This is a genomic window from Psychrobacter piscatorii (assembly GCF_043641605.1).
GTDB classification, from domain to species: Bacteria; Pseudomonadota; Gammaproteobacteria; order Pseudomonadales; family Moraxellaceae; genus Psychrobacter; species Psychrobacter piscatorii_C.
Map to the genome: position 1 here is coordinate 1 of NZ_JBHZRK010000003.1, position 230,686 is coordinate 230,686.

Below are 230,686 nucleotides of genomic sequence, written 5' to 3' on the forward strand. Positions count from 1 at the left end.
GTATTGCTCGCATCGTTTCAATAGATGCGGTATTGTAACTATTATTTATGCCTTATCCAATTGAAGACACGCCCTAAGGTATTGTAGAAAAAATCTGAGGCTCTTGACCTTTCGAGGCATAAATAAAGCGGATTAATATATATACTAACCTAATCTTTTATTATGCAAAGCTATTACATTAAAGTAGATTAAACTTTTACCGCCGCTTAGTGCTGCGATTGATCCTCATTACTAGGAGATAATCACGCTTATGAAGACAACGAATATAAGAACGATTACCGCTTTGGTATTTGAGGACTATGAAACGCTGGATTTGTTCGGCCCTATAGAAATGTTCGGTCGCTTAAAAACCCTTTATCTTATTCAATTTGCCTCGTTGAGAGGTGGCATTATCAACAATCAGCATGGTGTGGTTTTACATACAGTGAAAGTCGATGAGTTGCTATGGCATACTGACATTCTATTAATCGTCGGTGGACAAGGGACACGGCAGCTGGTTCACATGCCCGCTTTTTTGACGACGCTACAACAACTGTCATTGCAGACTGAGTGGGTGCTAAGCGTATGTACAGGCAGTGCCTTACTTGCAAAAGCTGGACTGTTAGATGGCAAGCGCGCCACATCTAATAAGCGAGCATGGGCATGGGTGATTTCGCAGTCTGATCAGGTTAAGTGGATACCAGAAGCACGGTGGGTTATTGACGGTAAGTTTTACACGTCATCGGGCGTTAGTGCGGGTATGGACATGGCATTAGGTTTTATCGCAGACCAGCATGGGTCAGCCACGGCTCTTCAGCTTGCTAAAGATATCGAGTACCATTGGCAAGAAGACAGTCAAATAGATGATTTTTTTGACAATAGTATTCATGGTACTTAATGCTATAGAGGTAATTGTCTTGATAACATTGTATGTACTCAGACTTCAAAAAATCGCCCTGCATCATCAAAAAAGGTCCAAGCAATGAGCTTAGACCTTTTTTAGGTTAATAAGTGAGAGTCTTTTTAGTAGAAAAAATACTTTGGGTAAAAAGATATTTTTATCGTTTAAAAGTTCACACTAATATCAAAGAGGTAATAACGACCCGGTTCATTGTACGTACGAGCGCCTGCATTGGTCGTCGTCCCTTCACGTTTGATTTGCTTATCAAATAAGTTTTTGACTCCTGCGCCGATAGTGATGTCGTTTGTCAGGTCATAACGGGTGCTCATATTGGCGATCGCATAGGGTTTACGGTCAAGCTTGGGTGTGCTTAGAGCGTCGCCAGTCGTGACAGATATTTCAGGCGCTTCGATGGGGCCGTAGTAGCTGACACCAAGATTTGTATTCCAGCGCGGGGTGATGTCCCAATCGACATTGGAATTCATGGTATATTTTGGAATCAAGGATAACGGCTCACCGTTGTCTTTACGCTCTGAGCGGATATTGCCTGTCATGTTGGTCGACCAAGTGACCGTGTCTGTGACTGGCACTTTGACAAACCCTTCCAGACCTTCAATGATCGCCTCTCCCTGATTTTCCCACTGAAAAACTGAACGATCAGCAGCGATACCGTCAGCGACCACGCCAACCACACCCACACGCTCTACTCCAGCGCCGATGCGATTGTCGTAGTCGTTGCGATAGTAAGTCAAGCCAGCGTTCAGACCAGTATCATCTTTATAGGTAAAGGTCAGCTCTTTGTTCCAAGAGGTCTCGTGATCCAGATCAGAATTACCCAAGACGTAGCAGCCTCGTTGATCAGTAGGTACGCTGGCTGGGCAACCGTTACCGCGTGTGTAATAGATATAGTTCGGATCCAGCTGGTAGAGTGACGGCGCTTTAAACGCGCGGCTGGCACCCGCTTTTACCGACCAGTTTGGGCTAAAGTTCCAAGTGGTATTGAGGCTGGGTGACCAATTACTACCTGCCTGATCATGATAATCAAAACGTAAACCAGGAGTGATATACCAGTCAGGGGTGATTTGATAATTGTCTTCTAAATACGCACCTACCAGATACGAGTCTGTTTTTGCATCACGCTTGGACGGATCGGCCTCGGTCTCGCCAAAATCAAAACCCTCATCAAACGTCAAAGTCGACACCAGCGGATTATCCAATTGCTCACCGCGGAATTCCGTACCTGCCGTCACGGTATGACGGTCAAAGTAGACGTCCCATTCAGATTTTGCATTTAGTGTGTCATAGGTCGCCTTTGTCCAATTATATTCAGCCTCTCCTTCAGGTTGCGAGATTTCACCTTCGTAACGACCAGCGTTCCCTTCATTCAGACGCTCATTAATCGTGCGCGTATATTCTAGATAGCTATTGCTACTGGTATTCTCATAGTCACCGCGGTGGGTCAATGCCGCCCCATAACGCTCCATTTTATTGGTTTCCTGACCTGCCAGCGCATTGACTAAGTCGTCATTGACGGTCTGAAACTGTGAGTCGCCCGCCCAGCGGTTGCTTTGATTGCTGTAATTCACCTCAAACCCAACCGTATTCATCGCATCCATCGCGTATTCAAACAGCTGGCGAGCATCTATATTTTCCACCCCTTCACGCCCTGCTGCCACCGAAGCGGACGGACCGCCGCGTCCATCAACAACCTGAGCATCATCGGCATTAATATAAGGATCGTCCCCTTCACTTTCGTGATAGCCAAGCGTGGTACGGAAGGACAGCTTATCACTCAACGGGCCTGCCATATTGATATTCGTACGCCAGTTTTTGCCCTCAAGATCACTCTCTGGCATCTCATAATGCCCTGTGACAGAGAACTCTTTTTTGTCAGGTGATTTGGTGATGATATTGACCACCCCGCCCATACTACCTGAGCCATAACGAGCGGCAGCTGGACCACGCAACACTTCGATGCGATCAATGGCGCTTGGCGGTACCCATTGTGAGTCGCCGCGCGTATCTTGCTCGCTACCACGACCCGGACGCACCGCGTTACGCGACGTCACCGGACGACCATCGATCAAAATCAACGTATTGTTTGGCCCCATACCGCGCAAATCGATTTGACGCTGATTACCACGTTGACCCGAAGTGGACGACCCTGACAGGTTCACACCCGGCATTTTACGCACGATCTCTGAGATATCATTAGACAATGAAGCCTTCTCAATCGCCTCTTCACCAATCACCGACAGACCCGGCGCTTGTACCAACTCATCCCTAGCGGCACGTACGACAATGGTATCTAGCGTGGTACTTGGTAGCGCTGCTTGTTCATCAATGCTTTGTTTATCAAGGCTTTTCTGATCGAGACCTTGCTCATCAAGGCTTTGCTCAGACAGGCTTTGCTCATCATTGGTTTGTGTCACGTCATTTTCAGCGGCAACGGCAGTCGTGCTAAGAATCGAGGCAATAGCAATGCTTAATAAGGCCTGACTGGTTGCTAAGCGTGGCGGCTTTTGTGAACGAAAATTATTTTTATCATTAGAAGGTGTTGATAGTATCGGCATAAATCACAATCCTGAAAGTACTTGTTTTTATCAAAAAAGTCAGTTTCATCAATATCGTCAGCGTTATCAAAAAAAAGGCTGTTACAGCGCATTGATTATGCTTGTCAGAAAGCTAAGACGAGCTGCCTTGAATTAAATTGATAGCAGTCAAATGGCTAATGTATTGATATAGATCACATCTCAAAAGCAGCGATAGTAAAATATAGTTCGCTACTTAGTAATAAAGCATGCACACTTTAGCAACATTATAAAAATAATACAAACAATAATGAAAATTATTATCATTTAGATTAACTGGAAACATTTTAGATGGAAAATCAACCCTACCATCCAGGGTCAATAGAACGCGCGACTTTACTATCGGTGAAGCAACAGCGTAAGATAACTGACGAAAGAATATTGATAACCGCTGGAAGGAAAACCTGAACAATGGATAGAATTGATGCGATGCGGGCGTTTGTATCGGTAGTACTTGAGGGCAGTTTTAGCAATGCCGCCACAGCCATGCAACTGTCGCCGCAGCTGGTGAGTAAATATGTCTCAAAGCTAGAAGAGCGACTAGATATACGCCTACTGAACCGCACTACTCGTAAGGTTAGCTTGACGGAAGCAGGTACTCACTATTTCGAGCATGCACAGCAAGTGTTGCTCAGTATCGACGATATGGAGTCCAAACTAGGTGGGTTTCAGCAGAATCCAAAAGGCACATTGAGAATAAGCGCGCCTGTATCCTTTGCGCTCAAACATATGGCACAATTGGTCACGGATTTCCAGACACTTTATCCTTCGGTCAATGTCGATTTGCAGCTGAACGATCGCAAAGTAGATATCGTTGAAGAAGGGTTTGATGTGGCGCTTCGTATCGGTCAGCTCAAAAGCTCGTCACTGATTGCCAAGCAAGTTGCGCCTGTGCGCGTCATCTTATGTGCCTCCCCTGACTATCTCAAAAAGTATGGCGTGCCTAGCAAGCCTGAAGATCTAAAAAATCATCGGTATTTGCATTACAGTTATATGGAAAAATACGGCAAAGAAGATATTTATCAGTGGCTAGATACCACCAATCAGCCAAACTCGGAGCTAACCAGTAATAACGGAGATTTGCTTGTCAATGCTGCAGTGGCTGGGGCTGGAATAGCATTGCAGCCCACGTTTATTGCGAGTGAGGCACTGAGTAAAGGAGAGCTTGTCATGGTGTTACCTGATTACGAGCCCGAGACCTTGGGGTTGTATGCGGTGTATGCCCATAGAAAGCTGTTGCCACACAAAATCAGATGTTTTATTGACTTTATCGAAGGGTATTACGGTTCACCGCCCTATTGGGATGAACCGATACAGCATTTGTAGACAGTTATTGACGGTTATTTGCGTCATTATTTTTTGAATAAATGGTTCTTTCATTATCGCCTAGTTGATATCTAGACAGATATACTTGGTCTCAACATATTCTTCGATGCCATATTTTGAGCCTTCGCGTCCGAGGCCAGATTCTTTGATACCACCAAATGGCGCCAGCTCGGTGGTCAGCATACCCGTATTGACACCAACCATACCCACCTCTAAAGCCTCAGCGATGCGCCATACTCGCCCGATATCTCGGCTATAAAAATAACCAGCCAAGCCATATTCGGTACGATTGGCGAGATCGATGCCTTCTTCATCTGTCTCGAACTTAAAAATGGGCGCGATAGGACCAAAAATCTCTTCATCAGCGATGCGCATGTCGCTATTAACGTCGGTCAAAATAGTCGGTTCAAAAAAGTTATGAGCTGCCTCAACTCTCTGACCACCACATAATACTGTTGCCCCTTTACTAATCGCATCCATAACCAATGACTCAGCATTGTCCGCCGCAGCCTTGGAGATCAAAGGCCCTTGTGTCACGCCTTCGTCTAGACCATTGCCAATTTTTATAGCACGTACTTGCGCCGCCAATTTTTTGGTGAATTCGTCATAAACACCCGCTTGTACAAACAGACGGTTGGCGCACACACATGTTTGACCACTGTTGCGATATTTGCTCATCATGGCACCTGTGACCGCGTCATCTATATCGGCATCGTCAAAAACGATAAAGGGGGCATTGCCACCCAGCTCCAGCGACATTTTTTTGACCGTGTCAGCACACTGCTTCATCAAGATTTTTCCCACTCGCGTCGAGCCTGTAAAGCTGATTTTTTTAACCAAAGCATTAGTAGTCATCTCTTCACCGATCGCAATTGGATCGCCTGTGATGACACTATAAATACCATCAGGCACGCCCGCTTGCTGCGCCAAATAGGCCATGGCTAATGCTGAATAAGGCGTCTCCATCGCAGGCTTCACAATCATCGGACAGCCTGCCGCGAGTGCAGGGCCTGCCTTCCGACTGATCATCGAATGCGGAAAGTTCCATGGCGTAATGGCAGCGGTAACGCCAACGGGCTGTTTAATGACTACCAAGCGCTTGTCTGACATATGCCCAGGAATGAAGTCGCCGTAGATGCGTTTGGCCTCTTCAGCAAACCATTCTAGATAGTCCAAGCCGCTTTGTATCTCGCCTCTGGCTTCCGCAATGGGTTTGCCTTGTTCATGGGTCATTAGCAATGCCAGATCTTCCCTGTTTTCAGCAATCAGCGTATGCCAGCGGCGCAGAATATGGCTGCGTTCTTTACCCGTTTTTTTCGACCACGTTGATTGAGCGATATCTGCAGCTTCAATGGCACGGCGCGTCTCCGCAGATCCCATCATTGGCACCGTTCCGATCAGCTCACCGGTGGCAGGATTGAACACCTCATGGGTATCTTTGCTATCCGCATCACACCACACGCCATTGATAAAGGCTTGCTGTCTAAACAGCGCATCATTTGTTAATTGCATTTCTCGCTCCAACTGGTTTTTAGGATGATAACAACCCGCGTGTGGTCAGTACGCCGCGGGCAATACGAAAGCACTCAACCCCTTGCGGGACACCGCAATAGATAGCAATCGCATGTATCGCTGCACGGATTTCTTCAACCGTACAGCCATTGGTGATAGCACCATTAAGATGTAACTCCCACTCATGCATTTTGCCGAGCGCCGCTATCATGGTGAGGTTCATGAGTGAGCGGGTTTTGACATCAATGGCGTCATCACCCCAGCCAAACCCCCAACACCACTCCGTCATGGCCTCTTGGAATGGCTGATTAAACTCATCGGCGGCCTGTAGGTTTTTTTCGACATATTCCGCGCCCAAGACAGCTTTGCGCTGCGCCAGACCCAATTCAAACCGTTGTTTGTCCATGACTAATCCTTAGTATTGAATATTTATTGTTTATTAAGATGCAGCCCCATCTGACAGGCTTCATCAATGTGTTGACGGCACGCTTTGACTGCCGCCTTACTATCCCCTTTAGCGATATTACTGACAATCTCTTGTAGATTATTTGGGCCTTTGGTGGACCGCTCCTTGGTAGACAAGGTCATGAATCGCAAACGACCAATACGTCCATTGAGTCGCTCCGTTAACTCCCATGCGACCGTCATACCCGCCGTCACAAATAGATGCTCATAAAACGCGTAAGAATGCGCCAGTGCCTCGACCACATCGCCTGCATGCAAGTTATCGCGAATATGTACCAAGTGACTCTGTAATATCTCTACCAGCTCAGGGGTCACTTGCTCAGCACAGTGACGAACGGCCTCACTCTCAAGCGTCGCCCGCAAGTGATAAATTTGACGAATCTCATCACTTTCGAGCACCGCAACCGAAGAGCCACCTGCCGAAAAAGTTACCAAATGCTCGCTCTCTAAATGCCGAATGCATTCACGCACGACCGTCCGACTGACACCTAATTGCTCGCAGATCGTGCGCTCAACCAAGCGCTGTCCTGGCGCTAGCTGCCCCGTCATAATAGCCAAACGTAATTGCTCTAACGTGGTTTCTTTCAGCGTTTTTGGTTTTTCTACTTTCTCTAACATAGGACCTCTACTCTTTTGGATGGAAATGCAGAGTATAACGGCTATCAGACAAAAAATCAGTACGCTTTCATATCGTCATACGGTATACCATAATATTATTTTTCAAAAAAAGCTAGTAATTAATTTAATACCGTATTATGGTATACCAACTTAAGACAAATTATTCATTATCTTTTATGACTGTAGGGATACCATCATGCTAAAACCAGAAATCAGAAAAATTGTCACTTTTGAAGAAGAAACGTTCATTGAAGGATTCAAAGCTGCTGAGACGCCTTTGCGTATGTTTGCGGTTGCGGCAGTGATTACCAATCCGTGGGCTGGACGCTATGTCGAAGACCTAAAGCCGGAAATCCAAGCCTTTGGCCCTGTATTGGGTAAGTTACTGACTGACAAGATTATCGCCTTGGCGGGCGGTGCAGACAAGATACAGGCTTATGGTAAGGCGGCTGTCGTTGGCTTAAATGGCGAGATTGAGCATGCGTCAGGTCTGATTCATACCCTACGTTTTGGCAACTTTTACCGTGAGGCCCTGTCTGCGAGTAGTTATTTATCATTCACCAATATGCGCGGCACGGCAAACTCCCCCATCATGGTGCCGCTGATGGACAAAGATGATGTCGGTCGACGCTCACATTATTTGACCATTCAATTTGCTATCCCAGATGCCCCTCGTGACGATGAAGTGGTTATCGTACTAGGCGGCGCAACAGGTGGCCGTCCGCATCACCGTATTGGTGATCGTTATCAAGACCTCAAAGATTTGGGTCGCGATTTAGACAATCCAGCAGCTGTATAAGGAGCAGACAGCCATGATGTGGTCACGTAAAATCTCAGATGGAATCGCTTATCACTATCATGCTGATGCCGGTGATAGCGTTGATGAAAAAGCTACCCCTATCGTTTTTATTCATGGTGTGGGTTTGCGTGCAGAGAGTTGGCACCAGCAGCTGTCTGTATTTAGCGAGCGCTATCGCTGTTATGCGGTTGATATGCCAGGACATGGCGACAGCGATTTATTACCAAACCCTATATTGTCGCTACAAGACTTTGCGGATGTGCTCACCACCTTTATCACTAACGTAGTGGGCAAGCCGGCCATCATCGTTGGTCATTCATTGGGGGCAATGACGGCGTTACAAACTGCCGTGTCGTCACCCAAAGTCGTATGCGGTGTCGCGGCATTAAATGCCATCTATGAGCGTCCAGATGAGGCGGCTCAAAACGTACAAGCGCGGGCCGCGTCGCTGATCGATGACCTCACTCAAAATGTAACTGATCAACCGATTGCCAGATGGTTTGATGGCAATCCTAAATATCGCTCAGAGGCCGAGCTGTGTCAGAACTGGTTGGATGAGGGCAATCGTTTAGGCTATGCGCGTGCCTATCAGATGTTTGCTCATCTGCGCGGTATCAATGCTGCTGACTTAAAAACCATTACTGTGCCTGCCTTGTTTTTGACCGGTGAGCTGGATGTCAACTCTAGCGCCAAAATGTCATTAGCAATGGCTGATCTACTCCCCCATGCCAATGCCGTTATCGTTCCCGATGCCCGTCATATGACGCAGATGACACACGCCAGCGCCGTCAACGCGGCCTTGGCAAGATTTTTTGCCCAGTGTGATTCAGCGCATACCGTTAACGCTTAACGCACCCCATTGCCCACTATGAAAAAGAGGTTCCCATGAAACAACTTGATCCTAAAATGTTACGCAACGCCTTTGGCAGTTATATGACTGGGGTGACGGTAATCACAGCCACGAGTAAGGACGGCACCCCTGTTGGCTTTACCGCCAATTCGTTCACGTCGGTATCGCTTAATCCACCACTGCTACTGGTTTGCCCAGCAAAATCCTTATCGAGCTTTGAGGTCTTTGCCAACTGTGACAGCTTTGTGGTCAATATCTTGAGCGAAGATCAGCAAAATATCTCGAATATTTTTGCAGGCTCCAAAGACGATCGTTTTAGTCAAATAGCATGGCACAAAGACGAGCAAGGCAACCCTGTCATCGATGGTGCTTTGACGCACTTTTCTTGCAAGACAGATCGTAATCTTGAGGCAGGTGATCACAACCTGTTGGTAGGTGAAGTACTTAGCTTTTCAAATCGTGAAGGTCACGGCTTGGGCTATGCGTCTGGCGGTTACTTTAGCTTGGCGCTCGAGCGCGAAGCGGCAGAAATCAGTACGCAAGAGAAGCATGTCAGCGTGGGCGTGATTATCGAGCACAATGGCAAAGTCTTGATTAGTCAAAAGGATGGCAAAGCGGCCCTACCGACAACGACGACCGATGACAATACAAATGCGGTCAGCACGATTCAGCAGTTTTTGGTCGATAATGGTATCGATGCAAAACTGGGTGCGGTCTTCTCCATCTATGAGAACACCAAAACCAATATCAACTATATCTTTTACCGCGCCATTGCCAACTCAGCGGAGACTAAAGAGCTTGGTGAATACATCTCAATTGATGATATTACAGAACAAGATTTTGCCACTGCCGCCATGAATTCAATGATGACTCGCTATGCAACTGAAAGCAAAAATGGCCTATATGGTGTCTATGTTGGCCAAGAAGAAAAGGGCCGCGTTCACTAAATTTTATATTTAAAAAACCGTTAAACAAACACGACATTTAAAAAAGTCAGTTAAAGCAAACAGCAAAGGATATGCCTCATGAAATTTTCATTATTCCTCCATATGGAACGCCTCGACGAATCACAGTCCTATGAACAGCTCCATAATGATTTTATTAAGCTCGCAAAAATGGCTGACCAAGGCGGGATGCACGCTATCTGGACAGGCGAACATCATGGTATGGATTTTACCATCGCCCCCAACCCATTCTTAAACTTAATCGATCTATCCCATCACACCAAAAACGTCCGTCTCGGTACAGGTACGGTGATTGCACCGTTTTGGCATCCGATCAAGCTGGCGGGTGAGGCAGCCATGACAGACATCATCACAGGCGGCAGATTGGATCTGGGTATTGCTCGCGGTGCCTATAACTTTGAGTATGAGCGTTTGATGCCGGGTATGGATGCGATGGAAGCGGGCGGGCGCATGCGTGAGCTTGTTCCTGCGGTACAAAAATTGTGGAAAGGTGATTACGCGCACGATGGCAAATTTACCCAATTCCCCTCGACGACCTCTGCGCCAAAACCGCTACAAACAGGTGGCGTACCTATGTGGATTGCGGCACGTGACCCGCATAGCCACAACTTTGCGGTAGAGCATGGCTGCAACGTACAAGTTACCCCGCTGTGGCAAGGTATGACAGAGATTCAGAACCTAATGACAGCTTTTAACAATGCCAAAGCTGAACATGGCGAAGGTAAGAACCCAAAGATCATGCTGTTGCAACATGCTTATGTAGGCAGTGATGCTGATGATGTGACAAGCGCGGCAAAATGTATCAGCCGCTTTTATTGCTACTTTGGGGCATGGTTCAAAAACGAACGTCCTATTCGCCAAGGATTACTTGAGCCATTGAGCGAAGAAGAAATGGCAAAAATCGACATGTATGCCCCTGAAAAAATGTTAGAGAACATGCCAATTGGCACCGCTGAGCAAGTGATTGAAAAACTCAAAGTATATGAAGAGTTAGGCTATGACGAGTTTGCCTTTTGGATTGACTCTAGTATGAGCTTTGAGCAAAAACGCGACTCATTACGCCGTTTTATTGATGACGTTATGCCAGCATTTGCCTAAACGCACTTAGCTTATAAGCGGCTTAACTCACAAATGACGAACAGATACCCCAACAAGCAATTTGGAGAACCATAATGTCCAAACCTCATTACAAGCTCTATATCAATGGTGAGTGGTGCGAAGGCAGTAATAACCAAACCCTAGAGAGCTATAACCCTGCAACGGGCGCGGCGTGGGCGACTTTCGCCTGTGCCAGTCCTGAAGATGTTGCACGCGCGGTCGATGGTGCCAAAGCGGCACTCAATAATCCTGAATGGGCAAAAATGACTGCCACTCAGCGCGGCAAACTCATATACCGCTTGGCAGATTTGATCGAACAAAATGCCGAAAAACTCGGCAAGATCGAAACGACAGACAGTGGTAAATTGGCCCACGAAACCGTGGCACAAACGCGCTATGTCAGCGATTATTATCGTTACTTTGCAGGTCTGGCTGATAAACTAGAGGGCGCTACCCTACCAATTGACAAACCTGACATGCATGTCTTTACCACGCGTGAACCAATCGGTGTAGTAGCCGCGGTCGTACCGTGGAATGCGCAGATGTTCTTAACCGCCACCAAACTTGGCCCTGCGCTAGCGGCTGGTTGCACCATTATTTTAAAAGCGTCTGAAGTCGCTCCCTGTCCGATGTTTGCGTTTGCTGAACTGATCGAACAAGCAGGCTTTCCAAAAGGTGTCGTCTCTGTCATCACGGGTGACGCCGAAAACTGTGCCATTCCGCTGACAAGCCATCCAGACGTGGACAAAATCGCCTTTACAGGTGGACCAGACGCGGCGCGTCACGTAGTCAGAAACTCAGCCAACAGCTTTGCCGTGACAAGCTTGGAGCTGGGCGGAAAGTCACCGATTATCGTCTTTGAAGACTCAGATTTGGAAAGTGCGGCGAATGGCTTGATTGCAGGTAACTTTGGCGCGTCTGGTCAGTCTTGTGTCGCAGGTTCACGCGGATTTGTACAGCGCTCTATCTTGCCTGAAATCATTAAACGCGTGGAAGAAAAAGCCAAGAGCATTGTCATTGGTAATCCACTCAATCCTGAAACGCACGTTGGACCGCTATGTACCAAAGCGCAGGTTGAGCGCATCAAAGACACGCTTAAAAAATCTGTCGCCCAAGGTGCGACAATTCGCTTTGGTGGCCATGCGCCAACAGATACTGACTTGGCTGACGGCAATTACTTTTGCCCAACACTCGTGGAATGTCCGAATACCGACATCGAAACCCAAACCATTGAGATGTTCGGCCCAGTCATGTCATTGGTCGCATTTGATACCGAAGACGAAGCCATTGCAATGGCAAACGATAGCGTTTATGGCTTGGGTTCAGGCGTGTTTACACAAAATTTAGCTCGCGCCCATCGCGTCTCTAAGCAAATTAAGTCAGGCGTTTGCTGGATCAATACGTACCGCGCGATTTCACCAACTGCGCCGTTTGGTGGTTATAACCAATCAGGATACGGGCGTGAGGCTGGTAGCGAATCTGTTCTGCAATACACCCGCACAAAAACGACATGGATTAATATCTCGGCGGAGCCGATGGCTAATCCTTTTATCATGAGATAACCGATCAGTGTAGTCAGCTACATTCAGTTTTAAGGAAAAAACTATGGCTATCCGTCCTCCCCTAAAGGAACTCAACATAAAAACTCATGACAAAGGTTTTTATAAAGGGTTTAACCGTTTTGTTACGGTCACCTCAAAAATCTTTGTCACCTTAGTAGTGATTTGGATTTTGAGTGATATCGAGCGTTCTGGCGCGATGCTAGATGCCATGAAGAACTGGTCTTACACCAACCTTAATGGCTATTATACTTATGCCATCGCCTTTTATATTTTAGTCTGTTTGACGGTTATTTTATGGCCGTCATTTGGGCGTATTAAACTTGGCTCCGACCCAAATGGCAAACCTGAGTTTTCCAATTTTTCATGGTTTTCGATGATCTTTGGTGCTGGTATTGGTATTGGTGTCTTAACCTATAGCGCTGCTGAACCGCTATGGCATCTCGCCAACAACCCTGACATCATCATGTCAAAAGAGCTGGTCGTATCGGCACTAAGTAGTAATGGCATGACCGTACCTGAGGGCACTGATGTCTTTAGCTTTTATCAAAACCAAGTCACTGCCAGTGCATTGGCGCCCATTGATGGGCTCGTCCTACCCAAGAGTGAGGAAGCCCTAGATACCGCGTTTCGTTATTCCTTTTTTCACTGGGGTATCAGTGCGTGGGCCACATATTGCTTAGTCGGTATCTGTTTGGCGTTTTTTACCTACGTTCGCGGTTTGCCGCTCACCATGCGCTCGGCGCTCACACCTTTATTTGGCAAGTATTTAGAAGGGCCACTTGGCAATATCATCGATGTGGCTGCCGTCATTGCCACTATCTTTGGCGTGGCGCAAACTATTGGCCTTGGACTTAGCTCTTTTGCCTCAGGATTGTATAGTATTACGGGTATCTCATGGTTAGTGACGGACGCTGTCAATCCTGAACCGACGACAGGCGCACTATTGATGTCATTGTTTGTGGTCATGTGTCTTTCCATGGTTTCAGCATTATCAGGGGTAGGACGCGGGGTAAAATGGCTTAGTAATATTAATATGGTGTTGTCCTTTTTGCTTCTTGCCTTCTTCTTGATTTTTGGCGCAACGATGTTTGCGTTAGAGATGCTGGGCAAAGGTATCTTTAGCTATATTGTGCATCTGCCCGCAATGGCAGTAACGGTTTGGGATCCCAATACCGAATTGGGCGCTTGGCAAACCAGCTGGTCTATTTTTTACTGGGCATGGTGGATTGCGTTTGCGCCATTTGTAGGATTGTTCTTGGCGCGTATCTCCAAAAACCGTACCATTCGTGAATTTGGCTTGATTGGGATTGTCGCCCCAAGTTTGACCCTGTTTGTTTGGTTCTCTTTTATCGGTGGTACTGGTATTGATTTAGAGTTAAGCGGTATCGCAAACGGTCAGATATTTGATTCTGGATTGACCGCGCAGCTGTTTGAGATTATTGGCTTTATGCTAAACCCAGCGATGGCAGGTGTCTTGTCGTCAATGGTGGTTGTGCTCCTACTCACCTATTTGGTGACGTCGGCCGACTCTGCATTACTGGTCGTCAATACCTTGAATGCGGCCGGTGAAGTCCATATCGAGAACGGCCCGAAACATATCATCGTTTGGAGCATTGCACTGACTGCGGTGATTGGCGCATTGATATTGGCAGGCGGGTTAAATGCCATTACTTCAGCCATGATTGTGGCCGCTATCCCCTTCTCCTTTATCATTATCTTAATGGCAATCAGTCTATTGAAAGCGCTTATTTTGGACATTGCCCGAGCAAAAGAGACATAGCCTGAAAAGAAACATGGTAACGACTATCTAGGGCGTGTCCTCATTTTGAAAATGGTGATAAAAATGAGATAAATAGTCGCTAAACAAGGAAAATAGCGCAGATAATATTGAGATATTAACCAGCTATTTGACACCGTTTAGCAAGATTTAACCATTTTTAGCCCATTTAGAGGCTTTCGTTCAGATTGAAGACACGCCCTAATAAAACACCCCATGCATTGATAAATGTATGGGGTGTTTCTATTTAACCAGAAGTCGGATTTTACCAATATTTCAAATACCTAAAATCACCCAAAATTGAGTTCTATGCTTCTTGGTCGATATTCTCTAACGCCGCAATCGCTTCTTTTTGCGACTCATCGATCGGTTTTTTTTGTCCACTCAACTTATCGAGATAGACCAATACAGACTCACCTATCGCAACGATTGTCTTCTGCGCCGTACTATAATAGGTATATTCATGAATCAAACTTGAGTTACCAATTTTCTTGACCTTGACGCCAATCCATAACTCATCAGGATAAGCAACTGATTTGAGATATCGACATGACGAGGCTGCCATCACCGAAGACGTCTGTTCGTTAAATAAACCCAATCGCCTGTTATAATAAATACGAGCGTTTTGAGCATATTCGTAATAAACCACATTATTGACATGACCAAAGGAGTCCATATCACCCCATTCCACTTGCTGAGGATAGATAACCGTAAAGTCATGTAATGGGTGATTGTCATCGCTTGTGACAATCTCTTGTATGTCTGGGAACGTAGGCGCAGCTTCCATAGTTTCTCTCTTTTTATTAGACAGGTTCTGTTATATAGATAATGAGTGCGACTCAGAGTGCTCGTGACACACACCTCCCCCATCCCTAGCACTTAGTCAGACACTAGGGTTTATACAAATCTTCTCTATTATCAAAGTCACTGTGATGGTGATAGGTTTGTTTGGTTAGATTAAATTTTCTGAGTACATCGAGCGCATGCGTTTTTTATCGAGTTTACCGACGCTAGTTTTTGGCATTTCTGATAAGAACCTCACTTCACTTGGTACGCCATATTTTGGCAAATGACCTCTCTCAACCGCTTGATGACCCAGTGCCAAAATATCTGTCGATGTTGTATCGACATAATCTGGTTTTAGCACAATCAAGGCGAGAGGACGCTCACCCCAGCGCTCATCTGGCACACCAATCACCGCGATATCAGCAACGCTAGGATGAAAGGACAAAATGGTTTCGACCTCAAGCGAGGATACCCATTCGCCGCCAGATTTAATGACATCTTTGAGCCTGTCTGTAATGCTTAGCGTGCCATCGGCGGTCATGCAGGCGATGTCTTGCGTATGCATCCAGCCGCCTTTCCATAAGGTATTGCCTGCATCGGGGTTTTTAAAGTAGCTTTGGGTCAGCCACGGCGCTCGTATCACAAGCTCGCCCGTCGATTTGCCATCCATCGGTTGAGGTTGTCCGTTTTCATCCCAGATTTCCATGGATACCAGCATGATGGGCGAACCTGACAGACAGCGATAATTGAGATTGTCCTCTAGGGTCATCGACTCGGTTTTGTCATCAAATACCGCTCGAGACAGCACAGGACAGGACTCTGACATCCCAAACCCTGACATAAACTCGATACCGCACTCTATAGCGGCTTTGGCTAAGCCTTCGTTCAGCTTTGAACCCCCTAGCAGCAGTTTGAGATTCTCAAATTTACGACCGCGCTCTGCCATTTCTTTGAGGAGCATTTGTAATATGGCGGGGACACCGTGTGACAGCGTGACCTTATGCTCCTCAATCAAATCGACCAGTTTTGGTGCTAAATATCTTCCCGGATAGACCTGCTTTAGTCCTATCATAGTTGCGCCATACGGCCAGCACCACGCATGTACATGGAATAAAGGCGTCATCGGCATGTAGACATCGTTGTAGCGCGCGCCTTGACCTTCGGCATTGAGCGCTGATGCCAAGGTGCTTGCCATCGTCTGTAGTACAATCTGGCGATGGGTGAAGAAAACCCCTTTTGGATTGCCTGTCGTACCACTGGTATAAAATGTGGTCGCAATGGTGTTTTCATCAAAGTCTGGAAAATCAAACGTATCACTAGCGGCTGCCAACAGTGCCTCGTATTCACCGTCAACATAGTCAGGCAACTCTGCTTTATCAACTTCTGCATCATCAGCCCACATCACATGCTCAATAGAAGGTGCATCGTCACGATAGTCTTTAATCATCGGCGCAAATTCAGCGTTTAACAGCAATGCTTTTGGCGCAGCATGGTTGATGGTATAGAGCACTTTATCTTCAGACAGACGGACATTGACCGTTTGTAAAATCATGCCCGACATGGGTACGGCAAAATACGCCTCAAGATAACGATGACTGTCCCAGTCCATGACCGCGACCACATCACCTGCCTGCAAACCCATGTTTTTTAGGACATTTGCCAAGCGATTGACACGTTTAAAAAACTCAGCATAGCTATAAGTCACTTTGTCCGCATAGCTAATGGTTTGGTTGGTGGAAACGATTTTGGCACGGTTGAGTAGCTGCTTAATAATCAGTGGAAACCCATACGCTTCTTCGGCTTGATGGTAGTTGTCATGTTGATTGAGTATGGTTGTCATAGTGTCATCCTTGATAATAAACTGTCCTTGATAATCAGTAATGGGGCGAGCGTGCTTTTGAGTCTTAGACGCGTTCTATCACCATAGCAAGTCCTTGCCCGATGCCAATACACAAGCTGACCACTGCGTATTTGCCGCCCGTACGCTGCAACTCTCGCGCCGTACTCAAAGCGATTCTGGCACCAGATGCGCCAAGCGGATGCCCGACCGCGATGGCGCCGCCATTGGGATTGACACGCTTATCATCAAAATCAATATCCAACCCTTTTAGACAACCCAGTACCTGTGAGGCAAAGGCTTCATTGATCTCAATGACAGACATGTCATCTAGCGTTAAATTTGCACGCTTTAGTGCCAGCTTAATCGCTTCAACAGGCCCGACACCCATGATGTTAGGCTCAACCCCCATCGCACCTGATGATAAGATTTTGGCAATGGGTTTAAAGCCGAGCTTTTCCTCCGCTTGCTTTGAGCCAATGATGAGCGCAGCTGCGCCGTCATTGATACCGGAGGCATTACCTGCGGTGACCACACCATCTTGGTTTAAGGGTTTGAGTTTTTGTAGCGCTGCAATATCGGAGCTGGCGCGAGGATGCTCATCATCCGTAACGACTTTTGCGGGCAACTTCTTACCTTGCGCAACAGTGATAGGCGTTATCTCATCGTCAAAAAACCCTGCTTGTTTGGCAGTTTGGTACTTGGATTGCGATGCAGCGGCAAATGTATCCGCTTCCTCGCGCGTAATACCATACTTCTGCGCGACATTATCGCCCGTCTGCGGCATGGTATCGCTACCGAACTGCTCAATAATCTTCGGGTTAGGAAAACGGCTGCCGATGGTCGTATCAAATACTTTAAAGTCACGGCTAAACGGCTGCTCAGTTTTGGCAAAGACAAAAGGCGCACGTGTCATGGATTCGACGCCACCTGCCAAAATAATATCCCCTTCGTTACACGTAATACTGCGAGCAGCATCGACCACGGTAGACAGACCTGACGCACATAGACGATTAATGGTCTGCCCTGGCGTGGTGACATCCAATCCTGCTAACAGAGCGGCATTGCGCGCGATATTGCGAGAGTCCTCACCCGCTTGGTTGGCACTGCCTAGCAGCACTTCATCAAAAATATCACTGGGTAATTGATGTTTTTCGACCAACGCTTTTATTACGGTGGCGACCAGATCATCAGGACGCACCGTTGCTAATGCACCGACATAGCGACCAAAAGGGCTTCTTAATCCATCATAAATATAGGCATCTAACATAACGCTTCCTTGTTGTATTTTTTCACTTTGAATAAATGGTTTTATAACGATATTTTGTTGTTTGTACTAATAAATGGCCTGCTGAGTGAACAGCGACACATCAAGCTTGGCGCGGCGTTGCAGCCAAGGGCTTGGGCGGTAACGGGGATCACCTGTTAACCTGTATATACGCTCTAAAATGAGTAACACTCGCGAGGCACCAAGATGATCGCCCCAAGAGATCGGACCATACGGATACCCCAGCCCAAGCTTGACGGCATTATCGATATCCTCTGGCGTGGCAATCTTTTGCATGGCGATGTCACAGCCGAGATTGATTACCATGGCGACCACCCGCTGTGCCACAAAACCTGTACTTTCGGCAATCAGCGTGGCACTGCTCGCCTCCTGCGCATCTGCTTCACGACTATCTGAGCCTTTATTACCTGTGCTACTGCCAAATAACGCATAAGCTTGCGCCACGAATCGTTCTTGCGTGACGACGCTTGGCATCAACGTACGATGCTTTGTAAGCTCGGTAAGCATATCAATCGCAACGGCTTGCTTGGGATCGATGTGATAACGAATCGCGGCATTGGTCGTATCCTCGCCATAGATGGCGAGCAGCACCAAACTATCAGGGTGTGGTGTGTCATTATCATCGATAGTGACGTCATGAGCATTTAAGTAATCAATCAGCTGCGTTTTATCTTCTGCCAAATCAGCGCCAATCCACACTGAGCTAATAGTGGCATCAGATTTCATTGCTTTAGACGATTGATTCTGAGCGCTATCTACAGAAATCTTTTGACCTTTTTCGTATTGATAAAAACCTTCACCAACCTTACGGCCGAGCTTTTTGCCTACCAGCATTTGGCGAGTCAATGGATGCGGGCGATAACGCGCTTCATGATAGAACTGGTTATAAATTGACTCCATCACAGGATGAGACACATCAACGCCCGTCAGATCCATCAGCTCGAATGGCCCCATACGAAACCCTGCACCATCACGTAGAATGCGGTCTATTTGCTCAAAACTTGCGACGCCTTCGCCCAATATTTTTAATGCTTCGGTACCATAGGCTCTGCCACCATGGTTGACGATAAATCCGGGTGTGTCTTTTGCCACCACACCCAGATGACCCATACGTTTTGCCAAATCGGTGAGCGCGTCAACAACTGATTGCTGAGTAGAAATGCCCGGAATAATCTCGACGATTTTCATCAAGGGAACGGGGTTAAAGAAATGAAACCCTGCAACGCGCTCTGGATAGTCGCAGTCAGCAGCGATTGCCGTGACCGATAATGAGGAGGTGTTGGTCGCTAAAATAGTATCGGCGGTAACCACACTTTCTAATTGGGCAAAAAGCTGTTTTTTGATGTCTAAGTTTTCGATAATGGCTTCAACCACGATCTCAGCGGTCGCGATTTGGTTCAACTCTTGGACGACGGTCAAACGGCTTAGCATAGCCTGTAGCTCGTCATCGCTGAATTTGCCTTTGGCGGTGAGCTTTTCAAGCATGGTTTTCAGCGACTGTCTTCCCTGCTCAGCTGCGCCTGCTTTGGCGTCATATAAAAGGACTTGGATATCAGCTTGGGCAGCAATTTGGGCAATACCCATACCCATAATACCAGTGCCTACAATGGCAAGTTTATTCACGGTCATAATGATTCTCTACATAATTTACGATAGGAATTGGTCGGCGTGGACAAAAGAGATAAGCAGCATCTGCCCCTTAATAGCCTTTATACTCTGCAGGGCGCTTTTCCAAAAAGGCTTTGGCACCTTCTTTTTGGTCGTGGGTATCGAACAGAATCTGAAAGGCTTTACGCTCCAGTGCTAGCGCGCCTTCTAAAGGCATATCAGCACCCAGATTAGCCACTTCTTTGATTTGTGCTAAGGCAATAGGAGAATACTTTGACAGCTGCTCAGCGATCTCAATGGCGCGAGTGATGGTAGCCTCATCGTCAACGACTTCAGAGACCAACCCCATTGTGTCCGCCTCATCAGCGCTGATCATATCGCCAGTCAGTACCATCTTCATGGCCTTATGTTTGCCAATGGCACGAAATAAACGCTGCGTGCCACCAGCACCTGGCATGAGTCCTATTTTGATCTCGGGCTGTCCAAATTTGGCAGACTTGCCTGCAATGATGATATCAGCATGCATGGCCAGCTCACAGCCACCGCCAAGCGCATAGCCATTAACGGCAGCAATAATGGGCTTGCGACAATGAGTGATGGCATCCCAATAGCGCTCGCTATGACGCAAATACATATCAGCCGTACTGATCGTCAAAAAATCATTGATATCGGCACCAGCAGCAAACACCTTGTCACCGCCCGTCAGGACGATCGCTTTGGTTTGTGGATCCTCATTTAACTGAATGAACAAATCTGCCATTTGCTGGCGTAGCTCGCTGTTTAGCGCATTGCGTACTTTTGGGCGATTCAGTGTGATGACACTCACGCCGTCTCCTTGTTTTTCACAAATAAGGATTTGCTCTTCCATGATCCACTCCTTAAACATCATTCCGATATAAAGTACAAACACATAATAAAGTACAAACACATATTAAAACGATTATTTTGAAATAAAAATATCGCTATGCGGTATTTAATATCAATATATACTGTTTATTTTCGTTTGTGAAGGGCAAAAATTGGTTAAATGAGAAAAATTATAGAGAATAATTGTCATATTAATAATAAAAATACCGCAATGCGGTTTTTTAAACCAAAACTATTGTAATTTAATTATTCATCGATTATGCTAATTATCCAGGGACGTCACATGACTAACATCGTCAAAAAGCCGTTATGACTATCAAGTTAAAAACCGTTATGACTATCAGTCATCAATCAAACAGGCATTAATCAAACAAGGAAGATTCACATGATTAGAGATAAAGAGACCCTCGACCACATCACCCAGACCATTCGCAACTTTGTTAACGACGAACTGATTCCTATGGAGCATTGGGTTGCAGAAAATGACCGTCTGCCAGAAGACATCATTGAGCAGATGCGCGAGCTTGGGCTATTTGGGCTGACTATCCCTGAAGAATACGGCGGACTGGGTGTCACGATGGAAGAAGAAGTGACCTTGGCATTTGAGCTGGGACGCACCTCCCCCGCGTTTCGTTCATTAATAGGGACAAATAATGGTATTGGCTCTTCTGGTCTTGTGATTGATGGGACTGAAGCACAAAAGCAAAAGTATCTACCTCGATTGGCTAGTGGGGAAATCATTGGTTCCTTTTGTTTGACCGAGCCAGAGTCAGGCTCAGATGCGGCCTCATTAAAAACAACCGCGATCAAAGACGGCGATACTTACATCATCAATGGTACCAAGCGTTATATCACCAATGCCCCGCAGGCTGGCGTATTCACTGTCATGGCACGCACCGATCCGCAAAACAAACGCTCTGGCGGTATTTCGGCATTTATTGTGGAGAGTGACACGCCGGGTATTACCTTGGGCAAGATTGATAAAAAAATGGGGCAAAAAGGCGCGCACACCTGCGATGTGATTTTTGACAACTGTGTCGTGCCAGCTGATGCACTCATTGGCGGTGTCGAGGGCGTGGGTTTTAAAACGGCGATGAAAGTTCTTGATAAAGGACGCTTGCACATTGCAGCAGCCAGTACTGGAGCCGCGACTCGCATGCTAGATGATGCGCTACATTATGCGGTCGAGCGTAAACAATTTGGTCAACCTATTGCCAGCTTTCAGCTCATTCAAGGCATGCTCGCTGACTCAAAAGCAGAGATTTATGCCGCCAAATCCATGGTTCTAGATGCGGCGCGTCTACGCGATGAAGGTAAAGATGTCGTGACCGAATCCTCATGCGCCAAAATGTTTGCCACCGAAATGTGTGGACGCGTGGCGGATAGAGCCGTACAAATCCATGGTGGCGCAGGTTATATCGCAGATTATGGTATTGAGCGTTTTTACCGTGATGTGCGTCTCTATCGTCTGTATGAAGGTACGACCCAAATTCAGCAAGTCATCATTGCTCGCAACATGATCAAAGAAGCCAGCGAGTAATCTATCTCGCAGGCGTGCTCACCAAAACACAAGGCGGTATTTGCTAGGATGCTGATGCCGTTCCCTTCTCTTTATAACTCAGACTTTGATTCTCACAACGATAAGGATATACATTGTGAAAAGTGTCGCTATAACGTCAGACCCAAGCGCAAGCGCGGTCCAAAAACAGCCTTGGAAGCTGGCCTTTGTTTTTTGTTTTTTGGTATTGCTATGTGATGGCGCTGACATCGGTATTCTTGCCTTTACCTTATCTAGCCTAAAACAAGAGTTTGGATTGACCAATGTACAAGCTGGCGCGCTGGGCAGCTGGTCATTATTTGGCATGGCGATTGGCGGGGTCTTCGGCGGCTGGGCCTGTGACCGCTTCGGTCGGGTACGCGTGATCGTTCTGGCGACGGCGATGTTTTCTATCCTATCTGGTTTTAGTGGCATGGTGCACAGCTATGAGCAGTTTATAGCATTGCGGACCTTTGCTTGTCTGGGTCTGGGTAGTTTGTATATTGCGACCAATACCCTTATGTCAGAGATGGTGCCGACTAAGCATCGAACCACGGTACTTGCTGCGCTCATGACAGGGTTTACACTCGGATCTTTGGTGATTACCAGCGTTTCAGCGTGGATTATCCCCAGCTATGGCTGGCGTACACTATACCTTTTAACCTTTTTACCCATTCTGCTTTCAATATCCATGTATTTTCTAGTACCTGAGCCTCAATCTTGGAAAGAGGCGCGTGCGCGCAAGTTAAGTGGTAAGAAAAACACACTACAAAAGGCGGAAAACCCTTACAAAGCCATCTTTGAAAATCCCAAACATCGCATCATGTTTATATTGTGGTCGATGAGTTCAGGATTGTTACTGTTTGGCTATTTTGGTGTGAGTAATTGGCTGCCGTCTTATCTAGAGACTGAGCTAGGTATCAAGTTTAAAGAAATGGCGCTATATATGGCGGGTACTTACCTAACGATGATGTTTGCTAAAGTAATAGCAGGTTTTATGGCGGATAAAATCGGTCGAAAAATAGTCTTTGCTTTTGGCACCATGGGCACCGCGCTATTCATCCCTTTCTTAGTCTATATGCATACTCCAGAAAACATCGGCTGGTTAATGATTACCTTTGGTTTTTTATACGGTATTCCTTATGCTATAAACGCCACCTATTTGACCGAAAGCTTCCCGACAGCTATCCGAGGTACGGCCATTGGCGGTGCCTTTAATATCGGGCGCCTTGGCTCGGTCATTGCCCCTGTCGCTATTGGCTACATGGCGATGCATAACTCTATCGGTGCAGGTCTGCTGCTGATGGCAGGCGCGTACTTCTTGTGCGGTCTGATCCCAACTTTGTTTATCAAAGAAAAGCAGTATGATCCACAAGAGGGATAATACTGCCTCTTATAACAACGATCACTACCGTTCATACCGCATAGCGAAACAAACTCTCCGCATCGTGCTATGCTGAGACTGTAAATATACATTAATATAGTATAATTAAGGGCATCAACTGTCATTAGCATATGACGATAAGAGCAGTATCAAAAGTGGGTACTGGATCATATAAGGCTCTGAGTAGTCACTTTTTTCTAACTCTACGTAGTTACTTTTTTAAAATAGCCACTTTTTATAATACTTGTATGGACCTAATTGGGGATAATAGACCACCTATGACGAATGACACCCTTGCCAATAACGACGCTAACCATGAGCTGCATATGGAGCTTTTAGAACCCATTGCAGAGATGCGGGACAAAAACGACAGACAGTTTGTCACTGCATTGGCTCGTGGTCTTGAGCTGCTGCGCTGTTTTACCCCGCAGCGCCCTTATTTGGGCAATCAAGACCTCAGTCAGCTGACAGGGATTCCCAAAGGCACCATCACGCGTCTGACGTACACCTTGGTAAAATTAGGCTATCTAAAACAGTCGACCAATAGCAGCAAGTACCAGCTTTCAACAGGCGTGCTTGGGTTTGGCTATACGATGATGACCAACATCTCCATCAATAACCTCGCGACCCCTTATATGGAAGAGCTGGCAGATTATGCCAATAGTGCGGTGGCTATGGCGACTCGCGATCGGTTGATGATGGTCTATCTCAATGTGGTACAAGGCGCTGGTAGCACGACCATGCAGCGCAATATCGGCTCATACCTCCCTATTCATTTAAGCTCGATGGGACGAGCTTGCCTCGCCAGCATGCCGCCTGCTGAGCAAGAATTTATCCTAAATGCGATTCGCAATAAGTACAAGGATGATTGGCTAAAGATCAGACGAGGGCTAGACAAAGCTTTTCAAGATTATGAAGATTACGGCTATTGTTTTTCCATCAGCGAATGGCAAAAGGATGTCAATGCGGTTGCCATTGCGCTAATGCACCCGACGGAAGGTTTGCTCACGTTTAACTGCGGCGCGCCAAGTTTTATCTTGAGTCGCACCAAGTTAGAAGAAGACATCGCCCCTCGCCTGCTACATATGAAAAACATGATTGAGAGTAATTTATATATTAGCTAGTGTCACTCAAATGCACCCTATAAAAATAACGGTTCATCCCCACCAACTATTCAAGCGATAATCGTATAAGTCGTTGATATCGCTTTTGTATTTTATTTTCCGTGCCTTTAAGCTAGACACGTTTTTAAGGATTTATCATGAGCCAGCTTTTTTCGCCTTTGCAACTTGGGCAACTCACACTAGACAACCGCATAATAATCGCACCTATGTGCCAGTACTCTGCCAATGATGGCGCGGCAAGCGATTGGCATACGATCCATTTGGGCCAAATGAGTTTGAGCGGTGCAGGGCTACTTATTTTGGAAGCGACTGCGGTCAGTCCACAAGGACGTATCAGCTATGCTGATTTGGGATTATGGGATGACAGGACACAAGCGGCACTGGATAAAACACTAACGGCCATCAGACAGTACAGCCCGATGCCGATAGGCGTACAACTTGCCCATGCTGGGCGTAAAGCTTCAACCCAAAAACCATGGGACGGCGGCGGTTCGATCGCCTCTGATCAGTTAAATGGCTGGCAAACGGTGGCACCATCGGCGCTCGCGTATGACGAAAATTCTACTGTCCCCGCAGCAATGGATCAAAATGACATTGATGCACTCATCAGTGATTTTGTCCATGCGGCAAAACGCGCCGATGCGCTGGGTCTTGACTTGATTGAGCTTCATGGGGCGCACGGTTATCTATTGCATCAGTTTTTATCGCCACTTTCTAATCAACGTGATGATCAATACGGCGGTAATCTTGAGAATAGAATGCGCTTGTTACTTGACGTGTTTACCGCGGTTCGGGCTAAGTTTTCAAGCAATAAACCTGTGGGTGTGCGTGTCTCTGCAACCGATTGGGTCGAGGGCGGCTGGGACCTCACCCAAACGATTGAGCTGGCTAAAGCATTAGAGGCGTTAGGCTGTGATTATATCCATGTGAGCACCGCAGAACTAAGCCCAGAGCAGCAAATCCCTGTGGAGGCGAGCTATCAAGTGCCCTTTGCTGCCGCGATAAAAGAAGCAGTCAATATACCTGTCATCGCCGTGGGCTTAATCACCGAAGCCGAGCAAGCGCAAAGCATTATTGTTGAACAGCAAGCGGATGCGGTTGCATTGGCACGCGGCATGCTTTACGACCCGCACTGGCCTTGGCACGCGGCGGCCGAGCTTGGCGCAAAAGTCAAAGCGCCCAAACAGTACCTGCGCTCAAGCCCGCATGGCAAGCCGTCTCCGATAGAGTAGTTGTATAGGTAATACTGGCTCAATGGGTTGAAACTAATTGAGCCTTGTTGTTATGAGTATTGAAGTTCAATGTTAGTAATAAACGTTGATAACGCCCACTTAAAATACAAAACTGGTTAGCTACCATACATTATGGAGTAACTTAGAACAAAGCTAGCTGTTTATGTTCCAACTCCAAGTATTTGTTATGTGTCTGGGTTTGAGAGTAGTTTTTGAATGTTACACTCAAATTCTGACTGCTTTTCAGGTATTCCTTCGAAATATACTTCTGATTTTTTTAGTTCATCAATTAAGATGAGTAATGATTTAATTTTCTCCAAAAGTTTTGATAGGATCTTTACTCTATCTATAGCATTAGGATCTGATATTGGCCAATTAATAGTATATTTTCTCTGATAATATCTACTCCAGTCATCCCACTCATTTTCAGTTACAGCATTACTATGAATGTAGTTTTTAATATCTACTGTAGTATCTGAGGAACCGAGAAGGTGGAGTAATGCTTCTGAATTTATTCCTAGATTTTCCATGCAAACCTGATAAATTAAGCTATCTCGTGTGAAGCTTTTATTATTAAATCCAGCTTCAGAACATAAAGCTTCTAAAACTAACTTGTGAATTGCATTACAGTGTCCTGTTAATACAGAATCAAATTTTAGCGACTTGATGTCTACCTTAGCTGTCGCATAAATATTACATAGCAAAACCTCAATAAAGACTTCTATATCAATTGAAAGCTTAAGTAATGCCTCAGTTTTTTCATTTTTTTTGTAGTGGTTTTGCTCATTGTTATCATTAGCTTGGTTATATTCTTTTTCTAAATCAGGAATTCTAGAATAAATCCAGTTTAGAACCTCCTCTGAATCTTTTATCACCTGAGAACTTATTTGACATAAAAACATCTCATCGGTTACAGTTTTTAACCTCATCCATGTATTGAAAATCGTAGCCCTTTTTATAGCTAAATTTCTGTCCTCTTTTTGAGCTAGCTTACTCTCTAACTCATTGTGAACATACTCAACTACTGGTGCAAAATCAAAAAGAATAACTTCATTCTTTTCAACCTCGTGTTTAGTCATAAGTTCTAGAAAATCACAAAGACCTCGCTCATCAATAGATTTAATGAACTTTCCAGTCGACCTGTCAACTAATAATGATCTTACTGATATATTTTCACTCATATTACAATACCCTAAATTGAATAGTTGGATGAAAAGCCAATATTAATTACCAATTAATTAAAAATTTAATATCTATTCAAAAATTCACTAATAGCTTTCTAGAGCTTATAGCGAAGTCAAAACAAGAAAACTATTACTTACTTCACTCGAGCACCTTATTATTTATCATCTGACAAACACTGTACTTTTCTTTAATTTAATGCCTCCTCGCCACCTTCAAGTTTTTGGCTATAATATCTTGAATAGAAAAATTTTCATTTTTACTTATAAACTCTGAAACACTCAGCATTACCAAAGACAGGCATTTTTGCGTTATGAGCAGCGAAAATAGACTCCTAGTTAGCTTGGCAGTTAAATAAATATCAAAGGCTAATATGGGTAAACATAGCATATTTTTTATTGGTCTTGATACACATAAAAGCCTAATGAAGTCCCCTAAATCAAACCACAATTTCCATAACAATTTCAGTTTTTACCGAGTTGGCGGTAAAACTTTGCTCATGCGCTTGTTATATGTGAACCTGCGGTTACTACTAATCTTGATAGAACTTAGCCATCCAATCTTTAAATTCTTTTCGATGGTATTTTTGAGCAAGTTCAACTAGCGCATCAGCGTTGGTGATGGTTTCTAAAGAGCGAGTATTTTTAAGCCAACTACGGTAAGACTCAATTTTTGCACTAGGCTCATAATCATCAGGATCTTTATAGTAATACAGACTATCCCAATCAACCAATGGCTCCGAATCAAATGTCAGTATTTGCAGTAAGCCATTGATATTATTAGCTACTACGTGAAAGCCTCCCTCGCTTCCAAAGATAACTACTGGTGCTTCAATTAGGTTTTCATCTCTATTTTTTAGCCAAAAACCATACGTTGACCCAGTGCTATCTGCATTTGCAAACTCAATAATAGAACTTAAAAATTCTTCATTTTCTGAGTAAGTTTTAAGTCCACACTTATCCAAATTTATAGAGAATTCAAAACCATCAGAAAAGCAATCCATCTTTGATTTTTCATTGGCAAATTGAAGCAGAGACAAAAGAGCTTCTGGCACGTCGTGACCATTAAATTGTTCGATATATTCCTGTTCTAGCATTCTTATATCCTTAATATGATTCAATTCGATATAAATTACTTATAACCACATAGACATAACAACTCGCACACGGTATTAGCCTACAACTTTAGTATTTATGCGACACCCTGTTCTTGTCGCATCATTGCTTATTGGGCTAGGTCGCTAACTTCTCTATGTATCAAGGCTGCCACCATATTCTTTAGGAAATAAATCATCTTGGTACTCGCCTGCTCGGATTAGACTAGCAAGAGATCTAAACAGCTTAAGTTAATCATAAATTGTTGCTTAGGCTATTTTACTTAATTCTTTTCTTTTATCTTTTCAACCAAAAAATCCACCGCCGCCTTGACCTTGGGCACCAAATAGCGCTGTTTTTGATACAGCAAATAGATCGCCATATCCGCATGCTGAGTGACGGCCAACTCATGCTCAAACGTTAGCTCTTGCAACGCGCCGGACTCAAGATAGGACGCCAACGCCCATCGCGTGGACATTAAGATACCTTCGCCATTACTGGCTTTTTGTGCCAGCCACGGGCCGTTATTTGACATCGCAACCACAGGCCCTGAGACATCGTGCCATTGCTCATCCACATAACACAGCCAAGGAGTTGGTCCTGCTGGCGCTTTAAAATAAAGGCCTCTATGCTCCTTTAGCTCCATGACATGCTCAGGTACGCCATACTTTTCCAAATAACTAGGAGATGCAACTGGAATAAATTCGTTATCCATCAGTCTTATTGCCAGCACCCGCTCGTTTGGTGCGTAGCCACCACGAATCGCAATATCAACATCATCACGCCCAAGGGCAGATAGCTCGTCACTCAAACTGACATCGAGTACAATCTGAGGATATAACGCGCTAAACTCCTCTAACAACGGCAGCAATATCTTTTCACCGAATCCCACCATCGAGCTGATACGCAGACGCCCCATTGGCGTTGTTTGGTAACTTCGAACCGTTTCTTTGCTTTGCTCGAGTTGATTCAATATCTGCTGTACATCGTTGTAGTAAACACGCCCTACTTCCGTCAGTTTGACAATTCGGGTTGAGCGCTGTAATAGTGTCGCACCCAAGCTCTTCTCCAAGTCGGACACGCGTCTCGACAATGAGGATGGCGGTACATCGAAAGCCTTTGCCGCTTTGGTAAAGCTACCTGTCTCCACAACTTTACTAAAATATCGTATTGCCCGTAGTTGATCCAACCAATTTCTCCATTGAATAAATATCTAAGTATAAGTAGCGAAACCTTTTTATAAATAGTAAAACATTTTTGTCTTATTATTGTCTTAAAAGCAATAGTGATTGACGTTTTACCCTATATATAACCACATTAAAACCAGTAATAATGTGTTTAACTTAATTAGCTCAAACAAAAATAACTTTTACGTCAATAAAGGAAGACGAATTTATGATTACTTTGCACGGTTTTGCCGCAAGCAACTATTACAACATCGTAAAACATGCGCTCTTATATAAAGAAGTACCTTTCCAAGAAAATTTAATCTTCGCTGGTAGCGACGAATTACTAAAAGTCAGTCCCGTTGGCAAAGTACCTGCTATCACAACGGCTGAAGGTTTCAATTTGTCAGAAGCCAATGTCATTTGCGACTTCATCGAAGAGACTTACCCTGATACGCCGCTATACCCTACCGATGCCAGCGAACGTGCAGCTGTACGCCAAATCATGAAAATAGCGGAGCTATATCTTGAACTACCAAGCCGCCGACTGATCCCTTATGTGTTTTCAGGTACACAGGCGCCTGATACCGTCAAAGAAGAAGTACGTCAAGTGCTCACCCGTGGTATTGGTGCGTTAAATCAGGTGTGTCAGTTTTCACCTTGGATTGCCGGTAAAGAGCTGACGATGGCTGACATCTATATGCACTATGTAAACGTTGTCGTCAAAGCCTGCGCGCAAACCCAGCTTGACTGGGACGTACTAGCAGAGATACCCGGTATGAAAGAATGGAACAAGACCATGAGTCAATCTGACATTGCCCAAAAAATAGAGGCCGATCGCGTCGCCAATATGCCTGAATTTATGCAGCATGTGCAAGCTCAGATACAAGCTGCCAATGCTAAGTAGCACTTGACGGTTAAATGGCCTTTTAAGCTACATCGCATTGGATAGAACTGAGTAATAAACATTACCAATATTAAAATTATTCTTTTAATTGAACGACAAACAATCTCTCATCAATACACTAACATGAGTGATGCTACTCATATAACTACTTGCAGGAGCAAACCCTATGAGCAATAAAAACAAACAACTGGTATCCACCATCAGTGATGACAATAAATTAACCTTATCTTTAAAAGATATCGAGATGCCGCAGCCCGGCGCTGACGAAGTGGTCGTACGCATGGAAGCCATGCCATTGAACCCGTCTGACTTTGGGGTGATGTTCAGCGCCGCTGACATGTCAACCGCTGTACAGTCAGGCACCGATGACAGCCCAATTATTACCGCTGATGTGCCTGCGAAATTCATGCCAGCGCTCAAAACGCGGGTGAATAAAGACACCCCTGTCGGTAACGAAGGCGCAGGAACCGTGGTCGCCGCAGGCTCGTCAGAAGCCGCACAAGCATTAATGGGCAAAATGGTGGCGGTGATTGGTGGCGGTACGTATCGTCAGTATCACTGCGTGAACGTGAAAAGCTGCATAGAGATGCAGGACGGCACGACTGCTACCGAGGCCGCCTCGTCTTTTGTCAATCCACTCACCTCATTAGCCATGGTCGAAACCATGCGTGCTGAAGGCCACAAAGCTATTATCCATGCCGCAGCAGCCTCTAGCCTCGGTCAAATGCTCAACCGCATTTGTATGGCAGATGGGATTGATCTGATCAATATCGTACGCAAAGAAGAACAAGAAAAGCTATTGCGCGATATGGGCGCAAAATACGTGGTCAACTCAAGCAGCGAGTCGTTCACTAAGGACTTAACGGCAGCGATCATCGAAACCGGCGCAACGATTTCATTTGACCCTGTCGGTGGCGGTAAGCTCACCAGCGATATCCTAAACTGTATGGAAGCGGCCATCACTCATGATGTCGAAGAATACAGCGTCTATGGCTCAAATACCTTTAAGCAAGCTTATATTTATGGCGCGCTAGACCGTGGCCCAATCACGCTAAACCGTAATTTTGGTTTTGCATGGGGTGTGAATGGTTTCTTATTATTCAATGCCCTTGGCAAGCTTGGTAGTGAGACGGTCAAGTCGATGCGTAAGCGCGTGGCAGAAGAAATCACTACTACCTTTGCCAGCAGCTACACGCATGAAGTCACGCTAGAGGAAGCGCTACAATTAAAATCCATCGCCGCTTATGGCAAGCAAGCGACTGGTGAAAAGTACTTAATCAAGCCTCAAGTCTAATGGTTGTTTGAAGCGTTATTTAAAAACAGCTTTGCAATAATAGAAAAGCAGATACCTAGTGTGTCTGCTTTTTTTATGTTTGATTTGAATACTATTTTTTAGAATATAACACATGGTCTACATTTACTTACGAGGATTTTAGAGAAAAAAGTCGTATATTACGCTATCTCTTACTAACGATTTGACTTAAAACCCACGGCTCCAACTCTTCCCATAGAAGCCCAGTTAAACGGTTACGTTGCTCTTCAGTTATCATTTCTCCTTCTTTAGCACCGCAATGAGAAAATGCATACTGCACCGCTTTATTTAAAACTCTGTCTCTTTCTTCTTCATGCTGCTTTTTCAATGTCGGACCTATAACTGCATCTATAGCCTTCTGGACGACTTTTTCGTCCAATTTTTCATTACTATATGCTTTCCGTATATCTGTCAAATCTAGATCAAGGTCAACAGATAAATTCAACTCCTCACCTGTAGTTGGATCAATCGCATAAGTTGTCGAGAATACATTTCCTGAATAACTACTAGATAAGCACATGACAACTCGCATCACACCGAAGTATTCGACATATCCACGTATGAGTTTGCTCTCTGGGTCACCATTGACATGGATACAATGAATTGGAACTCCAGCAGGCCTTACACTCACTAGGTCTTTCTCGTAATAGTAACCAAAACACGGTTCAGCCGCTTCCTTTTTTAAAAAATCTATGGCATGGTCACAATCACTCACATTCGCATCAGTTGTAGAGAGCAATGCTAGGGCTGTTTTGACAAATGAGCGACCCGCATCTAAACCGCCGAATGATAATTTAAATTCTATTGGCTCTCGAAGATAGGTAGATTGAATCTTAGCATTTTTAAGCAATTCTTCTTTATTAAGCTGAGGATATTTCTTAGAGATATTTTTCAGCATCTTTCTTGCTTCAGGCATATCTCGAGCAGAGATATGTATTTTTGTGCCTGTCTCACTCTGCTGTTTTTTGAAAATAGGTTTTGGAAGATTCATTGAACCATCAACATTAAGCTCCCACTCTTCTCCACTAATCGTTTTAAACTTTTGAGAAGGTGCATTACCACGTTCCCTATTAATTCGGAAAAATAGACTCAATGGGTTCATTTGTTTTGCAAGTTCAGACTCCCAGTTATCACCAGACTTTGAATTGCAGTCTGCACATAAAAAGCCTGAAACTTTCTTCCTCCCACCAATAGAGTTGGGAATTATGTGCTCGCGAGAATCAGTCTCTGAGGAAATATTTCGTTCACATAGCAAACATTGCTTTTCTAAATCGCTGCTCATAATCGTAATTCCGTTTAAAATACACCGTTTTACTATATATTCTTGAGTGGTTTATATCCTTGCCTAGTTTTAATATACAACGTCAACTAACTATTATCCTAAACAATTAATTACTAATATTCATAAATTTAGTGACGGGCGCATACAGACACTGTGTGATAACCTTTACTTTTTGAAATCTGACTAAAAGTCGCCCCATCTTCACACCCTCTCCATCACCACTCAACCCATCATACTTACTCACAATTTGTATAGATGTTATTAAGGATAATCTCGCCATAATACCCTCAAAATCGGTGAATCAGATGCCAAAAGTAATCAATTAACATTACTACTAAACTTTTGGTTGCATCTGCTCCTTATTACGCCTAGTATTTCGCCCTTCTAAATAATTCTGCTATTTACAATAAAGAGGGATTTATTATGGCAACTAATTCAGTCACTATTATTGATGGCGGCTTGGGCCGAGAACTGGCCAAACGTGGCGCACCATTTCGTCAGCCTGAATGGTCGGCGCTGGCAATGATCGAAGCGCCTGAGATCGTCCGTGACGTGCACCGTGCCTTTATCCAAAGCGGCGCAGCAGTCATCACCACCAATAGCTATGCGCTTGTACCTTTTCATATTGGCGAAGAGCGTTTTGCCAATCAAGCACAAGATTTGGCTACCTCAGCAGGCGAGATGGCGCGCGCTGCAGTCGAGATGGAAGGCCGCGACACTAAGATTGCAGGTTCTATCCCGCCGCTATTTGGCTCATATCGCGCTGACTTATTTGACGCCGATCACGTCGAAGATATCGCCACGCCGCTTATCAAAGGTTTGAGCGAATACGTGGACTTTTGGCTCGCAGAAACCCAAAGCCTAATCGCTGAATCTGTCGCTGTTCGTGAGTTACTGGACACGCTCGATACTAACAACAAACCATTATGGGTCTCATTCACGTTGGAGGACAGCGAGCATCTCGATGTGCCACGTTTGCGTTCAGGTGAGACGGTAAAAGAAGCCGTTACCAAAATGGCGGATATCAATGTAGAAGCGATCTTGTTTAACTGCTGTCAGCCAGAAGTGATTGACCAAGCGCTTGATGTAGCGCAAAGCGTGTTGCAAGACAAGAATGCCGCACACATCAAACTTGGTGCGTATGCCAACGCCTTTCCACCACAGCCAAAAGACGCTACAGCGAACGATGGTCTCGATGAAGTGCGTGATGACCTAACCCCGCCTGCCTATCTGGTCTGGGCCAAAAAATGGCAAACCCAAGGCGCATCACTGATTGGCGGTTGCTGCGGCATTGGCCCAGAGCATATCCAGGCATTGAGCCAGCATTTCACAAGCAATTTGACAACAGGTACCTCGACAAAATAGAGATCGCACGATGCAAAATGGACAAAAAATTGGGCTAACCATGCTCACTGCCATCGTGTTTAGCTCGATGGTCGGTGCGGGTATTTTTAGCCTACCGCAAAACATGGCCGAAGTGGCAGGTGTGAACGCCATCATTACGGCATGGATCATCACAGGGGTGGGTATTTTATTCCTCGCGGGCTGCTTTTTGCATTTATCACGCCTCAAGCCTGAACTGGATGGCGGTATTTATACCTATGCCAAAACAGGATTTGGCGATTTGGCAGGCTTCTTTTCGGCATGGGGTTACTGGCTGTGTGCGACCATTGGCGTGGTTGGCTACTTGGTCGTGGCGTTTGCTGCGCTGGGTAGCTTTATTGATACACCAACCAGTATTGTTTTTGGTGAAGGCAATACGCTATGGGCGCTGGTCGGTGAATCTATCATTTTATGGCTGGTACATTATTTGGTACTGCGCGGCGTTAAGCAAGCGGCATTTATCAACTTGCTGGCGACTTTGGCAAAAAGCTTACCGCTCATTGCTTTTATTGTGTTTGCCTATTATGCCTTTGATATGCAGACCTTTAATGCTGACCGCGCGGGAACGACGTTGGACGTACCCTTTATGGAACAGGTCAAAGGGACAATGCTGATCACTCTATGGGTATTTACGGGTATCGAAGGCGCGATTGTCTTATCGCAGCGTGCCAAGAAACGCGCTGATATCGGCCGCGCTACTTATATCGGTGTGTTGTGTGCGCTGGTGTTGTATGTTGCCATTACCCTGCTCTCTCTCGGGGTCATGAGCCGTGTGGATGTGGCGGCTCTCAGCAACCCATCGATGGCAGGTATCATGGCGCAAATGACAGGCAGTGTGGGTAAATGGGTCATCAGTATTGGGCTTATCGTCTCGGTATTGGCCTCTTATCTTAGCTGGATTCTTTATTCTGCTGAAGTGCCGTTTACCGCGGCGAAGTACAATGCGTTTCCACGCATCTTTACCAAGCAAAACGCCCAAGGCACGCCAACGGCTTCGCTCATGCTGACCAGCTTGACCGTGCAGTTATGCTTACTGATGATCTTTTTGACCGGTAAAGGCTACAACACTCTAGTCATCATCTCCACCTCGATGATTTTGATTCCTTACTTTTTGGTTGGGGCCTATTTGGTCAAAGTATCATTTGCACAGTCAGAGCGCTGGAGCATCAAAGCCATCGGTCTGGGCGCGAGTGTCTACGGTATTTGGCTAATCTATGCCGCTGGCGTGGATAACTTGCTGTTGTCCTTGCTACTGTATATACCTGGCTTAGCGATTTTTTATTACAGTCGCTATCAGGCACGGCAGCAGTTAACATAATTTAGCTAATCGATAGCTCGCTTATTCTGACAATATAAAAGGTCCAAAAAACGATGGTTTTTGGACCTTTTTTAGTAGCGATCAAGGCTTCAGAGTGTATGCAATCAAAGAAACAACCGCAAATATCGAGTATTAAGAAGGGAAAATCACCACCTCCTCCCTTTCATGCCACGGCTCAAACTTGGTCAATAACGCTTCAAAATTTTATAAAAAAATATATCTTATTGCCGAGACTCTAATTCAATCATCTCAGGGTAATCATTAGCGTACTGGTAACCATCTAATCTATTATAGACTTTGACCCTGACCAAATAGATAAAGCTGATTTATTATGCGAGTCAACGCCAATGTTTGCTCCAGACTATTATCTCTTTCGCAAAAAGAATTCGTCATCAACACCAACTGTCGACGCTGTCTGGAACTGATGTGTCACTGGCTTAGTACTGACTTGATTTAGTCAGATCTAAATAGCTAAGCATCAATAATCTAATCTCAAACTTATTAACGTTTTTCGCCTGTAAAGCTAACTACGATTTTAGTCGTGTCTTTCTATTTTAATAAGGTCGTGCTTCAACGTAATGATGCAGACCTTCCTGCTTTTTATCCTCGTCTTCTTTCTTCGTTTTGTCTTGTTACTAATTGCCCTAACTCAAAAATAAAACACAGCTACCTATCTCTTCTCAATTCAAAAACGCCCTATTTTTATGTGATTTAAATACTCAGTTTTTATGTCACATTACGTACAGCTTACACAGTTAATTTAACACAAACAATTATCGACTAAATCATTACTTAATTTTGTATTAGTATGCATTGGTACTCATTAAATGACTAAGGATACAAGTAATTACATTGTCTATAAGCCCATTCTTTCTATATAAATTTCACTTGTTGTACCTGCTCAAGGACCAGACATGACTGCTAACACACAAGAAGCATTGACTAGCGCAGCACTCAGTTTTCAATTAATGACGCGAGCTGAGCCTCCAGAGTTAGTTATTGCCACGATAAAGTCGTTATTAGCAGTAAAAGAAGCGCGCGATGAGATATTGATTATCGATAATAATAATAAAGAGGCGTCATTGTATGAGCCGCTGGCAGCATTTTGCCGAAGCTTAGACGCTAAATTGAATGTTCACTTTTATCACATTGATCATGTTGAAGGATTCAAAGCGGGTGCTTTAAACTTGGCACTTGGGTTGATGAGTCCAGACTGTAGTCACATTGTGGTGGTCGATAGTGATTATCAGGCATTACCACATGCTAGAGTCTCTATTATGCAGGCTATCGCCCAATATCCTGAGCATACTCTACTGCAGTTTCCGCAGTTTTATCGTAATGAAGGACAGATGGATGTCCATAGCGAGTTGAATCACTATTTTAATCACCATCTATATCGTTCTTTTAATCGCAATCGCGCTTTATCAACGGGTACTTACGCCGTCATTCGACGCTCGGATCTTTTAAGCATAGGAGGTTGGTCAGGCGCTTCTATCACTGAAGATGCTCAAATGGGCGTCCTTATGCATCGACAAGGTTTTCGCAGTCAGTTCGTGCCAGAAGTTATTGCCACAGGTTTACTGCCTAACACACTAGATGACCTAATATGTCAACGTCGACGTTGGATCTACGGCAATATGCAAGTGCTCACGGATTACCTGTCAGTCCCGTCCAACTCTACAAGTCAATATGTTCCACAGTCCAAAAGTATAAGTGAACGTCTAGCATATATACGCGCTCATCTGTCTCAATTGAGTGCTTGGGTAAATTTCACAGGGTTTTTTATCCTTTTGCATATCTGCTCATTGCTGATGACGGTTGATATGCTTTTGGTAAATAACGTTAACGTGTCGATGCTTACCCCTCTATATGTGGTTTATGCAGGTTATGCGTTCTTTATCCTTAGACGTTTGTGGGCATATTGCCGTGATCAATCGCCTCTCAATCAACAAGTCGATAACAGCTATCAGCCACGTTTTGGCACAAAGATACGAGCATGGTTGATGCATTTGAATTTTTGGGAGATTGGCGCATTGTCATGGCTGCCGGTGCTGTGGGGACGAGAGAAACCTTTTGTCTGTACGCCAAAACAAAACTATATCCAAAATCGTCATTCCTTATTTCTTAGGAATATAGCGGCGTTACCAAAACTGCTGTTGGTGCTAAATATTATTACAGTCCTAGTTGTAGCACCGTTTTCACCGCTCTACTCACCAGTACTATTTATCTGTGCAGCGGTAGTTTGTGTTCTCAAACTAAGCGCCGCCAAAGTAGCAATGGATAATTTCTCTAATGCTCGAGCAGACATACCAAGTATGAGTAAGGTTCTTAAGCAGACTTTAAAGGTAGCCCATGAAAAAAAGACGACTATTACGACATCTTATGCGACGTCTTTATTTAAAGATAAAAAAACCATCGATTCATAAAAATCAGCACTTATAGAACTAGTACTTATAAAGATAGTAATTCGCAAAAACTTGCGATTATATAAGCCAATTTTGAACCAAGGTCATTCTATTGTCTTTTATCGTTTCTATACTATGTTCCCTATACACCACTCTACTAACCATAACACTTATAGCCATGATGCTTATAACTATAAAGGTCTCAAAAACATGATTAGGTCTTCGAATTCACCGCTACGTATTGCCATTATTGCACATTCACTGTATCCCATTGCCCAGCCTTACGCAGGTGGTCTAGAAATGATTACCCAATTGATTTGTGATGAGCTAGTGGCGCAAGGTCATGAGGTATTGCTTTACGCTCATAAAGATAGCGAGACGAAAGCAACGTTGGTGCCATTATTGACGCGTCATGAGTTTAATAAGATGGTCTATGATAATGAGCACGAAACGGTCGCCATGGGCCGTGAAGAGATGTACCAATATCTCACGTATCAGATAGCCTTACGAGATATTATCGAACGTGATGAGCGCGGTGAGATTGATATCGTACATAATCATAGTTTGCATCATATTCCGATGATGACAGGCCAAGCGTTTGGCGAAAGGTTTTTTACTACTTTTCATACGCCTATTTTTCCACAGTTACGTTTGGCGCTTTTAACGCTGCGCGCTGGTACGACCACTCAATTTACAGCGATTAGTAAGCATCAACAGCAGTTGTTTGCTGAATTTGTCCCCTCACGAGTGGTATACAACGGCATCGACGTCGAATCCTTTATTGCCAATACTGAATCCCTTGGCAATAATGTTACTGGCGATGACGAGGTATATTTTTGGTATGGACGCATCTGCCCTGAAAAAGGTACCCATTTAGCCATGCAATACTGCATGGAAGCTGGGAAAAAACTTATCATTGCAGGACCTAAAAGCAACGAAGACTACTTCAATCAAAAAGTAGCTCCTTTGTTGTTTAAAGACAATAAGAGCGGCGATGACAAACTATTCAATTACGTAGGTCATGTCACCAAGGATGATATTAACAATTACTTGTGCCGAGCAACTGCCATGCTATTTACTAGCACTTGGGATGAGCCATACGGATTGACCTTAGCTGAGAGTTTGGCATGTGGCACACCAGTTATTGGTTTCGATGCTGGAGCCAGTGCCGAGATTATTACTCCAGAGACAGGAGTCATCGTACCTAAGAAAGATAAAGCCGCCTTTATCAACGGTTTTTCTACGATTAAAAACATATCACGTAAAGCCTGCCGTGACCGTGCTTTGCAGTTTTGTTCAGTATCGGCCATGGTAGACGGCTATCTGAAACTGTACCGAGCAGCGTTAAAAAATAGAACGATGTTGATAGAAGACAATTCAAATAGATACATAAGCAGTATCAACAGTTATGAGATGTCTGATTTAACAAAAGACTCCCTGCAATTTTTTAATCAAGCCATTCAAGCGCCAGTTGAAATTGATAATGATCTTGTTAGCTTTTCTGAGGGATCGTAATGATGCGTATCGGATATTATGCGCATCATCATGGCTCAGGACATTGCCGACAGGCAGACAAACTGGCTGCATTGTTACCTAATGACGCAAGAGCGCAATTAACAGTATTTACGAGCTTAGATATAAATGGCTATCGTTTTACCGCTATTGATGAACAACAAATCGTACGTTTAAATGCAGAAGATGAACGCTCAGACGACATATTAGCAGGTCGTGCAGGAGAATATTGGCAACCAGCCAGCCTACATTACTCGCCCATAGGCAATAGCGATATCCAAAAACGCAGTCACCAAATACTAGACACTATCTTTCAACGTAAGATTGATCTAATGATTATCGATGTCAGTGTTGAGGTGGCCATGCTCTGCCGTGCGGCAAGTATTCCTTACCTTTACGTTAGGCTTCCGGGCATTCGCGATGATGCGCCACATTCGGGTGCGTTTTCTGGTTCACTTGCCTTACTAGCACCTTATCCTAAGGCGTTAGAGTCTACCCATACATCTGAATGGGTCTGTGATAAAACGCTCTATCTTGACTTTATCTACACTCAAAAAACTGAGTTATGTACTTATGAGAGCTTTATAGATATCTTGGCAAAATTAAGCGCTGGTAGCGAAATTTCTGTTCCTAAATCTACAAGGCTATCATCTATTGAGGCTCAATTAACAGACAAGTCCAAAGCTACAACACCCATTATCACCGTCATTAAAGGCTACGGTGGACATAAAGCGATTGACGAAAAACTACCAGAGTTGCGCTCACTGCTACCCAATGCATTAATTGTCTCTCTCGGGCCTATAGACGATGACAAACGATGTTATGTCGATATCTCAGCTGAGGTAGATGACGTCACACCATTCATTTGTCATAGCGATTATCTGATGATGGCTTGTGGTCTAAACGCTGTCGCGCAAGTATATAATTACGATACGCCGCTCATAGTAGTGCCTGATGACAGACCTCATAATGAACAAGCCGTCATGGCTGAAGCGTTAGTCACTCAAAATAAAGCGCTAAATTGGCAGCAGTTTAAAACCTTGATGAGCGTCAATAACGGTCAACCTGAATCTATTGATCAAGCGATTAATACTCGAAGTAAACAACACCCCACTACATCGGTTGATAGCCTTAAAAAAAATGATGTTGAGGAAGATAGTAGTAAGGAAACCAACGCAGCTATGTCAACAGATGCTCAAGCGTTCATGCATAGCACCACTGATTATCCTACTACTAAGCGTTGGTTTGAAAACTGGTTACTTCCTCGACTCAACTTAACACCTGAATCAACAATTAAAGACTGTCTTATTAAAAATAACAGGCAACTTGATAGCGAGACAAAGATAAACGATGACCATTCAGCCAACGAGTAACGCTAGCACGACTTCTGATACTGTATCGATGACCGTCATTACGACTTGCTATGGTCGTAATCGTCATCTCTATAACCTACTCAGCAGTCTAGAAAATAGTAGTGTAAAGCCAGCCGAAGTCATTATCGTCAACGATGACGCCGATCCTAATCAGTTAGCTGAATTCTCATTAAACATCGTGAAGTTACCGACTACGGTCAAATCAACTGTGAATAACGGTGATGATATTAAAACTACAGAATTTGATATCGGACATAATCGCAATCTTGGAGCGATGCAGGCAACTCACGATATGCTAATTTTTTTGGATGTTGATTGTATCGTAGCACCTACGTTTATTGAGCAAATGTATCAGAAGCTTCTGCAATATCCTAGTGCGCTTTTGATGGGTCAACCGCGTTATCTAACGCGACCTATATCAGTAGAAGAGAGTATGCAATTAAAAATCAATCATCTGCCTTTTTCTCTTTTAGACGAGCTGTCTGTCTATAACCCTTATCGTTATAATTTTGATGAAGCTGACTCAAACCAAGCTGGAATAAAGCAAACAGCTATCAAACAAACTGATGATTATGGTGCATTTTGGAGCCTGTGCTTCGCTATCAAGCGACAGACTTTTGATAAGATTGGCGGTTTTGACACCCAATATACAGGGTATGGCGCAGAGGATACCGATTTTGCTTTTACAGCTCGTCGATTAGGTATTGATTTTTACCTTACTGCTGATATCGCTTATCATCAGCAGCATAGTGTCTACCGACCACCACTCAATCATCTGGACAGTATCATTGTCAATGCCAATCGCTTCTATCAAAAATGGCATTGTTGGCCCATGGCAGGGTGGTTGTCACAGTTCTCCGATATGGATCTGATTGATTGGACCGAAGAACAGTCATCACTGATAGCCATACGACGAGAGCCTAACGATAACGAGATAAAGCGCGCTCATTGTCCCGATGCTCCTTATGTTTAATTACTTCTAGCAATTTCTAGCGAACGATAACTTAGTTAATCAATATTCTAGTACCGATGAATAGTCACTCCTGTAGGTGGTCGACTCATTTCCTGACGCTCAAAATCCCAATTATGACCATGCCAAAAATGAGCATTTTTATCATTGTCATTGAAACCAATCATTACTATCTCTAACGGTAGTTTCGTGTTTTGAATATAGTGTAAGTATGCTCGAGCTGCAAGCATCAGCCGATATAATAGAAAACCTGATGAAGGTGCTGACGAATGAATGTCGGTAAAGTATGGATAGTCAGCAACGACTTTATGATGCTCTGATAGCACACTGTGGTAGGTAGGGCTTGATAATAGTTTTTGCATGTTAGAAGGAATATCTAAGATGCGCTGAGTAGTGATAGGATCATCATTAGGGCTTGGATCATCAGCGAATGTTGGAAACTGATAAGGCTGGTTGCTCGTCAATATCCCTAGCGGGGCGGTCTCGGCCATTTGCTCCACCACTGATATATGATTGCTTCTAGGCGGTAGGCCAAAATGCAGCTTACTGTCTCCAATCTGCCGAAAAAACAGCAACTTAGGTAACAAACTAGCTAACTGATGGCTGGCAAAAAAATCGGCGTGAATAAAGTGATTAAATAATACCAAGATATCATCGGGCTGTAATAGCATCTCAAGCTGAGCCGTGGTCACAGCAGGATTATTTGCAATCAGAACGACTCGTTTAGCTTGCTCTAGTGCAGTCTGTATAACGACTGGTAGCGTTAAGAAAGCAGATTGCGCTGTGCTTACGTCATTAGATATATACCCGCTATTCTCTGATAGCGAGATACTCTGTTCAAGTATTGGTTTTTCTGTATTGGACTCTGTATTAGACATAGCAACCTTAGTTAATGTAACCTTTTGATTGCTACTTTAGCATTATTAGCGATTTTTATAGACAAAGCTTTACCTCTATTGTGCACGGATAAAGCCTTATCTTAATAAAAGTCTGTTACTTCTTACTTATTCAACTCAGAAATCATATTTTACCATTATTGCAATTTGCTGACCTATTAGAATGCGATAGTCGCAGCATTTCATAGTAGATAAGTACTATTCGCTGACACTTCTTCTAAACCTTATAGAAAACCTTTCTATATCACTGATAATCTGCTCAAATCGTCATTAGATGATGATTCGTATATTCAGTAGATGATATATCATCAGCTAGCTATCTCAGCTCATTGCCGTAACAACACCTTCTATTTATTTCACAATTAACCAGTAAGGAAATATGGGTTAGTCTTCAGTAATTAACGTCTCCAGAGTGTTACCAGCCTGCCGACCCTCAGCAAAAAGCTCCTAAGATTGTATTAATGGTTCAGTATCTGCTAGAAAAAGTCACCTTTCTTTAATTTTCATAAAAGTACGTAACGCTATAACTCGCTATTATCTACTTATTCAATAGAGTGACGTTAGCCAAAGCCAAAAAAGTAATCGTTGTTAAAGACAAACATCCAGCACAAAAAGTGGTCGTTGTGAAATCAAGATAGACCAAGCAAGACCGATACCGTATACAGCTTATATAGAACCCGCTATATTAAGCAGGAAACACCACTACCTCACCGCCTTCCTGCCATGGCTGAAACTTAGTCATGGCTTGTACGAATAACGGATGTTCCAACCAATATTGTAGCCACTGCTGCAATTTAGGATAAGGCAAACCATAAAAAACCTCACGATCGACATGCGCAAACTGACGAACAAAAGGCATGATACCGATATCAGCGATAGTCATGCGATTGCCTAGTAGATACGTATTCTCAGTCAATAACGCTTCTAAATCCTGCAAAAAAACTTCACCCTGTTGCCGATATTCTATTTGAGTCATCTCAGGGTGACGATCGGCATATTTGTAGCGATCGAGCCACTGCTTAAACTCATTGTCGTTTTGTGCTATCAGTGCATTAGCCTCAGATAAAACCTTTTCATCTAGCAGTCCTTGAGGATCGTTTTGCTCAAGCGCCCACATCATTATCTCAACACTTTCTTCAATGACGGGACCATCCACCAACTGTAAAACTGGCACCGTCCCTTTTGGGCTAATCGCTAGCATTTGTTCTGGTTTATTCTTCAGCGTAACCTCCCGCAGCGCTACAGACTGCTCGGCAAATAAAAGACCGAGACGGGCGCGCATGGCATAGGGACAGCGACGAAAAGAATACAAGCGATGAAGCGGTGAAGTCATAATTATTTTCCACAATTGAATAGGAATTAAATGGTAGGTCAACAAAAGCCAGTGGGCTCAAACCCCTTAGTAACGATGTTCATAAAGGAATTTTCGGATACTCTATCGATTTATAATTGGCCATAGCTTCTACCAACAACTGCGGCAGATAGGCACCTTTGAGATGTGCGTGCGGATAATGCTGCTCAAGCCACGATTGATAGTTATAGACAGTTAGCGTACCACAATATAGCAAATATAAAACCTGCACGCCGATGCTACGTGACAATCCCATCACGCAATGGAAATTGATAAGCGTGATTAGGCTATCCTCTACTTTATCTTTATTATTGGTGACGAACGCCTGTGTCTCAGCTGATCGTATCAAAGCGTCAATTCGCTCAAATAAGTCAATGTAATCCTTGAACAGTACGTCGTTTAATGGCTGCAAATCCAATAAAGGCAAATACAAATAATGAACAGGCGCAGACGCGGTGTCTTTAATGGTCATTTCAAGTTTATCAACATGGCTCGATATTTCAGCAGCCAAATCAACAACGATAATCTGATAGCAAACTAAAGGCTTACTTTTTTCTGGCGAGCGTAACCAATTCGTTAAATGGGTATTGATACCTGTCTGCATCAATCGAGGTGAGGCCACAACGGTGACACCGTCACTAATAGCATATGGTGTGAGTGGATACTTCTGACCTTTCGAAAAAACTTCAAAATACCACTGTCCCAAAAGTGACATAGCGTTGTAAATAATAATGATGGGAGCAAACTTCATCCAAGTATATACGGTAAGTCGTCCGCTACTGGACTTTTGAAACCAGCGTGTATCTTGCATTGGTCCGGCCTGCTGATAGGCACAAGCTAACATCACAAAACTGATCAACCAGTATAGAGCGATGATAATAGCGAATGTTTCTATCATTTCAGCCGCTATCATACTCATATTAGCAAGATAAAATCCTGCTATCGCTATCAACAAAAACCCTATCACACCCAGTGTCAGATGCTTGATTACCAATGCATTTCGGATTCGACTTGAGAGTGCAAGCACCAACACTGCCAACACTACCCCGCCGAACATATCTAACAAATGATGCTGATACGTCAACACCGTTGAAAGAGCAATCGATGTACATATACCCACCAGTAATAATCGATCAAGCATTGAAACCCATCGTTTTTTGGACTCTGTAACATCCCACAACGACACGCCAAGCAAGATGGCATAACTGACATGCAACGAGGGTAGCTGATTAAATGGCTTGTCCACCAACTGCAAAAACTGGTAGCCGAATTGCGTCCAATCAACAGGTATCAGCCGATGGAATGAAAAACGAGCGGGATAGAGATAGAAAATCAAACAGGCAAAAATGGTCGCCAAAATTAGGCGATAGGTCAACAAAGATAACTGTATAGACGTACGTACTAAAAAAAAGCTCACCACAAATAAAACCAACGACCAGCTGTAAGGAACAATTATAGCGGGAATGAAAGGAATGGTGCTATCGAACGGCGTGGCTAGGTTATGAACTTTCGATGGATAAAGTTTATACAGGGAGACACTATAAACAGTCGTCAAGTTGTAGAGTAGATAAAATATCGCTAACGCAAGACCTAGATGTCTGAAACGTGTTGATGGATTTAGTAGCACCTAGTACCTCGTTTAACTATTGGATAAATATCACTTTATACGTCTAACCTCTCTCAAATTACCGACTCATCTTATACCACAAATTAATAGAGGCGATTGGCTTTAGGACTAATCATGTCCGTGATTACTGCATATTAATTTTAGAGGTTAAATACTGGGCTAAATGCCTTTTTCTAACTATACCAATTGTTAGGGATAATACTATCTTAAGGTTCAGTTAAGGTTGCTCCTTTATGATGCTTTCATGATGTTACTCGTGCTAAAAGCTTTTAACCATTTGGAGACAGCTGATGTCATTATCTATTGATAGCACTCATACCTTACAAAATGTCCTAAATACGACCTTTTATATTGAAGCGGTTAAGCCAATGTCAATATTGGAAGTGCAAGGCATACCCTCATCCCTTTATATTCGTGCCAGCACGCAAATGCCAATAGCGACATCGCCTACTTCATATGCTCAAAATCAAGATGCCCAAGCATTTATCAAACGCATATACGAGTACATCCATCACGCACGATTGAGCTACTTTATGCCTATTTTGTTTTCAGGTTTTACCGATATGCCATCCTATGGCGATTGGTTATCTACTGATGATAATGCGTTACCTGCATTTAAAGGGACGAGCGTTGCTATCGGTCTAAAGCCTATCTGTGAAGATAAAATATTTTTAGAGCAGTATCTGAACACGCCAATACAAAACGAAATCAGCAGAGTAGCAGGCGAGCTTGTCAGTCGTCAGCGTATTTTTGAGATTGGCAACTTGGCTTCAGGCTGTGCTGGTAGCGCACGGCTTATGATAGCATTTTTGGTATTTTATTTATCCACCCCTACTCTGAATCCTACGACTCATGAATACCAAACCAAAGCAGACTGGGTCGTGTGTACTGGCACCGATGCTGTGCGGCACATATTGGCACATATGGGCATTCGCAGCCATGTCATTGCCAAGGCAACTGCAGAAGCGCTAGAAGACCCTGAGCAAGTATCATCATGGGGCCATTACTATCAGCACAATCCCTTGGTGGTCGCCATCAATGTGGCAGATGCTAAGCGGGTATGCGCCACGCATTATCGCTATACCGAAACGTTAGAGATGAATGCTACCACGCGTTTGACACTAAATAAGATAGCCGTTTAATACGTATGCATTAGCCTACCAATAACACTGCACCACCACAAGACAGTGAGAATAACATGACACCCATTTATACCGCGATATGTGAGCATGCCCGCCAAACTCCCAAGCAGGTAGCGATACAAACGATAGATAACCATAACACGATCAGTCTGACTTATGGCCAGCTGCAACGTACATTGTCAGCGCTTCATCAAACATTAGAAACATGGCAAGGCAAGCGTGTCGCCTTATATGCGCATAATGATATAGATTGGATCATACTCGATTTGGCATTGAGCACCGTTGGCGCGGTCGTTGTGCCAATCCCTTTATTCTTTAGTGCCGCGCAAATTGCGCACTTACTACAAGATGCGCAGATAGAGATGGTATATGTTGGTGCGGGTTTGACACTGCCGGTCGTAGACGATACGGCTAACTGGATAATTGCTGATACACCAGAGACAATAGCGATCACATCTGAGCAGGCGACTCATATCACAGGCAGTTTTTATCAACTTGCTGACACTGTCATTGACCATACCCTTACCGCTCAAAATTCCTCTACTGCCAGTGACTTTTGTAAAGTGACTTACACCTCAGGCAGTACGGGCATGCCCAAAGGCGTGTGTTTGGGTCAAGAGACATTGATGCGTATTGTCGAGTCGTTATCGGGTGCGCTTACTGATACCTTGACAGATGACGCTACTCACGCGCCAAAAGTGAGCGATGCCACAACCAACTTTGGTCATTTGAGCGTTTTGCCTTTTGCCACTTTATTAGAAAACGTGGCAGGTGTCTACGTGAGCCTATATATGGGGCGCACCTTAGTGACAGGGCACATTGATCAATTTGGTTTGTTATCCAATCAAGCTTTTGATGCCGAGCGCCTGATGACAACGGTGCAAATATACCATATCGCCAGCGTTATTTTATTACCGCAAATGCTAAAAGCCATTTGTGAGCACATGGCAGCCAATACAACAACCAAATCCAACACCAATGTTGCTGTGCCATCGTTAAAGTTTATGGCAGTCGGTGGCGGCAAAGTCTCGCCTCAATTACTAAAGGACGCCAGTGCCCTAAGCTTGCCTGTCTATGAAGGCTATGGTTTGTCTGAATGTGGCTCAGTGGTCAGCCTAAATACGCCAAAAGCCAATCGTACAGGCAGTGTCGGTAAACCGATGCCTCATGCATCAGTCAGCATCGCAGACAGTGGCGAGGTGATGGTAAAAGGCAATGCGATGCAAGGCTACTTAAACCATGAAGATAGCAAGGATGATGATGGCATCATTGCCACAGGGGATATCGGTCATTTAGATGACGATGGCTATTTATACATCACGGGTCGACGCAAAAACGTGCTCATCAGTAGTTTTGGACGCAATATCTCGCCTGAATGGGTAGAAGCGCAGCTCTCAACGCAGCCCATTATCTATCAGGTCGCGGTACTCGGAGATGGTGAGCCTCATTTGTCTGCCGTGATAGTTGCCAACCCCAACATGACCGCAACGAGCAGTGACCCACAATCTGCGATTGCGCAGGCGATAAATGTCGTCAACCAAACCTTGCCTGACTATGCTCGTATCAAACAGTGGCACCTCGCCGAGCAGCCTTTTAGCATGGAAAATGGATTACTAACCAATAACGGCAAACTGCGACGAGCACACATTTTTACCGCTTATCAATCGGCACTCGGCTTATAGCTGACACTTTTGCCAGCAGTGCAACGGACGCTGTTATTAAGCTATTAATAAAATGTAGATAGAGCAAAGCCAGATAGACCAAAGGTAGCCGTTAGCCCGTATGAATTTTTACCACTTATCGTTATAGGACTATATTATGCAAACCACTCTGATGCCTAATGATTTGATAGAAAACGACTTGATAAAAGATAACAGTGTCGAGTATGACATTACTGAAGCACTAACCTCTCAAGCGTCTACTAACGTATCCCTGCCTAAAACCGCTGATATTTTAACGGACTTAAAAATCCATGGTTGGACGTTACTTCGAGGTTATCACTACGATGTAGAGACATTTAGCCAATTAATGACTCAGCTGTGTCAGACGTTGACATACGACCCTGCCCGCCAAAATATTACTTCTGAAGCGCAAAAAGTGGATGCAGGCACGCATGCTATTGGACTACATATCGAAAATGGCAATACGCCGATGCCGCCTGACATCATTGCTTTTTTTAGTGAATTGAGCGCCAAAAAAGGCTCACAAACAACGATATGTGATGGACATGCGGTGTATCAAGCGCTATCACCTGAGCTAAAGGCTACCTTTAGTCAGCCGATGCGGATCAGTCGCCATTTGCCTCAGGCAATATGGCAAAATTACGTGGCGACGGCGACCGGCAGAGCAGACGCCGATCAAATAAGCTTGAATGATTTAGAGACCTTTATCACGGCGACGACGAGCAAGACGTTAACGCATCATGTAGAGCCTCAGACAGATGGCGGCGTTCGGTACGTATTACAGATACCTGCCATCCGAGAGGACAACTTGAGCGGTCAACTGGCCTTTGCAAATACCTTACTTGGGCCCTCATTTAATTATGAAAAACCTGAGTTCACCCTAGCCAATGGTCAACCCGTCGATGATACGCTCCTAGATGAGCTGACTCAGATTTGTGAAAAATACACTCAAGACATTGCGTGGCAAAATGGCGATGTAGTGATACTAGATAACAAACGCATCATGCATGGTCGTCGTCAGATTGACGTACCTTTGACAGAGCGTAAGCTGTATATTGCCATGGGGCTTGGCATCAGACATGGCATGAATCACTCAAACGATTAGCAACAGCGCATATCACTAAAATCCGCCTTTCAATAATCCGTGCTTTAATAATAACTGTTTAATAAGGATGCGATATCATGACACCACCTAATGGTCAATCAGACCTAACACAGCCTACCCTGCAATACACCATGCTAATCGGTGCCACGGGTGGTATCGGGCAGGAGATCGCAAGGCAATTATGTGCCAATAATCGACCGGTAATCTTAGTCGGGCGTAACAACCAGACGTTGACACATTTGGTGGATGAGTTGACTAAAGACTATCCTGATGTCCCGCTTCTGTCTCATACGTGTGATTTAAGCTCGCAGACATCGCAAACGCTACTGGTAGAGGGACTAGGTGAGATGACACAAGGTCATGGAAACGTCATTGATACGGTCATACTCAACGCTGGTATCAATGACTTTGCTCTGCTCACAGAGCAAAATGATGACGCGATCGAACAGATGATGTTGGTCAATGTGGCGTATCCACTACAGCTCATAAAAAGACTGCTACCTATCTTGATCACGCAGCATAGCCCGAGCCAAATCATCAGTATTGGCTCAACCTTTGGTAGTATTGGCTATCCAGGTTTTAGTGCTTATAGCGCGAGCAAGTTTGCCTTACGCGGCGCAAGTGAAGCGTTAGGCCGAGAGTATGCCGACACCTCAGTGAAGTTTCGCTATTTTGCGCCCAGAGCCACCAAAACAACCATGAATAATAATGCCGTAGTCGCCATGAATGAGGCACTAAAGGTAAAAATGGACTCGCCTGAGACGGTCGCAAAGGCACTGATTCACTTTATATCCACCGATCAAGCGCAGCAGCATTTAGGGTTTCCCGAGCGTTTCTTTGCGTGGCTCAATCGTTTGTTTCCCAACATCGTTGGCAACGCCATTGTCAAAGACCTACCCACCATTAAACAACATGCTAGAAAATCACAGTAGTCCGTTAGATAGTCACGGAGTAAGTTTGCATTTAAATTGCCACACCAAATAAGCGACCAATCAACGAGGTTGCTGCCATAGCGAGCACGCCCCAAACCACCACTCTCGTAGTCGCAGGAATCACAGGCGCACCGCCCAGCCTAGCCGAGACAATACCAAGTAGCATCAAGCCTACTATTGTCAAAGCCGCGAGCGACCAGACCAGTGTGGCTGCTGGTAATAGCACTATCCCAATAATCGGTAGTATCGCCCCTGCCACAAAGGATAATCCCGAAGCCACTGAGGCATGGATGGGCTTCGCTTCACTAAGATCTGTGAGGCCAATCTCATCACGGGCATGGGCTTCTAACGCATTGTGCTCAGTCAAGCTCACGGCCACTTGATGTGCCAAATCATGCTCAAGTCCCCGCGCCTCATAAATTTTGGTAAGCTCTAGCAACTCACGCTCAGCATTATGCCTCAGCTCATGTCGCTCTTTATCGAGATCCGCCTTTTCGGTATCCGCCTGTGATGAGACCGAGATATACTCGCCAGCCGCCATTGACAATGCACCTGCGGTCAACGCAGCCATACCTGTCAGCAGCAATGTCTGACTGCTTGTACTGGCAGCGGCTACCCCAACCAATAGACTGGCGGTCGAAATCAACCCATCGTTCGCCCCCAGTACAGCAGCTCTTAGCCAATGATTGCGATTGCTCAAATGTGCTTCGTCATGAATAGAATAGTGATGCATAAAATCCTCAAAAGGTAGAGACGCGAATGGGTATGTCCTAGTGTAGCTGATAATGTCACTGCAGTTTGTACCGCTTAACGTTATATCGCCCAATATTGATTCATTCGGATGGTTACTCGAATGGACACTATGACATATACTTTGATAGCTACTGAAACAGTCATTTTTTAGATGCTCATTTGTTAAATAGTCACTTGTTAAATAGTCACTTGTTAAATAGTCACTTAACTTGTCTTAACACCACCAATCTATAGCTAATCAATAAAAAAACCAATGTCTGACTACCTGCATAAAACAACATCAACGGCAGTGCTCGACTGTCTGACCCCACCATAAACACATGGATACTAATGAGCATATAAGCCATAAAGGTCAAAAAATGTAGCCATCGCCATGCTGATTGACCAATATATTGCTTAATATAAAAGCTGAATGCGCAGATAAATAACAGCCAAAACCCCAGTTGTCCCAACGCCACACCCACTCGATCAGTCTGAAAACCGAAAGGGGCTAAGATCTGCCATATTTGCAGATTTAGATAGTTATCCGCCAATAAAATACCCGCATGAAAGGCGGCAAAGCCTACCGCAATCAGGCTTAAATACTGATGCAGAGCAAATACCCTAGCTGCATTAACATACTTTCCTAAGCGTGTACTCAGCAATAAACCAAAAACCACTGCCAGCCAAAATAAAGCATAAGCAATCACACCACCTGCCCGTGATAAATACCAAAAATGCTTATCTGTGGCGGTCAGCAATTGTGACACCGTCTCTCCCCACATCAATAGCGCGTAGCTACCGACACCAATGGCTATCATAAAACTCAATCCAATCCACATAATCTGAACAAGCAGCGGCGTATTAGAAGTAGTCTGACTGTGAGTAAGATTGTCTGTATGCATGACGATACTCCTGTGAATGCATTTACTTAATATGTTGGGACCTAACTTATCGAGTGAGGGTTGTTAGATGACAGCCAAGCTTGGCTTGATCAAGTTTGGCTCGATAGCAGTGGACAATAACACTTGGTTATTCGTATCAATTAAGAGCGCCGCAATGTGATGCTTGTTCAGCCATACCATTGCTTCTGTAACGCCGAGCAGCACGCAATATTTTGCATATACCTCCGCTGTTACAGTATCTGCAGCCACGACGGTTGCCGTCAGGACATCACTGATTACTGGACGAGAATAATGAGGGTGAATTAAATGATGTTGCCAGCGTCCTTCATGCCACCAGCGCCGATAATCTTGCCCAGAAGTGGCGACAGCACCAGATTTTAAACTAAGTATCGCGACATCTTGGTCATCTTGCATGTGCTCGCCATCAACACCATAAGGTTTAGCAATCGCCACGCCCCAAATCATTGGGTTGTCTATTGCATTATCTAGGGCTTGGTTTATTGGGACACCGACTGCCATATCACCGCCCATATCTACCAAACAAGACAGTTGCCAGTCATGACTTCGGCTAATGTACTCGGCCAATTGCATGGCACACCAGCCTTTAACATAACCATTCAAATCAAGTGCCATGCCAGCGGGCAGGTAAACCTGATACTGACCATCTGCCAATCGGCGACGCTGAATATCATTTACTTGCTGATTAGGATTGTTGGTACTGGGCGTATCTTGTAAGCAAGGGGTCGCATTGACAGCAGCACTTGAGGTCATAACGGGTATGGATGGAGTAGCCATCTTTGGCAAAGTTTCAAATGACTGCCTATAGCCAGCAGCCCAAAGCGGTTTGAGTAAGGTCGGTGTTATTAAGCCTTGGGTTTCTGCAACAAAATATATGGCGCGACCTAAGACCTCAAATAATTCTGCACTAACCTCTGTCCATTGGTCGATATGATTGTTGAGTCTCATGAGCTCACTGGTCTCATCGAAACGACTAAATATATGTTCCCAGCGTGCTAAATGCTGCTGAGCCTCTATTGTTAGCAACTCAATTTTCTGGTCTATTACTGCTTGCGAGTACGGCGTGCCCCACTTAGCAATGTTTAACGTTATTTGAATGTGGCAACCTATTGCTGTCAGTTTTAGAGTCGCCAATTTTTTCGTATTCTTATTCATCAGCAGACTCCATTTTTTGCAATAGGATATAAGCTCAACTGTGGCTCATTTCTATTCATCGACTTGCTTACTTATCGAGAAGAACGAGTACGGGCGACGACTGTGATTGCCTCTACAGGCGCAGCTTCATTGACCTTTCTCAGTTGAGTAATGTCAACAATGGGTATTGAGGCAACCACCAACTCATCATTCGCAGGAACAGCCGTATTCAAAGTGGTGGTGCTCACAGATGGACTGTCTGTCTCTTCATTAAGCAAAAATAACCATCCGCCCATCGTGCCAGCAATCGAGGCAATCATGATACTGCTTTTCAAAAAAACAAACGGATCCGCTTTTTTACTCGTCTTATTGGCAGGTTTCTTTTGCGTTGATTGTGTGGTTGATTGTGTCTTAGTCATCATAATCACCTTCCTCTTCATGGTGCTTGTAGCTCGTTGCGATTAGATGACCATTCTTTTTGTAATCCTCGTCACGGTATTTTCCAGCTTTTTCACCTTCGTCCCTATCGTCATCATGATGCTCATCTTGGTCGTCATCGTCGTAGTCTTTATAGACAGTCTCCACACGATAGTTATTGGTCGCTACCGGATTTAGAACCGTGCCTAAGTTGGCATCAATATAAGTGGCGCTATTATCCAATAGCACTTCATAAGCGACTGTGCCGTTATAGTTGATCAGCTCTGGATTGGCTTGCAATATCGCATTGGGCGCGTCTTGTTTTGCTAGTGCTGTCGCTTGCGCAGGAGTCAGTGCAGCAAGAGGTAATTGCTGCATTGATGAGGATAAGTCGTTAGGTGCGATGTCCGTATTTTGAGCGATAAGATCAGGTGATAATGAGGTGACAGCCGATTCGGGAGACTGCACCGCTAAGGCAATAACACCACCAAAGAATACTAAGGAAGTCGCACCGACAGTTAATAATACTGGTCTTAAAAGAGGTAGGCTCATAGGTTGTACTCCGTATACCGTTATTAGGGAATACTAGGAGCATACGCGATGAATATTAACTCAAGCTTAAGACAGTATGTTTTATTTTTTTATAACGGTTTTGGGAGTGCGTTTTTACTTTTAACTGTTACCACAAAGCCTGTTTCTGGTTGAGGGCGGTTGGCAAATGATAAGGTAAGATTATGTAGATCAGCGATTCGATTGGCGATTGACAGCCCTAACCCGCTACCTACTTGCGTTTGACCGGCTGGACGATAGAAGCGTTCGCTCAGGCGCGCTAGCTGCTCTGGGTCTGCGCCCAAGCCATTGTCCACCACTTTGATACTATCAGTATCCAATTGCAGTTCGATCTGGCAGCCCTCTGGGCAATAGCGAATGGCATTGTCTAAAAGGTTGCGGAGAAGAAGCTTAAACAAGACTGGATTGATAAGAATGGGTAAAATATCGGCAGGATTATCGCAGTGTACGGTACGTTTTAATTGAATGTGCTTTTCACGCGCCAAGCGATTGACATCGCTGAGCACCATATCCGTCAGTGTCAGCCAGTCTGGACGTTCTAATTGCTCAGGAGGCAGTTGCTGTTGCGGCTCTATTTTAGCTAAAACCAATAATTGATCGACCAAATGGGTCGCACGCTCAATGCCATCGCTGATTTTTTGGGTGTGATAAAACAATTGGCTGTCGTTGTCTATATCAGACAGTTGTAATAGCTGCTGCTGCAAAAGATCGGCTTGTAGTTTGAGCGCAGCCAGCGGACTACGCAGCTCATGCGAAGCATCGGCGGTAAAGCGCTGCTCCCGTGCCAACGTATCTGCCACTTTGACAAACAATACGTTTAACGCGGTCACCAAAGGCTGAACCTCTTGTGGGACGTCTGCTGTGATCGGACGATCGTCTTGTGGCTTGCGCTGTTCTACCTCAGAGCTAATTTGACTTAATGGCATCAGTCCGTGTCTTATCAATCCGATAGTCAAAATCATTAAGGAAAGCAGCCCAATTAACATCGGCAGTACTTGTACAGACATCGCTTCCACAATCATTTCTCGGCGAGAATCAAGATTTTGACCAATGGCAATCACACGCCCTTCATGCATATCATCGCTATGATAGTCGTCGTGCGCATAAAATAACCGCCAACGTTTGCTAAAGGGGTTAAGACGCTGATAAGCAGAGTTGTCCTCTTCTACAAAACCACGCTGATCTGGTAGGAAAGAAAACGACTGTCCGTTTTCATCAGCCATTAATAGCCGCCCCTCTTTATCCCAAATCGCAAAGCCCATATAGTCATCTTCCGCATCACCAAGATCACCTGACAGCTCCTTGCTTTTTAAATTGTATATTTTGGCAGCATGTTCGCTCTTCTGATTATGATGATTGTCGTCATCGTCTTCTTGATCACTATTCTCTGAATCTACAGTTTTTGGACTCCCGTCTTTTGAATCCACCTCTTTTGGATCACTGTCATCAGCAGAGATGCCCATCAAGTAACGAACCACTTGCGTGATTTGTGTGTCATTCATCTCATTGATTTCGTGCCACAACCGCCAAGCAATAAAGCTCGACGTGACAAGCCATAATAAAGGCAAGCCGATAAGTAAGGAGATAAACAGTCGCTGCTGGATACTTTTCATAAGCTCACGTGTTGCTCATATATGGTTATGTGCTGGATTGAGATAGTAGCCGATGCCGCGTTTGGTTAAAATAAAGTCATTGCCCAACTTTTTGCGTAAATGATGGATATGTACTTCAATGGCATTGCTCTCAATATCCTGTTGCCAGCCATAGAGTTTGTCCTCCAAGCTTGCGCGGCTGTGAATCTGTTTGGGATGGGTCAGCATTTGCTCGAGTATCGCCACTTCTTTGATGGTAAGCTCAACGACTTGCCCTTGATAAGTAACTTGGTGATTGTGCGGCCAATAAGCGACGTCGCCATAACGAATCTCAGGCTGGCTACGTCCCTGACTGCGCCGTATCAATGCTTGCAGACGGGCAACCACTTCGTCTAGTGCAAATGGCTTGACCAGATAATCATCGGCGCCCGCATTGAGTCCAGCCACACGGTTGGCAATCGCATCACGGGCGGTAATGATCAATACCGGCGTGTCTAGGTGTTGGGCTCGCCAGTTTTGTAGCACCGTCATTCCATCACCTCTTGGCAAGGTGAGATCAAGGAGCACCGCATCAAACATATCCTCTTGCAGTGCCATCTCACCTTGCTTGGCATCACTAAACCAATCGACCATCATGCCATGGCTTTTTAGGCCAACAACGAGGCCTTCAGCGATATTGTTATCGTCTTCTATTAATAGTATGCGTGCCATGACTGTCCTATTACATTATGTATTCTACTATCTTATTTTTATTGTGGGCGACGCGTCGTCACCGTTTTATTACCCGTTATCATCGACTTGATCAGATTTTGCCGCTCCCAATAGCTCATGGCAATCGCAGAGATAATATGCAGCGGCACTAGCAAGTATAAACTATTGGCCAGTATTCCATGGATTTCTTCAAGGATATCTTTACTACCAAAAATTTTGGCTTCCATCAGATAACCACTAATGCCCAATCCTATAATCACGCCCCATAACGCAAACATCATGATAGCAGCCAGTGGATTATGACCCAAATGCTGCTCATCTGTACGGCGAATACTCAAATCAGATAAGTGATGTTTAATACGAGACGGCGTGGGGAAAAAGTCACTGAAACGTGCATAACGTGTACCCACAAATCCCCAAAGTAGACGGATAACCACTAACCCTACCACGGTATAACCGACATATTGATGCAGCTCACTGCCTTCTTCGGTAAACAACAAGTTGGCAGTGATACCAGCCGCCACTGTCCAGTGAGTCACTCTGACCAAAATATCCCAAACTCGTACTTGTCGAGTTTTAGGAGTATTTGATAATGATATCTCAGGCTCGTGCATCGGATTGATTGTGCTGTTCTGGGTCATGACCGTCACTCCTTTAATAGTTTGTTGTTTTTGACGACATGATTGCTAAATATCGAATCTAGGCGAGATACCGCTAGTAGACTCGGCATCACATCGTCTGCTCTACCGCTATTACAACAAACAAACCTTAAGAGGAGCTTAGGAAACTAAGAAATCGAACTTTAAAGTAGTGAATAATCTATCTGACATTCATAGATGGTTAAAATGGCATTTAGAAAGAAAAATTGAGCAAGCAAGACTGCTTTTGGCCATATAAATAACACATTTAAAAGTTTAACCTGAAAATATATTTAGCATTAACTCCGTAATAATATTGATAATGAAAATGATTATCAATACAATAGGCATTTAATTTGTGCGCTAAAATATTTATGCAACTGTCTCGCTTATATTTAACCTTTTTAAAGTCATTGAGTTCATCTTGTCTGTCTGCATCCGTCTTGCTACTAGAAATTAGGAACACGCTTTAGTGATACCTATGCCCTTTTATGCTATCAAACATCCATACTATTATTGAGTCACTATGTCCTCTCGTGCGAGCGTTTCTCTACACCATATGATTTGGGCACAGTATCGTTTGCCCTTTCTAAAAGTCATCTTACTCAACTTAGTCAATGCTGCCGTCAGTGTGGGTATCATTGCTTATATCAACCAAACCTTTATCAGTCAGCCCGTGTTCAATACCTTATCGTGGTCGAGCTTAGGGCAGTTTGCTCTGCTCGTGCTGCTGTTGCTCGTGACTACCTTTGTATCGCAATATGCACTCACCCGTTTGGGGCACAAGTTTGTCTATGAGCTCAGAACCAAGCTGGTCAAACAAATCATCGATACCACCGTCCCGCAAATAGACCATTTGGGTAGTGCTCGGTTACTTGCCAGTCTATCTTCAGACATTCAGTCTATTACCGTCGCCTTTGTTCGGATGCCGGAGTTGGTACAAGGCGTTATCTTGTCTGTTGGTGTAGGGTTATATCTGGGCTGGCTGTCGCTACCATTACTACTGATTGTCATGTTTTGGATTGCGATGACGATTTGGATCAGCACTATTTTGGTCAAGCATGTGTATCACCATCTAAGAGCTATCAGAGACATCAACGATGCACTGTATCAAGACTATCAATCGATCATAGATGGTCGCAAAGAGCTGGCGTTAAACCATCACCGCGCCGAACAGATATACACGCATGATTTTTTGGATCATGCAAAATCATACAAAGAGCGCGTCATCAAATCAGACACGTATCATTTATCAGCCGTGAACTGGTCTAACATTATGATGTTCGCCGCGATTGGGGTGATATTTGCCGTGTCAAATTATCTCGGCATCTCGATGGGCATCGCCACCACTTTTTCTTTAACGATTCTATTTATGCAGTCACCGCTGCTCCATGCCGTCGGTGCTTATCCAACACTACAAACGGCTCAAGTCGCCTTAGACAAAATACAGTCGCTAGCACTGGCTGAGTACCAACCTTTATTTAGAACGGACAACACCAGTCAACACTGGCAAACCATCTCGCTAACTGATGTTAACTATCGCTACAATGTTTCCAATAACAGTGTTTCGAATAACAATGCTAGTAATAGCAGTGTCAGTAATAACAGCGTTATCGATGCTCAGACATTAATAGCCAAAGACAGCGATCGCTCTGGTAATATTTTAAAAGACGTCAATCTAACGCTACAACGAGGCGATGTGGTGTTTCTGATCGGGGCGAATGGTAGCGGCAAATCGACACTTGCCAAGATTGTCACAGGCATTTTCACCCCTACCACAGGTGCGGTAACCATCGACAAACAGCCCGTTGATTCACAGAATAATGCTGATTATAGACAGCTATATTCTGCTATTTTTAGCGATCAGCATATTTTTAAGCAATTGATTGGCAGACAAGGACGTCAGCCGGACGAAGCACTGGTCAATGCGTGGCTGCATAAATTGAACTTACAAGACAAAATAAGTGTGGCTGACAACCAGCTGTCTACTGATAAGCTATCGCAAGGACAACGCAAACGCTTGGCCATGCTTATCGCAGTCGCTGAACAAAAAGACATCTTGCTACTCGACGAGTGGGCCGCGGACCAAGATCCTGCATTTCGCCGCGTTTTTTATCAGACCCTGATACCTGAACTAAAAGCGCTGGGGAAAACGCTATTTATTATCAGTCATGATGACGGTTACTTTGAGCACGCTGACCGGTTACTGCTAATGAAACAAGGCCACCTCATTGAGCTCAATGCTGAAGAGCGACAGCGTGCCAGTAAAGATGCCATTGCTATGTTGGCGTAAGTGTTCGCTTAGTACAGAGTCAACCACAGGTAGTAACAGAAGCGGGGCATCTCTTAACAAGATGTCCCGCTTTTTTTGAATAATAATAACTTTTTGCACCCTTTATTTACTTTAATAATCTCTGCAAAAACCCAACGCGAGAAATCACCAAAAAGTCCAATAGCGCAATAATTACAATCGCAATAATAGCGGTTGGGAATATGATAGCCACAACCAGTAAAGGAATGGCGAGCGGCCACCAAACGGTAAAACGCTGCCCACGCGCTGGCGGGTTGAGGCCGCGATACTCACTGGCATGACGCGGACGACGCTGCCACCACATGACATAGCCACTCACACACATGGCAATCACCGATAGACAAAACAGCACATTGGCCAGTAAGCTCCACCAGCCGAGCGTACCCATATGCAGCGCGAGACCTGCCGCCATAAACTTACCAAAGGCATTGTAATCATCATAGCGTATATCCGCCAAGATATTGCCCGAATAGCGGTCGATATGTACCGTGCGATCAGCCGTTGGGCTCTTCATATCATAGCTCATGGAGTCTTGGCTAATCGTCCAGACGCCAGTACTGCCTTGGGGCAGATTTAATTGATAACGCCCGTTGAACCCAATTTCACGAGCAAATCGATCTACGGTATCAATCATAATGGGTATATTAGGCGCAATACCATTCTTCCCCATGGTCGTGCCAGATACTGGCATCGGTGTCAGCTCGAGCACCCAAGGCACCTCTTTGGCTGTACCCGAGTTCAAGACACTGCCATGCGTAGGTACGACAGCGGGCGTCGACCCATGAACGTGTGGCGCGGCATTGGCATTGTCCATATCCATACCCGCATGGTGCTGGCTGTGATCGATAGATACAGGCACTGGTGCCACGCCCCATTTTCCTGCAGGAAACTGACTCCAAGCTTGCACGACTCTCTCGCCCCATACACCTGCCCATGCCATGCCTGATATACAAAAAAACAGCAGCAACACAGATATCCAGCTACCGAGCGTGGCATGAATCGTGCGGATAAATGAGCGTTTTTTCTTATTAGGCGCAGTGTCATTAGGGATAAGCATGGCTTTGATGGATCTGCGTTTTTGCCACCATAGATACCAGCCAGACAATATCAGCAAAATGGTTAATGAGGCAGCAGTCTCTAACAGATAATCACCAAATTTACCCAATAGCAAATCACTATGAATATTGTCAAAGGTATAGTACAGATTGCTATTAGCAGGACGACTATCAACGATGTCAGCGGTATAGGGGTTCACTGCCACCATATTATCGTGATCTACTGACTTGATCTGAAACAAGGCAACCGTATCCGTATCACGCGGTGCAATATATTTTATCAGTGTACTGTCAGGTAGCGTGCTTAGCGCATTTTTTGCTTGCGTCGCGATAGGAGCCTGAACTGTCGATTCTGGCATATCGACAGTTAAGCGGTCATGATCACGGCCTGCGGTGTTGGACATAAACAGCATACCGAGTGCGGTACACGCTAGGATAACTAAAAAAGGCGCGACAAACATCCCTGCATAAAAATGCCAACGCCATACCGTAAAATAGCGTTGGTTGTTGGTAGATTGACGTATGGGTTCGTTCATAAATATGACCTTTAGCAACTCTGATGGCTCGATAAACAACATAGATCTATCAATAGCGGTATTTAACACTACTCACTTATTTGCTTACGCTCAGATATACGCGAGCATGATACGAGAAAAGTCATTTAAACACCATCGGTCATGACAATAATTATCATTTGATATAACATCATTAATCTTAAGATTTTGTTTTTATATACATTAATTTATACCGATCATTTGTCACCTTTAGGCTATCAACACGCCATATCCTTGCCCACGCTCTTTTTAGCGTTTATTCAATTGTAAATTTTAATGATAATTATTATCATTAATGATATGATCCTTTTTATTTTATTCTCGTCATTTGATAATCATTTATAAGAGATATAGTTTATAAGAAATATGATGCTAGGTAACACTCCAGCATCACTCATCACATCAAGGCTCTAGCCTCTCGACCGTCAGACGACAATAAAACATGCTTTGAGCATTATGGTCATACGCGATAAAAAGGAAAAAACTAGATGGCAAAACCTACTCCCAGATTATTAGACGTTGTTGAAAGTACCTACCTGACCCCAAATATGTGCCGCGTCACGCTTGGTGGCACAGGACTGATTGATTTTCCAGCAGATCAAGAAAGCGCCTATATCAAACTGATGTTTCCTCAAGGTGAGGATGCTCGGCCATTGGTACGCACCTATACCGTCAGCGTTCAGCGTGATGATGAGATAGATGTTGATTTTGCATTACATGAAGCTGAAGGGCCTGCATCGATGTGGGCCCGCAATGCTCAAGTTGGTGATCAAATATTAGTTGGCGGTCCTGGTCCAAAAAAACTCATCAACAATGACGCCGATTGGTTTTTATTGGTCGGTGATATGACAGCGCTACCAGCGATCACGGTCAATCTGGCACAATTGCCTGCCGATGCTTGCGGCTATGCCGTGCTTGAGGTGACGACTGAGGCAGACCAGCAATCACTTAAAAAACCAGAGAACGTTGAGATTCACTGGGTGGTCAACAACCATCCAAATGCAGACAGCAGCCCATTACTTGACTGCGTCAAATCACTGACTTGGCTTGAGGGACAGCCCGCGGTTTGGGCGGCTTGCGAATTCCATAGTATGCGTGCACTGCGTCAATACTTCAAAATGGAGCGCGACGTACCAAAGACGCATTTATATGTGTCTAGTTATTGGAAAGTCGATAGCACAGAGGATCAGCATAAAGTGGTGAAAAGTCAGGACGCCCAAACGGCAGATCAATAAATACAGATTTTACATTCAAAAAAAAGGCGTAGCTCATATGAACTACGCCTTTTTTATACATCATCATTTATTATGCTTCGACCACTTTTCCTTCTTTTTCCACTCGGCTAATCGTCACCCCCGTAAAGCCAAACAGCAGTGTTAATAGTAATGACAAATAACAGAAGAATGCATACGGCAAATAATCTAATACCGGCACCCCTAACGCCTGACTGATAAACACCCCGCACACACTCCATGGCACCAATGGATTGATCACCGTTCCTGCATCCTCAATCGTCCGAGACAAATTCTTCGGATGTAGTTGCAGACGCTCAAACGTCGAGCGAAATGCCGTACCAGATAATAAAATACTCAAATACTGCTCACCAATCAGCACGTTAATGCTCAGTGCTGACATTGCTGCCGCAAAGATCGCTCGTCCTGACGTCGTCAATGTGTCCTTAATACCAAATAGCAGTGCTGGCAAAATCCCTAGAGCCGTCAACAGACCACCTAAACTCAGTGCCAATATCACAATCGCCTGAGTAAAGAACATACTCTGTACACCGCCGCGCGATAGCATACCACCCACCTCACCTAACTCTAATGACTCAGCAGGCGCATAACCGGCAAACAAATAACCACCTAATTGACCAAAGCTTGGTGAGCTATGGATATAAGTAATGATGAGTGCCGCTGCAATCGTACAGATAATCGTATAAATCGCATTGACCCGAAACAGGGCTAACCCTACCAATATCACAAAGGGTAATACCGAATAACCATGTACCAAGCCACTGTCTATCAGCTGTCCTTGTAATATGGTCACTTGACTCAAATCAGAACTGGTCGTCTGACCTGAGAACATCCAGAACAGGATGACTGTCAGTATCCATGCAGGCACTGTCGTATACATCATATTACGAATGTGCTCAAACAGATCGATACCCACCACAGAGGACGCAATGGTACAAGTATCAGACAAGGGCGACATCTTATCGCCAAAGAACGCACCTGATACTACCGCACCCGCCGCTATCGCCACATTGGCATCAAAGGCATTACTCATGCCAATAAAGGCCACCCCCAGTGTGGCTGCGGTCGTCAAACTACTCCCCAAGGCGATACCAATAATAGAGGTCAAAATAAAGGCGGAGATATAGTAATACTCAGGTGAGATAAGCTGAAAACCAAAATACATAAGTGTGGGAATGGCCCCTGACATCATGAGGGCGGCAACCATCAGACCAATAAAGAAAAACAGGTAGATGGCACCGATACCGCGCATGACACCTGAGGCCATTTGTGCTTGCATGTCATCAAAGCTCAGACCTTTGGTCATACCAATAGCGAGTAGTACACAGATGGCAAGGATAAGAGACAGATGAGGCACCCAGCCAAAGCCAATCATGGTAACACCCATAATAGCGATGACGATGGCTGAGATAATAAAGGCGAGCTTGGCGCTGATCTGGGTGAGCGGTTTTGGTGGCATGACACATCCTTAAAATGCCAGCTCAGGCTGGCATTAGATTGGGTTTGAATTTGGGAGCGTTAGAGAACTGGTTTGCTAATGAGTAACCGAATAGCTTACGAGTTACTTATCAAGTAACTCATCGGTTTTAGCCGCCATGACGAAGTCATTACGATGCAGACCTTTGATACTGTGTGACCACCATGTGACGGTCGCTTTGCCCCACTCTACCAATATACCGGGATGATGCCCTTCTGCTTCAGCAATGTCTGCCAATTGGTTGGCAAATGCCATCGCTGCGACGAAGTTTTTAAATTTGTACTGACGCTGCAATTGTTGGATGCCATCTACCTCAATCAATGACCAATCAGGAATTTGTGGTAATAGCTCGCGTGCTTCGGCATCGTCGACTTTCGGTGCGCCAATACGGCAGGCTTCGCAGCTGTTTTGTGATAGTGCTGTCATAATAAAATCCTTTTAAGTTTTTTGTTTTTAATAGCTATTTTCTAATACTCGTACATCCATGTTGAAATAGCTGTGTCGCTATTTCAATACTCGGTACTGAAGTGATTGCATTTACGTTTACATTTAAATTTTAACGGGTTTTTTCTGGATAGGTCGGCTCAAATAACCCAAGTGACATCGCCTGCTTGACCGTACCCATGATGTCGCTATCAACGATATCAAATAGCGTATCTAATTCGTCAATCACATAATAAATCGGCTGTATTTGATCAATACGATAAGGCGTACGCAGTACATCAAGCAAATCAAATGCTCGGTGCTCAGGCTGCTGTAGAGACTTAGGCTGTATTTGAGTTTTTGGGTGGGCATACGATGTCTGATCAAGCGCATAGATCGTTTCAGAAGGCGAGCTTAGTATACCGCCGCCGTATATTCTACGGTTTTCAGGCTGACTACCGACCAAGCCAAACTCAATGGTAAACCAATACAGCCGTGCTAAAAACCATCTTTCCTCTTTGGTTGCACTAAGACCAAGCTTGCCATACGTCTCGTTAAAAGCTGCAAATGCTGGATGAGTCAATAGCGGGCAGTGTCCAACGATTTCGTGAAAAATATCCGGCTCTTCGATATAGTCCATGTCCTCAAATCGGCGAATAAACGTCGCGACAGGAAAGGATTTATTGGCGAGTAGTTTGAAGAATTTGCCAAAGCTGATTAATGCAGGCACAGCAGCGGTTTGCCAACCGGTGGTCGCTTGTAGCACCTCATCGATATCATGCAACTGCGGGATATGCGTCGTCGGTAGATTTAGCTTCGTCAAACCTTCTAGATAGGCGGGGCAAGCGCGGTTAGGGATTTGCTCAGCTTGACGCGTAAGCAACGCCTGCCACATTGCATTTTCATCGTCACTATAATGAATATGACCGTTGGCATCTGGCTGATGTGAGATATAGGGCTGCTTTTTATCGGTCGCGTTATGATGAGCAGACGCATCACCGCCCTGCTGATTGGCTACAGAACTATTGGCACCGATGGCTGTATTAGGAGAATCTATCTGTGAGAGGCGTTCCATGCCTGTGTTCCTTTTATCGCAGTGAGTACGTTACCTTTATATCTATACTTGTCAGTAACGTATCTATTGAAAAGTACCTGTTAAAGGGTATCTATTAAGGACAAGCCAAACTCCTTTTGCCTTGTCCGTTTGTTTTTTAAGTTTTTTCTAAATGTAGTGTGATCTACGGCGTTTCTGTTTCTGATTGATTGGTCTCTTGCTGACCGACCGTGCCACGACGTACTTGGTCACGCTCTATTGATTCAAACAATGCTTTGAAATTACCTTCACCAAAACCGTCTGCATAATCGCCTTTACGCTGGATAAACTCAAAGAACACTGGGCTACCCAAGATGGTCTCAGAGAAAATCTGTAGCAGTAGACGCGGTGCGCCGCCCTCTGTTGTACCGTCTAGCAAGATACCGCGCGTTTGCAAGTCAGCGACGTTTTCACCATGGTTTGGTAAGCGCTCGCTAAGCATCTCGTAGTAGGCTGCATTTGGTGCAGTCATCAGTGGAATGCCGGCGGCTTTTAGCATATCGATACTGGCAAACAAGTCATCACTGGCGAGCGCAATGTGCTGAATACCTTCGCCATTGAAATGCATCAAGTACTCTTCGATCTGTCCACCACCCTGCTTGGCTTCTTCGTTCAGCGGAATACGGATTTTGCCATCCGGTGCTGTCATGGCCTTACTGGTCAGCCCCGTGTACTCGCCTTTGATATCAAAATAGCGAATCTCGCGGAAATTAAAGATGCGCTCATAGAATTTTGCCCAGTATGCCATGCGTCCACGATAGACATTGTGCGTGAGATGATCGATGACTTTGAAGCCATATCCGACAGGGTTTCTATCCACATCTGCAAAGAACTCAAAGTCGACATCATAGATAGATTCGCCGTCTTTATAACGGTCAATTAAATAGATCAGTGAGCCGCCGATCCCTTTAATTGCTGGCAGTCTCAGCTCCATCACGCCTGTTGGCACCTCTACGGGCTGCGCGCCCATCTCCACCGCACGCTCGTAGGCTTTTTTGGCATCTTTTACACGAAATCCCATGCTGCAAGCACCAGCGCCATGCTCTTCAACGAAGTAACTGGCTTGGCTTTTTGGCTCGCGGTTTAGGATCAAGTTGATGTCACCTTGGCGATATAGCGCCACGTCTTTTGATCTGTGATTGGCGATATGTGCAAATCCCAGCTGTTTGAATAATGCGTCGACCGCATCAGGCTGAGGGGAAGCGAACTCGACAAAATCAAACCCGTTTAGTCCCATTGGGTTGTCAAATAAATCTGCCATTGCAATCATCCTTAATGTCAATTGGTGATAAAAAGTCGATAAAACGATTGGTAATCAATCTTTATTGTTGACGTTGTATTTATATTAGATTAGCTTTATTTATAAGACTAATTGTTTTTTATGATTTATTTATCAGGTTTACTTATGAATATTAGCATTCGCCAATTGACCGCCTTTATCAAAGTCGCTGACAACGGCAGTTTTACTCGTGCCAGCGAACAGATGTATCTGACCCAATCTGCTGTTAGCGGACTGATCAAAGAGCTAGAGACTGGCCTCGGCATCGTTTTGTTTGACCGTACCACCCGCCAGTTGTCTTTGTCGGCAGTAGGACGACATCTGCTGCCACAAGCGCGGCGTATCTTGAATGAGATGCAGCTGTTCGAAAATGAAGCCAGCAGCTTGACCAGCTTGGCGCAAGGTCAGGTGCGCTTAGCGGTATCGCAGTTTGCAGCATCCTCCCTGCCTGCCGTCATCGCGCAATTTGCCAAGGAATATCCAAATATCGGCGTGTCACTACTGGATTGCTCAGCAGAGAATTTGCTCAAGCATGTTCAAGATATTGAGGTTGATTTAGGGGTTGGGACTGAGCTGGGTTTTATAGAGACTGAAGATGATATCGGTGCTGATCTGTTATACAAGCTGCCATTTTGCGTGGTCATGCCAGACAACCATGCACTGGCGCAAAAAACCGAAATCACTTGGCAGGATTTATTAGATATTCCGCTTATTACCCTACAAGGCCCATTTCTTGAGCAGGTGACTGCCGAGCTGGATGATGCTATTGCCACTCACGTTCAGCAAGCACGCTACAAGGTGAACTTTATGTCCACCGCGCTTGAGATGACGCGCCAAGGGTTTGGCATTACCTTATGCCTCCCCTATATGCCCGAGGTCATCGATTGGGTCAGTGCCAACGGCTTGCAAATGCGCCCACTCACGCAACCAGTAAAAATGCGTCAGTTCTTTATCTATCAGCGCGCCTCTCGGGCATTGTCTCCCGCTACGATTGCCTTTAAGCAGTTTTTACAGACGTACTTTACCACCCACTACAACGACTTGCATCAGTCTGACACACTGGCGATTAAGTGATAAATCATGACTCAAACGCTTCTACTAGATAGATGGGCAGATGCGCAAAAAAAATATTTAGTGATTTATTTGGTTAATTATCCAAGATAGCGCACTCTCGTGTTGAGTTCATCGGCAATTTGCTCTATGATTTTCGGCTGCTTGGTTTATATTCTTATAAGGAAATGGCATGTTTGAACGTATCGATTATTACGCTGGTGATCCAATTTTGGGTCTGATGGAAAAATACTCAGCAGATAACAATCCTAACAAGGTCAACTTAGGCATTGGCATCTATTATGATGAGAATGGCGTACTACCTGTGCTCGACTGTGTGAAAACAGCTGAAGCGCGTATTGCTGATCCTATCTCTCCTCGTCCCTATCTACCGATGGCAGGCTTGCCTGGACACCGCAAAGGCTGTCAGGAATTATTGTTCGGTAAAGACGCTCAAATCTTACAAGACGGTTTGGTCGCGACCATCGCCACTATCGGTGGTTCTGGTGCGTTAAAAGTGGGTGCCGAATTTATCAATCAATGGTTTCCGCAATCTAAGTGTTATGTGAGCGATCCGACATGGGGCAATCATATTGCTATTTTTGAGGGTTCTGACGTAGAAGTCGGTAAATATCCGTACTATGACAAAGCCAACAGCAGTATCAAATTTGATGAGATGATTGCGTTTTTTGAGACATTGAACAAAAATGATGTCATCCTGCTACATCCTTGTTGTCACAACCCAACGGGGCTAGATTTAACCCAAGCGCAATGGGACACGGTACTCAACGTCATCAAAGCACGTGAATTGATTCCATTCATGGATATCGCTTACCAAGGGTTTGGCGAAGACATGGACAGCGATGCTTACGCTATTCGTAAAGCCGTTGAGATGGGCTTGCCACTGTTTGTTAGCAACTCGTTCTCTAAAAACCTATCGCTATATGGCGAGCGCGTTGGCGGTCTATCAGTCGTCTGTCTCACCGTAGACGAAGCCGAGCGCGTATTTGGTCAGCTAAATGCGATGGTACGCCGCATCTACTCAAGCCCGCCATCACATGGTGGTCATGTGGTTGATACCGTCATGAACGATGAAGCACTACATGAGCAGTGGGTTGGCGAAGTCTATGCTATGCGTGACCGTATCAAAGCCATGCGCCTAAAGCTAAAATCGGTACTAGAAGCAAAAATCCCTAACCGTAATTTTGACTACATCACCCGTCAAAACGGCATGTTTAGCTTTACTGGATTGACGCCTGAACAGGTCGAGCGCCTACAAAGCGAGTATGGTATTTATATGGTATCTAACTCACGTATGTGTGTAGCTGGCCTAAATACCAGTAACATCGACTATGTCGCCAATGCAATGGCAGACGTTTTAAAAGACTAAATTCATCAGAAGTAAAGACTAAGAAATGAAAAAAGGCTGAGCGATTGCTCGGCCTTTTTTTGTGCTTAAAGTTTGTCTTATCAATCCGTAAGCAAAAGACACGGCACAAAAAACTTGCAATCAACATATCAATAAATTACATTATACGTAAGTCATTAACTATAACGTAATTAAATTATATTTTTAGCAAGGAGCAAATCATGTCAACGACTGACAGTACTCTCACCTCTTTTATCGACATCAAAGCAGACTCTGACTTTTCCATCCACAATCTGCCTTATAGCATCTTTAGCGACACTAAAGATAGTGCTCGCCGTGCAGGGGTTGCCATTGGCGATCAAGTACTAGACTTGTCTGTACTGGAGTCAGAAGGATTATTGAGTCTAAATGGCGGGCCTTATTTTGATCAGTCGACGCTAAACGCCTTTATTGAATCTGGTCGAGACAATTGGACGCAAGCACGCACGACCATTCAAACGCTACTGTCTAGTGAAAACAGCGACTTGCGTGATAATGCCGATCTGCAAAAAAAGGCGCTATTCAAGCAAGCAGACGTTACCATGCATTTGCCCGTTCAAGTGCCGGGCTTTACCGATTTTTATTCATCGAAAGAACACGCGACCAACGTCGGTACGATGTTCCGCGATCCAAACAATGCCCTGCTACCTAACTGGACCGAAATGCCAGTTGGTTATAACGGACGCGCTAGTACCGTCATCGTCAGTGGAAATGATGTCGTACGTCCCTCAGGTCAGCTAAAGCCCAACCCTGATGACCGTCCTGTTTTCTCTGCCTGTAAGCGCCTAGATTTTGAGCTCGAGACCGCTTTTGTCGTTGGTAAAGGCAATCATATCGGTCAACCAATCGCCGTAGATGAAGCGGCTGATCATATCTTTGGCATGGTACTGCTCAATGACTGGTCGGCTCGAGATATCCAAAAGTGGGAATATGTGCCTTTAGGTCCGTTCAATGCTAAGACGTTCGCCTCGCAAGTTTCTCCGTGGATAGTCACGATGGATGCATTGGCGCCATTTAGCACCGCTTGCCCAACCCAAGAACCCAAGCCGCTTGCTTATCTAAACGAAAAAGACAGTGATAACAGCTTTGATATTAATCTGTCGGTTGAGCTACTGCCTGAAAATGCAGAAACAGCGACAGTTATTTGCGAGACCAATTTTAAATACATGTACTGGTCAATGGCGCAGCAGCTGACGCATCACACTATCACTGGCTGCAAAGTAGAAGTCGGTGACATGATGGGCTCGGGCACAATCTCAGGGCCAACGCCTGACTCTTATGGCTCGATGCTAGAGATTGCTTGGAATGCTACCAAACCCGTAGCACTTGAGGGCGGTGAGTCGCGCACCTTCATCGAAGATGGCGATACCGTCATTATGAAAGGTTACAGCGAAAAAAATGGCGTGCGTGTTGGGTTTGGTGAAGTACGAGGCAAAGTACTGCCCGCGCTGAGCTTTGATTTTAACGAATAATAATGGCATAGAAAAAAGGCGTAGTGACAGTAGATTTGAGCCGTTAGCACAATCATGACATTTGGTCTATTAGTACAGGCATCGTTCCTCTTACATTCACGCTACGCCTTATCAAAAGGAAATTGATATGAGTTTTCAAATTGAAAAAATCCATCATGTGGCCTACCGCTGCAAGGATGCTAAAGAAACGGTCGAATGGTACAAGAAAAATCTCAATATGGATTTTATCTTGGCATTTGCAGAAGATCACGTACCTTCGACTAAAGCCTTTGACCCTTATATGCACGTCTTTTTGGACGCTGGTAATGGCAATGTGTTGGCGTTTTTTGAAGTGCCTAACCAGCCTGAAATGGGCTTTGATCCTAATACCCCAAACTGGGTGCAACACTTGGCGCTAAAAGTCAAAGATCGTGATGAGCTAATGGTTGCCAAAGAGCATCTTGAGGCCGCAGGTATTGATGTCATTGGTGTGACCAATCACGGTATCTTTCACTCGATATATTTCTTCGATCCTAATGGACATCGTCTCGAGTTGACCTATGACGACCCGACCTCAGAAGATAAGGTCTCGATGATTACAGAGGCCATCAAGCAAGACATGCTGGATGAGTGGGCTCGCACCAAACGCGCGCCAGCACATACGCAGTTTTTGCATAGTGATGAATTGGCTGAAGCACGCGATGTTGCGCCTGTCGGAGAGTAACTGCGTCGTCTTTCTACTTGCTACCTTTTTTACATTATCTATCAATCATTACTTTAAAATTAGATAAGTAGTGATCAGTTCAAAATAATGAAGAGATGGCATAGCTTGCGAACCATATTTAACCATCATGAAAGGACTCAATGATGAAAGTAAAATTCCCTTTAGGCATATTCTTAGCGGCCTCAGTTGCGATGACTGGCTGCTCTAACAATGATCAAAATGAACAAGCCTCAAGCGCGGATGTCAATACAGGCGACGTGACGACTCTGAGATTTTCACACTTTATGACGGCCAATGACAATATCAATACCGAAGCATTGGAGCCATGGGCAAAGAAAATCGAAGAAGACTCAAACGGTCGTTTAAAGATTGAGATTTACCCCTCTGCTACTCTCAGTAAGCCGGGTGCCACCTAGGATGCGACTGCAAAAGGCATCGTCGATATTGGTATGCAAGCGCAAGGATATACAGCAGGACGGTTTCCTTTGACGCAGATTGTAGAACTGCCAGGTATCACCAATACCGCCCAGCAGCAAAGCTGTATCCTTCATAAACTCTACGATGAGGGCGTCATCAAAAATGAGTACGAGGATACTCACCTGCTCGCACTCATTGGTACAGGACAAGGCGCCCTTCATACGGTTGATAAACCGATTCGCACGCCAGCGGATATGAAAGGCTTACGTATTCGCCAACCTTCTGCCGTTGCTAGCCACATTATCGAGGCGACTGGTGCCGCACCCGTTGGCATGCCTGCCAGTGATACTTATACCTCACTTCAGCGCGGCGTCATCGATGGATTGAGCTTTACTTGGCAACCCATTCAAGCCTTTCGTCTTGATGAGCTCATCAATACACATACCAACATTCCTTTTTACAACTCTACCTTTGTCATCAGTATGAACAAAGACAAGTATGAGAACTTACCCGATGACCTCAAAAAAGTGATCGATGATAATTCAGGCGCACAGATGGCAGAAAATGTCTCTAAAGTATTTGACGTCAGTAATGCCAAAGCCATGGCTGCCGCCAAAGAAAAAGGCGATATCATGATCGATATCCCTGACCCACTCAATGACCCCGACTGGAAAGGCCCACTGATGGAAGGCTCGCAGCACTATCTAGATGAAGTCAATGCCACTGGTCTAGATGCTAATAATGTATACGAAAAAGCAAAAGCAGCAAGTAGCGCCTGTGTGGTCTAGAGAATGGACTGAATGAGACAACATGAGTAAATAAATCTCTCGACGCGATAACGCGATAGCCAATCAGATTGTAGTTAACATTTTGGCTATGCTATTTGATAGCGCTGCGCGATTGCTAGTATTTGCTCGACTACGTTCTGTTGCTCACTCATTGGTAGTTGCTCTGTGGTTCCAATGATAGTAATGGCATATTCTAGCGGTAGAGCCTCGCTAGCGGTTTTGTCACTACTCGCGGATAGATTGGCAACACTATTGGCAAGATGCGGCAATATCACAGGTATCGTAATGGCATTAATACCCATGAGCATATCACCAGTGACGGTTGCATAGCCTTGGGTACGTATCTTGGCTTGCAGCTGAGCAAAACTCTGCCACTTCTCTGTCATATCTGCTGCGGCATTACTCGACTGCCATTCAGCGGTGACCAATGGCTGAATGACCGCATCAGGTTGATAGCTGGCAAATAATTGCCCCGTGGCTGATGTCGTCAAAGGCATACGTGAGCCGATACGAGTGATGATGCTAATCGGACTGTCTGGTTCAACAGACTGAATAATAATTGGGCCTTCGCTAAACCACTTAGCAATTTGCACGCCGCAATTTAGGGTGTCTTTGATTTCATTGGCCACCTGCGTGAGACGCGCCAAGAGATTGTTTTGACTGAGCTCAGTATGTCCTAATGCTGCCAATGCATTTACTCTATCGCCAAGCCCATAGCGACCATCATCAAGCTTGCGAGCGTAATTTTTGCGAATGAGGCTGACCAAGTAACGATGGGATTTTGCGGGATGCATCTGCATGGTTTCAGCGATATCCTTTAGCATCATAGGCTCATTGCGATCGATCAGCACGTCTAATACCGACAGCCCAATCTCGAGCGACTGAATACCCCCTTGGTTTTTGGTATTAGCGGATTGATCTAAAGCGTTTTTGGCTACTGGCATGATTGGCTCGATTCTAGGGTATCTGTCTAGGTTAAAGGATATATGTCTTATAAAGTAAGGAGACTTGTTTTATAAAATTCAGCGTGGCAAACATACTTATCACTCACAACTTCTCATAATAAGGATATAAACAATGATGACACTTCATGGTTATTTTCGTAGTGGCACTTCTCACCGTACTCGTATCGCCTTAAATTTAAAAGGCTTGGATTACGAGGATATTACCATCAATCTAGCACAAGATGAGCAGTTAGAAGCAGCCTTTAAAGCGATAAACCCGCAAGGGTTGGTGCCTGTCCTACAAGCAGATGACTTAGTATTATATCAAAGTCCAGCCATCTTGGAGTGGTTAGAAGAGGCCTACCCTGAGCACGCTTTATTGCCTCAAGATGCCGCTGGTCGCATGCACGTGCGTGCGCTAAGTGCGATGATTGGCTGCGATATCCATCCGATTAATAACCGCCGTATTTTACAGTACTTACGTAATGAGTTGTCAGTAGATAAAGAGGCAGTCATTGCATGGTGCAATCGCTGGATCAGTGAAGGATTTACTGCCTTAGAGGCACGATTGGCAGCAGATAAAAACCGTGGACAGTTCTGCTATGGTGATAGACCTACTTTTGCAGATTGCTATTTGATTCCGCAGGTTTCTTCTGCACGGCGCTTCGAAGTAGATTTAAGCGCTTATCCTAATATTGTCGCTATTGATACGCATTGTCGCACGCTAAAAGCTTTTACAGATGCTGATCCTATGATGCAGCCTGATGCGCCAAATTATTGATAAATATCAATATATTTAAACCAATAAATTGATAGACACAATACAGCAAAAGAGTGTATATTTAAAAACGACTTAATAAGGATATTATTTCGTTAACTGGTAATTGCAAGTGAGATCGACTCTTAACTACCCTATCACTCAAAGTTTCTTTACAAGGATCCGTATGAAACATGCTACCAAGGCTCTAATAGCAGCAATGGCACTGTGCGTAAGCGCAAGCGCCGTTGCCTCAAGTCACCGTGAAGCTCCTTCTATCACCAAAACCCCAAAAGTCGATGCGTCTGACTTTTATATGTTCAATAGCTATGAGGCTAATCGGGGAGATTACGTCACGATTATTGCCAACTATTTGCCGCTACAAGATGCTTATGGTGGGCCCAACTACTTCGCCTTAGATCCAGATGCACTCTATGAGATTCATATTGACAACAACGGCGATGCTGTTGAAGACATCACGTTCCAATTTGATTTCACTCAAAACCTAAACAGTATTGAAATTGACTCAGATGGCAATCCGTCTACGCCAAAGGTCGCCATTCCTTTATCTAACGCTGGCGATGCCTCACAAGCGGCAAATGTACAAACGAGTGAAGGCTATAATGTCACGATGGTCAAAGGCGATCGCCGTAGCGGCTCGCGAACCTCTTTAGGCAACTTCCAAAAGCCATTCGACTATATCGGAACAAAATCGTTTGCAGACTATCCAACATATGCAAAAAGCTTTATCAAACCTTTGAACTTAGGTAGCTGTGGTCAAGGTCGAGTATTTGTCGGTCAACGTGCTGAAGGTTTTGCTATTGATTTGGGCCGAGTATTTGACTTAGTGAATCTAAACCCATTGGGTTCACGTACTGGCGGAACCAACATACTAGCTGACAAAAATGTCACCTCAATTGCGATGGAAGTGCCAAAATCTTGCCTCGTCAATAATACTAGTAAAGATCCTGTGATTGGTGCTTGGACCACGGCCAGTGTCCGTCAGGCAACCTTAGTGAACCCTTCGCCTGCTTCTGGTATCAGCACCACTGCCAAAAAAGGCGGTGCATGGACACAGGTTTCAAGACTGGGTATGCCACTGGTGAACGAAGTAGTGATTGGTCTCAAAGATAAAGACAAATTTAATGCGTCAGAGCCAAAAGATGATGTGGCGAATTTTGCCCCTTATGTCTTTTATCCTACCCTTCCAGCATTGATCCAAACCTTGTACCCAACCGCACCTGCACCAACGAACTTCCCGCGGCAAGATTTAGTAACCGCATTTTTAACAGGGGTTCCTGGTGTTAATAAGCCAACGAATGCAAATCAAGTACCTGCCGATATGCTGCGCTTGAATACCGATATTGCAGCAGTACCTGCTGCCATGCAAAATGACTTGGGTGTGATTAGTATTATTCCTGGTCAGACCGATGGTCGTCCCAAAACAGATGCCAAAGATACTGCAGGGTTCCCAAATGGTAGACGCCCTGGTGATGACGTTACTGACATTGCATTGAGAGTATCGATGGGTGCCCTATGTCACGCAGGTCTATCCGCTGACGCAACTTGCGTACCTGCTGATGCCAAAGCGGGCAAAGCACTACTCACTGATGGCGCCCTCAAACCTGCTACCGAGTTTGATTCAGCCTTTCCTTATTTGACGACTCCAACCCCAGGTGCCAGATAAGCTGAAACTCAACCAAGGAGAAATACTATGCGCTATATAATGTTAGCCGTATTGATCACTGGATCAGCTGCGCTTTCTGGTTGCTTCAATGATAACGATAGTTCGTCAAATATAGGTAAAAGTGATGTTGCAGTAGACCAAGCAAAAGCTGAACTTGCTGTCAAAAGAACGTCTGACGTGATTGACGCCAGCAATAATCTAGATACCGATGAGCCTCAGGATATTGATCGAATTATACTTCCTGAAGCCAATTTGGCAGAGCCTGTTGCAATAAAAGACCCCAACGCTTCACTATAATATGATGCGAGATAGTTCCAGCACCTGATCAGTCCACTGATTGGGTGTTTCTTTATCTACTGATCTGAGGTGCTTTTTTATGCATTGGATTAAAACGCTTGCCGAATTATTCTTTCTTTTACTCATCAGTAGCCAGCTTGTTCATGCGGCCCCTTTTATCCCCACAAACGATCAACAAGTTCTTGCGACTTTACCTGATAACTCACCACCACCGCGCTACCTTAGCGCTGCTGACTTTGTATCGGATACAGGGTCAAACAACCTTGATCAAACCAGTGAGCTATTAGAACGCGCCTATTTACAAGGTGATCCGCGAGCGTTAGGACAAGCACGCGCACAATTAGATCAGACCACAGATCAAAGTATAGATACCCTAATGCTACAAGCGCGAGCATTTCAATCGGATCACAAATTTGCCAAAGCAGAAGAACTATTAAAGCAAATCTTGAGTCAAGATGCTGCGCATCCAGATGCGTTATTGACACTATCTTCTTTATTGCTCGTCCAAGGTCAATTTACAGAAGCCATGAACTACTGCCAAAAACTCGATGACCCTGCCCTGCGCGTTTATGAGTTGGCGTGTGCCGCTCAAATACAAAGCATGACGGGGGAGCTTGATGCAGCAAAACAAACGCTTAGTGGGCTGGCCGCTATCGCTCCTGGTCTAGACGCATCGACAGCACGCTGGATCTATCTGATTCAAGCAGATGCCGCATTGCGTAGTCAAGATGCCACGCTCGCCAAGCAAGTATTTGACGTCATGGATGATCAAACCGTACCAGCACTTATGGCTCGGGCCGATTGGCTACTGAGTATCGGTGAGTACACACAAGTTCGCGACTTGCTACAAGAGCATACCGATAAAGATGCATTACTATTGCGCCTCATTACTGCTCAAATGAAGCTGAATGACCCCAAAGCTAAGAAAAATTTAGCACTGATGAAAGAGCGCATTGAGGTATGGCAAATACGTCAAGAAAACGCCCATATACGAGAACAAGCAACCTATGCTCTGCTTGCCAATCAAGTGAACTCAGCCCTGCTATTGGCTCAAAAAAACTGGCAACAACAGCGCGAAACAGCAGATATCGAGCTGTATGCCACCGCAGCACTGAGGGCAAGCAGCCAAAAAGATATCGACTTGATACGCCAGTTTATAACCGACACACAGTTTCAATATCCGGCATTGGAACGTGATCTACGCTCGGGGAAACTCAGTGATTGTTTAAACTGCCAAGCGGTACGCAAGCAAGACTCAGCTATCCAAACGCAAAACACATCTGTTAAAAGTACGCCCGTTAGTACAAACGAGCACTCAAGTACACAAGCTACGAATAAGGATGACACTATATGAGCGCGCTTTGCAGACTTGTTTGGGGTCACACTTATCGTTACTTAACCTTACTAATGCTCATGCTCGCCTGTACTTTTAGTCAAGCGCATGAGTCCAGTACCGCTTATTTGAACCTTACTGTTAATGACGCTGATAGTGCCACAAACATTATGTACGATGCTACATACGAGTTATCACTGCGCGATTTGGCATTGCTCGTCGATATAGATCCAAACAAAGACAGTCAGGTCAGCTGGGCAGAAGTGAAATCACAGACGCCGCTTATAGAACAACTCATAACTGCCAAAATAAAGTTAGAAAACGCGGCACAAACGTGTCAAACAGCAAATTTCTCACCACTCGCAATCAATTCACGTGGGGGTTTTAATTATTTATATACCAATTTTGCAGTGAGCTGTGAGCAGCCAATCGATAATCTTGATTACCAGATATTGGCAGGTATTGATGCCAATCATCGCCTAATATTGACGCAAGCAGATTCTGACGCACCCCTACAAGTCCTAACGGTTGGACAAATCCCGTTAGGATCAGAGGCTGATTCTGGCTGGATGGCGACAGCGACAAATTTCTTAAAAAGTGGTGTACATCATCTGCTCATTGGCCTCGATCACTTGCTGTTTTTGTTTGTATTGCTCATTCCTGCAGTATATGTTCGTAAGCAAAAGCAGTTAGTTGCCGTTGCTAATCCAAAAGCGGCGCTACTTGAAGTGTTTTGGATTGCGACATCATTTACGCTCGCGCATTCCATCACATTGAGCTTAGCAGCGCTACAGATCGTCAGTATCCCTGCCCGCTTTATTGAATCTGTCATCGCATTGTCTATTGCGTTTGCTGCACTCAATAATTTGGTGCCAATGCTGCGAGTACGTGCTGTCTATTTGGCTTTCTTTTTTGGTCTCATTCATGGCTTTGGCTTTGCCAATGTGTTGGTAGATTTGCCACTCGCCACAAGCGCACGTGTACTGGCACTACTGAGCTTCAATATTGGTATCGAATTAGGGCAGCTGGTATTTATCGCTTTGGTATTTCCAATAGCATTGTTGCTGCGGCACACGCAATTCTATAAATGGGGGATATTTTATATAGGGTCTTTGATTGGTATTTTAGTGGCACTCTGGTGGTTTTTTGAGCGCGCCTTTTAGATTTAATAGCGCGTTAATTATTGCGAGAGATTGAGTCTTGATTTTTTGTTATCTTATGAACAGCTGGCATTAAGGTCTTTCGTAAACTAGTGACATCGGTACAATGGCATCAACTACTTTATCGTGGTTTGATATAGGGTTTAGTTGCCCCGCTCTCACTTGAGTGGTGGCAACAGCGTCAATAATAGGACTGCCTGACGACTCAAGCACTTGCACCTCAGTGATATGACCATCTGTATCAACGTGCAGCTCCAGCATGACGATAAAGACATCGCCCAATTGACGATCAATATTACGCCATATCAGCGATGGAATACTGGTACTAGGTTCCTTCCCATTACTCCAACTGCCATACTCTGCAAGAAAGACTGAGTCTTCCTTAACCTTATCTTCTACATCTTCTACCATGTCTTGGTTGTTTTCTTGCTCTTCAGCTTGATCAGCAGCCATTACTAGCATATGGCTGAATGCCTCATAATCAGCTTGCCATTTTTCTTGCTCGGCGCGCTTTTGATTGGCTTGTTTAGCAGCTGAACGTTTTTGTACGGCTTGATCGCGATTAAACTGCTCTGTCACGCTACGTATCATGTCAGACAGATTATCCTCTTCTTTATCTTTTGTACTGACTGTTTGATTAGAGGCGCTCACTACTTTTCTAGATTCTGTTATGGTCAGTTTTTGTACCGATGACAGATTGGTGGGCTGCATTTCTGTGTCAGATTTCTCTTTGGACAACTCCGTACTTTTTACGGTAGTCGCTTGTTTTTCTTCTACTTTGGTTGTGATTGGCTCAATTGACTCTGTCTTTAAGTCTGTAGAAACCTCTACCTTTGGCAATGGTTTGGCGGGTTCAACTTTTTCTATTGGTTCAGTTGGTAACTTTTTAGGAGGTAAAGGTTCAGGTGATATAGGCTTGCTCTGGGATTTTATGTTAGGTAAATTTTTAGCCGGTTCAGCTAACATTATCAATTCCAATTGAATGGCTTTTGGCCTATTTTTCGTATTGATAGGCGGCGGGCTATCTAGGGACATCATCGCCCACACAGTGACACCATGCAGGACAATAACCACAATGGTGATCCAAGCTGTAATAGGACGAGTAAAAGGATTGGGTATCATAGTACTTATTAGAATACTCATTAAAAACAGACCTGTATATGGGTTTTTTAATGAGTACTTGGATGATCCACAAGTTAAATGTAAAGCTAGCTGTGCTAGAGATCATCTCAGACAGAGCAATTCGACTTCGCGACCGGCTTTTGTAGCTATACATACCTCTTTATTCTTTTTCTATGACCGCGACCATAAATATAGATAGATACACCACTACTCATTACCTGTTATTCACTTATATCAATATAATTTCATATATATTCATATTACTGGTTGTATAGCGGTCATCTGTTAGTTATCCTTTATGCAAGCATTGTTATTCTCAAATCTGTGCTTTATCAGCTTTAAATCATATCAACGTTTTATTCATTATAATAAGGTTGAGCCATATGAACGACATATCTTTAGCAGGGACAACGAACACCCTACCATCTAATGCAGCCAATGAGATTTCTAAGTTAGCAATCCTATCTAGAGAAGAGACAGAAAATACTAGAAAGGTTGCGCCAGCCGTGGTCAAGAAGCTTTCTGAGCTATCTTTTTTTAGAATGGGGCTACCAAAGTCTTTAGGGGGATGGGAAGGGAATCCCGTAGAAACTCTAAAAGCTTATGAGACGTTAGCAAGCGCTGAGGCCTCGGTTGCTTGGATCGTTTGGAACAACCATTTGGCCTGTACGTTCGGTCGATTTTTGGACGAGTCCAGTATGAAAGAGGTATACAGCGACCCCTCTCATATTTATGCCAATTCTGCCCGCCCCGAGGGTGTGGCGCACACAGTTGATGAGGGATACTTGGTATCTGGGCAATGGACGCTTGTATCTGGGTGTCAGCTGGCAGATTGGTTTGTATTACGTTGCTTAGTCATTTCAGAAGGTTCGCCTACCAGCCTAGGACCGGACGCAAATTTGAAACTATTTTTTATTCCAAAAGAAGATGTACAAGTCATTGATACTTGGCATGTAGGTGGCTTAAACGGTACAGGTAGCCACGATATCGTCATAAAAAAGGCATTGGTAAAAAAAGAGTATGTTGTTGATTTCGATAGTCCCGTAGCTTTAGATAACGCCTATAGTCGCCTACCTATCGGTTGTATCAACGCTGCGGGCTGTGCTGCAATGTCCTTAGGTGTTTTAAAAGCAGCCATGGATGACTTAATTGATATGTGTCTTGAGAAAGTGACGCCCGGTAAGAGCCCAGATCTACGCGACCGTGCAACCGTACAAGCCACTATTGCGAAGAGTAAAACATTATTGGCATCTAGACGCTTACAGCTGCATCATAGTGTTGAAACATTATGGGAAGAGTCACAGCAACAAAAACCTTTTAGTGACGTGCAACTTGCTGATGTATGGGCAGCAGCTTGCGAGGGGGCAAGAGAAGCCAGATCGATAGTATCTGAGATTTATGCCGTTGCTGGTACCGCCTCATTATATAAAAAACATAAGATAGAAAGAGCGCATCGAGATATTCATGCGATTTTACAGCACGGCATCATTCAACCCCATTGGATGAATCAAGCAGGTATGGCTTATGTCGGATTAACACCAAATGGGGCAATGTTCAGAGTATAAGAACAGCTTTTGCGATAAACAGTAACGCTTGTAAAACAGATATTACAAGCGCTTGTTATTGCTCAGTCGCTGCGTAGAAACCAAACAAACTATTGATAATGACTGATTACCCATAGCTTCATTGTATTGAAAACCTATTCTTCACCCATAAAAAAGCAAGACATTGGATGTCTTGCTTTTTTATAGTCTATCGATAACTACAGTTGAAAGGCTTTGTTAATCAAAATGGAAGCCTGCACCAACTGCGCCGCCTACGTTACCTTGAGTATCTGCCGTACCATTTACTTTGATAACCCAGCGACCGTCATTAGATAACTTAGAGAAACCAATTGCTACTGCGCTCTCTCCATTATAGGTACCAACACCGCCACCGATCAATGACTTACCTGCGATATAAGCCTGAGGCATTGCTGACATTGCCATCGCAGCTGAGATACCTGCGTTTGCATCATCTTCTACTTCGTCGATTTTGTAGCCAAGATCGCTCATATTGTTATTGAGTCGACTATCAAGTGCACTAAGCTGACTGTAGTTGACAGCATCTGTTGCCTCGACACCATCGGCAACACCAGTCATACGCTGATTGCCTGCATATAAACCTTGAGCGGTCATACTTGGGCCATCTTGCATGGTGATGCCACTACTATTGATAACCGTATTGCCAGCCGTCACACTATCAACGCTGATATTACCATTCAAATCAAACTTGATACTACTACCCTCTGCGGTGGTGGTGATGTTATTACCACCTGTGAAGCTTAGGACACTTTCATCTCCAACTGGCTTGTTGATGGTAGCGCCACTATCAGCACCAAAGTTGAGGCCGGCATCGAGCCTATCCGTGTTGGTCTTGATGTTGGTAGTGTTGGTCGTGATATTGGTGGTATTGGTCATGATATTGCTAGTATTAGTAGCAATGTTTGAGGTGTTGACCGCAATATCAGTTGTGTTGTTGGTGATATTGGTTGTATTGACCTGTACGTTTTCATTGATTTCTATCGTGCCTTGTCTAATAGAAGCAATCGCACCATCGATATTACTTTGACCAGTTCCACCAATATTACTGTTGGTAAAAGAACCATCGTCAGGATTATAGACCGTGTTGCCACCGATGATGCTACTGATACCAGTGCCTTGTGCATAGAGCTGACTACCGTTGATAGCATCTTGGCTTTCTGCAGTCACTTCGCCGTTTTGGACATTGGTAACCTTGTTATCAGCGGCATCAATACCACTTTTTGTGATACTAGGACCACCTGCAATCGTGAGTCCATTATCATTGATAGTCGTATCGCCAGCTGTGACGCTAACGACGCTGATATCTGGATTTAGATCAAAGCTAATATCATTAGCGCCAGCAGGTACAGCAGCTAGGCGTGTATTAGCATCAAGAGCAGCCCCATTATTGACTAAGGTTCTAGATACTTTGATATTGCCGTCTCTGCTATTAAGATCAATTGCATCTCCTTGTCTTACCTGAGTAGCAATATCACCTTGAGCAGTGATATCCCAACCTCGATCCAAGGCAATGGTCACTTCTCTTAGTTGCCCGACGTTTACAGCATCAGAATTTAGCTCGCCTCTGCCAACATTGCGGATAGTGTTGCCGCCGTTATCGAGGCCAGTGCTGCTTAGTCTGACGGTTCTACCCATGCCATTATCAACAAAGGTAAAACCTGTGCTATTCATGATGCTATTGCCTATTTGCATACGACCTTCGTCGCCCAAATCTAACTGATTGTTGAGCTTAACTTGGACACCCGTTGCAGAAGCTGTGGTAGTCAGATTATTATCACCAGTAATATTGATCGTATCGCCTAGCGCAAACTGCTGGTCGTTGTCGCTATTGCCATCACCAATTTTGATACCTTTGGCAATTTCGTTATTGGTCGTTGTGAGCTGTGCAAAATTGACAGCATCAGTTGGCGCAATACCTTCACCAACCTTGATAATTCTGTTGTTACCATTATCAAGACCTTCGTTGCTTAAGGTAATGGTCTGATTAGGACCATCAGTGATGGTGACACCTGCATTGTTAAGCACCGTGCTTTCCATTCTCACGCTACCATTTTTACCAAGTATTACATCTTCAGCCAATTTAACGTTTAGACTGCCTTCTTCATCAGCGACCACTCCGATGTTATTCTCAGTCAGCTCTGTCGCGCCTCCTTGGATCGTTAAGGTTTGACCTAACTTACGATTGACGACAACTGCGGTATCGTCTCCGGTAAAGTCCAATCCCAAGTCGACTGTACTGTTGGTTGCATTCAATTGTCTGACATTAACGGCATCTGTATCGTCTTCACCATCAGCAACCTCAGTGATTCTGTTGCCGCCATTATCAAGACCCATGCTGCTCAGTCTAACCGTGCTACCGCCAAGGAAGCTGACACCACCTGTGTTCAACAAGGTATCCCCTGTGGTAACACTAGTAAAGGTGACATCTTCTGCTGTCGAAACTTTAATACCACCATCTTCAGCACTAAGAACGATGTTGTCTCCTGTGAGGAAGTTAGCGGTGTTGTTCGTTTTATTCAGTGTTTTAACCTCATTGCCGTCTATCTGAGTGACCACCGTCTGTAGCGCATTGTCAGCGTTTACCAAGCTGTTTTTGCTAGACTCGCTTAAGTCCACTTGGTAGTCGGTTATGTTGGTCGCGTCTTTGGCACCCGCTGTGATAGTCACGGCGGAAGAGCCTGCTGAAGCAGTAACGCCATCGGCATTGACGGTGTAGACGTCTTGACCGTTCTGACCTGTAGATTTCACAACACCAGCCACGTTAGTACCTGCGGCAACTTCTGTTTTGGCAGCGGCAGATGCACTATTAAGCTGACTAACATTAACGGCGTCTTTAGCCTGTACGCCATCGTCAACATTAATAATTTTTTTATTACCAGCATTGATACCACCCGATTTGGTCACGCTTGGGCCGCCGATAATATTGAGTCCATTACCAGATAGAAGGGTCGTAGAGAGAGGGCTTGAGACTGCTACACCTACACTGCTAACGGTTGTGTTAATCAACCCATTACCTGTTCTGACACCTAAGCCATCTACAGTCGTACTAAAGTATGAGTTACCTGTTGTTAGACCAGAACGATCAAGTGTCGTTGTGCTACCTAGTCCAAAAGGAGAACTTGAGCCCATTTCTACGCTACCGTTATCGCCTAGATCTAGGTTGTTGTTAAGCTCGAATGAGACGTCATTGCTGTTTGCTGTTTTAGACACCCTAATGTTGCTGTTTTTACTATTGAAGTCAACGGCTTCACCTGGTCCTACATTACTTGCGGTAGTGCTGTTACCTTGTGCACTGATATCCCAGCCTTTGTTAGCAGTTTCTATCACACCATTTAGCTGTCTGACATTGACAGCGTCATCTAGTTCACTACCATCAGCCACCTCAGTGATTCGATTGCCGCCGTTATTAAGACCCATGCTGCTGAGTCTGACGGTGCTGCCACCTAAGAAGCTCACACCACCTGTACTGAGTAAGGTGTCTCCTGTGGTCACACTAGTAAAGGTGACATCTTCTACTGTCGCTACTTTAATATCACCATTCTCATCGCTGAGAACAATGTTCTTACCACTAAGGAAGTTAGCAGTGTTGTTATCTTTGGTCAGTGTCTTGACGTCTTCACCATCAATTTGAGTGATGACCGTCTGCATAGCGCTATCAGCTTTTACTAGGCTGGCTTTGCTGTCGGCACTTAAGTCAACGGCATAGTCAGTTATGTTGGTCAACTCGTCTTTTTCATTAGCTGTGACTGTGACGGCAGAAGAGCCTGCTGAAGCTGTGACGCCATTTGCATTGACTGTATAGACGTCTTGACCGTTACTACCTGTAGACTTCGCAACATCAGCCACGTTAGTACCTGCGGCAACTTCTGTTTTAGCAGCGGCAGATGTGCTATTAAGCTGACTGACATTGACGGCATCTTTTGCTGAGACACCATCTGCGACGTTAACAATCTTCTTATTACCAGCATTGATACCATTAGATTTAGTAATACTTGGACCATTGATCATGCTTAGACCATCACTGGTCAATGTTGCATTAGATAATGGGTTTGTACCCGTTACCGTCACACCAACCCCGCTAACCGTCGTTACACCACCCATTGCTAGACCACCTGTGACCATGCCAAAGCGATTAACCTGAGTTCCGCCAAGGATATTACCTGTGCTGACGCTACCATTACTACCTAGATCGAGGTCGTTATTAAGCTTGACTTCGATTTTGCCATTTCTCACTCTTGTGTCGATATTGTCATTAGAGCCGACGACTTCTACTGCTTGACCCAATGACTTTTGTACGGTATCACCATCAGCAGCTTTCAGAGCGAAGCCTTTATCGACTTTAGCATTGGTTTCAAATAACTGGCTTCCATTCACTGCATCGGAGCTATCTTCGCTTATTTCGCCTGCAGCGACGTTAGTCAGTGTAACGGGGGTAGTTGAACCTATGTTACCTAGTGTCACACTGGTTTTGGCTAAGTTATCATACTGCACTGAATTATCTGCTTTGATTAGACTGTCTTTAGTGCCTTGGCTTAAGTCAACTGTGTAATCAGTCAAATTACTGGCATCCGTCGTAGCACTTACGTCTATAGCTGTAGAACCTGCTGAGGTTTTAGAACCATTAGCATTAACGGTATAAACATCTTGCCCTGTAATACTGTCAGTTGAAAAGTCCACGCTGGCGACATTGGTGCCTTTGACTACTTTGGTTCTAGCAGCGGCAGATGTGCTATTAAGCTGACTGACATTGACGGCATCTTTTGCTGAGACACCATTTGCGACGTTCACCACTTTTTTATTACCAGCATTGATACCATTGGACTTAGTAATGCTCGGACCATTGATCATACTTAGACCGTCACTAGTCAACGTCGCATTAGATAATGGGTTTGTACCCGTTACCGTCACACCAGCACCACTAACTGTAGTAACACCACCTAATCCTAGACCACCTGTGATTATGCCCAAGCGATTAACCTGAGTACCACCAAAGATATTACCTGTGGTGACGCTACCGTTATTTCCTAGATCAAGATCGTTGTTGAGTTCAAATGAGACATCATTACTGTTTGCTGTTTTGGAGACAGTAATGTTGCTGTTTTTACTATTGAAGTCAACTGAGTCGCCAGGTTCTACCGTACTTGCGGTAGCACTGTCACCTTGTGCACTGATATCCCAGCCTCTATTAGCTGTTTCTGTGACCACTTTTAGCTGAGATACGTTTACTGCATCAGTATCTGCTGAACCACCTGCAACGTTAACGATACGACGTTCGCTTCCAACAGCTCCTACCGAGACTGTGCCATTATTGGCATCAGCAGCAACGTTGGTTAAGAATGAGGCACCGCTTTGTACTGCACCAACAGAGTTTTGACCTAAGGCCACGCTGTTTATAGCATTGGCACTAGCACCTTTACCGAGTGCCACACCGCCTTGCGCTTTAGCTTGGGCATCAAGACCAATTGCAATGGTGTCATTGGCAGTCGCTTTTGCTTGATAGCCTATCGCAACCGCACGACTTGCGCTACCGTTTGTGGCTCGCTGCCCTATCGCAACTGAATTAACCCCGGCTTTTGCATCTTGACCACCTGCAAAACCATTGTATGAAGATCGTGCGCCTTCACCAATGACGGTCGCATTTGAGTTCCCAAATGCATTCTCCCCAACCACGGTTGAGTTACTACCGTTTGCATTGGCATTAGAGCCAACGGCAAGCGCATCAGTGCCTGTTACTGACGTAGTGTATGGCTGTGTATTGCTAGAGCGGATAGGGAAATCAATACCAGCAACGACAGTATCTAACGCTTTTAGCTGAGATACGTTCACTGCATCACTATCTTGACTACCTGCTGCAACATTTACGATCTGACGGTTTCCACCATCCTCTCCTGTACCAACCGATACAGCACCGAGCGTTACACTCCTAGTAGATTCAATCATTAATCCATTCGCTGAGGTTGGAACAAATACTTGTCCCTGTGCACCAGTAGCAGCACGGTTAGCGAGCGACTTGGAGCCTAAAGCTACACCATCCTCAATATTACCAAATGCTCCTGCACCCAGAGCCACAGAACCATCTTTGCTCGCTGATGCACCTATACCAAAGGCAGAAGACGCAACACCAGATGAAGAGGACTGCACACCAATTGCGGTAGATAATGCGCCTTCAGACAGCGCTTTTGCCCCAATGGCTATGGAAGCGGCACCTGCAGCTTCAGTATTTCTCGCATAATACGCTGGCTCAACAAGATCTCGACCAGTATAAGATTTAAACACTGTATTAACGGTACCTGTATTTTTGCCAATGTTAGCTGTGCCATCAAGGTTTGCTTCAGATGCCGCATTTAGATCATCGCCACCAATGGCAATAGATGAGCCGCCTCTTGACACCACATTAGCACCAATTGCAATGGACTGCTCACCTAGTGCAGCAGTATTCTGTCCACTTTCACCACTACCAATTGCAATGGCTTGCCCGCCAGTAGCACTAGCATTACCGCCCATCGCCATAGCATTGGGTCCGGTTGCGCCATCGTTATTGGCATTGCCAACAGCTGTTGAGTTGACACTATAGTACTTGGTTTTGTTAGCGGCGACTGCATTGTTCAGATCACCGATGTTTGCTGCATTGGAGTCATTACCCACACCACTTGCGACGTTTGTAATTTGATTGCCGCCATTATTTAAACCAGTGTTGCCCAGTACGACGTTATTAATCGGATTGCTTGCTGTAATCGTAATACCTGAATTATCAACCAAAGTATCACCTGTTTTAAGACTACCATCAGCGCCTAAATCAACAGTTTTATCGAGCTTTATCGTCAGTGATTTATCCCATTGATCAGCCGTGACGCTTATATTCTTAGTATTTGAGTCGCCAATGACTGTCTCGCCACCTTGAACTGTCAAAGTTTGATGATACAACGGATTGGTATAAATCTTAGGTGCTGGATCATCTCCAGCGAAGTAAGTACCAACTGCATTTGCTTGCATACCAAAACCAGCCGCCAATAGCCCAAGGCCCATGGCACTTAAGCGTAATGTCTTGATAACAGATATATTGGATGTGGTATTGATAGTAGCGTTAGAGCTAACACTAGATTTGGAAGATTTGCCACGCCCTTTTGCATATTCACCGACTGCGGTAAAACAATTTAAGGCTTCATTCCAGATGACTTTGTAGATGCGGTTCATGATGTGTACTCCCTTACAGATTTGTCAGATTTAAAAAATCAGAGGTAAAATCCATCTTGCAAGAGAGTCGATATGACGAAATAAAACGAGTTATGAGCTTGTTACGATAAAACCTTGTTTAAATATTGCTGATATTAATGTTTGAGAAATAAGACGTTTTGTTTTGTAAGTTCTGTATCACTCTCTCTATATATTAGTATTACCGAATATATAGAGAGTAACAATACCGTTCATCCGGCATATTATACCGTTCGTCCATTATATTCATATAAACAAATATATTTATGATGATAAATGGATATATGTGCTTATAAATATTTCCCGTCCCGATTTACGAGTTTTATTTTAAAATTTCTTTTAATATTACCGTCTTAATGTTCATAAAATATGAGGCATCAATCCATGAAAAATATCTACTGCTACGTTAAGCTTTTTCCTTATGATAAATTTTATTATTTAATCGGTAGTACTATTTGCACTATCAACCCCTGTATACCGTCCTGTCGATTGTAGGCATTGATATGTCCTTTGTGTGCCATGACTACAGCATGAACAATGGCCAGCCCCAACCCATAACCGCCCGTGTCACGATGACGAGCCGTGTCGAGACGGACAAATGGCTGAAAGATGCGCTCTAAGTCATCGTCAGCGACGCCGCCGCCCTCATCCGTGATGGTAATCTGAATCGCAGGCATCTTATTATCTATCTGCACCGCTTTCATCTCAGCGCTGACTGTTGAGCCCGCTGCCGTATGCATAAAAGCGTTGCGAACGACATTCTCAAGGGCACTGTGCAGCTGCTCTTGATTGCCTTGTACTGTCCAAGCGCTTTTTAAATCATTAGAAAATGAATATTCAGGTGGTTGCCACTGCCATCTGACCTCTTTATGCTGAAACTCAAAACACACATCCTGCCCGATATCACTGATAATCTCGGACAAATCGACAGCTTCACTCTCCAAATTATCAATCGTATATTGCTGCATTTGTAGGGACTGAATATGAATAATTTGCTCAATTAACTCATTCATCCGCGCAGACTCTTTGTCAATACGGTCTAAATAACGATGAGCGTTGGGTGCAAAATCACGAGTCAGCTCAGTTGCAACATCGAGACGCGCGAGCGGTGAGCGCAACTCATGCGAGATATCACTGAGCATCTGCTTACGCGCCAGCTCACTATCAGCCAGTCTCGTTGACAAATGAGCCACGTCTTTAGCCAGTAATCCCAGCTCATCATCACCCATCTTTGACAGCGCTGGATTGGCTTGATAATCCCCATCAATCATACGGTGCACGGTACTCTGCACACGTCCAATACGCTGAGTCAACGTACGGCTAAGCCAGACACAAACCAACACACTAAAGGCTATAATCAATAGTAAACGTATGGGAAAATTACCATGCTGTAGCTCTACCACATCTGCAAAACGTAGATGCGGGCGCAACTGTATGATGACTGATTGTCCATCAGGCAGTTCAACCGAGATATCTGCCAGCTCAGGACGAGTATCGATGTCCGCTATCGCAGCACTGCTCGACATTATTGGTTTTAGGATTTCGTGCAAAACAGAAGGCTGTTTTGTGGGTATATCATCATTCAGGTTGCTTGGTTTATTGTTATCGTAAGCTCTAGGTGGTTGCTGCATAGCACGTTCCATCGACTGCTGCCCGCTCTGCCCACGCCCTTGCGTGCGCTCGTCTCTGTCCCGATAACGCGGAAATATAATAGCGCCCTGCTCATCGTAGACTCTAATTTGACTCATGAGGCGTCGATCTTGACGATACATCTGCCTGACAGCTATCAAATCACCCACTCGCAGCGCATCGACCATCTCTTGACGCTGAATTAATAGACTCTCAATTTGTATGTCCATACGAGCCGTTAGCTCTTTTTCAGCCAGCCAGCGCTCCACCATAATGGATAACAGTGAGGTAATTAGTATCGTCAGTAATAGACTTAGGAATAAACGCCAAAACAGCGTAATTCGCACTTTGAATTTCGGTGCTTTGATGGAACTACTGGAATTTTGCATCGACGATTTCATGATTAGAGCACCAGTTGATAGCCTTTACCACGTACCGCTTTTATTGGTTCGTCATGAAAAGGCTGAAGTTTTTTGCGCAGGCGAGACACGTGCACATCAAGGCTACGATCAAAAGGCTGCAACTCGCGCTGCAAGACATTCTCTGACAGCCATGCTTTGCTGACCACTTCCCCTTTTTGCTTGAGCAGCGCCACGAGTAAGTCAAACTCTGTTCCCGTCACTTGTAGTGCTACACCATCTATTTCACAAACACGCTGGTTTTGATCAAGATGCAAGCGACTCTCTGGTAGCGGCGTATGCTCAGACGTGGTCGTGTTGGTACGCTTAATCACGGCATTGATACGCGCTAGTAGCTCGCGGGGGTTACAGGGCTTGGTGATATAATCGTCAGCGCCCAGCTCCAAACCAATAATACGATCAATCTCCTCACCCTTTGCCGTCAGCATAATCACAGGGATATCACTGATATTTGGCAGTTGCCGCAGCACACTTAGCCCATCTATTTTTGGCATCATGATATCGAGGACGAGCAAATCATAAGCAGAATCATCATGCGCCACCGCTTTTAATCGTTGTATAACCGCTGCACCATCATGGACACAGTCGCAATGAATACCATGGTTGTGCAAATACTCTTGTAGTAACTGAGTCAACTCTTCATCATCATCGCCTATCAATATATTTGGCACACTCACCTCCTTTCCATGATTTTAACTGGCTTTCATTCGTTTACTTGCCCATATTATCAGGCAAGCGCGTGTCAATTCGCTATAAACGTTACCTTTCTTAATACTTCATAAATGTTCGTAACCTTTAACTGCCGTAAGATAGCTTCTATCAACCGCAAGACCTGCACTTTTAAGACGACTAATCACAACGATTAATAGCGCTTAAAACGCGATGCTTGCAAGATAAGACTTTAGTGTTTACTTAACCAAACTCACTGTAATTAAAGGATGTCATCATGAAAAAATTATTATTGGGCTCAGTATTAGCAGCTTCTAGCGTATTTACTGTGACAGCATGTTCTAGTGTCAATGCAGCCTCTGACACCGCGCCAATGAATCAAATGCAAAAGAACCATAAAGACGGCGCCATGAGAGGCCCAATGTCAAAACTGGATCTAACAGCGACGCAGCAAGCGCAAATCAAAGCCATCATGCAGGAAAAACATGGCGATCGTACTGCTGACCGTGCAAAAAACCAAGCAGAACGCGCACAAATGGAACAACAAATACAAGCACTGACCAATGCAAGTACATTGAACAATGCGGCGGTAAATCGTTTGGCCGATCAGCAAGCGGCAAAAGCAAAACAGCGCTTTATTGAGCGCGTCCAAACGCAGCATGCCATCTCTCAGGTGTTGACCGCTGAGCAGCGTGCAAAAATGGAACAGCTCAAATCAGAAAGACAAGAAAAAGGTCGTAAGCACTCAAAAGATCGTAAAGGCCATGGCAAACCACATCATCAAGGTATGTAACTTGTTGTTAGCCGCCTGTCACTAGCCATCTGAGCGGTGCCCATAACCACTTATGAGATTTTAGTGACTTGCATAGAAAAATAGTGATTTGCATAGAAAAAGCGCATCGTATGAACGGTGCGCTTTTTTAATATAAAATCGTTCTACTCAAAATTCAGTGAGTCTAGCTGTTAATTACCCAACTATTAACTACTCAATCGCATCAAAGCGAGCTTTCGCCATTGGCAATATAGTAAAGATCATTTTACCCACTGCTGTTCCATTACCATCGCGATAATATTGCAACAGCTCAGGGCCGTATTCTCGCATATCAATACTATTACTGGCGTTCGGTGATCGAACATTACTTGGCAGATTCGGAAATGCCTTGTCTTTGCTATTAATAGCAGAATACTGCTGCAAGACATCTATTGTCATACTTTTATCTGACGCAGTTTTGCCAGTGTTATCTAATTGGCGGTGCAGATGCTGCCATTTGAGCTGACCACGTTTGTCAAATCCATATAGCTCTTCTACTGTGGCGTTTGCATCGACTTCAGATTCTGTCTTGTCTTTATCATTTATTTGAGCATTTATCATAGCTAGTATTGTTTGTACCATCGCTTTACTAGTGAACTCCTTTGAGCTTTGAATCGTCTCAAAGGCTGTCATAGGCTCGGCTTCTTTTACCAGCTCTGGATATTTTTGGCTAATGCGCTTATAGAAGATTTGCAGATAATTTTGATAATCGTCTTGATAGCTATCAAAACTTTGTACTCGGCGAATCACTTGGTCAGTTGAGAGCATTGCTGATAGCTGATGCGCAGGCAACTTGGGAGACAGCGATGCAAGCGTATTAGGCGCGACATAGTTAAACTGGCTAACAGGCGCCGCCTCATAAGTCAGATCCAACGCAGCAAAATGGCTTTTTATCACCTCACTACCGAATTCTTTAGGGAGCGTTCCATCATCAATCGCTATTTTTAGCCATTTGTTTTGCCATTTTGTACCGAGCTTATCGTCTAATAGCTCAGAATTGAACATCGCAAAGTTATCTGCCCATAGGTAGATATCACCATTTTTCATGTCGATGTAGACAGGCTGATTGATACTGCTATGATGATTGCGCGCTTGATACTGAGCGCTGGCGAGCATCGTCGCCTTGCCTGCCATGGGCTGATAGATGCCTTGAGCATTGATAGACAACGGTTTTAGCAAGTACTCATCTAGCAGTTGCGCTTTTTTGATATCTAGCGGCTTTGGTTTGTCTTCATAGTTGTCAAATAGTGCCTGATAATCTGGCGCAACCTTAACATCACTATCATACTGATGATCATCCCATGCATGGTAAGCATCGACGCACTCAAAATAAGTCTGTTTGAGAGCATCACGCTTGTCATCGTAATCCACAGCTGAAATATCTTCGTTTTGTTTTTCTGCCTGCATGATCAATGCCGCATAGGCTTGGTCATGCGCCTCTTCGCAATGTGTATCCACATAATCTGATGCCACTATTTGCGTGCCAGATGTCGCCGTACGCTGCTGATGGTTACTGATCTCGATATTACTATGGTAGCTGAACGATTGGCGGCGCTGTTTTTGTAATGCAGTCGCTAATGTCTTTTTAGCGGTGCTAGGTGATTGCTTAACGGTCAATGCATTTGACTGGTTCAAATTGGCAGATTGACAACCCGTTAAAAGTAATGCTCCTGACAGTAATGTACTGGTCAATAATAAGTAATTTTTCATCATAGATGACAGACGTAGTGTAAGCGTTTGATGTGCTGTTTTCATTTTTTATCCTTAATAGACATATGCGTAAATGCGATCAGATAATGCGACGTCGTCTCTATTTTTCATTATCATCTTTAGCATCGCCAATACGGCTCTCATCGATTGATTCTGCACCATAACGATTGTCATATTCGTCACTACTATAATCAGTCTCTAAGCTGCCATCCTCATAATCGTAGCGCGCATAGCGTGCCGTTTGTAGTCTGTCTTTTTTTTGGCGCTGTGCTGCTATCCATGCATTACCATCGATAGGCGCTACCGCATTTGACCCAAACGATTCTGCCAGCAATGGCGTTAGGGCATGTCTTTTAAAGCTAGATTTATCATAACGTACTTGGTTGAGCATGGTCGTCGTAGAGCCTAGTAAATCACCACCGATATTGACGCGCTGCTGCTTAGCAAGCAGGCGATCTGAGTTATCTAAATAATAGTAATTAATCTGATTAAAAGAGATAGGGCCAATGGCTTCGATAAGCTGTAATAACGAACCCACATCTGCACTTTGATAGCCTTTGTTGTATAGCTGAACTTTGGCAAGCGCGGCTTTTAGCATGGCTCCATCAGGATATTTATCTGGGTTGGCATCCACATACTCTTGCAACGATTTCGTCACATATTTCAGAGTCTTACCAATCATTTCACCACTTTGCTGACTGCCAAAATAAACTTTTACTGCTCGAGTCGCACCAACTTCTTTAGCAAACGCATCACCACTGATATCTACGGCGCTAAAATGCTCAGGTGCCAATTCTGCCATGCTGCTCTGTATGGCATTGAGCACCGCATCATAAAGCACTGCTGGTGGCAACTGCGCCGTGATACTTTCGGGCAAACCAAAGCTGACCGTATGTGAGGCCATCTGCGAGGGTAATGGGGTGTTCTCAGGATTGACGAGCGCAACGATTGGCATGATTGCCGATGGGTCGAGCGTGACACTGCTGTTGTTAAAATCAAATGCCACTGGTATCTGTATGGATGAGCTGATCGTTGGCGTGGCATAGTCGTAGCTATAGACGCTTTGTAATTGCCGCTTTTTTGGGTTGTACTGACTGACACTATTGAACGTCAAATGCTGATATTGATAGGCGTTGGATGCAGCGATTTGCTCAGGAGTGCGGCTAAACATCGTCAGTATGTTACCAATCAAGCCAGTAGAAGACATTGATAGCTCCTCACTATTGGTCGGCTCTGTCTTGGCTTGCTGCTTTGCCATTTGCATGGCTTCATATTTTGCAGCCATTGTCTTCGGGCTTAACCCCGACATGCCGGAGAGCATACCTCCAGTTTCACCGCCGTACTCATCATATTCGTCAATGGCATATTCATCAGTAGAATAGTCATCACTGGAATAATCGTCGCTATCATAGTCTTCTGCATCGTAGTCGTGCTCTTCATTAGCACTTGCTTGCTCATTTTCACCTGCTTCAGCCAGTATGGCCGCAATCGCTTTTTCCTCTTGCTCAGCTTTTTGTTCTTCGTCAGCATAGTCGCTAGGATAATCGGACTCTAAAGCGTCTTCTGCCCCATCATAATTGTGGTCATCATTGTATGGTTCATCATCGCTACTATCGTACATTCCCTCAGGCTGATACGCATAGGTCTCTATAATCGTTCTAAGTAAGCTACTTGAGCCTGCATCAATACTATCGGCATCGATAAATGGTACTGCTTGGTAATTGGCTTGCGCGACGGCCACATGCTCTGTTGCCAAATGCTGGCGAATCGCTGCCAATAAATGCGCCTTGGCTTGGTGCTCAGTGTTGGGATATTTTTCTTGATCAAACAGTTGTGCGTAACGCTCAGCTTGGGCATCTTGACTAGCAGTAAAAGCGCGACCCTGACGTTGGCTCTGAGCAGGGTTTGCAGTGCTAAAATCCATAAGGGTACTGGAGGCTGCCACATCCGCTGAGGCAGTCGGATTTGATTGACAACCTGTAAGCACAAGCGACGCACTACCAACTAACAAAGCAATAGAGGTTAATTTGCTTATTTGAGATACATGACCATTATTATTTTTATTGTTAATGATAGGCAAATAATTACTCGCCATCTCAGAGTGGCACTGTCGATTACGGTTATTAACATGGTTTGATGACATAAGAATCTCTTTGTATAAATAGCCAGTCGTTAACGGATGTACATTAGTACTGTACTTTATATCACAAGACGTTACAATTTAGTAATATTAAGACCTATTTTTAAAGAAAATCTTCACTGGTTAGTGAGCTTCTCTGCACAATTTACATGACACTAATTATATATATTTCGGTAGAAAACCGCTCATACTGCACATCATATAAAAACTCAAATCATAAAAGATGATAAACAACTTTCTACTATTTGATATTTTCGTTACTATTTAAGCGTATTTATTTGATACCCTGTTTTTTTCTACTCGCCCAAAAAGGACTTTGCGATGTCACCATCATTATCTCACCAACATCGAATTACTCAGCAAAAAAAACCAAAGACTCATAACAAGTTGAAATCTAGTGCTTTACTGATTACGAGTGCGCTACTACTCTCTGTCTCAGCCCATGCGCTAGAGCCAACCGTTTCAGCCAACAGCCCCACGGTCAACAACACATCGATTGATACCAATGCGCTAAATCTAGCCATTATGACGGACAATCCAACTGTCCTATCTGAAACCAAACGCATCACACGGGCAAAAACCAGTACTCTAAAAACTACCTCAAACAATGCCAATAGCGACCAAGCTATCTACTCTGAAGATGCAATTCATCATCCAGTATGGGCAAAAAATGGCATGGTCGCCACCCAAGAAGCGCTTGCTTCTGACATCGGTTTGCAGATTTTGAAAGACGGTGGTAATGCGGTAGATGCTGGGGTTGCGGTTGGCTTCGCCCTTGCTGTGACCTTGCCACGTGCTGGTAATATCGGTGGTGGCGGTTTTATGATGATTTATGACGCCAAGCAAGGCAAAACTGTAGCACTCGATTATCGCGAAAAAGCACCAAGTAGCGCCTCTCGTGATATGTATCTCGACGATGAGGGCAACGCAGTCAGTGACTTATCTCGTTATCATGGCCTAGCCGTTGGTGTCCCGGGGACAGTAGCAGGACTACTAAAAGCACTAGAAGAGCATGGCACCATGAGCCGCGAGCAAGTCATGGCACCAGCGATCGCATTGGCAGAAGATGGCATAGAGGTCACCGCTGGCTTGTCCGAATCGCTCACTGCTTTGAGTGATCGCTTACAAAAGTGGCCAAGCACCAAAAAAGTATTTTTTAAAGCGGACGGTAGCGCTTATCAACCGGGCGAGCGGCTAAAGCAGCCTGAGCTTGCCCGCTCGCTAAAGCGAATCGCGGTACAAGGCGCAGACGGGTTTTATAAAGGGGAAACCGCGCGTGACATCGTAAAGGCCGTCAACGAAGCAGGCGGTAGCATGAGCTTGCAGGATTTAGCCGATTACGAAGCCATCGCCCGCGTGCCTGTCAAGGGCGATTACCGTGGCTATGAGATTGTCTCTATGCCACCGCCCTCCTCTGGTGGTATTCACATTATTGAAATATTAAATATTTTAGAAGGTTATCCCCTCAAGGACTATGGTCAAAATAGCGCACAGACTATTCATTTGATGAGCGAGGCCATGCAACTGGCTTATGCAGATCGTGCTGAGTACCTAGGGGATTCTGACTTTATCGACGTACCTGCCAGCGGCCTAACGTCACAAGCCTATGCGGATAAACTGCGCACGTTAATTGATCCAAATAAAGCCACGCCAGCCGCGACCATCAAAGCCAACAACCCGCTCCCTTATGAGAGCGATCAAACCACGCATTTCTCTATCGTTGATAAAGACGGCAATGCCATCGCCAACACCTATACGTTGAACTTCTCTTATGGCACAGGTCTCGTGGCTGACGGCACAGGTATCTTATTAAATAACGAAATGGATGATTTTTCTGCCAAGCCGGGTGTACCAAATGGCTATGGATTAATTGGTGGTGACGCCAATGCCGTTGAAGCCAATAAACGTCCGCTATCCTCGATGAGTCCAACGCTGGTATTTAAAGACAACAAACCGTATATCGTTACGGGCAGCCCAGGTGGTAGTCGTATCATCACGACCGTCACCCAAATCATCTCTAACGTCATCGACCATGATATGAACATCGCTGAGGCAACTCATGCGCCGCGTATTCACGACCAATGGCTACCTGATGAGATTCGAGTTGAAAAAGCACTAAATATTGATACGGTCAAAAAACTAGAATCTATGGGGCACACGGTCAGTCCAAAATCAGCCATGGGCTCTACGCAGTCGATTATGCTCACACCGAACGGCGTTTATGGTTCTTCTGATCCCCGTATTGTTGATGCAGCGGTGGTTGGATACTGATTAATAAATACCTACATCTAATTATCATAAAGAGCCGCTAGCGCACATAGCGGCTCTTTTTTATGTATGCAGTATGATAATTCCTTCTTGATATAATATATTAGTACAATTTAATTTTCTCAAAGAACTCATTATCCAACAGCATCTTGGGTCTCGCATTGACCTCTTTCAGACCCACCTTATGTTGCATCATCAATTCAATCAAATTCATTTGATCAATTAGAATAAGACTATGTGAATCAGTCGAATTGGCATAATCTTGGGCAGGTTTAGTAAAGCTTGTAGTAGTAATAAAAATCCCATGATGGTTGGTTTTTTGTGGGGGATAAGCCCCTATGAAATTTCTCAAGTCACCATTTGATATATTGTTTCCATTGCTATAAAGCTTCGCCTGTATATAGTAATTGTGGACTTCACCATCTGGAAAATCCTGAATAATAAGCCCATCAATACCATTATCATTAGAGCGTCCTGTATGACGAGAGGTTAAATTGCTTTCAGGACTTTCTATCTCTAAAGATCTCTCAATTAGCTTCAAGCAAAACCACTCAAACTGCAACGGTGATAAACTTTCAAGCTGAACCATAATCATATCAGGCGTGACTTTGACAAAATCATTACCAACAGTAGCATCTGCATAATTATTCATAAATATAGAAGTTCGACGCTTGGTTTCGTCGATTAAATGACTGATAAGTGCATCACCATTTTTACCATAGGCGGCAGTATTAACTTTTTGCAAATCAGAAAAAGCTTTATTATCGAAGCGTTTAAAGTTAGCAATGTAATCACTATTTGGAATACCTTCACCTACATATTCATTGAAGTTCTTGCCCGCTAACCAAAAATAAACTTTACCAAAAGGGTCTAAACGTATGATATTTTTGGGCGTTACTTTTTCATCAAAAGTAATAAAATTAGCAAAATTTTGATTCAAATTAGGAACCAAGCTAAATTTATCTTCTTTAATCAAGCCCATCGCAGATAAACATAACAAAATCAAATCAACAATTTCGTCATAGCAAGGTGAACCATCGTGGCATTCATGACGTATATCGTAGTTGCTCATATAGTTAATATCTTTATGATCGTTTACGATGTGTGCTAATTTCTCAAACTCTCTATAAAATACGGTACGACCGATGGTATTTCGAGTACTTAAGTTTTTTATGGTCTGTATTCCAGCATTTAACATGTCGCCAAATGCAGGGAGCTTAGTAATATTACTCATAGTATTATCGTCTTTTTTTGATTGTGTAAATAATATAGTGACATTGGCATATTATTACATTAGCTTAAAAACAAATGTTTATGCTATCAACTATTGAGATAAAACGCAGCAATATTTCACATTAATGAATAAGAAAACAAATTCATTCACTCAGATTAAACCCTTGCAATCAGTGGCTGTTGGTAGCAAATAATGATATTATTAACGACCCCATTTAAAACGTATCAACATCGCTATCGAGGTCTCAATTGCTTCTCGACATCATCGTAAACAACTGATAAAAATCAGCTTTTTACCGATAGCTTATGTGTTTTGATCGTACTAGTAAGAGTCTTCTATGGCATTTGTACACCTTGGTATCCACAGCGAATATTCCATCACCGATTCTATCGTGCGCATCAAACCGCTCGTGAAAGCGGCGGCAGCTGACAATCAGCGTGCGCTGGCTTTGACCGATTTATCCAATTTATATGCCACAGTGAAGTTTTATCGTGCTTGCCTAGGCGCGGGTATCAAGCCCATTATTGGCAGCGAAGTCATCATGGATAATGAAGACACACGCCTCACCCTACTCGCAATGAACAACGAAGGCTATCAAAACATTACCCGTATCGTGTCGCTTGGGTTTACCGAAGGTCGCGCTGATCCTGTCAATCATGGTACGCCGGTTATCAAGCGTAGTCATATTCTAGAACATGCGGCAGGCGTGATTGTGCTACTCACCGAAAAGTCAGATGTTGGTCAAGCATTGGTTGGCTCTATGCCAGAAAAAGCCGATGAGCTGCTCACCGAGTGGCAAGCGCAATTTGATGATCGTTTATACTTTGCCATCAAGCGTACCAACCGTTCAGGCGAAGATGCTTTTATTAGGGCAGCCATTCATTCAGGTGCCAAACACAACATCCCCATCATTGCGCATAATGACGTGCGTTTTTTAGCGCAAGATGATTTTGATGCGCATGAAGCCCGCGTGTGTATCGCAGGCTCTTATGTCCTTGCCGATCCCAGTCGTCCGCAAACCTACTCAGATGAGCAATATCTCAAAACTCAAGATCAAATGGCGCAGCTGTTTGCTGATATTCCGCAAGTGGTCGATAACACCTTGCATTTGGCTACCCGCTGTAATGTCACTTTGACGCTAGGCATTAATGTACTGCCTGACTTCCCTGTCCCTGAAGGCGAGACCATTGAGTCGTTTTTCCGTGCCGAGTCGCAGCGCGGTCTTGAGCAGCGCTTAGATAAGCTTTTTCCTGTCGAGGCACGTACAGATAATTGGAGCGACTTTCGTCAAAGGTATGACGAACGCCTAGCCTATGAGCTGGATATTATTCTATCCATGGGCTTCCCGGGTTACTTCCTTATCGTCATGGACTTTATTCGCTGGGCGAAAGCCAACGGTGTGCCAGTAGGTCCCGGACGTGGTTCTGGTGCAGGGTCCTTGGTCGCCTACGCGCTCAATATTACCGACCTTGATCCGATTCATTACGATCTGCTGTTTGAGCGCTTCCTAAACCCTGAACGGGTATCGATGCCCGATTTCGATATCGATTTTTGTATTGAGGGTCGTGATCGCGTGATTGACTATGTGGCGCAAACCTACGGTCGTGATGCCGTTTCACAGATTATTACCTTTGGTACCATGGCTGCAAAAGCGGTGGTACGTGATGTGGCACGCGTCCAAAGTAAATCATACTTTTTGGCCAATAAAATATCTAAGCTGATTCCCAAAACTCCCGGTATCACCCTAAGCCAAGCGCTTGAGCAAGAGCCACAGCTTAAAGACTTGATCTCTAATCCTGATAACATGGATTATGAAGATGCCATTGAGATTTGGGAGATGGCGATTAAGCTTGAAGGTGTCTGCCGAAACGTCGGTAAACATGCTGGTGGTGTACTGATTGCGCCGCACAAGATTACGGACTTTAGTGCCATTTATTGTGATGACGATGGGCACCGTGTCAGCCAGTTTGATAAAGACGATGTAGAAGCCGTCGGACTAGTGAAGTTTGACTTTTTGGGTCTACGTAACTTAACGGTCATCAACGCGGCAGTTGAGAACATCAATTTGCGCCGTGCCAAAGAAAACGTGCCCGCATTGGTATTGGAAGATTTACCACTCGATGATGTTAAAGCCTATAAACTGCTACAAGATGCCAAAACAACCGCCGTCTTTCAGCTAGAAAGTATGGGTATGAAAAAGTATTTGGCCAAACTGCAGCCAACCAACATCGAAGATGTGATCGCCATGTGTGCGCTCTATCGTCCCGGCCCGCTTGATGCCGGCATGGTAGAGATGTATATCGACCGTAAGCACGGTCGTGAAGAGGTCATCTATGATCATCCCAATCTTGAGCCGATTTTAGAAAACACCAACGGCGTTATCGTCTATCAAGAACAGGTCATGCAAATTTCGCAGGTCATGGCAGGTTATAGTTTGGGCGGTGCTGATATGCTCCGCCGCGCCATGGGTAAAAAGAAACCTGAAGAGATGGCAAAGCAGCGCGATATCTTTGTGACTGGTGCAACCTCGCAAGGTATCGACGAAGTCACATCAGGCGGCGTGTTTGACCTAATGGAAAAATTCGCAGGTTATGGTTTTAACCGCTCGCATTCTGCGGCTTATGGGGTACTTGCCTATCAGACGGCTTATCTCAAGCAGTACTACCCTGCTGAATTCATGGCGGCAGTATTAACGTCCGATATGAACAACACCGACAATGTGGTGTTCTTTATCAATGACTGCCGCGAAAACTTTGATTTGACTGTGGTCAATCCATCAGTCAATCGCAGTGAATGGCATTTCGTTGCCGATACTCCGACCAATATCATTTACGGTCTTGGGGCGATCAAAGGTGTTGGTGAAGGGGCTGTCGAGTCCATCGTTAATGCTCGCCGAACGGATGGACCTTTTAAAGACTTATATGATTTTTGCCGCCGTGTGGACATCAAGAAAGTTAATAAGCGTACACTAGAAGCATTGGTTAGCGCAGGCTGTTTTGATGACTTTGCTGCGACGCTACGACCCGACTTACCAGCAGACGAAGCTTACGAGATTCGCGGTGCATTGATGAGCCAACTGCCAAGCGCGGTGCAAGCAGCTGAGCAAGATCGGCAGAACAATGAGCTTGGCATGATGGATCTGTTTGGCGAAATGGACGGTGTTGTTGCAGCACCGCCACTCGTGATGACGCCAGAGCTGATTTGGGGTGACAAGCATCGCCTAAAAGCGGAAAAGAACACGTTAGGATTATATTTAACCGGTCATCCAATTAATGAATACTTGGATGAGTTAAAACGCTACACCTCAGGCGCTCGTCTTAATAAACTGGCAGATACTGGTTATAACGGTAGCTGCTATTTTGCAGGACTCATTATAGATATTGCCAATTTTGGCAATCGTAATGTGATTACTTTAGATGATGGCACATCGAGATTGGAAGTCAGCTGCTATGCTGAGCGTTTCAACCGTGTCAAAGAGCAATTGAAAATCGATGAAGTCGTCATTATCAAAGGCAGTATTCGTGAGCGTGATGGACGCTTGTTTGCGCGTCTTGATAGTGCCATGAGCATGGTCGATGCGCGCCTGCGTTGGCTCAAAAAAATCAGTATCAAAGTCCATGGTAACGATATCGACCTTCTTACACGCTTGCAACCATTACTCAAATCCGCACAGGCTGACATCATTCCTGAGCCACGCTTGGCTTATAATCAAGAGCAAGATGAGCAAAGCAATAATGGTAGTAACACTTACGACCCTGCCATGGGCGGCAGTTTATATGATGAAAATGGTAATGACTTATTGGCTCTAGAGAACGATATGAACCATGACGCATTTAATCAAAATAGCATGCCCCAGAGCTATGCAAACAATGCGCTCAGTAATACGGATGCTTCTATCAATGATAACTGCTTGCCACTTGGCTTGAGCGTGTATGATGTTTATGGTATCGCAAATGTGGGGCTGTCAGAGCATTGGCGGGTCTACCCGAACGACGATAACTTGCAACAACTGAAGACGTTAGTTAGTGAAGATAACTTACACTTTCATTACAGCTAAAATGCACAATCCCATCAAAAATCTACTATAGTAACTTGACTGCTTTAACTTTTAACAATTGGATAAAAGCCATGACTGACATGACGAATAATAATATGACTGGTCAGACTGATGAAGAGATTATCAATCACGAACAGTTCGAAGACATGCGTGACTTGCTAGAAGAAGATTTTGTCGAGCTGATACAAGTGTATCTCAACGACAGTCAAAAACGCGTTGCAGCACTGCGAATCGCTCAGCAAGAAGATGATAACGCCAACGGCTTTGAAACTGCCCATGCCCTAAAAGGCGCAAGTGCCAATTTGGGTACGACTCAATTGGTTCGCCTTAGCAGCCAGCTACAAGAATGCTGCCGTGAGCGCCGCATTAGTGAACAAGCTGATCTGATTGAAGAGATTGCTGCCGCATTGCAACGTGCTGAACAAGAAATCAATCAAAGATTGGGGCAATAATGAGTAACGACTCTTTATCATCTACTGAGCAAGCCTGTATAGTAAATGACTACCTCGACTGCTTACAAGTCATCATGGTCAATACGACTTTGCCTGCCAATATCGGCTCAGCCGCACGCGCCATGCATACAATGGGCTTGTCCCGTTTGACCGTTGTCGACCCCAAATTGCCAATTGATGAGACCAGTGTCTCTCATGCGGCAGGTGGTAGTGAACTGCTGTCATCTGCTGTGATCGCACCTACTTTAGAGTCTGCCATTGCCGGCTGTCAGCTAGTATTTGCAGCCAGCAGCCGCAGTCGTCATATGCCGCGCCCTGTTGTGACACCCACGCAAGCCGCTAAGATTATGTTTGATTTTATTGATACACAGTCGGCTTTAAGTGCAAATGATAATAACGTTAACACCTCATCAGACGCTGTTTCTGGCAAGCCAAGTATCGCTATATTATTTGGGCGTGAAGATCGTGGGTTGACCAATGAAGAGTTGGCTTATGCTGATTATCACATTCAAATCGACGCCAACCCTGCTTACCCTGTACTAAATGTCGCCTCAGCAGTGCAGGTCATTGCCAGCTTTATCTTTGCTTATGCTCAAACGCATGCTCAGACAGCTGATAATTTAGATTCGGATACAAGCGCAGAAGCCCAATCGACGATTAATGTGAATTTGCGTCAACAGTGGGATGAGCCTGCTATCAATCAGCAGCAGCTGCAACAGCTCACTCAGCGCACTACTGACCTTATGGTACAGCGCAGTCTGGCAAATAGCGAACATCTAAAGTCATTACCATCACGCCTATCCAGACTGGGATCACGCCTACAGCTTGATCAAAAAGAGTATCAGCTATTAAGCGCTTTGATTGCAAAATTATCCAAAGACTAAAACAAGTCATTGTTTATCAGCTCGCCTTCATTTGACAGCTTTTTACTATATTTTGCGGTACAAAGCTGTTATAACTTAGAAAAAATGAGCAAACATATACTCTCATTATTATTTAACCATCATGACAACAGAATAAAGACATTGCTACTTTAGCAACGCTACTTTACCGACGAATAGATAGGACGCTTTATGTCATTGCCATCCAAATTGTTCAGATCGCTTGTCAGCATCAAAAAAGATCTGAAAGAAGATATCGATGCGGTATTTAACCGCGATCCTGCAGCGCGCAATAGTTTGGAAGTCATCCTAACCTACCCAGGTATCCATGCGCTCATTCTACATCGCGGTGCGCACTGTCTGTGGAATCATGAACAAAAATTGGCGGCTCGCGTCATCTCATACGGCTCGCGTATTATTACAGGCATTGAGATTCACCCCGCTGCCAAGATTGGTAAGCGTTTCTTTATCGATCATGGTGTTGGGGTCGTCATCGGTGAGACTGCTGAGATTGGTAACGACGTGACGTTGTATCACGGTGTTACTCTAGGCGGTGTATCTTGGAATAATGGCAAACGCCATCCAACGCTAGAAGACGGTGTAACCGTTGGTGCTGGTGCCAAAGTCTTGGGGCCATTTACGGTCGGCAAAAATGCTAAAATCGGCTCGAATGCAGTGGTAGTCAAACCAGTACCAGCAGGCGCTACGATGGTCGGCAGTGCCGCTCGTATGATCTCAGATCATCACGATGAAAAAGGTAATCCTATTGCGACAAAAGTACAAGACGCCAAGCAACAAGAGAAAGTCGCGCAAGCTGGCGAGAGCATCAAGGATCAAGCAGCTGACACTACTTCTACTGCAAAACGCACCAATACCTTCCGTGCCTATGGTATCGACCCTTATTCGCAAGACCCTGTCGCAGAAGCCTTTGCTAAAATGCTAGAACACATTCAACAATCAGAGAATCGCCTAGACCAATTGCAGTCAGCGATGTGTGATATCGATCCTAATTTTTGTAAAAAGGAATACGATAAGCTGTGCTTAGAGGATTTGGACGTGATTGGTCGTGCTGATGTAGAAGATATCAATGATGAAAAAAATCGCTAAGACAGTCGTTAAATGTAGGCAGTACTATTACCGTATAAACTGATAAAAAATGCTTATATAGGTTTTAGTGAAAAACGAATAAAATCAAAGCAGGTTTAGATAAAATCTACCATATCCGCATACATGGTAGATTGACCTGCTTCATCTTCTAGTAAACTCCAATCTTGAAAATCGTTGCTTTTCATCTCAGAGTAAGCCGCACGAGCTAGTAAGACATGATAAAAAATACCTTTAACTGACTGTGACATAATACTTTTCCTTTAATTTTAGAGTTATTAATTATTTATTAGCATGAGTATTGAATAATGATTCGTGTGGACTCAGTACGAATTCTTTTGGCATATAATCTTCAGTTATTTTGCCTGTCCCCCATTGTCCTCTGTCGCTTTTATCGCCCCACATCCAAGCATTGCCTTTATCATCTATAAAAGAATAGTCGGCGAAGCCTCCAGTTCCATATTGGTCAACTTTTATATCCTGAGCAATCCGTATAGGTCTTTGAATATAGTCTTTGGTTGAACTAGATCTAGATGAATACACGTAATTACCCCACGTATAAAGGTCACCATTGATAGTATTAGCCGATATACTATTTAATCTGACAACCTTTGATAGACCTTCTACTTTTTTTGGTGACTTAATAAAGATTTCTTTAGATTCTTTCTGAGCAGACCATTCATGCGAACGCCAACTCCAAACACTACCATCTTCTAATAAAGCAAAATTTGCGTACCCTTTAGTAAAATCAACTGCCTGTTTTGGAAGAGAAACAATGACTGGTGAATAATAAATTTTTCCATTGCTAATAGTAGTTTTTTTAGCGCTTGGATTACCTAAAGAGTCTAATGTTGAAGATGATGAAACAATTGATCCATCCTCATTCAGAGCGACGATAGCACCTGCACTACCTTCGGCTTTGACAATGTGTTCAAAACCTTCGACAAGCACAGGCGAATTAAATTTTTTCTGAATATTACCGTTAACAACACCTGTTTCGTTGTTCCCTAAAAAAAACACCTTTCCTTCACTATTAACAAATATAGAAGCTTGCTGACCTGCATGAATATATACCAAATTCTCAATTCCTTTAATTTCTCTTAATTCCTCTATGAAAGTATCTTCATCATTAGGGTCTATCTCTCCATATCTGTTGCTACCCCAGCCCCATACAGTGCCATCTTTACGTAGTAATAACATATGTCCACCACCGCCTGAAACGGCTACCGCATCATTCACACCCTCGACTTGCCTAGGCGTTGGGTCTTGTCCTGTCTTAGTCTCGCGCAGTAGACCATCTGTACCCCATGTCCAAAGCGTACCATCGTCTTTTACCCCTGCACTCCATGAGCTGGTCATCGCAAGGCGCTTAGGTTCAATGTTAATCTCAAGTGGAGTTTCTAACGGTTCATCTGGCATATTTGCCACAGGGTATTTATCTTTGGTAAGAGATTGAAGATGCTTGGAAGGTGTTTTATCGCAGGCAGGTAAAGTAGATATAATGATTATTGCTACTAAACTCTTGATTATTTTTTTATTCAAAAAGTTCATTGGTTTTTGCATAGGTAGTAGTATCTCGAAGATTACATCGTCACTTATACTAACAATTGCTTAGATAATCGCATAGTTTTTATTAGATTTTTATATAGTAATCTTATGGGTTGAGGCAGAGTGAATACTGAACAACGGTAGTTTTAGATGAAAAGATATAGTGGTGATTAAGATACGGCTACTTATTAGCCAAACTATAGCTTGGTTAAAATCAATTCTTTAACCCCCGCTTCCTCATGTGCTTTAAATGGATAACGATCTGCCATTACAATCCAATCAGATATTGATTTAAATATCGAGTATCCGCTTAGGCTATTTTCTATAGTAGCCAATTTGACCATCAAAATATCAATGTCCATTGTCACTCGTCGCACTTGCTTTGGCTCAGTCTGTCGACGTCTATTACAATCACCTTCAAGCGTTTTAAAGGTTTGCTGTAGTTGCTGCAGACTCATTGGTGTGGTCAGTACTAGATAGACGCATTGATTGGTATAGTCAGGTTTTGGTAATTGGGTAGTCGCGGTAAAATCAGGGTTTTGAAAAGCAGTAGATAGCTTTACCTCACCCAGCGCTGCCAAACTCTCTCGAGCAAGCGGTAGATACCTCTCGGCTTGATAGTTGCTACCCAGCGCTAACACCACCTCTGCTACAGACTGCGCTTGCAGACTCTCAGGTGCGCATTGTGTTAGCGTTGCCATATTCAACTCCATCGACGTTTTATGCATCATCGGCTTGGCTATCATTAACTTCTTTGGTAACGTCTTTAGTAGCTGGCTCATTGGTTAGCGCTGGCGCATAACGTGTTATTTGTACCCCTACCGCATCTGCTTGGGCAATAGCAGTCGGCTTGGCAATACTTAACGTGATTTTTTGACAGTCATATTTTGCAAATAGCTTATCAGAGATCTGACCGGCCAAATGCTCAAGCAGTTTTGCTTGAATCTCTTTACACCACTCGCTCACATCATCACAGACTTCTTTATAACTCAAGGCATCTCTGACATCATCGGACACAGCAGCACGGCTAATATCCGTCTCAAGCGCGATATCGATCAGTAACGGCTGAGTAATGGCGCGCTCCCAATCAAACACACCAATGACCGCTTCAACTTTTAGACCTTTTATAAATACAACATCAGACTGCGTATGAAACATGCTTCCATCCTTGTTTGCTAATTTTTTGTGCGTATTTTTAGCTCTTTACTTAACCGATTATAAAGCCTCTTTGCGGAGACGCTCAGCCTTTAACACTTTACTTGGACGATGTCGCCACAGATCAATACTAAATAGGAGTAACCCTAACCAAATCAAACCAAATACTGCCAGACGATGTAGATCAAATGGTTCATTGTAATAAAATACCGCTAAGAAGAAAATAAAGGTCGGCGTCAGATAATTCATAAAGCTTAAGATACTATATGCGACAAGCTTGGTCGATTTATTAAATAATAATAGCGGTATCAACGTAATCGGGCCTGCGAGCATCAATAACCAAATGTTTGCGCTAAACCAAAAGCTTAGCTGATGGCTGACCACATCAGACTGCCAAAACCACCAAATACATAAGGGTACTAGCATGGCCGTTTCAACAAACATAGCATCGACAGCAGTCAATGGGGTTTGCCGCTGAATGGTGCCATAAGTACTAAAGCTGAACGCTAAAATCAATGATATCCACGGCAGACTACCAAGCATCACCACTTGAATGACCACAGACAGTAGTGCAAAGCCAATGGCTACCCATTGTAGCGTGCGCAGGCGCTCTTTGAATAAAATCATCGATAGGCCAACACCCACCAATGGCCCAATAAAGTATCCCAAACTGGCCTCAAGGATACGATCATGATTGACCGCCCATACATAGGTCAGCCAGTTGGTTGCGATAATTAACCCAGATACCAATGACAACGCGATCCATCTTGGGTTTTGTTTGAGCGTCTCTATCCACCCCCAACGCTTGGTCGCTACCAATACAATGAGTAGGCAAAAAAACGTCCAAACAATACGGTGCCCGATAATCTCTGTTGCATCGTAATTGGATAATTGCTTAAAGTATAAAGGAAAACCACCCCAGATAAAAAAGGCAACAAGCGCAGTAACAATACCGCGTCTGGTTGTGGTAATCGGGGTAACAGGTTTTTTGACGACATTTTGGGTAGTCATAATACAGGACAACTTTTTAGAGCAAAGCGCACCCTCACCTAATTCTGATTATTATTATCAATTTAGTGGTGAAAGCGCAGGGTCACTACAGTGAAATTATAAGATAAAAAGCAATGTACTCATGCCAATAGTGACATGAGTACATTGCTAACAATATTAGATTGAGCTTTTTATGGATGCTTTACAGTGCGTAATCATAGGAACATGTTGATCCACACTCATTCATTTATTCAGCGTCAGTATCCACTTGAATAGACATACCGATTTGGTTAGCCAACTCAGCAAAACCTGGGAAGCTGGTATTGACCGTCTCCGTACCCTCAATGGTAATTTGCTCAGCAGCACGCAGACTCGCAACAGAGAAACTCATCGCAATACGGTGGTCATGATGCGAGACAATGTGACCACCACCAAAGACAGGCTGGCTATTATTTATGTCGCCATTCTCAGTAGCAGTGCCTTTGCCTTCAATAATCAGACCATCATCAGTGACAGTACAATCGATGCCAAGCGTCTGTAAGCCCTCTGCCATCACCGCAATACGATCCGACTCTTTGACGCGCAATTCTTTAGCACCAGTCAAGACTGTACGCCCTTGCGCACAGCTAGCCGCGACAAACAGTACAGGGAACTCATCAATCGCTAGTGGTACGAGATGCTCTGGTATCTCAATACCGACCAAGTTTGAGCTGCGAATGGTAATATCAGCCACTGGCTCGCCGCCAACATGGGTCTCATTGCTTAGGCTAATATCTGCATTCATTAATTTTAGAATATCAATAACGCCAGTACGCGTAGGATTGATACCGACTTGCGTCAAGGTCAACTTACTATTTTGGCTAATAGCAGCGGCCACCATAAAAAACGCCGCAGATGAGATATCAGCAGGAACCGCAATATCGCCACCTGTTAGTGTGCCGCCACCAGTGACACTGATGCGATTGCCGTCTACAGTTACTGGATAACCAAAGGCTGATAGCATACGTTCGGTATGGTCACGGCTGATTTCAGGCTGAGTGACCGTTGTCGTACCCTCGGCCCATAGACCTGCTAGCAGCAAGCAAGATTTTACCTGTGCTGACGCCACTGGCATATCATATTCGGTGCCTTGCAATGGCTTACCAGCTGTATCACGCCCCGTAATACTAAGCGGTGCGGTACCATTATGACCCGTGCTTTGGATAACAGCACCCATCGTGCGTAGCGGTGCAGCCACACGTTCCATCGGGCGTTTATTTAAACTGGTATCACCCGTTAATACGCTATCAAATGATTGCGCCGCCAAGATACCAGATAGCAAACGCATGCTCGTACCCGAGTTACCCATATACAATGGCGTTTTGCTTGGCTTTAGGCCATTCATACCGACACCATGAATGGTCAAATTGCCATTATCAGGGCCTTCGATAGTCACACCCATATCACGGAATGCTTGCAACGTTGCAAGGGCATCTTCCCCTTCCAAAAATCCAGTAACGTGGGTTACGCCTGTGGCAAGACTGCCAAGCATGATGCTGCGATGCGAGATAGATTTGTCACCAGGAATGGCAATGGTGCCAGAGACAGTATTGCTAGGGGTAATATTATAAGAAGCTGACATGGCAGAAGTATCCGTATAAGGGGTGCTGGCTAACATATGGCCAAAATGTCGCCGTGCGGCTTGCGCGCGGCCCAAAAGTCCCATCAGGGCGGTTGAATCTTTATCAATGATGAGCTGGCGCATGGTTTGCAGATAGACACCATACTCATCAAGGGCGCTCACAATGGCGCTTTGGTTGGCAAAAAATATATCATGCCACATTTTAGGGTCGCTTGCGGCGATACGCGTAAAATCGCGGAACCCACCAGCGGCATAACGAAACATATCTAAATTATCATCGTGGCTTGCTAATTGCTCAACCAAGTTGAAGGCAAGCAAATGCGGCAAATGGCTGGTATGCGCTAATATACGATCATGGTGACCTGCATCCATCGATATAACATTTGCGCCCACTGATTCCCATAATAATCGCAGCTTAGTAATAGCAATACTACTTGTGGTAGCTAGCTCACAGATAATAACACTATGATTGACAAATAAATTGGCGCGTCTGGCATGATACCCTGAATTTTCAGCCCCAGCAATTGGATGCGCGGGCACCAATCCTACCGGCAACGAACCAAACACCACTTTGGCCGCGTCAATGATATTGACCTTGGTACTACAGACATCCGTCATGATGCAATTGGTAGCGAGCTGTCCGTTGTCCATAGCCTGTTTGATGTCTACAAACACTGCTTGTACTGCCTGTACAGGCACTGCAATGATGATTAAATCACTACCGCTTATGACGTCTTGTAAGTTTGCACTACCAGCATCAAGCAGACCATGCTCGATAGCTTCTGTGATACTTGGTGCATGCCTATCGACTGCTACCAGTCGTGCGCTTAATCCATTATCTTTAATGGCTTGCGCAAAGCTAGCACCAATCAGCCCAAGTCCAATCACACAAACTTGTTCGAATATAGGTCGATGCATATTTAAAGAGGGCTGAAGATTGTTTCTTTTCTGACGACTCACGGCTTTTCTCGTTGAACGCGCTCGGATAAATTTCGGTAAATCCCAGCGTTATATAAGTTAATGGCTAGTTAAGATCACTTTTTACTAAATAATACCTTTGATCAAAACATATCGATTGATGTGCTGAGGGCGTGTCCCTATTTTAAAAATGGTGATAAAAATGAGATAAATCGCAGGCAAACAAGGAAAATAGTGCAGACAATATCGAGATATTGACCAACTATTTGACGCCTTTTGTCAAAGATTTAGCCATTTTTAGCCCATTTAGTGATAAACGTTTTAATTAGGGATATGCCCTAGTCTTCACTCAGAATAGAACGCAAAGTATCAATCAAACGTAAATTGTCCTCGGCCACACCCACCGTAATACGCAACCAGTTTGGCAGTCCATAAGCGCCTAACGGCCGAACAATAACGCCTTGCTCCAGGAGTGCTTGATGGATTGACGCCGCAGTTATATCTTCCATCTCAACCTGCACCTCAACCATAATGAAATTGGCATGCGACTTCACAAAACCTAATCCCAATGTATCAAACTGCTTTTCTAACCAACGCATTTGCTCATCATTCATCTGGCGCGTTTTTTCAATAAAATCTTGATCAGCAAGTGCAGCAGCGGCAGCAGCTAGGCCTACACGACTAACATTAAACGGCTGACGAATTCGGTTTAATAACTCTGCAACAGCTACTGAGCTTAATGCATAGCCCACACGTAAACCTGCCAGCCCATAAGCTTTAGAAAACGTGCGCACGATGATGACATTATCAAACTCGTCTAATAATGCGCGGTTGTTACTCTCAGGGCTATACTCGATATAAGCTTCATCCAATACAACCAAGACTGAACTTGGCACACTAGTAACGAATTGACGCAGCTCCTTGCGGTCTAGCTGCGTGCCAGTTGGATTGTTGGGATTGGCAATAAAGACGATTTTGGTATTGGGATTATCTTGGACTGCTTGACTCATGGCTTTTAGGTCGTGACCAAACCGATGAGCAGGCACCTCAACATCCATAGCGCCTTGCATCTTCGCCAGCATAGAGTAGACCACAAACGCATACTGACTATAGACGATGGCATCATCAGCACCCACAAAACTACGTGCCAAAATATCGAGCAAATCATCAGAGCCATTGCCAAGCGTAATCTGCTCGACTTTAACATCATTAAAGTCAGCCAATGCTTGCTTCAGATAATAGCCATTGCCATCAGGATAACGTGACAATTGACCCAATTGCTCAGTGACCGCTAGCGTCACTCGCGGTGAGCACCCCATCGGGTTCTCATTGCTAGCCAGCTTCACCACATCTGAAACACCATATTCGCGCGTCAGCTCTTCAATTGGTTTACCTGTCTGATAAGGTGCCAACGCCAGAATACTGTCGTAAGCTGGCGTTAATGGCGATAGGTTTGATGCTGTCAATTGATCAGGCTGCATGATTTATCCTTAAGTGTTATCACTAAATGCGATCGCCCATCTATTAGGTGTCAATCTCGATAGATAAACAAGCTAATAGATGAGCCAATATATTTTTACAATACTGCTTTTGGATACGAGCCTAATATGCGTAGATCTTTTACCAATGGGCGAATATCGTTGATAGCGGCGCTGACATTTGGATCATTGATATGACCGTTCATATCAATAAAGAACACATATGCCCACTTATTAGGACGCTCAGGACGTGTCTCGATACTGGTCATCGATACGCCATGATATGACAAAGGTTTCAAGATTTCGATCAATGCACCAGCTCTGTCATGGGCTGAGACAACGATGGAGGTTTTGTCTTGACCAGAAGGCGCAATGGCCTCATGACCGATGATAAGGAAACGGGTGGTATTGCTTGGGTTGTCTTCAATGTTTGAATAAAGCTTATGCAAGCCGTACTCTGCAACCGCAACGTCACCAGCGATTGCTGCTGAATGCCATTCGTTTTTGAGTCGACGCGCCGCTTCACCATTACTTGATACCGCAACGCGCTCCACATTGGGAAAATTCACATCTAGCCAATGACGACACTGCGCCAATGACTGCTGGTGCGAATAAATACGGCTTAAACCATCAAGCTTAGTATGCTCAGCGACTAAGAAATTTTGATGAATTGGCAATTCAACTTCACCAATAATTTTTAGCGTAGAAGATAAAAATCCGTCCAAGGTATGATTGACTACCCCTTCTGAAGAGTTTTCGACAGGGACAACGCCATACATCGCCGTGCCTGCTTCAACTTCACGGAATACATCGGTAATGGTCGTCATTGGTACGGTATCAGCAGCTTTGCCAAAATGCTTTAATGCAGCAGCGTGCGTAAAGGTGCCAACTGGCCCTAAGAAAGCAATACGCTGCGGCGCTTCTAAGTCTAAACATACCGACATGATTTCACGGAACAAACGCGCCATCTTTTCGTCAGCGATTGGACCCGTATTACGCTCCATAACCGCTTTTAACACCTGTGCTTCACGCTCAGGACGATAAAATATAGGGTTGGTATTATCATCAGCGGCCGTGTGGTTTTTCTTTACCGCTGCTACTTGTTGCGCCAGCTTGGCACGGTTATTGATGAGTGTTTGGATTTCGCAGTCGACCGCATCAATGTTTTGGCGAATATTGTCTAAAAACTCTTTTTCAGTTGCGGTGTCGCTAGCGCCTGCGGCGGTTTGATTTAGATTGTCCATGGTTTGTTCTGGTGACTGCTCGCTCATTACCGCCCATCCTTTTTAGATTTTATCACTGTTAGGTATTACTAATATTTAGATATGAATATCTGCTAAATTTTACTGTGTTTTTTAAATGCTTCGACTATCTCTACATATCGATAGTGATTGAGAGTGTCATTATCAAGTCATTGGTAAATAGTGGTCAATGACCAAAACTATTTTAACCGTCATCCAAAAACAGTCTATCAGAAGCATCGCGCGTCATTGGCGTTCTCTGGTATTACTGCTATATTGGTCGCCAAGTACATAAGACCAGCGGATGACCGGCTCTACTATAGCAAAAACTCAGGTCAGTGCCCATTCGTAAATAGTGATAAGCCAGCAAATTATTATTAATATTATCACAGTTAAGTGATATGACAGTGGCGCATAGCACAACTATGAGCAAACACACGTAGAAAACTGTGTTACAGTTTCCATTCAGCTCCCTACCCTGCGATATATAAGAGGAGCACCACATCATTAATAAGAAAAAGGATATCTGATGAGCGCATTACAACAATTACGTACCATGACGACCATTGTCGCTGATACTGGCGACCTTGCTGCTATTGCCCGACTAAAACCTATCGATGCGACCACCAATCCAAGCCTTATCACCAAAGCCCTCATTCATCCTGATAACCAAGGTATGCTATCAGAAACAATGAGCCGCCATAATGGCGATGTAGATGCGGTGATTGATGCCCTAACCATTCAAGTTGGTTGTGATATTTTGGCACTTATTGAAGGGCGCGTTTCTACCGAAGTCGATGCGCGTTTGTCTTATGATACTGGGGCGACGATCGACAAGGCCCTTGAGTTTATGGACGCTTATCAAAAGGCTGGCATCGACTCAGAGCGAGTATTGATCAAAATGGCAGCAACTTGGCAGGGAATTGAAGCGGCGCGTTATCTTGAAACCCAAGGCATTCACTGCAATTTGACCCTATTATTTGGTCAGCATCAAGCAATTGCCTGCGCAGATGCGGGCGTGACACTCATCTCTCCTTTTGTAGGGCGTATTTTAGATTGGCAAAAACGCCAGCAAAGCCGTCAAAACGTGCCAGCTTCTGAGGATATGGGTGTACAATCTGTCAAACTTATTTACCAATACTACAAGCAGCATGGCTATCATACGCAAGTCATGGGGGCGAGTTTCCGCTCAACTGAGCAGATATTGGCACTCGCAGGTTGCGATTTGTTGACCATTGCGCCCAACCTAATCGATGAGTTGGCAGCCATGGATATTGATGTGCCTCGTCAGTTATCGCCGAGCATGTCCATGGATATGCAAGCAATGAGCCAAGTGAGCTTGACGCATGAAGAGTTCAGCGCGGCCTATCAGCAAGACAAGGTCACACAAGACCTATTACCAAAAGGTATTGATGGTTTTATTGGGGCACGTGATGAGCTGGCGAAGACGTTAGCGGCCATCCGCGGGCAATAAACGAGACACAGTAAGCACTCGTCTGGCACAAAAGATATTTGCCTGCCCACAGTAAGTTGGCTATCATGAGCGACTTCAGATAACAAGAAGCAAGGCTTAAGTATGAAACGGCTATCAATGTTATTGGCAGGCAGTGTTTTAGTGACCAGCACCCATGCGGTCAATTGGGTAGAGGTGACCGAGAGCGACTCTGGATCGACGTTTAGCTTAGATGTAGACTCTATCGAACACTCTGACATCAACATCATAGACGAAAAAGACGTCGAAAACATCACTGTCTCTCTGTTAAGAACCTATCCTACGCAAAAAGATAAGAGCACAGTGAAAGAAAAACCCATCCATCATAGCGATCAGCAACTACTGATTTCTTGTAAAGATTTCAGTTACTATAAAAGAGCTTACGTCGATTATATTGCTGATAATAAAGTCATTAAGTCTTGGCAATCAGAGAAGCCTATACTGACCACCAAAGACTTTAAGATCACCACACCAAAGACCGTTGGTCGCACGCTGATCGAATACGCCTGTAAAAGCTATGAGCAAAACAAATCGTAATATCATTAGACTCACCACAAAAAAAGCGCCCTGATCATTTTCAGGGCGCTTTTTTATATTCTATAAGTTTTCTTGAACAATCAAACTTACGCCTTTAGTACCGTATAGACAGGTACTGGGAACTCGCCATGTAGCTCAACCAAATCTAATAAAACTAATGCGCCGACCACAGTATGATCGGCTGACTGGCATAACTCATAAGCGGTCGTCAATGTGCCTCCAGTCGCCAAGATATCATCGACCAGCAGTACGCGTTCAGGTGGCAAGTTATTTTGCATCTCAAGCGTGTCTTTCCCATACTCAAGTGCATATGATTTATTAGCGACAGGTGGTGGCAGTTTACCTGGCTTACGGAGCAAGATCATACCCTTACCCAAACGCCCTGCCAGCATACTGGCAAATACAAATCCACGTGCTTCAACAGCCCCTAAGCAATCCACCTCATCCATCAGTCCCTCTGGTAATGCGGCAAGCAGCGCATCGATGACAGCATCAATATGACTGCGCAGTAACGGGGTAATATCATAAAAATCAATGCCGACTTTTGGAAAGTCTGGTACTGTGCGAATAATCTGCCAAAACGGATGGTCTGTATTGAGCATCGTAGTCGTCTCATTTTCGGTAGTGGCAGATGTGGCGGCGTTAATACTCATGAAAACCCTTAGCGTGTGTGTTTATATGGTTTAGATAATAAATAGATATGGCTTGGATAATAACTAAATACGAATGTATCAGTGCTAAATAATGGATAACACTGTGAATTTGGCGGCGATTATTATAGCATAATTGACTTTCTTATTGCAGATTGACGCCCGTTATTGTATTTGGTCGTAGCAAAATAGTACGAATCCCTACCTTGATAAAAGATAAGTCATCTCAATATACAAGTGTAAACTTAACTATGAAAATAACGGTTATATGCTAAACTACGTGCGCTTTTACCGTCTAATATAATGACTGTAATACGAAATATAAGTGTTTATGACGCACTGTGACACTGGTAATGATCGATAGGACTATTTATGAAACGTTATGAATGTATTGTCTGCGGCTGGATCTATGATGAAGCGCTTGGCTGCCCTGAAGAAGGTATTGCCCCTGGTACCAAATGGGAAGATATCCCTGATGACTGGACCTGCCCTGAGTGCGGTGTCGGCAAGCTTGATTTTGAGATGCTTGAGCTGTAGTAGATGACCCTCTAATTAGGACACTTCATGACAACATCAAATGACATTAATAGTGCCAAATTGCCGGAAACGTCAGATACCAGTTTAGACAACACTCTAGACTTTTACCCTACTCCTGAATGGCAACGGTTTGGGAATCATCAGTGGCGCGACTCCGATCTTAGTCAACACCTTCATCAAGCGATGATTGATATTGGTGATGGTATAGAGCTGTGTGTCGAAGCGGGTGGTAACCCTAATAATCCGCCCCTACTGATGATCATGGGGCTGGGTTCGCAAATGATATTTTGGCCAGACAATTTTATTAAGCGCTTTATTGATGCTGGTTTTTTTGTGATCCGTTTTGACAATCGTGATATTGGCCTGTCTTCTAAAGTACAGATCGAGGGCCTACCGCGTATCAGCCAGCTCAAAATGATGGTACGCCTACAAACGGGGTTATCGAACAAAAGCACTCAGGTTGCTTATAACTTGACTGACATGGCAGAAGACACCGCGCGTTTAATCAAGGCACTAAAGCTTGGCAAAACGCATCTGCTTGGCGCCTCTATGGGCGGGATGATTGCACAAATTGTGGCGGCACGTTATCCAAGCTTGGTACAGCGTATGGCGCTTATGTTTACCACGACCAATCGAGCATTTTTAAAACCGCCAAGACCTAAGCAGCTATACACCCTTATCAATCGTCCAGAGAGCCATTCTGAGCGTGATATCGTACGCCATAGCGTCTGGTTTATGAAAACTGTTGGTACACCAGGTCACGTCAATGTGCGCATGGTGCGTGAAATTGCCAAAATTCGCTATCAACGCAATTTTCATCCACTCGGTACGGTGCAGCAGCTCAATGCCATCTTGGCATCAGGTTCTATCAGCCGCTTTAGTAAACAAGTCAAAGCACCAACGATTGTCTTACATGGTAGCGCTGACGGATTACTACCGGCGTCACAAGGTCGAGTGGTGGCAAAAACCATTCCTAATGCCAAGTTTCATTTAATCGAAGGTATGGCGCATGATATTCCAGAATATTATCAGCCTTATATGGTCGATTTGATTAGCAATCATTTGTTAGAAAAATAGCTATTATCTTATAGTAACATAATCCATAAAAAAGAGTGTAAATCCTATCGATAACGGATAGGGTTTACACTCTTTTTCGTTGTATACCAATGATAGATATCACGCTAATCGCAGCTGACACCTGTGCCTTCTTTATCGATACACATTTTATTGCCATTTTTTAAATTGCCGATCCATGCCTTACCGCCTGTAAATACAAATGAGGGTTGACCCTTATAATTATCAGCACCCAATACTCCATCACTAGTGAAGCGAAAAGGAATCACTAGCTCACCGCCCAGATTGACAAAGCCCCACTCCTCTCCGATACGAACGCCCGCTAATTCTTCAGAGAATGGACGCACTTCATCAAACGAATAGGTAATCATCGTAACGTCGTTGTCGTCAACGAAGCCCCATTTTCCATCTTGCTGACGTGACTGTAACGTCGTAAAACGTGTGGGTGCAGGTTGTCTTGATTGTGATGATGTATTGCTAGGAGAAGCTGAGGATTTTTTAGCCGACTGACTATTATCCTGAGCATTTGGATCACGCGTCGCATTACCATTTTTATCCAACCAACTTATCGCATTGTTTTTACGGACGCGCGCTCTCCCATTACGGTAATCATCGATCTCGTCAATCGATGCTGAAAACGAGACAACTGTGCTGTTGGACGTATTGATAACACCGTAGTTACCATCTTTTTTTACGACGATACGGCCTTCAGAGACTGGACGTGCCCACCCTTGATTCCCTGTGAGCATATCGTACATTGCAGGCACGACTTCGCGGCCCTGCATATTGAGATAACCGACTCGACTGTTACGCAATACGGGTAGTAGCCCGCCCGATATCTTGTCGGCATCGACTTTCTGATAGCGTGATAAATCAACGACCCTTTTACCTTTGCTGTCAATCAGAGCGACTGGGGCACCAAAATCTTTAATTGCCAAAAAATAGCCGCTAGTAGATGTACAAGAGACGTTTTTATAGTAGCTTTTGGGGAGCTTGCAACTGGCCGCTTGTGCGCTAGGCATTAAAAAAAATGCACTAGAGACGATACCTATCGCAAAGCTAAATTGCGATATTTTTAGAGGCAAACTAGAGATCACATTTGGCTGTATTTTTGACATAAAATGTCGGAGCATAAGTAAACCTAGGCAAATAATATAGATTGTTTGATATGGCGGATGATGACTGATGACTTTATGAGTACTAGACTAACAAATTTTGATATCAGCGCCAACGTCATTCCTGTAAGGATGTGACTCGATTATATAAGTGCTGTTGTACAAGCATTATTGTGTGAGTAAGGTCACAATATGGTTCTACTGCCGGAGAGACTTTTTCGTACTATGTAGTTTAATAGGTTATCTATAGCAATGACCTATCTAATAACCAGAATAAATTTTGGTTTTGCCATTTCATTTTTTGCTCAAAACTACGACAATATATCTTTAATCAATCCAAACTCCTCCCCCTGCAATATAAGAATAATAATATAAGGACGTTTTATGGCGACTGCTTCTTCACGCGCTGCCCCTATTGGCCTAGTCATCGGTTGTATTATCTTTGGGCTGGGCAGTCTGATTGTCGCTCACGTCGATATCGGTGGCTGGGCGATGTCATTTTGGCGACTGGCCATTTCAGGTATTGTCTTTGCGATTTTAGCCAAAGTGATGCGCCAACAGATGCCACAATCAAAACGTGCTATTTTTTATGGTTTATTATCAGGTGCATTTTTAGGATTAGACTTGGCGCTTTGGCACGAGAGCATTTACGCTGTGGGTCCTGGTATTTCGACCCTACTCAATAGCTTACAAATCTTCTTCTTGGCTGCCATTGGTTTTTTGTATTTCAATGAGCGTCAATCTATCGTACAGATCATCAGTTTATTTTTAGCGATGCTGGGCGTTGCAATGATAGGCAGTCCTGAATTTGCACACAATTCAGCGGCCACTTGGGGATTTGTCACAGGTATTGTGTCAGGAGCAATGCTAGCCGCGTCGATGACTTTTATTCGCAAAACACATGATACCGAACCGACACCGATATTTATGCTGATGCAGCTGATTAGTATTGGTGGCGTCTTAGCGATGATTGTGCCTATGTTTATATTCGATACCGGTCATATCTTGCCCAATACGTGGTCTGAGATTGGTTGGGTACTTATCTACGGCACAGTGATGCAGTGTTTGGCATGGGGACTGATTGCCTATTCTATTCCCAAGTTATCTCTGGCACTGACTGGTTTGTTACTATTAACCGAGCCTATTGCAGCACTTGTCATTGATTATAGTTGGCTGGACAAACCTATCAATAGCTTACAATGGGGCGGCGCCTTGTTAACCATGTTTGCTATTTATTTAGGGTCACTAAAGCCAAAGCCACGCGCCCTACGCCGCTATCGATTTTTTTCAAGATTTTATAAGCGAGACTATAAATGATTAAGTAATATTGATAAGGTTACTCAGCACCCTCATTCAACAAAAAGCGCCCATGCTACAGATAGCATGGGCGCTTTTTATTAGAGGAGAGGTGCTTTTACTATCTTTATTCGATAGGCTCACACTTTAATCTTATCAGCATTACTTATTTCGCTTCAGAGCTTTGGTTAAACAAAGCATTTAACACGATAGCAGCTAAAGTAGCGGTACCGATACCACCCAAATCAAAACCACCTAAGTGCAAGCTAAAGTTACCTGTACCCATGATTACGGTTACTGCCGCGATGATCAGATTGCTATTTTTACTAAAATCGATGTGACTGTCGATCCAGATTTTTATCCCAGCGATCGTGATCAGACCGAAAACGACGATAGAAGCGCCGCCCAATAAAGCCGCTGGTATCGTTTGGATAATGGCACCAAATTTTGGTGATAACCCTAATATAATAGCGACCACACCTGCGACGACAAATATCGTTGTGCTATATACTTTGGTGACCGCCATCACCCCGATGTTTTCAGCATAGGTAGTCACACCTGTACCGCCAAATCCTGCTGAGAAAGTCGTTGCCAAGCCATCGGCAAAAAATGCTCGGCCCATATAAGGGGTCACGCGAGACTTGGTCATGCCTTCCACTGCCTTAAAGTGACCTAAGTTTTCAGCGACCAAAATAAAGGCGACAGGCGCAATGAGAATAATAGCGCTCATCTCAAAGCGCGGGGTATGGATGCTGGGCAGACCAAACCATGAAGCCGCAGCGACTGCGCTAAAATCAATTGCCGCACCAAAACCTAGGATATTGGTCATCACAAAATAAGCGATGTATGACAATACCAAACCCACGAGTAGCAGTAAACGACGTAACATGCCACGGGTAAACACAGCCACCCCACTGATGAGTAGTACGGTCAACGTGGCCATCCAAGCATCAAACTGATTGGCAGATACGCCCTGAATAGTGACTGGCGCTAAGTTAAGACCGATAATCATAACAATGGCACCGGTGACGATAGGCGGCATCAAGCGCTCAATCCAGCCAGTACCGGTTTTCATCACCAATAGGCCAATCAACGCATAAATGATACCGCAGGCCATGATACCGCCTAGCGCGACATTCAAATTATCATTGAACCCTGCCCCTGCATACGCAGTCACCGCAATCACTGGACCAATAAAAGCAAAGCTTGATCCCAAGTAGCTTGGCATGCGTCCACCAGTGATCATAAAGAACATCACCGTACAGATACCAGACATCAAAATGGCTAAGTTAGGGTCAAATCCCATCAATAATGGCGCAAGGACGGTCGCACCAAACATGGCAAACGTATGTTGTATACCAAGTAATACACTCTTTGATGGTGGCAAATAATCATTGATACCCACTGGATCGCGATCCAAATCGCCTTTGTAAGGTCGCCATGTCGGAAACCAGCGACCATTTTCAAAATCTGGATTGTGCGGATAACTGATGGCTGCTGAATCAATACCTGCAGCCTCTAATGAGTTTTGAGCTGACTGATCTTGAGCGCTGTTGTCTGAAGCTGATGATGGGTCTTTTTGAGATGGCATGCGCGCGTGTCCTATGTGAGCTGAGGTAATAGGCTAAAATAACTGATAAAGTAAAAACTGAGCTGAATTGAGAGGCTGATAGACAGGGTTGTATGGATAGCAGATCATATAGGTAGAAAAACGCTATAATCCTCTACCCATAATATGTCATCCCAATTCATTCATTTATGTTGTAATATGATAAACCAAAAGTATTATTTGGTATGATAGCCAAGTCTTGCCAGTTGTATCAGGTTAATATGTACTATCAAAAATACTTTTGGTCTTCTACAAGCTAGCATACTTAATAGCGGTACTGACTTACAGGATGTTACATAGTCGTTGACTCCGAGCATGATAGCGGAGTTTCAAAATAAATAAAAGTGATTATTCAGTCACTACTTGTACTCTTTTACAGCACCCTTTCCATAGACAGCCACTCACAAGTACCTTTTAACGGTGCCTGCGAGCATTGACTGCCTATTATATTTTCAATAAAAGCGCTCAAGGCAATTATCACAATTGTTCAAGCCTTTGAATTTTCGGTAACTCATTATGATTAGTATTTTTGATTTATTTAAAATCGGCATTGGCCCATCAAGCTCACATACAGTGGGGCCAATGGTGGCAGCCAATTTATTTTTAGCCTCATTGACCAAGCAAATGGAACTGACGGCTATCGCAAAGATTGAAATTGAGCTTTATGGCTCTTTGGCGGCGACAGGAAAAGGGCACGCAACAGATACTGCCATATTGTTAGGGTTACTTGGCCATACACCTAGCACCATTGATACACGTATGACCAGCAGCTATCTTTCTCCTATTTTTTCTGGCAAAACATTAAATGTGTCAGGCATTCACACGATTGCATTTGATACAGAGCAAGATATTTATTGGTACGACGATACTGTCCTGCCCTATCACCCTAACGCATTGACGCTTCGTGCTATATCGACTGACGGCACTCGTTATCAGCAGACCTACTATTCGATTGGTGGTGGTTTTGTCATCAATGAAGAAGATGCCACCGATCCAGATGAAGATCATGCCAGCCCAACGATCGATCGTGTTCCTTATCCTTTTAATAATGCAGCAGAACTACTAGAACAATGTCGTCAGTATGACTTGAGTATCAGCGAGTTGGTACTGGCCAATGAATGCCACTTCCATGACAAAGAAGAAGTATTTGCCTACCTAGATAGTATTTGGGAGGTTATGCAAGATTGCGTTAAGCAAGGCTGTGAAAATGGCGGTATTTTGCCAGGTGGCTTGGATGTCAAACGCCGTGCACAAGATTTACACATGCAACTGTCTGCGGAAAAAGACCAACCTATCACCAAAACTGATAAATTAGCCGCCATGGATTGGGTAGACTTATACGCGCTCGCCGTCAATGAAGAGAACGCCAATGGCGGCAAAGTTGTGACCGCACCCACCAATGGCGCAGCGGGTATCATTCCTGCAGTATTGCACTACTATCGTGATTTTTTACCTAACTACAGCCAAGATGGTGTCCGCAAGTTTTTATTGAACGCCACCGCTATCGGTAGCCTAATCAAGCAAAATGCCTCCATCTCTGGTGCTGAAGTCGGCTGCCAAGGCGAGGTTGGATCGGCATGTGCGATGGCAGGTTCTGCATTAGCAGAGATCATGAATGGGACACCAGCTAAATGTTTAAATGCGGCAGAAATCGGTATTGAGCATAATTTAGGTCTAACCTGCGACCCTATTGGTGGACTGGTGCAGGTGCCTTGCATCGAGCGCAATGCCATGGGGGCGGTCAAAGCTATCAACGCAGCACGTCTAGCTTGTAGAGGAAATGGCCAGCACTTCGTCTCTTTGGATAAGGCTATAGAAACCATGAAGCAGACAGGTGCTGATATGTCTGATAAATATAAAGAGACCGCTCGTGGTGGCCTAGCTGTCTATGCTGATAATAGAATCCCTACTGCGACGCGCGGCGTTAGTGTTAACTACAGTCAATGTTAATGTAACTGATAAGTTTTACCTTTAATTGCGCTATTTCACCATCGCAGCAGATATCGTAATAATAAAAAGGCCGCTAATAAATTAGCGGCCTTTTTATTAAGTGTAGACTTTCAAGCTATATTATTCAGCAGTTTTTGAAACCACTTCGTTTAGAATCCAAACTGGTTTGACCACATTAGAGCCTTCAGCAGTGACTGCTTCTTGGCGTACATCTAAGACATAACGGTAGTTTGGCTCATAAGTAAAGCCTTGGATATTACCATTTAGAGTCGTGTAGTTTTTCTGATAAGTTTGGCGATACTGTAAGCACTGTGATTCAACCATTGTACCGTCTGTTGCAGTCAGGTCACAAACTGCTTTACGCGGTGCAATTTCTACTTCAAAACTTGGAATATTTACCACTTTGACGTTCATAGGCTGTCCTTCTACAACCATTGTACGCTCATTGTCCATGTCCATAGTAGAGCAACCAGTAAGAGCAAAAGTTGTCATCAATGCTGCAAGTGCTAATTTTTTCATTATTCAATCCTCAGATAATTGGTAATAATTCTTTGTTTTCTATCTAAACTTATTATTTTAAAAGCCCTACTGCATTTCTTCATGCAACAAAGCTTCTTTCTATCATGATGATATTTAGAGCCAAACTAATTGAAATCTCTAGCCAGCTTTACTAGCAATGTAGTAAATATCATCTGTTTACCCGAGCAAGTATAGGCCGCAACTCACCTTACTCTCTATGACTGCTTTGTAAAGTAACGTCAGCTTTTGCAACTGATGTTAATAAAGCGTATTGAATAACAGAGTAATTTGATACTGGATCAGTATTACATACCAAAAAGCCAGAGCAATATCTGCTCTGGCTTTTTATAAATAGATTTAAAAAATCTGTCAAGATTAGAGCTTTTAAGACTTTTTCTAACTGCGATAATCAGCGTTTATCTTGACGTAGTCGTATGACAAATCGCAGGTATACACCGTATCACTAGCATCACCACGAGCAAGATCAATGTGAATGGTAATCTCAGCGCGGCTCATGACTTTCTTACCTGCTTCTTCTGTATAGCTGGGCGCGACACCGCCATTTTGACAAATCATCACCTCATCCAAATACACATCGACTTGCTCGGTGTCTAGGTCGTCAATACCAGCATAACCGACTGCCGCCAAGATGCGTCCCCAGTTTGCATCACTCGCAAAGAATGCCGTTTTCACCAGCGGCGAATGCGCCACTGCATAAGCCACATCGCAACATTCTTGCGTGGTCTGACCACCAGTCACTTTGACGGTCATGAATTTAGTAGCGCCTTCACCATCACGCACAATTAGCTGTGCCAAACGTACAAATACTTCGGTCAATGCATCAAAAACAGGTTGATAATGCGGATGTTCTGGGCTATCAATCACATCTGAGCTGGCAGCGCCTGTCGCAATCAATACACAGCAATCATTGGTTGATGTATCACCATCAACGGTAATACGGTTAAAAGATTGCTCATTGATAGCGCTTAGCATCTCTTGCAATAAGTCGGCGGCGATATTGGCATCGGTTGCGACATAACCTAGCATGGTCGCCATATTTGGACGTATCATGCCTGAGCCTTTTGACATACCAGTGATATGATAGCTAGTACCTGCAACGTCGATTTTTTGGCTAGCAAGCTTAGGGATAGTATCTGTCGTTCGGATACCATTAGCAGCAGCCAGCCAGCTGTCAGAAGCCAAGTTTGCTATTGCATCGTCTAAACCTGCAATGACCGCGTCACTATTTAATGGCTCGCCAATCACGCCAGTAGAGAATGGCAGTACTGTATTAGCCTCTACGCCAGCTTTCTCAGCCAAGGCTGTACAGATTTCAGTAGCGCGGCGTTTGCCATCAGCGCCTGTCCCAGCGTTTGCATTACCTGTATTGGTTACCAAATAGCGCGGACTGGCCGCGGCAAAGTGCTCACGTAATATACGTACAGGCGCGGCGCAAAATGTATTTTTAGTCGTGACAACTGCGGTCGTGGCCTGTTCAGCGATTTCGATCACGACCAAATCGTCACGATTTTTGTAGCGTACGCCTGCGGCAGTTGCGCTCAGCTTAATGCCATCAATGGGATAAATAGTATCAGGTACTGCTACGTTTCCAACAGCCATAATAAAATCCTTATTTTTCAATTTTTTTCGTTGTTTTTAGGTGATGTAATAAACACTATAGTTGATCCAATTTAAAGGTGGTACAAGGCAACCGAGTGCAGATGTATACGTCATACTTCAAGCGAGGTTAACGCCGTAACGCTTTTATAGTGGATTGACTATATCTGAATATTACGGTTTTTTTAGATCAAATGCCGACCAGATTGGCGCATGATCTGAAGGTTTTTCCATCGCACGCAGCTCATAGCTGATTCCAGCATCGATACATTCACTAACAAGGTCTGAGGTGCATAGGATATGATCGATACGTAAACCGCGCTTGGGTTCATCATTAAAGCCGCGACTGCGATAATCGAACCAACTGTATAATTCGGTACTCTCTGGATAATGTAGACGGTACGTATCGGTCAACTCACGTGACATCAATGCTGAGTACCATTCGCGTTCCTCTGGCAAAAATGAGGTTTTTCTATTTTTCAACCAGCGCTTGGCATTGACCTCACCGATACCGATATCTATGTCTTCTGGCGCAATATTCATATCTCCCATGACAATGATCGAACGACCTTCTGCCTTTAGTGTATCAATATAAGCCATTAAATCTGCATAATACGCACGCTTCATTGGAAATTTGGTCGGATGGTCTTGGCTCTCTCCTTGTGGAAAATAACCGTTGAGCACATCCACTTCACGTCCTTCAAGCTCATAGCGTGCATGTATAAAACGCTTTTGTGCTTCAGCATCTTCGCTAGGAAAACCTTTTTGTACAAATATAGGCGCCACTTTCGACAATAATGCCACGCCATAATGTCCTTTTTGCCCAAAATACTCTACGTGATATCCTAGACCTTCTATGTCATCAAGTGGAAATTGATCGTCATGGACTTTGGTCTCTTGTAGACCCATGACATCAGGATCGATTACCTCGCGCACTGCCTCAAGCTGATGCTGGCGTGCGCGGATACCATTGATATTAAAACTGACAAAACGGGTCATAAACTGTCCTATACTGATTGATTAAAATACGGTGCTGATATAGATGTATGCGATGCAAATGTCTATGATAACAGACCTAGGCCGCCCTAGCTGTTGCATGGCTTTATATCTTGAGCTAGAGTAGCGCTTATTATAAATATAATAGAGACTATTTCTTGTTGGGTTTCTTATTTGCCCGCATATATAAATTACGTTCGCCAAACAACCTTTATCAAAAATACTGAGCACCCTTATGACGACAACTGAGCATAAAAATAAAAATACAGCCGTGAATAATAATATGGAACCACTATTTGCTAAAGATTATAACGTCTACATCAACCATACGGATGCAGGCGGCATAGTTTATCACGCCAACCATCTGGTGTTTTTCGAAAACTGCCGCCGTGATTGGTTTACCAAACTGGGCTTAAACGGTTACTTTTTGCAAACTGATGATGGCGACATACAGCATTTTGTCGTGAGTCAGGCGGATTTACAATACAAGAGGGCCATTCTCTTGGATGAAGTCATCTCTGTACGCATCGATAAAGTAGAGCTAAAGCCTGCCAGCATCATATTTTATCAAAGCATTCACCGCAGCACATCAGATAATAGCGCCACAGACAAAGCGAGCAGCCAACTATTAAGTAGCACCAAAATTGTCATTGCCTGTGTGCAAAACCTCGTGAAGCCAGAGCCAATGGCCAATAACGAAACAAATAATGATCAACCTGACAACGCAGTGAATACCACACCCATGCGCCCTATCCGTGTACCAAAAGAATTACGAGATGCCATTGAGCAGGCGGTTAGTGAGCAAATGAACGAGCGACTGTAGAACGCTATGGGCATTGATCCTGATAGACCCTTGCTTGAATTTAATAATCTCTGGGTGCATGGCAGACCGGTAGTCGGTAGCGATAATCCTAAGCACAGTAGTGGTGAACAGACAAAAACCTTTGCACCGCATAAACTCTATCAAAGATGGTCAAATAAGCGACAAAAAAATGCGCTATCTGATGACCTATCGCCTCATAGCCGCATATTGGTAAACGGTGCGAGTGGCAAGCTACTATCAGGGCAAATCACCGTTTTAACTGGTGCTTCTGGTAGTGGCAAGTCGGTACTATTGCGGGTTCTGGCAGGGCTATTGCCGATGACCACTGGCGACATTCATCTACGAGATAATGCCATGCCAAATCAGAACCATAAAAGCATCCATACCGCTTCACCTACGGATTGGCGTAAGCACGTTGCTCTACTTGCTCAGCATCCACAGTTATTAGAAGGGAGCGTGCTTGAAAACCTAAAAATGCCTTATGACTTGCAGGCACATCGGACTCAGAGTTTTGATATAAACTGGCATATATCCCAGCTTGAGACGCTCAATAGACATTCAGACTTTTTGCAACAAGAGTCTCATCATTTATCTGGTGGTGAGCGTCAATTGGTGAATACGTTGCGTCTATTACAATTAAACCCACAAGTACTATTGCTAGATGAACCAACCGCTGCGCTAGATATCGATACCTCAGCGCAGCTAGTGAACCTGCTGATGAGCTGGTTACAGGCGGATACTCAGCGCACGTTGTTATGGGTGACTCACGATACCAAAGAGATTATGTCATTGGCCAGTAGACATTGGCATATGCAAGCAGGTGTACTAACTGAGGTATTCTAAAATACTATCGTTAAACGCTTGCTCAAAACCTTGAGTAGATTGCGCTCATTATACTCCCATCTTTTTTCACCTTTTTATCATGAGCACCCATGAATGGTATGGATGATATGCAAGTATTTCTAACTTACAGTGATATTGCACTCGCCAGTTGTATGATTATCATCGTACTACTCATCTCATGGCAACTGCGCTTAAAACTGACAAAAACGCTCTTGATAGCTACTATTCGCACCATCGTGCAGCTTAGCTTTATTGGTCTGATACTGGCATGGATTTTTGCACGCGAACAATGGTACGAAGTGTTGCTGATTTTGACCATCATGACCCTGATTGCAGGGAGTGCTGCCAAAAATCGTGTCAAACGCAGCTATAAAGGGTTGCTAACCGATACGCTAATAGCCGTCGGCATCTCAGCGACACTGGTCACTGCGGTAGCGATGATCGTTATCCTAAGAGTGCAGCCTTGGTATACGCCGCAATTTATTATTCCTATACTGGGCCTGATACTAGGCAACTCTTTGACTGCCATCTCATTAACGAGCAATCAGTTGATCGAAGCTTTTCATGAGCAGCAAGGGCGTATCGAGATGATGCTGAGTCTTTCAGCTCGACCATTTGAGGCCGTCCATGAGCAGATTCGTGCCGCAATCACAAATGGCATGACCCCAACGCTCAACTCTATGCTAGTCGTCGGTATTGTCAGCTTGCCCGGCATGATGACTGGCCAAATATTGGCTGGCGCCGACCCCACTCAAGCGGTACGCTATCAGATAGTGACGATGTTTTTGATATGTGTAAGTAGTACGCTTGGCTGTACGATTAGCGCCTTACTGATTTATCGACGCTTTTTTAATAAAAATCAGCAATTTACTTTACCTCGATAGTTTTTCCTCTAACCTTACCCCTCAGATTGATAATCAAGTGTTATCACTTTAAAAACCAAATAATTGTTTATCTACATAAGCTCGTTAACTCATCTAAACAGTCAATTAATTTATTCATCATTGATAAACAATCTGCCCTGTCTTTATATTCATTACCAGCTCAAAAATACGCCTTACGGTGACTCATTTCTTAAACATCATACATATATCAAATTTTTCAGCTTTATCTATGTACTGCTCAGTCTTGCTTTCTATTATTGTCTCCAACATTATTCATGCTACTGTATTGCTTAAATGTATCGTTTTTTTGATACCGCAGTTGCAAAAACTAGATAATATCTATTTGAAATACATATTATTTCTGTTATTGAATTATCTAATTGTTTGATTCATTTAACTCACCCATCAGTAGTTAATTAGCATTGAGCAACAGCAACAAAAGCAAGCAGACACGGACGTTATTGCATCCAATAGCAGGTTAATCACATTGATGCTGATTTATGATATTGACATGCATATGACTGCTTTCTTAAAAAACATTCACCTATATCAAATTGCAAGGACGCTGACCATGATGCCGAACAAACCTTGGCTTTCTCAATATCCCGCAGGTGTACCAAAAACTATTGATCCTGATAGATACAGTAGCATTATGGAGCTGTACGAAGAATGTTTTGACCGGTTTCGCGGTCATCCGATGAGCATCTGCATGGGTGTGACCCATACCTATAATGACGTCGACAAAGCATCACTGGCAGTAGCAGCATGGCTACAAGAGCAAGGTTTACCCAAAGGTAGTGTCGTGGCACTTATGATGCCAAACGTACCTCAATACTTACCAACCATGATCGGAATTTTGCGTGCAGGTTACATTTGTACCCCTGTCAACCCACTTTACACTGGTCGAGAGCTACGGCATCAGCTTAATGACTCTGGTGCACAAGCAATATTTGTGGTCGATAACTTTGCTCAGGCGCTGGAGCAGGTCATTGAAGAGACCTCTATCAAACGTATTATCCTATCGAAAATGGGCGATATGATGGGTTTAAAAGGGATTTTAGTAAATACTATTATCCGTCAGGTCAAGCGCTTAGTTCCTAAGTACAATCTCAACGACCCTAAATATCATGTCACTAAATTTCCTGACGTATTGAAGAAAGGTAAAAACCTACCTTTCCAACAGCCAAAGATGTCTTTAGACCAAAAAGCATTCTTACAATATACCGGTGGTACCACAGGGCTCTCTAAAGGTGCTATTTTATCACAGCGCAATGTTGTGGCAGCGGCAATGCAATCAGAAGCATGGACACGACCTATCACCTCAGAGATCAATGAGGTATATATCAATATGGTCATGGCGCTACCGCTTTATCATATTTTTGCTTTTATGCTTAGTCTACTGGGTATGCGCTCAGGTTATACCTTCATACTGGTACCCAATCCGCGTGATATTCCTGGATTTGTCAAAACCTTATCAAAACAACCGTTCCATATCTTCCCCGCCGTCAACACTCTCTTTAAAGGGCTATTAGATAATCCAAATTTCAAAGACTTAAACTTTAGCTCGCTTCGTATTTCACAGGCTGGCGGCATGGCTGCAACCGAGCAAACTGCCAAACGTTGGCTAGAGGTGACTGGCTGCGCAATGATTGAAGGTTGGGGTATGACGGAGGGTGTTGCCGTCGGCACAGCGAACGTGATTACAAACCGTGAGTTTAATGGCACCATTGGCGTGCCTGCCCCTGGCGTAGATGTCATCATTATCGACGAAGAAGGCAATCAGGTAAAACTGAACGAAGGCGGCGAATTATGTATCAAAGGACCCAATGTAACTTCTGGATATCTAAACCGAGATAGTAGTGGTGATTTTACTAATGACGGTTACTTCCGTACTGGAGACATCGTTAGTATGGATGATAAGGGCTATATCAAACTATTAGATCGTAAAAAGGACATGATCTTGGTATCAGGATTTAATGTTTTTCCCAATGAGATCGAATCTGTCATGCTCGACTGTGATGGTATCCTTGACTGTGCAGTAATCGGTATTCCTGATAGCCATCAGGGTGAGGCTGTCAAAATATACGTGGTTCCTGAAGACAACAATGTGACTAAAGAAATTATCAAAGATTTTGCACTAGACAACCTAACTGGCTATAAATGTCCGCGTCATATTGAATTTGTCAGCGAATTACCGAAAAGTAATGTCGGTAAAGTACTACGTCAAAAACTACGTGAAAAACATCAAGCAGATCATCCTCAACAATAAGCAAATCCCCTCAATAAAAAAGCGCCTTTATCTTAACTATAGGCGCTTTTTTATTCTATATATTCCTCTTTAATTGTCATTTTTATAACTTTTACCAATGATTATATAAATGATAAATACCATTCATTAGCGTGAACCTCTTGTCTCTTTTACCTTTCAACACATATTGTTCAATATATCAAACGTAAATATAAACTATTGAGTTCTTTGATAGCCGTAACGAATTTAGTTGTAGTTATGTTAATGTAATGCCGAAATGTGTCACTAAGTTTTCTATCGATTTAGATTAATTGAATATTTAATTTAGGGCATTTTATGACTGTTAATTTGAATAAAGATTTTAATTTTAAAAACAGTAATCAGCCGTTTGAGCTACTTAGATGCTTATTTTTTAGTAGCTCATTCTTAGTAGTTGAATCAAATTTTATAAAGGACTCTGTACTTTAGCAGTATGTGAAAACAAAGGATAGCACTCGACAATTCATTGCTCAAAAGGCACTGATGTATATCGTCGACATGGATGTGACTACTTTTTTATAGAACCTTAACTTATCTTAATTTAAGGACGCTAGGCATGACAGCAGATAAACCTTGGCTTGCTCAATACCCCGAAAACGTACCCAAGACCATCAACCCTGATCAATATGAAAGCCTCATAGAACTATATGAGGAGTGCTTCAATCGTTTTCGTATGCATCCGATGACTATCTGTATGGGTGTTACTCATACCTATGATGATGTTGATAAGGCGTCACTGGCAGTAGCAGCATGGTTACAAGCTCAAGGCTTACCGAAAGGCAGCGTCGTGGCACTTATGATGCCAAATGTCCCACAATATTTGCCAACCATGATTGGTATCTTACGCGCAGGCTATGTCTGCACCCCTATTAACCCACTGTATACAGGTCGTGAGCTACGTCATCAATTAAATGATTCAGGTGCTCAAGTGATTTTTGTGGTGGATAACTTTGCTCAAGCGCTAGAGCAAGTCATTGAAGAGACCAATATCAAGCGTATTGTACTCTCAAAAATGGGCGATATGATGGGCTTAAAAGGTATTTTGGTAAATACCGTTATCCGTCAAGTCAAACGCTTAGTGCCTAAATACAATCTAAATGACCCTAAGTACAACGTCACGAAATTCCCTGAAGTACTGAAAAAAGGACGTAATCTACCGCTTCAAGCACCCAAAACCACGCTGCAACAAAAAGCGATTCTACAATACACAGGCGGCACAACGGGTCTGTCTAAGGGTGCTGTTTTGACGCAGCGTAATGTCGTCGCAGCGGCGATGCAATCAGAAGCATGGTATCGTCCAGTGACCTCAGATATCAATGAGGTATATATCAATATGGTAATGGCATTGCCGCTATATCATATTTTTGCGTTTATGCTCAGCTTACTTGGTATGCGTTCAGGCTACACTTTTATTCTAGTACCCAATCCGCGTGATATGCCAGGGTTTATCAAAACGCTATCAAAACAACCGTTCCATATTTTCCCTGCGGTAAACACTTTGTTTAAAGGTTTACTTGATCAGCCAAATTTCAAAGATTTGGACTTTAGCTCACTGCGTATCACTCAGGCGGGTGGTATGGCGGCAACCGAGCAAACAGCAGCCCGTTGGTTAGAGGTGACTGGTTGCCCTATGGTCGAGGGCTGGGGTATGACAGAAGGGGTTGCTGGCGGTACCGCCAACGTCATTACTGATCGTAAGTTCAACGGTACAATCGGCATACCAGTTCCTAGTGTCGATATCATCGTCGTCGACGAAAATGGTGAACGTGTCGCCATGCATGAGGCAGGTGAGATGTGCATCAAAGGCCCAAACGTCATGTCAGGCTATTTCAATCGAGACAATACTAATGATTTCACAAGCGATGGTTACTTCCGTACTGGCGATATTGTGAGCATGGATGAAAAAGGCTACTTCACTTTACTAGACCGTAAAAAAGATATGATTTTGGTGTCAGGATTCAATGTATTTCCAAATGAGATTGAAGCGGTCATGCTTGACCACGAAGGTATCGTCGATTGCGCCGTGATTGGTATCCCTGATGAAAACCAAGGTGAAGCCGTCAAAATCTATATTGTCCCTGCAGATAATAATGTCACCAAAGAAGACATCAAAGAGTTTGCACTGGATAATTTAACCGGTTATAAATGCCCGCGTCACATAGAGTTTGTCAGCGAACTGCCGAAAAGCAACGTGGGTAAAGTATTGCGTCAAAAGCTACGTGAGCAGCACATATCAGACAACCCGCAAACGTTGTAATCTGTACATTATGATTTTGCCATAGAGACAAAAAAGCCCACTATTATTAAAGTGGGCTTTTTTTTGTTGTTGAATAAACCTATCGTATCAGCTCAATCGACTCATCACTTGCAGCGGCAAACGCTTCATTGCCTGACCTACAATCGACCATGGCAAGCTTGGTACGCACGCTTCTTCCACACCTGCTTCAATCGCTGCAACAATCGCTTTGGTACCGGTATCAGTATCCACTTCAAACGGCAATGGCTTGGCATTCGTATTAATCTCAGTACGGATGTAACCGGGATAAATGGTAGACACCTTGATAGGTAGCTTGGTCAATAGCATATCAGCACGAATACCTTCTGCAAGATGCGCCAAACCTGCTTTACTTGCACCATAAGCCGTCAAATGCTTAGGTAGACCACGCATCGCTGACATGCTCGACATTGCTACCAGATGACCGCTATTTTGAACCCGAAAGATATCCATCGCAGCTTCACATTGTGCTAATGCCGAGATAAAATTAATCTCAACGGTACGGCGGTTGGTATCAAAGCGCCCTTTACCAATGCGGCGGCTATCGCCAATACCGGCATTGACCACTATACGATCAATCCTGCCAAAGTCAGCAGCAAATGCATCGAATACCTCAAAAACAGCATCATAATCACTGACATCTAGCGCTCGGTACTCAACGCGTATATTAGGATATGCTGCTACCAGCTCTGACTGCAGGCTTTCTAAACGATCAGTACGGCGCGCACAGATAGCGAGGTTGTAACCAAGCTTAGCAAATAATCTTGCCATACCCTCGCCCAAACCTGAACTGGCACCAGTAATCAATACAGTCTTATTTTTCCCTACTTGCTGTTCATTTAACTCTTTTAGATATCGCGATGGCTGAATCGCACTAAACACCTGATTTTTACTTTGTTTAGCGCTCTTGGTTACCAAATTGATCAATTTATTTTTCATAGACAATCCTGTTTATATCAATATTAGATAAAATCGATAGCCTATAATATCGCAAATCGATAGATTGAGCTTTTCAGTTGTAAAAATAAACGAAAAACACTCAACAAGTATGATGACTGACGTTAACGATATACGTAGCGGTCACGTATTTAAAATAGCTACTTTACCATGGCTTTAATATATCACTACGATGTGCTGTCAGTCTAACGCCACGTCACAAAACGCTTACCTTCAGAGAATAGATGACTGTATTCATTCAAAGACAGTAAACGCGTGCTCTGATTTTTTAGGGTGATCGATGTCACGCCTGTATTTACTAAGCTTTTATTTAACTGATACGCCGTTTGACGGCCTTGTTTTAAGAGCTGCGCGGTAATGGCAGCGATGACGCCACCTGAGGTAAAGACCAACACCGTACTGTCCTGATCTAGGCTCATATTGACTATTTTTGTGCGTACTTGTTCAAGTGCTTGATACGCACGCTCATTAAACTGTGGCCAGCTTTCAATATAGTCCTCATCATTGTCGCCAGCATGCCAGCGCTGCATCGCTTGGTCAAACAGCTCAGCCAAACGCGTGGACGGTGATTCTGCTTTGGCAATTTCAGCGGATATATCGGCTCGATTACCAAAATTCCCAGCTGATTTCACAAACACGTCTTTATGATTAAACTCATCAAATTGCGGCAGAATATAACTATTGGGCTCGTTAAAATCGATGGCTGACATAGTTGGTGTACCATCACCGTGATTAGCATGAATGAAAGGTTGATAACCCTCCCAAAAATGGCGCGCAGAATCTTGTTGCCTAATCAAATTACCCGTAAATATCGCATCGATTCGGCGCTGGGTATTTGCGTAATGCTGACCCAACATTTTGGCCTGAGTTTCACCTAGCTCTGAGAGTTGATCGTAGTTTTCTTGACCAAAAGAGGCCTGACCATGACGGGCTAAAAGTATGGTTGTCATAAAATACTGCCTTTTGTTATTTTATCCAAAATATTATTTTCTTATATTTCAGATGAATCAGAGGATTTTGCAAAATAGCCCTTTGGTAAAATGCCTTTCACTACTTTTTGTACAGGGTCTGGCAATTTCTCAATCGTCGCGGCATCGATTCCTCTGTCTTCCAAATGCGGCTGAACGTGTGCATTGAACAGCGCCTCGCCTTCATATTGCGCAATCAGTTTGAGACATTTGGCGTGCATGACATGTATAGCGAGCCAAGCATTCTTAAATGCTGGATTGGTGGTTTGCTTATGATAGTAGCGATAGTAGATTTGCTGAATGATACCTGATAGACGGAACAGACCGAATACTTCATAAAAGGTCCAGTTATCTATCTGTAGTCCAGATTTTTCTAGATAATAAGCAACCACTTCATCACGCGTCATCATACCTTCTAAATGAGTTGGCTGGCGACGAAACTGCTGCATGACAATGTTATCGTCTTCCTCAATCCAATAGGCCAAGGCACTACCCAAATCCATTAATGGATCGCCAAGCGTTGCCATCTCCCAGTCAAGCACTCCGATAACTTTAGTCGGCTCATCTGCATCGAGTATGACGTTGTCAAAGCGCCAGTCATTATGAATGATGCACGTTTTGCTATCAGCAGGCGTGTGCTTTTTGAGCCACTGTCTGACCAAGGCAAAGCTTGGGACGTTAGGGGTCTTTGCTTTGACATAGCGCTTGTCCCAGCCACTAATTTGGCGCGCGCAATAGCCATAACCCCGACCCAAATCAACCAAATCAGGATGCTCTGTATAATCTATTTGATGCAGCTCTACCAAGGCGTCCAAAACATTGGTACAAAGTAGACGGGTTTGCGCAGGGTCTAGATCGACCCCTTTTGGTAAATTGGCACGAGGAATGATCCCCTCCATACGCTCCATGACATAAAAATCAGCACCGATGACGGCTTCATCTGTACATAGTGCAATCATCTCAGGTACGTAAGGATAAGCATCTTTTAATGCCTTTTGAACGGTATATTCGCGCACCATGTCATGTGCAGATTTTGCCTTGGTACCTTTTGGCGGACGGCGTAAGATAAGATCTTGGTTTTTATCATCGCCTTCATATTGTAAGCGATACGTCCAGTTAGAAGCCCCGCCTGAGAACTGAGTGACTGTAGGTTCGCCTACGACATCGATACCTTGACTACGTAGCCATGCGCTGATAGCTTTGGCATCAAGCTCCTCACCCTCACGCACCGCGCCGCCTTTATCTAATACTCTATGGTCAGTTGACATGTGACATTCCTTATCATGTGATCAGTTATTTTTATAACTTATACTTATAGTAGTAAAAAACAGTCATAGTGATGAAAAATTCACTACTAAATCGTTAATAGTGAATTTCCAATTTTTTATTTTCAGCAATAGTGGCGTGAGCAACTTAAGGTTTACTCACACCCATTGATTAATATTAGGCTTTGTTAGACTTAGAACGGCTAAAGCCCTGACGCTTTAGCTCTAGCTTGGCAATCATGGTTTTATGTACTTCATCAGGACCATCTGCCAACCGTAGCACACGAGCTTGCGCATAGAAATTTGGTAACAATGTGTCTTGGCACACACCCATGCCACCATGAATCTGAATCGCCATATCAACCACTTCTTGTAGCACCGTTGGCGCAACCACTTTGATCGCAGAGATTTCAGTCAATGCCGCTTTGGTTCCTTGAGCATCCATTTTTTGCGCCGCATAAAGGGTTAGCAAGCGCGCTTGATCAATCTTGATACGCGCCTCAGAGATACGCTCAAAGTTTCCACCCAATTGTAGTAATGGTTTACCAAAGGCCGTGCGCGACATGCCGCGTTTCACCGCCAGCTCTAAAGACTTCTCAGCCGCGCCGATACAACGCATGCAGTGATGAATACGACCTGGCCCCAAGCGACCTTGCGCAATCTCAAAACCCTTACCCGGCCCACCAATAAAGTGACTGACGGGCACACGTACATTATCAAAGCTGATTTCACCATGACCGTGCGGCGCATCATAATCGCCAAACACTTTAAGCATACGTTTGATATTCACACCCGCAGTATTGACTGGTACCAGTACCATCGAGTGCTGATGATGACGATCTGCGCTTTCATCCGCGGTATAGGCCATAACAATCAAAATATCAACCGCAGGATCGCCAAGGCCCGATGACCACCATTTGCTACCGTTAATGACAATTTCATCACCATCGACCACAGCAGTTGCTTGCATATTGGTGGCATCGCTTGAGGCCACATCAGGCTCAGTCATACAAAACACTGAGCGGGTCTCACCTTCTAATAGCGGCGTGAGCCATTTGTCTTGCTGTTCTTGCGTACCATAGCGCCATAATAGCTCCATATTGCCGCTGTCAGGCGCATTGCAGTTAAACACATGCGGCGCGAGCAAACTGCGACCCGTCAGCTCTGCAATCGGTGCATAGTCAGTGACTGAAAGCCCTGCACCTAAGGTGTCGTCAGGTAAGAATAAGTTCCATAAACCCGCTTCACGTGCTTGTTTGCGTAGGTTGTCATAAGCGTCTGGCCATTCCCAGTTTTCCCAATTTCCATCAGGATTTTTCTTATGACATTCTTCCCAGAATTGGGCTTCGATGGGTTCAATATGCGTTTCAATGAACGCTTTGACTTTGGCATGCATGGCTTGACCATGTTCCGTTGCGGTAAACATTAAATTGTCGCTAGACATAAATGACTTCCTTTTCTTTATTGATTGTCTAAATCGGGTTTTGACAAAAAGCTCTGCTAGATCTTTAATGCGAGCCTTAGTGTACGGACGTATACTGTTTTCTGTATCCTACATTTATAACACAGCAATTATGATTAAACAGCAAAAAGGCGCGACCCGTTAGGGCACGCCTTTTACAAAATACAAACAGTGTATTGCTGAACATATGACCGCTAAGATACTAGCTATCAGGCATCATAATGATATCTAACACTATTTTAGAATATTCAAGCGGCTGTTTGACTCAAAACGTGCGAGCGCATCTGGCAGTTTATCCACTGCCATACTGAGCGTCGCTTCTGCGGCTTGCGCAAGGCCCAGCTTCTCTGCCAGCGTCGGTTTCTGACGTGAATGTAATGCGTACACTTCATTGTCTTCCATACGCTCTAAAATGTAGCTGTCAGAGGTCTGCAAGCTGTCAATCAGGTTAAGCTTTAACGCATCTTCGCCGTACCAATGCTCACCTGTGGCTACTTTGGCAACATCAAGTTCTGGACGATAGGTATTGACGAAATGCTTGAATAGCTCGTGCGTCTGCTCTAGCTCTTCTTGGTACTTAGCACGATCTTCGGCATCGTTTTCGCCAAACACAGTCACCGTGCGTTTATAGTCGCCAGCCGTAAATATCTCATAATCGACATCATGGTTTTTGAGCCATTTATGAAAGTTTGGCAATTGTGATACCACGCCGATTGAGCCAATAATCGCAAATGGCGCTGCCACGACATTGTCTGCCACGCACGCCATCATGTAGCCACCACTCGCCGCCACTTTATCGACGCATACTGTGAGCTTTAGGCCAGCATCCTTTAGACGAACCAATTGCGCGGCTGCCAATCCATAACCATGCACCAAACCGCCACCTGATTCGAGGCGTACAATCACTTCATCGCCTTTGTTAGCCGTACTGATTAAGGTGCTGATTTCTTCGCGCAGATGCTTAACGGCAGTGGCTTTGATATCACCTTCAAAATCCAAAACAAAAACTTGCGAGGCATTGTCAGTATTTTTTTTCTGCTGTTTACTTTTTGCTTTTAGCGCCTGCTTGGCTTTTTTTGCCATTGTTTTTTTGAATGCTTTAAGCGCAGCTTTGCCTTGGGTGGCTTCCATTAAGTCTTCACGGCGCTGTTTTTGCGCTTCATTTAAATGTCTTACTTTTAGCTCAACAGGGTTTTTTGGTGGATGAAATAGCATGATTACAAATCCTCAAGTCAATAGGTATATCACTATAGATGTTTTTATTCAGGTACGGTTGATATGCGCACGCTTGCTGGTATTTTCAAGCAAAATGACAATATTTAACCTAATATAGATATCGCTCACTTGATACAGCCGATACCAATGCATGGCTGCGCTTTGATTGAACTCAGCCGGTTGTATAACAAAGGTAGATTAGGCATAATATGCGTTTATATCAAATTTTCTGCAGCCAACGTGATGACCCTTTGTCTTGATCGCGTTGTTTGTGTGTTTTTTTGGCAAATCGCTTGAAACGCACAGCAATGGCTGCATTATTGTACTTCGAATTGGGCTGATAACTGGATAACAATATTATGACGCAAAGCACTATGACGCAAAGCGAATACCGAGACGAGTATTGCGGAGCTGTAACCGAGAGCTTGCTTGAGCAAACCATTAGTATCGTAGGCTGGGTACATCGTCGTCGCGATCACGGTGGCGTGATTTTCTTAGACATGCGTGACCGCGCGGGTATCTTGCAGGTAGTAGTCGATCCTGATACACCAGAAGCTTTTGCAACCGCTGATGCCGTACGTCCTGAATACGTGCTAAAGATCACTGGCCGCGTACGTCGCCGTTATGAAGGTACTGAAAATAACAATATGACCAGTGGCCAAATTGAGCTACTGGGCAAAGAAATTGAAGTACTGGCCAAATCTGAAACACCGCCATTCCCATTGAATGACGAAAAAACGACCGTATCAGAAGACTTGCGTCTAAAATATCGTTATCTTGATATGCGCCGTCCACAAATGCAAGAGCGTATGGTGTTCCGTGCCAAGGCAACGTCAGCGATTCGTCGTTATTTAGATGATCATGGTTTCTTGGATGTAGAAACGCCTATTTTGACTCGTGCAACGCCTGAAGGTGCGCGTGATTATCTTGTACCATCACGTACACGTCCTGGTAACTTCTTTGCCCTACCGCAGTCACCACAGCTATTTAAGCAATTATTGATGGTGTCAGGTTTTGACCGTTATTATCAAATCGCTAAATGCTTCCGTGATGAAGATTTACGTGCTGATCGTCAGCCTGAATTTACTCAGGTCGATATCGAGACGTCTTTCTTGAACGAAGAAGAGATCATGAACATCAACGAAGGTCTGATCAAGCATTTGTTCAAGACCATGATGGATGTTGAGTTCGAGCAATTCCCTCGCATGACGTATGCTGAAGCAATGCGCGACTATGCATCAGACAAGCCTGACTTACGTATTCCATTAAAACTGGTTGACGTTGCCGATTTGATGAAAGACGTTGATTTTAAAGTATTTGCAGGCCCTGCTAACGATCCTAAAGGTCGTGTGGCTGCCCTTCGCATTCCTGGCGGCGCTTCATTGAGCCGTAAGCAAATTGATGCTTATACCAAGTTTGTTGGTATTTATGGCGCGCGCGGTTTGGCTTATATCAAAGTCAATGACGCAAGCAGCGTCAACAATGGTGTGGATCAAGAATCTGGACTACAATCACCAATCATCAAAAACATGACTGATGATGTACTTGTGAGCTTGATTGAGCGTACTGCTGCAGAAGATGGCGATATTATCTTCTTTGGTGCAGATAAAGCCAGTGTCGTGAATGACGCAATTGGTGCACTACGCCAAAAAATTGGTTTAGATCTTGAAATGATAACTTGTGAGTGGGCACCACTTTGGGTGACTGACTTCCCAATGTTTGAAGAAACTGACAACGGGCAATGGACATCAATGCATCATCCATTTACCAAGCCTAAAGGCTCAGTTGAGGAGCTGAAAAACAATCCAGAAGCGGCTTTATCTATCGCTTATGACATGGTGTTGAACGGCACTGAGATTGGTGGTGGTAGCTTACGTATCAATACTTATGATATGCAGCAAGCCGTCCTTGAGGCATTGGGTATCGGCGAGCAAGAGGCAGAAGACAAGTTTGGTTTCTTACTTGATGCCTTGAAATTTGGTGCACCGCCGCATGGTGGCTTGGCATTCGGTTTGGATCGCTTGATTATGCTTATGGTAGGCGCTGATTCTATCCGTGATGTGATCGCATTCCCAAAAACCAAAACTGCTGAGTGCCCACTAACTCAAGCACCTGCTGGAGTGGATAGCAAGCAGCTACGTGATCTTGGTATCCGTGTTCGTGAAAAAGCACAGGCTGATACCAACAAACCTGCTCAATAAAACATTTGATGATGTACTATTGCTGCCCACAGTGCTTGTTACGCGATTCATCGCCATGTGAGTGGTTATGAATCCGTATCATGTTTTCAAATTCGTGCCATTGTCTGTACTACAGATGCTGGCACGTTTTGTCGCTTGGGTGATCGTCAAGATACCAAGTCTCAGCATCATGCGTACCATTCATATTAATATGGCGCTGATTACTGACAAATTGTCTGAACCGCAAAAACGAGCGCTGACCAAAGACATCATCTATCATCAATGTTTGACCAGTATTGAATCTATCAAAAGCTGGGCAATGCCACCTGAATGGAGTATTGCCCAGATTCGTGACGTCCATAATAAAGATATTCTACTAGAAGGTCTTGCTAATCCCAATGGCATGCTTGCTATCGTCCCTCATCTCGGTACATGGGAGATGATGAACGCGTGGCTCAATCAGTTTGGTTCGCCAACTATTATGTACAAGCCTGTAGACGGCAAATTCGCTAATGAATTTATCTTGCAAGGTCGTGCGCGTCTCAATGCAACGTTGGTGCCTACCGATGGTAGCGGTGTTAAAGCCGTGTTTAAAACCCTCAAGCAAGGCGGCTTTAGTATTGTATTACCAGACCACGTCCCAGATCCGTCAGGCGGCGTAGTCGTTCCTTTCTTTGGTATCAAAACATTAACCAGTACCCTTGCCTCAAAACTGGCGAGCAAAACCAAATGTGCCTTAGTTGGCTTGTCTTGTATTCGTCGTAATGATGGACGCGGTTTTGATATTTACTGCTATAAGCTCGACGATCCAGCGCTATATGATCGCAATACCGAAGTAGCGACTCACGCACTCAATCAAGCCATGGAGCATATGATTAAAGACAACTATAGTCACTATATGTGGGGCTATCGACGTTTTAAGCGCATACCAAATCTAGGCAATCCTTACCGAAAAGATAAAGCCACTTTAGCAGCCTTTATTCGGTCTCATCACGCTACTGGTAGTCGTTCTGGTAACGATGTAAGTGGTTCTTTTACTGATGACACTAACATCGATAATCGCAAGTAATAACTGTACTATCGTTTACTGATTTAGACATATCATCAATCACAGTTATGCTAATATTGGCTAAGTTCTGTACCCTCTAATTTTTATTAGTCCTTCATTTACCTCACTATTATCTCACTACGAGTGCATTATGACATCTGACGTAACTAAAACCTTACCTATAGAACCAACACAAAACCATACTGCTGAACAGCGTTATATCATTTGTATGAAATGGGGTGATAAGTACGGTCCTGAATACGTCAATCGTTTGTACAATATGGTGAGCCGTCATCTGAGCTTAGATTTTCAAATGGTTTGCCTAACTGATGACAGCACAGGTATTGATCCTGCGATTGCTTGTTATCCCATACCTGACATGGATCTACCAGCAGGTCCTGAACGTGGTTGGAAAAAGCTCACGACCTTTAAACCTGAACTATATGATTTAAAAGGTGTGGCACTATTCTTAGATATTGATATTGTGATTGTCGATAATATTGATGCGTTTTTCACTTATCAAGCGAAGCATGATGACAGTGTGGTCATTATCCGCGACTGGAAAAAGCCGTGGCGTATGATTGGTAATAGCTCCGTGTATCGCTTCAATGTTGGCATGAATACCTATCCTGATTTGCTGGCAAACTTTGAGCGCAATTTTGAGACCATTCGTACCCAAGTGCGTCACGAGCAGGCTTACCTCTCTAACTATTTGCGTGAGCATCATCACCTAGAGTACTGGGATAAGACATGGTGCGTGAGCTTCAAGTATCAATGTATCGCGCCCATCCCTTTTAACTTTGTGCGGGCACCTACACTGCCAGATAATGCAAAAATTGTGATTTTTCATGGTGAGATTAACCCGCCCGATGCGATTGCTGGTAGCGGCGGCAAATGGTATCGACATGTGAAACCAAGTCCATGGTTGAAGCAATACTGGCAGTAAATATATAGCCATGAGCCATATCTATATAGTTCACCAATAGTCCAAACAATTTGACGGCAATGCATTAGGATACAAGTTATTTGAGGTCAACGACTGGAACATAGTATGGCGTTATATTTAAGGTTACCTGCTACCGCTGGGTTCAACATTAATAACGAGCTCATCATTATTAATGCTTTTAATGCCAATGAAGCAGAGCAAAGTTTGCTTGGACAAGACGTCAATATTATTGCCTCAGGCCCATCTGTACAACAATTAGCGTTGTCAGAACTATTAGACACGCCCACTATTTTTGTTAATGGTAGTCTTAGCCTTACCGGACGGCATCAATTTACTCATGTCGTCGGCTATGTCATTAGTGATGCCCGCTTTATCAATCATCAACCTGAGATTTTGCGTCAGTATTATACGGGTCAACCTTTATATGCAACGTTAGCCGTCTTTGAAGCGATGGCCACGACTCACCCTGATATCATGCGTACGTATCATCACGCCATGCGGGTATTATATCCAGTAGACAGACCATGGGGCGTCAAATCAAATAAACTCTCTTTTAATAAGCTCATTTTTAAGAAAAAACGCCTGAATAAGAAAATGCCTTTATCCTACTTTATCAATCATCCGAATTTTGTTATTGATAGCAGTCATAGCTCTACTGAGATCGGCGTCTCACTCAATGTTACTCATGGATTTGTCGAGGCGGGTACGGTTGCTTACGTAGCCACACAGCTGGCTTTCTCACGCCATGCAGCGACCATTCATCTATACGGGATTGACTTACTCAATAGCGATCAGCCGCGATTTTACGAAAATAACCACAACCGCGCGCCAAGCACGCTGAGCAAAGTCATGAACGAGCGCATTGTGCCTTCTTTCAATTTATTGAGTAGGAGCTATAAGGCACATGGTGTCGCTGTGATCAATCACTCCCCTGTCTCCAAATCTCTATTTGATGATCTTTAGTCATTCTTATCTGATGAATTCAACGCTACACCGAACTCTAAATATTGCTGCGCGATATGATTCGGTAAGAGCTGCTGATTTAGCGGCACTATGTAATTCGTCAGATTGTCTACTGCTTGATCGATAAGCATTGCCAATCCATCAATATCACCGACGGGTATCAAGTTTTTGACAGGTAGCAACTCTCTTGGACCAAATGGACAATCGGTACTGATCACTGGTACGCCAAGTGCTTGCGCCTCTACGATGACATAGCCAAAACCCTCGAATTTGGAAGTGAGCACCATCAATGCCGCTGAGGCAATGATCGGATAAGGATTGGTCTGAAAGCCCAAAAACCTAACACAGTCACTAATATTAAGTTGAAACGCCAGCGCTTTAATCTCTGCTTCAAGTTTGCCTTTACCGACCAATACTAATGGCAAACTCCGCTCTGTTTTCGCATAGGCTTGTAGCAAGTCTCGATGACCTTTCATGGTATCGAATGAGGCGACATGGATAATATACTGTTTCTCTGCTAAGCCTAACTGTTCGATATGTGGTTTTTGTGACGCTTTGCTTTGGATCCAAGTGGCATCGCAAGGATTATAAATGGTTGTGGTTTTAGTGGCGTCTCCTAAAAGTGATATTAAATCTTTGCGAGCGCCCTCGCTTACACAGCTACAGGGATGAGCACCATAGACCATACGTAAGTGACTTAACGTCTGTAGTGGTTTATCAGATAATTGATGCTCAAACTGCTTAGATAGCGCTGTATGCAGCACATTCACGATGTTGGGTAATTGGCTGTACGCCATAATCCAATTCACTTTATAAATATTAGCCAATATCAGATCTGGCGTCCCTATTTGACTGAGCACATACTCATCAATACGCTTAGCGACTGCCTCGTAAGCCTGTGCCTGTTTAGATTTTGGCTCAAGATTTTGCTCAGAAAACACCTCATCGTATGGCACGATATGATAGTGAATGTCAGCATCTAGCGGCATATCCTGTGTTTGTTCCAGACATAAAATATGGACGCTATGACCCATTTTCACGTAAGCACTTGCTAACGTTGTTACCATACGCTCAGCACCTCGGCCTTCAAGGGCTTTTAAAATAAATAAAATCATAGGTGGCATTAGTGTCTCAGCTTAATTATATGTAGGTATAAGGGGTTAGCCAGATAAAGGTATCGAGGGTCATAATTATTGCAGCGTTCTAACTTTATGTGCTAGTCTCATCTACTTTTATAGCCCAGCCTTTACTTTCTGAAGTATAAACCGGATTGCTTTGCATACCCATAGCAAAATCTTGATCAAACTTTATTTTATAAATCAGTTAGATCTTGCTAATAACGATGCCAGTAAATATCATAGCTGGACTAATGTCACCATTGAAACTATCAATCTATCAATAGAATACGTTCACAAAAAATAGGATCAGTCATGCAGCAACCTGACGAGAAAACATTAGACGTTGTCATCGCTTGGGTGGATGGCGCAGATCCTATACTCAAACAAAAAAGAGAAAACTATAAGTCAGGCAAAGCAGTGGCGTCAGATGCAGTAACTGCCACACGTTTCGCGAGTGATGATGAGATATACTATAATATTGCCTCTATCATCAAATACGTGCCTTTTTGCCGTCACATTTATGTTGTGACCGACCAACAACGGCCAGCATTCATTGATGAATTTGCCAAGCAAAATATCTGTTCAACAGATAAAATACGTATTGTCGATCACAAGGAAATATTTTCGGGTTATGAAGAATTTTTACCGACCTTCAACACTCGATCAATTGAGACTATGATTTGGAATATCCAAGGATTGTCTGATTATTTCATCTATATGAACGATGATTTCTTTTTTAATCAACCAGTGGCGATAGATGACTTTTTAGACAGTGAGAAGCTAATCATTCATGGTGAGTGGCGTAAAAGTGCTGCTTTGAATGCCAAACTTAATTTTCGAAAATCACGCTTTAAATTGTTTGGCACACCGATACAGCCAAGACATACTATCGCGCAAATGTTAAGTGCTAAAATACTGGGCATGAATCAGTTTTTTGAAATTCATCACTACCCTCATATTGTCGATAAAAATATCTTAAAGTCTCATTTGTTGAATCATCCGCAATTATTGACCGAGCAGATAAAATACAAATTCAGAGATGTCGCCCAAGTTAACCCTATAACGCTAATGAATCATCTAAAAATTCAAAAAGGCGAAGCAAGTTTAAAACCTAATATCTCTATCAACTATCTAAAAAATGAGCATAGCGTAGAAGATTTTATTCTTGCCTTAGAAGATAAAACTATTAAGTATGGCTGTATTCAAAGCTTAGACCTTCTTGAGTCAGACTTATATAAAAAAATCAGTCAAGCTATGAGGCACAAGTTCTTAGATTACCTGCCTAATTCCGTGTTAGATAACACAAATACTGAGCCTAAATGAATTCAGACTAAGCTTGAACTATAATGATGATTACTCATTCTTGATTTAAACCAATAAAAGCTCAAAAATTACTTGGATATATTATGAAAATAGCAGTAGTAGGTACAGGCTACGTAGGCTTATCGAATGCAATGCTGTTAGCACAGCATAACGAAGTCGTTGCTGTCGATGTCATCGCTGAAAAAATAGCCTTGTTAAATGCCAAGCAGTCTCCTATCGAAGATACAGATATCGAAGATTTTTTATTGCATAAAAAGCTCAATTTTTCTGCAACGCTGGATGCCAAAGAAGCCTATAAAGATGCAGATTTCATCATCGTTGCCACGCCGACTGATTATGATACCAAGACCAATTATTTCAATACTTCCACAGTAGAAGCGGTCATTGAGCAAGTGCTCCTAGTTAACCAACAAGCGACTATCATCATAAAGTCCACAGTACCAGTTGGTTATACAACCAGTATCAGAGAACGTTATGCGACTGATCGCATTATTTTTTCACCTGAGTTTTTGCGAGAAGGTAAGGCGCTGCATGACAACCTTTATCCTTCACGTATCATTGTAGGCGCACAGACTGAGCAGGCTCAAATATTTGCCAACCTATTACTTGAGGGTGCCGTCAAAAAAGATGCACCGCTATTATTTGTAGAGTCTACTGAAGCTGAAGCGATTAAGTTATTCTCTAATACTTATTTAGCGATGCGTGTGGCTTATTTTAATGAGCTTGATACTTATGCGCAAACCTTTGGACTCGACACCAAACAGATCATCGAAGGGATTGGCTTAGACCCTCGTATTGGCAATCATTATAATAACCCTTCCTTTGGCTATGGCGGCTACTGTCTGCCCAAAGATACTAAGCAGTTATTAGCAAATTACGATGAAGTGCCAAGCAACCTGATAAAAGCCATTGTTGATTCTAATAGAACCCGCAAAGATTTTATTGCCGATAAAATCATCGAAAGACAGCCAAAAATCGTGGGAATACATCGCCTAGTAATGAAAAGTGGGTCAGATAACTTTAGAGCATCTGCCATACAAGGCATTATGAAACGTATCAAGGCAAAAGGTATAGAAGTCATTGTCTACGAGCCTGTGCTAAAAGAAGACAATTTCTTTAATTCGCGTGTGATTCAAGATTTAGAAACCTTTAAATCAGTGAGTGATGTCATTGTCGCAAACCGCTTATCTGATGAGATAAAAGATGTGGCGGATAAAGTATTCACTCGCGATCTATTTGGGAGCGACTAATGAAAATACTGATCACTGGTGCGGCAGGTTTTATTGGTTTTCATTTAATCAAAGCATTATTAGAAACGGGCGCATCTGATAGCGAATACTGTATTGTTGGTATCGATAATATCAACGACTATTATGATGTAGATCTAAAAGAAGCGCGGTTGAAAATATTAAGTGAGATATCAGCTCCAGAAATTTTTACATTTATTAAGTTAGATCTGGCTGATCGTGAAGCCATGTCTGAGCTTTTTTCCACTTATCAATTTGATACCGTTGTTAATTTAGGTGCTCAAGCAGGTGTGCGCTATTCTATCGAAAACCCTAATGCGTATATCGACTCAAATGTGGTTGGCTTTGTCAATATTCTAGAAGGCTGCCGTCACCACGATATCAAGCACTTGATCTACGCAAGCTCTAGCTCTGTATATGGCATGAATATCAAACAACCATTCACAACTTCTGATTGTGTTGACTTTCCTATAAGCTTGTATGCGGCAACGAAAAAATCAAACGAGCTGATGGCACATAGCTATAGCCATTTATATAATATCCCTACGACAGGATTAAGGTTCTTCACTGTTTATGGTCCTTACGGTCGACCTGATATGGCATATTTTTCGTTCACGAAAAAAATTCTAGCTGGTGAGCCAATTAATGTATTTAATAATGGTGTGATGCAGCGTGACTTTACTTATATTGATGATATCGTCAACGGTATTATTCGCATAATTAACAAGGCCCCTTCTCCTCAGTACTCTACTATTACGACAGCGACTGCTCGCTATAAGATTTACAACATTGGTAATAATCAGCCTGTCACTTTGCGCCGTTTTATTACTGCCATTGAAGACGCTTGTGGCAAAAAAGCGCAAGAAAATCTATTGCCTATGCAAGCAGGTGACGTACCAATTACTTATGCAGACATAGATGAATTGGTAGATGATATCGGATTCAAGCCTGAAACCAGTATCGAAGAGGGTATCAAACAATTTGTTGACTGGTATAAACAGTATTATTCAGTTTAAACAGACAACAATGATCTCTAAGATCTTATATTATAGAGATTAAGGTGCTAATATCTTTATATATTTTTAAAGGATTTTGATAATATGGCTACACCTTCAAGTTGGCAAAGAAAATTGCTATTGATCTTTCGAAGCGAAAAAAGATTGAATGCGGGTAAGATTATCAAAACCTATAATGATAGAAGCTTTGATGAAATGAAAGCAACAACCATTACTGAATCAATGTGTGATATTGAAGCGTTAACCAATGAGCGTAAAAGTACAGATTTAGAAAACCATTTGAATAATTTGAAATACCAATCATTAGGTGAGTCTGAGCTCTGCTTTTATCACAACACGCTTATTATACTAATGCGCCGTAAGTATAAAATAGATAAAACATTCGCTGAATTTGAAAGACTATGGGAAGCAGAGAGCGACTATTTATTGACACATCTGTCGTTGCGCTGGATTGTTTCTGCTTGCGATACGTTCATTGACCATTCAGACAATACTCATAGAGCAGCTATCTTGATGAATGTTGTAACTCTAATGAATACTTTGCGCACCTATGAAACCAAAAACTTTCTACAGCTACCTGTTAATACCGAACATACATCATTATTGGCTGAAAAAATAGAAATGCTTTATGCTAGCGACTTACCCTTGTACGATGGTCTTACCTACTTCCGTGTCGGCGGAGATGATAGCCTAAGAAATATGCGTAAACGTTACAAAACATTCTATAAAACTGATAGATTGGCCACTACTATATTACTAACCGTATTTGAAAAGATACAACATCATAATACCGCTTTCAATGCCCTCAGACCATTGCATAAAGACGATTGGTCTAAATGGTGGGACGAATAGCATTTAATAATTTTTCTCTTGTTTGTTACTGTCCATAAACTCAAGATATTTTTTGGCTACTTTTATCGGAAGAAGACTAACATCAAAATCAGATTTAAATTGATTCGGGTCTTTCATTGCTTGGTTCAACCTTTCTTTGATTGAATGAATATCATCTGTCAGCATTAGGTTTTTTGCGGGTAACATTTCGCTAGGACCAGACTGACAATCAGTACTGATAACTGGAATCCCAATGGCTAAGGCTTCTGCAATAACTAAAGGGAATCCCTCTCTATTGGATGTCAATATTTCAAAACTTGCATTTTTCACATAAGGAAAGGCATTGTCATGAAAACCCACCAATATCGCTTTACCTTCTAGACCAAGCTCAATAATTAATGCCTCTATTTCACGTTTGAGCTTACCCTTGCCTAAAATCAGTAACTGTAGAGACATATCTGTTTGAGCATATGCTTTTAATAAAATATCGTGCCGCTTTGCTTCTTTAAAACTACCAACATGCACAATATAATTTTTATAGTCAGGAACAAATGCGTTAGCCATTTTCTCAATGGCAACTTTATCAATAGGGTTATTGATAGTTGTTATAGGAGTGATATCACCAAGATAATTTATAAAATCTTCCTGAACCCCTTTACTCACACATATACAAGGGTATTTAGAATATCTATTAATTAACTTTTGCTTTGACTTATAAGACTCGCTGGTTTGGTTAGCTTGATGGCTTAACGACAATGTAGTGTGAATGACATACATAATATTAGGCATTTCACTGTTGCTCATTATGCTATCAGCCCGATCAAGATTAGATAATATAATATTAGGATTACCTATTTCTTTTAAAATATATTTATCCACTGCACGAGCAAAAATCTTGTCACGACGTTGTGAACCTGGTATTAGCTTATAAGGTTTGAATTTAAGTATATGGTAATTTAGATTTGAATTTAGGTCGTACTCAACCAGAGGTTTGAATCTTAGAACATGTACTTCATAACCCAATTCATGAAATCCCTGTCCTAGCGTAAGTACCACACGTTCGGCACCGCCACCTTGTAAGCAATTAATAACAAGTAACGCTATTTTTTTATGCTGATTCATATACCACGACCTATAAATAAATTATTGCACATTCTTTAGAAAAAATTACAACTGTATTATAGAAATTGTTAGCGCTTGAACAGCCTTGCAAACAGAGATTTAGAAGACGTTGGACGGGTAACTTGATTACCAACATAGCCTTTTTGAGTTTTTTTTGGAAAAATACCAAAAGGGTCTACTCGATAATTCTCTAGTTGATAGCCATTAGTTAAAGCTTTATTATAATAATTATCAAATAATTCAACTAAATCTTGTCTAGGATGTGGTAAAACCTCTCCATCAAACCAATGCGTTGAACCTTCTGCTTCAAGCCGTTTCAATGAGTACTTGTGACTAAACTGCGTACCCATATCAGAATAATGTAAAACTTTAATATCTTCTATCGGTAAACTCTCTCCATCAATACAATTATAGCTGTCATTGAAGGGTGCTAAAAGTCGTGGGTTCTTCTTTATCATTTCCATTATTCTTTTATGACTATCAGCGTCCTCCATGATTTCCCCAATTGGAGGAAGACTACTTTTAGCACGACTGCAATCCCATACACAGGTACACATACGAGTCTTTTTAGAAACTTTCTTAGCCGCTACTATAGATTTCCCATCAATTGGATGATTCCACAATTTTAATAAATCATCTAAAATAACAACATCTGTATCCATATAAATAGCACGTCCAGAATAATTACAGTATTCTGGAATCGCCCAACGAAACCCTGAGAACGGTGTATCCCACTTAGTAGTATTCCATCCTTCACCAGTCTCAGGATTAGAGTACCAATAGCTATTAGGATCACGCGATAACTGCATCCATACTATTTCAACTGGTACGCTGGTATGTTTATGAATACTATAATCTAATACCATCATCTGCTCTAGATCACAGTTATTTGGATCACAACCAACAAAAACTCTAATAGTATCTTCTGTATTCATAATTTTATCCTTCACTAACTAATATTTATTTCTGCTAATGCAATGCGATAATAATCAACTATATAATTGAACCTATTCTTTCCAGTATTTCTCAACCCACCCTACTGGCAAGATAAAATGACGCAAGTGACGTAGCGGTCTTTTTAGATTTTTGGGCTCAGTTAATCTTTTTAAGTGATCTTTGGCATTGTTAGCAGCATTTTTATTATATCTACCTTCGATCGCATGTGTAGGATATAAGTCGCCAGGGAAAATAACGATGCGAGCACCTTTAGGAATCTTTGGCTCTTTGATGTAGTTAAGTGGAAACGGTTGACGACATTTGCGTCTAAAGTGCGCTACCCATGCCTTTGGAAACAGCTTGACACCGCCTGGCGCATTACGAGTGACGAAGCGCTGCTCAAAACGATACTCATCAGCGATACCTTGTGGATCGGCTTTGAACTTCTCTTGTAATGAGACAAGCGACCCTATCTTGAATCTAAAGCAAGATGTTTGCCCTAGGCGCTCTAATGGGTTACTCGGGTTATAAGACAAAATAACATCGTCTGGCTCGCCGTATTCGAAGAAAGGATCGAGGCTGTCTACTATGATCACATCCAAATCTACAAATAATACTGTCCCTGTCAAATCACCTAACTTCTCACCCCACAAACGTGATTTTGGCCACTTGCCAAGTGTGTTGGTTGGCATTGTGACATCTAGTGGCGGCAATTCTTGACATTCAATTTCTGGACGTACATCGGTGGTATCATCGGTAAAACAGACAAAGCGAAACGGGGGCGTAATATTGCGAGATACCATGCCATACAGTTTATTGGCGTAATCAGCCCCGTACTTTGTACCCCATTTAATACAAATAATTTGTTTGATATTTTTATTATCTGCTGTACTAGAATCTATTGGCATGGACTGCTCACTTTAATCTTAAGAATAAATATGATGGCTATATTAGCATAAAAAAAAGACTGAACAATTATGTTCAGCCTTTTTGGTCTTTAAACTAACGACTTTATTAATCAATAAAGCTTAACCAATCCATATATTGCTCGTTACGACCATGAACCACATCAAAGTATAGGGTTTGCAGTTTCTCAGTCAATGGTCCTCGGCCGCCATTCCCGATAGTGCGATCATCATATTCACGGATAGGCGTCACTTCAGCAGCGGTACCTGTCATAAAGATCTCGTCCGCTAAGTAAAACTCATCACGAGTGATACGGCGTTCAACAACTTTGATGTCTAGATCAGCCGCGAACTGAAGAATAGTACGACGAGTAATACCATCAAGTGCTCCGCCCGCTAAATCTGGCGTATGTAGCACGCCATCTTTTACCAAGAATAAGTTTTCACCAGCGCCTTGGCACACATACCCTTGCGGATCCATCAAGATAGCTTCGTCATAACCATTACGAGTGACTTCTTGGTTGGCCATAATAGACACAGGATAGTTACTTGAGGCTTTTGCCTTACACATAGTGACGTTTGGCATATGATGCGTGAATGAAGAGGTTTTTACACGGATACCATTTTTGATGCCTTCCTCACCAAGATATGCACCCCAGTGCCACGCAGCAACCATAGCATTGATGCTGTTGTCACGCGAAGATAGGCCAAGCTTTTCTGCACCTACCCAAATAAGCGGACGAATATAGGCTTCTGCCAAGTTGTTTTGCTTGACCACATCTTTATGTGCTTGCTCTAGAGTGGCCGCATCAAACGGCACGTCCATTTGAAAGATTTTTGCCGAACCAAGTAGACGTTCAGTGTGTTCCTTTAGGCGAAAAATAGCCGTGCGATTATCAGCGGTTTGGTAAGCACGCACGCCTTCAAACACAGCCATACCGTAATGCAAACTATGGGTAAGCACATGAACTTTAGCATCTGGCTGTTCAATCATCGTGCCATTCATCCAAAGCTTACCATCTTGTGTTGCCATATTCATTTTATAATCCTTATGCTAGCACTGACGTCTAACTTTTTTTAGGTAGGTTTTATTTAACAGTAGTGATCAACATCGTATGATAACACCGCAGTGCCCATTTTTATTGCTTAAAGCACAGCTTCATTATGACGAACAGCTAACAGTATTAAGATGATGTGTGATCGATTATATCACTGGCCGTATTGGCAAATGAAATCTTTTGGTTTGAGACCCTATAGTTTTAATTACGCTTTTTAATTATCATAAAGCCTTACAGTTTAAGCGTCTCTTTGGTTATCAGCAAGGCCTTAATAAAAACAAATCTCACGATTATTCTTCGTTAGATTCTACGCCCATTAGATGCTGCCACTGCGCTTGTACCAGTGCGCGCGTCTCCTGCCAGAGCGATTCATCGACCAATAATGACTGCTCTGATAGTGCCAGTTGATGAGTGGCAGCACGTATTCTTAGATAGGCATCGGTCAATTCTTGACAGACTTGCTCTTGCCATATGCCAAGTAAGGCAACTTCTTCAAAAATACGGACATTATCGCTCCATTTGGTCAAGCTTGGATGCTCATGTGAGTAGGCCAATACCGCAAACTGCGCCAAGAACTCAATGTCGACAATACCGCCTGCATCTTGTTTGAGTTGAAACTTGCCCGATTGCTGTTGCCACTGGCTGGTGCCTAAGTGCTTTTGCATTTTGATACGCATACTGGTGACTTCACTACGTACTTGCTCTAACGTCCGCGGCAGCGCCAGCACATCTCGGCGAATGTCACAAAAGCGTGCAGTCACTCGTCTGTCACCACAAATCGCCCGAGCACGTACCAATGCCTGATGCTCCCATGACCACGCTTTGTCCATTTGATAGGTTTCAAACGCATGACAAGATACCACCATCATGCCAGCGTTGCCCGACGGACGCAGACGCATGTCAATCTCATATGCCCTACCATCTCGTGTTTGGGTATTGAGATAATTCATCAGCTTTTGTACAAGACGCGCGGCAAACTTCATTCCACTGACTGACTTTTCACCAGTGGTCATGCCCTGCTCTTTTATCTTATGTAAGAACACCAAATCCAAGTCTGAAGAATACGACAGCTCTAGTCCACCAAGCTTGCCATAACCAATAATTGCAAAGCCACATTCCGCTTCAGTCACTGGATCACCATCTTGACCAATCGGATAGCCATAGCGGTTGACGATTTCTGCAAACGCACGCTCTAGTGCGGCTTCTAGTACCACTTCAGCAATATAGGTCAATGAGTCTGATACTTTCATGATCGGGCGCTCAGCCAACACATCACTGGCAGCCACAGCCAATACTTGGTTTTTCTTGAACAGTCGCAATACGCTTAGCAGCTCTTCTTCGTCATTAGGTTCGACACGCAGTAGCTGTTGGCGTAGGATATCACGCAGCTCAGGCTTATCTGGTAAGTGGCGATAGTGCTGCTGTAAAAAAGTATCTAACAATACAGGATACTGTGCCAGCTCTTTTGCAATCCATGGGCTCGCTGATAGCATCGGAATCAGCTCAATCGTTGCATTGGGGTTCTCTGCAATCATGACCAAGTAAATTGAACGTCGGCAAATGGCTTCGAGCAATGCAATCAATCGCGGTAAGGCAGCATTGGCAAGTTTTTGCTGCTCTTGATGAGCTAATAGCGCGTGGACAATGACAGGATACGCATCATCTAAGCGCTCTCGGGCCTCCTCGCTGAGATTGGCAACCATCTTTGATTGCCAAAAATTCTGCAATGACTCGCGATTTTCTTCTGTTAGCACCTCGTTTAAACGCGCAATTTGCGCTTCTAAATGCTCAGGCTCTAGATCGGTATCATCATTGTCAGGCACTTGACGCTCAGTGACCATACGTTCAAATGGCACATTAACATTGTCTCGATGAGCATTTAACTGGGTCAGTAATCCCTGCCAATCATTAAACCCAAGGGTCACTGCGAGATTATGCTGCCAATAAGCATCATGCGGCAGTCTTTGGGTTTGCTGATCGTTAATGGCTTGAATCGCATGCTCAAGTCGACGCAAAAACCGATACGCGGCTTGTAGATTATCGTAGGTAATCTGCTCTAGATATCCAAGCTCACGCAACACTTGCATCGCCTCCAAACAAGGCTTTACTTGTAGCTGAGGATGCCGACCACCATAAATGAGCTGAAACGCTTGTACAATAAACTCAATATCTCTGATACCGCCCGCGCCAAGCTTAATATTGTCTAGATCTTCACGCTGTGCAACTTGATTTTGAATGAGAGACTTCATCTCCCTGAGTGCCGAAAACGCACTGTAATCCACATAATAACGAAAGACAAATGGTTTGATCAGCGACTGAATGGCATCATAAAATGGCTGATCTATCTGCCCAACCACCCTTGCTTTTAGCCAAGCAAAACGCTCCCATGCACGCCCATGCATCGTAAAGTATTTTTGTAATGCGGACAGATGAATAGCCAAATCACTGCCATCACCCCATGGACGCAAGCGCATATCAACCCGAAAGACAAAGCCGTCAGCCGTTTTATTATCAAGCAGCTTAATAATCCCTTGACCAAGACGAGTCATAAAACGTTTATTGTCTATGCTACGCGTGCCCTTTGCCTTGTCACCATTGGTTTCGCCGCGCGCTTGATGTACAAATATTAGGTCAATATCACTCGATAAATTGAGTTCCTGAGCACCAAGCTTACCCATGGCCATGATAGCCATATCATCAATCTGCACGTTGCCTTGTTCATTGATAAAGGTTGGCTCACCGTATTTAGCAATCAAATGCTGATAGGTATAGTCCTTGGCAAAGGAGATACAACCGCCTGCAAACTCTGATAGCTCATCAGTCAATTGCTCAAGACTGATCATCTGCAAGGCATCTTGCCAAATCCAGCGCATCATTAACAGCTTACGCAAATTACGTAAGCCACTCATGACTTTCGTTTCATCAGCGAGTTGATAGTTTTCATCTAGCGTATAGTCTTGTATCAGATCATCGATTTGCTGACGAGTCAGCGTACTGTTCAGTGGGTAGCTACGCAAAAATGTTTGGCAGGAAACCATTCGGCTCTCCCAAATTTGATAAGCAAACTCACTGGCTGTTTGCAGTACTTGCAGTTGCTCTGCTGTCGGCTGATAATCTGTACCACTGTTCATACGTGAGGGCATAGCAGGTAACATAGTGACAAAAACTCCTTACATAGAATGGTAAGACTACGTGAACCCAACTCATAAGTTTATTGTTTTTTCTTACGAGACAGTCACAGCATCAGATGAACATACTCAATATATCATTACAAAACATAAAGCCCTGTTTAGTAACAGTGACTCTATTTGCTTTGAGCCGCTTTATGGTAGCATAAACATCTTTAATCGAAATGCTTTGAGACAGCCTTATTGCAGCGCACCTTTATACTCAATAAAAATAGCGTTTTGACTCAATGGTATTAAGAAATATTAAAGCTCGACTATAAATCGATTAGACTGCTTTACACAAAACATTTATAGCCTTTCAATAATATTGTCTCACCCTTATAACACTCTTTAAACGCTTATTTATAATATGTGATACTGCCCCCTATGACTACTACCCCGCTACTACTCATCACCGCTGATCCTAGTCACCCATTAGCGCATTTAGCATTACGTTATGCGCGCGCGTATCTTAAGAGCGCATCGGCTGATCATAATATCGATAGTCATGCAGACGATATCGTCAACAAAGAAGACATCGACAATCCTAACACCAAACCGGCGTTGCTCAATGTCTTTTTTTATGGGGATTCGGCGCATCTGGCGAATCGGCTACGCTGGCAGTCCGCTGATCAAATGAATTTGACCAAAGAATGGCAAATGTTGGCTGAACAATATCAGTTGCCACTGCCTGTTTGTGTCAGTACGGCTCTTGGCCGCGGTGTGAGTGACGCAGATAACAGTACCCGCCATCAGCTTGATGGGGACAATCTGGCGACCGGGTTTACGTTGGTGGGACTCAGTGAGCTCGCTCTGATGATGCAGGATGACTGCCGCTTAATACAGTTTTGATAGCGCATCTATTACAACATTAGCCTGCGACAAATATATTTAGGAATACATGATGAGATTATTAATTCAGCTGCATACACCCACCGAAGCAGCAAGTTATGAAGGCTGTGCATTGGCACTGACATTAGCGACATTCGGTCATGAAGTGCAGCTGTACTTGGATGCACCTGTTTTTGGCTTATTGATGCAGCCTGAGTCACGTTTGCACGGTATGATTCAGTCGCTTGATCTTTACGACATGCCAGCGGCTTGGCTACCTGATGATGTCTTTAGTGGTTGGATGATTGGGATGCTGCCAGTAGATCTGACTTCACAGCTCATGCTGGTGCCAGAAATAATCCGCTCGCAAGATTTTGAGCAGATTTTAACTTTTTAATTGGCAATATAATCAGACTTATAAAATAATAAAGCACGCAACTGGATACTATTATGGCAACTTTATATCAATTACACAGCACGATGGATACCCTTAGGCGCAGCACTGAGGAGATGTCTCGCACTTGGCGCACTGGCGACAGTATTATCTTACTTGGCACTACAGCCGCTTTTATCGACTGGCTCAATGCCTATTTGAATGATAGTGAAATAGATGGTATTGCAGGTATTTATGGATTAGCCGATGATATATCGCAGCTGACGGCGAATACCACTGGCAAGCTAAATTTAGAGAGCAAATTGACTGGTATTTTAACGGATGAAGAATGGATTATCCTATCTCAGGATAGTCAGTTTGATAAAGTGGTGACGATTGCCTTATGACGACTCATACTGCTACAGCATCGACCGATATTGCACTAGATCAAGATGGTCATTTGTGTGACCATACCATTTGGACGCCTGATATCGCACAACAACTGGCAGACACCCTAGATGTCAGCCTAATGAGTGAGCACTTACAAATCTTGCAGCAAGTGCGAGCATTTTTTGTCAAATTTAATCATGCACCAGCGACACGCCCATTGATTAAATGGCTACAGAAAACCTTGCCTGAGCACGACATCAGCAATCAAAAGCTACAGCAGCTATTTAATACAGGTTTGGTGGCGCGCCATGTCAATCGTCTAGCTGGACTGCCAAAGCCGCCAAACTGTTTATAAAGTGTGTTTGAATAGTTATTGTTCACTTGATGATATGAACCTCTACTTTGGGTCATAGACTGTCAAGGTCTCATAGCCGATACTACGACCTTCATCACCCAAGAACCCTTGCTGTCGCCATATTTCATACAAGCATATAGCGACGCTATTGGACAAATTCAGACTGCGCGAATCAGCCAGCATTGGTAATCTCAACCAATTATCGGCACCGATATCTTCCCGGATATCATCTGCCAGTCCTGCTGTCTCTGACCCAAATACTAGTGCTATATTGGGAATGGTTTTATCGTCAGGTTTTTCCCTGTTTACTTGCACGCCAAAATCATAACCATAGAACGGTTTGCTCAGTTTGGTCGTTAAAGCCGTGACAGTATGGCAGTCGGCTGCTTGCAACGCCTGCCATGCGGCTGTCCAATCATCATGCACCTGCAAATGTGCGTATTCATGATAATCAAGGCCTGCGCGGCGCAGTTTTTTGTCATCAAGCTCAAACCCTAACGGCCTGACTAAATGCAGCTGCGCGCCGCTGTTGGCACACAGTCGAATGATATTGCCCGTATTACTCGGCATTTTTGGGGCGACCAACACGATATGAATGGTCATACTTGTTTACTCCACAAATGGTCGATGCTCTATTATTTAAATTTATGAGCGATAGGTAATTAAAAGTTACAGTTTACTGCCAATAATTACATTTTGATACTGTGCAGGGTTTTTAACTTTCACTATGATGTCTGTAATGGATAGCGAGATAGCATTTATGTATGACTGTCTCATCCAATACCCCTTCAGTGATGCTTAAACCTGCCGTTTAGCCTCACTGTTATTATTTATAAACCATCCATTTATCTTTGAGGATACTATTATGAAAAAAGTAATCATCGCATCTTTAACTGCTATGTTTGTTCTAACTGGTTGCAACACGTTCAAAGGCTTGGGCCAAGACGTATCAAGCGCTGGTAATGCTGTATCTGGTAGCGCACAAGAAGTACAAAACAAAATCTAAGGTTTGATTGTTTTAGATTTTTTGAGGGACTTACTATTTTGTAAGTCCTTTTTTTTGGTCACGGATTCTTTTTTCTAATTAATTACTGCATATCCACTTTATCAGATACTATAAAAAAGCACGCAGTATTTGATTGAGATAACGCTGACCTAGCACAGTCGGTTGCAACTGAGTTTTACTATCTACCAGTAGCCCTTGCTTAATCAACTTGTCTACTTGTGTGGTAACGCTTTCAAGCTTAAGCCCTGTTCTCTGCTCAAACAACGCCCAAGCGACACCGCCATGTAAGCGCAATACATTTAACATAAACTCGCTAACCAGCTCATCCCTATCTATTGCTTGCCAACCAACCATTTTTGGTACGTTTTGAGTGCTCTTGGATTTTTCTATCTCTATATTTCCTACATAATCTTTTGGCAAACGTGATTTGCTAAAACGATAGATGCCAGATTCTGCTAACAAATCGTTTTCTGATTTATCACTTTCTTTTGACGGAGCGCTACCTCTGTCTGCGTGACAATCAATCGTCACTTTACCATGTGCACCAGCACCTATTGCTAGATAGTCGCCAAACTGCCAATAGTTGATATTGTGACGGCAAGGCTTATCTGACTCGCCCGCCCACGCAGACACCTCATAATTGCTGTACCCCAGTTGCTGCAACAGCGTTTGCCCCGCTTGTTCGATATCTGCCAAATTGTCTTCATCGGGTAAAATAGGCTGACTGCGATAAAACACCGTGTTGGGCTCAATCGTTAATTGATACCAAGAGATATGCGTTGCGCCAGCATCGTGCGCCATTTGAATATCATTTAATGCTTCGTTCATGGTTTGCTGCGGCAGACCATGCATGAGATCGACATTGACTCGCGTAAATCCAGCAGCCTTAGCAGCACGAATCGCTGATAACGCTTGTACAGGATCATGGATACGTCCAAGCACTTTGAGCTTATCAGCGTCAAAGCTCTGTACGCCGATAGATAATCGATTGATACCAACCTCTAGATACTGAGCAAATGGCGCATGCTCGAGTGTCCCTGGATTGGCCTCCATCGTAATCTCGATGTCCTCTGCAAATTCAAAACATGACCGTAAACCAGAAAACAGTCGCTGATACTGAGTAATTGGCAATAGTGATGGTGTGCCACCGCCAATAAATATTGAGCTGATTTGACGCCCTTGCGCTAATAACTGTTGCATATTCGCATCCAAAAGGAGCGCATCGACATAATCATCATACATAGACAACTGACTGTCTATAGGAAGCTCATGCGAGTTGAAATCGCAGTAAGGACATTTTTTCACACACCATGGGATATGGATATAGAGCGACAGTGGGATGCTCGTCACCTCTATAACGCTAGTCTCTGTCATCTTTTTTGTGAGTTGTAACGTATCAAGGTTATTTGGCGAGCTATCAGCATTCATTTTGGACATAAATAAACTTATTGTGTAATGGGCAATGATGATCAGTATCAAAAGTATCGCTAGGATAACGGCTAGATGATATAAAGAAAAGCCTAACTAACGTAAAACTATTAACAAAGCCACGCATAAAGCCACGTACAAATCCCCTATGCACCATGGTAACTTGCAGGCAGTATATAAGGGAGCTATTAACAGTACAGCATCCAAAGCGCAGCGCTGTATTCAGAATATAACCATTACATTTACGGCGCGCTTGAAAGCTGGTTAATAAAAAACCACCCTGCTAATGTTAAAGATTAAATTTAAACATGAATCAAAGGATAAGATATATGGCTTATTGGTTAATGAAATCAAACCCAAAGTTTTTTGGTATTCACGATTTACAACGATTGGATACAGATAGCTGGGATGGCGTCCGTAACTACCGTGCTCGCAACTTTATGCGTGACGATATGAAAGTCGGTGATAAAGTATTCTTTTATCATTCTAGCTCAAGGCCCTCTGGTGTGGCTGGTATTATGACGGTCAGTCAAGCAGGCTACCCTGACCCCACTCAATTCCACCCCGAGCATCGTCATTATGATCCTATTGCCACCGAAGAGGAGCCACGCTGGTATATGGTTGATCTCACTTTTGAGCAGGCTTTCACAGAAGTGTTACCGTTATCAGAGCTGAAATTTTTGCCTGCACTTGAGGACTCATTACTGCTGAGAAAGGGCTGCGAGCAATTAACAGTCATTCCATTAGAGCCCAAACATTGGCACGCGATTATGGACATGGCCGAGACACTCGAACTACTGCCAGAACACACCGATTAGCTCGACCCTCTATCTACTGAATCTACTGATTATCAATACCCAGGTAAAACAAACGTAAGACGAGTATTCACATAGTATCTCTAAATCGTTGACATCACAGTCTGGCTTCTTTACCATCTTATGTGTATATGACCTGTCAATCTACTGCTTGGATTGACGGGTTATTTTTATTTTAGTGCCTTCACTTTTATTTTCTTACTCCGTCTGTATAAGCTTGCTCATATTATTTATCGGAGTATCATCGTCGGCACGACTCTTCTCATACTGTGTCAATATTGAATTGACGACGATATTTGCTTGTTCAGCGTTACTACCTTCATAACAATTATCGCAAAGAATAAAAAGTTGCTTACCATGGTTTTCCCATTATCTTTCAGAGACTTCAAAAGCTACAGTTTACGCTTAGGGGTCCTCGCCCTACCTATCTTGATTACTCAGTTTTGCCAAGCAGCGCTTGGGGTTGTCGATGCCATTATGGCAGGCCAAGTATCTGCGCTTGATTTGGCGGCCGTAGCAGTTGGATCTGGCATTTGGCTACCGCTGTTTTTGTTAGCAACAGGTGTGTTGATTGCCACTACCCCTCTCATTGGTGAGGCTGTTGGTCAAAACCAGCATCATCAGGTTCCTCATATTACTCAGCAGTCCTTATGGACAGCAGGCGCTCTTGGCCTTATTGGTTTTATTGTTGTCAATTTGGCACCCAATGTCCTTGGCATCATGGGTGTGCCTGAGAATATTCAGCCCATAGCAACACAATATTTGCATGGTGTGTCTTTTGGTTTCCCTGCGTTGGCTGTCTATGCTGTGTTACGCAGTTATTGCGAAGCACTTGGTCGACCTGAGCCGGTGACGGTTATTAGTATTGTCGGTCTACTCGCCGATATTCCTCTGAACTATATTTTTATCCATGGTTTATTTGGCATGCCCGAGATGGGCGGCGCAGGCTGCGGTGTGGCGACAGCATTGGTATTATGGATCAACGTCCTGTTGCTGGCTATTTATACCAGCTTTACTAAGCGACAAGAGTTTGCTAGTACTCGCTTTTTTTATGGTTTTACTAGCCCAAATCGCACACAGATCAAAAAACTGTTAAAACTTGGTATTCCTATTGGTGTCTCTATCTTTTTTGAGGCAAGCTTATTCAGTTTGGGCGCTCTTGTTATCAGTCCGCTAGGAGAGCTTGCAACAGCGTCTCATCAAGTGGCTTTATCAGTAACGTCACAGTTATTTATGATACCGATATCCGTCGCGATGGCACTCACCATTATGGTCTCAAATCGTTATGGTCAAAAAAACCTCTTAGCACTCCGTCAAGTACAAGCCACTGGACTTGTCTGGACAGTATTGATTGCGCTCACTTGTATGCTTGGCATATGGCTATTTAGACCAGAGCTGGCAGCAGCATTTACCGATAATCCAGCGGTTAGAGCGGAGTCTATGCATTTGCTCATCTTTGCCCTTGCCTATCAATTATTTGATGGCTGGCAGGTCAATGTCGCTGGTATATTACGCGGTATGCAAGACACCACCATACCGATGTGGGTAACGCTTTTTTGCTATTGGTTAGTGGCGCTACCACTGGGTATCTATTTAGTGCGTTTCACTGATGTTGGCGCTCAAGGCTTTTGGATGGCATTAATCACTGGCCTGTTCTTATCTTCTATTCTCTTGACCCTTCGTCTGCGATATCAACAAAGACGTTTAACAGCGCTGTGGGGTTGAAACTGATTGATTAAAACGTCACATCTCATAACCATTGCTAGCGATACTTAGTCACATAGACTATGATGAATCGTAGATGATTTCTTACTGAAAACATGGCTTACGTCAAAATATGTAAAAAATCTCAGTTAACAACTGTACATTGATTGCTCATTGCTCTGAATCTAGGTATCATTAGCAACTAATTAGACAATATTTAGTTACACTATTTCTCGAATTTAGTACAAGGTCAGATAAAAACTATGGATATTGAAAAAATACGCACCCTCATCGCCCTTATGGAAGAAAGTGAACTGGTTAATTTAGAAATCAGTTCAGACGATGAGCATATTAGCTTGACTCGTCATTATGATACCCCTGCACCCACCATGATGGCCGCACCAGCTGCGAGCGCTGCTCCTGCTGCCGCAGCTGAAGGGAAACCTGCAGAAAAAGCGGGCAGCGTTGAGAATTCACCGATGGTTGGTGTGTTTTATTCAGCCCCAAGCCCTAATGATCCGCCATTTGTGAAAGTCGGTCAAAAAGTTCAAGCAGGTGATACTCTAGGTATTATCGAAGCGATGAAAATCATGAACCCTCTTGAAGCGACTCAAAGTGGTATTGTTGACGAAATCTTGGTAGATAATTCTGAAGTCGTACAGTTCGGCCAACCTGTCATACGTTATAAAGCGTAACGATATTTGCCATACTTTATTTCATTATGGCTGGTTTTTGATATACGTATCGCATCAAAGTCAAATAATAGGATGCTAGATATCAAAACTCAGTCAATAACTGATGCTTCGACAAGGATGAACCCATGATAAAAAAATTGCTCATTGCCAATAGAGGTGAGATTGCCCTGCGTATCGTTCGAGCTTGCAAAGCGCTAGGTATCGAAACGGTAGGCGTCTACTCTACTGCTGATGCCAACTTGATGCACCTGCGCTTTGTTGATGAGGCAATTTGTATTGGTAAGCCTAATGCCAATCAAAGTTATCTTGATATTAATACTATCTTAACTGCCGCTGAAATCACTGGCGCGGATGCTATTCATCCGGGTTATGGTTTTTTGTCTGAAAATGCTGAGTTCGCTGAGCGCGTAGAAGAAGCAGGATTGACTTTCGTTGGCCCTAATGCAGATCACATTCGCTTGATGGGCAATAAAGTTTCTGCCATTAATGCCATGAAAAAAGCGGGCGTACCAACTGTTCCTGGTTCTGTGGGTGCCGTTACGCTACATAATGCTGAAGAACAAGCCCGCAATATTGGTTTTCCGCTATTGATTAAAGCGGCTTCTGGCGGTGGTGGACGCGGTATGCGCGTCGTTGAGCGCTTTGACGAGCTGGTCGGTCAAGTACAAGCTGCTAAGCAAGAAGCTGAGCTCTGGTTCGGTGATGACACCGTCTATATGGAACGTTATTTACAAAACCCGCGTCACGTAGAAGTACAGGTATTGGGTGATGGTAATGGCAATGCTATCCACCTATATGACCGTGATTGCTCATTGCAGCGTCGTCATCAAAAGGTACTAGAAGAAGCGCCTGCGCCAGATATCCCAGATGATGTCCGCGAACCTATCTTGAAAGCCTGTGTGAAAGCCTGTGAGCTTGTCAAATACCGCGGCGCTGGTACGTTTGAGTTTTTGTTTGAGAATGATGAATTTTTCTTTATTGAAATGAATACTCGCGTGCAAGTTGAACATCCAGTAACCGAGATGATTACTGGTATCGATGTCGTTGTTGAACAGCTTAAAATTGCAGCTGGCTATGGTTTGTCTTATCGTCAAAGTGAGATTGAAATCCAAGGTCACGCGATTGAATGTCGTATCAATGCTGAAGATCCAGCAACTTTTGTTCCTTGTCCTGGTACTGTCAATCAACTATTTGCGCCAAGTGGCGCAGGTGTTCGATTCGATTCACATCTATACCCTGGCTATGAGATACCAACTTACTATGATTCACTCATTGGTAAGCTTATCTGTCATGGTCAGACTCGCCAGCAAGCCGTTGCTAAGACCATACACGCACTTGATGAGTTGATCATTGAAGGTATCAAAACCAATATACCGCTACATCGTGATGTGATTTTGGCAGATGAGAATTTTGCCAAAGAAGCACAAAACATTCACTATCTTGAGCGAGAAATGTTGACTGCGAATAAAGCTAAGAAAGAGGCGTAGAACAAAACGATTATAAATCGTAAAAAGTTCACCAACTCTTGTTTGAATAGCAGTACCAAAAGCTAAGCATAAAAAAGCCGCTATATTGATAGCGGCTTTTTTGTGCTTGATAGATGTCAAATAATCTGTGCAGTATGATAAAAGCTACTTATTATGGCAATACTCTATTGAAAGTCATAAAGCACTCTGTACCGTCAGGATCAGCGCACCACTGCATTTGATTGCCGTCGTGGTACAAAAATGCGATCAACGCTTCATCAGTTTGATCAATCTGATTGCCTGAGCAATCTACTTCATTATTATCATAGACCGTTTTGATAGCGATAACTGGCAGCCCTTCTTCACGATGTGTGACTAGATAGCGACCGTATGTCCACTCTTTACCACTGACCGCCCACATCTCATTGTCCGCACCAAAATTATATAACTCACGGCACTGATTCGACTTGTTGACTGACGCCATTAAGTTTTTACTGGTAGTCGGCTTAATGTTTAGTATGCGTGCTTCACTTTGAGTGATTATGCCGCCGTCCATATCAGCTACCACCTTAGGCTCTGCACTGTTTTTTTGCAGACTATTCGATGATGCCGCTTGCTGAGCTTTTGCGTCTTTGGTCATGGTGATAGAACTGTTTAAATCTATCTCCCACTGTCCTGCAATGGCTGGACTGATATGCGTAGTGATTGTCGGCTCAGTAACCGTCTCACCATTCACCGGCAATGAAGCCAGAATAGATGCTAATGTAAATGAAGCAAATGATATAGGTTCCATGATTAACCTTTTATTTATAATATTTTATATACATTAGCGTAAGTCGTAGACACCAAAAACACAAGTAACATTATGCTATTGGGCAAAATACCCTAATCCAAACGATAACTAAAACCTTAGTCAGTAATGACGTTGAAGTAAGATAATGCCCGATAATCTAGTCGCTTTCTACTCATAAAAAAATAACACCGTAGCTTTGCTTGTTGAGTACAAGGAGCTACGGTGTTGTTTTTTTATAAAATTAAAACCAGTAGAGTATCACGATATCGCTATTTAATACTAAGCCGCTTCTACATTCAATGCTTGAGCAAAGGCGGATAACGCTCCTTTTAGCATGGCTGAGACTGTACTGCTACATGTACCGATGCCAGAGTACACTTCGCCATCTACATTCAGCTGAATATAAGCAGCGGCATTTGCATTGGTTTTATTATCACTATTGGTATCATCATCGATACCGTTACCACTGTTATGATGCGGGTTAATGGCGTGCTCTGCATAGTTAATAATATGCAATGATTTACCCGTGTGCTGTGCAAGGCCATCTATAAACGATGATAATGGACCATTGCCCGTACCATCGATATCAATGGTGTCGTTATTCATCTGCACTTGACCTCTGAAATACACCTCACCGCCTTTGTTATTGACACTATAATCTAGTAACTCAAACTTGCCTTGCTGCAAGTAGGTATTTTCAAAGGTTTGTAAAATTTCATCATTTTGTAATTCACGGGCAACCGCTTCAGCTTGTTTTTGTACCACTCGGCTAAAGTCAATCTGCATCCAACGTGGTAGGTTAAAGCCATAATTACGCTGTAAGATATACGCGACGCCGCCTTTGCCCGACTGGCTATTGATACGCACCACGTCTTGATAGCTACGACCAATGTGCGCAGGATCAATTGGCAAATATGCCACATCCCACACGTTGTCAGTCTCAGTTTGGTTGTTTTCGTTGTAATCGAGTGATTTTTTGATGGCATCTTGATGTGAGCCACTAAAGGCGGTAAAGACCAATTCACCCACATAAGGATGGCGCGGGTGTAGCGGTAAGTTATTGCACTCGCTCACAACCTGTACGATTTCACTCATGTTGCTAAAATCAAGCTCAGGATCGATACCTTGGCTAAACAAGTTCATGGCCATGACCATAATGTCCATGTTACCTGTACGCTCGCCATTACCAAGCAATGTGCCCTCGATACGATCTGCACCTGCCAACACACCCAATTCGGCCGCGGCTACAGCACAGCCACGGTCATTATGAGTATGAAGACTAATAATGACATGCTCACGCTGAGGAAGATTGCGGCAGAAGTACTCTACTTGATCCGCAAAGACATTAGGCATAGATGCTTCAACAGTCGCTGGCAAGTTAAAAATCACCTCTTGCCCTTGTTGTGGTTGCCACACATCACAAACCGCATCACAAACCTCTACTGCATACTCAGTCTCTGTTTGACTAAAGCTCTCTGGCGAGTACTGAAACACCCACTCAGTCTCAGGGTATTTGGCCGCATACTCTTTCAATAGTTTGGCGCCAGTGATAGCAATTTCTTTAATTTCGTCTTTGTTTTTGCCATAGACTTTTTCGCGTTGTACACGGCTGGTTGAGTTGTAGACATGGACGACGGCACGTTTTGCACCTTTTAATGATTCAAAAGTACGGGCGATCAAATGCTCACGCGCTTGTACCAATACTTGTAGCGTCACATCATCAGGCACGTGGTTTTCTTCGATAAGTTTGCGGGTAAAGTCAAATTCAACCTGCGCTGCTGATGGAAAACCAATCTCAATCTCTTTAAAGCCAACCTCTACTAGTGTTTCAAAGAAACGCATTTTTTGTTCAATCGTCATCGGATCAATCAGTGCTTGGTTACCATCACGCAGATCCACACTTGCCCATATTGGCGACTTCTCAATTGTTTTGCTTGGCCACGTACGATCTGGCAGCGATGGCGCAAAGGCAAATGGACGGTATTTACGGAAGTCGAAAGCGGCATTTTTCGGTGTGATCTTTGCAGTCCCAGTGGCTGCAGTATGCGTGGCTTGGTCAGACATAATCAATCCTTAGATGATATGGTTATTTGTATATTTAGCTAGGCGATTAGCTGTTGGTTAAATTTGTATTTATCATATGAGGTAACGAGTAGTTACACCATAATAATAGCAAAGTTTAGCAAATAGAAACCTGCTATTTTTTATTTTATTTTCTATATTTTTAGTGGAAAAACCTATTTTATTTATTATAATCGAATAAATTCACTATCAAGGCGGCAAAATGCCAGAAAATTACATAGGAAGTGCAGATACGGCAAATATAGATGACATCGATAAGCAATTATTGCGCTTGTTGCAGACGCAGGCACGTATGAGTATCACAGAACTGGCTGAGCGCGTTAATCTCTCCGCTACCCCTTGCGCACGTCGTATTAAACGCTTGGAAGATGCAAACATTATCACGGGTTACTACACCAAAACAGATGCGCAAAAACTTGGCTATCCGCTTGCCGTGTTTATCGCTATCAGTATGGACCGTCATACGGCTGAGCGTTTTGAGCACTTTGAGCGTAGCGTTCAGAGTTTTGAGGAAGTCGTGAGCTGTAGTATTGTCACAGGACGTACAGAAGACTATCTGATTAAAGTCAGAGTGCGTGATATGGCACATTATGAGGAGTTTTTATTGCATCGCCTCAATCGTATCGAAGGGGTTGCTCAAGTTCATACCAGTTTTGAGTTGCGAGAAGTATTTAGCCGTAGCGTCGTATAAAAGCGTTGAGGGCATTAAAAACGCTAGGCGAGCATTGGTGATTGTCTACGGAATAATATGATTAAGATCAACCCAATCATCAATCCAATAGCAGCGACCAGTAACCCTGCATTGAAATTGCCATCCTGTCCTGCCAATGCTACCGTTACCAAAGGTCCCAAGAACTGCCCTAGTGCATAGGCGAGCGTTGCCAATGCAATCAGCAAATTAGAATAAGCAGGATTGATGTTTTTAAACAATGTGAGTGTCATCGCTACCATACCGACGAAGGTCAACCCTAGAATAACAGCATTGCCATATAACCCAAGCGCACCATCAAACCATATAGGCAAGCACATGCCAAACGCTTGTAATACCGTGAGACCCATTAGGGTTTTTATCTCACCGATACGTTTGGCAAGCGCGCCCCATAACGGGTTTGATAACATCGCAAAGATACCAACCACCAACCAAATCATCAATCCAGCATAGGTCTGAGTCGTTAGACGCTGTGCTGCCATAACAGGCAGGAAAGTTGCTGAGCTGATATAGCCAAATCCTGCCAATATATAACTCATAAAAAGTAAAGCAAGCGCTTTATGGTGTCCAGAAATCGCTTCATATAAAGAGCGTTTGAAGTTCAAATAGCTCTGATGCACTGAGACGTGCTGTTGCGAATCGGTCAACTGTGACTCCAAACTATTTACTGGTTTGGGTTTTATCGCGTAGAGGAGCCATATCAGCGGTAAACTGGTGCAGCCTGCGACCAACCAAATCACATCAAAATGATAGCCCAATGTTAGAAGCCACCACGTCAAGATGGCAGAGGCACTAATACCGACGCCAATGCCTGCATAATGTACAGCTGATAGTACGGAACGGCGCTCGGGACTGAGGTTTTGGATCACAAACGATGAGCTCAATATCATCGCTACCCCGCTTGCAATGCCTGCGATTAGGCGAATGACATACCATAAAGTGAGCGACATATTTGGTACGACGAGTAGAATCGTTGTGACAACACTTATAATCGCCCAAATCGTCATCGCTTGCCATGTCGAGCGCTGAGGCACAAACATAGCAATGAGGGCACCGATAAAGTAACCAATATAATTGATTGATGCTAGCCAGCCAGCAATCGTCGTTGATAGCGACAATTGCACCATAATATCAGGTAAGGTGGCGGTAAAGAGGAAGCGTCCATAGCCCATGACAACTGCCATGCAGTACATACCGATACAGGCAATGGCAGCTTCATTGGTGATGGTAGGAGCGATACGGCTTTTAATAGCAGTCATCATGACAGCGCCATTTTTGTGGCAATTAGCACACAATCCTTTGTGTTAGATAATTAAAAGCAATAGTAAAATAAGTGGGAGTCAAACAGTTATCGGCACTATTAAAACAGCATGAAGTGCCAACAAAGACTACGACACGTTTAACGCTATTGTCTCTGTCGTATCCTGTCCTAGCATTTGTACACGCTGGTCACTAAACATATCCATATCAGGGGCTAGCGTACGCATAAACCGATCAAAATATAGCATCTGTTTGGTTAGTAAGGCAAAGTCACGTGGGAAATGAATACCATGACGTTTGCCAACTTCGACAATCTCAAGCATCATTTTATTGAGCTCGTCGGCTTGCTCTTTACTGTTAAAAGGCACGCCGCTAGTAAAGGTCTTATCTTCTGCCATGATCGTTATCATCATGCGCTCTAGATCGTTACCTAAGGCAATCACATCAACTTTATTACCGCCATGCGTCATTTCCATATCAATCATATGACGGGCCATCGCTTGATAGTCACTATCTTGCATCGCTTGCATCATACCCATGCACGCGCGCCAGCTCTCGGCTTTTAATTTACCCACAATACCAAAGTCTAAGAAACCAATACGGCCGTCGGTCAATAGCATTAAATTACCAGCATGTAAGTCAGCGTGAAAACTATTGCACAGCATAAGACTGGCAAACCATGTGTTTAACGTATCTGCCATGACTTGTGCAGGGTCGCTGCAGTACTGACGCATAAGCGATTCATCAACCATAGAAACCCCATATAGACGGCTCATCGTCAATACACGCTTGGTGGTCAACTCTTCATATACGGTTGGCGCCACGACCCGAGTGTTGCCTGATACGGCTAAGAACTGCTGAAAATCGCGGATGTTTTGTGCTTCAGCGATAAAATCAGTCTCGGCAAGCATACGCAGGCGAATCTCATCGATAATCGGTGCGATACTCGCGAACTTCATCGACGGCATTACAATTTCAAGCAGCTTAGTCACGCCGTGCAAGACGCCCAAGTCGGTCTGCATGATCGTCTCGACGCCAGGCTTTTGTACCTTTAGCACCACTTCATCACCATTGTGCAGACGTGCCGCATGAACCTGAGCGATAGAGGCGGATGCTAGCGGCTCTGAGTCAATATGCGCAAACTTATCATCAAGGGTCATACCATCAGTTGCTAGTTCTTCTTTTAGCACTTGCTCGATATAAGCATAAGACAATGGCGTGGTTTGATCCAAACAACTTTGGAAAGCGGTGACATAATCACGTGGAAACAGCGATGGCGTACTGGCGATAAACTGACCGATTTTGATATAAGTCGTGCCTAACTGCTCAAAGGTTTCTTTGAGTAGCATTGCATCAGGTTTTTCCCCTTTTGCGACTCTAAGCGCAGACAGACCTGCCACACTCGCGGTTTGACGAACACGGTTGACGACATTAAAGGTATGCTTTAACAAATGCGGACGATGAATTTTCATAAAAAACAACTATGGTAATAGAAAGGATTTGAAAATAGACAATATAATCTAAAGATACATCAAAGGCACATTATTCAATTGGGACTGCTACAGATAGGGCACTCTGGATCTTTTCTATAACCCATCAGCCGTTGCTGCATCTGACTACCATCCCATATGAACAGCTTGTTTGTCAGTGGATTTTTGGTTAATCCCAGATACTGCAAGGCGGTATTGGCTTGCAGGTTACCCATGACAGCTGTGGTACTCGCAAGTACGCCCGAATTGGCACAAGTCCGTTCATCAGCGGCTTCATCAAGTACGACTGAGCCAAACACACAATGGTAGCAACCTGTGTCCAGATGTGGCTCAAACAGTGCTAGCTGCCCTTGCATCGCAATTGCCGAGGCAGATAGTAATGGAATTTCATAGCGTATGCTAATGCGATTAATGACGTCACGAGTCGCAAAGTTATCCGTACAATCTAGTAATAAGTCTGGCTTACCCGAACCCATATCGAGCAACTCATAAGCGTTGTCTTCATTTAACCGTGCCACTGTGCCGCGAGCTTTTATCAAAGGATTGATGCGAGCCAGCATAGTCGCTGCTGTCAGCGCTTTTGGCTTACCCATATCTTCAGGTAAAAATAGTGTTTGGCGCTGTAGGTTACTTGCTTCGATCGCATCATCGTCAATCAAATGAACAGATCCTACCCCTGCACGCACCAGTGTCTCAGACGCTGGACAACCAAGGCCGCCTGCCCCTATCATCACCACGCGTGCTGATTTTAATCGCAGCTGAGCATCCATATCCCAACCGTCTAGTAGTATTTGCCGCGCATAACGAAGCAGCTCATCATCTGATAGCTGTACTAACTCTTCTGCCATATTTATTCACAACCTATCATCAAAGAAACTGTTACATAAAACCTATCTATGGGCGTTGCCCTAGCGTGATGCGATCATTACCACCATAATCTTGTACCGTGTGTACTGATTCAAAGCCGCTGTCTAAAAATATCTGCCGAACCGCAGCACCTTGGTCAAAGCCATGCTCGATAGCCAATAGTCCATCTGTACGCAAATAATTCGTAGCCTGCACAACGATATGCTCGATATCAGCCAAACCATGATTGGGTGCACTAAGCGCACTAATCGGTTCAGCGGTTAATCCCGCCAAATGCTCGTCTGCCTCATCTATATAAGGTGGGTTTGAGACAATCACATCAAACCGTTGCTGCTCATCACCAGTAGGTAGCGCTTGATACCAGCTACTTTGGATAAATTCAACATGGGCAACATCATTACTCACAGCGTTATGCTGAGCAACCTTGAGCGCCTCAAGCGATAGATCAACCGCCACCACTTGCCAGCAGTCTTGCTTTAACTCATGGGCAAGGCTGATAGCGATACAACCTGACCCCGTACCTAAATCCAACAAGCGCTTATGGTTGCTTAATACTGGCTGAGCATTTATCCAATTCAATACTTGCTCGACCAACACTTCGGTATCGGGCCTAGGGATCAAGGTGTACTTATCGACACTAAAATTAAGCGACCAAAACTCCTGCTGTCCAGTTAGATAAGCAAGCGGTATTCCTTGCTGCATCTTTACTACACCAGCATTGAACTGTGAAAGCTCACTATCAGTGAGCTCATAGTCGTCATCTGTCATCAAAAACAGTGTAGGTTTACCAATAACATATAACAACCAATCTGTTAACCAAAAAGTAGGAATCTGACTACTCGTATCATCATTCGTCAGTTGCCCAATTTGCTGCTTGATTTGACGAATGGTCAATGCTGTCATAAGTGGCTCTTAAAGATATTGTGAATATATAAATGCGAAAGTACTGCCGACGCTACTCTGACGCGCGAGGTGGCTCATTGGTATCGGTCAGGTTTGGATTTGCCTTTGTTAATTTGTCATTATCACCGTATATATCGTCATTATCACCAATGACAATGTGTTTATCGACCAAATAGATTAAGATCAAGATTGGTACGCCAATCGCAAAGGTAAAGATAAAGAAAAACGGATAGCCCATATTATCGACGACAGCACCAGAGTAACCACCCATCACTTTCGGTATGAGCGTCATTAGCGATGAAAAGATAGCATACTGTACCGCCGTAAAACGAATCGAGGTCAAGGCAGATAAGAACGCGATGAATACAGCACTGGCAAGACCTGCTGCCAGATTATCAAAAATCACTGCCACGTACATATGCGGTAAGCTACCAGGATGATAAGTGAGCAGGACAAATAATAAATTCGTCACACAAGCTAATATGGCACCGATCATCATCGCCTGCATCATACGCATCTTTTGAGCCAAAATCCCGCCCAAAAAGCCACCCGCAATAACCATGATAACACCTACTAACTTCACAGCATTGGCAATGTCTGTCTTACTAAAACCCATGTCTTGGTAAAAGACGTTCGAGATAACCCCTGCTACGATATCAGAAATGCGGTATAAACCAATCAAGGCCAGTAGTAATAATGCTTTTTTGCCATAACGGCGAAAAAAATCAACGACGGGTTCAACCCAAGTCGTATAGGCCATTTCTTGTTTGACCACGCCTACTTTGACAGACAGGTAACCCACAACCGATGCCACCAATAGGCTTGCTAATAGATGAATCACCTCAAGTAAAAAGGCAAACATCACACTGTCTGTCTCTGGCAGTAACGCGCCAACATTGACAAAAGCAATGATAAAAGCGACGACCGACAATACAAATACCAGTACTAAGCGAGAATAGTCCGAGGCGGGACGATCAATACGTATCTGCTCGCTCACAGGCTCCCGAATTATCAGCGTGGTCACCACACCTACGCCCATCACTGCTGCCATGATCCAATAAGTATTGCGCCATGCTTCATAACTATAAAACTCTTCGGTCGAACCGAAATAATCTGCCAAATAGAGCGCACCTGCGCCTGCAAAAATCATCCCTAAACGGTAGCCTGCCGTATACATTGCCGACAATACCGATTGGAAGCTCGCAGGGGCAAGCTCAATACGATAGGCATCGACCACAATATCTTGCGTGGCGGATGAAAAGCCCAATAGCACGGCTGCCATTGCCATATAATGCAAACTGCTCTCATCGGTCGGATTGATGCTAGCCATCATATAAATCGCCAAAATAATCAAGAGCTGTGCGATCAAAATCCAACTACGACGACGGCCCAATAACCTAGTTAATATCGGTAGCGGCACCGCATCTACTAGGGGCGCCCAAATGAACTTGAACGAATAACCCAATGCTGCCCAACTAAAGGTTGTCACCACACTGCGATCAAATCCTGCCTCACGCAGCCATAACGATAAGCTGGAGAAAATAAGCAAAATAGGAATACCCGCTGCAAAACCCAAAAACAGCATGATCATAGCACGCCGATCAAGATAGGCTTTCGCCGCCTCGCCCCATGATTTTTTGGCGATGGGAGGTTTGGGTGGTACAGATTTGACAGCAGACATAATAACTCACCAACAATTGAGACAAATAACACAACTGCGCACAATTTTTATCAATCTTTAGAATCAGTTATCCATAAAAAGATCGATAAAAATTGCTCTACGTTGCACCAATATGATCATTACAACAAAATTCAGTTATGGTACTTGAGAACCTCTACCTTGACTAGATGTTTTTGCATTAACTCATTGATTCTGGCATTTTCATAACGGCTTATATTTCGCGGCAGTAACGCAGATTATAGCAATCTTTCACTATGGTTAAATCAGTCCTTAGTTTTCTTACTACTTACTCTCATTAAAGATGTCTGACAACGCTTTCATTTATCAGTAATATGTAGATAGAGGTAGGATCAATAAAAACTTGATCGGCTTATTACTGTCCTACCTAGTAACAAGAGCAATGGCGTTAATGGTAAGCTAGATGAGGTACTACACCAAGACTTAATGATTAATAATTTAAAACTTATAATTCTTATATATTAGTTTTATAAATACACAGTGCTTCGTTATGCTCTCTATATCAACAATGATTATCTCGATTGACTACTCGTTCTTTTTATTATCATAGCCTAGGAGTTTTACCATGTCCGACTCAACCAAAGCCCCAACTGATAAAAACACAGCGCAAGATACTGCCGGTTGTCCTGTGAACCACGGCGATAACAGTGCACCGACTAACACAACTTACGATCAAGGTGATGATAAAGGACCGACGATTCATAGTGAAAACGTTGATCAGACACACGCACCGCAGCGCCCTAGTATAGGTGGTTGTCCTGTCATGCATCAGGCACATACTACCACAGCCTCTGCTGCGACCGACTGGTGGCCAAACAGCTTAAACCTAGACATATTGCATCAGCAAGACAAAAAGACTGATCCAATGGGAGCAGACTTTGATTATGCTGAAGCTTTTAAACAACTTGACCTAGAAGCCGTCAAAACGGATTTGAAAAACTTGATGACCGAGTCACAAGAATGGTGGCCAGCAGATTGGGGCCATTATGGTGGCTTGATGATTCGTATGGCATGGCACTCGGCGGGTACATATCGCGGTGCCGATGGTCGCGGCGGTTCTAATACTGGCAATCAACGCTTTGCCCCGCTAAATAGCTGGCCGGACAACGTCAACCTAGACAAAGCCCGTCGCCTACTTTGGCCCATCAAGAAAAAATACGGCAATAAATTGTCGTGGGCTGATTTGATGATCTTGGCAGGCAACATGGCTTATGAATCTATGGGCTTTAAAACGCTAGGCTTTGCTGGTGGTCGCGCTGATATCTGGCATCCAGAAAAAGACATCTATTGGGGTTCTGAGCGTGAATGGCTCGCGGCTACTAAAAATCGCTATGATGATGACAGCGAGCGTGAATCGCTTGAGAACCCACTAGCAGCCGTACAAATGGGCTTGATTTATGTCAATCCTGAAGGGGTCGATGGCAACCCTGACCCATTAAAGACCGCTCAAGACATGCGTACGACGTTTGCGCGTATGTCAATGAACGATGAAGAAACGGTTGCTTTGACCGCGGGTGGTCATACCGTTGGTAAGTGTCACGGTAATGGCGATGCGACGACACTAGAAGACGAGCCAGAAGCGGCAGACGTCAAAGAGCAAGGTCTGGGCTGGCGCAATCCTAAAGGCAATGGCAATGCAGGTGATACCGTCTCAAGTGGTATTGAAGGCGCGTGGACAACCAATCCAACCCAATGGGATCACGGCTATTTTGAATTACTCTTGAATCACAACTGGGCATTAACCAAAAGTCCAGCAGGTGCATGGCAGTGGGAGCCAACGGATATTAAAGAAGAAGATCGTCCATTAGACGCTCATGATCCAAGTGTCCGCCGCAACCCAATCATGACTGATGCTGATATGGCGTTGATTAAAGATCCTGTTTATCGTGAGATTTCAGAGAAATTCCATCAAGATCCAGCGTATTTTGATGAAGTGTTTGCTAAAGCATGGTTCAAACTGACTCACCGCGATTTGGGGCCTAAATCTCGTTACTTAGGGGCAGATGTACCGAGCGAAGACTTTATCTGGCAAGACCCTATTCCAACAGGCAATGCAGACTTAAATGCTGATGATATTGCAACGCTAAAATCGCAAATATTGGACAGTGACTTGAGTCGCCGTGAATTAATCATCACCGCATGGGACAGCGCACGTACATTCCGCGCATCAGACTATCGCGGCGGTGCAAATGGCGCACGTATCCGTTTAGCCCCGCAAAAAGACTGGGCAGGTAATGAGCCAGAGCAGCTGCAACGTGTGCTTGAGGCGTTAACCCGTATTCAGTCTGATTTTGATAAAGACGTGAGCTTGGCCGATCTGATTGTGCTCGCTGGTAATGCCGCTATTGAGCAAGCAGCAAAAGATGCAGGCGTAGAGGTTACCGTACCGTTTACCGCAGGTCGCGGTGATGCCGAAGCAGCAATGACCGATGCAGAATCTTTTGCAGACTTAGAGCCACTGCATGACGGCTATCGCAACTGGGTCAAAGAAGATTATGCAGTCTCTCCTGAAGAGATGCTGCTCGATCGCACTCAGTTGATGGGATTGACCGCGCCTGAGATGGTCGTATTGATTGGCGGTATGCGTGTCCTTGATACCAACCATGGACAGAGCCAAGAAGGCGTTTTCACTGAACGCGCTGGCGTATTGACAAATGACTTCTTTGTCAACTTAACAGATATGAACTACACGTGGCATCCTGTGAATGCAGCAGATAATACTGCTAATAACTACGAAGTACGTGAGCGTGGTACAGGCAACGTCAAATGGCAAGCCAGCCGTGTAGATTTGGTATTTGGCTCAAACTCTATCTTGCGTGCTTATGCTGAGCTATATGCGCAGGACGATAACTTAGAGAAATTCGTTCGTGATTTCGTTCGCGCTTGGAGTAAAGTCATGAATGCTGATCGTTATGACGTTGCTGAATAAGCGTTATTGATTAGATTAATGAACAGTGAGTAAGTTTATCAATCATGAACAGCTATCTTTTAGAAGGTAGCTGTTTTTTTATACCTAAAATTTAGATATTCAACAGTCTTAAATATTCTGAGTTACACACCCTACCTAAATAAATCAAATGACTATAAGAAATACCATAAAAGCAAAAGTACTATAAAAAATCTATATTCATAATTATCATAAATTGATAGCTATTTATTATATACAAGAATAATAGCTTTGTTTTACACTACGCTCTTATGGCACATTTGTACGTTTTTACTTTCATATACAAATCTTTCAAATATAGATAAGGTTTGTATTGTTACACAATAGGATTCAGTAATGGCAATCGATGTAGTGGTCAATCAGCGACATTTGCAAATTCAGCTCAAGCAGCTGGAAACAGTCTGGCATACGGTGATTAATGGCTATAACTTAAGTCAAGCAGCGACTGTGCTACACACCAGCCAATCAAGTTTGTCAAAGCATATCGCGGCACTTGAAAACCAACTGAAGACCGAAGTATTTATTCGTCAAGGAAAGCGTCTAACAGGGCTGACCACCATGGGTACGGCGCTTATGCCACATATCGAGTCCATCTTTGCTGAAATCCGTACGATTGAAAATTTAAGCCTAGATTTTAATAATCCTAATATCGGTACACTAACGATTGCGACGACTCACACGCAGGCACGATATGTCTTGCCGAAAGTGGTTAAAGAATTTAAAGATCGCTTTCCTAAAGTCAATTTGATCTTGCAACAGGCCGATCCTGAGACCATCGCACAGATGGTGATTCGTGGTCAGGCTGATATCGGTATCGCAACCGAGTCCTTATTGCACAACAACTATCTCAGGTGCTACCGCTATTACGACTGGACGCATCGGGTCATCGTACCGAGCGATCATGAACTTGCCACGCAAGACTCTATCGATTTGCCGACTCTTGCCAGCTATCCCATTGTGACCTATCACGGCGGCTTTACTGGACGCGGTGCCATTGATAAAACTTTTGAAGAAGCAGGTTTAGAGCCAGATATCGTACTAGCGGCGCTGGATGCTGATGTGATTAGCACCTATGTCGGACTTGGCTTAGGCATTGGTATTATTGCCGAAATGGCATTTGAGCCGAGCCACTATCAGAACCTAACGGCCATACCAGTTGATCACTTCGGGCGCTTCACCAGTTGGATGGCGGTACGCGATGATGCCGAAATCCGTCAATACGGACGTGCCTTTATGGAACTGTGTCAGAAACAATTCGACAACTAAAACAAAGGGTCTAAACCGCTGGTCTTACCTTACCCCACCTTTACCGAGCTTATGTATAAGTGATAAAATACAGTCTAGAATGTTATTCAACGTTTTATTTCGTTTTTATTTCTGCATGTATTGCTGGACGCCTAGACATTTAATTGTACTGGGTGTCGATCACTGCATGTCCATTTGCTTCTATGTAACAGGTGATACCGCTCATGGAAAAACTCGTAGCGATCATTATGGCAGTTTTTGCCGCCCCCTTGCTTATTGGCGGCGCTTATCTGCTCTCTTTAGGCGGTAGTCCTTACTATCTTTTTGCTGGCGTTATGATGTTAACGACAGCATTTTTATTGTTCAAAAAACACTGGAGTGCTTACGGAGTGTACGCGATATTTATCGTTGTGACACTAGTATGGTCGCTTTGGGAATCTGGATTTTATTGGTGGGCGCTGGCAACTCGCTTGGGCTTCCCGCTAATATTTGGTTTATTAATGCTTTTACCGTGGGTCTCTAAGAAGATGCACGGGCAACACGCTCAAGTAGCAACCACAAACAACGCTAAGAAAAGTCCTCTTTACTATTGGGGACTAATGGCCAGTGTGGTTGTGGGTGCACTGCTCTCTTTCGGTAGTATGGCCAATAATGCTACCGACAAATTGGGCGAGCTCGATTTAACTGCCAAAGATGACGGCGATCAAAACGCCACTTCTGCAAACCTTGGCGACCCATTATCAAATGGCGAGCAAACACCAGATGGCGAGTGGAGCGCGTATGGTCGTACTGACTATGGACAACGCTACTCTCCTTTGACTCAGATCAATACTGATAATGTCAAAGACTTGGAAGTTGCTTGGCAAATCCAAACCGGGGATGTCAAAGGTCCTGATGATACTGGCGAGACCACTTATGAGGTAACCCCTCTAAAAATTGGTAACGCCCTGTATCTTTGTACGCCGCACAATTGGGTCATGGCGCTAGACGCTGACTCTGGTGAGACTTTATGGAAATTTGATCCTAAAATATCAGGAGACCTGCAACGTCAACATCAAACTTGCCGCGGCGTATCCTACTATGCTGGTCAAGCTGGTACATATACTACCACTCCAGCAGTTAATGATCAGGTAAGCAGTGATAATGAAGTAGCTCTTGCAAATAAAGCAACTGCGACCAGCACTGTGATGGCACAGAAGGTGGATGGTAATACCTTTGAAAAAGCGTCTAAACAATGTGATGCTAAGATATTTATTCCAACTTCTGATGCCAAACTGTACGCACTTGATCCAAATACTGGGCAACGCTGCCAGAATTTTGGTAAAGATGGTTCATTAGATTTGATGCACAATATGCCATATAAACAAGATGGCTATTACTATTCGACCTCTCCACCGATTGTCGTCGGTGACACGATTGTTGTGGCCGGTGCAGTTAATGATAACTATGATGTGAACTCACCTTCTGGTGTTATCCGTGCTTATAGTGTCAATACTGGTGAGCTATTGTGGAACTGGGATTCAGGCGATCCTGACAACACAGCTCCTTTCGATGTCAATGATCCCACTCAAACGTATAAAACCAGTTCACCAAACTCATGGTCAACAGCCAGTGCGGATGAAGAACTTGGTTTGGTCTACTTCCCGATGGGCAACCGTGTGCCGGATCAATTGGGTAGCTATCGAAACGCAGCTGAAGAAAAATATGCAACCTCTGTTGTCGCTTTAGACATTCAAACAGGAAAAGCACGTTGGGTTCAACAATTCGTACACCACGACCTATGGGACATGGATACACCTGCCCAACCAAGTCTGATTGATTTAAATACTGATAGCGGCGTTCAGCCTGCACTTGTTGTTCCTACCAAACAAGGCGATGTGTATGTATTGAATCGCGAAACAGGCGAACCAATCGTACCAATTAAAGAACGTGATGCGCCGCAAGGTTATTTGGTAGCGGGTGAACATGCTGCTCCGACGCAACCTTACTCTGGTTTGAGCTTTGAGCCGCCGATGTTGAAAGAAAAAGACATGTGGGGCGCTAGCCTTATCGATCAGATGATGTGCCGTATTGAGTTTAATCAACTTAACTATGATGGTCGTTATACACCGCCGTCAACGAATGGCAGTATCGTTTATCCTGGTAACTTCGGTACCTTCAACTGGGGTAGCCTCGCGGTTGACCCTGAAAATGGCGTGATGTTTGGTATGCCGACCTACTTGGCATTTACCTCAAAGCTTATTCCTAAAGAATCACTGGGTGATGCTGAGACCAATAAAGGCGAACAGGGCGTTAATGCCAATGAAGGCGCAGATTATGCAGTAGAGCTTGGGCCCTTCTTATCTCCTTTAGGTGTACCTTGTCAGCAGCCACCATGGGGTACGGTCGCTGCAGCTGACCTAGCCACAGGTGAGATTGCGTATCAACGCAAAAATGGCACGGTTCAAGACTTGTCTCCTCTACCATTGAAGTTTGAGCTGGGCGTGCCTGGTATTGGTGGCCCTATCATCACCAAAGGTGGCGTGGCCTTCTTGTCTGCTGCAACCGAAAACAACTTCCGCGCTTATGATCTAAAGAATGGCGATGTGCTATGGAATGTTCGTATTCCAGCAGGTGGTCAGGCTACACCTATGACTTACTTGAACTCTAAAGGTGAGCAGATGGTGGTACTGGTAGCTGGTGGACATGGTTCAGTAGGTACGAAGATTGGTGATTATGTTGTGGCTTATAAGCTTGGTGACCAAGCTAAATAATCGCTCTAAGTAATCGACTGCAATAACCACTCAGTTAAACAACGTCATTTTGAGAAAGCAGGTAACTTCGGTTATCTGCTTTTTTATGTGCTGACGCTTTTATCATACCATTCTTTTTATGATGATAGGCTTGTTTGTCAACGGATGCTGTTGCTCATCAAGCGCCTAAATCATCGATAATCTGTCTTTGTTATGATTTATTGCTACTCGGTAACACCGCTTGAAATCGATAGTGGCGACAAGCATATCAAGAGAAAATAATTAATAACTCTATTGGATAATTTATGAATAACAAAATCCCTTTATCTTTTTTAGATCTAGCACCTGTACCTGAAGGTAGCACCATCGCTGAAGGTATCGCCCAAACGGTTGAAACCGCACAGCAAGCAGAAAAATCTGGTCTAAACCGCTATTGGATGGCTGAACATCACAATATGCCGGGTATCGCCAGTGCGGCAACTTCAGTATTGCTATCACATATTGGTAGCCAAACCGAGAGCATCCGTATTGGGGCTGGTGGCGTGATGCTACCGAACCATGCACCTCTCGTGATTGCTGAGCAATTCGGCACATTGCAGGCATTATATGGTGACCGCGTTGACTTAGGGTTAGGACGTGCACCTGGCACTGATGGCGCTACCTTTCAGGCACTGCGCCGCCAGATGAAAGACGCTGAGCGTTTTCCACAAGATGTACAAGAACTGATGTACTTCTTGGGCAATGATACAGATGGCAGCCCTGTACAAGCGTTTCCTGGTGCCAGATCAGGCATCCCTATTTGGATATTAGGCTCGTCCCTTTTTGGCGCGACCTTAGCCGCGCATTTAGGACTGCCCTATGTATTTGCCTCACATTTTGCACCGCAAATGCTAGGACAAGCAATTAAAGCTTATCGTGAGCAGTTCAAACCGTCTGCCTATTTAGATAAGCCTTATGTCATGCTGGCTGCAAACTTGTTATTGGCTGACGACGATGAAACTGCTCAATATCACTTTACCTCAGCACAGCAGAGTTTTGTACGCTTGCGCCGTAGTGAGACAGGTCAGATGCCAAAGCCTACGCACGATATGGACAGTATCTGGAGCCAAGCAGAAAAAATGATGGTAGATAATGCACTGTCAGTTTCATTTATTGGATCTGTCGAAACAGTCAAACCAAAATTGGCTGCGTTTTTGGCAACCCATCAACCAGATGAATTGATTGTGACTGCTAATGTACATAATCAAGCAGCGCGTATTCGTTCACTTGAACTTACACCGGAGCTAAACTTATTTACTTTACAATCAAATGAGACACTTGCATAATTATTGCTAAACCTTAACTGGATTTTTGACATGGAAGCAACTGCTATTGTTGGCGCCTCATTGATGATTGGCTCGTCGATATTTATGTATATCTTGGCATTTCTTGCAGTCATGGCCATCGGTGGATATCTGACCTATCGTACTAGTCCAAAGCAAAAACAACGTCGAGAAGATAAGCGCAATCAAGACAATCTGAATTAACATAAAAAATCCCCTTTTTCTTCTTTGAAAAAGGGGATTTTTTAATGTAGTAAAACATTAATAAGATTTACTATATTGAAAATTGTAGTGTCTGTTAAAGTAAATTTAGTGAATCTTTTTCCTAGATTCTTTACTACATTAAACCAAGCGCACGTAATGCTGCGGCACCAAATGCCATCCCAAACATACCCACCACTGTCGTAAACGCCAAAATATTTGCCGCGAGCACATTATTGCCACCCATAGCCTTCGCCATCACATAACTGGCCGCAGCAGCTGGTGATGCCACCATCAAGAATAGCACGCCCATATGTACGCCTGATAAACCGAATGCTAATCCAATCGCAATGGCGACGATTGGTGCAATAACAATACGACCAATACTGGCCTGCATTGACAACCCTGACGCATTCAGCATTGACTTCAAATCAATACTGGCGCCAGCGCAAATCAATGCCAATGGCAATGCGACCGCTGCCAACAAATCACCAGTCGTGTGAATCACACCCGTAAGTGGCGGCAATGGCAGCGCCTTATAAGCAAATGCTGATAGCAATGCCAATATCAGTGGATTAGTAAATACCTTTTTGATAATCATAATAATGCGACTGATCAAAGTATCATCCACACTTTTAGAGACACGACTTAACGTAATGACCGCTAAAATATTGAACAATATGGTGACTACGCCCATATAGACCGCACCAATACTTAAACCACGCTCACCATAAGCATTAGCAACGGTTGCGAGGCCAATAATAGCCATGTTGCTACGGAAAATACCTTGTACGAACACGCCTTGGTCGGCAGGATATTTGACAAAACGCTTGGCATATAACTCTGCCCCAAAAAACAGGACAAATGTCACCAAAATACCAATAAAAATTAGCTTAACTTGCTGACCATAATCAACATCGCTATCAACCACGCTAAAAAACAACAAGCAAGGCAGGCAGTAGTTAAAAACAAAGCTGGATGCCTGATCAATGAAACTTTGGCTCGCTTCGCCACGTCTTTGCATAAAAAAACCCAACCACATCAAAGCAAGGTTGGGGAATACAATAGTAATAGCAAAAACAATAGCATCAATCATAAATAGGCTCAATTCGGTGACAAGCCCATCATGATATGAGCATCAACAAGAAAATTTAATAAGTAATAATCAGATTTTATGACCTAGTATAGAGACAAAGCAGCAATTAAGCCAAGTTTGAATGAGACTTTATTTCGATAATAGAGTAGATTTTAATAAACAAAAGCCCGTAATAATATTTTATTACGGGCTTTTTATTTCATGGATGCTTTGTTATAAAAGGCTTTAGCATACTACCGTTACGAGTCAAGCGCAGCCTTTGCTTTTTTGTGTTTTTTGACCGTCATCGCCAATAACTGTATGGCCGCAGGTGTGACACCGCTGACACGTCCAGCTTGAGCAAGCGTCGCAGGACGAACTTGCGTGAGTTTCTGTACAATCTCGTTTGATAGCCCTGACACGATACTATAATCAAAATCTAGCGGTAGCGCCGTGTTTTCTAAGCGCTTCATTTGATCAATATCTTCTTGCTGACGATCGATATAGCCGGCGTATTTGACAGAAATCTCGATCTGCTCTCCTACTTGCGCATCAACGGTTGAGTCAGTAATAGCAGCGATATCAGCAAAATGTATTTGCGGACGCTTTAGCAAATCAAAGGCAGTCGATTCTTTGGAGAGCACCTCACCTGTCTGCTCAGTCACTTGCTTACCTAATGCGTTGGTAGGTGTGGCCCACATGTCTTTTAAGCGTGACGTTTCTGTTGAGATCGCTTCCATTTTTTCTTGATAAGCCTGCCAGCGTACATCATCTACCAGTCCTAATTTACGACCCGTCTCAGTTAAACGCTGATCGGCATTGTCTTCACGCAGCAGTAAACGATACTCTGCGCGGCTCGTAAACATACGATATGGCTCGGTGGTACCGTGCGTAATCAAATCATCGACCAACACGCCAAGATAGGCTTCATCACGGCGCGGTGTCCATGTTTCAAACTCACTGTTGTTAGTAGTGACCAATGCCGCATTGGTTCCTGCTAGCAAACCCTGCACGCCCGCTTCTTCGTAGCCAGTTGTACCATTAATTTGACCGGCAAAGTACAGACGATCAATCGATTTGGTCTCAAGCGTTGGCTTTAGGTTTTGCGGATCGAAGTAATCATACTCAATGGCATAACCTGGACGAGTAATATGCGCGTTCTCTAAGCCTTTCATACTGTGAATAAAGTCTAACTGCACATCAAATGGCAAGCTCGTTGAGATACCGTTCGGATACAGCTCATGCGTGGTCAAGCCTTCTGGCTCAATAAAGATCTGATGGCTATCTTTATCCGCAAAGCGATGGATTTTATCTTCAATCGATGGACAATAACGCGGGCCTACGCCTTCGATTTTGCCCGAGAACATTGGCGAGCGATCAAGGTTTTCACGAATGATATCATGAGTACGCGCATTGGTATGCGTAATATAGCAATTGACCTGCTCAGGGTGCATAGAGACGTCACCCATATAACTCATCACTGGCAATGGCGTATCACCAGGCTGTACCGTCATCACACTAAAGTCAACGCTACGCGCATCGATACGTGCCGGCGTACCTGTCTTTAGACGACCGACTGGTAGCTTAAGCTCACGCAAACGATCTGCAAGCTTAATAGAAGGCTGATCGCCTGCGCGTCCACCATTTGAGTTTTCCATACCAATATGAATGACGCCGCCCAAGAAAGTCCCTGAGGTCAGTACCACTGTTTCAGTCTTAAAGACAATACCTGTAGAGGTCACAACAGCTGTCGCACGACCATTCTCTACCAAGATATCATCAGCGGCCTGCTGGAATATATCTAGGTTTGGTTGATTCTCTAACGTATGACGAATTGCTGCTTTATACAAAATACGGTCTGCTTGCGCACGCGTGGCACGCACAGCAGCCCCTTTACGACTGTTTAGCACACGGAACTGGATGCCCGCTTTGTCCGTTGCCAGCGCCATCGCGCCGCCTAGCGCATCAATTTCACGCACCAGATGCGACTTGCCGATACCACCAATCGCAGGGTTACAGCTCATCTGCCCGAGCGTCTCAATATTATGCGTCAACAATAAGGTCTGTGCGCCCATACGTGCAGCCGCCAGAGCAGCTTCTGTGCCAGCATGACCACCACCGATCACTATCACGTCGTAATGTTTTGGGTATTGCATGTTTGCCTCACTTGACTCATAACGGTGCCGATAGTCATATTCTATTAGTAAAGAACACGGCAATCGACAAATAAACGTCAGTCGTATTTATAAAAAAGATAACGACTCAGATAAGTCGTTCATAATTAGTTGAATAACCCATCATTATAACAATTTTTTCACGCTTAAAAAACGCTAGGACAAAAACTATTATAATTAAGCGCAAAGATATTTATGCCAGTATCACTTGGGTTGTTAACTTTTAAGTTTGTAATGATGTCTTAGTTATTACTGTTTCCACGGCTCAGCGGTACGATCTGATCCGATTGACCGCTAGACAACATATGATGGCTACCATACCCTTCTGGATTGATCTGTAGATAGGCATTCATTTGACCAATCGCTTCACCATCATCACTCGCCAAAATCTGCGCTTTGATGAGCTCAACTGGCGGTAATGGTAAGTTTCTGAGCAGTGCCAAACGCTGATGGTTGTCACCCTTGTTGACTACCAGTTCGATAAGCTGACGGGCATCGATAGGCAAATCTGGCGTGTTCTGTGCCAACAGTGCCAAATGATAAGCACCTGCAGGATCTTGGTCCACAACAATGCGCTGCTCGATAGCGATATAGGTCGCTTCAGTTGCACCGCCCGCCACACTCAGCTGATGAATACACTTGAGTGCTGAATATGACTCGTTGTTAGCAATCTCAATAATGCGTGTGGATTCATTTTTTAAACGTTCACGGCGCTTTTCAATCGCTGCCTGCTCAGCCGCTTCTCTTTGTTCATTTAACTGTTCACTGGTTTGGTTACTCATAAAGCTCTCTTACTCATCTGATAATTATTATTTATGTGATTGATATCTTAGACACTATATGGGGGTAAATCCTATAAAAACAACGAAGCCTAATGACATACGCGCGTGGAAATACTAATAGGGGCAAGAATAAATACGCTACCAAAACACTAATAGCAACAATAAAAAAACCCAAACAGCCATTAATGACCATTTGGGTTTGCTGTGCTTATTGATTATAAAGGCTGTTCGAGCATCAACAGTACTCAAACAACCTTGTCAAACGTTAACTAAGCAGCAGGGCTATTTGCTTCAACCAAAGGCTTTAGCTCGCCTGATTGATACATCTGCAAGATGATGTCTGATCCACCCATCAATTCGCCATCAATCCATAACTGCGGGAACGTTGGCCAATTAGCAACCTTTGGTAACGTTGCACGAATTTCTGGATTTTCTAAAATGTTTACAAACGCAAATGGACGACCAATCTGAGTCAACACTTCGATAGAGCGCGCAGAAAAGCCACACTGCGGAAATTGCGGTGTGCCTTTCATGTAGATAATGACTTTATTGTCACGAATTTGATCACGGATCAATTGTTCAACATCGTTTGCAGCAGTATTTGGGGTTTGCTCACTCATAAAAGCTCCTATTGATAAAGCGGTTCATTAAAATGATTATTTATATAAAATAATTATGTAAAGACGTGGCTGATACATGGGGCGACTGCCGCTGTATTACAAGCACGAATTTTCGATCTATGTAGGTTCAACAGTATTAGGGACTAATAATACCACGGCATTGGCCATGATGCCCTCTTGACGACCCGTAAATCCCAATTTTTCAGTCGTGGTGGCTTTCACACTGATATTGCTAATATCTGTTTGCAGGTCACTAGCGATATTAGCGCGCATTGCTAGATTATGCGGCGCCAACTTTGGACGTTCACACATCACGGTAATATCAGCATTGCCTAGGCTATAACCAGCCTCTTGCACTTTGCTATAAACATAGCGCAGCAAAATCCTTGAATCCAATCCAGCATGTGCCGCATCGGTGTCGGGGAAATGCTGACCAATATCACCAAGTGCTAAAGCGCCAAGTAGCGCGTCAGCCAAGGCATGCAAAACCACGTCGCCGTCAGAGTGTGCGAGTAAACTGTGAGTATGCTCAATCGGCACACCCGCTAGCACCACATATTGCTGCTGCTGACCATTATTATGAAAAGCGTGAACGTCGATACCTTGACCAATTTTTATCATTATTATTCCAAGATGCGTTAAACGTGATTAAAATAATTCAAAACCACTATCTGAATTTTCAAAGTGGTTTTACGAGTAGCCAGACGCCATCGGTCGCCACCAGTTTCAATTAACTGGTATAATATGACGTTTATTTTATCATAATACCAGATCCAAAAGACAAGCTGACGTTGTTGTGCTGAGACTACGTATTGTAGTGATTGTATAACGCTTGGCGTCGGCATGTACTTTGGATAACGTATAAATAGTTGAGCCGTTTTATGTCAGCCATACAAAATACCTCAAGCACAACCGTTTCTGAGTCTTTTAATGCTCATCGCCCTTTGACACTTGCCGATATCGAAAATCCTAGCACCAAGCATGTGATCGTCGGCATGTCAGGTGGGGTCGATTCTTCTGTATCGGCCGTATTACTTCAGCAGGCAGGCTTCAAGGTCGAAGGCCTATTTATGAAGAACTGGGAAGAAGATGACGGCACCGAATACTGTACGGCGATGGATGACCTAGCAGACGCGCAAGCCGTATGTGACAAAATCGGCATGAAGCTACATACCGCCAACTTTGCTATGGAATATTGGGACCGTGTTTTTGAGCATTTTTTGGCAGAATACAAAGCAGGACGCACCCCTAACCCTGATATTTTGTGCAACAAAGAAATTAAGTTTAAGGCATTCTTAGACTACGCCTTGACGCTTGGTGCAGATTATATCGCGACCGGTCACTATACACGCCGCAGTGTAAATTATACCAATGCCGAAGGTGATGAGGTTGCACAGCTCTTACGCGGTCTTGATAATAACAAAGATCAAAGCTATTTCTTGCATGCGGTTGGCGGTGACAAAATCGCCAAAACGTTATTCCCAGTTGGCGAGCTTGAAAAGCCAGTGGTACGTCAGATTGCTGAAGAGCACAAACTAGCGACGGCTAAGAAAAAAGACTCTACGGGTATTTGCTTTATTGGTGAGCGCCGCTTTAAAGACTTCTTACAGCAATATCTGCCTGCGCAAAAAGGCGAGATACTCACTGATGACAATAAAGTCATCGGCACTCATGATGGCCTTATGTATTACACATTGGGTCAACGTGGCGGCATCGGCATTGGCGGTGTCAAAGACCGTCCCGAGGAGCCGTGGTTTGTATTGGCAAAAGATTTAGAGAAAAATCGTTTAATCGTCGGTCAAGGGCATGAACATCCAATGTTAATGAGCAATGAGCTAAAAGCCTATAAACTTGATTGGATTGATGGTTTACCACCTGCGGATGTGTTTAGCGACGAAGGCTTAGCCTGTATGGAAAAGTCTCGCTATCGCCAGCCAGATCAAGCCTGTCGCGTGTTTGCGACCAATACTGATGGCAGCGAAGTGCGCGTAGTATTTGATGAGCCACAGCGCGCCGTCACCCCTGGTCAGTCAGCGGTATTTTATATTGATGAAGTATGTCTGGGCGGCGGCGTGATTGAATCTATCGATGCGCCTTGCGGATTTTAATTGATTCCTAACACCCAACTTAAAGCACAGATGTTGATGCAGTAAATAAGTTTATTTTAACGAGGGTCAACATCGCTTTATTTGCATAGACCGCTTTTTTAATATCATATTTCTGCTATATTACGCGCAACGATTTCGACGTCGTTTTTTATATGGTAATTTTTTATCTAGACTCTTGCAGTTTTTTATTTCATAACTACTGAGGCACAACCATGACCCCACTTACCGCTCTCTCTCCAATTGATGGTCGTTACGCATCAAAGGCTGACAGCTTACGTCCTTATTTATCTGAATTTGGTCTAATCAAAGCCCGCGTTACGGTAGAGATTCGCTGGTTGCAGTCTTTAGCTGACAACAGCGCAATTGGTGAATTAGCAGCATTTGATGACCAGACCAACGCTTTTTTGAATGCAATCGTTGATGATTTTAGCGAAGCAGATGCCCAAGCTATCAAAGACATCGAAGCGACGACCAATCATGATGTAAAAGCGGTTGAGTACTTTATCAAAGACAAGTTCCGGGGTCAGGATGCCTTGATTGACTCACTTGAGTTTATTCACTTTGCCTGTACCAGTGAAGATATCAATAACCTATCATATGCATTGATGCTCAAAGACAGCCGCGAGCTTGTTGTTTCCAAAATGCAGCAAGTGACTGATAGCATCGTTGACTTAGCGATTGCTCATGCTGATCAACCAATGCTATCACGTACACATGGTCAGACAGCCAGTCCAACGACATTGGGTAAAGAGATGGCAAACGTGGCCTACCGCCTAGCCCGCCAAATCAAGCAAATCAATCAAGTAGAACTGTTAGGTAAAATCAACGGCGCTGTTGGTAACTATAATGCGCATTTTTCAGCGTATCCTGACGTCGACTGGCAGAGCCATGCTGAAGCATTTATCAATCAGCGTCTAGAGCTAACATTTAACCCTTATACGACTCAAATTGAGCCACACGACTATATCGCTGAATTGTTTGATGCTGTTAAGCGCTTCAACACAATCTTGATCGATTTTAACCGTGATATTTGGCAATATATTAGCTTAGGCTATTTTAAACAGCGCCTAAAGGACGGTGAAGTGGGCTCTTCTACCATGCCGCATAAAGTTAATCCAATTGATTTTGAAAACTCTGAAGGTAACTTAGGCGTTGCCAATGCGATGCTGGCACATTTGGGTGAGAAGCTGCCTATCTCACGTATGCAGCGTGACCTATCGGACTCAACGGTGTTGCGTAATATCGGTGTTGGCCTAGCACAGAGCATGATTGCGTTTGATGCTTGCTTAAAAGGTGTGGGTAAACTTGAGCTAAATGCGCAGCGTTTGGATGATGATTTGAATCAAGCGCAAGAAGTGCTCGCAGAGCCGATTCAGACCGTTATGCGTCGCTACCGTGTTGAAAACCCATATGAAAAACTAAAAGCACTGACTCGTGGTAATGCCATGACTCGTGAAGCGATGCTGACGTTTGTAGAAAGCGACGAGCTGTCATCGGTTAGTGATGCTGATAAAGCCCGCCTGCGCGCATTGACGCCTGCAACTTATACGGGTAATGCCGCTGAGCAAGCACGTGCGATTAAAAAATGGATCGCCAAGCTGTAATTTTAACAATTAATAGCAGCCAGCGAGCACTATGCATCAACATACAAAATCTGTGTTTGCTAGTACCACTGCGGTATTTATGGTCATGGTACTGGCAAGCATTGAGCCTCTAGAGTGGTCGAGCTACCTGTTACATCAGTTCGGTACGCTACTTTTTTTGGCATTAATGCTAGGTGCTTATCGCTATCGCTATGTTAGCTCACGCTCCTATTTGCTCGCTTCGCTGTTTTTAATTATTCATATTATCGGTGCGCGCTATCTATACTCTTATGTGCCCTACAATGACTGGACACAGCAAATATTCGGTATACGTTTAGACGAATTGTTTGGCTGGCAGCGCAATATGTACGATCGTCTTGTCCATTTTAGCTACGGGCTCTTACTATTCAATGTGATGATAGATGTCTCAAAGTCTATCTTCAAAATTCAATCTGTCAAACTATTCATCGCCCTTGCCCTCATGATAAATATGTCATCAAGTCTGCTCTACGAGTTGCTCGAATGGGGCATTGCAATGACGTTATCACCAGAAGCTGCTGAAGCGTATAACGGTCAGCAGGGTGATGTATGGGACGCCCACAAAGATATGGCATTGGCATTACTTGGCGGGCTAATTGCGGCAGGTTTATACTGTCTCAAACCTATAAGCACTAGGTTATAAACAATAAGCCATAAATATCAAAAGATAAATTAATCGTCTTTTTTATCGTCGTCACTATCACCCGGTATAATGGCTTTACCGACAGCAACGGTTCCTTTGACCACGCCTTTGGTAGTTTTATAAGCAATTTTGGCAGGTACGGTGACAATCTTATGGACACAGGCTTGTAATAAAAACACGCTAGCGATAATGACGATAAAATGCAATTTTTTCATAACTTTCCTACGATTCAGTGGCTGCTCTGATGATAGCCATCAGATAGGTGACAATCATAAACGATTAAAACCTTTATATAAAGCATCTCTTACTATCAATCTCATATGGATTTACCCATGACTTCTATTCCTCTTTGTCTACCCGACTCTATTTCACCTGAGCAGTTTTTGGTTGAATACTGGCAGAAAAAACCACTGCTTATCAAGCAAGGCTTACCGCAGCTGATTGATATGTTTGAGCCAGATGACATGATTGGTCTTGCCCTTGAGGAAGATGCTAGCGCACGCTTACTAACCCAAGCAGCCAATAAAAAAGAAGGTCAGGCACAGTGGCAACTCAAGAAAAGTCCGCTAAATGAAACTGACTTTGACAACCTGCCAGAACAATGGACTGTATTGGTACAAAATCTAGAACAGTGGTCGCCAGAGCTCGGTCAGTTGTGGCAAGCGTTTGACTTTATTCCGCAATGGCAGCGTGACGATATTATGGTCTCCTATGCACCTAAAGGTGGGTCGGTCGGTAAGCATTATGACGACTACGATGTGTTCTTAGCACAAGGTTACGGATCACGGCGCTGGCAGCTCGGCAAGTTTTGCGATGAGCAGACAGAATTTGTCGCTGATGAGCCTATTCGCTTGTTTGATGACATGGGTGAGCTTATCTTCGATGAGATACTAGAAGCAGGTGATGTGCTTTATGTACCACCAAAGCTATCACACTTTGGGGTGGCACAAGACGACTGTCTCACTTTCTCTTTTGGCTGTCGTCGTCCAAATTTGATGCAAATCATCGATAGCGTGGCGGATATTGCAACCAATGACAGCCAGTTATTTATCCCTATGCTACTACCACAAGCGTTGCAAAATTCAGGTGAACTGCAAGCAGACAGCATCGCTGCAATCAAAGCGCAATTACTAGAGATGCTACAATCTGAGCGCGGTGATGATATGATTCGCCAAGCTGTCTCTGAAGTGGTTGGTAAGCGCCAATATGATGCGCTGATGCCAGAGGAAACACTGGATACTGAAGCGCTCGTGCAGGCACTGTCTGAGGGTGCTACATTGCAAGCAGATTATAGCAATCGCCTACTCTATAACAAAACCAATGATGGCATTGTGCTATATGCTAATGGTCAGCGTCTCGATGGACTTGATGATGCAGCAATAGCAGTGTTGGTACGTTTGGCTGATGGAGAGCCATTACAGCATCATGATGTGAAGGATATCGATGCAGATGATTTGAGCGAATGGTTAGAGAACGGTTGGGTATGGATTGAAATGGCTGAATAAGACCGCGTAATCGTTTTCAGTTAAATCACGCAAATAAAAAAACCGCTATCTGACAATTACTCAGATAGCGGTTTTTTCTTATGCATATTATACAATTACTTGTTCAATACTCATAATGATGTAACAAATACCGCTTAGCATTTATCATTATAAAAGCTAGGCGGGTCGATAATAAGTACAGTTACTATGTACCAAGCTCAAGCAAGCTAGCATTACCACCAATCGCTGTGGTGTTAATGGTCTTGACACGCTCAGTGACAAAACGATGGAGATAATCAGGTGTTAGCATCTCAGACAGTCCTTCCATGTCAGTGACACTGATGACTTGAGTCAAAATACCATCTGTCTTTGCAAGCTCTTGACTGATAACTTGTACTTCACTACGACTGCCAGAAACAGCCACCTGAGCAAGACGATCAATGTATAAAAGCGTGATGGTTTGCGAGTCATTAGCCACGCTCAATACATCTTCGCTAATACCCGTATCGTACAGGATTTTAGCGGCTTCATTGCACATCTCATCTTGGCTTGGGCAATGCAGTATGACTTCATTACCAGTCAATAATGCAGCCACAAGCTGACCTAGTACGGCCATTGCTCTGGATGATTCGCCACCAACGACCATCGTTTTACCGCGACCAGTGACGTACAAGTCGTTTGACTCACCTGTCGCACCAGTCATACGATGCGTCTCATCTAAGCTTGGCGCCTCGCTCAATAGATGATTGAATAAACGCTTTGCTTTATTTGCATCACCAGTCAACAAAGACAGCTTTGGAATAGCTGCTTGCAGATACGTTGCGCGGTTAACTGCGCCAAGTAGTCGCCAAGATTCACAAACCTGGGCATGATTTTTTTTGAATTCAGTCGCCATGTTGCTACTCCTTATGCGAGTTCTGTTTGAGTGGTTGTTTGGGTAGTGCTGTTTGTTTGGCTGCTTGTTGATGCTGATTCAAGCTGCATCAGACGTGCAACATAGTGCGGGCCACCTGCTTTCGGGCCAGTACCAGACAGACCACAACCACCAAATGGTTGAACGTTCACAACCGCGCCGATTTGGTTACGGTTGATATAAGTGTTACCTACAAAAGCACGGCGCTCGATATGCTCAACAGTTTTTTCGATACGGCTATGAATACCCATCGTCAAACCAAAGCCTGTGTTGTTGATAGCGTCAATCAGCTTATTCAGATCACGTGCTTGATAGCGCAATACGTGCAGAATTGGACCAAAGTGCTCACCACCAATCACATCAATACTGCTTACCTCGATTGCGGTTGGCAATACAAAGGTAGACTTCTCTTGGCTGACCACTGAGCTTGCACTCATTGGGGTTTGAGCCAAGATAGTAGCGGTTGGCTCAGCGTCCATACGGGCGATATGCGCCTCAAGACCATTTTTAGCATCAGCATCAATCACTGGACCTACATCTGTGGCAGCATATAGCGGGTTACCAACAGAAAGCTCAGCCATATTACCTTGCAATAGCTCGATCAAATCATCAGCCATCTCTTCCTGTACACATAGTATACGGCAAGCTGAGCAACGCTGACCTGCTGAACCAAATGCAGATAGAACAGCATCTTTAACGACTTGCTCTGGCAGTGCTGTTGAATCAACAATCATCGCGTTCTGACCGCCAGTCTCAGCGATAAATACAGGCAGCTCGCCACTCGCTTGTGCATGATCATTCAAGCTTTGATTGATACGCTGAGCAGTTTGGGTTGAGCCAGTAAATATCACACCTGCTATGTTGTCAGCAGCCGTTAGCGCTCCGCCCACATCACCAGCACCTGTCACCAATTGTAGTGCTTCTGCTGGTACACCCGCTTGATACATGAGTTGCGCACCAAAATGAGCAATCAAGCTGGTTTGTTCAGCAGGCTTAGCAACTACCGTATTACCTGCTGCCAGTGCCGCCACGATTTGACCCGTGTAGATAGCCAATGGGAAGTTCCATGGGCTAATACACACAAAGGTGCCACGTGGTTTATAAACTTGACGAGATTGCTTACCAGACAAATCTGTAAACTCATGCACGACATCATCTAGGCGCTCTGCTTCATCAGCGTAAAAACGACAGAAATCAACGGCTTCTTTGATTTCATCGATACTGTCTTGCATGGTCTTACCAGCTTCGACTTGGCATAGTGCCATCAGCTCAGCGTAGTTTTCTTCAAATAGCTCAGCCATCTTACGCAAGATTGCTGCACGTTTGGCTACTGTCACGTTCTGCCACGTACTTTGGCCAGCAACAGCGACATCAATCGCTTGACGAGCCAGTTCTGCATTGGCATATTTGACTTCACCAGCGCTTACGTCATGATTCCAAGGCGCAAGTACAGGCTGAGCATCAAGCTGATGGGTGACGCCATCTACTTCATAGTCATTAATTGCTTGACCGTTGATGATAGGTGTCGCCGACCATTTTTTATTGAGATGGCTATCAATAGCTGCTTTAAACGGCAACCACTGTGACTCTACAAATATATTAGGGCCAAAACTTGCACGTCGCGAACCATAAATCTCTAGTGGTAGCGGGATATCTGGGTTATGCAATGTTGGGTTGGCAAGTAGCTTGTCATATGGATGCACAGTTAGTTTTTCAATCGGATACGACTTGTCTAATAACTGATGGACAAACGAGCTGTTGGCACCGTTCTCTAACAAACGACGTACCAAATATGGTAGCAAGTCTTTGTGCGCGCCAACTGGTGCATAGATACGTACAGGAATCTCATAAGCTTGCAAAATATGGTCATAAAGTGCATCACCCATACCGTGCAAACGTTGGAATTCAAACTCTTTATGCTGACTCATGGTCATGATTGAAGACAATGTATGCGCATTATGCGTCGCAAACTGTGGCCAGATAAGACCGCGCAGATGGTCTGATAATAAGAAACGCGCACTAGCAAGATATGCGGTATCTGTACCTTCTTTGCGTGTCCAAACTGGATAGCCTGATAGACCTTTTTGCTGCGCAAGTTTGATCTCAGTATCCCAATAAGCGCCTTTTACCAGACGTACTGGAATGCGATCACCGACTTCAGAAGACAAACGAGCAAGCCAAGCCAATACAGCGATAGCACGTTTAGAATAACCCTGTACAACGATACCTAGGCCATCCCAACCAGCTGTTGAGTTATCACGGTACAGAGACTCAAACAGTTTTAAAGAAATCTCAAGACGATCCGCTTCTTCGGCATCAATACTAAGATCAACATTGACTTCGCGTGCCGCTTCAATAAGGAGCAAGCAGCGTTGACGCAATAGACCCATGACCTGAGCTTCTTGTGTCGCTTCATAGCGAGGATGTAGCGCAGACAATTTGATAGATACTGATGGCTTTGGCATACCTTCTTTGACTTTGACGTTGGCCGTCGCTTTGATCGCATGCAAGTAGTCATTGAAGTATTTTTCAGCATCTCTATGCGTGATAGCCGCTTCACCTAGCATATCGAATGAATAGGTATAACCTTTATTACGATATGGCTGGCTGTTTTTATTGGCGTCTTCAATGGTTTCGCCCAATACAAACTGGTGGCCCATGATACGCATGGCCTTTTGCATGGCACTACGAATGACAGGCTCGCCCATCTTTTTGGTCATGCGATCCAAGAAACCTGATGCAGTGGTGCTGCTATCAATACTGACGACACGGCCTGTCATCATCATGCCCCAAGTAGAGGCATTGACCATGAAACCATTGTCATTTTTGATGTGCTTTTTCCAATCAGCCACACTCATTTTGTCATGAATCAATGCATCAGCAGTATAATTGTCTGGCACTCGAATCAAAGCTTCTGCCAAGCTCATGAGCAAGATACCTTCTTGGGTATCAAGGCTATACTCAAGCAATAATGAGTCAACCATCTTGACGGCTTTGCCATCGTTACGCACATGCTCAACCAGCTTGCGTGTCTGCTCAGCGGCGGCATCACGCTCTTGGGTACTAGGCTTGGCAAGTGGCAATAAATCAGACAACCAACGCTGTTCATCAACGCTATATAGTGGCGAAATACGCTTATATAGCTCTTCTATTGGCTGAGCAAGATACTCTGGCGATAGCATATCAACAGGATTGAACAAAATCGGCTCTTGCGGGGTAAACTGGTCTACTGGGTTCATAACAACTCCATAACTATCGTTTAAAAACCATAATAAATGGTGCTTTAGGAAGTCTGATCGTCCTGCATAACTGCTCGTAACCGCTATCAAAATAGAGGTTATTGACGGATATTCACAGCAATAATCAAAAGACCAAACGGCGCCATCACAAAACTAGAAAATCCAGCACATGCTGGAGATGGTTAAGTAGGTCGTTCAACTGTTAAACGGGCTACGTTAACAATACAAAGGCAACAACGAAAAATTAAGCGGCATTAGTGCCTTCTTCTTGTTAGTAGTGAAAGGAGTGTGATGGACAAATATCGCTTGAATGAAGTGATAAAAAATCACTTAAACAAGCCCAAACATACCATCTTAAATGTGCAAATTCACTGTAAGAAAAACCTCTACGGCGTTGATTGAGGTGATGCGCTTAACTCGGCTATAATATCATGAAAAAAAAATTCAAACTAACGATTTTTTTTATTTTTATAAATTAATTTGCCTTTAAATAACAAAGACTTACAAGCACTTTGTCAGTCGTGACGCTTTGGTTATATTTTTTAGTTTACTATTGCTGATTAATTATTATCAAAATTTTGGGTTCCAATCGCACAAATTTTAGGCCTACTAGTAAGCTAAGTACTGTCTCCAAATAATAAAAACCCTCTTTACCATCAAGTGATAAAGAGGGTTCTATTGTTAGGTCTCATACCTAGCGCAATACGCCTTACAAGAAGATAATTTTAACCAATAGCACAAGGGTCAAAAGCCATACAGCAATGCTGATATCAGCGAACTTGCCAGCGATTGCTTTGACCGCGGTAAAGGTGATAAAACCAAGCGCAATGCCATCAGCGATAGAGTATGTCAGCGGTGTGAACAACAATACAACCACAACAGGCGCCGCTTCTGTTAAGTCGCTCCAGTCGATGTCTTTTAAGGTGCCCATCATCAGTACGGCAACATAAAATATGGCACCGGCCGTCGCGTATGCTGGGATCATACCGGCTAATGGAGAAAAGAAAATACTTAGTAAAAATAACACACCAACAGTGACTGCCATCAATCCTGTACGGCCACCTGAGGCAATGCCAGAGATACTTTCAATATAACTGGTTGTCGATGACGTACCCAGTAAAGAGCCTGCGACTGTCGCTGTTGAGTCTGCTAATAGCGCCTTGCCCATATTAGGGATATTGCCATCTTTGTCAGTCAACTTGGCTTGGCTAGTAGTCGCAATGAGCGTACCTGCAGTATCAAATAAATCCACAAATAAGAAAGCGAAGATCACACTGATCATACCAACATCAAATGCGCCAGCGATATCGAGCTGCATCAGTGTTGGCGCGATTGAAGGTGGTGCCGATATGATACCGGTAAACTGTGTATAGCCCATGAGCAAGCTAATCAGAGCAACCAGCAAAATACCAATGGTTACCGCGCCTGGGACTCTTTTATAAGACAGACCGATAATGACGACAAAACCTAATGAAGCCAATACAGGACCAAATGACGTCATATCACCAAGGGCAACCAAGGTCGCATCATGATTGACGATGATACCTGCACTCTGCAAAGCAATAAAAGCCAAGAATGCACCAATACCAGCGACCACGCCGTTTTTGAGAGAGTTTGGAATCGCATTAATGATCGCTTCACGAATTTTAAATAGACTTAATAGTACAAAGATACAACCTGACAAGAACACCGCACCCAGTGCGGTTTGCCATGCATAGCCCATACCTAGAACCACGCCATACGTAAAGAAGGCATTAAGTCCCATGCCTGGCGCTAACGCTACTGGTAGTCGGGCATAAATACCCATGATAAAACAACCTACCGCTGCGGCCAAACAAGTTGCAACAAATACAGCCCCTTTATCCATACCCGCATCGGCTAAGACATTAGGGTTAACAAAGATGATATAAGCCATCGTTAAAAACGTGGTTATACCAGCGACGATTTCTGTTTTGATTGTGGTATTGTCACCATTAATCCCAAAATAGCGTTCAATTGCATTCATAAGTGTCGCCCCCGACTGGATAATAAAAAGTCACCACTACCTAAAATCAAACATAACCTCAGCAAGAATAGCAATGCCGCAGTAAGAATAATGTAGTAACAAAGCGTAACATATTAGACGAGTTATCTTACAAACTCAATCGCTGATAATGTCTAACTCGTATAAAAAAGCAGTTAAAAACATCACTTTTATAACGACGAAAAGTCTATACAAATTTTAATTTTCTTATATCCTCTAGATCAAATCATTTATGCATATTAATAATAAGATAGTGAGTTACCATCATAACGTTAAGATACTTAATATTTGATATTTCGTACTTTTTGTCTGGTTAACACATTAATAATGACGTTTCTTTCATTTAGAAGTAAACTAACAGGTTATTATGTTGATGTCTCAGTGGTTGGACTTATGATCAGAGGATCTTTATTAAACAAGATTTGTGATGTCAGTATCACCTTGAGGATTGAACAAGAAAGCGTGAGTATTATTTTTAGGGTTCGTTTGGTTTAAATGTCTGTATTTAAACCAGCTGTTGTCAATTATCCGTGAGTCCATTACATGCCTGAATCATTAAATATTATTGATCTTATTACTCAAGCCAGTCTATTGGTACAGATTGTGATGGCGTTATTGCTATTAGCCTCTTTGTTCAGTTGGGTCATTATTTTCCGTATGAGTGCACGGCTCGGTACGGCTAAAAACTTTGATCAACAATTTGAGACTTGGTTTTGGTCGGGCGAAGATTTAGCAAAGCTGTATCAAGGCGTACAAGGCTCACCTGATCGCCAAGGACTCGAGCAGATTTTTTATGTGGGATTTTCAGAATATCTAAGAATGCATAAAAAGCGTCAACCTAAAGATGACATCATCGATGGTGTCGAGCGTAAACTGCGCGTCGGCTTGGGCCGTCAGCAGCAATTACTCGAGTCAGGACTGACGACACTAGCGAGTGTCGGCTCGGTAGCTCCTTACATCGGACTGTTTGGTACCGTTTGGGGCATCATGAATGCGTTTTTGGGACTGTCGCAAACTGAGCAAGCCACCCTAGCCTCTGTCGCGCCTGGTATTGCTGAGGCGCTGATTGCGACGGCAATGGGTTTATTTGCCGCTATTCCTGCTGTATTGGCATACAACCATTTTACGGCAAAATCGAGCCGTCTTTATGATTCACGAGCACTGTTCTGTGACGAGATGACAGGCATGCTACAGCGCGAGACCAGTGTACAAAGCCCCGTTGCTAGAGAGACTCAAGTGAGTGCCACTCAGGTGAATGGGCTATGAAACCAAACCCCTATCGCCGTGAGAAAAAAGCGCTGAATGCAGAGATGAACGTCGTTCCTTACATCGACGTTATGCTGGTGCTATTGGTGATATTTATGGTGACCGCACCCATGCTTATTACGGGTGTCGATGTTGATTTGCCAAAAGAGCAAACCAATACCATGAGTCAGAGCCAGTTGCCTGTCATTGTCTCATTGACTGACAGTGGCGAGATTTTTATCAGTTATGAAAACAACATCGACTTGCCTATTAGTGAGCCTGAGCTAATTAACACTTTATCGAACTTACAATCTCAGAGCGGTAATACCAACACCGAGCCATTGCAAGTGATGATTAATGCTGATCAAAATAACCAATATGGCGCTATCATGACGCTCATGGCAACTTTGCAGCAGGCAGGTATTGAAAAAGTAGGGTTATTGACTGGTGCGCCTCTGCCGACGCCATCGCTCCAATAGCTATACTTTCTATATAGGCATGTCACATCATAGCAGCCAATCCGATAAACCACGTTCATGAGTATCCATACCATGCATAATGCGCCTGCCGTCTATGTCCCAACCGAACCTGAAGGTAACGGGCTAACACTGCCTACGTTACTCAGTTTGCTAGCACATGGTCTTATAATCGGCATACTGGTTTATAACTATCAAACCACTGAGGTTGAGACTGCTGGTAGTATCGAGACGGTCATGGTATCTCCTGAGCAGCTCGCTGAAATGCAAGGACAGATATTGGCCAATCGTGCAGCAGCCAGCGCCATGCAAATGGACAGCAGCACCAGCGAATCAGCCAGTAGCGCTCAACAAGAAACCTCAAGCAGTAGTAGTAGTACAAGCGCTCAAAATCCGAGCCAGCCAAACTCTCAGCGTGTCCCTGTGTTTACGCGATCTGATGAGCCTGCCAGTCAGCCCATGCTTATGAGTGAAGAGCAACATCAACGCTTGCGTGAACAAAACCAAGAGTATGAGCGCAGAATGGCAGAGTGGGCAGCGCAGCTAGACGAATCCGCGATAGAGGAGCTCGATCAAGTAGAGCAAGACAAAAGAGAGCAGATGATCGAAGAGCAAAAACGGCTCGGAGATTTTCGTCAAAAGCAAAATAACCCACCTAAGATCAGACGCCCCACGGCTAACGATCGTAATATACAGATTGATACAGATGGCTCTGGCAATGCAGGCCGAACCTTTAGTCTCTCAGATGGTCAATCAACCCTCTCTGGCGACACCTCAACCTCTAGCACCTCTAAAGGTAGTAGTCGCTCTGCCTCAAGTGGTAGCCGCGGAGCCAGCAATAGTGAAATCATCAATCTAATCAAGCGCAACTATACACCGCCTACCGCAGCGAAAGGCTCTACCCAGCGTGCCACCTTAACCATCACCGTCAATGCCAATGGTGACGTGGTCAATGTTAGCGCATCTGGTCCTGATAGCGTCGTTAATGAAGCTGCCAAACAAGCAGTACTCAACACAGGTAGCCTACCAATCGATGCTGATGACCCTAAATATCCCACCTTTACCATACTGTTTAAAGGTAGCAATTAATCAGTTGCTAGCGTCTTGTATTATTGATAACGTGATGTTAAGTGGCTTTTATCGCATCGTTTTTTCATCTAAATGCTTGCCTCATCGACTATAAAAATGACTATCATATTAATTTTAGGAGCGCCATTGACCCATGTATACTCATAAAAAACTACTAGCCTCTTTACTTACGGGTAGTTCAGCATTACTTATCTCGCAAAACGTGCTCGCAGCCCCTGTCGTATTAGAATTGGACTACGAGATTCCTGTCCAACAAAACCAAGTCGCGTTTGTACCATTCGCAGGTGACTCTGTTTTGTCCCCTATTATTTTAAATGATTTGAGTAATACAGAGCTAAAAGTAACCAGCCAAAACTTACCGCAGCAGCCACGCAGCAGTAGCGAGCTAGCAGGCACACTGCCAGTATGGCAAAGCATGGGCATACCTTATTTGGTCGTCGGCAGCACTCGTACCAATCGCGGCAAAATCGTCACCGATTATGAAGTCATCGATGTTAAATCTGGCCGCGTGATAGAGGGCAAGCAAAGCCTAACCGCTGACAATAACAGAGAAAGCATGCGCTACGCCGGTCACGTCATCGCAGACAAAGTCTATGAGCTGATTACGGGCATTCCAGGGGATTTCTCAGGGCGTATTGCTTATATTGAAGAAACAGGCACTGGCAAACAAAAAGTCTCTCGTCTAAAAGTGATGGATGCTGATGGCGAAAATGCTAAGACCATCACCGAGGTAGCAGGGTCTATCTTCTCGCCAGCATGGTCACCTGATGGCAATCGCATTGCCTATTCGGTACAACGCGAAAAATCATATCCCGTCATCTACATTCAAAACGTCAGTGGTGGGGGCGCAAGTGCGCTCACGCCTTTCGCTGGTAGTAACATGAGTCCGTCTTTCTCTCCTGATGGTAGCAAGATACTATTCTCTAGTAGCTTTGAGGGCAGTGCCGATATCTATGAGATGAGCGCAAGCGGCGGCACTCCTAGACGACTCACTAATTTGCCAAGCAGTGAAGTGCAACCAAGCTACGCCCCTGATGGCAAGTCATTTGTATTTGTCAGTGACAAAACTGGCTTTAACAAACCACAAGTCTATCGTTATGAGTTTGGCTCAGGACGCACAACCAAAGTATCAAATGGTGGCTATGCGACTAGCCCGCAGTTCAGTAGTGACGGAACACAAATTGCCTTTTTAAGTGGACGCTCAGCGGCAATTATGAATAGTAATGGTGCGGTAACGACCAACCTTGGTAATACGGGTATCGATGAAGCCCCAAGTTTCTCACCCAATGGCAAGCGCGTGGTCTATGCGTCCACCCAAGGCGGCAAAGGCGTCCTAACGATTAAATCATTGAATGGTGGCGAAGCGTTCGGTAAATCAGGACAAGGCATCATCCGCTCACCCGTATGGTCATCAAGTCCAAAGTAATTTAGGCAGCTTAGGTAACTGAGTCATAACGTTAGAGTTTGCTCATACAAAAAAGCCTCAATCATATTCATTATGATTGAGGCTTTTTTGTATGAGCTGCTAGCAGAAAAGTAATAAAGCCTACTGTTAGTAAAAACTGCCCGCCGCCTTAGGTACTCTTCTTAGGACTCTTCATTCGAACTCATTTTTATTTTTTACTAGTAACAAACCCGTAAACCCGTTAGTACCAAAAAAAACATTGCATTAACTTTCATTTTACCTATATCCTAAATAGGTCTGACTAATTGGTCAGGTTATTCCAATAGTAGCCAACAAATATGAATTATTATCATTGGCTATTTTAAGGTCGGGAACTTACCCCTATTATTTGAATCGATAAAAAACAGGTCAAAGATTAGATTTTAATTTTGATCTAATGATTTGTTACGTTGTCTGATGTCTACAGTTAATTGGGTGCTAAGCAGTTATTCTAGGAGGAAACCACCATGAGTGAAAACGTTCCAGCAAATACCGATTTACTGTATAGACTTCATGACCGCCCCACCCCTCTCAAAGCATTCTTAGGTGCCATACAGCACGTGCTTGCCGCTTTCGTTGGTATTATTACTCCCTCATTAATCATAGGTGGCACTTTGGGCCTAGGGGAACATATTCCTTATCTTCTTAGCATGTCCTTGATCGTATCTGGGGTAGCGACTTTTATTCAAACTCGAAAAGTAGGGCCAATCGGCTCTGGTCTTATGGCACTGCAAGGCACCAGCTTTGGTTTTTTGGCGGCAGTATTGACAGCAGGATTTGTAGTAAAAAACCGCGGTGGTAGTCCTGAAGAGATTTTATCCGTTATCTTTGGCGTGTCGTTTCTCGGTGCATTTGTTGAGATATTTTTAAGTCAATTTATCACCAAACTCAAATCATTTATGAGCCCTATTGTTACTGGCTGTGTGATTGTCACGATTGGTTTGTCCCTAACAAAGGTAGGTCTCACTGATTTGGCAGGTGGGTTTGGTGCTGAGGATTTCGGTAGTATTCCGAATCTACTCTTAGGTGGTGGCGTACTGGTGAGTGTGGTACTCATTAGCATTATTAACAATAAGGTTATTCGCTCAAGTGCTATCTTTATCGGTCTGATGCTAGGCCTGCTCGCTGCCGTATTTATGGGACGTATTGATTTTTCATTGGTGTCTGAAGCGGCTTTTTTCACCGTTCCCATTCCCTTCAAATATGGTTTTGGTTTTGATTGGCAGGCTTTTATTCCTATTGCCTTTATGTATATCATTACCAGTATTGAGACCTCGGGTGATTTGACCGCTACCTCCATGATTTCAGGTGAGCCAATCAAAGGCCCTCTCTATGAGAAGCGTATCAAAGGGGGTGTGTTGGGTGATGGTGTCAACTCTCTGATTGCGGCCGTATTTAATACTTTTCCTGTGACAACCTTTAGCCAAAACAACGGCGTGATTCAAATGACAGGTATTGCCAGTCGCTATGTTGGTTTTTATGTTGGCGGTATCTTGTGCCTAATGGGTCTATTTCCCGTCCTCGGTGCGATTTTTACACAGCTGCCCAAGCCTGTCGTAGGCGGGGTCACGCTACTGATGTTTGCCACTGTCGCAACTGCGGGAATTCGTATACTATCCACCGTAGATTTTACCCATCGTAATGTCTTGATTATCGCCACATCCTTAGGATTATCAACGGGTATTGCATTCGTTCCTGACGTACTCTCACAAACACCGCAGTTTTTCCAAAACATCTTTGGCTCAGCGGTGACGATGTCCGGTATTGTGGCGATCACGCTTGATATGATCCTACCAAAAAATTACGGTGTGGAATTTGATACGGCTGAACAACATGTGGAAGATGGCTTAAAAACAGCGCAAAAAGTGGCATAAATTTGAATATTTAGCCCTATCTAAAAGTAAAACGAGGTGCCATAAAATTTGTTTATGCACCTCGTCCGCTGTGATCCCTTAAGCACAATGACTTAACTGTATGTAGTCATTCAAGTCCACAGCCTCGTAAAATAAAAGGCACTAGAAAGTCTGCTGCACGTGCTTCATCCTCTGCATCATAAGCTGTTTTGTCCATCAAGCCGACAATTTCAATCTCAAATTCAGCGTAACGCTGGGTCGTCGCCCATATCAAAATTAGTAGTTGCAGGGGATCTGTAATCCCAATCTTGCCTTGCTTATGCCACTCTTTCATGACTTGCGCTTTATCATTTACCCAATCTTTCATTGTTGTGGACATAAATTCGTGCAAGTGAGGCGCACCGCCGATGACTTCAATGGCAAACAACTTATGACGACTAGGATTGACAAAAGCTTGATGCAACTTAGTACGGACAAACTTTTCAATGACGGTTTTTGGATCGCTGTCCACTGTCATCGTCACCAAGCCGTCATTCCATTCTTCAATAATTGAACGTAGCACAGCCATATATAGGTTTTTTTTGTTTTTGAAATAATAGTGAACGTTGGCTTTAGGCAGTCCTGCTCGATCAGCAATCCCTTGCATCGTAGCGCCGCGATAGCTTTGGAGCACAAACTCCTCTTCAGCCGCTGCCAGTATTAGAGCTTGATTGTGCGCGCGCGTAACTTGTTGACTACGATGCGATGGCGCATCAGTAGTCAGGACATTTTCTTTCTGATTATCTTGAGTCATAACAATGGTATCTCACTCCAAGTGGCTGGTTCGACAAAATAGTCGCTATATTTTTGAATGTTTTTATATATCAATACACAGATTTTCGCAGCATGAGCCACTAAATAAAAATATTTCTTATAAAACAGTTGACCAATTAGTCAGGTTTTAGCAGAATGGTAACTATAAATCAAACATATTGCGATCAAAACTATACTGCCATGTCATTTTTGCGGCTAAATTATCAGTATTTCCTCAAAAAACCTGTTCTGTATCATCAATTTATCATGATTGGATAGATAGCAACTTAAATACGGCCTGTGGGCTTACCTAGCTAAAAATATAAACGTCGAAGAATTAAAAAATGAACCATAAAAAAATCGATTGATATCGCTAAGTTTAAGCAAAAAACTACCATGTATAAACCTTTATTAAACAATAGTTATCCAATCCACATAATGGACTGTCATATCACCAAAAAGGATATCACCATGAGCTTAACCTTAGCGCAATTTAACAATTTGTCTCAAGAGGTAGCCGTTGCCCAGCTTTTAATCTGCTGTACCAGTAGCGTTTGGGCAAATAAGCTTGCCAATGCGCGTCCTTTTGCAGATTTCGAGGCGCTCTTAGCGAATAGCGATGCTATCTGGCATGACGTGCAAACCAACGAGGCCAACTTGCTAGAAGCGTTTGATGGACATCCACAAATCGGTAATGTGACTTCTTTAAAAGAGAAATATCGCAATACACAAGATAGCGCCGCACATGAGCAGTCTGGCGCTAACGATGCAGCAGACGACGTACTCGAAGCGCTCGCTAAAGGCAATCAAGATTATCTTGATAAATTTGGTTTTATTTTTATTGTTTTTGCAACCGGCAAAAGTGCACAGCAAATGCTTGATCTGTTATTAGCGCGCCTGCCAAATGCTCGCACAACAGAACTCGCTAATGCAGCCGCTGAGCAAAATAAAATCACACGTTTACGTCTAAGCAAACTGTTAGGTAATGCTTAGATGATCAACAGCTATCAAACCACATTATTACTATCAATGTTTGTCCGACGTTCTACTTATCAAATACGCTAGCATCATTACTCTATTTACGTCTTTACTAAATACAAAGGAAGCCTTATGTCTGCCACCTTATCGTCACATATCTTAGACACTCATTTGGGCACGCCTGCCGCTGATATCGCTGTCACCTTACACCGCGTACAAGACAGCGGTGACACGATACTGCTTGCGCATGGGACGACCAATACCGATGGTCGCGTGACACCAGATGCTTGGCAGTTTGAGTCAAGCATTGATAGCACTGAGCGTCAGCTAGATACGGGGCGCTATACCGTGACATTTGATACTCAGGCATATTTTGACGCCCAGCAGCTGACCGCATTCTATCCGCAGGTGGTCATCGACTTTGTGATAAAAGACGCAAGCCACTATCACGTGCCATTACTTCTAAGTGCGCATGGTTATAGTACCTACCGCGGATCATAACCGAACCTTATTATCAAAAAACTGTAAGCGAAAATCGTTATCCGCTCACAAATATTTTATCAAGACACTGTTATATTAAAGGACACTTACCGCATGGGCGCCTACCTTCTTGAATGGTTGAGTTTATTTTTTCGCTGGTTTCATGTTATCGCAGGGGTGGCATGGATTGGTGCATCGTTTTATTTTGTGTGGCTAGATCTAAGCCTACGCAAACCGCCACAGTGGAAAGCAGACAAAGGCATTTCGGGTGATCTTTGGGCCGTCCATGGCGGCGGGTTTTATGAGATTGCCAAATACAAACTCGAACCAGAGGAAATGCCAAAGACGCTACATTGGTTTAAGTGGGAAGCGTATACCACTTGGCTGACGGGTGCGGCGATGATGTCGATCGTCTATTATGCCAATGCAACTGCCTACCTGATCGATCCAAGCAAAGTGCCTTTTACCAGTATCGGTGCCATTGCGACAAGCTTGCTGTTTTTATTTGGTAGTTACTTTATTTATGAAGTTATTGTGCGCAGTCATCTGGGTAAAAACGCCTTTATTTTTAGCACCCTGATTTTTATTTTACTGGTCATCGCGAGCTGGGGCTCTTATCAACTGTTTAGTGATCGCGCCTCGTTCATCCATATCGGGGCGATTTTGGGCACAGTGATGGTGGGTAATGTCTTTTTCGGTATTATGCCGGCACAGCGCGCCCTCGTAGACTGTGTGCGGCGCGGCGAAAAACCGGGCAAAGAAGTCGCTGAATTGGCACTGCAAGCCAAAAACCGCTCACTGATGAATAACTACTTTACCCTACCGCTCATCTTTACCATGATTAGCAACCACTATCCGATGATGTATGCTCATGAAAAAGGTTGGTTGGTATTGGTTTTCGTTGGCGTTATCACTGCAACGGCACGTCATTACTTTAATCAAAAACATTTAGGTCATAAAAAACCACGCTACTTGGTTATCCCAGCCATACTGACAGTATTGTTAATTATTTGGATGCGACCTGAACCAATTGAACCTGCGCCAGCGATGCCTGCTACTGCCGCAATAACACCTACGACAACTAATAGCACCCCAACAGCTACAAGCGCGACTACCAATACAAATACTGATAACGTTAATAATGCTAATAATAGTTCTAATAGCAATGCTACTAACAGTGTCAACAATGATACTGCCACTGCTGAAGCCGTACCCGTAAGCGCGTCAGCAGATGACGCTATGATGGATGTCGTGCATACGCGCTGTAGCACCTGTCATGCGGTGCAACCGACACAGCAAGGGTTTGCCGCGCCGCCAGCCGGTATCATTTTACAAACACCAGAAGACCTAAAAATACACAAAGCAAAAATCGTTACTGCGGTACAAACTGGCTATATGCCACTTGGTAATATCACTCAGTTAACAGATACAGAACGTCAGCAGCTCGTGGCCTATGCATCATCACTTTAATTTGTTATTAAAAAAACAACTGTCCTTGGCGAGCAATATTCAAATAAATATCTAAGGCTCTACGAGATATAGGAACATAAATAATGAGCAAAAAAATTACCAGTGATTTTGATCTGAACACGTATCCACGCGACTTAAAAGGCTATGCTGGCAACCCACCAAAAGCAAATTGGCCGGGCGGCGCGAAAATCGCAGTACAGTTTGTATTAAACATCGAAGAAGGTGCGGAAAACAACGTCATTCATGGCGATGGACAGTCAGAGCGTTTTTTGTCTGATATTTTAGGTACGCCAGAATTTAACAATCGTCACCAGTCTATCGAATCAGCATTTGAATACGGGAGCCGCGTCGGTGTCTGGCGTGTGTTAGATACTTTTAAAGAGTACGGTGTGCCCATCACCACGTTTACCTGTGCCGCCGCTGCCGAAAAAACGCCGCATATTATTGAGCGTGTATTAGAAGATGGTCATGAGATTGCCAGTCACGGCCTGCGCTGGATCACTTATCAATATATGTACCGCGAGACGGAACGTGAGCATATTCGCCGTGCAACCAACATATTTGAGCGCATGCTGGGCAAACAGCCGCTCGGTTGGTACACGGGACGCGATAGCCCAAACACGCGCGAGCTGGTCGTTGAACAAGGTGGCTATCACTATGATTCCGACTCATACGGTGATGAACTGCCCTACTGGCTCAATGTCAAAGCCCAAGATGGCAACGCCATCACACGCAAGCCGCATTTGGTCATCCCTTATAGTTTAGAGACCAATGACATGCGCTTTTCTTCTAGTCCAGGGTTTACTCACGCCGAGCCGTTTTATCAATACCTCAAAGACAGCTTTGATACCATGTACGAAGAAGGCGAGCACACCCCAAAAATGCTAACCATCGGTTTGCATTGCCGCATTATCGGACGGGCAGGACGTATCAAAGCGTTGAAGCAATTTTTGCACTATATCACTAGCAAGCCTGACGTGTGGATATGCCGCCGTGATGAGATTGCCAAACACTGGTATGAGAACCACCCTGCGACACCAGACAATACAGCCAACTGGATGTAGCTTTTGCCATTGCCTCGCTCATTGAGTACGTCGCAGTGTGTCGAATAACTAAAACAAACGGCACACCATCAATCAACTCTATTATCAAACAAAAGGAATCATGATGAATCAAAATACTTCAGAAGTAGGACAAATTATCTCAGCAAATAATCTACCTGAGAGCCTGCCAGCCTTTACTAAAAAATCAAACGTGGCTGACAGTCGCTTAGGTGCCAAAGCGCTATTTGCTACTGATGATTTTTTTGCGGATAAAAGCCGTATTTTAAACCCTGATGCGCCTATTTTTGTGGTCGGAAAATTTGACGATAACGGTAAATGGATGGACGGCTGGGAGACGCGCCGCAAGCGTCATTTGGGCTATGATTATTTAATCATCCAACTGGCGCGTCCGACCAAAATCGCGGGTCTCGATATCGATACCAGTCACTTTACGGGTAACTTCCCCTCTTCCGCTAGTGTCGATGCTTTGTATGCGCCAGAACTATTACAGCAGACTGATACTGAACTTGCCAACCTAAACAAAGAAGACTGGGACAATAAAAATTGGCAGCCCCTTGTCGGCATGACCCCACTACAGGGCAATCATCATGAGTTTGTTGAAATTGACAACACGCTAACGGTCACCCATATCCGTTTGAATATTTATCCAGATGGCGGCGTGGCTCGATTGCGTGTCTATGGTGATATCCAACTTGATGCGAGCCTCAACACTCAAGGCGAGATACTTGACTTGGCAGGCGCGTTAAATGGCGGTCGTGCGATTGCCAGTAACGACGCGCATTTTGGTGAAGCCAGCAACTTACTGTTGCCAACCAAAGCGCCCAACATGGGTGATGGCTGGGAGACCCGTCGTCGCCGTGAACCAGGCAATGACTGGTGCATTATTGCCTTAGGTCAAGCGGGTGTTGTCGATTCTATCGAAATCGATACCGCTCATTTTAAAGGCAACTATCCTGATAAAGTCTCAATCCAAGCCGTCTACTCGCCAAATACACCAGAGCAAACGCTAGTAACTCAAAGTATGTTTTGGGACACGTTACTTGAGCCGCAAAAAACCAATGCGGATAATGTCCATACCTTTGGTAACGACAAGCTCCAGATAGATAAGCCTATCACCCATATCCGAGTCAATATCTTCCCCGATGGTGGTATCAGCCGCGTGCGCGTGTTCGGTAAAGTGGCAGATCATGTTAGTACTACTGATAATACAGAGGTTAAATAATGAGTGTCATTCTAACCGCTCAGCCTTTAACCAAAGCAGACTTTACCCCTTACGGCTCGGTTATCGAGCGCTATAGTGAGGAGGAGCAAACCGCTGACAACACTTATGAGATCAATAATGGCTATGCGGTTCGCCATCATGCGCTAGCCGAGAGTCAGCTTGAGGGTGGCACAGTCGGTATAAGTATCTTTCGAGCCAAGAAACGTGAGAATCCGATTGCACTATCAGTCATGGAATACCATCCGCTTGGGACGCAGGCATTTGTATCTATGGAGGGTCAGGACTATGTTGTCGTCGTTGCCAAAGCAGGCACGCCGCCGCAGTCGCCTGATGATCTAGCAGTGTTTTATGCTAAGTCGCATCAAGGTGTACAGTACGATGCTAATGTCTGGCATCATCCTCTACTCGCTCTTGGGAGTGACAGTGATTTCTTAGTTATTGATCGTATCAATGGTGAGGGTAATAATTGTCATGAGATAGATATTACGGATTGGCATGTGTCTATTGAGTTAGAAAATGAATCCAGTTAACTGAATAGAAAACAGTCTCATCCAACATGTACAAAATTAACGCCAGCTAATGTCTATTAGCTGGTTTTTCTATGTTTATTGCGTTGTTAAATCATATGCTTATCAATTGATTAAATCCCGTCAGACGACCCAATTTGGGGCACATGAATATCCATCTTGGTGCTTTTATAGCGCATCTGATACTTCGAAAAACATTGTTTGCCACATGTATCTAAATTCATGGACACTGTCTCTCTCATTTGAGAATAGTTAAGGACTATTTTGCTTATTTTTACCTTTATTAATGGCCAATAAGACTAAAAGTTAAACAACTCTGTAGATGATAGCTTTTCAGTTCATTTGTGGCACAGTTATTGAATGCTCTTTAGTAGTAAGCATTTAAGCGCTATCACTCAACCGTTATCTGAAAGACAGTGGGTTAATAGTTTGTTTACTGGCAAATAATAACGATGCAGTTTTAGGACAATCAACAATCAATTGTACATAAAGGGGTCATATTTTGCGTTTTGATTTATTAACGAGCTTATCCTGTTATACCAAATCATCTAGCCAGAAGCTAGCTTTACTCAAACCATTGTCGATAGCAGCTGTTACTATCGCTACTTTGGGTAGTATGTCTAGCATCCATGCCAAGACTTTCTTCACTGATACGAGTGTCTCCGTACTTTACGGCGGTGATTATGACCTCGTAGAAGATGGTGAGCTGACGACCGTTACATTAGAGCATGCTTCTGCGCACGACTGGGGCGGTGTGTTCTTCTTTGTCGATCGAAACCAAGGTGCCGATGATATTGAAAACAATAGATTTAGAGAAACTTATGGTGAGCTGTCTCCTACGTTCAAAATAGCAACTTTTAATGATAGCTTTATTAAGCAAGTCAATTTAGCCGCTACTTATGAATTTGGCTCAAACAGTACTGGGTTTGATCAAGACAACTATTTGGTTGGTATTGGTGCAGATCTAAATATCCCTATTCCAGGGACAACATACGCGTCTGCAACGCTATACCATGCTTTTAATGACAATATCGATGATGATCAACAAATCACCTTGACCTACGGTTGGGAGCGTAACAATTTTGTAGTGGACGGTTTTATCGATTATTCATTTAACAACGATGATATTGAAGATAACATTCATATCAATCCGCAAATTAAATACAATCTACAAGAGGTGCTCGGTATTGATAACCGCCTAGAAGTCGGCATGGAGTATAGTTATTGGAAGAACAAATACGGTGTCGATGGTGTCAATCAAAGCGCCCCTAGCGCCCTAGTAAAGTTCCATTTTTAACGCCGGATAAAAACATCTTTATTCGTAAAAACCTCTGCTTCTATCTGGTAGAAGCAGGGGTTTTTATTTCTAATTAGATATCTACTGGCTGCGCTATTGGTGCAAGCATACACTGATATATCTGTCCTATAAGGCAGCGCTGCTATAGCGACTCACGCCTGCAACGACTGTCTGTTCGATCACTCTATCATCACCTAGCATCATGAGTACAAACAGCTGCTCCTCAAGTGATTTGGTCTGTGCCATACGTCGCTCAAGCAGCTCGGTCGCCTTCATATCGATGACGACAAAATCGGCTTCTTTATTGGGCATAAAGTTACCAATCTTATCATCCAATAGCAGCGACTGTGCATTGCCCAAAGTAATCTGATATAACCCTTGGTGCGCTGACAACTGATTGCTCTGTAGTTGCTGGATTTTGTACGCCTCTGATAACGTCGTGAGCATAGACAAACTCGTGCCTGCTCCAACATCAGTGGCGATACTGACACCGGTATAACTTAAGGTCTTGGGTAAATCGAACAGCCCACTACCCAAAAACAGATTAGACGTTGGACAATGTGATATCTGTGTGCCAGTCTCGCGTAGACGCTCGTATTCTGGGGTCTCAAGGTAGATACCATGCGCCAAAGTCGTGCGCCGACCTAACAGACCCATATCATCATAGACATCGAGATAACCTTTGTGATTGGGATACATCTGCTGAACAAAAGCAACCTCATCGCGGTTTTCTGCTAGATGCGTCTGCAAATAGACACTATCGTAGCTGGTATATAACTCGCCTGCTAGCCGTAGCTGCTTCGGTGTCGAGGTAATCGCAAAGCGCGGGGTAATGGCAACATGCTGACGCCCGCGCTCATGCCAATTATCAATGATATTTTGAGTGTCACGGATACTTTGCTCAGCAGGCACACATAGCGGCTCAGGCGCATTTTGGTCCATCAGGACATTGCCCGTGATCATACGCGTATTGAGCCTATGGCTTTCAGCAAAAAACGCCTCGGCGGATAATGGATGACTGGTCGCAAAAACCATCGCACTGGTCGTGCCATTGGCAAGTAATTGGTTCAAAAAAAACTGCGCGGTGTCATGTGCCACTTTTGGATCACCAAAGTTGGCTTCCGTCACAAAGGTATAATTATTGAGCCAGTCGAGCAGTTGCTCACCATAAGCGGCGATCATATCTATCTGCGGATAGTGAACATGGGTATCGATAAAACCCGGCATGATGAGTTTGTGCCGATGGTCGTGTACTTTAACTGCTGGCTTGCCCTCTGCATTAGCGTACTTTGATAGGATAGTTTTGCTATGACCGTACTCTACAATGCGTCCTGTCACATCATCTACAACAAGCGCACCATCAGCAATATATTCAGGGTAAATGCGCTCGCCTGCAGTCACTGGTAATAGCGTCGTGCTTTGATCAATGGTTGATACTTGTGCATAATCAGGTTGATTGGTGTTCGCTATTTTAGAGGGTGTACGCTCAGTACGATCGCTTTCGGTCAAATAATGCAGCAGTCGAGCTTTATAAATATGTAGGGTCATTGGGTGGTCTCACATGGCTTGATAATGCTGAACATTTTAATTAAAAGTGACAAAATGATATTGAGTCCATAAAAAATCAGATAGCAGCCTGGTGATAACACTGTAGTAGCTGCGCCACGATAGACACGGCCACCGCCATCGGCTCTTTGCCGCCGATGGGTAATCCGATTGGCATGACGAGCTGATTCACTAATGACTCACTATAACCGCGCTGAATCAAACGGTCTCTAAAACGCTTGGCTTTGGTGGCTGAGGCAATACAGCCTATATAGGGTAGTGAGGTATATGAGCGCTTATCATCAGATGAGCTGGTATCAGAAATAGTATCTAATGCTGCTCGTACCAGCTCAAAATCCACACTATGGTCATGAGTCATAACCAAAATAAAACGCTGACCACCCTGCTCGATAAATGGACGCACAAAATCTACAGGCTCCTCATCGATATGCGGACGGATATGCCTTGGTAGCTGGTAGGATGGTGATCGGTTCGGTGTGGGGTTTTGGTAGGAACTGTCTACTTGGTCCGTTTTACTGGAGTTATCTTTATCCATTAAATAACGCGCAAACATTTCTGGCCGACTGTCCACCCAATCTACCTGACATGGCAATTCAGCAAGGATGGTCATGAGTGCTGAGGCCACATGCCCTGCCCCAAATACCAGTACTGACATCGGCGGTGTCACATTAAAGCACTCGAACATAACAGTGACGCTACCGCCGCAGCATTGGGCCAATTTTGCGCCCAGCGGGTAATGTTTGGTATAAACCGTGTCACGGCGTACCGCTTTAGAAGGGGTTAGCGCGCTTGTATCATTAGCTTCATAAACTTTTGGTTTGACTTCTTTTGATACTGTCGCTGCGATTTTACCATTCAATAACTGACGAGCAGTGGCAATCACATCGTGCTCGAGACCGCCGCCGCCCAACGTATCTACGATGCCATCCTGCGTGACGATCATCTTTGCCTGTAGTGCACGCGGGGCCGAACCATTTACAGCCACGACCGTTGCCAACACATGAGCCATGCCTTGCTGCTGATATCGTGCCAAACCTTCATACCAGATAACTGGCGGTGCCAATGACTCACTCACTGTGCGCAGGACCTCTTGCCCCTGCGACATTGGGGTGCTCTATCGCTTCTGGCTGCTCATCAGTCTGTTTGCCAGCTACCTCTTTTGGATCGATATCTTTGGCATGGCGTACATCTTGCGGCATGACTTTGTCGTTATAGAGATCGCCCTTTTCTTCTACACCTTCAACAAGGCTATCCATCGTATCCTTGTCCGCTTTGGTCTCTAGGTCCCAAGACGAACCTTCCATACGCATAACTGCTTTTAATACGGCTTCTGGTGTCGCAGGCATTGTCAGCTCTGGATTTTTTTGATAATCACCAAGACTAGCCACGGCATTATTGAGAGCGCACCAGACACTGGCAGCCAACATAAACGGCGGCTCGCCCACAGCTTTAGAATTATAGATAGTTTGTTCTTCGTTTTTGCGGTCATACAGTTTCACATTCCACTGCTTAGGCAAGTCATGCGCGGTTGGGATTTTATAATTGGCAGGACTGTCGGATGCCAGCTTTCCTTTATCATTCCAGATCAGCTCTTCTGCTGTGAGCCAGCCCATTCCTTGCACAAAACCGCCTTCAATCTGACCGATGTCAATGGCAGGATTGATCGATTGCCCTGCATCGTGTAGCACGTCACAGCGCAGCACTTTGTACTCCCCTGTCAGCGTATCAATCTCAACCTCAGCGCAGGCAGCACCTAATGCAAAGTAAAAGAATGGACGTCCCCATGCTTTAGAACGATCATAAAATATCTTTGGTGTTTTGTAGTAGCCAGTAGACGATAGACTGATACGGTTCTGATACGATAGCTGAATCATTTCGGCAAAGGTTAGTGTCTCTTTGTCACCGATATAGACATGGTTTTTCTCAAAGCGTATATCTTCTTTTGCCACCTTAAAATGCTCAGCTGCAAACTCAACGATGCGCGCTTTGATGCTCAAGCAAGCATTTTGCGCCGCCTTACCATTAATATCGGTACCTGATGACGCTGCCGTTGGTGAAGTATTAGGCACTTTATCCGTACGAGTTGCGGATACTTTAACTGTGTCCAGATCCACATCAAATTCATTGGCGACAATCTGGGCGATTTTGATATATAGCCCTTGCCCCATCTCCGTACCACCGTGATTGAGATGAATACTGCCATCGGTATAAATATGTACCAGTGCGCCTGCCTGATTGAGCGTCTGCACCGTAAATGAGATACCGAATTTTACGGGCGTTAAAGCAAGCCCTAAGCGTTTATCACTGCCTTCTGCGGCGGCTTGTTTATTGGCTGCTATAATTTGCTGACGGCGCTTGTCGTAATCGCAATCGACTGCCAACTTGGTCATGATGGTAGCCAAATCGAAATGCTCAATGGTCTGACCGTAATGAGTACTTTGACCATCTTGATATAAGTTTGCTAGGCGCACTTGCAATGGATCTTGACCCAAGGTATAAGCAATGTGATCCATCATATATTCAGCAGTCATCAGCCCTTGTGGCCCGCCAAACCCTCGATAGGCCGTATTGGATACGGTATGCGTCTTGCAGCGATGACCTGCTACATGAGCCGCTGGATAATAATAGGCATTGTCACAATGGAACATTGCTCTATCAACGATGGCATCAGATAGGTCTGGCGCGTAACCACACAAGCCAGCCAATTGCATATCGACGCCCAATATACGACCAGACTCGTCTAAACCAACCTCATAACGATTGGCAAACTCATGGCGTTTGCCGGTCACGACCATATCATCCTGACGATCTAACCTCATACTGACAGGAACGTTATGACGTTTGGCAACGATACCGCATAGACAGGCCCATGCAGCAGCTTGCGTTTCTTTACCGCCAAACCCGCCACCCATACGGCGCACGACTGTGTTTACCGCATTGAATGGCAAGTCTGTCACTTCGGCGACCAGCTGCTGTACCTCGCTTGGATGCTGTGACGACGTGTACACTTCTAAGCCACCATCATCACACGGCACCACATAAGACACTTGTCCTTCGAGATAAAAGTGCTCTTGCCCACGCATATGAATATGGCCTTCGATGCGAATTGGTGAGTCCTCAAGCGCAGTCGCCGCGTCACCACGTTTCATAAAATGACTCGGACGCACAAAAAACTCTTGCTCTAGCGCTTTATCGATACTAAGTACCGCTGGCAATGGCTCATACTCCACCACTGCCTTGGTGGCCGCTTTTTTGGCAGCGCGATGACTGTTCGCCACCACTACAAACAGTGTCTGACCCACATACTCTGTGATGTCCTCCACCATCAATGGCTCGCCGTCGAACACCGCACCGATATCGGTCTGCGCCGGTAAATCTTTAAAACTTAAAACATCTACCACCCCATCTGCATCTTTGACAGCGCTCAAATCCATACTTAATACACGTGCGTGAGCGTGGCTGCTTTTACCTATTGCCAGATGTAGCGTGCCTTGCGGTTTTGCAATATCATCCACATAAGTTGCTGTCCCCATGACATGGCTAATCGCACTATCATGCTTAGCCGAGGTACCAATTTTGTTTTTTGGCGGACGCACGCGGCGGATACTATAACTGTCAAATAAGGACGAATGATGGCTCATGGCGGATCTCTTCTATTAGGACACTTTTATTAATGCTCTTTTATTCTTGGCAAATATAACGATAAGGCGGTATTAGCAATTTACAACTCTGCTAATTAAGTAGTCTCAGTCTGCATATCCGCTACCAATTGTTTACCGCACTTCACGAGTAGACGCTGCACCACATGTGAGCGATATTCACGGCTGGCTCTGACATCAGTCATCGGCGTGACATCTTTAGATAGGATTTGTGCCGCCTGCTCAAAACTTGCAACTTCAGCCGCTTGCCCAATAAGCGCTTGCTGACAGGTTGTGGCTAATAATGGTATGGCAGCCATGCCACCAAGCCCAAGTTTTGCATTCTCGATGGTCTTACCATCTGCTGATACATCAATGCGTGCTGCAAGCAGACAAGCTGAGATATCATCTTCATAGCGTTTGCTAATCTTATGGATAAATAAATGCTGATTGTCGTGCATCAAAGGAACATGGATAGCGACTACGTAGCTGCCTGCTTGCAGTTTGGTCTTTTTATAATCTAAGAAAAATTCTGATAACGGTATAATCTCATCCGTATAAATCTCATTGCTATTATCTAAATCATTATCTGACTCTTCACGATTAGGCGCGCAATGACGCAGATGAATTGATGCATCTAATGCCAATAAAATCGGTGGTAAATCACCAATTGGCGACGCATTGGCTATATTGCCGCCGATGGTGCCCATGTTACGAATTTGCGGAGAAGCAATACGCTCAAATACTTGCGCAAAGCTTGGAAAATACTGCTCAAGCACAGGCAACATCTGCTGATAGCTCATGCCAGCACCTAGTACTAGCGACTGACTTTGAGTTTGTCCGCCAGTCGATGTGTCACTAGTTGCATCTGATAGCGACCAAGATTTTAGCGCCTCAATACCTGATAGCTGAATAATGACCTCGTGATCGATTAAATGCTGCGTCACACTCAATCCCAAATCCGTACCGCCTGCCCAAATGGTAGCTTTTCGATGGGTAGCTAATACCTGATTAAGCTCATCTAATGTTTTAGGCATATATAACTGTCGCCCAGCATCATTAAGTGCAGGGGCAATCGCTTTCGACTCTTCATTCTTTAATTCGACGTTATCTGGCACGTTTTCAGATATTGCTGATTCTTTTATACTACACATCGCGTCTGTGGCTAGACTGATAGTCAAGTCTTTCACCGCTGAATGCTCCGCCTCTCTCTGCTGACCGATATCGCTCATCAGTAGGCCTGCCTCGATAATCGGACGATAACCTGTACAGCGACATAGGTTACCAGATATCGACGCAACCACTTCATCATAGCTCAACTGCTTGGCATCACTCTGACTTGCTGCTTCTGAACTTGTCTGCATACGATTATTTTCGTAGACGCAGGCCAGTGACATCACAAATCCAGGGGTACAAAAACCGCACTGTGATCCGTGACATTCAACCATCGCTTGCTGCGCTGGATGTAATAGGGCGCGCTCTGGATGATGCTCAGGATTGTCCGCCAGATAAGAGGCCGTCATAAGATGATGACCGTCCATCAGGGACACTAGCGTAATACAGGAATTAATCGTATGGAATGGTGGCGTAGCATTTTTTTCGTTGCCATTTTCAGCACTAAGCGTTTGCTGACTAGTGCTAGGCAGGCGCTGAACCATTACCGTACAGGCACCGCAATCACCACTACCACAGCCTTCCTTCGTATCCGTTTGGCCTTCATGCAATCGTAGATACTCAAGCACTGTCGTATTGGGGTTAAGCTGGGTTAGCTCATGGTATTTTCCATTGAGATAAAAACTAATCATAGCAAGGCTCGGCTAAAATAATGAAAGTGATTATAAGACTGAGAAGCATTAGTGGCTTGGGTAAGAAAGGTAAGCGCTTAATCTATATTTTGCTGCAACCGCTCAAGTAAGTTTATCGGCAAGTACGTTTTTAGTTTTTAATATACTTACTATTTATTCTATGTCGCATTTGTAGCATGTCGATGATTTTGATATCGCACACTCTTTTATAGCAAATAAATCGACCATAAGTAGCAGTAATTATCAGAAGCTTTTGCCAAAAACTAGCACTAGAATATACCTGACTATTTGGTCAGCTTTCAACATATTATCACTATTCTTATTTACAATACAACCCATTCAAATATCTGTCGATACTGCCAAAGAATTGACCTTCAATCTGCTATCTGATAGCCGCTATCAATCCTAACAGCAGAGATTTATAAGACTTGTAATGTTAGTCATTGATATAGCTAATGCAAACGCACAGTAGACAAGTTACGTCATGACTGAATAAATAATCTCTTTGAAAACAAAGATAAGCACATGCACCGCTTTTAAATTTATATAACCGACCTGTTTTTATATATAATACCTAAAAATAAACCTTACTTTCGACTGTCATCGCTTCTGACGATAGACAGACAAGATATATTATTGGGTAATATATCGTCTCTGAGATACTATTATGAAGTCACTTACCTCTATTTGTATGCTGATAGCGACGCTGATGCTGACCGGTTGCCAATACTTCCAATTTGTTGACAATCCTATTCCTGTTAAGCCTGTACCGACTAATCTGGTTGCTCCATAAACTGGTCACGCCATAACATTGACATAAAAAAAGCAGACATCAATGGTGTCTGCTTTTTTACTGGATTAGCCTGTCACCTACGGTATTATCTAGCGCTTACTATCCGCTGGCTGATGTTTAATAATAGTTTTAGCCAAATGATCACCAAACCAAATAGCCGTATCAATATCTCCTTTCCCTGGCGTTTCTTCAGGTGGCCCATCAAGCGACTGCGTCATCAAACCCAAAAAGCTAGATAGACGGTTGAGATCGTGCGTCTCATGACCTGTCGGCATGAGTGGCAGACCAATCCAATTCATACCATGCTGCATGGCATATAGAGAAATCTGCTGTAGTACGGCAAGTTTATCACCGCTTAGGCCGCCTGAGTTGGCAAAAGCTGCGGCCCATTTGCCTTCCCACTTGCGGTTATACCAACGCTTTGAGGTTTCATCCATAAAGGTTTTGAATTCAGCAGTTACGCTGCCCATATATACCGCGCTACCAAAAACCAATAGATCTGCCTGATCTAAGTAATCCCAGTCAATATCATAAATATCAACAGCTTTTGCTTGCGCCTCTGGTAATTGCTGATGCGCGCCTTGTACAATCGCTTCAGCGACACGCTTGGTATGACCATAATTGCTATGGAAAATCACGGCAATTGATACGTTAGGCGTACTATCAGTAGATATTTTTGAGGATTCGACAGTTGTATTCATACAGACTCTAATAATGACAATAATGGTTAAATAAAAATAATATAGTGTACGAGTGCACAACGACTCAGCGCACTCAATAGGTTTGTTAGTTATCAGCTGACACTTACATAGCGGCGCGGCGCACAATCACAAGCGCCATACGTCCCGTTGCAGGCTGCTGCATATGCGTTTGACGACGATAAGAATAGTAATGCCGATCTGCATAGCTACAACTGATAGGTTCTTTATTATCTATCGACACGCCAGCGGCTTTTAATTGATCAGCGGCCAGTTTTGGTAAGTTTAGCTTAACTTTGTCCGTGTGTACTGTAGCGCAATTCGATAGTTTATCAACTGCCTTATGTAAATGCTGAGTATCGCTATGATTTTCAAGACCACTATCTGAGCGTATTATGTATAAACTATCAAAATTATCACTATCTGACGCTGTTAGTAATTGATTATCTAAGCAACCAGCCAATAATTGGTCACGAACTTGATAACCTACTTCATAATTAGCCTGACTGATACACACCCCTATCCAAGCCTGTATAGCCTCTGAATCAGTAAAGCGCTCAACAGTCTCTCGAATCACGCCGCACGCCAATCCTTGCCAGCCTGCATGAATGGCCGCGATTTTACCGCTGGCGGGCTGGTATAAAACAATCGGCACACAATCTGCCGTCATTATCGCCAGTCCACGACCATTTTGCTTGCTAATTATGGCGTCAGCCGCCATTGGTGCCATGCTCAAAGGCGTCGTATCAATATCATGGATCTGTTTGCCATGAACCTGACTGACCCAATGTAAGCTGTGAATAGCAGTATGTTGCTCAGCTTGTGATGACTCATTTGCCATCTGGGTATTAATCGCAGCCAACAGACTCATACGATTATCTAATACCTTTGCCGCGTCATCGTTGACATGCAGGCCTAGATTTAGCGCGCCATAATTTGCTTGATGGTTCGCTTGACTGTCAAGCCCTCTTTGCTGGCTTGCGGCAGCAGGTTCGTCAATATTATTCGGCGCAAAAGCAGCCGTTTGAAAAACAGCCATGTCATCCATTTGCGCGAGCATAGTCATTGGAAAATTATCTGTCATCGGAAGCTTGTTTGTCACGACTGCCTCATCCTTTTATCTCTGACTGTCTAAAAATTAGCATCACTAAATCACTACTATAAACTTGGCAATTGTCGTAAACACCTTTAGACAGCCGCTTTCCTCAATAGCGTTTACTCGTCATCATAACCGTCGCTTAATACGGCTATTAGCTTTTGCATGTCTTCTGGCAGGGGCGTCGTCACTTCCATATCCTCACCAGTTGTTGGATGCACAAACCCAAGGGTATAGGCGTGCAGTGCTTGGCGAGGGAAATTATTGATGGCTTGACGCTGTGCTTCTGTCAATCCTGCACGCAGTTGACGACGACCACCGTAGATGCGATCCCCTACGAGCGGATAAGTCACATGGCTCAGATGCACGCGAATCTGGTGCGTACGACCCGTCTCAAGTCCGACATCTAACAGACAGTAGTTGTCATTCAGTGGCGTGACGTTTAACAGATGGGTTACCGCTTCACGGCCGGCAGTCATGACTGTCATTTTGGTACGCTGAGTGCGATGTCGCCCAATCGGCGCATCAATACGGCGATGACGCAGCAAGCTTGCTTGATCGCCTGCTACCACACACTGATAATGGCGATAAACAGATTTGTCTTTTAGCTGCTCCATCAGTGCCATCTGAGCAGGTTTGGTTTTACCGATGAGTAGCAACCCAGAGGTATCTTTATCAATACGATGTACCAGACCTGCACGCGGCAAGTGATGCTGCTGCGGATAATGGTATAGCAAGGCATTGACCAAAGTACCTGTCTGATTGCCAGCGCCCGGATGAACCACCATACCGACAGGTTTGTTGATCACCAGTACGTCATCATCTTCATAGACCACATCAATGTCTATATCTTCTGGCTGGTCTTCACTATGCTGCTGCAACGTTGTCGATAGATGCAATACGTCATCTGCTTTGACACGAACCTTTGGTTTTTGCACACTGCCGTTATAGAGTAAGCTACCGTCCGTGATCCAACCCTGTAATTGCACGCGTGAAAAGTCTGCAAACACCTGTGAAGCGACTTTATCGATGCGTAGGCCAGACTGATCTTCTGTAACGACATGCGTCATATCGACCACTACTGGCACTGCTTGGCCAGCTACTGGCGCTACATCGTCGTCGCCTTCATCCATATCGCCATCGTCAAGTTCTTCATCAATATCGCTATCTTCTTCGAGCAAGTCGTCGTTATCAAGAGCATCAGTGTGCTCGTCCATTATTTCCTGCTCATCCATCATTTCTTGATTGTCAGGCTCGTCATTATGTAAAACGTTATTTGGCATTGGTGACTCTTGTGCTGATGAATCAGTCTCTAGCGATTGATTCGGTGATAAATGGGTAGTCATGGCATCATTATTCATAGCGGATTGATACCTAGCAAAGTTTCTAACTATATAAAGTTACTAACTATATTTTTTTAGGTGACTTCAAAGATAAAATGATAAAAAATTGTCGTTTTTTGACCTCTAACCGATAATAAAAGCTATGCAGGTCAAAAAAGCGGAGACAATACCGTCCTAGTGTATCATGTCACGCGCTCAAGCCCTATAAAAGTGCATGCTATCTGTGAATTTTTGAGCCCTTCTGAGATACCAAGCCTTACTGCTTAACTCTCTAGAACATAACATTGCTGTAATTTACTGTATATTTGTTCCTGCCAGCGATATTCGATATCGCTCGCGATAGCCGCTCATGTTAAACTGCCTGTAAAATATAGATAGCGAAAAAATAGACGAAGCAAACGTTATTCTATAAAGTATAGCCATGTTTTGCTGTATGCTATGGCACTGTATTCCTATGCCATATTCAAATACAGTATGAAAATACCATTGGGTTTTATTGACAGTGTTTGCCATTTAAACCGTTTGAATATGATTAAATGCATTTGATCTATTACAGGCTTACTATAAAAGCTCTATGTATCAGACCCAATCTACCAGTACAATACGTCATAACAAAAACTGCATTCGATGAAAAACTGCTTGTGCATCGCTGAATATTCAGCATCGTTTTTTATCACTAACCTTTTATATAGCATGATAGCACTGCTGCTATTATGCGTCTTGTGTCGGAGAAGAAGTATGCAAGCTGTTGGCAATACGTTTATCAAACTGTCCTCAATAACCTTACTTGCGCTTAGCGTCAATCTAGTAGGTTGCCAGACATTCAAAAACTTGACTGGCGCCAAAGATGTCGACGCGGTAGAAACAGCGGAAAAGTCAGAGCAAGGTTACTATAACGATGCCATCGCTCAAATCGATAAAGGTCGCTATGTTCAAGGTGTTGAAGAGCTGACCAATCTGCGTACCTTTTATCCAACTGGACAATATGCCGAACAGGCATTACTTGATATGATGTACGCACAGTATCAAGGCGATAAATACGAGATGGCAGCAGCGAGTGCTGAGCAGTTCATCCGTCTATATCCTTCTAATCCGCAAGTCAGCTATGCTTACTATGTACGCGGCGTTGCCAATATGGAAGGCTCGTCTGAGAGTTTGAAGCTGTTTAAATTAAACCAAGCGGAGCGTGACACTGCGTATCTACGTATTGCCTTTGCCAATTTCCAAGAGCTTATTAGCAAATACCCAAATAGCCCCTATGCACCAGATGCCGCCCAGCGCATGACATTTATCTATAACCAGTTTGCTGAAAGCGAGATGAGCGCAGCCAACTGGTATATCGAGCGTGAAGCTTATGTGGCAGCTGTCAATCGCGCCAAATGGGTCTTCCAGTACTATCCACTGAGTGAGTCAGTACCAGATGCCATTGCTGTCCTAGCCTATAGCCACGAAAAACTTGGTTTGACAGATTTGGCAAATGAATATAAAACCCTATTGCAAATCAACTATCCAAACATGCTGACTAGCAACGGCAAAGTCAAACTGAGCACCAAACGTGATCGCACTTGGCTCAATAGAATTACCTTTGGACAGCTTGGTCGCTCAAATACGACGGATACATCAGTAGCAAATGGCGAATATAACGGCGCGACCAAAACCCAAATGATTCGCAACGCAAATCAACTAAGATTGCCAAGTGACAATACTGCTAGTGCTGCTCGTGCAACCACTGCCAACACCTCTGCAGCTTTTAGCAGTAATAATAGTAACGGCATCAATATTGGTTTGGGTCTGCCGGAAGCCTCAGCTGAGCGAGTGACCAGTCAATCAAGCACTGGCTCGACAGCGAGAGAAGCCAATGTTGATCCGCAAAACATCAATCCAACACGCCGCACTACGCTTGAGAACGACAGCAATAGTATTCTACTAGCGCCATCAGATATGGACGACGAATAAGCACGTTCAGTGACTTGATTGAGTCAATACCGTCTATATGATTAATAATAAGGCCAACACTATGTTGGCCTTATTTTTCTAGTGGTATGCTATTCGCTCTGCCCCAATATAATTGACCTATGGTAAACTGTTTTTTGTATGAGCATTCCTAACCATATTCTTGAACAACTCAATAGCCAAGCTGACCTGATCAGCATCATTGGTCGACATACCACGCTCAAACGTGCTGGTAGTGAGTTTAAGGGCTGTTGCCCTTTTCACGGTGAAAAATCGCCTTCCTTTTATGTCAATCCACAAAAAAACATCTATCATTGTTTTGGCTGTAGCGTCGGTGGCAATGCCATCAGTTTTTTGCGTGATTACGAGAATCTCACCTTCATCGAAGCAGTCAATGAACTCTCTAAACAAACAGGCATTGAAGTACCACAAGAAGAACAGCAAAACGTTAGTTATCAACGTCGT

183 protein-coding genes and 1 pseudogene (1 of these 184 cut by a window edge) are annotated in these 230,686 nt (G+C 44.0%); 96 read left to right on the forward strand and 88 right to left on the reverse strand.

What is annotated here, in order from left to right; all coding sequences use genetic code 11:
- Window positions 1-250 precede the first annotated feature (250 nt).
- Complete coding sequence (locus ACHUET_RS03735; RefSeq protein WP_394210779.1) at window positions 251-877, forward strand: DJ-1/PfpI family protein; 627 nt, start codon at window positions 251-253, stop codon at window positions 875-877.
- Between the two features lie 167 nt (window positions 878-1,044).
- Here ACHUET_RS03735 and ACHUET_RS03740 read toward each other — a convergent pair whose 3' ends face one another.
- Window positions 1,045-3,453 (reverse strand): FepA family TonB-dependent siderophore receptor, encoded by a 2,409-nt coding sequence (locus tag ACHUET_RS03740; protein WP_394210781.1) that lies wholly within the window; start codon window positions 3,451-3,453, stop codon window positions 1,045-1,047.
- A gap of 429 nt (window positions 3,454-3,882) precedes the next feature.
- Between ACHUET_RS03740 and ACHUET_RS03745 the strand changes: the two genes are divergently transcribed.
- On the forward strand, window positions 3,883-4,797 hold the full coding sequence (locus tag ACHUET_RS03745; RefSeq protein ID WP_394210783.1) for a LysR family transcriptional regulator: 915 nt from the start codon (window positions 3,883-3,885) through the stop codon (window positions 4,795-4,797).
- A 60-nt stretch (window positions 4,798-4,857) separates the two neighbouring features.
- Here the strand turns inward: ACHUET_RS03745 and ACHUET_RS03750 are convergent, their stop codons facing one another.
- The 3 genes from ACHUET_RS03750 to ACHUET_RS03760 are packed head-to-tail and all read right to left on the reverse strand — an operon-like array spanning window position 4,858 to window position 7,392.
- A complete protein-coding gene (locus ACHUET_RS03750; protein ID WP_394210784.1) occupies window positions 4,858-6,309 on the reverse strand; it encodes an NAD-dependent succinate-semialdehyde dehydrogenase in 1,452 nt (483 codons plus the stop codon).
- Between the two features lie 19 nt (window positions 6,310-6,328).
- Window positions 6,329-6,715, reverse strand: a complete 387-nt coding sequence (locus ACHUET_RS03755) for a carboxymuconolactone decarboxylase family protein (protein ID WP_394210786.1) — start codon at window positions 6,713-6,715, stop codon at window positions 6,329-6,331.
- Window positions 6,716-6,738: 23 nt separating this feature from the next.
- Window positions 6,739-7,392: a GntR family transcriptional regulator gene (locus ACHUET_RS03760; RefSeq protein ID WP_394210788.1), complete on the reverse strand. Its 654-nt coding sequence runs from the start codon at window positions 7,390-7,392 to the stop codon at window positions 6,739-6,741.
- Between the two features lie 196 nt (window positions 7,393-7,588).
- On the opposite strand from ACHUET_RS03760, the gene ACHUET_RS03765 reads away from it, so the two are divergent.
- The 6 genes from ACHUET_RS03765 to ACHUET_RS03790 all read left to right on the forward strand — a co-directional run bounded on the left by ACHUET_RS03765 (window position 7,589) and on the right by ACHUET_RS03790 (window position 14,446).
- Window positions 7,589-8,191, forward strand: coding sequence for an amino acid synthesis family protein (locus ACHUET_RS03765; RefSeq protein ID WP_201603050.1), 603 nt, complete (start codon window positions 7,589-7,591; stop codon window positions 8,189-8,191).
- Between the two features lie 13 nt (window positions 8,192-8,204).
- A complete protein-coding gene (locus ACHUET_RS03770) occupies window positions 8,205-9,041 on the forward strand; it encodes an alpha/beta fold hydrolase (RefSeq protein WP_394210790.1) in 837 nt (278 codons plus the stop codon).
- A gap of 35 nt (window positions 9,042-9,076) precedes the next feature.
- Window positions 9,077-9,988 carry a flavin reductase family protein gene (locus tag ACHUET_RS03775; RefSeq protein ID WP_394210792.1) on the forward strand — a complete coding sequence of 304 codons (912 nt, stop codon included), beginning with the start codon at window positions 9,077-9,079 and terminating at the stop codon, window positions 9,986-9,988.
- A 78-nt stretch (window positions 9,989-10,066) separates the two neighbouring features.
- Complete coding sequence (locus ACHUET_RS03780) at window positions 10,067-11,104, forward strand: LLM class flavin-dependent oxidoreductase (protein WP_394210794.1); 1,038 nt, start codon at window positions 10,067-10,069, stop codon at window positions 11,102-11,104.
- A 74-nt stretch (window positions 11,105-11,178) separates the two neighbouring features.
- A complete protein-coding gene (locus ACHUET_RS03785; protein WP_394210796.1) occupies window positions 11,179-12,666 on the forward strand; it encodes an aldehyde dehydrogenase in 1,488 nt (495 codons plus the stop codon).
- Between the two features lie 43 nt (window positions 12,667-12,709).
- A complete protein-coding gene (locus tag ACHUET_RS03790; RefSeq protein ID WP_394210798.1) occupies window positions 12,710-14,446 on the forward strand; it encodes a BCCT family transporter in 1,737 nt (578 codons plus the stop codon).
- Between the two features lie 304 nt (window positions 14,447-14,750).
- Here the strand turns inward: ACHUET_RS03790 and ACHUET_RS03795 are convergent, their stop codons facing one another.
- The 5 genes from ACHUET_RS03795 to ACHUET_RS03815 all read right to left on the reverse strand — a co-directional run bounded on the left by ACHUET_RS03795 (window position 14,751) and on the right by ACHUET_RS03815 (window position 20,830).
- On the reverse strand, window positions 14,751-15,230 hold the full coding sequence (locus ACHUET_RS03795) for an acyl-CoA thioesterase (RefSeq protein WP_394210799.1): 480 nt from the start codon (window positions 15,228-15,230) through the stop codon (window positions 14,751-14,753).
- Window positions 15,231-15,395: 165 nt separating this feature from the next.
- Entirely contained in the window at window positions 15,396-17,069 is a 1,674-nt protein-coding gene (locus tag ACHUET_RS03800) for a fatty acid--CoA ligase (RefSeq protein ID WP_394210801.1), read from the reverse strand.
- 64 nt (window positions 17,070-17,133) lie between these two features.
- Window positions 17,134-18,336, reverse strand: a complete 1,203-nt coding sequence (locus ACHUET_RS03805; protein ID WP_394210803.1) for a 3-oxoadipyl-CoA thiolase — start codon at window positions 18,334-18,336, stop codon at window positions 17,134-17,136.
- Between the two features lie 66 nt (window positions 18,337-18,402).
- The gene (locus ACHUET_RS03810; RefSeq protein WP_394210805.1) at window positions 18,403-19,983 is read right to left on the reverse strand and encodes a 3-hydroxyacyl-CoA dehydrogenase; all 1,581 of its coding nucleotides are present in this window, start codon (window positions 19,981-19,983) and stop codon (window positions 18,403-18,405) included.
- A gap of 70 nt (window positions 19,984-20,053) precedes the next feature.
- Window positions 20,054-20,830 carry an enoyl-CoA hydratase gene (locus ACHUET_RS03815; RefSeq protein WP_394210807.1) on the reverse strand — a complete coding sequence of 259 codons (777 nt, stop codon included), beginning with the start codon at window positions 20,828-20,830 and terminating at the stop codon, window positions 20,054-20,056.
- 384 nt (window positions 20,831-21,214) lie between these two features.
- Between ACHUET_RS03815 and ACHUET_RS03820 the strand changes: the two genes are divergently transcribed.
- The 4 genes from ACHUET_RS03820 to ACHUET_RS03835 all read left to right on the forward strand — a co-directional run bounded on the left by ACHUET_RS03820 (window position 21,215) and on the right by ACHUET_RS03835 (window position 26,106).
- Entirely contained in the window at window positions 21,215-22,369 is a 1,155-nt protein-coding gene (locus ACHUET_RS03820; protein ID WP_394210809.1) for an acyl-CoA dehydrogenase family protein, read from the forward strand.
- Between the two features lie 115 nt (window positions 22,370-22,484).
- The gene (locus ACHUET_RS03825) at window positions 22,485-23,750 is read left to right on the forward strand and encodes an MFS transporter (protein ID WP_394210811.1); all 1,266 of its coding nucleotides are present in this window, start codon (window positions 22,485-22,487) and stop codon (window positions 23,748-23,750) included.
- 278 nt (window positions 23,751-24,028) lie between these two features.
- The gene (locus ACHUET_RS03830; RefSeq protein WP_394210813.1) at window positions 24,029-24,874 is read left to right on the forward strand and encodes an IclR family transcriptional regulator; all 846 of its coding nucleotides are present in this window, start codon (window positions 24,029-24,031) and stop codon (window positions 24,872-24,874) included.
- Window positions 24,875-25,011: 137 nt separating this feature from the next.
- Window positions 25,012-26,106 carry an NADH:flavin oxidoreductase/NADH oxidase gene (locus tag ACHUET_RS03835; protein WP_394210815.1) on the forward strand — a complete coding sequence of 365 codons (1,095 nt, stop codon included), beginning with the start codon at window positions 25,012-25,014 and terminating at the stop codon, window positions 26,104-26,106.
- 185 nt (window positions 26,107-26,291) lie between these two features.
- Here the strand turns inward: ACHUET_RS03835 and ACHUET_RS03840 are convergent, their stop codons facing one another.
- The 3 genes from ACHUET_RS03840 to ACHUET_RS03850 all read right to left on the reverse strand — a co-directional run bounded on the left by ACHUET_RS03840 (window position 26,292) and on the right by ACHUET_RS03850 (window position 29,571).
- Window positions 26,292-27,287 carry a hypothetical protein gene (locus tag ACHUET_RS03840; RefSeq protein WP_394210817.1) on the reverse strand — a complete coding sequence of 332 codons (996 nt, stop codon included), beginning with the start codon at window positions 27,285-27,287 and terminating at the stop codon, window positions 26,292-26,294.
- Between the two features lie 533 nt (window positions 27,288-27,820).
- Window positions 27,821-28,384 carry a hypothetical protein gene (locus ACHUET_RS03845; RefSeq protein ID WP_394210818.1) on the reverse strand — a complete coding sequence of 188 codons (564 nt, stop codon included), beginning with the start codon at window positions 28,382-28,384 and terminating at the stop codon, window positions 27,821-27,823.
- Between the two features lie 281 nt (window positions 28,385-28,665).
- Window positions 28,666-29,571, reverse strand: coding sequence for a LysR family transcriptional regulator (locus ACHUET_RS03850; protein ID WP_394210819.1), 906 nt, complete (start codon window positions 29,569-29,571; stop codon window positions 28,666-28,668).
- 206 nt (window positions 29,572-29,777) lie between these two features.
- Here ACHUET_RS03850 and ACHUET_RS03855 point away from each other — a divergent pair, with 206 nt between their 5' ends.
- Window positions 29,778-30,455, forward strand: coding sequence for a glutathione S-transferase family protein (locus tag ACHUET_RS03855; protein WP_394210820.1), 678 nt, complete (start codon window positions 29,778-29,780; stop codon window positions 30,453-30,455).
- Between the two features lie 166 nt (window positions 30,456-30,621).
- A complete protein-coding gene (locus ACHUET_RS03860) occupies window positions 30,622-31,749 on the forward strand; it encodes a zinc-binding dehydrogenase (RefSeq protein ID WP_394210822.1) in 1,128 nt (375 codons plus the stop codon).
- A gap of 163 nt (window positions 31,750-31,912) precedes the next feature.
- Here ACHUET_RS03860 and ACHUET_RS03865 read toward each other — a convergent pair whose 3' ends face one another.
- Window positions 31,913-33,049, reverse strand: a complete 1,137-nt coding sequence (locus tag ACHUET_RS03865) for an HNH endonuclease (RefSeq protein WP_394210824.1) — start codon at window positions 33,047-33,049, stop codon at window positions 31,913-31,915.
- 423 nt (window positions 33,050-33,472) lie between these two features.
- Between ACHUET_RS03865 and ACHUET_RS03870 the strand changes: the two genes are divergently transcribed.
- The 6 genes from ACHUET_RS03870 to ACHUET_RS03895 all read left to right on the forward strand — a co-directional run bounded on the left by ACHUET_RS03870 (window position 33,473) and on the right by ACHUET_RS03895 (window position 42,013).
- Window positions 33,473-34,414, forward strand: coding sequence for a homocysteine S-methyltransferase family protein (locus tag ACHUET_RS03870; protein WP_394210825.1), 942 nt, complete (start codon window positions 33,473-33,475; stop codon window positions 34,412-34,414).
- Window positions 34,415-34,424: 10 nt separating this feature from the next.
- A complete protein-coding gene (locus ACHUET_RS03875) occupies window positions 34,425-35,750 on the forward strand; it encodes a basic amino acid/polyamine antiporter (RefSeq protein WP_371532295.1) in 1,326 nt (441 codons plus the stop codon).
- A gap of 914 nt (window positions 35,751-36,664) precedes the next feature.
- Window positions 36,665-38,176, forward strand: a complete 1,512-nt coding sequence (locus ACHUET_RS03880) for a glycosyltransferase family 2 protein (RefSeq protein WP_394210827.1) — start codon at window positions 36,665-36,667, stop codon at window positions 38,174-38,176.
- Between the two features lie 189 nt (window positions 38,177-38,365).
- Window positions 38,366-39,670, forward strand: coding sequence for a glycosyltransferase (locus ACHUET_RS03885; RefSeq protein ID WP_394210829.1), 1,305 nt, complete (start codon window positions 38,366-38,368; stop codon window positions 39,668-39,670).
- Window positions 39,670-41,040: a hypothetical protein gene (locus ACHUET_RS03890; RefSeq protein WP_394210831.1), complete on the forward strand. Its 1,371-nt coding sequence runs from the start codon at window positions 39,670-39,672 to the stop codon at window positions 41,038-41,040. The genes ACHUET_RS03885 and ACHUET_RS03890 overlap by 1 nt, the downstream gene beginning before the upstream one ends.
- A complete protein-coding gene (locus ACHUET_RS03895; RefSeq protein ID WP_394210833.1) occupies window positions 41,018-42,013 on the forward strand; it encodes a glycosyltransferase family 2 protein in 996 nt (331 codons plus the stop codon). Before ACHUET_RS03890 ends, ACHUET_RS03895 begins: the two co-directional genes overlap by 23 nt.
- Window positions 42,014-42,060: 47 nt before the next feature.
- On the opposite strand, the gene ACHUET_RS03900 is transcribed toward ACHUET_RS03895, so the two are convergent.
- From ACHUET_RS03900 to ACHUET_RS03910, 3 genes are all read right to left on the reverse strand, one after another.
- On the reverse strand, window positions 42,061-42,888 hold the full coding sequence (locus ACHUET_RS03900) for a hypothetical protein (RefSeq protein WP_394210835.1): 828 nt from the start codon (window positions 42,886-42,888) through the stop codon (window positions 42,061-42,063).
- A gap of 703 nt (window positions 42,889-43,591) precedes the next feature.
- Complete coding sequence (locus ACHUET_RS03905; protein WP_394210836.1) at window positions 43,592-44,239, reverse strand: glutathione S-transferase; 648 nt, start codon at window positions 44,237-44,239, stop codon at window positions 43,592-43,594.
- A 79-nt stretch (window positions 44,240-44,318) separates the two neighbouring features.
- Complete coding sequence (locus ACHUET_RS03910; RefSeq protein ID WP_394210838.1) at window positions 44,319-45,884, reverse strand: phosphatase PAP2 family protein; 1,566 nt, start codon at window positions 45,882-45,884, stop codon at window positions 44,319-44,321.
- 290 nt (window positions 45,885-46,174) lie between these two features.
- On the opposite strand from ACHUET_RS03910, the gene ACHUET_RS03915 reads away from it, so the two are divergent.
- From ACHUET_RS03915 to ACHUET_RS03930, 4 genes are all read left to right on the forward strand, one after another.
- The gene (locus ACHUET_RS03915; protein WP_394210839.1) at window positions 46,175-47,026 is read left to right on the forward strand and encodes a thermostable hemolysin; all 852 of its coding nucleotides are present in this window, start codon (window positions 46,175-46,177) and stop codon (window positions 47,024-47,026) included.
- A 56-nt stretch (window positions 47,027-47,082) separates the two neighbouring features.
- Window positions 47,083-48,708, forward strand: a complete 1,626-nt coding sequence (locus ACHUET_RS03920; protein WP_394210841.1) for an AMP-binding protein — start codon at window positions 47,083-47,085, stop codon at window positions 48,706-48,708.
- Window positions 48,709-48,844: 136 nt separating this feature from the next.
- Window positions 48,845-49,813, forward strand: coding sequence for a TauD/TfdA family dioxygenase (locus tag ACHUET_RS03925; RefSeq protein ID WP_394210842.1), 969 nt, complete (start codon window positions 48,845-48,847; stop codon window positions 49,811-49,813).
- A 77-nt stretch (window positions 49,814-49,890) separates the two neighbouring features.
- Window positions 49,891-50,745: an SDR family oxidoreductase gene (locus ACHUET_RS03930; protein ID WP_394210844.1), complete on the forward strand. Its 855-nt coding sequence runs from the start codon at window positions 49,891-49,893 to the stop codon at window positions 50,743-50,745.
- Between the two features lie 31 nt (window positions 50,746-50,776).
- On the opposite strand, the gene ACHUET_RS03935 is transcribed toward ACHUET_RS03930, so the two are convergent.
- The 8 genes from ACHUET_RS03935 to ACHUET_RS03970 all read right to left on the reverse strand — a co-directional run bounded on the left by ACHUET_RS03935 (window position 50,777) and on the right by ACHUET_RS03970 (window position 57,465).
- Complete coding sequence (locus tag ACHUET_RS03935) at window positions 50,777-51,478, reverse strand: VIT1/CCC1 transporter family protein (protein WP_394210846.1); 702 nt, start codon at window positions 51,476-51,478, stop codon at window positions 50,777-50,779.
- Between the two features lie 220 nt (window positions 51,479-51,698).
- Complete coding sequence (locus ACHUET_RS03940) at window positions 51,699-52,382, reverse strand: ferric reductase-like protein (protein WP_394210847.1); 684 nt, start codon at window positions 52,380-52,382, stop codon at window positions 51,699-51,701.
- 63 nt (window positions 52,383-52,445) lie between these two features.
- A complete protein-coding gene (locus ACHUET_RS03945) occupies window positions 52,446-53,555 on the reverse strand; it encodes an FAD:protein FMN transferase (RefSeq protein WP_394210849.1) in 1,110 nt (369 codons plus the stop codon).
- 71 nt (window positions 53,556-53,626) lie between these two features.
- Entirely contained in the window at window positions 53,627-53,956 is a 330-nt protein-coding gene (locus ACHUET_RS03950) for a hypothetical protein (RefSeq protein WP_394210851.1), read from the reverse strand.
- Entirely contained in the window at window positions 53,946-54,503 is a 558-nt protein-coding gene (locus ACHUET_RS03955; RefSeq protein ID WP_394210852.1) for a PepSY domain-containing protein, read from the reverse strand. The genes ACHUET_RS03950 and ACHUET_RS03955 overlap by 11 nt, the downstream gene beginning before the upstream one ends.
- A gap of 89 nt (window positions 54,504-54,592) precedes the next feature.
- Window positions 54,593-56,134, reverse strand: a complete 1,542-nt coding sequence (locus ACHUET_RS03960; protein ID WP_394210854.1) for an ATP-binding protein — start codon at window positions 56,132-56,134, stop codon at window positions 54,593-54,595.
- A 15-nt stretch (window positions 56,135-56,149) separates the two neighbouring features.
- A complete protein-coding gene (locus ACHUET_RS03965; protein WP_394210856.1) occupies window positions 56,150-56,824 on the reverse strand; it encodes a response regulator in 675 nt (224 codons plus the stop codon).
- Between the two features lie 38 nt (window positions 56,825-56,862).
- The gene (locus ACHUET_RS03970; RefSeq protein ID WP_394210857.1) at window positions 56,863-57,465 is read right to left on the reverse strand and encodes a cytochrome b/b6 domain-containing protein; all 603 of its coding nucleotides are present in this window, start codon (window positions 57,463-57,465) and stop codon (window positions 56,863-56,865) included.
- A gap of 523 nt (window positions 57,466-57,988) precedes the next feature.
- Here ACHUET_RS03970 and ACHUET_RS03975 point away from each other — a divergent pair.
- Entirely contained in the window at window positions 57,989-59,755 is a 1,767-nt protein-coding gene (locus ACHUET_RS03975) for a multidrug ABC transporter permease/ATP-binding protein (RefSeq protein ID WP_394210859.1), read from the forward strand.
- Window positions 59,756-59,861: 106 nt separating this feature from the next.
- Here the strand turns inward: ACHUET_RS03975 and ACHUET_RS03980 are convergent, their stop codons facing one another.
- Entirely contained in the window at window positions 59,862-61,364 is a 1,503-nt protein-coding gene (locus ACHUET_RS03980; protein ID WP_394210861.1) for a PepSY-associated TM helix domain-containing protein, read from the reverse strand.
- A gap of 506 nt (window positions 61,365-61,870) precedes the next feature.
- On the opposite strand from ACHUET_RS03980, the gene ACHUET_RS03985 reads away from it, so the two are divergent.
- On the forward strand, window positions 61,871-62,617 hold the full coding sequence (locus tag ACHUET_RS03985) for a siderophore-interacting protein (protein WP_394210862.1): 747 nt from the start codon (window positions 61,871-61,873) through the stop codon (window positions 62,615-62,617).
- A gap of 70 nt (window positions 62,618-62,687) precedes the next feature.
- On the opposite strand, the gene ACHUET_RS03990 is transcribed toward ACHUET_RS03985, so the two are convergent.
- From ACHUET_RS03990 to hppD, 4 genes are all read right to left on the reverse strand, one after another.
- On the reverse strand, window positions 62,688-64,094 hold the full coding sequence (locus tag ACHUET_RS03990) for a Na+/H+ antiporter NhaC family protein (RefSeq protein ID WP_394210864.1): 1,407 nt from the start codon (window positions 64,092-64,094) through the stop codon (window positions 62,688-62,690).
- Between the two features lie 102 nt (window positions 64,095-64,196).
- A complete protein-coding gene (locus ACHUET_RS03995; RefSeq protein WP_201602423.1) occupies window positions 64,197-64,538 on the reverse strand; it encodes a 4a-hydroxytetrahydrobiopterin dehydratase in 342 nt (113 codons plus the stop codon).
- 130 nt (window positions 64,539-64,668) lie between these two features.
- Window positions 64,669-65,610 carry a phenylalanine 4-monooxygenase gene (phhA, locus tag ACHUET_RS04000; protein WP_394210865.1) on the reverse strand — a complete coding sequence of 314 codons (942 nt, stop codon included), beginning with the start codon at window positions 65,608-65,610 and terminating at the stop codon, window positions 64,669-64,671.
- Between the two features lie 163 nt (window positions 65,611-65,773).
- Entirely contained in the window at window positions 65,774-66,889 is a 1,116-nt protein-coding gene (gene hppD / locus ACHUET_RS04005) for a 4-hydroxyphenylpyruvate dioxygenase (RefSeq protein ID WP_238037833.1), read from the reverse strand.
- Between the two features lie 144 nt (window positions 66,890-67,033).
- Between hppD and ACHUET_RS04010 the strand changes: the two genes are divergently transcribed.
- From ACHUET_RS04010 to dctP, 5 genes and pseudogenes are all read left to right on the forward strand, one after another.
- The gene (locus tag ACHUET_RS04010; protein WP_394210867.1) at window positions 67,034-67,981 is read left to right on the forward strand and encodes a LysR family transcriptional regulator; all 948 of its coding nucleotides are present in this window, start codon (window positions 67,034-67,036) and stop codon (window positions 67,979-67,981) included.
- Between the two features lie 169 nt (window positions 67,982-68,150).
- Complete coding sequence (locus tag ACHUET_RS04015) at window positions 68,151-69,347, forward strand: amino acid aminotransferase (protein ID WP_394210869.1); 1,197 nt, start codon at window positions 68,151-68,153, stop codon at window positions 69,345-69,347.
- A 200-nt stretch (window positions 69,348-69,547) separates the two neighbouring features.
- Window positions 69,548-70,837: a fumarylacetoacetase gene (fahA, locus tag ACHUET_RS04020; protein WP_394210871.1), complete on the forward strand. Its 1,290-nt coding sequence runs from the start codon at window positions 69,548-69,550 to the stop codon at window positions 70,835-70,837.
- A gap of 127 nt (window positions 70,838-70,964) precedes the next feature.
- Window positions 70,965-71,540, forward strand: a complete 576-nt coding sequence (locus tag ACHUET_RS04025) for a VOC family protein (protein WP_394210873.1) — start codon at window positions 70,965-70,967, stop codon at window positions 71,538-71,540.
- 143 nt (window positions 71,541-71,683) lie between these two features.
- A pseudogene (dctP, locus tag ACHUET_RS04030) lies at window positions 71,684-72,745 on the forward strand (TRAP transporter substrate-binding protein DctP).
- Window positions 72,746-72,831: 86 nt separating this feature from the next.
- On the opposite strand, the gene ACHUET_RS04035 reads toward dctP, so the two are convergent.
- On the reverse strand, window positions 72,832-73,689 hold the full coding sequence (locus ACHUET_RS04035; protein WP_394210875.1) for an IclR family transcriptional regulator: 858 nt from the start codon (window positions 73,687-73,689) through the stop codon (window positions 72,832-72,834).
- Window positions 73,690-73,825: 136 nt separating this feature from the next.
- Here ACHUET_RS04035 and maiA point away from each other — a divergent pair, with 136 nt between their 5' ends.
- The 5 genes from maiA (at window position 73,826) to ACHUET_RS04060 (ending at window position 78,926) form a co-directional block, all read left to right on the forward strand.
- A complete protein-coding gene (maiA, locus tag ACHUET_RS04040) occupies window positions 73,826-74,470 on the forward strand; it encodes a maleylacetoacetate isomerase (protein ID WP_394211099.1) in 645 nt (214 codons plus the stop codon).
- Window positions 74,471-74,633: 163 nt separating this feature from the next.
- Window positions 74,634-76,133 (forward strand): DUF4331 domain-containing protein, encoded by a 1,500-nt coding sequence (locus ACHUET_RS04045; RefSeq protein ID WP_394210876.1) that lies wholly within the window; start codon window positions 74,634-74,636, stop codon window positions 76,131-76,133.
- Between the two features lie 27 nt (window positions 76,134-76,160).
- Window positions 76,161-76,430 carry a hypothetical protein gene (locus tag ACHUET_RS04050; RefSeq protein WP_394210877.1) on the forward strand — a complete coding sequence of 90 codons (270 nt, stop codon included), beginning with the start codon at window positions 76,161-76,163 and terminating at the stop codon, window positions 76,428-76,430.
- A 79-nt stretch (window positions 76,431-76,509) separates the two neighbouring features.
- Window positions 76,510-77,784, forward strand: coding sequence for a tetratricopeptide repeat protein (locus tag ACHUET_RS04055; protein ID WP_394210879.1), 1,275 nt, complete (start codon window positions 76,510-76,512; stop codon window positions 77,782-77,784).
- Entirely contained in the window at window positions 77,781-78,926 is a 1,146-nt protein-coding gene (locus ACHUET_RS04060) for a HupE/UreJ family protein (protein WP_394210881.1), read from the forward strand. The genes ACHUET_RS04055 and ACHUET_RS04060 overlap by 4 nt, the downstream gene beginning before the upstream one ends.
- A 69-nt stretch (window positions 78,927-78,995) precedes the next feature.
- On the opposite strand, the gene ACHUET_RS04065 is transcribed toward ACHUET_RS04060, so the two are convergent.
- On the reverse strand, window positions 78,996-80,066 hold the full coding sequence (locus tag ACHUET_RS04065; RefSeq protein ID WP_394210883.1) for a TonB family protein: 1,071 nt from the start codon (window positions 80,064-80,066) through the stop codon (window positions 78,996-78,998).
- Window positions 80,067-80,428: 362 nt separating this feature from the next.
- On the opposite strand from ACHUET_RS04065, the gene ACHUET_RS04070 reads away from it, so the two are divergent.
- The gene (locus ACHUET_RS04070) at window positions 80,429-81,610 is read left to right on the forward strand and encodes an acyl-CoA dehydrogenase family protein (protein ID WP_394210885.1); all 1,182 of its coding nucleotides are present in this window, start codon (window positions 80,429-80,431) and stop codon (window positions 81,608-81,610) included.
- A 216-nt stretch (window positions 81,611-81,826) separates the two neighbouring features.
- Here ACHUET_RS04070 and ACHUET_RS04075 read toward each other — a convergent pair whose 3' ends face one another.
- The 3 genes from ACHUET_RS04075 to ACHUET_RS04085 all read right to left on the reverse strand — a co-directional run bounded on the left by ACHUET_RS04075 (window position 81,827) and on the right by ACHUET_RS04085 (window position 91,559).
- A complete protein-coding gene (locus ACHUET_RS04075; protein ID WP_394210886.1) occupies window positions 81,827-88,822 on the reverse strand; it encodes a YadA-like family protein in 6,996 nt (2,331 codons plus the stop codon).
- A 452-nt stretch (window positions 88,823-89,274) separates the two neighbouring features.
- Window positions 89,275-90,858 (reverse strand): sensor histidine kinase, encoded by a 1,584-nt coding sequence (locus ACHUET_RS04080; protein ID WP_394210888.1) that lies wholly within the window; start codon window positions 90,856-90,858, stop codon window positions 89,275-89,277.
- A 14-nt stretch (window positions 90,859-90,872) separates the two neighbouring features.
- A complete protein-coding gene (locus ACHUET_RS04085) occupies window positions 90,873-91,559 on the reverse strand; it encodes a response regulator transcription factor (protein ID WP_201603076.1) in 687 nt (228 codons plus the stop codon).
- Window positions 91,560-91,834: 275 nt separating this feature from the next.
- On the opposite strand from ACHUET_RS04085, the gene ACHUET_RS04090 reads away from it, so the two are divergent.
- Complete coding sequence (locus ACHUET_RS04090; RefSeq protein WP_371531426.1) at window positions 91,835-92,350, forward strand: Spy/CpxP family protein refolding chaperone; 516 nt, start codon at window positions 91,835-91,837, stop codon at window positions 92,348-92,350.
- Between the two features lie 189 nt (window positions 92,351-92,539).
- Here the strand turns inward: ACHUET_RS04090 and ACHUET_RS04095 are convergent, their stop codons facing one another.
- Window positions 92,540-94,123 carry a hypothetical protein gene (locus ACHUET_RS04095; RefSeq protein WP_394210890.1) on the reverse strand — a complete coding sequence of 528 codons (1,584 nt, stop codon included), beginning with the start codon at window positions 94,121-94,123 and terminating at the stop codon, window positions 92,540-92,542.
- A gap of 55 nt (window positions 94,124-94,178) precedes the next feature.
- The gene (locus ACHUET_RS04100) at window positions 94,179-96,221 is read right to left on the reverse strand and encodes a hypothetical protein (protein ID WP_394210892.1); all 2,043 of its coding nucleotides are present in this window, start codon (window positions 96,219-96,221) and stop codon (window positions 94,179-94,181) included.
- A gap of 318 nt (window positions 96,222-96,539) precedes the next feature.
- Between ACHUET_RS04100 and ggt the strand changes: the two genes are divergently transcribed.
- A complete protein-coding gene (gene ggt / locus ACHUET_RS04105; RefSeq protein WP_394210893.1) occupies window positions 96,540-98,489 on the forward strand; it encodes a gamma-glutamyltransferase in 1,950 nt (649 codons plus the stop codon).
- A 100-nt stretch (window positions 98,490-98,589) separates the two neighbouring features.
- Here the strand turns inward: ggt and ACHUET_RS04110 are convergent, their stop codons facing one another.
- Window positions 98,590-99,720 carry a restriction endonuclease gene (locus tag ACHUET_RS04110; protein ID WP_394210895.1) on the reverse strand — a complete coding sequence of 377 codons (1,131 nt, stop codon included), beginning with the start codon at window positions 99,718-99,720 and terminating at the stop codon, window positions 98,590-98,592.
- Between the two features lie 337 nt (window positions 99,721-100,057).
- Between ACHUET_RS04110 and dnaE the strand changes: the two genes are divergently transcribed.
- The 4 genes from dnaE to cysE all read left to right on the forward strand — a co-directional run bounded on the left by dnaE (window position 100,058) and on the right by cysE (window position 106,217).
- Window positions 100,058-103,777 carry a DNA polymerase III subunit alpha gene (dnaE, locus tag ACHUET_RS04115; protein WP_394210896.1) on the forward strand — a complete coding sequence of 1,240 codons (3,720 nt, stop codon included), beginning with the start codon at window positions 100,058-100,060 and terminating at the stop codon, window positions 103,775-103,777.
- Window positions 103,778-103,848: 71 nt separating this feature from the next.
- Window positions 103,849-104,229, forward strand: coding sequence for an Hpt domain-containing protein (locus tag ACHUET_RS04120; protein WP_394210898.1), 381 nt, complete (start codon window positions 103,849-103,851; stop codon window positions 104,227-104,229).
- Window positions 104,229-105,113 (forward strand): RNA methyltransferase, encoded by an 885-nt coding sequence (locus tag ACHUET_RS04125; protein ID WP_394210900.1) that lies wholly within the window; start codon window positions 104,229-104,231, stop codon window positions 105,111-105,113. Before ACHUET_RS04120 ends, ACHUET_RS04125 begins: the two co-directional genes overlap by 1 nt.
- A gap of 189 nt (window positions 105,114-105,302) precedes the next feature.
- A complete protein-coding gene (cysE, locus tag ACHUET_RS04130) occupies window positions 105,303-106,217 on the forward strand; it encodes a serine O-acetyltransferase (RefSeq protein ID WP_238039126.1) in 915 nt (304 codons plus the stop codon).
- 95 nt (window positions 106,218-106,312) lie between these two features.
- On the opposite strand, the gene ACHUET_RS04135 is transcribed toward cysE, so the two are convergent.
- From ACHUET_RS04135 to pheA, 8 genes are all read right to left on the reverse strand, one after another.
- The gene (locus ACHUET_RS04135; RefSeq protein WP_394210903.1) at window positions 106,313-106,465 is read right to left on the reverse strand and encodes a hypothetical protein; all 153 of its coding nucleotides are present in this window, start codon (window positions 106,463-106,465) and stop codon (window positions 106,313-106,315) included.
- Between the two features lie 31 nt (window positions 106,466-106,496).
- Window positions 106,497-107,777 (reverse strand): RCC1 domain-containing protein, encoded by a 1,281-nt coding sequence (locus ACHUET_RS04140; protein ID WP_394210904.1) that lies wholly within the window; start codon window positions 107,775-107,777, stop codon window positions 106,497-106,499.
- A 182-nt stretch (window positions 107,778-107,959) separates the two neighbouring features.
- A complete protein-coding gene (locus tag ACHUET_RS04145) occupies window positions 107,960-108,463 on the reverse strand; it encodes a 2-amino-4-hydroxy-6-hydroxymethyldihydropteridine diphosphokinase (RefSeq protein ID WP_394210905.1) in 504 nt (167 codons plus the stop codon).
- Between the two features lie 19 nt (window positions 108,464-108,482).
- The gene (gene folB, locus ACHUET_RS04150; RefSeq protein ID WP_394210907.1) at window positions 108,483-108,920 is read right to left on the reverse strand and encodes a dihydroneopterin aldolase; all 438 of its coding nucleotides are present in this window, start codon (window positions 108,918-108,920) and stop codon (window positions 108,483-108,485) included.
- Window positions 108,921-108,977: 57 nt separating this feature from the next.
- Window positions 108,978-109,928 (reverse strand): EamA family transporter RarD, encoded by a 951-nt coding sequence (rarD, locus tag ACHUET_RS04155; protein WP_394210909.1) that lies wholly within the window; start codon window positions 109,926-109,928, stop codon window positions 108,978-108,980.
- A gap of 226 nt (window positions 109,929-110,154) precedes the next feature.
- A complete protein-coding gene (locus ACHUET_RS04160; protein WP_394211101.1) occupies window positions 110,155-112,446 on the reverse strand; it encodes a bifunctional prephenate dehydrogenase/3-phosphoshikimate 1-carboxyvinyltransferase in 2,292 nt (763 codons plus the stop codon).
- Between the two features lie 338 nt (window positions 112,447-112,784).
- Window positions 112,785-113,927: a histidinol-phosphate transaminase gene (gene hisC, locus ACHUET_RS04165; RefSeq protein WP_394210911.1), complete on the reverse strand. Its 1,143-nt coding sequence runs from the start codon at window positions 113,925-113,927 to the stop codon at window positions 112,785-112,787.
- A 95-nt stretch (window positions 113,928-114,022) separates the two neighbouring features.
- Window positions 114,023-115,195: a prephenate dehydratase gene (pheA, locus tag ACHUET_RS04170; RefSeq protein WP_058024282.1), complete on the reverse strand. Its 1,173-nt coding sequence runs from the start codon at window positions 115,193-115,195 to the stop codon at window positions 114,023-114,025.
- Window positions 115,196-115,694: 499 nt separating this feature from the next.
- Here pheA and ACHUET_RS04175 point away from each other — a divergent pair, with 499 nt between their 5' ends.
- Window positions 115,695-116,639, forward strand: a complete 945-nt coding sequence (locus ACHUET_RS04175) for a transaldolase (protein ID WP_394210913.1) — start codon at window positions 115,695-115,697, stop codon at window positions 116,637-116,639.
- A gap of 102 nt (window positions 116,640-116,741) precedes the next feature.
- Window positions 116,742-117,194 (forward strand): hypothetical protein, encoded by a 453-nt coding sequence (locus ACHUET_RS04180; RefSeq protein ID WP_394210915.1) that lies wholly within the window; start codon window positions 116,742-116,744, stop codon window positions 117,192-117,194.
- A gap of 86 nt (window positions 117,195-117,280) precedes the next feature.
- Here ACHUET_RS04180 and ACHUET_RS04185 read toward each other — a convergent pair whose 3' ends face one another.
- Window positions 117,281-117,847 carry an adenine phosphoribosyltransferase gene (locus ACHUET_RS04185; RefSeq protein ID WP_394210916.1) on the reverse strand — a complete coding sequence of 189 codons (567 nt, stop codon included), beginning with the start codon at window positions 117,845-117,847 and terminating at the stop codon, window positions 117,281-117,283.
- 369 nt (window positions 117,848-118,216) lie between these two features.
- On the opposite strand from ACHUET_RS04185, the gene ACHUET_RS04190 reads away from it, so the two are divergent.
- Complete coding sequence (locus tag ACHUET_RS04190; RefSeq protein WP_057759803.1) at window positions 118,217-118,381, forward strand: rubredoxin; 165 nt, start codon at window positions 118,217-118,219, stop codon at window positions 118,379-118,381.
- Window positions 118,382-118,408: 27 nt separating this feature from the next.
- Window positions 118,409-119,458, forward strand: coding sequence for an alpha/beta fold hydrolase (locus ACHUET_RS04195; RefSeq protein ID WP_201601643.1), 1,050 nt, complete (start codon window positions 118,409-118,411; stop codon window positions 119,456-119,458).
- Window positions 119,459-119,562: 104 nt separating this feature from the next.
- Here ACHUET_RS04195 and ACHUET_RS04200 read toward each other — a convergent pair whose 3' ends face one another.
- Window positions 119,563-120,573, reverse strand: coding sequence for a WG repeat-containing protein (locus ACHUET_RS04200; protein WP_394210919.1), 1,011 nt, complete (start codon window positions 120,571-120,573; stop codon window positions 119,563-119,565).
- Window positions 120,574-120,954: 381 nt separating this feature from the next.
- Here ACHUET_RS04200 and ACHUET_RS04205 point away from each other — a divergent pair, with 381 nt between their 5' ends.
- Window positions 120,955-121,887, forward strand: a complete 933-nt coding sequence (locus ACHUET_RS04205; protein WP_394210920.1) for a DMT family transporter — start codon at window positions 120,955-120,957, stop codon at window positions 121,885-121,887.
- 145 nt (window positions 121,888-122,032) lie between these two features.
- Here ACHUET_RS04205 and ACHUET_RS04210 read toward each other — a convergent pair whose 3' ends face one another.
- Entirely contained in the window at window positions 122,033-123,457 is a 1,425-nt protein-coding gene (locus ACHUET_RS04210) for a solute carrier family 23 protein (RefSeq protein WP_394210921.1), read from the reverse strand.
- Window positions 123,458-123,991: 534 nt separating this feature from the next.
- Here ACHUET_RS04210 and ACHUET_RS04215 point away from each other — a divergent pair.
- A complete protein-coding gene (locus tag ACHUET_RS04215; RefSeq protein WP_394210922.1) occupies window positions 123,992-125,425 on the forward strand; it encodes an L-serine ammonia-lyase in 1,434 nt (477 codons plus the stop codon).
- A gap of 120 nt (window positions 125,426-125,545) precedes the next feature.
- On the opposite strand, the gene ACHUET_RS04220 is transcribed toward ACHUET_RS04215, so the two are convergent.
- The 3 genes from ACHUET_RS04220 to xthA form a co-directional block, all read right to left on the reverse strand.
- Complete coding sequence (locus tag ACHUET_RS04220; RefSeq protein WP_394210923.1) at window positions 125,546-125,944, reverse strand: DUF4377 domain-containing protein; 399 nt, start codon at window positions 125,942-125,944, stop codon at window positions 125,546-125,548.
- A gap of 396 nt (window positions 125,945-126,340) precedes the next feature.
- A complete protein-coding gene (argJ, locus tag ACHUET_RS04225) occupies window positions 126,341-127,564 on the reverse strand; it encodes a bifunctional glutamate N-acetyltransferase/amino-acid acetyltransferase ArgJ (RefSeq protein WP_394210925.1) in 1,224 nt (407 codons plus the stop codon).
- A 171-nt stretch (window positions 127,565-127,735) separates the two neighbouring features.
- Window positions 127,736-128,560 (reverse strand): exodeoxyribonuclease III, encoded by an 825-nt coding sequence (gene xthA / locus ACHUET_RS04230; protein ID WP_394210926.1) that lies wholly within the window; start codon window positions 128,558-128,560, stop codon window positions 127,736-127,738.
- A gap of 232 nt (window positions 128,561-128,792) precedes the next feature.
- On the opposite strand from xthA, the gene ACHUET_RS04235 reads away from it, so the two are divergent.
- From ACHUET_RS04235 to ACHUET_RS04255, 5 genes are all read left to right on the forward strand, one after another.
- A complete protein-coding gene (locus tag ACHUET_RS04235) occupies window positions 128,793-129,380 on the forward strand; it encodes a hotdog domain-containing protein (protein ID WP_394210928.1) in 588 nt (195 codons plus the stop codon).
- A 6-nt stretch (window positions 129,381-129,386) separates the two neighbouring features.
- The gene (locus ACHUET_RS04240; protein ID WP_394210929.1) at window positions 129,387-130,223 is read left to right on the forward strand and encodes an ABC transporter ATP-binding protein; all 837 of its coding nucleotides are present in this window, start codon (window positions 129,387-129,389) and stop codon (window positions 130,221-130,223) included.
- Window positions 130,224-130,312: 89 nt separating this feature from the next.
- Complete coding sequence (locus ACHUET_RS04245; RefSeq protein WP_394210930.1) at window positions 130,313-131,107, forward strand: ABC transporter permease; 795 nt, start codon at window positions 130,313-130,315, stop codon at window positions 131,105-131,107.
- A 571-nt stretch (window positions 131,108-131,678) separates the two neighbouring features.
- The gene (locus ACHUET_RS04250; RefSeq protein WP_394210932.1) at window positions 131,679-133,376 is read left to right on the forward strand and encodes an AMP-binding protein; all 1,698 of its coding nucleotides are present in this window, start codon (window positions 131,679-131,681) and stop codon (window positions 133,374-133,376) included.
- Between the two features lie 574 nt (window positions 133,377-133,950).
- A complete protein-coding gene (locus ACHUET_RS04255) occupies window positions 133,951-135,651 on the forward strand; it encodes an AMP-binding protein (protein ID WP_394210933.1) in 1,701 nt (566 codons plus the stop codon).
- Between the two features lie 87 nt (window positions 135,652-135,738).
- Here ACHUET_RS04255 and ACHUET_RS04260 read toward each other — a convergent pair whose 3' ends face one another.
- From ACHUET_RS04260 to sohB, 5 genes are all read right to left on the reverse strand, one after another.
- Window positions 135,739-136,608: an SDR family oxidoreductase gene (locus ACHUET_RS04260; protein ID WP_394210934.1), complete on the reverse strand. Its 870-nt coding sequence runs from the start codon at window positions 136,606-136,608 to the stop codon at window positions 135,739-135,741.
- A gap of 203 nt (window positions 136,609-136,811) precedes the next feature.
- Complete coding sequence (locus ACHUET_RS04265; protein WP_394210936.1) at window positions 136,812-137,576, reverse strand: histidine phosphatase family protein; 765 nt, start codon at window positions 137,574-137,576, stop codon at window positions 136,812-136,814.
- Window positions 137,577-137,617: 41 nt separating this feature from the next.
- A complete protein-coding gene (locus ACHUET_RS04270) occupies window positions 137,618-138,862 on the reverse strand; it encodes a phosphotransferase family protein (protein ID WP_394210937.1) in 1,245 nt (414 codons plus the stop codon).
- A gap of 175 nt (window positions 138,863-139,037) precedes the next feature.
- Window positions 139,038-140,285 carry an acyl-CoA dehydrogenase family protein gene (locus ACHUET_RS04275; protein ID WP_071003587.1) on the reverse strand — a complete coding sequence of 416 codons (1,248 nt, stop codon included), beginning with the start codon at window positions 140,283-140,285 and terminating at the stop codon, window positions 139,038-139,040.
- Between the two features lie 270 nt (window positions 140,286-140,555).
- Window positions 140,556-141,536 (reverse strand): protease SohB, encoded by a 981-nt coding sequence (sohB, locus tag ACHUET_RS04280; protein ID WP_394210938.1) that lies wholly within the window; start codon window positions 141,534-141,536, stop codon window positions 140,556-140,558.
- 374 nt (window positions 141,537-141,910) lie between these two features.
- Here sohB and aspS point away from each other — a divergent pair, with 374 nt between their 5' ends.
- From aspS to ACHUET_RS04300, 4 genes are all read left to right on the forward strand, one after another.
- The gene (aspS, locus tag ACHUET_RS04285) at window positions 141,911-143,737 is read left to right on the forward strand and encodes an aspartate--tRNA ligase (protein ID WP_394211102.1); all 1,827 of its coding nucleotides are present in this window, start codon (window positions 141,911-141,913) and stop codon (window positions 143,735-143,737) included.
- Between the two features lie 67 nt (window positions 143,738-143,804).
- Window positions 143,805-144,785, forward strand: a complete 981-nt coding sequence (locus ACHUET_RS04290; protein WP_394210940.1) for a lysophospholipid acyltransferase family protein — start codon at window positions 143,805-143,807, stop codon at window positions 144,783-144,785.
- Between the two features lie 130 nt (window positions 144,786-144,915).
- Entirely contained in the window at window positions 144,916-145,710 is a 795-nt protein-coding gene (locus tag ACHUET_RS04295) for a glycosyltransferase (RefSeq protein ID WP_394210942.1), read from the forward strand.
- 105 nt (window positions 145,711-145,815) lie between these two features.
- On the forward strand, window positions 145,816-146,673 hold the full coding sequence (locus tag ACHUET_RS04300) for a hypothetical protein (RefSeq protein ID WP_394210944.1): 858 nt from the start codon (window positions 145,816-145,818) through the stop codon (window positions 146,671-146,673).
- On the opposite strand, the gene ACHUET_RS04305 is transcribed toward ACHUET_RS04300, so the two are convergent.
- On the reverse strand, window positions 146,670-147,788 hold the full coding sequence (locus ACHUET_RS04305; RefSeq protein ID WP_394210946.1) for a glycosyltransferase: 1,119 nt from the start codon (window positions 147,786-147,788) through the stop codon (window positions 146,670-146,672). The two genes, ACHUET_RS04300 and ACHUET_RS04305, sit on opposite strands and share 4 nt — an antisense overlap.
- A 315-nt stretch (window positions 147,789-148,103) precedes the next feature.
- On the opposite strand from ACHUET_RS04305, the gene ACHUET_RS04310 reads away from it, so the two are divergent.
- The 4 genes from ACHUET_RS04310 (at window position 148,104) to ACHUET_RS04325 (ending at window position 152,229) form a co-directional block, all read left to right on the forward strand.
- Complete coding sequence (locus ACHUET_RS04310) at window positions 148,104-149,114, forward strand: capsular polysaccharide biosynthesis protein (RefSeq protein WP_394210947.1); 1,011 nt, start codon at window positions 148,104-148,106, stop codon at window positions 149,112-149,114.
- Window positions 149,115-149,197: 83 nt separating this feature from the next.
- Entirely contained in the window at window positions 149,198-150,364 is a 1,167-nt protein-coding gene (locus ACHUET_RS04315; protein ID WP_394210949.1) for a nucleotide sugar dehydrogenase, read from the forward strand.
- Complete coding sequence (locus ACHUET_RS04320; RefSeq protein WP_394210951.1) at window positions 150,364-151,377, forward strand: NAD-dependent epimerase; 1,014 nt, start codon at window positions 150,364-150,366, stop codon at window positions 151,375-151,377. Before ACHUET_RS04315 ends, ACHUET_RS04320 begins: the two co-directional genes overlap by 1 nt.
- Before the next feature lie 84 nt (window positions 151,378-151,461).
- Window positions 151,462-152,229 (forward strand): hypothetical protein, encoded by a 768-nt coding sequence (locus ACHUET_RS04325; RefSeq protein WP_394210952.1) that lies wholly within the window; start codon window positions 151,462-151,464, stop codon window positions 152,227-152,229.
- A 3-nt stretch (window positions 152,230-152,232) separates the two neighbouring features.
- Here the strand turns inward: ACHUET_RS04325 and ACHUET_RS04330 are convergent, their stop codons facing one another.
- The 5 genes from ACHUET_RS04330 to glnE all read right to left on the reverse strand — a co-directional run bounded on the left by ACHUET_RS04330 (window position 152,233) and on the right by glnE (window position 159,384).
- Window positions 152,233-153,330, reverse strand: a complete 1,098-nt coding sequence (locus ACHUET_RS04330; protein WP_394210954.1) for a glycosyltransferase — start codon at window positions 153,328-153,330, stop codon at window positions 152,233-152,235.
- Window positions 153,331-153,398: 68 nt separating this feature from the next.
- The gene (locus ACHUET_RS04335) at window positions 153,399-154,265 is read right to left on the reverse strand and encodes a glycosyltransferase (protein WP_289048307.1); all 867 of its coding nucleotides are present in this window, start codon (window positions 154,263-154,265) and stop codon (window positions 153,399-153,401) included.
- Window positions 154,266-154,337: 72 nt separating this feature from the next.
- Window positions 154,338-155,174 (reverse strand): glycosyl transferase, encoded by an 837-nt coding sequence (locus tag ACHUET_RS04340; RefSeq protein ID WP_394210956.1) that lies wholly within the window; start codon window positions 155,172-155,174, stop codon window positions 154,338-154,340.
- A gap of 106 nt (window positions 155,175-155,280) precedes the next feature.
- Window positions 155,281-156,210, reverse strand: a complete 930-nt coding sequence (locus ACHUET_RS04345) for a branched-chain amino acid transaminase (protein ID WP_102092191.1) — start codon at window positions 156,208-156,210, stop codon at window positions 155,281-155,283.
- A 309-nt stretch (window positions 156,211-156,519) separates the two neighbouring features.
- On the reverse strand, window positions 156,520-159,384 hold the full coding sequence (gene glnE / locus ACHUET_RS04350; protein WP_394210959.1) for a bifunctional [glutamate--ammonia ligase]-adenylyl-L-tyrosine phosphorylase/[glutamate--ammonia-ligase] adenylyltransferase: 2,865 nt from the start codon (window positions 159,382-159,384) through the stop codon (window positions 156,520-156,522).
- A 399-nt stretch (window positions 159,385-159,783) separates the two neighbouring features.
- Between glnE and tusD the strand changes: the two genes are divergently transcribed.
- Genes tusD through ACHUET_RS04370 form a run of 4 tightly spaced genes read left to right on the forward strand, consistent with a single transcriptional unit; the run spans window position 159,784 to window position 161,345 of the window.
- A complete protein-coding gene (gene tusD / locus ACHUET_RS04355; protein WP_394210961.1) occupies window positions 159,784-160,248 on the forward strand; it encodes a sulfurtransferase complex subunit TusD in 465 nt (154 codons plus the stop codon).
- Between the two features lie 52 nt (window positions 160,249-160,300).
- Window positions 160,301-160,624 carry a hypothetical protein gene (locus ACHUET_RS04360; protein WP_394211103.1) on the forward strand — a complete coding sequence of 108 codons (324 nt, stop codon included), beginning with the start codon at window positions 160,301-160,303 and terminating at the stop codon, window positions 160,622-160,624.
- 53 nt (window positions 160,625-160,677) lie between these two features.
- Window positions 160,678-161,007, forward strand: a complete 330-nt coding sequence (locus ACHUET_RS04365) for a hypothetical protein (RefSeq protein ID WP_394210963.1) — start codon at window positions 160,678-160,680, stop codon at window positions 161,005-161,007.
- Complete coding sequence (locus tag ACHUET_RS04370) at window positions 161,004-161,345, forward strand: TusE/DsrC/DsvC family sulfur relay protein (RefSeq protein ID WP_394210965.1); 342 nt, start codon at window positions 161,004-161,006, stop codon at window positions 161,343-161,345. Before ACHUET_RS04365 ends, ACHUET_RS04370 begins: the two co-directional genes overlap by 4 nt.
- A 42-nt stretch (window positions 161,346-161,387) precedes the next feature.
- On the opposite strand, the gene ACHUET_RS04375 is transcribed toward ACHUET_RS04370, so the two are convergent.
- A complete protein-coding gene (locus tag ACHUET_RS04375) occupies window positions 161,388-161,948 on the reverse strand; it encodes a tRNA (cytidine(34)-2'-O)-methyltransferase (protein ID WP_394210967.1) in 561 nt (186 codons plus the stop codon).
- A gap of 262 nt (window positions 161,949-162,210) precedes the next feature.
- Between ACHUET_RS04375 and ACHUET_RS04380 the strand changes: the two genes are divergently transcribed.
- Window positions 162,211-162,351, forward strand: a complete 141-nt coding sequence (locus ACHUET_RS04380; RefSeq protein ID WP_068035587.1) for an entericidin A/B family lipoprotein — start codon at window positions 162,211-162,213, stop codon at window positions 162,349-162,351.
- A 108-nt stretch (window positions 162,352-162,459) separates the two neighbouring features.
- Here the strand turns inward: ACHUET_RS04380 and hemW are convergent, their stop codons facing one another.
- Window positions 162,460-163,725, reverse strand: a complete 1,266-nt coding sequence (hemW, locus tag ACHUET_RS04385) for a radical SAM family heme chaperone HemW (RefSeq protein WP_394211105.1) — start codon at window positions 163,723-163,725, stop codon at window positions 162,460-162,462.
- A gap of 383 nt (window positions 163,726-164,108) precedes the next feature.
- Between hemW and ACHUET_RS04390 the strand changes: the two genes are divergently transcribed.
- The 4 genes from ACHUET_RS04390 (at window position 164,109) to accC (ending at window position 168,480) form a co-directional block, all read left to right on the forward strand.
- Window positions 164,109-164,597, forward strand: coding sequence for an EVE domain-containing protein (locus tag ACHUET_RS04390; RefSeq protein ID WP_394210970.1), 489 nt, complete (start codon window positions 164,109-164,111; stop codon window positions 164,595-164,597).
- A gap of 354 nt (window positions 164,598-164,951) precedes the next feature.
- The gene (locus ACHUET_RS04395; RefSeq protein ID WP_394210972.1) at window positions 164,952-166,319 is read left to right on the forward strand and encodes an MATE family efflux transporter; all 1,368 of its coding nucleotides are present in this window, start codon (window positions 164,952-164,954) and stop codon (window positions 166,317-166,319) included.
- 242 nt (window positions 166,320-166,561) lie between these two features.
- The gene (gene accB, locus ACHUET_RS04400) at window positions 166,562-166,993 is read left to right on the forward strand and encodes an acetyl-CoA carboxylase biotin carboxyl carrier protein (protein ID WP_186474646.1); all 432 of its coding nucleotides are present in this window, start codon (window positions 166,562-166,564) and stop codon (window positions 166,991-166,993) included.
- A 125-nt stretch (window positions 166,994-167,118) separates the two neighbouring features.
- Window positions 167,119-168,480, forward strand: a complete 1,362-nt coding sequence (gene accC / locus ACHUET_RS04405; protein WP_394210974.1) for an acetyl-CoA carboxylase biotin carboxylase subunit — start codon at window positions 167,119-167,121, stop codon at window positions 168,478-168,480.
- A gap of 151 nt (window positions 168,481-168,631) precedes the next feature.
- Here the strand turns inward: accC and ACHUET_RS04410 are convergent, their stop codons facing one another.
- Together ACHUET_RS04410 and leuA are read right to left on the reverse strand one after the other, a co-directional pair.
- A complete protein-coding gene (locus tag ACHUET_RS04410) occupies window positions 168,632-169,252 on the reverse strand; it encodes a hypothetical protein (RefSeq protein ID WP_394210976.1) in 621 nt (206 codons plus the stop codon).
- A 279-nt stretch (window positions 169,253-169,531) separates the two neighbouring features.
- Window positions 169,532-171,316, reverse strand: coding sequence for a 2-isopropylmalate synthase (gene leuA, locus ACHUET_RS04415; protein ID WP_394210978.1), 1,785 nt, complete (start codon window positions 171,314-171,316; stop codon window positions 169,532-169,534).
- 220 nt (window positions 171,317-171,536) lie between these two features.
- Here leuA and ACHUET_RS04420 point away from each other — a divergent pair, with 220 nt between their 5' ends.
- Entirely contained in the window at window positions 171,537-172,025 is a 489-nt protein-coding gene (locus ACHUET_RS04420) for an Lrp/AsnC family transcriptional regulator (protein WP_371531376.1), read from the forward strand.
- A 23-nt stretch (window positions 172,026-172,048) separates the two neighbouring features.
- On the opposite strand, the gene ACHUET_RS04425 is transcribed toward ACHUET_RS04420, so the two are convergent.
- From ACHUET_RS04425 to ACHUET_RS04445, 5 genes are all read right to left on the reverse strand, one after another.
- A complete protein-coding gene (locus ACHUET_RS04425) occupies window positions 172,049-173,305 on the reverse strand; it encodes a YbfB/YjiJ family MFS transporter (RefSeq protein ID WP_394210980.1) in 1,257 nt (418 codons plus the stop codon).
- Between the two features lie 126 nt (window positions 173,306-173,431).
- Window positions 173,432-174,775 carry an ABC1 kinase family protein gene (locus tag ACHUET_RS04430; RefSeq protein ID WP_394210982.1) on the reverse strand — a complete coding sequence of 448 codons (1,344 nt, stop codon included), beginning with the start codon at window positions 174,773-174,775 and terminating at the stop codon, window positions 173,432-173,434.
- 74 nt (window positions 174,776-174,849) lie between these two features.
- On the reverse strand, window positions 174,850-175,641 hold the full coding sequence (locus ACHUET_RS04435) for a HesA/MoeB/ThiF family protein (RefSeq protein ID WP_394210984.1): 792 nt from the start codon (window positions 175,639-175,641) through the stop codon (window positions 174,850-174,852).
- Window positions 175,642-175,687: 46 nt separating this feature from the next.
- Window positions 175,688-176,563 (reverse strand): peptide chain release factor N(5)-glutamine methyltransferase, encoded by an 876-nt coding sequence (gene prmC / locus ACHUET_RS04440; protein ID WP_394210986.1) that lies wholly within the window; start codon window positions 176,561-176,563, stop codon window positions 175,688-175,690.
- A 52-nt stretch (window positions 176,564-176,615) separates the two neighbouring features.
- Window positions 176,616-178,244 (reverse strand): AmpG family muropeptide MFS transporter, encoded by a 1,629-nt coding sequence (locus ACHUET_RS04445; RefSeq protein WP_371531371.1) that lies wholly within the window; start codon window positions 178,242-178,244, stop codon window positions 176,616-176,618.
- 781 nt (window positions 178,245-179,025) lie between these two features.
- Here ACHUET_RS04445 and katG point away from each other — a divergent pair.
- The 5 genes from katG (at window position 179,026) to ACHUET_RS04470 (ending at window position 186,712) form a co-directional block, all read left to right on the forward strand.
- Window positions 179,026-181,191, forward strand: coding sequence for a catalase/peroxidase HPI (gene katG, locus ACHUET_RS04450; RefSeq protein ID WP_394211107.1), 2,166 nt, complete (start codon window positions 179,026-179,028; stop codon window positions 181,189-181,191).
- 354 nt (window positions 181,192-181,545) lie between these two features.
- A complete protein-coding gene (locus tag ACHUET_RS04455) occupies window positions 181,546-182,475 on the forward strand; it encodes a LysR substrate-binding domain-containing protein (protein WP_371531370.1) in 930 nt (309 codons plus the stop codon).
- A 203-nt stretch (window positions 182,476-182,678) separates the two neighbouring features.
- A complete protein-coding gene (locus tag ACHUET_RS04460; RefSeq protein WP_394210989.1) occupies window positions 182,679-185,207 on the forward strand; it encodes a membrane-bound PQQ-dependent dehydrogenase, glucose/quinate/shikimate family in 2,529 nt (842 codons plus the stop codon).
- A gap of 284 nt (window positions 185,208-185,491) precedes the next feature.
- A complete protein-coding gene (locus tag ACHUET_RS04465; RefSeq protein WP_394210991.1) occupies window positions 185,492-186,511 on the forward strand; it encodes an LLM class flavin-dependent oxidoreductase in 1,020 nt (339 codons plus the stop codon).
- Window positions 186,512-186,541: 30 nt separating this feature from the next.
- Window positions 186,542-186,712 carry a hypothetical protein gene (locus ACHUET_RS04470; RefSeq protein WP_201600598.1) on the forward strand — a complete coding sequence of 57 codons (171 nt, stop codon included), beginning with the start codon at window positions 186,542-186,544 and terminating at the stop codon, window positions 186,710-186,712.
- Between the two features lie 133 nt (window positions 186,713-186,845).
- On the opposite strand, the gene ACHUET_RS04475 is transcribed toward ACHUET_RS04470, so the two are convergent.
- From ACHUET_RS04475 to ispF, 5 genes are all read right to left on the reverse strand, one after another.
- The gene (locus tag ACHUET_RS04475) at window positions 186,846-187,805 is read right to left on the reverse strand and encodes an AEC family transporter (protein WP_394210994.1); all 960 of its coding nucleotides are present in this window, start codon (window positions 187,803-187,805) and stop codon (window positions 186,846-186,848) included.
- Between the two features lie 239 nt (window positions 187,806-188,044).
- Window positions 188,045-189,940 carry a tRNA uridine-5-carboxymethylaminomethyl(34) synthesis enzyme MnmG gene (gene mnmG, locus ACHUET_RS04480; protein ID WP_394210996.1) on the reverse strand — a complete coding sequence of 632 codons (1,896 nt, stop codon included), beginning with the start codon at window positions 189,938-189,940 and terminating at the stop codon, window positions 188,045-188,047.
- Window positions 189,941-190,200: 260 nt separating this feature from the next.
- On the reverse strand, window positions 190,201-190,740 hold the full coding sequence (locus ACHUET_RS04485; RefSeq protein ID WP_394210998.1) for a hypothetical protein: 540 nt from the start codon (window positions 190,738-190,740) through the stop codon (window positions 190,201-190,203).
- A 269-nt stretch (window positions 190,741-191,009) separates the two neighbouring features.
- Window positions 191,010-191,360, reverse strand: coding sequence for a Grx4 family monothiol glutaredoxin (gene grxD / locus ACHUET_RS04490; protein WP_193012410.1), 351 nt, complete (start codon window positions 191,358-191,360; stop codon window positions 191,010-191,012).
- A 117-nt stretch (window positions 191,361-191,477) separates the two neighbouring features.
- Window positions 191,478-191,981: a 2-C-methyl-D-erythritol 2,4-cyclodiphosphate synthase gene (gene ispF / locus ACHUET_RS04495; protein WP_394211000.1), complete on the reverse strand. Its 504-nt coding sequence runs from the start codon at window positions 191,979-191,981 to the stop codon at window positions 191,478-191,480.
- Window positions 191,982-192,241: 260 nt separating this feature from the next.
- On the opposite strand from ispF, the gene mnmA reads away from it, so the two are divergent.
- The 3 genes from mnmA to ACHUET_RS04510 all read left to right on the forward strand — a co-directional run bounded on the left by mnmA (window position 192,242) and on the right by ACHUET_RS04510 (window position 195,733).
- Window positions 192,242-193,468 carry a tRNA 2-thiouridine(34) synthase MnmA gene (gene mnmA / locus ACHUET_RS04500; RefSeq protein WP_394211002.1) on the forward strand — a complete coding sequence of 409 codons (1,227 nt, stop codon included), beginning with the start codon at window positions 192,242-192,244 and terminating at the stop codon, window positions 193,466-193,468.
- Between the two features lie 212 nt (window positions 193,469-193,680).
- A complete protein-coding gene (gene purB, locus ACHUET_RS04505) occupies window positions 193,681-195,072 on the forward strand; it encodes an adenylosuccinate lyase (protein WP_394211004.1) in 1,392 nt (463 codons plus the stop codon).
- A 31-nt stretch (window positions 195,073-195,103) separates the two neighbouring features.
- The gene (locus ACHUET_RS04510; protein ID WP_394211006.1) at window positions 195,104-195,733 is read left to right on the forward strand and encodes a DUF2238 domain-containing protein; all 630 of its coding nucleotides are present in this window, start codon (window positions 195,104-195,106) and stop codon (window positions 195,731-195,733) included.
- 29 nt (window positions 195,734-195,762) lie between these two features.
- On the opposite strand, the gene ACHUET_RS04515 is transcribed toward ACHUET_RS04510, so the two are convergent.
- Window positions 195,763-195,948 carry an NF038104 family lipoprotein gene (locus tag ACHUET_RS04515; protein WP_058025337.1) on the reverse strand — a complete coding sequence of 62 codons (186 nt, stop codon included), beginning with the start codon at window positions 195,946-195,948 and terminating at the stop codon, window positions 195,763-195,765.
- Window positions 195,949-196,065: 117 nt separating this feature from the next.
- On the opposite strand from ACHUET_RS04515, the gene ACHUET_RS04520 reads away from it, so the two are divergent.
- Window positions 196,066-197,238, forward strand: a complete 1,173-nt coding sequence (locus tag ACHUET_RS04520) for a JmjC domain-containing protein (RefSeq protein WP_394211008.1) — start codon at window positions 196,066-196,068, stop codon at window positions 197,236-197,238.
- Between the two features lie 184 nt (window positions 197,239-197,422).
- Here ACHUET_RS04520 and ACHUET_RS04525 read toward each other — a convergent pair whose 3' ends face one another.
- The 3 genes from ACHUET_RS04525 to ACHUET_RS04535 all read right to left on the reverse strand — a co-directional run bounded on the left by ACHUET_RS04525 (window position 197,423) and on the right by ACHUET_RS04535 (window position 203,374).
- Window positions 197,423-198,112: a 1-pyrroline-5-carboxylate dehydrogenase gene (locus ACHUET_RS04525; protein WP_394211010.1), complete on the reverse strand. Its 690-nt coding sequence runs from the start codon at window positions 198,110-198,112 to the stop codon at window positions 197,423-197,425.
- Between the two features lie 11 nt (window positions 198,113-198,123).
- Entirely contained in the window at window positions 198,124-201,369 is a 3,246-nt protein-coding gene (putA, locus tag ACHUET_RS04530) for a bifunctional proline dehydrogenase/L-glutamate gamma-semialdehyde dehydrogenase PutA (RefSeq protein ID WP_394211012.1), read from the reverse strand.
- Window positions 201,370-202,078: 709 nt separating this feature from the next.
- The gene (locus ACHUET_RS04535; protein WP_238037667.1) at window positions 202,079-203,374 is read right to left on the reverse strand and encodes an NCS2 family permease; all 1,296 of its coding nucleotides are present in this window, start codon (window positions 203,372-203,374) and stop codon (window positions 202,079-202,081) included.
- A gap of 561 nt (window positions 203,375-203,935) precedes the next feature.
- Here ACHUET_RS04535 and tolQ point away from each other — a divergent pair.
- The 5 genes from tolQ to ACHUET_RS04560 all read left to right on the forward strand — a co-directional run bounded on the left by tolQ (window position 203,936) and on the right by ACHUET_RS04560 (window position 209,520).
- Window positions 203,936-204,658, forward strand: coding sequence for a protein TolQ (gene tolQ / locus ACHUET_RS04540; RefSeq protein WP_201600559.1), 723 nt, complete (start codon window positions 203,936-203,938; stop codon window positions 204,656-204,658).
- On the forward strand, window positions 204,655-205,116 hold the full coding sequence (gene tolR / locus ACHUET_RS04545) for a protein TolR (RefSeq protein WP_201600556.1): 462 nt from the start codon (window positions 204,655-204,657) through the stop codon (window positions 205,114-205,116). Before tolQ ends, tolR begins: the two co-directional genes overlap by 4 nt.
- Window positions 205,117-205,173: 57 nt before the next feature.
- A complete protein-coding gene (locus tag ACHUET_RS04550; RefSeq protein ID WP_394211016.1) occupies window positions 205,174-206,202 on the forward strand; it encodes a cell envelope integrity TolA family protein in 1,029 nt (342 codons plus the stop codon).
- Window positions 206,203-206,335: 133 nt separating this feature from the next.
- Entirely contained in the window at window positions 206,336-207,628 is a 1,293-nt protein-coding gene (locus ACHUET_RS04555) for a translocation protein TolB (RefSeq protein WP_394211018.1), read from the forward strand.
- 485 nt (window positions 207,629-208,113) lie between these two features.
- Window positions 208,114-209,520 (forward strand): nucleobase:cation symporter-2 family protein, encoded by a 1,407-nt coding sequence (locus tag ACHUET_RS04560; RefSeq protein ID WP_394211020.1) that lies wholly within the window; start codon window positions 208,114-208,116, stop codon window positions 209,518-209,520.
- 106 nt (window positions 209,521-209,626) lie between these two features.
- On the opposite strand, the gene ACHUET_RS04565 is transcribed toward ACHUET_RS04560, so the two are convergent.
- On the reverse strand, window positions 209,627-210,292 hold the full coding sequence (locus ACHUET_RS04565; RefSeq protein ID WP_394211021.1) for a TetR/AcrR family transcriptional regulator: 666 nt from the start codon (window positions 210,290-210,292) through the stop codon (window positions 209,627-209,629).
- Window positions 210,293-210,762: 470 nt separating this feature from the next.
- Here ACHUET_RS04565 and uraD point away from each other — a divergent pair, with 470 nt between their 5' ends.
- The 7 genes from uraD to ACHUET_RS04600 all read left to right on the forward strand — a co-directional run bounded on the left by uraD (window position 210,763) and on the right by ACHUET_RS04600 (window position 217,329).
- Window positions 210,763-211,284, forward strand: coding sequence for a 2-oxo-4-hydroxy-4-carboxy-5-ureidoimidazoline decarboxylase (uraD, locus tag ACHUET_RS04570; protein ID WP_394211023.1), 522 nt, complete (start codon window positions 210,763-210,765; stop codon window positions 211,282-211,284).
- Between the two features lie 117 nt (window positions 211,285-211,401).
- On the forward strand, window positions 211,402-211,770 hold the full coding sequence (uraH, locus tag ACHUET_RS04575; protein ID WP_394211025.1) for a hydroxyisourate hydrolase: 369 nt from the start codon (window positions 211,402-211,404) through the stop codon (window positions 211,768-211,770).
- A gap of 93 nt (window positions 211,771-211,863) precedes the next feature.
- Complete coding sequence (locus ACHUET_RS04580; protein ID WP_394211027.1) at window positions 211,864-213,219, forward strand: urate hydroxylase PuuD; 1,356 nt, start codon at window positions 211,864-211,866, stop codon at window positions 213,217-213,219.
- A gap of 83 nt (window positions 213,220-213,302) precedes the next feature.
- Window positions 213,303-214,283 carry an allantoinase PuuE gene (puuE, locus tag ACHUET_RS04585; RefSeq protein ID WP_394211029.1) on the forward strand — a complete coding sequence of 327 codons (981 nt, stop codon included), beginning with the start codon at window positions 213,303-213,305 and terminating at the stop codon, window positions 214,281-214,283.
- A gap of 103 nt (window positions 214,284-214,386) precedes the next feature.
- Window positions 214,387-215,505, forward strand: a complete 1,119-nt coding sequence (gene alc, locus ACHUET_RS04590; protein ID WP_394211108.1) for an allantoicase — start codon at window positions 214,387-214,389, stop codon at window positions 215,503-215,505.
- Window positions 215,505-216,035, forward strand: a complete 531-nt coding sequence (locus tag ACHUET_RS04595) for an ureidoglycolate lyase (RefSeq protein ID WP_394211031.1) — start codon at window positions 215,505-215,507, stop codon at window positions 216,033-216,035. The genes alc and ACHUET_RS04595 overlap by 1 nt, the downstream gene beginning before the upstream one ends.
- 613 nt (window positions 216,036-216,648) lie before the next feature.
- Entirely contained in the window at window positions 216,649-217,329 is a 681-nt protein-coding gene (locus ACHUET_RS04600) for a DUF5020 family protein (RefSeq protein WP_394211033.1), read from the forward strand.
- Window positions 217,330-217,455: 126 nt separating this feature from the next.
- On the opposite strand, the gene guaD is transcribed toward ACHUET_RS04600, so the two are convergent.
- The 4 genes from guaD to ACHUET_RS04620 form a co-directional block, all read right to left on the reverse strand.
- Complete coding sequence (gene guaD / locus ACHUET_RS04605) at window positions 217,456-218,877, reverse strand: guanine deaminase (RefSeq protein WP_394211035.1); 1,422 nt, start codon at window positions 218,875-218,877, stop codon at window positions 217,456-217,458.
- 76 nt (window positions 218,878-218,953) lie between these two features.
- On the reverse strand, window positions 218,954-219,970 hold the full coding sequence (locus ACHUET_RS04610; protein WP_394211037.1) for an XdhC family protein: 1,017 nt from the start codon (window positions 219,968-219,970) through the stop codon (window positions 218,954-218,956).
- A complete protein-coding gene (gene xdhB / locus ACHUET_RS04615) occupies window positions 219,963-222,536 on the reverse strand; it encodes a xanthine dehydrogenase molybdopterin binding subunit (RefSeq protein ID WP_394211039.1) in 2,574 nt (857 codons plus the stop codon). The genes ACHUET_RS04610 and xdhB overlap by 8 nt, the downstream gene beginning before the upstream one ends.
- Before the next feature lie 95 nt (window positions 222,537-222,631).
- On the reverse strand, window positions 222,632-224,338 hold the full coding sequence (locus tag ACHUET_RS04620) for a xanthine dehydrogenase small subunit (protein ID WP_394211041.1): 1,707 nt from the start codon (window positions 224,336-224,338) through the stop codon (window positions 222,632-222,634).
- 667 nt (window positions 224,339-225,005) lie between these two features.
- On the opposite strand from ACHUET_RS04620, the gene ACHUET_RS04625 reads away from it, so the two are divergent.
- Window positions 225,006-225,131 carry a hypothetical protein gene (locus ACHUET_RS04625; RefSeq protein WP_394211043.1) on the forward strand — a complete coding sequence of 42 codons (126 nt, stop codon included), beginning with the start codon at window positions 225,006-225,008 and terminating at the stop codon, window positions 225,129-225,131.
- Between the two features lie 89 nt (window positions 225,132-225,220).
- On the opposite strand, the gene ACHUET_RS04630 is transcribed toward ACHUET_RS04625, so the two are convergent.
- From ACHUET_RS04630 to ACHUET_RS04640, 3 genes are all read right to left on the reverse strand, one after another.
- Window positions 225,221-225,832 (reverse strand): flavodoxin family protein, encoded by a 612-nt coding sequence (locus ACHUET_RS04630; RefSeq protein ID WP_394211044.1) that lies wholly within the window; start codon window positions 225,830-225,832, stop codon window positions 225,221-225,223.
- A gap of 103 nt (window positions 225,833-225,935) precedes the next feature.
- A complete protein-coding gene (locus ACHUET_RS04635; RefSeq protein ID WP_394211046.1) occupies window positions 225,936-226,931 on the reverse strand; it encodes a purine nucleoside phosphorylase YfiH/LACC1 family protein in 996 nt (331 codons plus the stop codon).
- A gap of 113 nt (window positions 226,932-227,044) precedes the next feature.
- On the reverse strand, window positions 227,045-228,160 hold the full coding sequence (locus tag ACHUET_RS04640) for an RluA family pseudouridine synthase (protein WP_394211109.1): 1,116 nt from the start codon (window positions 228,158-228,160) through the stop codon (window positions 227,045-227,047).
- Between the two features lie 846 nt (window positions 228,161-229,006).
- On the opposite strand from ACHUET_RS04640, the gene ACHUET_RS04645 reads away from it, so the two are divergent.
- Complete coding sequence (locus tag ACHUET_RS04645; protein WP_394211047.1) at window positions 229,007-230,224, forward strand: outer membrane protein assembly factor BamD; 1,218 nt, start codon at window positions 229,007-229,009, stop codon at window positions 230,222-230,224.
- 138 nt (window positions 230,225-230,362) lie between these two features.
- Window positions 230,363-230,686 carry the beginning of a DNA primase gene (locus ACHUET_RS04650; RefSeq protein WP_394211049.1) on the forward strand. Its footprint extends 1,878 nt past the window's final position, so 324 of the gene's 2,202 nt are visible here — the first part of the coding sequence; it begins with the start codon at window positions 230,363-230,365; the stop codon falls past the right edge of the window.

What these genes read in the sequence shown, in the direction of transcription:
- ACHUET_RS03915 (WP_394210839.1), top strand. Translation starts at nt 46,175, where the DNA reads ATGTCATTATCTATTGATAGCACTCATACCTTACAAAATGTCCTAAAT.
- ACHUET_RS04525 (WP_394211010.1), bottom strand. Translation starts at nt 198,112, where the DNA reads ATGGCGACTGAATTCAAAAAAAATCATGCCCAGGTTTGTGAATCTTGG.
- ACHUET_RS03970 (WP_394210857.1), bottom strand. Translation starts at nt 57,465, where the DNA reads ATGACCCAGAACAGCACAATCAATCCGATGCACGAGCCTGAGATATCA.
- ACHUET_RS04275 (WP_071003587.1), bottom strand. Translation starts at nt 140,285, where the DNA reads ATGTTTACCGCAACGGAACATGGTCAAGCCATGCATGCCAAAGTCAAA.
- phhA (WP_394210865.1), bottom strand. Translation starts at nt 65,610, where the DNA reads ATGGAACGCCTCTCACAGATAGATTCTCCTAATACAGCCATCGGTGCC.
- ACHUET_RS03860 (WP_394210822.1), top strand. Translation starts at nt 30,622, where the DNA reads ATGAGCAATAAAAACAAACAACTGGTATCCACCATCAGTGATGACAAT.
- ACHUET_RS04360 (WP_394211103.1), top strand. Translation starts at nt 160,301, where the DNA reads ATGAGATTATTAATTCAGCTGCATACACCCACCGAAGCAGCAAGTTAT.
- ACHUET_RS04090 (WP_371531426.1), top strand. Translation starts at nt 91,835, where the DNA reads ATGAAAAAATTATTATTGGGCTCAGTATTAGCAGCTTCTAGCGTATTT.
- ACHUET_RS04265 (WP_394210936.1), bottom strand. Translation starts at nt 137,576, where the DNA reads ATGACAACCATACTTTTAGCCCGTCATGGTCAGGCCTCTTTTGGTCAA.
- ACHUET_RS04550 (WP_394211016.1), top strand. Translation starts at nt 205,174, where the DNA reads ATGAGTATCCATACCATGCATAATGCGCCTGCCGTCTATGTCCCAACC.
- ACHUET_RS04410 (WP_394210976.1), bottom strand. Translation starts at nt 169,252, where the DNA reads ATGGAACCTATATCATTTGCTTCATTTACATTAGCATCTATTCTGGCT.
- ACHUET_RS04110 (WP_394210895.1), bottom strand. Translation starts at nt 99,720, where the DNA reads ATGAGTAATATTACTAAGCTCCCTGCATTTGGCGACATGTTAAATGCT.
- ACHUET_RS03795 (WP_394210799.1), bottom strand. Translation starts at nt 15,230, where the DNA reads ATGGAAGCTGCGCCTACGTTCCCAGACATACAAGAGATTGTCACAAGC.
- ACHUET_RS04625 (WP_394211043.1), top strand. Translation starts at nt 225,006, where the DNA reads ATGAAGTCACTTACCTCTATTTGTATGCTGATAGCGACGCTGATGCTG.
- ACHUET_RS04580 (WP_394211027.1), top strand. Translation starts at nt 211,864, where the DNA reads ATGGGCGCCTACCTTCTTGAATGGTTGAGTTTATTTTTTCGCTGGTTT.
- mnmA (WP_394211002.1), top strand. Translation starts at nt 192,242, where the DNA reads ATGTCAGCCATACAAAATACCTCAAGCACAACCGTTTCTGAGTCTTTT.
- ACHUET_RS04395 (WP_394210972.1), top strand. Translation starts at nt 164,952, where the DNA reads ATGGTTTTCCCATTATCTTTCAGAGACTTCAAAAGCTACAGTTTACGC.
- ACHUET_RS04335 (WP_289048307.1), bottom strand. Translation starts at nt 154,265, where the DNA reads ATGAATACAGAAGATACTATTAGAGTTTTTGTTGGTTGTGATCCAAAT.
- ACHUET_RS04185 (WP_394210916.1), bottom strand. Translation starts at nt 117,847, where the DNA reads ATGAGTATTAACGCCGCCACATCTGCCACTACCGAAAATGAGACGACT.
- uraH (WP_394211025.1), top strand. Translation starts at nt 211,402, where the DNA reads ATGTCTGCCACCTTATCGTCACATATCTTAGACACTCATTTGGGCACG.
- maiA (WP_394211099.1), top strand. Translation starts at nt 73,826, where the DNA reads ATGACACTTCATGGTTATTTTCGTAGTGGCACTTCTCACCGTACTCGT.
- ACHUET_RS04205 (WP_394210920.1), top strand. Translation starts at nt 120,955, where the DNA reads ATGGCGACTGCTTCTTCACGCGCTGCCCCTATTGGCCTAGTCATCGGT.
- ACHUET_RS04465 (WP_394210991.1), top strand. Translation starts at nt 185,492, where the DNA reads ATGAATAACAAAATCCCTTTATCTTTTTTAGATCTAGCACCTGTACCT.
- ACHUET_RS04445 (WP_371531371.1), bottom strand. Translation starts at nt 178,244, where the DNA reads ATGTCTGCTGTCAAATCTGTACCACCCAAACCTCCCATCGCCAAAAAA.
- tusD (WP_394210961.1), top strand. Translation starts at nt 159,784, where the DNA reads ATGACTACTACCCCGCTACTACTCATCACCGCTGATCCTAGTCACCCA.
- ACHUET_RS04210 (WP_394210921.1), bottom strand. Translation starts at nt 123,457, where the DNA reads ATGCCATCTCAAAAAGACCCATCATCAGCTTCAGACAACAGCGCTCAA.
- ACHUET_RS03975 (WP_394210859.1), top strand. Translation starts at nt 57,989, where the DNA reads ATGTCCTCTCGTGCGAGCGTTTCTCTACACCATATGATTTGGGCACAG.
- ACHUET_RS03800 (WP_394210801.1), bottom strand. Translation starts at nt 17,069, where the DNA reads ATGACAACCATACTCAATCAACATGACAACTACCATCAAGCCGAAGAA.
- ACHUET_RS04640 (WP_394211109.1), bottom strand. Translation starts at nt 228,160, where the DNA reads ATGGATGAGCAGGAAATAATGGACGAGCACACTGATGCTCTTGATAAC.
- ACHUET_RS03735 (WP_394210779.1), top strand. Translation starts at nt 251, where the DNA reads ATGAAGACAACGAATATAAGAACGATTACCGCTTTGGTATTTGAGGAC.
- ACHUET_RS03740 (WP_394210781.1), bottom strand. Translation starts at nt 3,453, where the DNA reads ATGCCGATACTATCAACACCTTCTAATGATAAAAATAATTTTCGTTCA.
- ACHUET_RS03890 (WP_394210831.1), top strand. Translation starts at nt 39,670, where the DNA reads ATGATGCGTATCGGATATTATGCGCATCATCATGGCTCAGGACATTGC.
- ACHUET_RS04435 (WP_394210984.1), bottom strand. Translation starts at nt 175,641, where the DNA reads ATGGCAGAAGAGTTAGTACAGCTATCAGATGATGAGCTGCTTCGTTAT.
- mnmG (WP_394210996.1), bottom strand. Translation starts at nt 189,940, where the DNA reads ATGCAATACCCAAAACATTACGACGTGATAGTGATCGGTGGTGGTCAT.
- ACHUET_RS04050 (WP_394210877.1), top strand. Translation starts at nt 76,161, where the DNA reads ATGCGCTATATAATGTTAGCCGTATTGATCACTGGATCAGCTGCGCTT.
- ACHUET_RS04250 (WP_394210932.1), top strand. Translation starts at nt 131,679, where the DNA reads ATGATGCCGAACAAACCTTGGCTTTCTCAATATCCCGCAGGTGTACCA.
- ACHUET_RS04535 (WP_238037667.1), bottom strand. Translation starts at nt 203,374, where the DNA reads ATGAATGCAATTGAACGCTATTTTGGGATTAATGGTGACAATACCACA.
- ACHUET_RS04485 (WP_394210998.1), bottom strand. Translation starts at nt 190,740, where the DNA reads ATGAGTAACCAAACCAGTGAACAGTTAAATGAACAAAGAGAAGCGGCT.
- ACHUET_RS04200 (WP_394210919.1), bottom strand. Translation starts at nt 120,573, where the DNA reads ATGTCAAAAATACAGCCAAATGTGATCTCTAGTTTGCCTCTAAAAATA.
- ACHUET_RS04140 (WP_394210904.1), bottom strand. Translation starts at nt 107,777, where the DNA reads ATGCAAAAACCAATGAACTTTTTGAATAAAAAAATAATCAAGAGTTTA.
- rarD (WP_394210909.1), bottom strand. Translation starts at nt 109,928, where the DNA reads ATGACTACCCAAAATGTCGTCAAAAAACCTGTTACCCCGATTACCACA.
- glnE (WP_394210959.1), bottom strand. Translation starts at nt 159,384, where the DNA reads ATGTTACCTGCTATGCCCTCACGTATGAACAGTGGTACAGATTATCAG.
- pheA (WP_058024282.1), bottom strand. Translation starts at nt 115,195, where the DNA reads ATGAGCGAGCAGTCACCAGAACAAACCATGGACAATCTAAATCAAACC.
- dnaE (WP_394210896.1), top strand. Translation starts at nt 100,058, where the DNA reads ATGGCATTTGTACACCTTGGTATCCACAGCGAATATTCCATCACCGAT.
- accC (WP_394210974.1), top strand. Translation starts at nt 167,119, where the DNA reads ATGATAAAAAAATTGCTCATTGCCAATAGAGGTGAGATTGCCCTGCGT.
- ACHUET_RS03920 (WP_394210841.1), top strand. Translation starts at nt 47,083, where the DNA reads ATGACACCCATTTATACCGCGATATGTGAGCATGCCCGCCAAACTCCC.
- ACHUET_RS04325 (WP_394210952.1), top strand. Translation starts at nt 151,462, where the DNA reads ATGGCTACACCTTCAAGTTGGCAAAGAAAATTGCTATTGATCTTTCGA.
- ACHUET_RS04075 (WP_394210886.1), bottom strand. Translation starts at nt 88,822, where the DNA reads ATGAACCGCATCTACAAAGTCATCTGGAATGAAGCCTTAAATTGTTTT.
- ACHUET_RS04100 (WP_394210892.1), bottom strand. Translation starts at nt 96,221, where the DNA reads ATGTCATCAAACCATGTTAATAACCGTAATCGACAGTGCCACTCTGAG.
- hemW (WP_394211105.1), bottom strand. Translation starts at nt 163,725, where the DNA reads ATGACAGAGACTAGCGTTATAGAGGTGACGAGCATCCCACTGTCGCTC.
- ACHUET_RS03940 (WP_394210847.1), bottom strand. Translation starts at nt 52,382, where the DNA reads ATGCATACAGACAATCTTACTCACAGTCAGACTACTTCTAATACGCCG.
- ACHUET_RS04270 (WP_394210937.1), bottom strand. Translation starts at nt 138,862, where the DNA reads ATGTCAACTGACCATAGAGTATTAGATAAAGGCGGCGCGGTGCGTGAG.
- ACHUET_RS04065 (WP_394210883.1), bottom strand. Translation starts at nt 80,066, where the DNA reads ATGAGTATTCTAATAAGTACTATGATACCCAATCCTTTTACTCGTCCT.
- ACHUET_RS04220 (WP_394210923.1), bottom strand. Translation starts at nt 125,944, where the DNA reads ATGAAAAAATTAGCACTTGCAGCATTGATGACAACTTTTGCTCTTACT.
- ACHUET_RS04645 (WP_394211047.1), top strand. Translation starts at nt 229,007, where the DNA reads ATGCAAGCTGTTGGCAATACGTTTATCAAACTGTCCTCAATAACCTTA.
- ACHUET_RS04010 (WP_394210867.1), top strand. Translation starts at nt 67,034, where the DNA reads ATGAATATTAGCATTCGCCAATTGACCGCCTTTATCAAAGTCGCTGAC.
- ACHUET_RS04340 (WP_394210956.1), bottom strand. Translation starts at nt 155,174, where the DNA reads ATGCCAATAGATTCTAGTACAGCAGATAATAAAAATATCAAACAAATT.
- ACHUET_RS03820 (WP_394210809.1), top strand. Translation starts at nt 21,215, where the DNA reads ATGATTAGAGATAAAGAGACCCTCGACCACATCACCCAGACCATTCGC.
- ACHUET_RS04045 (WP_394210876.1), top strand. Translation starts at nt 74,634, where the DNA reads ATGAAACATGCTACCAAGGCTCTAATAGCAGCAATGGCACTGTGCGTA.
- ACHUET_RS04180 (WP_394210915.1), top strand. Translation starts at nt 116,742, where the DNA reads ATGAAACGGCTATCAATGTTATTGGCAGGCAGTGTTTTAGTGACCAGC.
- ACHUET_RS03935 (WP_394210846.1), bottom strand. Translation starts at nt 51,478, where the DNA reads ATGCATCACTATTCTATTCATGACGAAGCACATTTGAGCAATCGCAAT.
- ACHUET_RS03840 (WP_394210817.1), bottom strand. Translation starts at nt 27,287, where the DNA reads ATGAGTGAAAATATATCAGTAAGATCATTATTAGTTGACAGGTCGACT.
- sohB (WP_394210938.1), bottom strand. Translation starts at nt 141,536, where the DNA reads ATGCTATTTCATCCACCAAAAAACCCTGTTGAGCTAAAAGTAAGACAT.
- ACHUET_RS03900 (WP_394210835.1), bottom strand. Translation starts at nt 42,888, where the DNA reads ATGTCTAATACAGAGTCCAATACAGAAAAACCAATACTTGAACAGAGT.
- ACHUET_RS04390 (WP_394210970.1), top strand. Translation starts at nt 164,109, where the DNA reads ATGGCTTATTGGTTAATGAAATCAAACCCAAAGTTTTTTGGTATTCAC.
- ACHUET_RS04245 (WP_394210930.1), top strand. Translation starts at nt 130,313, where the DNA reads ATGAATGGTATGGATGATATGCAAGTATTTCTAACTTACAGTGATATT.
- ACHUET_RS03760 (WP_394210788.1), bottom strand. Translation starts at nt 7,392, where the DNA reads ATGTTAGAGAAAGTAGAAAAACCAAAAACGCTGAAAGAAACCACGTTA.
- ACHUET_RS04430 (WP_394210982.1), bottom strand. Translation starts at nt 174,775, where the DNA reads ATGAAAATTCATCGTCCGCATTTGTTAAAGCATACCTTTAATGTCGTC.
- ACHUET_RS03830 (WP_394210813.1), top strand. Translation starts at nt 24,029, where the DNA reads ATGACGAATGACACCCTTGCCAATAACGACGCTAACCATGAGCTGCAT.
- tolQ (WP_201600559.1), top strand. Translation starts at nt 203,936, where the DNA reads ATGCCTGAATCATTAAATATTATTGATCTTATTACTCAAGCCAGTCTA.
- ACHUET_RS04370 (WP_394210965.1), top strand. Translation starts at nt 161,004, where the DNA reads ATGACGACTCATACTGCTACAGCATCGACCGATATTGCACTAGATCAA.
- ACHUET_RS03845 (WP_394210818.1), bottom strand. Translation starts at nt 28,384, where the DNA reads ATGCTAGAACAGGAATATATCGAACAATTTAATGGTCACGACGTGCCA.
- ACHUET_RS04315 (WP_394210949.1), top strand. Translation starts at nt 149,198, where the DNA reads ATGAAAATAGCAGTAGTAGGTACAGGCTACGTAGGCTTATCGAATGCA.
- ACHUET_RS04240 (WP_394210929.1), top strand. Translation starts at nt 129,387, where the DNA reads ATGGGCATTGATCCTGATAGACCCTTGCTTGAATTTAATAATCTCTGG.
- ACHUET_RS04015 (WP_394210869.1), top strand. Translation starts at nt 68,151, where the DNA reads ATGTTTGAACGTATCGATTATTACGCTGGTGATCCAATTTTGGGTCTG.
- ACHUET_RS04630 (WP_394211044.1), bottom strand. Translation starts at nt 225,832, where the DNA reads ATGAATACAACTGTCGAATCCTCAAAAATATCTACTGATAGTACGCCT.
- xdhB (WP_394211039.1), bottom strand. Translation starts at nt 222,536, where the DNA reads ATGAGCCATCATTCGTCCTTATTTGACAGTTATAGTATCCGCCGCGTG.
- ACHUET_RS03785 (WP_394210796.1), top strand. Translation starts at nt 11,179, where the DNA reads ATGTCCAAACCTCATTACAAGCTCTATATCAATGGTGAGTGGTGCGAA.
- ACHUET_RS04455 (WP_371531370.1), top strand. Translation starts at nt 181,546, where the DNA reads ATGGCAATCGATGTAGTGGTCAATCAGCGACATTTGCAAATTCAGCTC.
- hppD (WP_238037833.1), bottom strand. Translation starts at nt 66,889, where the DNA reads ATGGCAGATTTATTTGACAACCCAATGGGACTAAACGGGTTTGATTTT.
- ACHUET_RS04560 (WP_394211020.1), top strand. Translation starts at nt 208,114, where the DNA reads ATGAGTGAAAACGTTCCAGCAAATACCGATTTACTGTATAGACTTCAT.
- ACHUET_RS03755 (WP_394210786.1), bottom strand. Translation starts at nt 6,715, where the DNA reads ATGGACAAACAACGGTTTGAATTGGGTCTGGCGCAGCGCAAAGCTGTC.
- purB (WP_394211004.1), top strand. Translation starts at nt 193,681, where the DNA reads ATGACCCCACTTACCGCTCTCTCTCCAATTGATGGTCGTTACGCATCA.
- ACHUET_RS03775 (WP_394210792.1), top strand. Translation starts at nt 9,077, where the DNA reads ATGAAACAACTTGATCCTAAAATGTTACGCAACGCCTTTGGCAGTTAT.
- alc (WP_394211108.1), top strand. Translation starts at nt 214,387, where the DNA reads ATGAATCAAAATACTTCAGAAGTAGGACAAATTATCTCAGCAAATAAT.
- ACHUET_RS04345 (WP_102092191.1), bottom strand. Translation starts at nt 156,210, where the DNA reads ATGAATATGGCAACACAAGATGGTAAGCTTTGGATGAATGGCACGATG.
- ispF (WP_394211000.1), bottom strand. Translation starts at nt 191,981, where the DNA reads ATGATAAAAATTGGTCAAGGTATCGACGTTCACGCTTTTCATAATAAT.
- ACHUET_RS04330 (WP_394210954.1), bottom strand. Translation starts at nt 153,330, where the DNA reads ATGAATCAGCATAAAAAAATAGCGTTACTTGTTATTAATTGCTTACAA.
- ACHUET_RS04365 (WP_394210963.1), top strand. Translation starts at nt 160,678, where the DNA reads ATGGCAACTTTATATCAATTACACAGCACGATGGATACCCTTAGGCGC.
- ACHUET_RS04190 (WP_057759803.1), top strand. Translation starts at nt 118,217, where the DNA reads ATGAAACGTTATGAATGTATTGTCTGCGGCTGGATCTATGATGAAGCG.
- ACHUET_RS04260 (WP_394210934.1), bottom strand. Translation starts at nt 136,608, where the DNA reads ATGAAAAATAAATTGATCAATTTGGTAACCAAGAGCGCTAAACAAAGT.
- putA (WP_394211012.1), bottom strand. Translation starts at nt 201,369, where the DNA reads ATGAACCCAGTAGACCAGTTTACCCCGCAAGAGCCGATTTTGTTCAAT.
- ACHUET_RS03895 (WP_394210833.1), top strand. Translation starts at nt 41,018, where the DNA reads ATGACCATTCAGCCAACGAGTAACGCTAGCACGACTTCTGATACTGTA.
- ACHUET_RS03960 (WP_394210854.1), bottom strand. Translation starts at nt 56,134, where the DNA reads ATGAAAAGTATCCAGCAGCGACTGTTTATCTCCTTACTTATCGGCTTG.
- ggt (WP_394210893.1), top strand. Translation starts at nt 96,540, where the DNA reads ATGTCACCATCATTATCTCACCAACATCGAATTACTCAGCAAAAAAAA.
- ACHUET_RS03905 (WP_394210836.1), bottom strand. Translation starts at nt 44,239, where the DNA reads ATGACTTCACCGCTTCATCGCTTGTATTCTTTTCGTCGCTGTCCCTAT.
- ACHUET_RS03765 (WP_201603050.1), top strand. Translation starts at nt 7,589, where the DNA reads ATGCTAAAACCAGAAATCAGAAAAATTGTCACTTTTGAAGAAGAAACG.
- ACHUET_RS04375 (WP_394210967.1), bottom strand. Translation starts at nt 161,948, where the DNA reads ATGACCATTCATATCGTGTTGGTCGCCCCAAAAATGCCGAGTAATACG.
- ACHUET_RS03995 (WP_201602423.1), bottom strand. Translation starts at nt 64,538, where the DNA reads ATGACAGCACTATCACAAAACAGCTGCGAAGCCTGCCGTATTGGCGCA.
- ACHUET_RS03815 (WP_394210807.1), bottom strand. Translation starts at nt 20,830, where the DNA reads ATGGAAGAGCAAATCCTTATTTGTGAAAAACAAGGAGACGGCGTGAGT.
- ACHUET_RS04310 (WP_394210947.1), top strand. Translation starts at nt 148,104, where the DNA reads ATGCAGCAACCTGACGAGAAAACATTAGACGTTGTCATCGCTTGGGTG.
- uraD (WP_394211023.1), top strand. Translation starts at nt 210,763, where the DNA reads ATGAGCTTAACCTTAGCGCAATTTAACAATTTGTCTCAAGAGGTAGCC.
- ACHUET_RS04460 (WP_394210989.1), top strand. Translation starts at nt 182,679, where the DNA reads ATGGAAAAACTCGTAGCGATCATTATGGCAGTTTTTGCCGCCCCCTTG.
- ACHUET_RS04145 (WP_394210905.1), bottom strand. Translation starts at nt 108,463, where the DNA reads ATGGCAACGCTAACACAATGCGCACCTGAGAGTCTGCAAGCGCAGTCT.
- argJ (WP_394210925.1), bottom strand. Translation starts at nt 127,564, where the DNA reads ATGGCTGTTGGAAACGTAGCAGTACCTGATACTATTTATCCCATTGAT.
- ACHUET_RS03805 (WP_394210803.1), bottom strand. Translation starts at nt 18,336, where the DNA reads ATGTTAGATGCCTATATTTATGATGGATTAAGAAGCCCTTTTGGTCGC.
- accB (WP_186474646.1), top strand. Translation starts at nt 166,562, where the DNA reads ATGGATATTGAAAAAATACGCACCCTCATCGCCCTTATGGAAGAAAGT.
- ACHUET_RS04070 (WP_394210885.1), top strand. Translation starts at nt 80,429, where the DNA reads ATGAACGACATATCTTTAGCAGGGACAACGAACACCCTACCATCTAAT.
- ACHUET_RS04600 (WP_394211033.1), top strand. Translation starts at nt 216,649, where the DNA reads ATGTCTAGCATCCATGCCAAGACTTTCTTCACTGATACGAGTGTCTCC.
- ACHUET_RS04235 (WP_394210928.1), top strand. Translation starts at nt 128,793, where the DNA reads ATGACGACAACTGAGCATAAAAATAAAAATACAGCCGTGAATAATAAT.
- ACHUET_RS04515 (WP_058025337.1), bottom strand. Translation starts at nt 195,948, where the DNA reads ATGAAAAAATTGCATTTTATCGTCATTATCGCTAGCGTGTTTTTATTA.
- grxD (WP_193012410.1), bottom strand. Translation starts at nt 191,360, where the DNA reads ATGAGTGAGCAAACCCCAAATACTGCTGCAAACGATGTTGAACAATTG.
- ACHUET_RS03965 (WP_394210856.1), bottom strand. Translation starts at nt 56,824, where the DNA reads ATGGCACGCATACTATTAATAGAAGACGATAACAATATCGCTGAAGGC.
- ACHUET_RS03950 (WP_394210851.1), bottom strand. Translation starts at nt 53,956, where the DNA reads ATGATGACTAAGACACAATCAACCACACAATCAACGCAAAAGAAACCT.
- ACHUET_RS03750 (WP_394210784.1), bottom strand. Translation starts at nt 6,309, where the DNA reads ATGCAATTAACAAATGATGCGCTGTTTAGACAGCAAGCCTTTATCAAT.
- ACHUET_RS04425 (WP_394210980.1), bottom strand. Translation starts at nt 173,305, where the DNA reads ATGATGACTGCTATTAAAAGCCGTATCGCTCCTACCATCACCAATGAA.
- ACHUET_RS04510 (WP_394211006.1), top strand. Translation starts at nt 195,104, where the DNA reads ATGCATCAACATACAAAATCTGTGTTTGCTAGTACCACTGCGGTATTT.
- prmC (WP_394210986.1), bottom strand. Translation starts at nt 176,563, where the DNA reads ATGACAGCATTGACCATTCGTCAAATCAAGCAGCAAATTGGGCAACTG.
- ACHUET_RS04080 (WP_394210888.1), bottom strand. Translation starts at nt 90,858, where the DNA reads ATGCAAAATTCCAGTAGTTCCATCAAAGCACCGAAATTCAAAGTGCGA.
- ACHUET_RS03780 (WP_394210794.1), top strand. Translation starts at nt 10,067, where the DNA reads ATGAAATTTTCATTATTCCTCCATATGGAACGCCTCGACGAATCACAG.
- ACHUET_RS04595 (WP_394211031.1), top strand. Translation starts at nt 215,505, where the DNA reads ATGAGTGTCATTCTAACCGCTCAGCCTTTAACCAAAGCAGACTTTACC.
- ACHUET_RS04320 (WP_394210951.1), top strand. Translation starts at nt 150,364, where the DNA reads ATGAAAATACTGATCACTGGTGCGGCAGGTTTTATTGGTTTTCATTTA.
- ACHUET_RS03925 (WP_394210842.1), top strand. Translation starts at nt 48,845, where the DNA reads ATGCAAACCACTCTGATGCCTAATGATTTGATAGAAAACGACTTGATA.
- ACHUET_RS04215 (WP_394210922.1), top strand. Translation starts at nt 123,992, where the DNA reads ATGATTAGTATTTTTGATTTATTTAAAATCGGCATTGGCCCATCAAGC.
- ACHUET_RS03955 (WP_394210852.1), bottom strand. Translation starts at nt 54,503, where the DNA reads ATGAGCCTACCTCTTTTAAGACCAGTATTATTAACTGTCGGTGCGACT.
- folB (WP_394210907.1), bottom strand. Translation starts at nt 108,920, where the DNA reads ATGTTTCATACGCAGTCTGATGTTGTATTTATAAAAGGTCTAAAAGTT.
- ACHUET_RS03930 (WP_394210844.1), top strand. Translation starts at nt 49,891, where the DNA reads ATGACACCACCTAATGGTCAATCAGACCTAACACAGCCTACCCTGCAA.
- cysE (WP_238039126.1), top strand. Translation starts at nt 105,303, where the DNA reads ATGTCATTGCCATCCAAATTGTTCAGATCGCTTGTCAGCATCAAAAAA.
- guaD (WP_394211035.1), bottom strand. Translation starts at nt 218,877, where the DNA reads ATGACCCTACATATTTATAAAGCTCGACTGCTGCATTATTTGACCGAA.
- ACHUET_RS04195 (WP_201601643.1), top strand. Translation starts at nt 118,409, where the DNA reads ATGACAACATCAAATGACATTAATAGTGCCAAATTGCCGGAAACGTCA.
- ACHUET_RS04255 (WP_394210933.1), top strand. Translation starts at nt 133,951, where the DNA reads ATGACAGCAGATAAACCTTGGCTTGCTCAATACCCCGAAAACGTACCC.
- ACHUET_RS04470 (WP_201600598.1), top strand. Translation starts at nt 186,542, where the DNA reads ATGGAAGCAACTGCTATTGTTGGCGCCTCATTGATGATTGGCTCGTCG.
- ACHUET_RS04055 (WP_394210879.1), top strand. Translation starts at nt 76,510, where the DNA reads ATGCATTGGATTAAAACGCTTGCCGAATTATTCTTTCTTTTACTCATC.
- tolR (WP_201600556.1), top strand. Translation starts at nt 204,655, where the DNA reads ATGAAACCAAACCCCTATCGCCGTGAGAAAAAAGCGCTGAATGCAGAG.
- ACHUET_RS03810 (WP_394210805.1), bottom strand. Translation starts at nt 19,983, where the DNA reads ATGACCGTGAATAAACTTGCCATTGTAGGCACTGGTATTATGGGTATG.
- ACHUET_RS04025 (WP_394210873.1), top strand. Translation starts at nt 70,965, where the DNA reads ATGAGTTTTCAAATTGAAAAAATCCATCATGTGGCCTACCGCTGCAAG.
- ACHUET_RS04125 (WP_394210900.1), top strand. Translation starts at nt 104,229, where the DNA reads ATGAGTAACGACTCTTTATCATCTACTGAGCAAGCCTGTATAGTAAAT.
- puuE (WP_394211029.1), top strand. Translation starts at nt 213,303, where the DNA reads ATGAGCAAAAAAATTACCAGTGATTTTGATCTGAACACGTATCCACGC.
- ACHUET_RS04555 (WP_394211018.1), top strand. Translation starts at nt 206,336, where the DNA reads ATGTATACTCATAAAAAACTACTAGCCTCTTTACTTACGGGTAGTTCA.
- ACHUET_RS04620 (WP_394211041.1), bottom strand. Translation starts at nt 224,338, where the DNA reads ATGATTAGTTTTTATCTCAATGGAAAATACCATGAGCTAACCCAGCTT.
- ACHUET_RS03835 (WP_394210815.1), top strand. Translation starts at nt 25,012, where the DNA reads ATGAGCCAGCTTTTTTCGCCTTTGCAACTTGGGCAACTCACACTAGAC.
- ACHUET_RS03770 (WP_394210790.1), top strand. Translation starts at nt 8,205, where the DNA reads ATGATGTGGTCACGTAAAATCTCAGATGGAATCGCTTATCACTATCAT.
- ACHUET_RS03865 (WP_394210824.1), bottom strand. Translation starts at nt 33,049, where the DNA reads ATGAGCAGCGATTTAGAAAAGCAATGTTTGCTATGTGAACGAAATATT.
- ACHUET_RS03990 (WP_394210864.1), bottom strand. Translation starts at nt 64,094, where the DNA reads ATGCCACCAAAACCGCTCACCCAGATCAGCGCCAAGCTCGCCTTTATT.
- ACHUET_RS04420 (WP_371531376.1), top strand. Translation starts at nt 171,537, where the DNA reads ATGCCAGAAAATTACATAGGAAGTGCAGATACGGCAAATATAGATGAC.
- ACHUET_RS04120 (WP_394210898.1), top strand. Translation starts at nt 103,849, where the DNA reads ATGACTGACATGACGAATAATAATATGACTGGTCAGACTGATGAAGAG.
- leuA (WP_394210978.1), bottom strand. Translation starts at nt 171,316, where the DNA reads ATGTCTGACCAAGCCACGCATACTGCAGCCACTGGGACTGCAAAGATC.
- hisC (WP_394210911.1), bottom strand. Translation starts at nt 113,927, where the DNA reads ATGCAGCCTGATCAATTGACAGCATCAAACCTATCGCCATTAACGCCA.
- ACHUET_RS03855 (WP_394210820.1), top strand. Translation starts at nt 29,778, where the DNA reads ATGATTACTTTGCACGGTTTTGCCGCAAGCAACTATTACAACATCGTA.
- ACHUET_RS04290 (WP_394210940.1), top strand. Translation starts at nt 143,805, where the DNA reads ATGAATCCGTATCATGTTTTCAAATTCGTGCCATTGTCTGTACTACAG.
- ACHUET_RS03945 (WP_394210849.1), bottom strand. Translation starts at nt 53,555, where the DNA reads ATGAATAAGAATACGAAAAAATTGGCGACTCTAAAACTGACAGCAATA.
- ACHUET_RS04060 (WP_394210881.1), top strand. Translation starts at nt 77,781, where the DNA reads ATGAGCGCGCTTTGCAGACTTGTTTGGGGTCACACTTATCGTTACTTA.
- ACHUET_RS04135 (WP_394210903.1), bottom strand. Translation starts at nt 106,465, where the DNA reads ATGTCACAGTCAGTTAAAGGTATTTTTTATCATGTCTTACTAGCTCGT.
- ACHUET_RS04380 (WP_068035587.1), top strand. Translation starts at nt 162,211, where the DNA reads ATGAAAAAAGTAATCATCGCATCTTTAACTGCTATGTTTGTTCTAACT.
- ACHUET_RS03885 (WP_394210829.1), top strand. Translation starts at nt 38,366, where the DNA reads ATGATTAGGTCTTCGAATTCACCGCTACGTATTGCCATTATTGCACAT.
- ACHUET_RS04475 (WP_394210994.1), bottom strand. Translation starts at nt 187,805, where the DNA reads ATGATTGATGCTATTGTTTTTGCTATTACTATTGTATTCCCCAACCTT.
- ACHUET_RS04175 (WP_394210913.1), top strand. Translation starts at nt 115,695, where the DNA reads ATGAGCGCATTACAACAATTACGTACCATGACGACCATTGTCGCTGAT.
- ACHUET_RS03875 (WP_371532295.1), top strand. Translation starts at nt 34,425, where the DNA reads ATGCAAAATGGACAAAAAATTGGGCTAACCATGCTCACTGCCATCGTG.
- ACHUET_RS03870 (WP_394210825.1), top strand. Translation starts at nt 33,473, where the DNA reads ATGGCAACTAATTCAGTCACTATTATTGATGGCGGCTTGGGCCGAGAA.
- ACHUET_RS04300 (WP_394210944.1), top strand. Translation starts at nt 145,816, where the DNA reads ATGGCGTTATATTTAAGGTTACCTGCTACCGCTGGGTTCAACATTAAT.
- ACHUET_RS03790 (WP_394210798.1), top strand. Translation starts at nt 12,710, where the DNA reads ATGGCTATCCGTCCTCCCCTAAAGGAACTCAACATAAAAACTCATGAC.
- ACHUET_RS04160 (WP_394211101.1), bottom strand. Translation starts at nt 112,446, where the DNA reads ATGCATCGACCTATATTCGAACAAGTTTGTGTGATTGGACTTGGGCTG.
- ACHUET_RS04095 (WP_394210890.1), bottom strand. Translation starts at nt 94,123, where the DNA reads ATGAAAACAGCACATCAAACGCTTACACTACGTCTGTCATCTATGATG.
- ACHUET_RS03985 (WP_394210862.1), top strand. Translation starts at nt 61,871, where the DNA reads ATGGCAAAACCTACTCCCAGATTATTAGACGTTGTTGAAAGTACCTAC.
- ACHUET_RS04520 (WP_394211008.1), top strand. Translation starts at nt 196,066, where the DNA reads ATGACTTCTATTCCTCTTTGTCTACCCGACTCTATTTCACCTGAGCAG.
- ACHUET_RS04295 (WP_394210942.1), top strand. Translation starts at nt 144,916, where the DNA reads ATGACATCTGACGTAACTAAAACCTTACCTATAGAACCAACACAAAAC.
- ACHUET_RS04035 (WP_394210875.1), bottom strand. Translation starts at nt 73,689, where the DNA reads ATGCCAGTAGCCAAAAACGCTTTAGATCAATCCGCTAATACCAAAAAC.
- ACHUET_RS04565 (WP_394211021.1), bottom strand. Translation starts at nt 210,292, where the DNA reads ATGACTCAAGATAATCAGAAAGAAAATGTCCTGACTACTGATGCGCCA.
- xthA (WP_394210926.1), bottom strand. Translation starts at nt 128,560, where the DNA reads ATGACCCGTTTTGTCAGTTTTAATATCAATGGTATCCGCGCACGCCAG.
- aspS (WP_394211102.1), top strand. Translation starts at nt 141,911, where the DNA reads ATGACGCAAAGCGAATACCGAGACGAGTATTGCGGAGCTGTAACCGAG.
- katG (WP_394211107.1), top strand. Translation starts at nt 179,026, where the DNA reads ATGCATCAGGCACATACTACCACAGCCTCTGCTGCGACCGACTGGTGG.
- ACHUET_RS04305 (WP_394210946.1), bottom strand. Translation starts at nt 147,788, where the DNA reads ATGATTTTATTTATTTTAAAAGCCCTTGAAGGCCGAGGTGCTGAGCGT.
- ACHUET_RS03880 (WP_394210827.1), top strand. Translation starts at nt 36,665, where the DNA reads ATGACTGCTAACACACAAGAAGCATTGACTAGCGCAGCACTCAGTTTT.
- fahA (WP_394210871.1), top strand. Translation starts at nt 69,548, where the DNA reads ATGTCAACGACTGACAGTACTCTCACCTCTTTTATCGACATCAAAGCA.
- ACHUET_RS03745 (WP_394210783.1), top strand. Translation starts at nt 3,883, where the DNA reads ATGGATAGAATTGATGCGATGCGGGCGTTTGTATCGGTAGTACTTGAG.
- ACHUET_RS03980 (WP_394210861.1), bottom strand. Translation starts at nt 61,364, where the DNA reads ATGAACGAACCCATACGTCAATCTACCAACAACCAACGCTATTTTACG.